Annotated in this window: 223 protein-coding genes, 1 pseudogene and 1 riboswitch (2 of these 225 only partly in view); of the genes and pseudogenes, 113 read left to right on the top strand and 111 right to left on the bottom strand. The window is 71.5% G+C overall.

Translation table 11 applies throughout. The features are described from left to right. A protein-coding gene (locus Q9R26_RS02510) for a cation diffusion facilitator family transporter (protein ID WP_311226467.1) crosses the window boundary here: on the top strand, positions 1-538 show its 3' portion. It extends 419 nt beyond the left edge of the window; 538 of the gene's 957 nt are visible here — the last part of the coding sequence; the start codon falls outside the window, past its left edge; its stop codon occupies positions 536-538. On the opposite strand, the gene Q9R26_RS02505 is transcribed toward Q9R26_RS02510, so the two are convergent. After that, positions 519-953 carry a nucleoside deaminase gene (locus Q9R26_RS02505; protein ID WP_311226576.1) on the bottom strand — a complete coding sequence of 145 codons (435 nt, stop codon included), beginning with the start codon at positions 951-953 and terminating at the stop codon, positions 519-521. The two genes, Q9R26_RS02510 and Q9R26_RS02505, sit on opposite strands and share 20 nt — an antisense overlap. A 76-nt stretch (positions 954-1,029) precedes the next feature. Between Q9R26_RS02505 and upp the strand changes: the two genes are divergently transcribed. From upp to Q9R26_RS02480, 5 genes are all read left to right on the top strand, one after another. Further along, positions 1,030-1,665, top strand: coding sequence for a uracil phosphoribosyltransferase (gene upp / locus Q9R26_RS02500; RefSeq protein ID WP_110861591.1), 636 nt, complete (start codon positions 1,030-1,032; stop codon positions 1,663-1,665). A gap of 518 nt (positions 1,666-2,183) precedes the next feature. After that, positions 2,184-2,951, top strand: coding sequence for a winged helix-turn-helix domain-containing protein (locus tag Q9R26_RS02495; RefSeq protein WP_182065651.1), 768 nt, complete (start codon positions 2,184-2,186; stop codon positions 2,949-2,951). 258 nt (positions 2,952-3,209) lie between these two features. Next, the gene (locus Q9R26_RS02490) at positions 3,210-3,722 is read left to right on the top strand and encodes a MarR family winged helix-turn-helix transcriptional regulator (RefSeq protein ID WP_182065650.1); all 513 of its coding nucleotides are present in this window, start codon (positions 3,210-3,212) and stop codon (positions 3,720-3,722) included. Continuing rightward, positions 3,719-5,068 carry a deoxyribodipyrimidine photo-lyase gene (locus Q9R26_RS02485; RefSeq protein WP_259579575.1) on the top strand — a complete coding sequence of 450 codons (1,350 nt, stop codon included), beginning with the start codon at positions 3,719-3,721 and terminating at the stop codon, positions 5,066-5,068. The genes Q9R26_RS02490 and Q9R26_RS02485 overlap by 4 nt, the downstream gene beginning before the upstream one ends. After that, positions 5,065-6,516 (top strand): serine hydrolase domain-containing protein, encoded by a 1,452-nt coding sequence (locus Q9R26_RS02480; protein WP_311226466.1) that lies wholly within the window; start codon positions 5,065-5,067, stop codon positions 6,514-6,516. The genes Q9R26_RS02485 and Q9R26_RS02480 overlap by 4 nt, the downstream gene beginning before the upstream one ends. Positions 6,517-6,545: 29 nt before the next feature. On the opposite strand, the gene Q9R26_RS02475 is transcribed toward Q9R26_RS02480, so the two are convergent. Beyond that, positions 6,546-7,517, bottom strand: coding sequence for a carbohydrate kinase family protein (locus Q9R26_RS02475; RefSeq protein ID WP_259579578.1), 972 nt, complete (start codon positions 7,515-7,517; stop codon positions 6,546-6,548). A 153-nt stretch (positions 7,518-7,670) separates the two neighbouring features. On the opposite strand from Q9R26_RS02475, the gene Q9R26_RS02470 reads away from it, so the two are divergent. Then, positions 7,671-8,252, top strand: coding sequence for a hypothetical protein (locus Q9R26_RS02470; RefSeq protein WP_311226465.1), 582 nt, complete (start codon positions 7,671-7,673; stop codon positions 8,250-8,252). Between the two features lie 149 nt (positions 8,253-8,401). On the opposite strand, the gene Q9R26_RS02465 is transcribed toward Q9R26_RS02470, so the two are convergent. The 5 genes from Q9R26_RS02465 to Q9R26_RS02445 all read right to left on the bottom strand — a co-directional run bounded on the left by Q9R26_RS02465 (position 8,402) and on the right by Q9R26_RS02445 (position 14,593). Further along, positions 8,402-9,016, bottom strand: coding sequence for a superoxide dismutase (locus tag Q9R26_RS02465; protein WP_027466323.1), 615 nt, complete (start codon positions 9,014-9,016; stop codon positions 8,402-8,404). Between the two features lie 44 nt (positions 9,017-9,060). Further along, on the bottom strand, positions 9,061-9,570 hold the full coding sequence (locus Q9R26_RS02460; RefSeq protein WP_027466322.1) for a flavin reductase family protein: 510 nt from the start codon (positions 9,568-9,570) through the stop codon (positions 9,061-9,063). Positions 9,571-9,834: 264 nt separating this feature from the next. After that, the gene (locus tag Q9R26_RS02455; RefSeq protein ID WP_182065645.1) at positions 9,835-11,358 is read right to left on the bottom strand and encodes an MFS transporter; all 1,524 of its coding nucleotides are present in this window, start codon (positions 11,356-11,358) and stop codon (positions 9,835-9,837) included. A gap of 212 nt (positions 11,359-11,570) precedes the next feature. Beyond that, positions 11,571-12,578 (bottom strand): LacI family DNA-binding transcriptional regulator, encoded by a 1,008-nt coding sequence (locus Q9R26_RS02450; protein WP_259579579.1) that lies wholly within the window; start codon positions 12,576-12,578, stop codon positions 11,571-11,573. Beyond that, positions 12,557-14,593 (bottom strand): aldo/keto reductase, encoded by a 2,037-nt coding sequence (locus tag Q9R26_RS02445; RefSeq protein WP_311226464.1) that lies wholly within the window; start codon positions 14,591-14,593, stop codon positions 12,557-12,559. The genes Q9R26_RS02450 and Q9R26_RS02445 overlap by 22 nt, the downstream gene beginning before the upstream one ends. Positions 14,594-14,748: 155 nt before the next feature. Here Q9R26_RS02445 and Q9R26_RS02440 point away from each other — a divergent pair, with 155 nt between their 5' ends. Beyond that, positions 14,749-15,492 carry a TetR/AcrR family transcriptional regulator gene (locus Q9R26_RS02440; protein WP_311226463.1) on the top strand — a complete coding sequence of 248 codons (744 nt, stop codon included), beginning with the start codon at positions 14,749-14,751 and terminating at the stop codon, positions 15,490-15,492. A 135-nt stretch (positions 15,493-15,627) separates the two neighbouring features. Here Q9R26_RS02440 and ribH read toward each other — a convergent pair whose 3' ends face one another. The 5 genes from ribH to Q9R26_RS02415 all read right to left on the bottom strand — a co-directional run bounded on the left by ribH (position 15,628) and on the right by Q9R26_RS02415 (position 21,287). Beyond that, entirely contained in the window at positions 15,628-16,107 is a 480-nt protein-coding gene (gene ribH / locus Q9R26_RS02435) for a 6,7-dimethyl-8-ribityllumazine synthase (RefSeq protein ID WP_182065642.1), read from the bottom strand. Next, positions 16,104-16,793 carry a 3,4-dihydroxy-2-butanone-4-phosphate synthase gene (gene ribB / locus Q9R26_RS02430; RefSeq protein WP_311226462.1) on the bottom strand — a complete coding sequence of 230 codons (690 nt, stop codon included), beginning with the start codon at positions 16,791-16,793 and terminating at the stop codon, positions 16,104-16,106. Before ribB ends, ribH begins: the two co-directional genes overlap by 4 nt. Continuing rightward, positions 16,793-17,446 (bottom strand): riboflavin synthase, encoded by a 654-nt coding sequence (locus Q9R26_RS02425; RefSeq protein ID WP_071247477.1) that lies wholly within the window; start codon positions 17,444-17,446, stop codon positions 16,793-16,795. The genes ribB and Q9R26_RS02425 overlap by 1 nt, the downstream gene beginning before the upstream one ends. Before the next feature lie 93 nt (positions 17,447-17,539). Next, positions 17,540-17,674, bottom strand: a riboswitch (FMN riboswitch). 301 nt (positions 17,675-17,975) lie between these two features. Next, a complete protein-coding gene (locus Q9R26_RS02420) occupies positions 17,976-19,865 on the bottom strand; it encodes a chaplin family protein (RefSeq protein WP_311226461.1) in 1,890 nt (629 codons plus the stop codon). 87 nt (positions 19,866-19,952) lie between these two features. Further along, entirely contained in the window at positions 19,953-21,287 is a 1,335-nt protein-coding gene (locus Q9R26_RS02415) for a hypothetical protein (protein WP_311226460.1), read from the bottom strand. 111 nt (positions 21,288-21,398) lie between these two features. On the opposite strand from Q9R26_RS02415, the gene Q9R26_RS02410 reads away from it, so the two are divergent. Beyond that, complete coding sequence (locus Q9R26_RS02410; RefSeq protein ID WP_182067112.1) at positions 21,399-21,830, top strand: GNAT family N-acetyltransferase; 432 nt, start codon at positions 21,399-21,401, stop codon at positions 21,828-21,830. A 13-nt stretch (positions 21,831-21,843) separates the two neighbouring features. Here the strand turns inward: Q9R26_RS02410 and Q9R26_RS02405 are convergent, their stop codons facing one another. Together Q9R26_RS02405 and Q9R26_RS02400 are read right to left on the bottom strand one after the other, a co-directional pair. Then, complete coding sequence (locus tag Q9R26_RS02405; protein ID WP_182067114.1) at positions 21,844-22,371, bottom strand: Lrp/AsnC family transcriptional regulator; 528 nt, start codon at positions 22,369-22,371, stop codon at positions 21,844-21,846. 9 nt (positions 22,372-22,380) lie between these two features. Further along, complete coding sequence (locus Q9R26_RS02400; RefSeq protein ID WP_209133846.1) at positions 22,381-22,947, bottom strand: TetR/AcrR family transcriptional regulator; 567 nt, start codon at positions 22,945-22,947, stop codon at positions 22,381-22,383. Positions 22,948-23,066: 119 nt separating this feature from the next. On the opposite strand from Q9R26_RS02400, the gene Q9R26_RS02395 reads away from it, so the two are divergent. Both Q9R26_RS02395 and Q9R26_RS02390 read left to right on the top strand, forming a co-directional pair. Continuing rightward, positions 23,067-24,542 (top strand): MFS transporter, encoded by a 1,476-nt coding sequence (locus tag Q9R26_RS02395; RefSeq protein ID WP_311226459.1) that lies wholly within the window; start codon positions 23,067-23,069, stop codon positions 24,540-24,542. Between the two features lie 195 nt (positions 24,543-24,737). Continuing rightward, positions 24,738-25,178, top strand: coding sequence for a phage holin family protein (locus tag Q9R26_RS02390; RefSeq protein ID WP_311226458.1), 441 nt, complete (start codon positions 24,738-24,740; stop codon positions 25,176-25,178). 11 nt (positions 25,179-25,189) lie between these two features. Here Q9R26_RS02390 and Q9R26_RS02385 read toward each other — a convergent pair whose 3' ends face one another. Next, positions 25,190-25,696, bottom strand: coding sequence for a hypothetical protein (locus Q9R26_RS02385; RefSeq protein WP_017888550.1), 507 nt, complete (start codon positions 25,694-25,696; stop codon positions 25,190-25,192). 40 nt (positions 25,697-25,736) lie between these two features. Continuing rightward, on the bottom strand, positions 25,737-26,126 hold the full coding sequence (locus Q9R26_RS02380) for a DUF5997 family protein (protein ID WP_311226457.1): 390 nt from the start codon (positions 26,124-26,126) through the stop codon (positions 25,737-25,739). A 33-nt stretch (positions 26,127-26,159) separates the two neighbouring features. Between Q9R26_RS02380 and Q9R26_RS02375 the strand changes: the two genes are divergently transcribed. Continuing rightward, the gene (locus Q9R26_RS02375; RefSeq protein WP_311226456.1) at positions 26,160-26,966 is read left to right on the top strand and encodes a LysR family transcriptional regulator substrate-binding protein; all 807 of its coding nucleotides are present in this window, start codon (positions 26,160-26,162) and stop codon (positions 26,964-26,966) included. After that, positions 26,963-27,433, top strand: coding sequence for a GNAT family N-acetyltransferase (locus Q9R26_RS02370; RefSeq protein ID WP_262138699.1), 471 nt, complete (start codon positions 26,963-26,965; stop codon positions 27,431-27,433). Before Q9R26_RS02375 ends, Q9R26_RS02370 begins: the two co-directional genes overlap by 4 nt. Before the next feature lie 204 nt (positions 27,434-27,637). Here Q9R26_RS02370 and Q9R26_RS02365 read toward each other — a convergent pair whose 3' ends face one another. The 5 genes from Q9R26_RS02365 to Q9R26_RS02345 all read right to left on the bottom strand — a co-directional run bounded on the left by Q9R26_RS02365 (position 27,638) and on the right by Q9R26_RS02345 (position 31,695). Then, on the bottom strand, positions 27,638-28,318 hold the full coding sequence (locus Q9R26_RS02365) for a DJ-1/PfpI family protein (RefSeq protein WP_311226455.1): 681 nt from the start codon (positions 28,316-28,318) through the stop codon (positions 27,638-27,640). 97 nt (positions 28,319-28,415) lie between these two features. Continuing rightward, entirely contained in the window at positions 28,416-29,036 is a 621-nt protein-coding gene (locus Q9R26_RS02360; protein WP_311226454.1) for a DNA-3-methyladenine glycosylase I, read from the bottom strand. A gap of 37 nt (positions 29,037-29,073) precedes the next feature. After that, positions 29,074-29,490: a VOC family protein gene (locus tag Q9R26_RS02355; protein ID WP_311226453.1), complete on the bottom strand. Its 417-nt coding sequence runs from the start codon at positions 29,488-29,490 to the stop codon at positions 29,074-29,076. A gap of 176 nt (positions 29,491-29,666) precedes the next feature. Then, entirely contained in the window at positions 29,667-30,002 is a 336-nt protein-coding gene (locus Q9R26_RS02350) for a hypothetical protein (RefSeq protein WP_027466303.1), read from the bottom strand. 22 nt (positions 30,003-30,024) lie between these two features. Then, the gene (locus tag Q9R26_RS02345) at positions 30,025-31,695 is read right to left on the bottom strand and encodes a sodium:solute symporter family protein (RefSeq protein ID WP_071405106.1); all 1,671 of its coding nucleotides are present in this window, start codon (positions 31,693-31,695) and stop codon (positions 30,025-30,027) included. Between the two features lie 142 nt (positions 31,696-31,837). On the opposite strand from Q9R26_RS02345, the gene aroQ reads away from it, so the two are divergent. Then, entirely contained in the window at positions 31,838-32,281 is a 444-nt protein-coding gene (gene aroQ / locus Q9R26_RS02340) for a type II 3-dehydroquinate dehydratase (protein WP_209133863.1), read from the top strand. Positions 32,282-32,473: 192 nt separating this feature from the next. On the opposite strand, the gene Q9R26_RS02335 is transcribed toward aroQ, so the two are convergent. After that, positions 32,474-33,070: an NAD(P)H-dependent oxidoreductase gene (locus tag Q9R26_RS02335; protein WP_209133865.1), complete on the bottom strand. Its 597-nt coding sequence runs from the start codon at positions 33,068-33,070 to the stop codon at positions 32,474-32,476. 88 nt (positions 33,071-33,158) lie between these two features. On the opposite strand from Q9R26_RS02335, the gene Q9R26_RS02330 reads away from it, so the two are divergent. Next, on the top strand, positions 33,159-33,626 hold the full coding sequence (locus Q9R26_RS02330; RefSeq protein ID WP_311226452.1) for an MSMEG_6728 family protein: 468 nt from the start codon (positions 33,159-33,161) through the stop codon (positions 33,624-33,626). Positions 33,627-33,648: 22 nt separating this feature from the next. Here Q9R26_RS02330 and Q9R26_RS02325 read toward each other — a convergent pair whose 3' ends face one another. The 7 genes from Q9R26_RS02325 to Q9R26_RS02295 form a co-directional block, all read right to left on the bottom strand. Next, positions 33,649-33,939 (bottom strand): hypothetical protein, encoded by a 291-nt coding sequence (locus Q9R26_RS02325; RefSeq protein ID WP_259579617.1) that lies wholly within the window; start codon positions 33,937-33,939, stop codon positions 33,649-33,651. A gap of 217 nt (positions 33,940-34,156) precedes the next feature. Continuing rightward, entirely contained in the window at positions 34,157-34,423 is a 267-nt protein-coding gene (locus Q9R26_RS02320; protein ID WP_209133867.1) for a hypothetical protein, read from the bottom strand. 79 nt (positions 34,424-34,502) lie between these two features. Further along, a complete protein-coding gene (locus Q9R26_RS02315) occupies positions 34,503-35,642 on the bottom strand; it encodes a cysteine desulfurase family protein (protein WP_311226451.1) in 1,140 nt (379 codons plus the stop codon). A gap of 2 nt (positions 35,643-35,644) precedes the next feature. Continuing rightward, positions 35,645-36,568, bottom strand: coding sequence for a carboxylating nicotinate-nucleotide diphosphorylase (gene nadC, locus Q9R26_RS02310; protein WP_311226450.1), 924 nt, complete (start codon positions 36,566-36,568; stop codon positions 35,645-35,647). After that, entirely contained in the window at positions 36,565-38,301 is a 1,737-nt protein-coding gene (locus Q9R26_RS02305; protein WP_311226449.1) for an FAD-binding protein, read from the bottom strand. Before Q9R26_RS02305 ends, nadC begins: the two co-directional genes overlap by 4 nt. 32 nt (positions 38,302-38,333) lie before the next feature. Then, on the bottom strand, positions 38,334-39,605 hold the full coding sequence (gene nadA / locus Q9R26_RS02300) for a quinolinate synthase NadA (RefSeq protein WP_209133875.1): 1,272 nt from the start codon (positions 39,603-39,605) through the stop codon (positions 38,334-38,336). Positions 39,606-39,613: 8 nt separating this feature from the next. Next, positions 39,614-40,321, bottom strand: coding sequence for an NrtR DNA-binding winged helix domain-containing protein (locus Q9R26_RS02295; RefSeq protein ID WP_311226448.1), 708 nt, complete (start codon positions 40,319-40,321; stop codon positions 39,614-39,616). A gap of 144 nt (positions 40,322-40,465) precedes the next feature. Here Q9R26_RS02295 and Q9R26_RS02290 point away from each other — a divergent pair, with 144 nt between their 5' ends. The 3 genes from Q9R26_RS02290 to Q9R26_RS02280 all read left to right on the top strand — a co-directional run bounded on the left by Q9R26_RS02290 (position 40,466) and on the right by Q9R26_RS02280 (position 43,753). Then, positions 40,466-40,747 carry an acylphosphatase gene (locus Q9R26_RS02290; RefSeq protein WP_071247546.1) on the top strand — a complete coding sequence of 94 codons (282 nt, stop codon included), beginning with the start codon at positions 40,466-40,468 and terminating at the stop codon, positions 40,745-40,747. A gap of 168 nt (positions 40,748-40,915) precedes the next feature. Beyond that, positions 40,916-42,397: an MDR family MFS transporter gene (locus Q9R26_RS02285; RefSeq protein ID WP_311226447.1), complete on the top strand. Its 1,482-nt coding sequence runs from the start codon at positions 40,916-40,918 to the stop codon at positions 42,395-42,397. 108 nt (positions 42,398-42,505) lie between these two features. After that, entirely contained in the window at positions 42,506-43,753 is a 1,248-nt protein-coding gene (locus Q9R26_RS02280) for a D-arabinono-1,4-lactone oxidase (RefSeq protein WP_311226446.1), read from the top strand. Between the two features lie 22 nt (positions 43,754-43,775). Here Q9R26_RS02280 and Q9R26_RS02275 read toward each other — a convergent pair whose 3' ends face one another. Continuing rightward, on the bottom strand, positions 43,776-44,285 hold the full coding sequence (locus tag Q9R26_RS02275; protein ID WP_182066114.1) for a 2'-5' RNA ligase family protein: 510 nt from the start codon (positions 44,283-44,285) through the stop codon (positions 43,776-43,778). Positions 44,286-44,452: 167 nt separating this feature from the next. Here Q9R26_RS02275 and Q9R26_RS02270 point away from each other — a divergent pair, with 167 nt between their 5' ends. From Q9R26_RS02270 to Q9R26_RS02260, 3 genes are read left to right on the top strand one after another with little or no spacing between them, the layout of a single operon-like run. Next, entirely contained in the window at positions 44,453-45,403 is a 951-nt protein-coding gene (locus Q9R26_RS02270) for a MetQ/NlpA family ABC transporter substrate-binding protein (RefSeq protein ID WP_209133885.1), read from the top strand. Next, a complete protein-coding gene (locus tag Q9R26_RS02265; protein WP_209133887.1) occupies positions 45,403-46,512 on the top strand; it encodes a methionine ABC transporter ATP-binding protein in 1,110 nt (369 codons plus the stop codon). Before Q9R26_RS02270 ends, Q9R26_RS02265 begins: the two co-directional genes overlap by 1 nt. Further along, a complete protein-coding gene (locus tag Q9R26_RS02260) occupies positions 46,509-47,183 on the top strand; it encodes a methionine ABC transporter permease (protein WP_017888525.1) in 675 nt (224 codons plus the stop codon). The genes Q9R26_RS02265 and Q9R26_RS02260 overlap by 4 nt, the downstream gene beginning before the upstream one ends. A gap of 574 nt (positions 47,184-47,757) precedes the next feature. On the opposite strand, the gene Q9R26_RS02255 is transcribed toward Q9R26_RS02260, so the two are convergent. Beyond that, on the bottom strand, positions 47,758-48,534 hold the full coding sequence (locus Q9R26_RS02255; RefSeq protein WP_209133889.1) for an endonuclease/exonuclease/phosphatase family protein: 777 nt from the start codon (positions 48,532-48,534) through the stop codon (positions 47,758-47,760). Positions 48,535-48,667: 133 nt separating this feature from the next. Further along, positions 48,668-50,077 carry an MFS transporter gene (locus Q9R26_RS02250; protein WP_182066110.1) on the bottom strand — a complete coding sequence of 470 codons (1,410 nt, stop codon included), beginning with the start codon at positions 50,075-50,077 and terminating at the stop codon, positions 48,668-48,670. A gap of 239 nt (positions 50,078-50,316) precedes the next feature. Here Q9R26_RS02250 and Q9R26_RS02245 point away from each other — a divergent pair, with 239 nt between their 5' ends. Beyond that, a complete protein-coding gene (locus tag Q9R26_RS02245; RefSeq protein WP_311226445.1) occupies positions 50,317-51,564 on the top strand; it encodes a hypothetical protein in 1,248 nt (415 codons plus the stop codon). A gap of 123 nt (positions 51,565-51,687) precedes the next feature. Here the strand turns inward: Q9R26_RS02245 and Q9R26_RS02240 are convergent, their stop codons facing one another. From Q9R26_RS02240 to Q9R26_RS02230, 3 genes are all read right to left on the bottom strand, one after another. Continuing rightward, complete coding sequence (locus Q9R26_RS02240; protein ID WP_182066108.1) at positions 51,688-52,179, bottom strand: pyridoxamine 5'-phosphate oxidase family protein; 492 nt, start codon at positions 52,177-52,179, stop codon at positions 51,688-51,690. Positions 52,180-52,548: 369 nt separating this feature from the next. After that, positions 52,549-53,211, bottom strand: a complete 663-nt coding sequence (locus Q9R26_RS02235; protein ID WP_071405092.1) for a hypothetical protein — start codon at positions 53,209-53,211, stop codon at positions 52,549-52,551. Positions 53,212-53,416: 205 nt separating this feature from the next. Next, a complete protein-coding gene (locus Q9R26_RS02230; RefSeq protein WP_259362861.1) occupies positions 53,417-54,526 on the bottom strand; it encodes an LLM class flavin-dependent oxidoreductase in 1,110 nt (369 codons plus the stop codon). A gap of 113 nt (positions 54,527-54,639) precedes the next feature. Here Q9R26_RS02230 and Q9R26_RS02225 point away from each other — a divergent pair, with 113 nt between their 5' ends. After that, on the top strand, positions 54,640-55,578 hold the full coding sequence (locus Q9R26_RS02225) for an SDR family oxidoreductase (protein ID WP_182066107.1): 939 nt from the start codon (positions 54,640-54,642) through the stop codon (positions 55,576-55,578). Positions 55,579-55,653: 75 nt separating this feature from the next. On the opposite strand, the gene Q9R26_RS02220 is transcribed toward Q9R26_RS02225, so the two are convergent. Next, the gene (locus Q9R26_RS02220) at positions 55,654-56,445 is read right to left on the bottom strand and encodes an NRDE family protein (RefSeq protein ID WP_181438974.1); all 792 of its coding nucleotides are present in this window, start codon (positions 56,443-56,445) and stop codon (positions 55,654-55,656) included. A gap of 64 nt (positions 56,446-56,509) precedes the next feature. Between Q9R26_RS02220 and coaBC the strand changes: the two genes are divergently transcribed. From coaBC to Q9R26_RS02185, 7 genes are all read left to right on the top strand, one after another. Continuing rightward, positions 56,510-57,778: a bifunctional phosphopantothenoylcysteine decarboxylase/phosphopantothenate--cysteine ligase CoaBC gene (gene coaBC / locus Q9R26_RS02215; RefSeq protein WP_311226575.1), complete on the top strand. Its 1,269-nt coding sequence runs from the start codon at positions 56,510-56,512 to the stop codon at positions 57,776-57,778. Between the two features lie 46 nt (positions 57,779-57,824). Continuing rightward, on the top strand, positions 57,825-58,223 hold the full coding sequence (locus tag Q9R26_RS02210; protein ID WP_311226444.1) for a hypothetical protein: 399 nt from the start codon (positions 57,825-57,827) through the stop codon (positions 58,221-58,223). Next, on the top strand, positions 58,220-59,011 hold the full coding sequence (locus Q9R26_RS02205) for a YqjF family protein (RefSeq protein ID WP_209133901.1): 792 nt from the start codon (positions 58,220-58,222) through the stop codon (positions 59,009-59,011). Before Q9R26_RS02210 ends, Q9R26_RS02205 begins: the two co-directional genes overlap by 4 nt. Beyond that, positions 59,008-59,475, top strand: coding sequence for a DUF1810 domain-containing protein (locus Q9R26_RS02200; RefSeq protein ID WP_311226443.1), 468 nt, complete (start codon positions 59,008-59,010; stop codon positions 59,473-59,475). The genes Q9R26_RS02205 and Q9R26_RS02200 overlap by 4 nt, the downstream gene beginning before the upstream one ends. Before the next feature lie 177 nt (positions 59,476-59,652). Continuing rightward, complete coding sequence (locus Q9R26_RS02195; protein WP_182066102.1) at positions 59,653-60,303, top strand: GntR family transcriptional regulator; 651 nt, start codon at positions 59,653-59,655, stop codon at positions 60,301-60,303. A gap of 176 nt (positions 60,304-60,479) precedes the next feature. After that, a complete protein-coding gene (locus Q9R26_RS02190; RefSeq protein WP_138803909.1) occupies positions 60,480-60,935 on the top strand; it encodes a MarR family winged helix-turn-helix transcriptional regulator in 456 nt (151 codons plus the stop codon). Between the two features lie 297 nt (positions 60,936-61,232). Beyond that, positions 61,233-62,105 (top strand): phospholipase, encoded by an 873-nt coding sequence (locus Q9R26_RS02185; protein WP_311226442.1) that lies wholly within the window; start codon positions 61,233-61,235, stop codon positions 62,103-62,105. Between the two features lie 88 nt (positions 62,106-62,193). On the opposite strand, the gene Q9R26_RS02180 is transcribed toward Q9R26_RS02185, so the two are convergent. From Q9R26_RS02180 to Q9R26_RS02165, 4 genes are read right to left on the bottom strand one after another with little or no spacing between them, the layout of a single operon-like run. Beyond that, complete coding sequence (locus Q9R26_RS02180) at positions 62,194-62,502, bottom strand: hypothetical protein (RefSeq protein ID WP_311226441.1); 309 nt, start codon at positions 62,500-62,502, stop codon at positions 62,194-62,196. Further along, the gene (locus Q9R26_RS02175) at positions 62,499-63,149 is read right to left on the bottom strand and encodes a hypothetical protein (protein ID WP_182066099.1); all 651 of its coding nucleotides are present in this window, start codon (positions 63,147-63,149) and stop codon (positions 62,499-62,501) included. The genes Q9R26_RS02180 and Q9R26_RS02175 overlap by 4 nt, the downstream gene beginning before the upstream one ends. Continuing rightward, on the bottom strand, positions 63,146-63,700 hold the full coding sequence (locus tag Q9R26_RS02170; protein WP_182066098.1) for an RNA polymerase sigma factor: 555 nt from the start codon (positions 63,698-63,700) through the stop codon (positions 63,146-63,148). Before Q9R26_RS02170 ends, Q9R26_RS02175 begins: the two co-directional genes overlap by 4 nt. A gap of 9 nt (positions 63,701-63,709) precedes the next feature. Then, a complete protein-coding gene (locus Q9R26_RS02165) occupies positions 63,710-63,859 on the bottom strand; it encodes a hypothetical protein (protein WP_311226440.1) in 150 nt (49 codons plus the stop codon). A gap of 111 nt (positions 63,860-63,970) precedes the next feature. Between Q9R26_RS02165 and Q9R26_RS02160 the strand changes: the two genes are divergently transcribed. Next, on the top strand, positions 63,971-64,123 hold the full coding sequence (locus Q9R26_RS02160) for a hypothetical protein (protein WP_311226439.1): 153 nt from the start codon (positions 63,971-63,973) through the stop codon (positions 64,121-64,123). Here the strand turns inward: Q9R26_RS02160 and Q9R26_RS02155 are convergent. Further along, positions 64,107-64,898 (bottom strand): SDR family oxidoreductase, encoded by a 792-nt coding sequence (locus tag Q9R26_RS02155; protein ID WP_311226438.1) that lies wholly within the window; start codon positions 64,896-64,898, stop codon positions 64,107-64,109. The two genes, Q9R26_RS02160 and Q9R26_RS02155, sit on opposite strands and share 17 nt — an antisense overlap. Before the next feature lie 90 nt (positions 64,899-64,988). Between Q9R26_RS02155 and Q9R26_RS02150 the strand changes: the two genes are divergently transcribed. Then, positions 64,989-65,480 carry a MarR family winged helix-turn-helix transcriptional regulator gene (locus Q9R26_RS02150; protein WP_311226437.1) on the top strand — a complete coding sequence of 164 codons (492 nt, stop codon included), beginning with the start codon at positions 64,989-64,991 and terminating at the stop codon, positions 65,478-65,480. Positions 65,481-65,488: 8 nt separating this feature from the next. Here the strand turns inward: Q9R26_RS02150 and Q9R26_RS02145 are convergent, their stop codons facing one another. After that, on the bottom strand, positions 65,489-65,872 hold the full coding sequence (locus Q9R26_RS02145; RefSeq protein WP_311226436.1) for an MmcQ/YjbR family DNA-binding protein: 384 nt from the start codon (positions 65,870-65,872) through the stop codon (positions 65,489-65,491). A 141-nt stretch (positions 65,873-66,013) separates the two neighbouring features. Here Q9R26_RS02145 and Q9R26_RS02140 point away from each other — a divergent pair, with 141 nt between their 5' ends. Further along, positions 66,014-66,313: an excalibur calcium-binding domain-containing protein gene (locus Q9R26_RS02140; protein WP_311226435.1), complete on the top strand. Its 300-nt coding sequence runs from the start codon at positions 66,014-66,016 to the stop codon at positions 66,311-66,313. Between the two features lie 134 nt (positions 66,314-66,447). Here Q9R26_RS02140 and epsC read toward each other — a convergent pair whose 3' ends face one another. The 3 genes from epsC to Q9R26_RS02125 all read right to left on the bottom strand — a co-directional run bounded on the left by epsC (position 66,448) and on the right by Q9R26_RS02125 (position 69,268). Further along, on the bottom strand, positions 66,448-67,032 hold the full coding sequence (epsC, locus tag Q9R26_RS02135) for a serine O-acetyltransferase EpsC (protein ID WP_311226434.1): 585 nt from the start codon (positions 67,030-67,032) through the stop codon (positions 66,448-66,450). Next, positions 67,029-67,967, bottom strand: coding sequence for a cysteine synthase A (gene cysK, locus Q9R26_RS02130; RefSeq protein ID WP_111022171.1), 939 nt, complete (start codon positions 67,965-67,967; stop codon positions 67,029-67,031). Before cysK ends, epsC begins: the two co-directional genes overlap by 4 nt. Positions 67,968-68,230: 263 nt before the next feature. Next, positions 68,231-69,268, bottom strand: a complete 1,038-nt coding sequence (locus tag Q9R26_RS02125; protein ID WP_311226433.1) for a dipeptidase — start codon at positions 69,266-69,268, stop codon at positions 68,231-68,233. A gap of 43 nt (positions 69,269-69,311) precedes the next feature. Here Q9R26_RS02125 and Q9R26_RS02120 point away from each other — a divergent pair, with 43 nt between their 5' ends. Beyond that, the gene (locus Q9R26_RS02120; protein ID WP_311226432.1) at positions 69,312-69,887 is read left to right on the top strand and encodes a GNAT family protein; all 576 of its coding nucleotides are present in this window, start codon (positions 69,312-69,314) and stop codon (positions 69,885-69,887) included. Further along, entirely contained in the window at positions 69,884-70,393 is a 510-nt protein-coding gene (locus tag Q9R26_RS02115) for an SRPBCC family protein (protein WP_311226431.1), read from the top strand. The genes Q9R26_RS02120 and Q9R26_RS02115 overlap by 4 nt, the downstream gene beginning before the upstream one ends. On the opposite strand, the gene Q9R26_RS02110 is transcribed toward Q9R26_RS02115, so the two are convergent. The 6 genes from Q9R26_RS02110 to Q9R26_RS02085 form a co-directional block, all read right to left on the bottom strand. Next, a complete protein-coding gene (locus Q9R26_RS02110) occupies positions 70,360-71,193 on the bottom strand; it encodes a MurR/RpiR family transcriptional regulator (RefSeq protein WP_111029315.1) in 834 nt (277 codons plus the stop codon). The genes Q9R26_RS02115 and Q9R26_RS02110 overlap by 34 nt on opposite strands. Further along, entirely contained in the window at positions 71,190-72,449 is a 1,260-nt protein-coding gene (locus Q9R26_RS02105; protein WP_311226430.1) for an allantoate amidohydrolase, read from the bottom strand. Before Q9R26_RS02105 ends, Q9R26_RS02110 begins: the two co-directional genes overlap by 4 nt. Continuing rightward, entirely contained in the window at positions 72,446-73,699 is a 1,254-nt protein-coding gene (locus Q9R26_RS02100; RefSeq protein WP_110863478.1) for an alanine--glyoxylate aminotransferase family protein, read from the bottom strand. The genes Q9R26_RS02105 and Q9R26_RS02100 overlap by 4 nt, the downstream gene beginning before the upstream one ends. Positions 73,700-73,742: 43 nt before the next feature. Next, positions 73,743-75,119 (bottom strand): allantoinase AllB, encoded by a 1,377-nt coding sequence (allB, locus tag Q9R26_RS02095; protein ID WP_311226429.1) that lies wholly within the window; start codon positions 75,117-75,119, stop codon positions 73,743-73,745. Next, the gene (locus tag Q9R26_RS02090; protein WP_182066090.1) at positions 75,116-75,880 is read right to left on the bottom strand and encodes an aspartate/glutamate racemase family protein; all 765 of its coding nucleotides are present in this window, start codon (positions 75,878-75,880) and stop codon (positions 75,116-75,118) included. Before Q9R26_RS02090 ends, allB begins: the two co-directional genes overlap by 4 nt. 169 nt (positions 75,881-76,049) lie before the next feature. Continuing rightward, a complete protein-coding gene (locus tag Q9R26_RS02085) occupies positions 76,050-77,615 on the bottom strand; it encodes an NCS1 family nucleobase:cation symporter-1 (protein ID WP_311226428.1) in 1,566 nt (521 codons plus the stop codon). A 261-nt stretch (positions 77,616-77,876) separates the two neighbouring features. Here Q9R26_RS02085 and Q9R26_RS02080 point away from each other — a divergent pair, with 261 nt between their 5' ends. Beyond that, positions 77,877-78,440, top strand: a complete 564-nt coding sequence (locus Q9R26_RS02080) for a VOC family protein (RefSeq protein ID WP_182066088.1) — start codon at positions 77,877-77,879, stop codon at positions 78,438-78,440. A gap of 4 nt (positions 78,441-78,444) precedes the next feature. On the opposite strand, the gene Q9R26_RS02075 is transcribed toward Q9R26_RS02080, so the two are convergent. After that, complete coding sequence (locus tag Q9R26_RS02075; protein WP_182066087.1) at positions 78,445-79,176, bottom strand: FadR/GntR family transcriptional regulator; 732 nt, start codon at positions 79,174-79,176, stop codon at positions 78,445-78,447. Between the two features lie 86 nt (positions 79,177-79,262). Here Q9R26_RS02075 and Q9R26_RS02070 point away from each other — a divergent pair, with 86 nt between their 5' ends. The 4 genes from Q9R26_RS02070 (at position 79,263) to Q9R26_RS02055 (ending at position 83,564) form a co-directional block, all read left to right on the top strand. Further along, positions 79,263-80,168 (top strand): proline iminopeptidase-family hydrolase, encoded by a 906-nt coding sequence (locus Q9R26_RS02070; RefSeq protein ID WP_247737621.1) that lies wholly within the window; start codon positions 79,263-79,265, stop codon positions 80,166-80,168. A 165-nt stretch (positions 80,169-80,333) separates the two neighbouring features. Next, positions 80,334-81,740: an APC family permease gene (locus tag Q9R26_RS02065; protein WP_311226427.1), complete on the top strand. Its 1,407-nt coding sequence runs from the start codon at positions 80,334-80,336 to the stop codon at positions 81,738-81,740. Continuing rightward, positions 81,737-82,666 carry an acetamidase/formamidase family protein gene (locus Q9R26_RS02060; protein WP_182066084.1) on the top strand — a complete coding sequence of 310 codons (930 nt, stop codon included), beginning with the start codon at positions 81,737-81,739 and terminating at the stop codon, positions 82,664-82,666. Before Q9R26_RS02065 ends, Q9R26_RS02060 begins: the two co-directional genes overlap by 4 nt. Positions 82,667-82,808: 142 nt before the next feature. Then, positions 82,809-83,564 (top strand): SGNH/GDSL hydrolase family protein, encoded by a 756-nt coding sequence (locus Q9R26_RS02055; RefSeq protein ID WP_311226426.1) that lies wholly within the window; start codon positions 82,809-82,811, stop codon positions 83,562-83,564. Here Q9R26_RS02055 and Q9R26_RS02050 read toward each other — a convergent pair. The 3 genes from Q9R26_RS02050 to Q9R26_RS02040 form a co-directional block, all read right to left on the bottom strand. After that, positions 83,537-84,040 carry an N-acetyltransferase gene (locus Q9R26_RS02050; RefSeq protein ID WP_311226425.1) on the bottom strand — a complete coding sequence of 168 codons (504 nt, stop codon included), beginning with the start codon at positions 84,038-84,040 and terminating at the stop codon, positions 83,537-83,539. The two genes, Q9R26_RS02055 and Q9R26_RS02050, sit on opposite strands and share 28 nt — an antisense overlap. Positions 84,041-84,044: 4 nt before the next feature. Further along, positions 84,045-85,448 carry an LLM class flavin-dependent oxidoreductase gene (locus Q9R26_RS02045; RefSeq protein WP_311226424.1) on the bottom strand — a complete coding sequence of 468 codons (1,404 nt, stop codon included), beginning with the start codon at positions 85,446-85,448 and terminating at the stop codon, positions 84,045-84,047. Between the two features lie 138 nt (positions 85,449-85,586). Further along, positions 85,587-85,955: a VOC family protein gene (locus tag Q9R26_RS02040; RefSeq protein WP_111087383.1), complete on the bottom strand. Its 369-nt coding sequence runs from the start codon at positions 85,953-85,955 to the stop codon at positions 85,587-85,589. 62 nt (positions 85,956-86,017) lie between these two features. Here Q9R26_RS02040 and Q9R26_RS02035 point away from each other — a divergent pair, with 62 nt between their 5' ends. Beyond that, entirely contained in the window at positions 86,018-86,470 is a 453-nt protein-coding gene (locus Q9R26_RS02035; protein WP_311226423.1) for a MarR family transcriptional regulator, read from the top strand. Here the strand turns inward: Q9R26_RS02035 and Q9R26_RS02030 are convergent. After that, complete coding sequence (locus Q9R26_RS02030) at positions 86,458-87,027, bottom strand: phosphoglycerate transporter (protein WP_311226422.1); 570 nt, start codon at positions 87,025-87,027, stop codon at positions 86,458-86,460. The genes Q9R26_RS02035 and Q9R26_RS02030 overlap by 13 nt on opposite strands. Before the next feature lie 53 nt (positions 87,028-87,080). Here Q9R26_RS02030 and Q9R26_RS02025 point away from each other — a divergent pair, with 53 nt between their 5' ends. Then, positions 87,081-87,536 carry a GNAT family N-acetyltransferase gene (locus Q9R26_RS02025; RefSeq protein ID WP_311226421.1) on the top strand — a complete coding sequence of 152 codons (456 nt, stop codon included), beginning with the start codon at positions 87,081-87,083 and terminating at the stop codon, positions 87,534-87,536. On the opposite strand, the gene Q9R26_RS02020 is transcribed toward Q9R26_RS02025, so the two are convergent. After that, complete coding sequence (locus tag Q9R26_RS02020) at positions 87,490-88,065, bottom strand: TetR/AcrR family transcriptional regulator (protein ID WP_182066079.1); 576 nt, start codon at positions 88,063-88,065, stop codon at positions 87,490-87,492. The genes Q9R26_RS02025 and Q9R26_RS02020 overlap by 47 nt on opposite strands. A gap of 95 nt (positions 88,066-88,160) precedes the next feature. Here Q9R26_RS02020 and Q9R26_RS02015 point away from each other — a divergent pair, with 95 nt between their 5' ends. Both Q9R26_RS02015 and Q9R26_RS02010 read left to right on the top strand, forming a co-directional pair. Continuing rightward, entirely contained in the window at positions 88,161-89,213 is a 1,053-nt protein-coding gene (locus tag Q9R26_RS02015; protein ID WP_311226420.1) for a zinc-binding alcohol dehydrogenase family protein, read from the top strand. 18 nt (positions 89,214-89,231) lie between these two features. Then, complete coding sequence (locus Q9R26_RS02010; RefSeq protein WP_311226419.1) at positions 89,232-90,044, top strand: hypothetical protein; 813 nt, start codon at positions 89,232-89,234, stop codon at positions 90,042-90,044. Here Q9R26_RS02010 and Q9R26_RS02005 read toward each other — a convergent pair. The 7 genes from Q9R26_RS02005 to Q9R26_RS01975 form a co-directional block, all read right to left on the bottom strand. After that, entirely contained in the window at positions 90,037-90,507 is a 471-nt protein-coding gene (locus tag Q9R26_RS02005; protein ID WP_311226418.1) for a GNAT family N-acetyltransferase, read from the bottom strand. The two genes, Q9R26_RS02010 and Q9R26_RS02005, sit on opposite strands and share 8 nt — an antisense overlap. A 27-nt stretch (positions 90,508-90,534) precedes the next feature. Next, positions 90,535-90,984 (bottom strand): Fe-S cluster assembly sulfur transfer protein SufU, encoded by a 450-nt coding sequence (sufU, locus tag Q9R26_RS02000; protein WP_071405057.1) that lies wholly within the window; start codon positions 90,982-90,984, stop codon positions 90,535-90,537. Then, positions 90,981-92,273 carry a SufS family cysteine desulfurase gene (locus Q9R26_RS01995; RefSeq protein WP_311226574.1) on the bottom strand — a complete coding sequence of 431 codons (1,293 nt, stop codon included), beginning with the start codon at positions 92,271-92,273 and terminating at the stop codon, positions 90,981-90,983. Before Q9R26_RS01995 ends, sufU begins: the two co-directional genes overlap by 4 nt. A gap of 134 nt (positions 92,274-92,407) precedes the next feature. Then, positions 92,408-92,620, bottom strand: coding sequence for an Rv0909 family putative TA system antitoxin (locus tag Q9R26_RS01990; RefSeq protein WP_182066075.1), 213 nt, complete (start codon positions 92,618-92,620; stop codon positions 92,408-92,410). Between the two features lie 95 nt (positions 92,621-92,715). Beyond that, positions 92,716-93,999, bottom strand: a complete 1,284-nt coding sequence (locus Q9R26_RS01985) for a chloride channel protein (RefSeq protein WP_027466237.1) — start codon at positions 93,997-93,999, stop codon at positions 92,716-92,718. A 100-nt stretch (positions 94,000-94,099) separates the two neighbouring features. After that, entirely contained in the window at positions 94,100-96,211 is a 2,112-nt protein-coding gene (locus Q9R26_RS01980; RefSeq protein WP_311226417.1) for an alpha-galactosidase, read from the bottom strand. Positions 96,212-96,341: 130 nt separating this feature from the next. Further along, positions 96,342-97,325 (bottom strand): magnesium and cobalt transport protein CorA, encoded by a 984-nt coding sequence (locus Q9R26_RS01975; protein WP_111124308.1) that lies wholly within the window; start codon positions 97,323-97,325, stop codon positions 96,342-96,344. A 152-nt stretch (positions 97,326-97,477) separates the two neighbouring features. On the opposite strand from Q9R26_RS01975, the gene Q9R26_RS01970 reads away from it, so the two are divergent. After that, the gene (locus Q9R26_RS01970) at positions 97,478-98,287 is read left to right on the top strand and encodes a tryptophan-rich sensory protein (protein ID WP_311226416.1); all 810 of its coding nucleotides are present in this window, start codon (positions 97,478-97,480) and stop codon (positions 98,285-98,287) included. Positions 98,288-98,441: 154 nt separating this feature from the next. Here Q9R26_RS01970 and ald read toward each other — a convergent pair whose 3' ends face one another. From ald to Q9R26_RS01955, 3 genes are all read right to left on the bottom strand, one after another. After that, positions 98,442-99,551, bottom strand: a complete 1,110-nt coding sequence (ald, locus tag Q9R26_RS01965) for an alanine dehydrogenase (protein WP_209133950.1) — start codon at positions 99,549-99,551, stop codon at positions 98,442-98,444. Positions 99,552-99,692: 141 nt separating this feature from the next. Continuing rightward, entirely contained in the window at positions 99,693-100,652 is a 960-nt protein-coding gene (locus tag Q9R26_RS01960) for a helix-turn-helix transcriptional regulator (RefSeq protein ID WP_311226415.1), read from the bottom strand. Positions 100,653-100,700: 48 nt separating this feature from the next. Continuing rightward, positions 100,701-101,663, bottom strand: coding sequence for a sugar-binding transcriptional regulator (locus Q9R26_RS01955; RefSeq protein WP_247737623.1), 963 nt, complete (start codon positions 101,661-101,663; stop codon positions 100,701-100,703). 192 nt (positions 101,664-101,855) lie between these two features. Between Q9R26_RS01955 and Q9R26_RS01950 the strand changes: the two genes are divergently transcribed. Beyond that, a complete protein-coding gene (locus tag Q9R26_RS01950; RefSeq protein ID WP_311226414.1) occupies positions 101,856-103,595 on the top strand; it encodes a glycerol-3-phosphate dehydrogenase/oxidase in 1,740 nt (579 codons plus the stop codon). Between the two features lie 134 nt (positions 103,596-103,729). Here Q9R26_RS01950 and Q9R26_RS01945 read toward each other — a convergent pair whose 3' ends face one another. Both Q9R26_RS01945 and ykgO read right to left on the bottom strand, forming a co-directional pair. Next, positions 103,730-104,386, bottom strand: coding sequence for a histidine phosphatase family protein (locus Q9R26_RS01945; protein ID WP_311226413.1), 657 nt, complete (start codon positions 104,384-104,386; stop codon positions 103,730-103,732). A gap of 28 nt (positions 104,387-104,414) precedes the next feature. Next, a complete protein-coding gene (gene ykgO, locus Q9R26_RS01940) occupies positions 104,415-104,537 on the bottom strand; it encodes a type B 50S ribosomal protein L36 (RefSeq protein WP_182066828.1) in 123 nt (40 codons plus the stop codon). Between the two features lie 45 nt (positions 104,538-104,582). Here ykgO and Q9R26_RS01935 point away from each other — a divergent pair, with 45 nt between their 5' ends. Continuing rightward, positions 104,583-105,611 (top strand): GTP-binding protein, encoded by a 1,029-nt coding sequence (locus Q9R26_RS01935; protein ID WP_311226412.1) that lies wholly within the window; start codon positions 104,583-104,585, stop codon positions 105,609-105,611. Positions 105,612-105,869: 258 nt separating this feature from the next. Here the strand turns inward: Q9R26_RS01935 and Q9R26_RS01930 are convergent, their stop codons facing one another. Continuing rightward, the gene (locus Q9R26_RS01930) at positions 105,870-107,396 is read right to left on the bottom strand and encodes an MFS transporter (RefSeq protein WP_311226411.1); all 1,527 of its coding nucleotides are present in this window, start codon (positions 107,394-107,396) and stop codon (positions 105,870-105,872) included. A gap of 191 nt (positions 107,397-107,587) precedes the next feature. Between Q9R26_RS01930 and Q9R26_RS01925 the strand changes: the two genes are divergently transcribed. After that, on the top strand, positions 107,588-108,112 hold the full coding sequence (locus tag Q9R26_RS01925; RefSeq protein WP_311226410.1) for a DinB family protein: 525 nt from the start codon (positions 107,588-107,590) through the stop codon (positions 108,110-108,112). A 207-nt stretch (positions 108,113-108,319) separates the two neighbouring features. Here the strand turns inward: Q9R26_RS01925 and Q9R26_RS01920 are convergent, their stop codons facing one another. Next, entirely contained in the window at positions 108,320-109,282 is a 963-nt protein-coding gene (locus Q9R26_RS01920; RefSeq protein ID WP_311226409.1) for a sugar-binding domain-containing protein, read from the bottom strand. 115 nt (positions 109,283-109,397) lie between these two features. Here Q9R26_RS01920 and Q9R26_RS01915 point away from each other — a divergent pair, with 115 nt between their 5' ends. The 4 genes from Q9R26_RS01915 (at position 109,398) to Q9R26_RS01900 (ending at position 112,901) form a co-directional block, all read left to right on the top strand. After that, positions 109,398-109,880, top strand: a complete 483-nt coding sequence (locus Q9R26_RS01915; RefSeq protein WP_182066823.1) for a ribose-5-phosphate isomerase — start codon at positions 109,398-109,400, stop codon at positions 109,878-109,880. Positions 109,881-109,961: 81 nt separating this feature from the next. Continuing rightward, positions 109,962-111,038, top strand: a complete 1,077-nt coding sequence (locus Q9R26_RS01910; RefSeq protein ID WP_311226408.1) for an outer membrane lipoprotein carrier protein LolA — start codon at positions 109,962-109,964, stop codon at positions 111,036-111,038. Between the two features lie 86 nt (positions 111,039-111,124). Beyond that, complete coding sequence (locus Q9R26_RS01905; protein ID WP_247737675.1) at positions 111,125-112,054, top strand: ABC transporter ATP-binding protein; 930 nt, start codon at positions 111,125-111,127, stop codon at positions 112,052-112,054. Further along, entirely contained in the window at positions 112,041-112,901 is an 861-nt protein-coding gene (locus tag Q9R26_RS01900) for an ABC transporter permease (protein ID WP_182066821.1), read from the top strand. Before Q9R26_RS01905 ends, Q9R26_RS01900 begins: the two co-directional genes overlap by 14 nt. Before the next feature lie 61 nt (positions 112,902-112,962). Here the strand turns inward: Q9R26_RS01900 and Q9R26_RS01895 are convergent, their stop codons facing one another. The 4 genes from Q9R26_RS01895 to Q9R26_RS01880 all read right to left on the bottom strand — a co-directional run bounded on the left by Q9R26_RS01895 (position 112,963) and on the right by Q9R26_RS01880 (position 116,968). Continuing rightward, complete coding sequence (locus tag Q9R26_RS01895) at positions 112,963-114,024, bottom strand: NADP-dependent oxidoreductase (RefSeq protein WP_209133962.1); 1,062 nt, start codon at positions 114,022-114,024, stop codon at positions 112,963-112,965. 211 nt (positions 114,025-114,235) lie between these two features. After that, positions 114,236-115,156, bottom strand: coding sequence for a metallophosphoesterase (locus Q9R26_RS01890; RefSeq protein WP_311226407.1), 921 nt, complete (start codon positions 115,154-115,156; stop codon positions 114,236-114,238). A 118-nt stretch (positions 115,157-115,274) separates the two neighbouring features. Next, positions 115,275-115,616, bottom strand: a complete 342-nt coding sequence (locus Q9R26_RS01885; protein WP_311226406.1) for an L-rhamnose mutarotase — start codon at positions 115,614-115,616, stop codon at positions 115,275-115,277. Next, complete coding sequence (locus Q9R26_RS01880; protein ID WP_220456633.1) at positions 115,613-116,968, bottom strand: MFS transporter; 1,356 nt, start codon at positions 116,966-116,968, stop codon at positions 115,613-115,615. The genes Q9R26_RS01885 and Q9R26_RS01880 overlap by 4 nt, the downstream gene beginning before the upstream one ends. Positions 116,969-117,413: 445 nt before the next feature. On the opposite strand from Q9R26_RS01880, the gene Q9R26_RS01875 reads away from it, so the two are divergent. The 11 genes from Q9R26_RS01875 to Q9R26_RS01825 all read left to right on the top strand — a co-directional run bounded on the left by Q9R26_RS01875 (position 117,414) and on the right by Q9R26_RS01825 (position 133,242). Continuing rightward, positions 117,414-118,424, top strand: coding sequence for a LacI family DNA-binding transcriptional regulator (locus Q9R26_RS01875; protein WP_311226405.1), 1,011 nt, complete (start codon positions 117,414-117,416; stop codon positions 118,422-118,424). 43 nt (positions 118,425-118,467) lie between these two features. Beyond that, complete coding sequence (locus Q9R26_RS01870; protein ID WP_311226404.1) at positions 118,468-119,574, top strand: LacI family DNA-binding transcriptional regulator; 1,107 nt, start codon at positions 118,468-118,470, stop codon at positions 119,572-119,574. A 518-nt stretch (positions 119,575-120,092) separates the two neighbouring features. Then, on the top strand, positions 120,093-121,412 hold the full coding sequence (locus Q9R26_RS01865; protein WP_311226403.1) for an ABC transporter substrate-binding protein: 1,320 nt from the start codon (positions 120,093-120,095) through the stop codon (positions 121,410-121,412). 5 nt (positions 121,413-121,417) lie between these two features. Then, on the top strand, positions 121,418-122,350 hold the full coding sequence (locus tag Q9R26_RS01860; protein WP_241660435.1) for a carbohydrate ABC transporter permease: 933 nt from the start codon (positions 121,418-121,420) through the stop codon (positions 122,348-122,350). Between the two features lie 101 nt (positions 122,351-122,451). After that, positions 122,452-123,258, top strand: a complete 807-nt coding sequence (locus tag Q9R26_RS01855; protein WP_259580324.1) for a carbohydrate ABC transporter permease — start codon at positions 122,452-122,454, stop codon at positions 123,256-123,258. A 119-nt stretch (positions 123,259-123,377) separates the two neighbouring features. Next, complete coding sequence (locus Q9R26_RS01850; protein WP_311226402.1) at positions 123,378-125,696, top strand: family 78 glycoside hydrolase catalytic domain; 2,319 nt, start codon at positions 123,378-123,380, stop codon at positions 125,694-125,696. A gap of 168 nt (positions 125,697-125,864) precedes the next feature. Beyond that, complete coding sequence (rhaI, locus tag Q9R26_RS01845) at positions 125,865-127,037, top strand: L-rhamnose isomerase (RefSeq protein ID WP_209133972.1); 1,173 nt, start codon at positions 125,865-125,867, stop codon at positions 127,035-127,037. A 4-nt stretch (positions 127,038-127,041) separates the two neighbouring features. Beyond that, positions 127,042-129,126, top strand: coding sequence for a bifunctional aldolase/short-chain dehydrogenase (locus Q9R26_RS01840; protein WP_311226401.1), 2,085 nt, complete (start codon positions 127,042-127,044; stop codon positions 129,124-129,126). A gap of 52 nt (positions 129,127-129,178) precedes the next feature. Further along, positions 129,179-130,666 carry a rhamnulokinase family protein gene (locus tag Q9R26_RS01835; protein WP_311226400.1) on the top strand — a complete coding sequence of 496 codons (1,488 nt, stop codon included), beginning with the start codon at positions 129,179-129,181 and terminating at the stop codon, positions 130,664-130,666. After that, a complete protein-coding gene (locus Q9R26_RS01830) occupies positions 130,663-131,988 on the top strand; it encodes an alpha-hydroxy-acid oxidizing protein (protein ID WP_371830604.1) in 1,326 nt (441 codons plus the stop codon). Before Q9R26_RS01835 ends, Q9R26_RS01830 begins: the two co-directional genes overlap by 4 nt. A 291-nt stretch (positions 131,989-132,279) precedes the next feature. Continuing rightward, positions 132,280-133,242 carry a glycoside hydrolase family 16 protein gene (locus Q9R26_RS01825; protein ID WP_311226399.1) on the top strand — a complete coding sequence of 321 codons (963 nt, stop codon included), beginning with the start codon at positions 132,280-132,282 and terminating at the stop codon, positions 133,240-133,242. A gap of 109 nt (positions 133,243-133,351) precedes the next feature. Here the strand turns inward: Q9R26_RS01825 and Q9R26_RS01820 are convergent, their stop codons facing one another. Next, complete coding sequence (locus Q9R26_RS01820) at positions 133,352-133,714, bottom strand: hypothetical protein (RefSeq protein WP_182064720.1); 363 nt, start codon at positions 133,712-133,714, stop codon at positions 133,352-133,354. A gap of 133 nt (positions 133,715-133,847) precedes the next feature. On the opposite strand from Q9R26_RS01820, the gene Q9R26_RS01815 reads away from it, so the two are divergent. From Q9R26_RS01815 to Q9R26_RS01805, 3 genes are all read left to right on the top strand, one after another. Further along, the gene (locus Q9R26_RS01815) at positions 133,848-134,471 is read left to right on the top strand and encodes a flavin reductase family protein (protein ID WP_311226398.1); all 624 of its coding nucleotides are present in this window, start codon (positions 133,848-133,850) and stop codon (positions 134,469-134,471) included. Positions 134,472-134,617: 146 nt separating this feature from the next. Next, the gene (locus Q9R26_RS01810; protein ID WP_311226397.1) at positions 134,618-136,159 is read left to right on the top strand and encodes an MFS transporter; all 1,542 of its coding nucleotides are present in this window, start codon (positions 134,618-134,620) and stop codon (positions 136,157-136,159) included. After that, positions 136,152-137,132, top strand: a complete 981-nt coding sequence (locus Q9R26_RS01805) for an alpha/beta hydrolase (RefSeq protein WP_311226396.1) — start codon at positions 136,152-136,154, stop codon at positions 137,130-137,132. The genes Q9R26_RS01810 and Q9R26_RS01805 overlap by 8 nt, the downstream gene beginning before the upstream one ends. Positions 137,133-137,191: 59 nt before the next feature. Here the strand turns inward: Q9R26_RS01805 and Q9R26_RS01800 are convergent, their stop codons facing one another. Continuing rightward, a complete protein-coding gene (locus tag Q9R26_RS01800) occupies positions 137,192-137,704 on the bottom strand; it encodes a hypothetical protein (RefSeq protein ID WP_311226395.1) in 513 nt (170 codons plus the stop codon). A 436-nt stretch (positions 137,705-138,140) separates the two neighbouring features. On the opposite strand from Q9R26_RS01800, the gene Q9R26_RS01795 reads away from it, so the two are divergent. The 3 genes from Q9R26_RS01795 to Q9R26_RS01785 are packed head-to-tail and all read left to right on the top strand — an operon-like array spanning position 138,141 to position 140,701. Then, complete coding sequence (locus Q9R26_RS01795) at positions 138,141-138,746, top strand: TetR family transcriptional regulator (protein ID WP_311226394.1); 606 nt, start codon at positions 138,141-138,143, stop codon at positions 138,744-138,746. 38 nt (positions 138,747-138,784) lie between these two features. Next, on the top strand, positions 138,785-140,341 hold the full coding sequence (locus Q9R26_RS01790; protein ID WP_311226393.1) for an FAD-dependent monooxygenase: 1,557 nt from the start codon (positions 138,785-138,787) through the stop codon (positions 140,339-140,341). Positions 140,342-140,344: 3 nt separating this feature from the next. Beyond that, positions 140,345-140,701, top strand: coding sequence for a hypothetical protein (locus Q9R26_RS01785; RefSeq protein WP_311226392.1), 357 nt, complete (start codon positions 140,345-140,347; stop codon positions 140,699-140,701). A gap of 65 nt (positions 140,702-140,766) precedes the next feature. Here the strand turns inward: Q9R26_RS01785 and Q9R26_RS01780 are convergent, their stop codons facing one another. From Q9R26_RS01780 to Q9R26_RS01770, 3 genes are all read right to left on the bottom strand, one after another. Then, on the bottom strand, positions 140,767-141,243 hold the full coding sequence (locus Q9R26_RS01780; protein WP_311226391.1) for a hypothetical protein: 477 nt from the start codon (positions 141,241-141,243) through the stop codon (positions 140,767-140,769). 77 nt (positions 141,244-141,320) lie between these two features. Beyond that, positions 141,321-141,518: a hypothetical protein gene (locus tag Q9R26_RS01775; RefSeq protein ID WP_182064728.1), complete on the bottom strand. Its 198-nt coding sequence runs from the start codon at positions 141,516-141,518 to the stop codon at positions 141,321-141,323. Between the two features lie 250 nt (positions 141,519-141,768). Next, positions 141,769-142,875, bottom strand: coding sequence for an SGNH/GDSL hydrolase family protein (locus tag Q9R26_RS01770; RefSeq protein WP_311226390.1), 1,107 nt, complete (start codon positions 142,873-142,875; stop codon positions 141,769-141,771). 218 nt (positions 142,876-143,093) lie between these two features. On the opposite strand from Q9R26_RS01770, the gene Q9R26_RS01765 reads away from it, so the two are divergent. The 3 genes from Q9R26_RS01765 to Q9R26_RS01755 all read left to right on the top strand — a co-directional run bounded on the left by Q9R26_RS01765 (position 143,094) and on the right by Q9R26_RS01755 (position 145,349). Further along, a complete protein-coding gene (locus Q9R26_RS01765; protein ID WP_262138786.1) occupies positions 143,094-143,666 on the top strand; it encodes a transcriptional regulator in 573 nt (190 codons plus the stop codon). Further along, the gene (locus tag Q9R26_RS01760; RefSeq protein ID WP_311226389.1) at positions 143,651-144,910 is read left to right on the top strand and encodes an MFS transporter; all 1,260 of its coding nucleotides are present in this window, start codon (positions 143,651-143,653) and stop codon (positions 144,908-144,910) included. Before Q9R26_RS01765 ends, Q9R26_RS01760 begins: the two co-directional genes overlap by 16 nt. Before the next feature lie 79 nt (positions 144,911-144,989). Beyond that, positions 144,990-145,349 (top strand): hypothetical protein, encoded by a 360-nt coding sequence (locus tag Q9R26_RS01755; protein WP_311226388.1) that lies wholly within the window; start codon positions 144,990-144,992, stop codon positions 145,347-145,349. A 359-nt stretch (positions 145,350-145,708) separates the two neighbouring features. On the opposite strand, the gene Q9R26_RS01750 is transcribed toward Q9R26_RS01755, so the two are convergent. The 4 genes from Q9R26_RS01750 to Q9R26_RS01735 all read right to left on the bottom strand — a co-directional run bounded on the left by Q9R26_RS01750 (position 145,709) and on the right by Q9R26_RS01735 (position 150,479). Continuing rightward, the gene (locus tag Q9R26_RS01750) at positions 145,709-146,014 is read right to left on the bottom strand and encodes a hypothetical protein (protein WP_209133980.1); all 306 of its coding nucleotides are present in this window, start codon (positions 146,012-146,014) and stop codon (positions 145,709-145,711) included. 63 nt (positions 146,015-146,077) lie between these two features. Continuing rightward, positions 146,078-146,611: a hypothetical protein gene (locus Q9R26_RS01745; RefSeq protein WP_182064734.1), complete on the bottom strand. Its 534-nt coding sequence runs from the start codon at positions 146,609-146,611 to the stop codon at positions 146,078-146,080. A gap of 32 nt (positions 146,612-146,643) precedes the next feature. Beyond that, a complete protein-coding gene (locus Q9R26_RS01740; RefSeq protein WP_311226387.1) occupies positions 146,644-149,142 on the bottom strand; it encodes a DUF2156 domain-containing protein in 2,499 nt (832 codons plus the stop codon). Positions 149,143-149,147: 5 nt separating this feature from the next. Beyond that, a complete protein-coding gene (locus Q9R26_RS01735; RefSeq protein ID WP_311226386.1) occupies positions 149,148-150,479 on the bottom strand; it encodes an alpha/beta hydrolase-fold protein in 1,332 nt (443 codons plus the stop codon). 181 nt (positions 150,480-150,660) lie between these two features. On the opposite strand from Q9R26_RS01735, the gene Q9R26_RS01730 reads away from it, so the two are divergent. Further along, entirely contained in the window at positions 150,661-151,353 is a 693-nt protein-coding gene (locus tag Q9R26_RS01730; RefSeq protein WP_396136810.1) for an NUDIX hydrolase, read from the top strand. Between the two features lie 15 nt (positions 151,354-151,368). Here Q9R26_RS01730 and Q9R26_RS01725 read toward each other — a convergent pair whose 3' ends face one another. Together Q9R26_RS01725 and Q9R26_RS01720 are read right to left on the bottom strand one after the other, a co-directional pair. Further along, positions 151,369-151,866, bottom strand: a complete 498-nt coding sequence (locus Q9R26_RS01725) for a hypothetical protein (protein ID WP_311226385.1) — start codon at positions 151,864-151,866, stop codon at positions 151,369-151,371. 68 nt (positions 151,867-151,934) lie between these two features. Continuing rightward, positions 151,935-153,095, bottom strand: a complete 1,161-nt coding sequence (locus Q9R26_RS01720; RefSeq protein WP_311226384.1) for an ROK family protein — start codon at positions 153,093-153,095, stop codon at positions 151,935-151,937. 132 nt (positions 153,096-153,227) lie between these two features. On the opposite strand from Q9R26_RS01720, the gene Q9R26_RS01715 reads away from it, so the two are divergent. The 6 genes from Q9R26_RS01715 (at position 153,228) to Q9R26_RS01690 (ending at position 160,613) form a co-directional block, all read left to right on the top strand. Beyond that, on the top strand, positions 153,228-154,526 hold the full coding sequence (locus tag Q9R26_RS01715) for an extracellular solute-binding protein (protein ID WP_182064739.1): 1,299 nt from the start codon (positions 153,228-153,230) through the stop codon (positions 154,524-154,526). 11 nt (positions 154,527-154,537) lie between these two features. Beyond that, positions 154,538-155,494 (top strand): carbohydrate ABC transporter permease, encoded by a 957-nt coding sequence (locus tag Q9R26_RS01710; RefSeq protein WP_209133989.1) that lies wholly within the window; start codon positions 154,538-154,540, stop codon positions 155,492-155,494. Beyond that, positions 155,494-156,408: a carbohydrate ABC transporter permease gene (locus tag Q9R26_RS01705; RefSeq protein WP_311226383.1), complete on the top strand. Its 915-nt coding sequence runs from the start codon at positions 155,494-155,496 to the stop codon at positions 156,406-156,408. The genes Q9R26_RS01710 and Q9R26_RS01705 overlap by 1 nt, the downstream gene beginning before the upstream one ends. Positions 156,409-156,557: 149 nt before the next feature. Then, entirely contained in the window at positions 156,558-158,216 is a 1,659-nt protein-coding gene (locus tag Q9R26_RS01700; RefSeq protein WP_311226572.1) for a glycoside hydrolase family 13 protein, read from the top strand. Positions 158,217-158,460: 244 nt separating this feature from the next. Beyond that, complete coding sequence (locus tag Q9R26_RS01695) at positions 158,461-159,396, top strand: ATP-binding cassette domain-containing protein (RefSeq protein WP_311226382.1); 936 nt, start codon at positions 158,461-158,463, stop codon at positions 159,394-159,396. Further along, a complete protein-coding gene (locus tag Q9R26_RS01690; protein WP_311226381.1) occupies positions 159,393-160,613 on the top strand; it encodes an ABC transporter permease in 1,221 nt (406 codons plus the stop codon). The genes Q9R26_RS01695 and Q9R26_RS01690 overlap by 4 nt, the downstream gene beginning before the upstream one ends. 25 nt (positions 160,614-160,638) lie before the next feature. On the opposite strand, the gene Q9R26_RS01685 is transcribed toward Q9R26_RS01690, so the two are convergent. Next, positions 160,639-161,271, bottom strand: a complete 633-nt coding sequence (locus Q9R26_RS01685; protein WP_311226380.1) for a hypothetical protein — start codon at positions 161,269-161,271, stop codon at positions 160,639-160,641. Between the two features lie 90 nt (positions 161,272-161,361). Continuing rightward, a complete protein-coding gene (gene pnuC, locus Q9R26_RS01680) occupies positions 161,362-162,027 on the bottom strand; it encodes a nicotinamide riboside transporter PnuC (RefSeq protein ID WP_071404263.1) in 666 nt (221 codons plus the stop codon). 393 nt (positions 162,028-162,420) lie between these two features. On the opposite strand from pnuC, the gene Q9R26_RS01675 reads away from it, so the two are divergent. From Q9R26_RS01675 to Q9R26_RS01645, 7 genes are all read left to right on the top strand, one after another. Further along, entirely contained in the window at positions 162,421-162,975 is a 555-nt protein-coding gene (locus Q9R26_RS01675; RefSeq protein ID WP_110862326.1) for an alternate-type signal peptide domain-containing protein, read from the top strand. A gap of 45 nt (positions 162,976-163,020) precedes the next feature. Then, the gene (locus tag Q9R26_RS01670) at positions 163,021-163,599 is read left to right on the top strand and encodes a CalY family protein (RefSeq protein WP_259579852.1); all 579 of its coding nucleotides are present in this window, start codon (positions 163,021-163,023) and stop codon (positions 163,597-163,599) included. Then, complete coding sequence (locus Q9R26_RS01665) at positions 163,596-164,492, top strand: hypothetical protein (protein WP_311226379.1); 897 nt, start codon at positions 163,596-163,598, stop codon at positions 164,490-164,492. The genes Q9R26_RS01670 and Q9R26_RS01665 overlap by 4 nt, the downstream gene beginning before the upstream one ends. Beyond that, on the top strand, positions 164,489-165,304 hold the full coding sequence (locus tag Q9R26_RS01660) for a signal peptidase I (protein WP_311226378.1): 816 nt from the start codon (positions 164,489-164,491) through the stop codon (positions 165,302-165,304). Before Q9R26_RS01665 ends, Q9R26_RS01660 begins: the two co-directional genes overlap by 4 nt. Beyond that, positions 165,270-165,701, top strand: a complete 432-nt coding sequence (locus Q9R26_RS01655; protein WP_259579866.1) for a hypothetical protein — start codon at positions 165,270-165,272, stop codon at positions 165,699-165,701. The genes Q9R26_RS01660 and Q9R26_RS01655 overlap by 35 nt, the downstream gene beginning before the upstream one ends. Positions 165,702-165,948: 247 nt before the next feature. Further along, positions 165,949-167,268 (top strand): GNAT family N-acetyltransferase, encoded by a 1,320-nt coding sequence (locus tag Q9R26_RS01650; RefSeq protein WP_311226377.1) that lies wholly within the window; start codon positions 165,949-165,951, stop codon positions 167,266-167,268. Further along, positions 167,268-167,735 (top strand): DUF2087 domain-containing protein, encoded by a 468-nt coding sequence (locus tag Q9R26_RS01645; protein ID WP_311226376.1) that lies wholly within the window; start codon positions 167,268-167,270, stop codon positions 167,733-167,735. Before Q9R26_RS01650 ends, Q9R26_RS01645 begins: the two co-directional genes overlap by 1 nt. 147 nt (positions 167,736-167,882) lie before the next feature. On the opposite strand, the gene Q9R26_RS01640 is transcribed toward Q9R26_RS01645, so the two are convergent. The 10 genes from Q9R26_RS01640 to Q9R26_RS01595 form a co-directional block, all read right to left on the bottom strand. Next, positions 167,883-168,887, bottom strand: a complete 1,005-nt coding sequence (locus Q9R26_RS01640) for an ABC transporter permease (RefSeq protein WP_111047198.1) — start codon at positions 168,885-168,887, stop codon at positions 167,883-167,885. Next, positions 168,884-169,819 (bottom strand): ABC transporter permease, encoded by a 936-nt coding sequence (locus Q9R26_RS01635; protein WP_182064750.1) that lies wholly within the window; start codon positions 169,817-169,819, stop codon positions 168,884-168,886. The genes Q9R26_RS01640 and Q9R26_RS01635 overlap by 4 nt, the downstream gene beginning before the upstream one ends. Then, positions 169,816-171,537 carry an ABC transporter ATP-binding protein gene (locus Q9R26_RS01630; RefSeq protein WP_311226375.1) on the bottom strand — a complete coding sequence of 574 codons (1,722 nt, stop codon included), beginning with the start codon at positions 171,535-171,537 and terminating at the stop codon, positions 169,816-169,818. The genes Q9R26_RS01635 and Q9R26_RS01630 overlap by 4 nt, the downstream gene beginning before the upstream one ends. Then, entirely contained in the window at positions 171,534-173,201 is a 1,668-nt protein-coding gene (locus Q9R26_RS01625; protein WP_311226374.1) for an ABC transporter substrate-binding protein, read from the bottom strand. The genes Q9R26_RS01630 and Q9R26_RS01625 overlap by 4 nt, the downstream gene beginning before the upstream one ends. A gap of 204 nt (positions 173,202-173,405) precedes the next feature. Next, positions 173,406-174,323 (bottom strand): cation-transporting ATPase, encoded by a 918-nt coding sequence (locus Q9R26_RS01620; protein WP_311226373.1) that lies wholly within the window; start codon positions 174,321-174,323, stop codon positions 173,406-173,408. Between the two features lie 94 nt (positions 174,324-174,417). Then, positions 174,418-175,692, bottom strand: coding sequence for an FAD-binding protein (locus Q9R26_RS01615; RefSeq protein ID WP_311226372.1), 1,275 nt, complete (start codon positions 175,690-175,692; stop codon positions 174,418-174,420). A 17-nt stretch (positions 175,693-175,709) separates the two neighbouring features. Then, entirely contained in the window at positions 175,710-177,242 is a 1,533-nt protein-coding gene (gene araA / locus Q9R26_RS01610; protein WP_182064754.1) for an L-arabinose isomerase, read from the bottom strand. Beyond that, positions 177,239-177,949 carry an L-ribulose-5-phosphate 4-epimerase gene (locus Q9R26_RS01605; protein ID WP_182064755.1) on the bottom strand — a complete coding sequence of 237 codons (711 nt, stop codon included), beginning with the start codon at positions 177,947-177,949 and terminating at the stop codon, positions 177,239-177,241. Before Q9R26_RS01605 ends, araA begins: the two co-directional genes overlap by 4 nt. Continuing rightward, on the bottom strand, positions 177,946-179,649 hold the full coding sequence (locus tag Q9R26_RS01600; protein WP_311226371.1) for an FGGY-family carbohydrate kinase: 1,704 nt from the start codon (positions 179,647-179,649) through the stop codon (positions 177,946-177,948). The genes Q9R26_RS01605 and Q9R26_RS01600 overlap by 4 nt, the downstream gene beginning before the upstream one ends. A gap of 514 nt (positions 179,650-180,163) precedes the next feature. After that, positions 180,164-181,162, bottom strand: a complete 999-nt coding sequence (locus tag Q9R26_RS01595; RefSeq protein ID WP_311226370.1) for a LacI family DNA-binding transcriptional regulator — start codon at positions 181,160-181,162, stop codon at positions 180,164-180,166. A gap of 164 nt (positions 181,163-181,326) precedes the next feature. Between Q9R26_RS01595 and Q9R26_RS01590 the strand changes: the two genes are divergently transcribed. From Q9R26_RS01590 to Q9R26_RS01575, 4 genes are all read left to right on the top strand, one after another. Continuing rightward, positions 181,327-183,312: a beta-L-arabinofuranosidase domain-containing protein gene (locus tag Q9R26_RS01590; protein ID WP_311226369.1), complete on the top strand. Its 1,986-nt coding sequence runs from the start codon at positions 181,327-181,329 to the stop codon at positions 183,310-183,312. Next, positions 183,309-184,625 (top strand): sugar ABC transporter substrate-binding protein, encoded by a 1,317-nt coding sequence (locus tag Q9R26_RS01585; protein ID WP_259579893.1) that lies wholly within the window; start codon positions 183,309-183,311, stop codon positions 184,623-184,625. Before Q9R26_RS01590 ends, Q9R26_RS01585 begins: the two co-directional genes overlap by 4 nt. A gap of 135 nt (positions 184,626-184,760) precedes the next feature. Continuing rightward, on the top strand, positions 184,761-185,729 hold the full coding sequence (locus Q9R26_RS01580; protein ID WP_311226368.1) for a sugar ABC transporter permease: 969 nt from the start codon (positions 184,761-184,763) through the stop codon (positions 185,727-185,729). A gap of 4 nt (positions 185,730-185,733) precedes the next feature. After that, the gene (locus tag Q9R26_RS01575; RefSeq protein WP_027466164.1) at positions 185,734-186,687 is read left to right on the top strand and encodes a carbohydrate ABC transporter permease; all 954 of its coding nucleotides are present in this window, start codon (positions 185,734-185,736) and stop codon (positions 186,685-186,687) included. A gap of 62 nt (positions 186,688-186,749) precedes the next feature. Here the strand turns inward: Q9R26_RS01575 and Q9R26_RS01570 are convergent, their stop codons facing one another. After that, positions 186,750-187,799 carry a substrate-binding domain-containing protein gene (locus Q9R26_RS01570; protein WP_182064760.1) on the bottom strand — a complete coding sequence of 350 codons (1,050 nt, stop codon included), beginning with the start codon at positions 187,797-187,799 and terminating at the stop codon, positions 186,750-186,752. 179 nt (positions 187,800-187,978) lie between these two features. Between Q9R26_RS01570 and chvE the strand changes: the two genes are divergently transcribed. From chvE to mmsB, 3 genes are all read left to right on the top strand, one after another. After that, positions 187,979-189,106, top strand: coding sequence for a multiple monosaccharide ABC transporter substrate-binding protein (gene chvE, locus Q9R26_RS01565; RefSeq protein WP_182064761.1), 1,128 nt, complete (start codon positions 187,979-187,981; stop codon positions 189,104-189,106). A gap of 102 nt (positions 189,107-189,208) precedes the next feature. Continuing rightward, positions 189,209-190,762, top strand: a complete 1,554-nt coding sequence (mmsA, locus tag Q9R26_RS01560; RefSeq protein WP_182064762.1) for a multiple monosaccharide ABC transporter ATP-binding protein — start codon at positions 189,209-189,211, stop codon at positions 190,760-190,762. Continuing rightward, a complete protein-coding gene (gene mmsB, locus Q9R26_RS01555; protein ID WP_027466160.1) occupies positions 190,749-191,930 on the top strand; it encodes a multiple monosaccharide ABC transporter permease in 1,182 nt (393 codons plus the stop codon). Before mmsA ends, mmsB begins: the two co-directional genes overlap by 14 nt. A gap of 71 nt (positions 191,931-192,001) precedes the next feature. Here mmsB and Q9R26_RS01550 read toward each other — a convergent pair whose 3' ends face one another. Beyond that, complete coding sequence (locus tag Q9R26_RS01550; RefSeq protein ID WP_311226367.1) at positions 192,002-193,339, bottom strand: alpha-amylase family protein; 1,338 nt, start codon at positions 193,337-193,339, stop codon at positions 192,002-192,004. Positions 193,340-193,420: 81 nt separating this feature from the next. Here Q9R26_RS01550 and Q9R26_RS01545 point away from each other — a divergent pair, with 81 nt between their 5' ends. The 3 genes from Q9R26_RS01545 (at position 193,421) to Q9R26_RS01535 (ending at position 195,252) form a co-directional block, all read left to right on the top strand. After that, positions 193,421-193,819, top strand: coding sequence for a DUF3253 domain-containing protein (locus Q9R26_RS01545; RefSeq protein WP_262138832.1), 399 nt, complete (start codon positions 193,421-193,423; stop codon positions 193,817-193,819). 37 nt (positions 193,820-193,856) lie between these two features. Then, entirely contained in the window at positions 193,857-194,957 is a 1,101-nt protein-coding gene (locus tag Q9R26_RS01540) for an SDR family oxidoreductase (protein WP_311226366.1), read from the top strand. Positions 194,958-195,075: 118 nt separating this feature from the next. Then, positions 195,076-195,252: a CsbD family protein gene (locus Q9R26_RS01535; protein ID WP_152999032.1), complete on the top strand. Its 177-nt coding sequence runs from the start codon at positions 195,076-195,078 to the stop codon at positions 195,250-195,252. A gap of 82 nt (positions 195,253-195,334) precedes the next feature. On the opposite strand, the gene Q9R26_RS01530 is transcribed toward Q9R26_RS01535, so the two are convergent. Beyond that, positions 195,335-196,408: a spore photoproduct lyase family protein gene (locus Q9R26_RS01530; protein WP_311226365.1), complete on the bottom strand. Its 1,074-nt coding sequence runs from the start codon at positions 196,406-196,408 to the stop codon at positions 195,335-195,337. A 44-nt stretch (positions 196,409-196,452) separates the two neighbouring features. Here Q9R26_RS01530 and Q9R26_RS01525 point away from each other — a divergent pair, with 44 nt between their 5' ends. Further along, on the top strand, positions 196,453-196,764 hold the full coding sequence (locus Q9R26_RS01525; RefSeq protein WP_311226364.1) for a biopolymer transporter Tol: 312 nt from the start codon (positions 196,453-196,455) through the stop codon (positions 196,762-196,764). A 90-nt stretch (positions 196,765-196,854) separates the two neighbouring features. Further along, positions 196,855-197,151 (top strand): hypothetical protein, encoded by a 297-nt coding sequence (locus tag Q9R26_RS01520; RefSeq protein WP_311226363.1) that lies wholly within the window; start codon positions 196,855-196,857, stop codon positions 197,149-197,151. A 140-nt stretch (positions 197,152-197,291) separates the two neighbouring features. Here Q9R26_RS01520 and Q9R26_RS01515 read toward each other — a convergent pair whose 3' ends face one another. The 4 genes from Q9R26_RS01515 to Q9R26_RS01500 all read right to left on the bottom strand — a co-directional run bounded on the left by Q9R26_RS01515 (position 197,292) and on the right by Q9R26_RS01500 (position 202,567). After that, positions 197,292-199,121: a beta-galactosidase gene (locus Q9R26_RS01515; protein ID WP_311226362.1), complete on the bottom strand. Its 1,830-nt coding sequence runs from the start codon at positions 199,119-199,121 to the stop codon at positions 197,292-197,294. Positions 199,122-199,222: 101 nt separating this feature from the next. Then, entirely contained in the window at positions 199,223-200,557 is a 1,335-nt protein-coding gene (locus Q9R26_RS01510) for a sugar ABC transporter substrate-binding protein (RefSeq protein WP_209134031.1), read from the bottom strand. Between the two features lie 97 nt (positions 200,558-200,654). Then, positions 200,655-201,626 carry a carbohydrate ABC transporter permease gene (locus Q9R26_RS01505; protein WP_220032968.1) on the bottom strand — a complete coding sequence of 324 codons (972 nt, stop codon included), beginning with the start codon at positions 201,624-201,626 and terminating at the stop codon, positions 200,655-200,657. After that, the gene (locus Q9R26_RS01500; protein ID WP_182064770.1) at positions 201,623-202,567 is read right to left on the bottom strand and encodes a carbohydrate ABC transporter permease; all 945 of its coding nucleotides are present in this window, start codon (positions 202,565-202,567) and stop codon (positions 201,623-201,625) included. Before Q9R26_RS01500 ends, Q9R26_RS01505 begins: the two co-directional genes overlap by 4 nt. Positions 202,568-202,764: 197 nt before the next feature. Between Q9R26_RS01500 and Q9R26_RS01495 the strand changes: the two genes are divergently transcribed. Then, positions 202,765-203,790, top strand: coding sequence for a LacI family DNA-binding transcriptional regulator (locus Q9R26_RS01495; protein ID WP_311226571.1), 1,026 nt, complete (start codon positions 202,765-202,767; stop codon positions 203,788-203,790). Between the two features lie 360 nt (positions 203,791-204,150). On the opposite strand, the gene Q9R26_RS01490 is transcribed toward Q9R26_RS01495, so the two are convergent. Continuing rightward, positions 204,151-205,656: an alpha-N-arabinofuranosidase gene (locus Q9R26_RS01490; RefSeq protein ID WP_182064771.1), complete on the bottom strand. Its 1,506-nt coding sequence runs from the start codon at positions 205,654-205,656 to the stop codon at positions 204,151-204,153. A 295-nt stretch (positions 205,657-205,951) separates the two neighbouring features. On the opposite strand from Q9R26_RS01490, the gene Q9R26_RS01485 reads away from it, so the two are divergent. The 3 genes from Q9R26_RS01485 to Q9R26_RS01475 all read left to right on the top strand — a co-directional run bounded on the left by Q9R26_RS01485 (position 205,952) and on the right by Q9R26_RS01475 (position 209,276). Next, positions 205,952-207,307, top strand: coding sequence for an extracellular solute-binding protein (locus tag Q9R26_RS01485; RefSeq protein WP_259579916.1), 1,356 nt, complete (start codon positions 205,952-205,954; stop codon positions 207,305-207,307). 84 nt (positions 207,308-207,391) lie between these two features. Next, positions 207,392-208,363, top strand: a complete 972-nt coding sequence (locus Q9R26_RS01480) for a carbohydrate ABC transporter permease (protein ID WP_182064773.1) — start codon at positions 207,392-207,394, stop codon at positions 208,361-208,363. Position 208,364: 1 nt separating this feature from the next. Then, on the top strand, positions 208,365-209,276 hold the full coding sequence (locus Q9R26_RS01475) for a carbohydrate ABC transporter permease (RefSeq protein ID WP_027466145.1): 912 nt from the start codon (positions 208,365-208,367) through the stop codon (positions 209,274-209,276). Positions 209,277-209,737: 461 nt separating this feature from the next. Here Q9R26_RS01475 and Q9R26_RS01470 read toward each other — a convergent pair whose 3' ends face one another. Then, positions 209,738-210,568, bottom strand: a complete 831-nt coding sequence (locus Q9R26_RS01470) for a siderophore-interacting protein (protein WP_138804112.1) — start codon at positions 210,566-210,568, stop codon at positions 209,738-209,740. 157 nt (positions 210,569-210,725) lie between these two features. Between Q9R26_RS01470 and Q9R26_RS01465 the strand changes: the two genes are divergently transcribed. Genes Q9R26_RS01465 through Q9R26_RS01450 form a run of 4 tightly spaced genes read left to right on the top strand, consistent with a single transcriptional unit; the run spans position 210,726 to position 214,841 of the window. Further along, on the top strand, positions 210,726-211,700 hold the full coding sequence (locus tag Q9R26_RS01465; RefSeq protein ID WP_311226361.1) for an iron ABC transporter permease: 975 nt from the start codon (positions 210,726-210,728) through the stop codon (positions 211,698-211,700). Next, positions 211,697-212,842 carry an iron ABC transporter permease gene (locus Q9R26_RS01460; protein ID WP_311226360.1) on the top strand — a complete coding sequence of 382 codons (1,146 nt, stop codon included), beginning with the start codon at positions 211,697-211,699 and terminating at the stop codon, positions 212,840-212,842. The genes Q9R26_RS01465 and Q9R26_RS01460 overlap by 4 nt, the downstream gene beginning before the upstream one ends. Further along, on the top strand, positions 212,839-213,810 hold the full coding sequence (locus Q9R26_RS01455; RefSeq protein WP_311226359.1) for an ABC transporter ATP-binding protein: 972 nt from the start codon (positions 212,839-212,841) through the stop codon (positions 213,808-213,810). The genes Q9R26_RS01460 and Q9R26_RS01455 overlap by 4 nt, the downstream gene beginning before the upstream one ends. A gap of 11 nt (positions 213,811-213,821) precedes the next feature. Then, entirely contained in the window at positions 213,822-214,841 is a 1,020-nt protein-coding gene (locus tag Q9R26_RS01450) for an ABC transporter substrate-binding protein (protein WP_182064776.1), read from the top strand. An 81-nt stretch (positions 214,842-214,922) separates the two neighbouring features. Here Q9R26_RS01450 and Q9R26_RS01445 read toward each other — a convergent pair whose 3' ends face one another. After that, positions 214,923-215,819: a penicillin-binding transpeptidase domain-containing protein gene (locus Q9R26_RS01445; RefSeq protein ID WP_311226358.1), complete on the bottom strand. Its 897-nt coding sequence runs from the start codon at positions 215,817-215,819 to the stop codon at positions 214,923-214,925. A 415-nt stretch (positions 215,820-216,234) separates the two neighbouring features. Beyond that, positions 216,235-216,972 (bottom strand): annotated as a pseudogene (locus tag Q9R26_RS01440) (transglycosylase domain-containing protein); the annotation flags it as partial. Between the two features lie 164 nt (positions 216,973-217,136). Between Q9R26_RS01440 and Q9R26_RS01435 the strand changes: the two are divergent. The 4 genes from Q9R26_RS01435 (at position 217,137) to Q9R26_RS01420 (ending at position 220,154) form a co-directional block, all read left to right on the top strand. Then, positions 217,137-217,373: a hypothetical protein gene (locus tag Q9R26_RS01435; RefSeq protein ID WP_311226357.1), complete on the top strand. Its 237-nt coding sequence runs from the start codon at positions 217,137-217,139 to the stop codon at positions 217,371-217,373. 76 nt (positions 217,374-217,449) lie between these two features. After that, on the top strand, positions 217,450-218,019 hold the full coding sequence (locus tag Q9R26_RS01430) for a GNAT family N-acetyltransferase (protein ID WP_311226356.1): 570 nt from the start codon (positions 217,450-217,452) through the stop codon (positions 218,017-218,019). 54 nt (positions 218,020-218,073) lie between these two features. Then, the gene (locus tag Q9R26_RS01425; RefSeq protein WP_110862603.1) at positions 218,074-218,265 is read left to right on the top strand and encodes a hypothetical protein; all 192 of its coding nucleotides are present in this window, start codon (positions 218,074-218,076) and stop codon (positions 218,263-218,265) included. Positions 218,266-218,387: 122 nt separating this feature from the next. Further along, entirely contained in the window at positions 218,388-220,154 is a 1,767-nt protein-coding gene (locus Q9R26_RS01420) for a hypothetical protein (protein WP_311226355.1), read from the top strand. A 109-nt stretch (positions 220,155-220,263) separates the two neighbouring features. On the opposite strand, the gene Q9R26_RS01415 is transcribed toward Q9R26_RS01420, so the two are convergent. Further along, a complete protein-coding gene (locus Q9R26_RS01415; protein ID WP_396136813.1) occupies positions 220,264-220,767 on the bottom strand; it encodes a MarR family winged helix-turn-helix transcriptional regulator in 504 nt (167 codons plus the stop codon). 94 nt (positions 220,768-220,861) lie between these two features. On the opposite strand from Q9R26_RS01415, the gene Q9R26_RS01410 reads away from it, so the two are divergent. Together Q9R26_RS01410 and Q9R26_RS01405 are read left to right on the top strand one after the other, a co-directional pair. Beyond that, the gene (locus tag Q9R26_RS01410; RefSeq protein ID WP_311226353.1) at positions 220,862-221,794 is read left to right on the top strand and encodes an NADP-dependent oxidoreductase; all 933 of its coding nucleotides are present in this window, start codon (positions 220,862-220,864) and stop codon (positions 221,792-221,794) included. Between the two features lie 56 nt (positions 221,795-221,850). After that, positions 221,851-222,840: an alpha/beta hydrolase gene (locus Q9R26_RS01405; protein ID WP_311226352.1), complete on the top strand. Its 990-nt coding sequence runs from the start codon at positions 221,851-221,853 to the stop codon at positions 222,838-222,840. 32 nt (positions 222,841-222,872) lie between these two features. Here Q9R26_RS01405 and bla read toward each other — a convergent pair whose 3' ends face one another. Beyond that, positions 222,873-223,832, bottom strand: a complete 960-nt coding sequence (gene bla, locus Q9R26_RS01400) for a class A beta-lactamase (RefSeq protein WP_311226351.1) — start codon at positions 223,830-223,832, stop codon at positions 222,873-222,875. Positions 223,833-223,874: 42 nt separating this feature from the next. On the opposite strand from bla, the gene Q9R26_RS01395 reads away from it, so the two are divergent. Then, positions 223,875-224,369, top strand: the 5' portion of a protein-coding gene (locus Q9R26_RS01395; protein ID WP_259579941.1) for a GNAT family N-acetyltransferase. 63 nt of this gene lie beyond the right edge of the window; the window shows 495 of its 558 coding nt (coding positions 1-495); it begins with the start codon at positions 223,875-223,877; the stop codon falls past the right edge of the window.

The following is a 224,369-nucleotide window of genomic DNA, read 5'->3' as shown; positions in this document are numbered from 1 at the left end:
GAAGGGCTCGCTCAGCTGGGTGCAGTTCGTCCGCCGCGCGAAGGCCCCGGAACTGCCCGTCGTGATGCTCGAGGACACCGCCGCCCTGCTCGGCCTGGTCTTCGCCCTGTTCGGCGTCGGCCTGACGGCGATCACCGGCAACGGGGTGTTCGACGCGATCGGCACCATGCTCATCGCGGCGCTGCTCATCGCGGTCGCGGTGGTGCTCGGCATCGAGACGAAGAGCCTGCTCGTCGGTGAGGGCGCGACCGCCGCCGACGTCGAGCGCATCAAGCAGGCGGTGCTCGACGGCCCCGAGGTCGACGCGATCATCCACCTGAAGACCCTGTACCTCGGGCCGGACGAGCTGATGGTCGGCGTGAAGGTCGCCGTGGACGGGGACCGCCGGCTCGGTGACGTCGCCGCCGGCATCGACACCGTCGAGCAGCGGGTCCGGGGTGCCGTGCCGATCGCCCGGGTGATCTACGTCGAACCGGACGTCCTGCGCACCGGGCCGCAGCCGCCGACCGAGGCGATCGTCATCCTCGCCGCGGACTGAAGAAGTCGTCGAGCAGCTCGGCGCACGCCGCCTCGAGCACGCCTCCGATGACCTCGGAGCGGTGCGGCAGCCGGCGGTCCCTGGCGATGTCGTAGACGCTGCCGCTGGCACCCGCCTTCGGGTCCCACGCGCCGAACACGACCCGGGGCACCCGTGCGGCCATGACGGCACCGGCACACATCGGGCAGGGCTCGAGCGTCACGACGAGCGTGTGCTGCTCGAGGTGCCAGTCCCCCGTCACCGCCGCCGCAGCACGCAGCGCGATGACCTCGGCGTGGGCCGTCGGGTCCTGTCGCGCCTCGCGCTCGTTCCGGCCGGTGGCGACCACGACGCCGTCCCGGTCGAGCACCACGGCGCCGACGGGGACGTCGTCGGTCTCGAGGCACCGTCGGGCCTCGTCGAGCGCACGCTCCATCGCCGGGACGAACGGGCGGGCTGCGGGCTCCTCCACGGGACCTCCTGACGGTCGGCGGCACGCTAGGCTCGACCCTATGCGAGTCCACGTCGCCGACCACCCGCTCATCACCCACAAGCTCTCGGTGCTCCGCGACCGTACGACGCCCTCCCCCACGTTCCGCGCCCTGACCGAGGAGCTCGTCACGCTCCTCGCGTACGAGGCCACGCGGGGCGTCCGGGTCACGGCGACGCCGATCGACACGCCGGTGGCGCACACCATGGGCGTCGCGATCGCCAAGCCGCGGCCGCTCGTCGTCCCGATCCTCCGCGCCGGGCTCGGCATGCTCGAGGGCATGGTCAAGCTCGTCCCGACGGCCGAGGTCGGCTTCCTCGGCATGGCCCGCAACGAGGAGACGCTCGAGCCGCAGACCTACGCCGAGCGCCTGCCCGACGACCTGTCCGGTCGGCAGTGCTTCGTGCTCGACCCGATGCTCGCCACCGGTGGCACCCTCGCCGCCGCGATCGACTTCCTGTTCGCCCGCGGTGCGCAGGAGGTCACGTGCGTGTGCATCCTCGGTGCTCCCGAGGGGCTCGCCATGGTCGAGCAGGCCGTCGGCGACCGCAACGTCTCGATCGTCCTCGGTGCGCTCGACGAGAAGCTCGACGAGAACGGGTACATCGTCCCGGGCCTCGGCGACGCCGGCGACCGGCTCTACGGCCTGGCCGAGTAGGCAGTCGACGCCACCGACGATCGACGGGAGGCCCGTGGCGACACCGCCACGGGCCTCCCGTCGTCCGTCAGCCCGGTCCACCGCCGCCGGTGCGCGGAGGGCACCGTCCGAGCGGACGGTTGACACCGCGTTGGTATACCGCTGATACTCGTCACATGACTGCAACCGTGTCCACCCGCGTCCTCTCCGAGGCGTGCTCCTCCGCAGGGGCAGTGGGGACCGTCGGCGTGATGATGCCGACCATGCCGGTCATGCGTTGTCGAATGTGTGCCTGATCGGCACCCGTTCCAGCCGGATCCCCCGCGACACCACCCCCGTCGCGAGCGCGTGATCCCCGGGTGACGGACACCGTCGGCGACGCGCACCACGTCACGAGGTCTGTCTCCCGTTCCCCCGGGTCGGCCCCGGTCCGCAGCAGGACCGCAGGGCACATCGGCGCACCGCCGTCCCCGGGATGACGCATTCGACACCGGCCGCCGCGCCACCCGCGCACCGGCCACACCGCCCGGAGAACCACCATGTCGCTCACCATCGCCCAGCCCCGCACCGCGCTCCGCTCCGCACCGGCCCCGACCGACCTCGGCACCGTCACCCCGATCCGTCCGCGCCCGGCCTCGCCGGCGGCGACCGGACCGGGCACCGTTCCGACGAGCCCCGTGGTCGCGCCGCAGCGGAACCGCGCACTCCCCGAGGGCACCGAGGCCCGCGGCTTCGCCCTGTACGTCGGCATCGACGAAGCGAAGGCCGCCGCCGCCGGCACGACCCTGGCCGCGGTGGTCGAGCAGCTCAAGGCCCTCACCGCGCAGCTCGTCCCGTCGTCCGAGACGTACGCGGCCGTCGCCGTCGCCGCCGAGCACTCCGGTGGCCGGGACGTCGACGTCGTCCGCCTCGCCCTGCAGGACCGCTCCGCGGTGGCCGCCCGCAAGCAGGCCGAGAAGCCCGAGCCCGAGGAGACCGGTGTCGTCATCGACATCTCGCGGAAGCGCGTGACCCTCGACGGCGAAGCGGCACCCCTGACCTACAAGGAGTTCGAGCTCCTGCAGTTCCTGGTCCTCCGCGAGGGCCAGACCGTCGACCGTTCCGCGATCATCGAGGGCCTCTGGTCGGACGGCGAGGACGAGACCCCGAACGAGCGCACCATCGACGTGCACGTGCGTCGGCTCCGCTCCAAGCTCGGCGCGTTCGAGGAGATCGTCCGCACGGTGCGCGGCGTCGGCTACCGCTTCGACCGGCACGCGGACGTCGCCGTGCGGTACGCGTCCACCCCGTCGCCCGACCTCTTCTGAGTTCGATCGGCTGCTCTTGGTGAACTCGCAGCGAACCAGCCCCGGACAGGCTGGCGCGCCGTTACCGCTTCGTTATACAGTCGATGGTGCAGACGGTGTTTGCTGTGGCACCGCCTGTGGAATGTGATTGCAGGAAACTCTTGGTGCAAGGGAGAGGGCCGGTCGCCGACAGGCGGCCGGCCCTCGTGCATGTCGCCCGGCTCCTGTCGGACCCCGTCGGTAGTGTGGTCAGACCGTACGACCGGAGGGAACGCGAACGTGAGCGAGACACGCCGCAGTGAGAAGGCGACCGCCGTCGCCGCCTGGGAAGCGCTCTTCCGCGCCCAGGTCGCCGTGATGCGGAGTCTCAACGCGGACTTCCCCGGCGACGAGATCTCGTTCAACGAGTACGACGTCTGCTTCAACCTGTCGACCCAGCCCGGACGCCGCTGCCGGATGCGCGACCTCACCGGGCACCTGCTCCTCACCCAGCCGAGCGTCAGCCGCCTGGTCGACCGGCTCCTCGCCCGCGGCATCGTCGAGAAGCAGCCGGACCCCACCGACGCCCGCGGTGTGATCGTGGCGCTGACCCCGCACGGCTTCGACGTCTACCGCCAGGTTGCCGTGCAGCACGCGGCGAGCATCGCGCAGCAGGTCGGTGCCGGGCTGTCCGACCCCGAACTGCGCACCCTCACCGAACTCTGCACGAAACTCCGGCTGGCGGTCGGCACGGCACCGGGCCGACGGTCGACGGCTCGCTCGGTGGTCGCTCCGGATGCGGCGACGGTGTGACCGGCGCGATCGTCTGGCTCCGTGACGACCTGCGGCTGTCGGACAACCCCGCGCTGCGTGCGGCGATCGACCACGGTGGCGACGTCACGGTGGTGGTCGTCCTCGACGAGCAGTCCCCCGGGCTCCGTCCGATCGGTGCCGCGAGCCGCTGGTGGCTGCACCACTCCCTGACCGCCCTCGACGCCGACCTGCGCGACCGGGGTTCCCGGCTGGTCCTCCGGCGCGGTGCCGCGGCGACGGTCATCGACCAGCTCGTCGCCGACACGGGGGCGGACGCCGTGTACTGGAACCGTCGGTACGGCGCCGTCGAGCGGGACATCGACGCCGGCATCAAGGCGGCCCTGCACGACCGTGACGTCGAGGCGCACAGCTTCGCCGCGAACCTGCTCTGGGAGCCGTGGACGGTGCTCACCGGGCAGGGCGAGCCGTACAAGGTCTTCACCCCGTTCTGGAACGCCGTCCAGGCACTGCCCGAACCACGCCACCCCCTGCCCGACCCCGACGACCTGCCCGCTGCGGCCGACGTCACAGGTGATGCACTGGCCGACTGGGCACTGCTGCCGACGAAGCCCGACTGGGCGGGCGGGCTCCGTGACGCCTGGACCCCGGGCGAGCACGGTGCCCGTCAGCAGCTCGAGCACTTCGTCGAGCACGCGCTCGAGGACTACGACCAGCGCGACGAGCCCGCGATGGAAGCCACCAGCAGCCTCTCCCCGTTCCTGCGGTGGGGCGAGATCAGCCCCTACCAGGTGTGGCACCGCCTGCACGAGCGGCTCGAGCCCGCGCAGCGCCAGAACGCCGCCGCGTTCCTCCGGCAGCTGGCGTGGCGTGAGTTCAACTGGAACGAGTACTTCCACTGCGACGACATCGCCACCGTCAACGTCCGTCGGAACTTCGACGCGTTCCCGTGGCGTGATCCGGAACCGGCCGAGCTGGACCGCTGGCGGCAGGGCCTGACCGGCTTCGACCTGGTCGACGCGGGCATGCGGGAGCTCTGGCACAGCGGCGCCATGCACAACCGGGTGCGGCTGGCCGCCGGCAGCTTCCTCGTGAAGAACCTGCTCGTCGACTGGCGCGTCGGGGAGCAGTGGTTCTGGGACACCCTGGTCGATGCCGACCCCGCCAACAACGCGGCGAACTGGCAGTGGGTCGCGGGCTCCGGCTTCGACGCCGCCCCGTACTTCCGGGTCTTCAACCCCGATCGGCAACTCGAGCGCTTCGACCCGCACCGCGAGTACGTCCACCGCTGGGTCCCCGCCGACGAGCTGCGCCCCGAGCCGATGGTCGACCTGAAGGCGTCGCGGCAGCGGGCGCTCGACGCCTACGAACGGATGCGGCGCTCGTGACCGGGCCGCACCAGGCGATCGCCACCGTCGTCGACCGGGTCGACGAGCTGTTCCGGTCGCGTGTCGAGCAGGGCATCGCTCCGAGCAGCGTGTGGGGCGTGTTCGACCGCTCCGGGCTCGTCGCGTCCGGTGGGCACGGTGACCGTGGTGACGGACGCCGACCGGACGCCGACACCGTGTACCGCATCGCCTCCTGCACCAAGAGCGTCACCGCCGCGACCCTGCTGACCCTCGTCGCCCGGGGAGCGCTCGACCTCGACGCGCCGATCACCGACTTCGTGCCGGCCTTCGGCGCCGTCGACCTGCCGACCGCGGACTCCCCCGTCCCCACGGTACGGATGCTGCTCACGATGTCGGCCGGGTTCCCGACCGACGACCCCTGGGCCGACCGGCAGGAGTCGATCTCGGACGCCGAGCTCGACGAGGTCCTGCGCGGCGGCCTGCTGTTCGACTCGCTCCCGGGCACCCGCTTCGCCTACTCGAACCTCGGCTACGCGCTGCTCGGCCGGGTCGGCGCCGTCGTGACCGGTCAGCCCTTCACCGCAGCCGCCAGCGAGACCGTGCTCCGTCCCCTCGGACTCACCGACACCGTGTTCAGCGCCGACGAGTCGACCGGCTTCGTCGTCACCGGTGTCCGCGGACACGAGGGCGACTGGGAACCCCTGCCGATGACCGGCCCCGGCGCCTTCTCGTCGATCGGCGGGCTCTTCTCGACCGTGCGTGACCTGGCACGCTGGGCGACGCACCTCGGTTCGGCGTTCTCCGCCGCACCGGAAGCCGGCCCGGTCTCCCCCGCCGACCGCCGGCTCATGCAGCAGGCGATGCGGGTCGTCCCCCCGTCCGTCGTCCCGGGTTCGGCCCGGGCGACGGCGTACGGCTTCGGACTGTTCGTCGAGCAGGACGATCGCTTCGGCGAGCTCGTCTCGCACTCCGGCGGCTACCCGGGCTTCTCCGCGCACATGCGGTGGTCCGTGCGCGACGGCGTCGGGGTCGTCGCGTTCGAGAACGCCACGCAGGCCAAGGTCTCCGCGGCCGCCCAGCGAGCGCACGACCTCGTGCTCGACGCGGTGCTGACGGCCCAGGCGCCCGACGCGACCGGAGCGAGCAGCGGGGTGGCGGCGACCACCCGCGCGACGCGAGCCGCCCAGTCCGCCGTGACGCGCCTCCTGGCTGACTGGCGCGACGACCTGGCGGACGCGATCTGCACCCCGAACGTAGCGATGGACGTGCCGTACGACCGACGCCGGCGGGCGGTGGCGCAGGCCGTCGCCGAGGTGGGCGCCGACCTCGGTGCGGCACCGGTCGCCGAGTACGCGGCGACACCGTCGCACCTGCGCTGGTGGCTCCCCGGCACGTGCGGGCGCCTGCGCGTCGAGATCCGGCTCGCGCCCGCCGCCGCGGGGCGCGTCCAGACCCTGAACGTCGTCGCCGAACCGGCGGAGCGCTGACCAAGGGGTGTGACTCGGGCCGGGACGGCTCAGACCGGCGGTCGACCGCCCACGAAGCCGAGCGCCCGCGCGGCGACCCGGGTGCCCTCACGGGCTGCCGCACCGACGCGAACCGGATCCGTCGCCCATGCACGGACGAACCCGGCGACGAAGGCGTCCCCGGCCCCGATGGTGTCGACGACGGTCGCCGGTGTCGCGGGCACCCGGTGGACGCTGCGGCCCCGGCGTCCGATGAGCGCGCCGTCGGCCCCGGCCGTGACGACGACCAGCGGGACGTGCTCGGTCAGCCGACGCACCGCGGCGTCGAGGTCGTCACCCCCCGCGAGGGCGAGCGCCTCGTGCTGGTCGGGGAAGAGCACGTCGACGCCCCGCAGGGCCTCGAGGAACCGGTCGGCACCGATCGTCTCGATCACCGCGACGGACGAGGGATCCACCGCCACGCGCGCCGGGCCGGTCCGGGCGCACGCCACCAGGTCCGCGAGCCGGTCGGCCCCGCCGCCGAGCATGGCGGCGCCGGTCAGGTGCACGATGTCGGCGCGGGCGACCACCGACGGCGGAACGTCGGCGGCACTGATCTTCCCGCTCGCGGCGGGGTCCGACATCGCGGTGCGGCCGTGGTCGTTGCGGACCGAGACCACGACCCCGGTGGACGTCATCGCGTCGTAGCGCAGGTGGGCGCGGACCCCGGCGTCCTCGAGCGCGCGCTCGTGGCGGTAGACGTCGTCGACGCCGACACGGGCGACGACGTCGACCTCGGCCCCGAGCCAGCCGAGCCAGGTGGCGGTGTTGCCACCGGCACCGGTCGGCCGGTGTCGGATCTCGGCGGCGGGGTCGTGCACCCCGATCCGGTGCGCGGTGGTGTGCACGAGGACGCCGTCCAGGACGTCGCCGACGACCAGGAAGCGTTTTCCGGCGCCGCGACGACGGCCCGCGACCACCCGTCCGGCGCGGGTCCCCTCGGGCTGGGACGGCGGTAGAGCGCCCTCGTACGGCATGGACATCCGCAACAGTGTACCTGGAACCGAGTTTTACTCCGTTTCTATCGGTGAAAACGGAGGTTCACAGCGGTTCCGGCAAGACCATCCGATGTGGAACTGATATACCGACTGCTAGTATGTGGACGGTCGCGCGACCACCCCGACGACGGAGAAGCCATGCCCAGGAAGCCCGACCCCACTCGCAAACCCGCGATCCTCGAGAAGGTCGTCGACCACTTCGTCGAGACCAAGATCGAGGACGTCACGGTCCGGGGCCTCGGCCGCGTGCTCGGGACGAGCGCCTACCCGGTCGTCTACCACTTCGGCTCGCGCGACGCCCTGATCGACTCCGTCGTCGAGCACCTCGCGACCTCGCACCGAGCGCCCGCGCTCGACCCTGCCGCCGACACGGACGCCCTCGCCGACCACCTGATCGCGACGTTCGGCGGGCTCGACGACCCACACCGCGCACTGGCTGCACGGCTCACCTTCGAACTCGGGTCGGTCGAATCCCTCGACGGGCGCGACCGGCAGCGCCGCGCGCACCGCTGCCAGGTCGCAGCCATCCGGGCGTGGTGCCGAGCACACGGCGCCGACCCCGTCCTCGCCGAACGTGCGGCCCAGCACACGGTCATGGCCGCGCGCGGAGCCCAGTGGGGCGCACTCGTGGACCGTGCGCACATCGACGCCGACGCGGCACTGCGTCGCATCGCCCACGACCTCGCTGCCAGCACGGCTGACGCAGACCGCGTGCGCTGAGCGCACGCACGCGATCGCGGACCGCTCGCGTCCCCGGCGACGGCGCACAGCCCGGAAAGGCACCCGGGCCACGAACGGGAGGCACGGTGCCAGCTGGCACCGTGCCTCCCGTTCGTCAGGTGGTCACCGTGGTGACCCGCCGACGCGGATCAGAGCGTGACGAACCGCTGCGACTTCGCGTTCTCGAAACGAGCGGCGACGTTCTCCCAGTCGACGATGTTCCAGACGGCCTTGACGTAGTCCGCCTTGACGTTCAGGTAGTCGAGGTAGAAGGCGTGCTCCCACATGTCGAGCATGAAGATCGGGACGAGACCGAACGGGATGTTGCCCTGCTGGTCGAAGAGCTGGAACGTGGTGAGCTTCTGGCCCACGGTGTCCCAGGCCAGCACGGACCAGCCGGAGCCCTGGATGCCGTTCGCGACGGCGGCGAACTGTGCCTGGAACTTCTCGAACGAGCCGAAGAACTCGTCGATCGCCGCGGCGAGCTCGCCCTCGGGGACCTTCGTGTCCGGGCCGAGGTTGGTCCAGAAGATCGAGTGGTTCACGTGGCCACCGAGGTGGAACGCGAGGTCCTTCTCGAGCTTGTTGATCGCACCGAAGTTGCCGGACTCACGGGCCTCACCGAGCTGCTGCAGCGCGGTGTTGGCACCGGTCACGTAGGCCTGGTGGTGCTTGTCGTGGTGCAGCTGCATGATCTTGCCGCTGATGTGCGGCTCGAGCGCGGCGTAGTCGTACGGCAGTTCCGGCAGGGTGTACTCAGCCATGTGAGGTCCTTTCGATCAGTGGGTTGTGGACGCGGCTCCGCGGCTCACGAGAGCCGGGAACGATCGGTGAGGGAGTGGAATTCCCGGTTGTGGTAGACCAGCGGCTCGCCGCGGTCGGCGCCGACGATGATGTCGAGCACCTCGGCCACGACGACGGTCGAGCTGCCGATGGGCGTCGTCGACAGCGGTCGGCAGCGGAGCGCACTCGCCGCACTCGGCAGGTAGCGGTCGCCCGACGGCAGGGTGCCCCAGATCGGGTCGTCCGCCGCCGGGCTGCCGGTCGAGGCGAACCGCTTGGCGAGTGCGACCCCGAGGGAGTCGACCAGGTGCACGACGAACAGCGGCGCACCGAGCACGACCCCGGCCGAGCCGGAGTTCGTCGAGAGCGAGAAGACGAGGACGGGCGGGTCGACGGCGACACTCGCGACGCTCGAGGCGGTGAGGCCGGTCGGTCCGTCCGGGCCTTCGGCCGTGATGACGGCGACGCCGGCAGGGTGCCCGCGGAAGGCGGACTTGTACGCGTCGGCGATGGTGGCCGGTGCTTCGTCGGGCATGGTGATCGTGGTCGTTCCTTCGGGAGGGGCTGCCGTCACTCGGCGGCTGCCACCCAACGTATGACCTGAACCCTGGTTGAGGTCAACGATTCACAGGTTCGGGCGCGGCCGGGCGCGCCGTCGTGGCACTTCGTGAGCAGGAATGGTCGGGTCACACACGGCGACCCGACCGATCCTGCTCACGAAGCGCAGCGAAGCGAGCGGAGCGACGTGCGCGCGCCCGCTCGACAGCTCGCCCGCTCGACCGCTCAGCCGCGCGACCGCTCAGCGGCGCTTGAGCATGACGAGCGCACCCGCGGCCGCCACGACCATGAGCACCGCCGCGACGCCCGCCGTGATCGTCACGCCAGAGTCGAACGCGGCCCGTGCCGACTCGAGCAACACCTGCCCGGCGCTGCCACCGAGCTGCCCCGCCGCGGCGACCGCGCCGCCGAGGGTCTCCTGCGCCGCGACGTGCGCCGCCGAGGACAGCCCGTCGGGCACCACGACGTGCGCGCGGTAGGTCGTCGCCAGGATCGTCCCGAGGACCGCGGTCCCGAGGACGGCGCCGATCTCGTACGCCGTCTCGGACATCGCCGACGCCGCACCCGCCTTGTCCGCCGGTGCCGTCGAGATGATGAGGTCGTTCGTCACCGTCTCGGACGCCCCGATCCCGATGCCGAGCAGCACGAACGCGAACGCCAGGGCGGCGATGGACGCGTGGTGCCCGAGCACCGCGACGAGGGCGTACGCCGCCGCCGAGAACAGCAGCGCGACCGACACGACCCAGCGCGGGGCGACACGTGCCACGACCGGCACGACCGCGAGCCCGGCGACGATGGTCAGGACCGACCCCGGGATGAGCACGACGCCGGACGTGAACGGGTCGAGCCCGGCCACGAGCTGCAGGTGCTGGGCGATGAAGAACAGGAACCCGGTGAGCGAGAACATCGCCGCCAGGTTCATCAGCACGCTGCCGGTGAAGGCCGTGCTGCGGAACAGGCGCAGGTCGAGCATCGGCGTGCGGGACCGCAGCTGCCGACGGACGAACGCGATGCCGCACACGACACCGACCGCGAGCATCGCGATCGCGAGGCCACGCTCCTCGGGGTGCACGACCGACTTGATGGCCCAGGCGATCGGTGCGAGGGCGCCGAGGGACAGGAACATGCTCGGCAGATCGACCGGCCCGGGCATCGGGTCACGGGACTCCGGCACGCAGAACGGCACACCGACGAGCATGAGCACGAGGATCGGCACCGCGACCAGGAACACGCTGCCCCAGTGGAAGTGCGCGAGCAGCGCGCCGCCGACGAGCGGGCCGAGCGCGTTGCCGGCAGCGAACATCGTCGACCAGACGGCGAGCGCCATCCGCCGCTCCCCCGCGTCCACGAACACGTTGCGGATGATCGACAGCGTCGCGGGCATGAGCATCGCGCCGAACACGCCCATCGCGATCCGGGCCGCGACGAGCATCCAGGCGTCGGTCGCGAAGGCCGCGGCGACCGAGAACAGGGCGAACCCGGTCGCGCCGATCACCAGGATCCGCCGTCGGCCGATGCGGTCACCGATGCTGCCCATCACGACGAGCAGGCCGGCGAGCACCAGCGGGTACGCGTCCACGATCCAGAGCTGCGTGGTGGCGTCCGGGTTCAGCGCGCGACTGATCGACGGCAGCGCGAAGCTCAGGATGGTGTTGTCGACCGAGATGAGCAGGACCGGCAGCATGAGCACCGCGAGCGCCAGGAACCGTCGGGCGCGGCTCCCGGTGACGCGGGTGGCGACGGGGCTGGTGAGCAGTGCGGACACAGCGGACTCCTGGGATTTCGAGCCGGACCAGGTCGACGGCGGGTGGTACGTGGGGCAGACGAGACGGGACGCGGAATCGACACGCGCCCCGTCAGGACTCCGTTAGTGTACCGTCTGGACGGTTTTGGTTGCAAATGCAACCGCCATGGTCGGGAGGCCCGTGGCGATCCCGCCACGGGCCTTGAGTCGATCCACTGGTCGCGTCGTCGGGCCTACGCCGATTCGCGGAGCAGCAACCGGTGTCGCACGGTGCGCTCGACGGCCTCGCCCGAGCGCGGCAGCTCGCCCGCGAGCATGCCGAGCGCCAGGTCGAGGGCCTGGCCCGCGACCTCGTCGAGGTCGACGGCCAGCGTGGTCAGCGTCGGTGCGACGAGCGTCCCGAGCGGGAGGCCGTCGACGCCGACCACGCGGACGTCCCCGGGGACGTCGACCCCGGCACGACGGCAGGCCGACAGCACGCCGAGGGCCAGCACGTCGTTGAACGCCAGCACCGCGTCCACCCGGCGGTGCTCGGCGAGGATCCGTTCGGTTCGTTCGGCACCGGCCTCTGCGGTGGGCGCGGCCACGATGACGAGGTCGGGCAGGTACCCGCGACGCCGGAGTGCCGCGGCCATGTGCTCCCCGCGCTGGCTCGGCACGCCGTCGGCGGCGGCGTCGAGCACGACGGGGTGCTTGACCCCGGTGTCGACGAGGTGGTCGGCGAGGGCCTCGATCGCGGTGGTCGGGTCGATCCGGACGGCGGCGCGGGTCACCGGCCCGGAGGGGTCGAGCTCGACGACCGGGACCGAGCCGAGCCGTTCGATCCACTCCGGCGCACGGGACCCGAGGTAGCCGATCACGACGTCCGTCTGGGCGCCGAGGGACTCCACCATCCGGTCCGAGTCGCTCGCGAGCCCGACGTCGGCGAGCATGACGTTCCACCCGCGGGCGGCGGCCAGGCCGAGTACCGCGGACGCGAGTGCCGGTGCGTAGGGGTTCCGCAGGTCGTTGACGACGAGCCCGAGCTGGTGGTCGCCCCCCGTGACGAGCCCACGGCCGAACCGTGACGGACGGTAGTCGAGCGCAGCCGCCGCCTGGAGCACGCGGTCCTTGGTCGCCGCGCTGATGCCGGACATGCCGTTCATCGCGCGGGTGACGGTCTGCCGGGACACCCCGGCGGCCGCGGCGACGTCGATGATCGTCGTGCGGCCGCCCGGGGTCAGGCGCGGAGGTCCAGCCATGCCACCTGTTCCGGGGAGAGGTCGACGGAGAGGCCCGTCATGGACGACCGGGCCTCCGCGATCGTACGGGGTCCGAAGAGCGGGAACGTCGGGAACGGCTGGTTGAGCACGTACGCCAGGGCGATCGCCGTCGCCGGGACACCGAACTGCTCGCCGAGCTCGCGCGCACGCCGGAGCCGCTCGAAGTTGTCGTCCGAGTAGTAGCAGCGGACGAGTTCGGCGTCGCTGGTGTCCTCGGGCGTCGCACGGCCGGTGAAGAACCCGCGGGCCTGCGAGGACCACGGCAGCAACGGGACCTGACGTTCCTCGAGCCAGGCCTTCGATGCCGCATCGGTCGCGTGTTCGCAGCCGTCCCACGGCACGTCGTACGCCTCGGCGAGACCGAAGTGGTTGCTGAGCACCTCGAACCCGTGCTTGCCGTTGGCACGCGCGTAGGCGTTCGCCTCGTCGAACCGTGCGGGAGTCCAGTTCGAGCCGCCGTACACGCGGATGCGCCCGGCTCGGCGGTGCTCGTCGAGGACGTCGACGAACTCCCCCACCGGGACGTCGGGGTTGTCGCGGTGCATCATGTAGATGTCCGCATAGTCGGTGCCCTGACGATCGAGGCTCTCGAGCAGCTGCCGGGTGATCGACTCCGGGTCACAGTGCGGGGTGTGGGCGCCCTTCGTGATGACGACCACGTCCTCGCGGATCCCCCGGTTCTGGATCCACCTGCCGAGCCGCCCCTCGAGCACACCGCCGCCGTAGATGTACCCGGTGTCGAACACGTTGCCGCCCTGCTCGACGAACAGGTCGAAGATCGCACTGGCGTGTGCCAGGTCGGGCTGGTTGTCGACACCCATCACCAGGCGGGACATCCGCTTGCCCACGCCCGGCACCTCGCCGGAGCGCATCGGGTTGCCGTCCTGCACGGCGAGCGGTCGGCCGGACACCGTCGGGATGTCGGCACTCTCGGCCTCGAAGGGGTAGCGCAGGCCGATCGCCGCGCGCCACCGGTCGAGCGTGCGGGCGGTGGCGAGGGTCTCGTCGATGGTCATCTGCGCCGCCTCGACCGCCCCGGCCCGCAGGGCGTCGGTGGTGGCGTCGGCTTCTCGGGCGTAGGGGTGCTCACCCGCGAACGACAGCGAGCGAGGGGGTTCGTCGACGGTGTGGATCTCGATGGTGGGGTCGTCGCCGAGGGTCCACGGGTCCGTGAGCACGATGCGTCCGCGCGAGCCGTACACCGACACGGCGTTGTCGTCCTGCACGAAGACGCCGGTCCGGACCGTCGCCGTGGTCCCGCCCTTGTAGGTGAGCTGCGCGACCGTCCACTCGTCGACCCCGGTCGGCCCGAGGGTTCCGGTGGCGGTGAGGTCCACGGGCTCGGCGACGGCGACACCGGTGGCGGCCTGCACGATCGCGGCGGCCATCGTCACCGGGTACCCGCCGACGTCGAGGATCCCGCCGCCGGCGGTCTCGACGTCGAACAGGCGACCGGTGCGCTCGCCCGTCCGGAAGGCGAACGAGGCGTCGATGTGGGTCACGTCCCCGATCACGCCGTCGCGGACCAGGTCGAGCAGCGCCGCGGTCTGCGGGTGGAAGCGGTACATGAACGCCTCGACGAGCGGCAGGCCGGCCTGCCGTGCGGCGTCGGTGAGCGCCATCGCGGTGCCGTGGTTCACGGCGAGGGGCTTCTCGCAGAGGACGGCCTTGCCGGCTTCGAGTGCGGCGAGGACGAGCCGGGCGTGCCCGGTGTGCACGGTCGACACGTAGACGGCGTCCACGCGCGGGTCGGCGAGGACCTGGTCGTAGGTACCGGCGGTCACGTCCGCGAACCCGAAACCGGCGGCCTCGTCGGCGAAGACCTGCGCCCGCTCGGCCGACGAACTGCCGGCCGCGACCAGGACGCCCCCGCTGGCGGGCAGCTGCGAGAGGAAGCGTCGGGCGATGCCGCCGGGGCCGAGGACGGCCCACCCGGGGCGGTCGGTGCTGGTCGAGGTCGGGGTGGTGGCGGTGTTCGCCGTCTGCGCTGACATGCGGATCCTTGTCGTCTCGTGAACCTTCACGGTCGGTTCGAAGCTAGCGGACACCGGAGCGATCGGCAACGGTCCTGCGGTGATCCGTGAACGTTCACGGCGGCGATGGACGAGCTGGCGTCCGCTTCCCCGAGAACTGCTCCTAGACTCTCGGCATGGCCAGTGCCCGCGACCGCGTCCTCGACAGCTTCGTCGCCATCGTGTGCGAGGAGGGCGAGCGTCCCGCCACGCTCGACGCCGTCGCCGCGCGCGCCGGTGTCTCGAAGGGCGGGCTGCTCTACCACTTCGGCTCCAAGGCCGCGCTGGTCGAGGGGCTCTGCGAACGACTGTCGGACCTGTCCGCGATCGACGTCGAGCGGATGCAGGAGGCCGAGGACGGCGCCGCGCGCTACTTCGTCCGCAACTGCCTGTTCGTCGGCAGCGAGCTGGACCTCGCCCTGCTCGCCGCGAGCCGCCTGCAGCAGGCTGGCTACGAAGAGGCGGGACGCACCCTCGACGACACCGAGAACGCCTGGCTCGCGACCCTCGTCGACGCCCTCGGCGACGAGCCGACCGCGCAGGCCGTCAAGCTCCTCGGCGACGGGCTGTACCACCAGGCCTCGCTCGGAGCTGCGAGCGAGGTGCGGCCGAAGCGGGGCAGCGTCGACATGGAGACCCTGCTCACCGTCGTCGACCGTCTGATCGCGACGCGACGCGACCCGGAGCGTGAACCGGCACACCCCCGGCTGGGGATAGACTGGGGAACGATCCACTCGTCGACACCCGGAGGTATCCCGTGGGCCGCGTCATCGCCGCTGTTTTCTCGATCCTGCTGCTGCTGGTGTCGATGTACCTGTTCGGGTTCGCCTTCCAGGTCGAGTCGGGCCAGGCCTTCGTCTTCATGGCCGGCGTGCTCCTGATGAGCCTCTCCTTCTTCCTGCCGATCCACGTGTTCGGCAAGCGCTAGCCAGCAAGCGCTGACCAGCGAGCGCAGAACGGCCCCGCACCTCACCGGTGCGGGGCCGTTCTGCGTGGCGCGTCAGGTCACGAGCCGATCAGACCAGGACCCGCAGGGTCCGCAGCGTCACCGCGGTGCTGATCGCCGCGTGCGCGGCCTCGGCACCCTTGTCCTCCTTCGAGCCGGGCAGCCCGGCGCGGTCGAGCCCCTGCTGCTCGTCGTCCAGCGTGAGCACACCGAACCCGACGGGCTTGCCGGTGTCGATCGCGACCTGCGTCAGGCCGCTCGTCGCCGCGCCCGACACGTACTCGAAGTGCGGGGTGCCGCCGCGGATGATGACGCCGAGGGCGACCGCCGCGTCGAAACCGGCCTCGAGCGCGGTCTTCGCGACCACGGGCAGCTCGAAGCTGCCGGGCACGGGGATGACGTCGGCCGTCGCACCGAGCCGCTCGACCTCGCGCTGCGCCCCGGCCAGCAGGCCCGCGGCGATCGTGTCGTGCCACTGTCCGGCGATGATGGCCACCCGGATCCCGGTGCCGTCCACCTGGTCGCGGTCCGCCGCGCCTGCTCCGCTCATCGTGTCGTTCCTTCCGTGGGCGCTGCGGTCGCTGCCGCCGCCCGGTCTGCCGCGTCCAGCCACTCGGCGAGCGCGGCGATGGTGATGACGGGCACGCCCTCGCGTGCCCCGAGTGCGACGAGCGCCGGCAGCCGCATCATGCTGCCGTCCTCGTCGACGATCTCGCAGATCGCCGCAGCGGGCCGGAGTCCGGCCGCGGTGACGAGCTCGATCGCTGCTTCGGTGTGCCCGGCGCGCTCACGGACCCCGCCCGGTCGTGCGCGCAGGGGCACCACGTGTCCGGGTCGGTGCAGGTCGTCGCGCACCGAGTTCGGGTCGGCGAGGACCCGCAGCGTGCGGGCGCGGTCGTGGGCGCTGATGCCCGTGGTCACCCCGACGGCCGCGTCGACGGTGACGGTGTAGGCCGTGCCGCGGACGTCCTCGTTGTGCGCCACCATCGGCGGCAGGTCGAGGGCGTCGGCGATCTCGGTGCTGACGGGCGCGCAGATGAACCCGGATGAGTGCGCCACGGTCCAGGCGATCCACTCCGGCGAGGCGAGCTCGGCGGACAGGATGACGTCGCCCTCGTTCTCGCGGTCCTCGTCGTCGACGACGATCACCGGGCGACCGGCGGCGATCGACGTGATCGCAGCCTCGATGCTCGACGACCCGAGTGCCTGCGTGGCGGCACCGGTCTCGGCCACCATCACCGGGCCTCCGATCCGACGGTCTCGAGCGACTGCGCCGCGGCGTCGAGCCGCAGCATGCGGCGGACGTGCCGTGCCAGGACGTCGGTCTCGACGTTCACCCGATCGCCCGGCACGCGGAGCCCGAGCGTCGTCGCCTCGAGCGTCTCGGGGATCAGGCTCACCTCGAACCAGGCGGCGTCGGGCGCGGTGTCCTCGGGCGAGACCGCGCTGACCGTGAGCGAGACGCCGTCGAGCGCGATCGAGCCCTTGTCGACCACGAGCGGGCTGAGCGCCGGCGCGAGCGAGAACCGCACGCGCCGCCAGCCGTCGCCGTCCGCCGTCTCGAGCACCGTGGCGGTGCCGTCGATGTGGCCCTGCACGATGTGCCCGCCCAGGCGGTCACCCACCGAGGCGGCGCGCTCGAGGTTCAGGCGGTCCCCCACCCGGAGCGCACCGTGTGCGCTCATGTCGAGGGTCTGCTTCATGACGAAGGCCGTGAAGGTCTCGGGGGTCTGCTCGACGACGGTCAGGCAGACACCACTCGTCGCGATCGAGTCGCCGTGCCGGGCGTCCTGCACGACGACGGGGCCGTGGACGGTGAGCGCGACGGAGTCGCCCTGCTGCTCGACGGCGGTGACGGTGCCGAGTTCCTCGATGATGCCGGTGAACACTGGTGTCCTCTCAACGGGACTCCGGGGGCGTTCGACGATCGTCGGCATCGACGGACGGGTCGCACCCCACGGGTCGCGGGGTCGTCCTGTCCGCCAGCGCGCCTCCCATCCGGACTTTCACCGTCGGTCCCGGAATCCCACCGGGTCAACCTCTGGCGGGTTCGCACCCGTCATCAGTTCGTGGACTGTCACCACCGGCTCGGAATTCCACCGACCCCGGAGCGCTTGCGTAGTCGGAACGATACCCCAGGCCGCTGACGGCCGCGTCGTTCTGCTCCACCGGCCGTCACGGGGCGTCGCACCCTCGGCGCGCGTGGGCGCATCAGGTGCACCGGCATGTTCCGACAGAGCACTCGTCGATCGACTGGTGTCCTGTCGAACCATGCACGCACATCCGATGCTCGGGCATCTTCCGACGAAGCACGCGTCGATCGACCCGCGTTCCGTCGCGGCATGCACACGCATGCTCCGCCGGGCGGCGTGACGACGAGGGGCGCCGCGGGTGCGGCGTCCCTCGTCGTCCTGTCGGTCAGTGCCGGCGACGGAGCACGAGCGTGCCCGCTCCGGCGAGGAGCAGCAGGAGCGCGAACCCGGCCGGCAGGACCGGCGAGCCGGCTCCCGTGTAGGCGAGCTCCGGCTGGCCGTCACCGGTCGCGGCGGTTGCCGCGACGGTGCCGGCGCTCGTCCGGACCCCGCTGGTGGCAGCGGTGGTGCTGGTCACCACACCCGCCGTGGAGGCCCGGGTCGGCTCGACCACGCCGACCGCGCCCACCGGGATGGTCGCCGTGCCGGGCGTGGTGCCGGTACCGGTGCCCGTCCCGTCGGTGGGGACGGTGCCCGGGTCGGTGGCGGGGTCCGTGCCCGGGTCGGTACCCGGGTCCGTACCGGGGTTCGTACCGGGGTCGGTACCGGGGTCCGTGCCCGGGTCGGTACCGGGGTCCGTGCCCGGGTCGGTACCGGGGTCCGTGCCCGGGTCGGTCCCGGGGTCCGTGCCGGTGCCGGGGGTGGCGCTGGTGCCGTCACCGACGATGACGATCCCGTTGCCGCCGATGGTGATCGGCAGGCTGATCACCGGGGTGACCTGGGTGCCGGAGAGCAGGCCGCCGTCGCCGGAGGTCGAACCGCCGGTCGTCGGGGTCGTGGCACCGGTGGCCGGAGTCGTCGTGCCGCCGGTGCTCGTGCCGTCACCGACGATGCCGATCCCGTTGCCACCGATCGTGACCGGGACGTCGACGACCGGGGACACCTGCGTGCCCGAAGCCGTGCCGTCCGAACCCGAGGTCGAACCACCAGCCGACGGAGCCGTCCCGGTACCCGTGCCCGCAGCAGGCGCCGTGCCCGTCGCGGCCCCCGTTCCGAGCAGCCCGATGCCGTTGTCCGCCACTGTGACCGGGACGTCGACGACCGGGGACACCTGCGTGCCCGAAGCCGTGCCGTCCGAACCCGAGGTCGAACCACCGGCCGCCGGAGCGGTCCCGGTACCCGTGCCCGCAGCAGGCGCAGCGCCCGTCGCGGCCCCCGTTCCGAGCAGCCCGATGCCGTTGTCCGCCACCGTGACCGGGATCGAGACGACCGGGGACACCTGCGTGCCCGAGGCCGTGCCGTCCGAACCCGAGGTCGAACCACCGGCCGACGGAGCGGTCCCGGTACCCGTGCCCGCAGCAGGCGCAGTGCCCGTCGCGGCCCCGTCACCGAGGACGCCGATGCCGTTGCCACCGATCGTCACCGGGACGTCGACCGGACCGGTCACCTGGGTGCCAGAGAGCAATCCGTCGGTGCCCGAGGTCGTGGGCGCAGACGGGGCTTCGGCGGCTGGTGCCGGGGTCGTCGCAGCCGGGGCGGTCGACGTCGCGGTACCGTCGCCGAGGACGCCGATCCCGTTGCCGGACACCGTCACGGGGACGGTCACGGCCGGGGTGACCTGGGTGCCGGAACCCGTGCCGTCCTCGCCCGAGGTGCTCGGAGCGGGAGCAGCAGGCGCCGGATCTGCAGGCGCCGGAGCCGGAGCCGGAGCAGCAGGCGCCGGAGCCGCCGCGGGTGCGGCGGCCGAGACCGCGTCACCGGCGACGGCCACGGCGTTGCCGCCGACCGTCACCGGTGCCGTGACGTCCGGCACCACCTGGGTGCCCGAGAGCGTGCCGTCCTGGCCCGAGGTGCTGGGGGCAGGAGCGGTCGTGGCCGGAGCGGGCACCGGAGCGGCGGTCGTGGACCCGGTCTCCGTCGACACTGCGTCGCCGAGCACGGCGATCGCGTTGCCGCCGAGGGACACCGGGGCGTCCACAGCGGGGGCCACCTGGGTGCCCGAGACGGTGCCGTCGGCACCGGATGTCGTGGCGGCGTTCGCCGCAGCCGTGCCGCCGAGCGTGAGCCCGCCGACGAAGAGGGCGAACCAGAGCCCTCTGGAGACGTACTTGTTCATGGTCGTACTCCCTGATCGAGATCGTCACCGACCGCGGACGCAGCCGGGATGTGTGCGTGCCTGCCGTGGCGGACAGGCGCACCGATCTCAGTCAGGGGCGACGTCGTGCTCGCCGACGACGGATGCGGGGACCGCGTCGTCGGAGAGCGTGCCGCGAGACCCCGCGGCGAGGGAGACGATGTCGTCGGTCGAGCCGACGATGCCGACGGCTGCTGCGCCACCGGAGGTCGAGGAGGCGCTGCCACCGAGCACGCCGGCGGCGGCCCCGTCGAACGGGAGCCCGTGGCCCTCGCCGTCGGCGGGGACGAGCAACGCGTGTCCGCCGAGGGTCGCGCCCTGCGCATCGAGGGCCGTGACGACCGGGCCGACCGTGGCGGGCGTCGCAGCTGCGGCGACCGGCTCCGACGGGAGGAGCCCCGCTGCGCGGTGGTCCGTGGCGTCGGCGCGGACGGGTGTGGGCGCGACGGCCGCGGCGGCTCCGGGAACGGCTCCGGGCCGGACGGGTGCGTTCGCGACCGGCACCGACGGGACGGGCCCGGCGGACGGGTTCGAGCCGCCGCCCACCGGGAGCGTGGGGACGTCGACGACGGGGTCCGTGCCTCCTGGCAGGGTGCCGCCGACGGCCGGGACGACGCCCTCGACCACGTCGGGGACGGCGCCCACGGTCGTGCCGACCGAGCCGAGCGTGTCGTCGACCAGGCCCGTGACCGGGCCGGTCACGGTGCCGAGCGTGTCGTCACCGAGGACCGTGCCGACCACCGGCACGCTGCCGACCACGTCGTCGACGGTGTCGACGACCGCGGTCACGGGGCGCGCGTCGGTGACGTGCTCCACGGTGCCGGTGACGGGGCGCAGGACGTTCGCGACGGTGTCCGTGACCGGCCGGGAGGCGCTGCTCACCTCGTCGACGACCGGTCGCACCGGGCGCGTGGCCGGGTGGGCCGCCGGGGCGGACGTGGTCGGTTGGACAGCCGGTGTGGTCGTGGCCGGAGCGGGGCTCGACGGCGCGGGGGCTGCGGGAGCCGGAGCGGGGGCTGCGGGAGCCGGAGCGGGGGCTGCCGGTGCCGGTGCGACCGCTGCGGGCGCCGGAGCAGGTGCGGGCGCCGGAGCAGGTGCGGGCGCCGGAGCGGGCGCAGCAGGTGCCGGTGCGGGCGCCGGCGCCACGGCCTTGCGGACGGGATCCGTCGCACCGCCGACGACCTTGCCGACCTCACCGGTCGCGCCCTGCACGGTGCCATCGACGCCGTCGACGGCGCTGCCGACGAGTCCGCGCTGCTCGCTCGGTGCGGCCGAGGTCGTCGCCGCGGAGGCCGGTCGCGCGCCGAGGAGCAGGGACAGCAGCACGAGGGCGGCGAGGGTCCCGACGCCCAGCAGGACGATGCGGAGTGCGGCGCGCCAGGGTGCGCGCAACGGGTGGTCCATGCGCTCACCTCCTGATCTCGGCTGCGCACGTAGAGTGGTTGACCGGCAATGTACGCCGATCCGGTCCGGAACACACCCCGTTTCGGAAGAAATTCTCAGGAAGGGCCGTCCGTGGTCTCGATCTTCAACGCTCCGACCCGCAACCTGGACATCGTCACGCTGCACGAGATCCTGCGGCTCCGCCAGGACGTCTTCGTCGTCGAGCAGGAAGCCGCGTACGGCGACATCGACGGCCGTGACCTCGAGCCGGGCACCGTGCAGTTCTGGGCCGGCAACGGTTCGGTGGACGCGACGCTCCGCCTGCTCCGCGAGCCCGACGGCACCGAACGCATCGGCCGGGTCGCCACCGCGAAGCACGCCCGCGGCCAGGGGCTCGGCGCGCAGCTCATGGAGGCCGCGATCGCCGAGTCGCGCTCGCGGAGCATCGCCCTCGGTGCCCAGTCGCACCTGGAGCAGTGGTACGGCCGGTTCGGCTTCGTGCGCTCGGGCGACGAGTACCTGGAGGACCGCATCCCGCACATCCCGATGACCCGGAAGCGCTGACCCGTTCCGCGCGTCAGGCCCGCCAGCGCCGCAGTTCGTCGAAGGAGCGGCCCTGGGTGGCCCGGTCGGCGACGAGGCGTTCGAACACGATGTTCGTCTGCGTCGTCGCCACCGAGGGGTCACCGCTGAGTTCGTCGGCGACGAAGTCCCGGAGCTGCTCGGTCGACTCGCACGCGATGTGCACGAGGAAGTCCTTGTCCCCCGCCAGGAACGACACGTCCTGCACGACGGGTACCCGCAGCAGGCGCTTGGCGAAGTCCCGCAGTTCGTGGCGGGCCGCGGCGTGCACCCTGACCGACACCATCGCCTCGATCGAGAACCCGAGCCGAGCGACGTCCACGTCGGCCCGGTAGCCGCGGATCACCCCGGCGTCCTCGAGCACACGGACCCGTGCCAGGCAGGTCGACGGCGCGATGCCGACGGCGGCCGCGAGTCGGTTGTTCGGGATCCGGGCGTCGGCCGCCAGGGTCCAGAGGATGCGCTCGTCGACCTCGTCGAGGCGCGGAGCGGGGTCGGGGCGACGTGCGGGACGGTCGGACACGGCTCGACGCTACCGCGGCGGTGCGAGCAGGGCTCGGAGCGCGTCCTCGAGCGCGGCCGACACGACGGCGTCGTCAGCGGATGCCAGCGGTTCCACCGCGGTGGACTGCCGGAGCATCGACATCCCGAGCACCACCGCCAACGCGATCTCGGCACGGACGAGCAGTTCCTCGGACCCCGCGCCGCCGACCGTGCCCGCGAGCCGTTCGGCGTACCGGCGCAACGTCTCACGGCGGATGGCGTCGGCGCCGTCGTCGCCGGAGGACCGCAGCAGGAGCATCAGCTGCAGGGAGTCGTCGTCGGTGGGGGCCCGCACGATGTGCGTGATGATGCCCGTCAGCGCCCGTTCGAGGCCCTGCTCACTCGTCTCCTCGGTCCCCAGGTCGCGCACGACGCGGTCGAGGCAGGCGCGGAAGAGCCCCTCCTTCGAGCCGAAGTACCGGTTGATCAGGGCGACGTTCACCCCGGCGTCCCCGGCGATGTCGCGCACGGTCGTCGCGCGGTACCCGTCGAAGGCGAACCGACGCCGGGCGGCCTGCACGAGCAGGAGTCGGGTGGCCGCGGCGTCCTTGCTCATGGAGCGCAGCCTAGCGGTCCTCACAGGGATGTAAGCAAGCGTTGACATACCCCTCCGAGCGCGTACGCTCGTAATGTCAGCAACTGTTTACATCAACGACCACGACGACACGGAGCACGATGACCGACACCATGCAGAGCCCACGGACCGGCTCGCACCCCACCACGGACGGGCACCGGCCGAACAGCACGGCGATCATCGTCTACCTGTCCCTCGGCGGCCTGTCCTTCGCGGTGCTGCAGTCGCTGGTCGCCCCGGCACTGTCGACCATCGGGCAGGACCTCGGCGCCTCCACCAGCGCGACGAGCTGGGTGCTCACCGCCTACCTGCTGTCCGCCTCGGTGCTCACGCCGATCCTCGGGCGCCTCGGCGACATGATCGGCAAGCGCAAGGTCCTGATCGTCGTGCTGTCGATCCTGCTCGTGGGCGCCGTGCTCGCCGCCCTCGCCCCGAACCTCGGAGTGCTGATCGTCGGACGGGCACTGCAGGGCGCCGCCGGAGCCGTGATGCCGCTGTCGATCGGCATCGTGCGTGACGAGCTGCCGAAGGAGAAGGTCAGCGTCACGATCGGCCTGCTGTCCGCGATCTTCGGCATCGGTGCCGGTGTCGGCATCGTCGCCGCCGGACCCATCGTCGAGCACCTGTCGTGGCACTGGCTGTTCTGGCTCCCCGCCGTGCTCGTCGTCATCGCACTGCTCGGCGCGGTCTTCGGCATGCCGGAGTCCCCGGTGCGGAAGCCCGGCCGTCTCGACACGGCCGGCACGTTCGTCCTCGCGGTGTCGCTCGTCTCGATCCTGCTCGCCGTCAGCGAGGGCGAGACCTGGGGGTGGGGCGACGGCAAGACCATCGGCCTGCTGGTCCTCGGCGCCGTGGCACTGGTCGTGTTCGTCCTGGTCGAACTCCGGGTCGCCGAGCCGCTCATCGACGTCCGGCTCTTCGCGGTCCGCGGTGTCTGGACCGCCCACGTCGTCGCCCTCGTCTTCGGGTTCGCGATGTTCGGCACCTTCGTCCTCGTGCCGACCCTCCTGCAGCTCCCGACGGCGCTCGGCTACGGCTTCGGCAAGGACGTCACCCAGGCCGGTCTCTTCCTGCTGCCGACCGTCGTGATGATGGTCGTCGCCGGGCCCATCGCGGGCATCCTGGTGCGCAAGGTCGGCCCGAAGCCGCCGATGCTCATCGGCGGGTTCGCCATCGTCGCCGCGTTCGTGCTGCCGGCGATCGCACACGCCGAGCTGTGGCAGGTGGTGGCCTCCGGCGTCCTGACCGGCATCGGCATCGGCATGGCCCTCGCCGCCTGCTCGAACGCGATCATCGAGAGCGTCCCCGCGAACCAGACCGGTGAGGCCATCAGCGCCAACACGGTCGTCCGGACCATCGGCTCGAGCGTCGGCACCGCCGTCATCGCAGCGCTGATCACCTCGCACAGCACGCCGCAGGGGCTGCCGACAGACGACGCCTTCACGATCGGGTTCTGGGCGTGCACGGGTGTGGCGGTCGCGGCCGTGCTCGCCGCCCTCGCCGCGCCGTCGCTGCGTGCCCGCCGCGCAGCGGCCGCCGCCCGCGGGATCGACGACCTCGAGGAGATCGCCGAGTAGGGCACTCAGCTCGATCACCCGGGAGGCCCGTCCTGCGTGGATGACGCGGGGCGGGCCTCCCGGCGGTCGCGCCCACCGCCACCGGCGGCTCCACAAACTGGGAAGCGACCGAGCACGCCGCCACGAACGTGACGATCATCGGACCGGACGCGTCACAGCAGGTGGACGCGATCACCGCGCCCGGACAGGAGACCCATGAGCACCACGGACCACGACGACAGCACGACCAGCAGCAAGCCGTCGTTCCGCGACACGGTGACCGCCGGACTCGTGCAGAAGGCCCTGGAACCCGTGCTCCGCGCCGTCCGCGACGAGGTCGCCTCGGCTCGGCGCGAGATCAGCGAGCGGGCGAACGGGGCGAAGACCGGGCTGGTGCTCACGGGCGCCGCAGTGGCCTTCGCGCTGACCACCCTCGTGCTGCTGGCCGGCCTCGTGGTGGCGCTCCTCGCCCTGGCGCTGCCGGTCTGGGCCGCGATCGGGATCACCTTCGTCGTGTTCGCCGTCGTCACCGCGATCCTGTTCGTGGTCGGGCTCCGTGGCATCCGACGGGGTGTGCCGCCGGTGCCGAAGGACACCATCCGCGCTGCGAAGGACCGCGTCACGCACACGGGCGACGCGACGACCCGGGCCGACTGAGCTCCGCGGCGCTACATCGCCAGGGTCATGCCGACCACGGCGACCGTCATCGCGAAGACCTCGCCGCTGCGGACGGCCCGCCGGTCCTCACGACCCCACTCGTACCGCAGCAGCCAGCCGCTGAAGGCGCAGTAGCCGATGACGCCGGCGCCGAGCACCGCGGACAGTGCGATGCCGTGCCCGGCGTGGTCTCCGGCGACGCCCGAGGCGTGGCCCATCAGCAGCATCCCGGCCATCACGACGGCGGAGAGCGCACGGTGGACGTCCATCGGCTCCGCACGGCGACCGTCGGCGCGGCGGCGACGCATCACGGGCAACGGCGCGAGCAGGAGCAGGAGGGTCGCGGCGAACAGGGTCCACACCGCTCCGGCGTCGACGACGGGCATGAGCATCGCGACGAGCATCACGCCCGCCGGCACGATCACGCCCGGACGCGGGCGGTAGCGGTCACCGACGATGCAGCACACCGACGCGAACTGCGGCACGACGAGCATGGCGTCGGCGACGGTCTCGTGCACGTGGGGCGTCCTCGGTGCGGCGGAGTGGTGCGGGGTGGTGTCAGTCCGCGGCGCGGGCAGCGGCCTTGGCGGCGCGCTCCTGCTTCACGCGGGCGTTCTCGGCGTGCACGGCGGCCTGCGTCGCACGCTCACGGACGAGCCACTCGGGCTTCTGCTCGAGCAGTGTCTTGATGTCCGCCGTCGTCAGGGCGTCGTCGATCCCGGCACGGCTCAGGCCGGAGATGGAGATGCCGAGCTTCTGCGCCACGACGGGCCGCGGGTGCGGGCCGTCGCGTCGGAGGTCCTCGAGCCAGGTCGGGGGTTCGGTCCGGAGCTCGTCGAAGGCGGTCCGCGTGAGGGGAGCGCTCTGGAAGGACTCCGGAGCAGCCGTCAGCAAGATGCCGAGCTTCTTCGCAGCCGTTTCGGGCTTCATGGTCTGTTCCTGCGCCATGAGGACAAGGGTACGGCCCCTATGCTCGTCTGCATGACCGCGGCTCTCACCATCGCCTTCGTGCCGGGGGTCTCCCCCGCAAAGTGGGCCCGTGTCTGGCGGGAACGCTTCCCCTCCGTCGAGCTCCGGCTCCGGCCGATCGGCGCCGACGACGTCGACGACGCGCTGGCCGGCGAGGCCGACATGGTGTTCGCTCGCATGCCCGTGTCCGAGCAGCACAACGCCATCCCGCTCTGGACCGAGACGGCCGTCGTCGCGATGCCCAAGGACTCCCCCCTCGCCGAACTCGCCGAGGTCGACCTCGACGACGCCGAAGTCCACGTGATCGACGCCGGTCCGGTACCGGCCGACATCGACGGATCGCTCGACCTGGTCGAGGCGAACGTCGGCGTCGTCGTGCTCCCCCAGTCCCTGTTCCGCGCCGCCAGCCGCAAGGACCTGGTGGGGCGTCCGCTCATGCACGCCGAGGGCACGCGCATCGCGCTGGTCTGGCGGGACGAGGACGCCACCGAGACCACCGAGGAGTTCATCGGCGTGGTGCGCGGGCGGACCGCCAACAGTTCGCGCCAGCCGGGAGGCACGGATCGCGACGGCGACGACGGCTCGCGTCCGGCTCGTGGCGGCGCCAAGGCCGGGTCGGGTGCCAAGGGTGCCTCGGCCGGGTCGGGTGGGTCGGGTTCCAGGGGCGGCTCCGCCGGGGCAGGCGGCAAGGCCAAGGCCAAGTCGCCCGGCAGCGGCAAGTCCGGCAGCGGCAAGAAGTCGAACACCGGCAAGGGCCCGACACCCGGACGCGGCAAGATGCGCGGCAAGCCGAGCCGGGGCTCCAAGGGCAACCGATGACGGACACGCGGCTGGTCCTGATGCCGGCCACGCGCCTCCCGGCCTGGCTCCAGCGCACGATGGCCGAGTACGTCGAGTCGCGGATGCAGTCGGGCGAGACCCGCGAGCAGGCCGAGGCGAACGAGCAGCAGTCGCGGGACCGCTGGTTCCCGGGCGGGTCTCCCGCTGACGGGCACCTCGTGTGGGACGTCACCGACCAGGACGACACCGTCATCGGGTACCTGTGGATCGGACCGTTCACACCGGGCGGCACCGATTGGTGGGTGTTCAACGTCGAGATCGACGAGGCGCACCGGCGCCGCGGGCACGCACGTCGGGCGCTCGAGCTCGGGCACCGCGCCGCTGCGGAGCACGGTGCGACGAGCATCGGGCTGAACGTGTTCGGCTACAACACCGGGGCGCAGGAGCTCTACGCGGCGCTCGGGTACCAGGTGACGTCGGCGCAGATGCGCAAGCCGCTGGTCTGACGCAGGACGGCTGCGACGGCGCGAGTGCGTGCTGCGGCGGCGCGGGTGCGTACTGCGGCGGCTCGGGGCGCCTCCGCTCGGTCACAACACCCCGCGTGCATGGCCCCGAGCGGTCACGAAGTGTCGACTGGCCGCGCCCGGAACGACGTTTCGTGACCACTCGGCGGAGACCGGCGGGGATTCGTGACCGTCCGCAGGTCCGCGTCAGCGCAGGACGGCTGCGGCGGCGCGGGTCACCTTCGCGCCGCGCGATTCCTCGGCTGCTGCGCGGGCCCGGGTGACGACGACGGCGTCGGCGCGCTCGGCCGATCCGTGGTCGAACGGCGGTTGCGGGTCGTACTCGATCTGCAACTGGATCGCCTCGGCCGCGGGCTGTCCGGCGAGCTCGGCCGCGAGCCACAGCGCCATGTCGATGCCCGCGCTCACCCCGGCGGCGGTGACGACGGCGCCGTCCCGGGCGGTACGGGCGTCCACGGGCTGCGCGCCGAAGGCCTCGAGCATCGGCTTCGACGCCCAGTGGGTGGTCGCGCGTCGGCCGGCGAGCAGCCCGGCGGCGCCGAGCACGAAGGCACCGGTGCACACCGAGGTGACCCACGTCGCGTGCTCGGCCTGGCGCCGCACGAAGGCCACGACGCCCGGGTCGAGCATCGCGTCGAAGGCACCGTCACCACCGGGCACCACGAGGACGTCCGCGGGGCCCGCATCCTCGATCGTCACGGTGGGGACGAGCGCGAGGCCGCAGTCGCTCGGCACCGGGTCGAGTGTCAGCGCGACGTACTCGACGTGTGCACCCGGCACCCGGCTGAGGACCTGCGCCGGACCGGTCAGGTCGAGCTGGGTCAGGTGCGGGAACAGCAGGAACGCGATCCGGATGTCGTCGGCCATGTCGTGACCATAGTCCCGGCGTTGTCGTACTCGTGGGCTTGCCTGCTCGTGTTCCTGGGCTGGGCTGGGCCGGGATGGGCTGGGCTGGGTCCGCCCGTCAGCTCCAGACGCCGGAGGTCCCGCGCCGGTGGCTGCCGACCAGGTGGGTGTCGACGATGCCGAGCGCTTCCATCAGGGCGTACATCGTCGTCGGCCCGACGAAGGCGAAGCCGCGCTTCCGCAGCGCCTTCGACAGGGCGAGGGACTCGTCCGACTTGGTCGGCACCTCGGCGGACGACCGTGGCTCGGGCGTGGTCGCCGGCTGGAACGACCACACGAAGTCGGCGAGACCACCGTCCTGCCGCAGGGCGATCGTGGCGTTCGCGTTGGTGACCGTCGCGAGGATCTTCGCGCGGTTCCGGACGATCCCGGCGTCGGCCATCAGCCGTGCGACGTCGTCCTCGCCGAAGGCAGCGACGGTCTCGGCGTCGAAGTCCGCGAAGGCTGCACGGAACGCCGGTCGTTTCGCGAGGATCGTGCGCCACGACAGACCCGACTGGAACGCCTCGAGCGAGAGCCGTTCGAACACCCCGCGTTCGTCGCGGACGGGCATGCCCCACTCGGCGTCGTAGTACTCGCGCAGGAGCGCGTCCGACGACGCCCAGACCGGCCGGGCGAGGCCGTCGTCGCCGGTGACGAGGTCGGGCACGGGCGGGGCGTCGAGGGGCTCGGTGCTCATGCGACCATCCTGGCGGGCGCCGCCGACAGCGCCTGGCTCACTCGGCGGGCGGGCCGTCCTGCGTCGCCTGCTCGTCCATCCACACGTACTCCCAGCGGTGTCCGTCCGGGTCGGTGAAGCTCCGCTGGTACATGAAGCCGAGGTCCATCTCCGGCCGGTCCTCGGTGCCCCCGGCGGCGACCGCGGCGTCGACGACCCGGTGGACGTCCTCCTTCGACGGGGCGCTGAGCGAGTTGATGACCTCGATCGTGTCGGCGTCGGCGATCGTCTTGTCGGTGAACTCGGCGAACTTCGCCGTCGTCAGGATCATGATGTAGATCGACTCGGACACCACCACGCACGCCGCGGTGTCGTCGCTGAAGGCCGGGTTGATCGAGTACCCGAGTGCCTCGTAGAACGCCTTCGAGCGCTCGAGGTCCGTGACGGGCAGGTTGATGAAGACCATCGTGTCCATGGCGGTTCCTTTCGTCCCGCTCAACCTGGACCCGCCTGGAGCAGCGCGCAACCGTTTCGTGGGGGAACCAACCGGTCGAGGCGTCCGTCACCGAGGCCGGAAACGACGAAGTCGCTGTCGTGCGACAGCGACTTCGTCGTTCTGCGTCAGGCCGGGGACGCCCGACCCGAGCGGCCTCAGGCCAGCTCGCGCCCCTCGCCCGCGGCACGCTGGTGCGACTCGGCCTCTGCCTGGCCGATGATGTCCTCGGCGGGCACCGGGTTCAGGCGGTCCCAGAGGAAGAACAGGCCGCCGCCGACGAGCAGCGAGATCCCGACCCACAGGTTGATGTGGATCCCGCCGGTCTTCTCGGGGTCGGTGTTCCAGTGCACGATCCCGACGATGGTCGTGATCACGCCGTAGAGCACGAACAGGCCGCCGAGGATGCGGCGCAGGTCGAGTCGGCGGGTGGAGCGGACGAGGGCTGCCTTCTGCTCCTCGGTCATCGCGCCGGGGGTGGTGGTGTCACTCATGAGAAGTGGTCTCCTTCGCGGATCAGAGGAACGGGAGGTACAGGACGACGCACAGCACGAGCGCGACGGTGCCGAGCAGGGCGGGCGAGCGGTACCAGGCGGTGTCCGTCGCGACCGAGTCGCCGTGCAGGTCGATCTTGCCGACGCCGTAGACGAGCCCACCGAGCTCCTTCTCGTCCTTCGGCTTCGTGAGCATCGAGACGACGAAGCCGACGACCAGCACGGTGACGAACGAGATGATCGCGCCGTACAGGGTCTCCGCGGTCGCGGTGGCGAACAGGTCCGGGTTGACCAGGTAGGCGATCCAGGTGATCGTCGGGGTCACGATGCCGAGGACGTAGCCCCAGAGCGCTCCCTGCGTCGTCATGCGCTTCCACAGCAGGCCGAGGATGAACACGGCGAACAGCGGTGCGTTGAAGAACGAGAACAGCGTCTGCATGTACGTCATGATGTTCGACGCCTGGGCCGCGATGAACGCGGTCGCGATGCCGACCACGACGCCGACGACGGTGACCCAGCGGCCGGTCTTCAGGTAGTGCAGGTCGGGCATGTTCGGGCGGATGTAGCGCTGCCAGATGTCGTAGGTGAAGACGGTGTTGAACGACGAGACGTTCGCCGCCATGCCGGCCATGAAGGACGCCAGCAGGCCGGTCACCGCGATGCCGAGCACACCGGTCGGCAGGTACATCTGGATGAGCTTCGGGATCGCGTCGTTGTAGGTGAGCGTGCCGTCGGCGAACTGGTTGCCCACGACGGCCGCGGCGATGAGGCCGGGGATCACGACGATGGCCGGGATGAAGAGCTTCGGGATCGCGGCGATGAGCGGGGTGCGACGGGCCGCCGACATGTTCTTCGCCGAGAACGCGCGCTGCACCTCGGTGAAGTTCGTGGTCCAGTAGCCGAACCCGAGCACGAAGCCCAGGCCGAGCACGATGGCGAGCCAGTTGGCGCCGATCGGGTTGGTGACGTCTCCGAAACCGGTGCCGGCCCAGGCCTGCAGGTGCTGCACGCCCTGGGTCTCGGTGATGGCCTTCGACAGGCCGTCCCAGCCGCCGACGCGGTGCAGACCGACGATCGTCAGCGGGATGAGCCCGGCGATGATGACGAAGAACTGCATGACCTCGTTGTAGATCGCGCTCGAGAGCCCGCCGAGGGTGATGTAGACGAGCACGAATCCGGCGGAGACGATGATCGCCAGCCACTCCGGCCAGCCGAGCATGGCCTCGATGACGATGGCCATCGCGTACAGGTTGATGCCCGCGATCAGCACGTTCGACACCGCGAACGCGATCGCGTTCACCAGGTGCGGCGCCTTGCCGAAGCGGCGCAGCATGAACTCCGGCACGGAGCGGACCTTCGAGCCGTAGTAGAACGGCATCATCACGAGGCCGAGGAACACCATCGCGGGCACGGCACCGACGAGGTAGTAGTGCAGGGTGGCCATGCCGATCTGGGCACCGTTGGCCGCCATGCCGAGGATCTCGGTGGCACCGAGGTTCGCGGACACGAACGCCAGGCCCGTGATCCACGCCGGCATCGAGCGGCCGGACAGGAAGAAGTCCATGCTCGTCCGGACCTGCTTGCGGGCGGTGAACCCGATCCCGATGACGACCGCGAAGTACACGATGATCATCAGGTAGTCGACCCAGCCCAAGTCGAGCCGGATCCCTTCGTTCGCTGCAGCGAGAACCATTCACATCTCCACGTCAGTGTGTTGCAGTCGACAACTCTGCCGACCCGGACGGAGACGTTACACCGATTTGTGACCGTTCACATAGCCAGCACATGCATCCCTCGAGCCGCGCAGCGCTCCCCCGGTTCGCTACGCTCGGCCCATGACCGACGCGTCGCGCATCCTCGTCCTCAACGGCCCGAACCTCGACATCCTCGGCCGCCGTGACCCGGAGCAGTACGGCACCGTGACGCTCGCCGAGATCGAGGCGATCGTGCACACCGAGGCGGCCGTGCACGGGCTCGAGGCCGACTTCCGCCAGACGAACCGAGAGGGCGAGCTCGTCGAGTGGCTGCACGAGGCGCTCGACGGCTTCGCCGCGGTCGTCATCAACCCCGCCGCCTACGCGCACACCTCGGTCGCGCTGCACGACGCGGTGGAGGCACTGTGGGTCCCCGTCGTCGAGGTGCACCTGTCGAACACGTGGAAGCGCGAGCCGTTCCGCCACGTCGACCACGTCGCCACCGCCGCAACGGCGGTCATCGCCGGCGCGGGCGCCGACGGCTACCGCCTGGCGGTCGCGCACGTCGCGTCCCTGCTCAGCTGAGCTGACGACCGGACGGGAGGCCCGTGGCGGCGTCGCCACGGGCCTCCCGTCCGCCTGCTGGTCACGCTGGGTCGCGCCCGTTCCTTCCCGTGGCACGCGCGATGCCTGGTGGTTCCGGGCACACCTGGTGAGAAGTTCCGACCAGGTACGCCCGGAAGCGCCAGGTACGCCCGGAAGCGCAGTGCGCGCGGATCAGAACTCGGCGGGGCGCCGCACGTCGGTCAGGCCGGCGGTGGCGAAGCCGCCGCGGATGAGCGGCACGGCCCGGCGCACTGCCTGGTCGATGCGGAGTTCCAGGTCGACGCTCGCGATGTCGTAGCCACCCTCGCGCTTGGCGAAGTCCCGCTCGTTCCCGAACACCCCGAGCGGCAGGGTCGTGGACTGGAAGAACCCGAACAGCGGGCGCATCTGGTGCTCGACGAGCAGGGCGTGTCGGTCACTGCCGCCGGTGGCGGTCAGGAGCACCGGGGTGTCGACGAGGTCGTACTGGCCGACCCAGTCGAAGAACAGCTTGAAGGCGCCGGAGTAGGCCGCTCGGAAGGCCGGACTGCCGACGACGAGCACGTCCGCGGCCTCCACCGTCTCGAGGGCCCGGCGGGTGCGCTCGGACATCGTCTCGCGACCCGAGGCCGCTCCGAGGTCGGCGAGCAGCGGGCCGATCTCGATCGTCTCGGTCCGGGCGCCGTCGATCTCCTCGGCCAGCCGGGCCACCGTCGCCGCGACCAGGGTCGAGGTCCGCGAGGGGTCCGATGGGCTGCCACTGACACCGACGACCAGTTCTCCGCTCATGCGGTCGATGCTCACACGCTGCCGGCGCGGGCGGCACGTTCGTGACGACATGTGTCGGGTGCCAGTCGGTCGGGGTAGCGTCCACGCCATGCAGACCTTCCTGCCGTACGCCGACTTCCGGGCATCCGCCGAGGTCCTCGACGACCGGCGGCTCGGCAAGCAGCGGGTCGAGACCCTGCAGGTGATGCGCGCCCTGACGCTCCCCGACTACGGCTGGCAGCACCACCCGGTGACGGCGATGTGGCGTGGCTACCGTCCGGCGCTGATGGCGTACCAGGAGGCCACGTGCCGCGTCTGGGCCGAGCGCGGGTACGCCGACACGTGCCTCGAGAAGACCCTGCTCGACCTGGGTCGTGTGCCGGAGGACCTGGCAGCGTACGAGCGCGGCGACGTGCCGATCCCGCCGTGGAACGACGACGAGGCCCTGCACGTCTCGCACCGGTCGAAGCTCGTGCAGAAGGCGCCGGAGCACTACCGGGAGCTGTTCCCGGACGTGCCCGACGACCTGGACTACGTCTGGCCGGGGACCCCCGAACCGGCGACCCGCACCGTCTGACCGTCGGGCGACCGCCTGGCCGTCAGGCGACCGGGATCCAGCGACCACCCTCACGCCGGGTGACGACGTCGGAGCGGATCTCGACCGCGTCCCGCAGTCCGTCGACCACGGCGTCGCGGACGGCCGCGGCGACACGGTCGTCGTCGGCCTCGAAGCGCACGACCGCGCACGGGACGCCACGGAGCAGCCGGACGTCCTCGGCCTCGACGACGGCGCGTTCGCGCACCAGTGCGGCCGCGGCGGGCAGGACGGCGTCCGGTGCCGTGCCGGGCGCGAGGGCACCGATCGCCAGGGTCACGCGGTACGAGGGCACGCGACGACGCTACCGGGGAACCGGACCCCGCCGTGGGCTGCAGGGGAACCGACGCCGCTCAGGGGTGCGGACGTCGACCCACGGCGGGATCGCGGTGTACGGCGGGACACGACGACAGGGGGAACGTCGCGCCCCGCGCCGGACGTCGATCAGGGGGTCGACATCCGGTCTGGTCCACCGCGCGGCTCGGTTCAGGGGAACCGCACGGTGGTGGACCTCAAGGGTGTTCGGTGTCCTCTCGGTACCGGTCCGTCTCGGTCGGTGCGGGCATCGACCGGAGGGCGGCTGCTGGCCGGACCATCGGGAGCAGGGCACTCCCGGCGGTCGCGAGCGCTCCGACCACGGCGATGACCCCCAGCGGGGCCGTGCCGAGGTCGTGCTGCGCTGCCAGGGCGAGCGCGACGAGGGTGGCCGGCGCCGGCAGGAGCTGCACCGCTCGGAAGCGGTCGTCCCGTCGCGTCCGGGTCATCATCGCGTTCGCCATGACGACACTCTGACGCAGATCGGTTGTCCGCAGAAGGGGGGACACGTACCCAGAGATGGAGTAGAACGTCTAGTACACCTCAGCCGAGAGCGCGGACGGTCGCCACGGCGTCGGCCACGGCCTCGACGACGACCGGGACGTCGTCAGCCGCGAGGGCCACGTCGAACGTCAGGCGGAGCGCGGTGCGGGCCACGTCCTCCGGGATCCCGAGCGCCGTGAGCACGTGGGAGGCCTCGGTGCTGCCCGCAGCACAGGCACTGCCCGACGACGACACCACGTCACGCTGCTCGAGCTCGAGCAGGACGGTCTCGCCGTTGACGCCCGGGAAGCAGAACGACGCGTGCCCGGGCAGCCGGTGCTCCCGCGAACCGGTGACGAACGCGCCGGGGACCGCGGCGAGCACGCCGTCGAGCACCGCGTCGCGCACGGTGATCGCCGCGCCCTCCCCCGACCGCACGGTCTCCGCCGCCATCCCGAGGGCGGTCGCCACCGCCACGGCACCGGCCACGTCCTCGGTGCCGGACCGCCGCCCCCGTTCCTGTCCCCCGCCGTGCAGCAGCGGCTCGAGCGGGACGCCGGCGCGCACGGCCAGCACACCGGTGCCCTTCGGTGCGCCCAGCTTGTGCCCCGACAGCGACAGCGCGTCGACCCCGAGGGGCCCCAGACCGATCGGCAGCCAGGGTGCGGACTGCACGGCGTCGGTGTGGAACCGCGCCCCGACCTCGTGCGCCACCGCCGCGAGCGCGGGGACGTCCTGCACGGTGCCGATCTCGTTGTCGGCGTGGGCGATCGAGACGAGCGTGGTGTCCGGTCGGAGTGCCGCGCGCAGCACCGCCGGGTCGACGCGGCCGTCCCGCCCGACGGGCAGCACGGTGACGTCGAAGTCGTGGAAGCGGGCGAGGTACGCGCAGCTCTCCAGCACCGCCTCGTGCTCGGTCGCGCTGGTGACGACGTGCCGACCGCGGGGCGTGGCGAGGGCGATCCCCTTGATCGCGGTGTTCGCCCCCTCGGTGCCGCCGGTGGTGAAGACGACCTCGGCAGGCCGGCACCCGAGCACCCCGGCGACGGCGGTCCGTGCGGCGGCGAGTCCCCGGGCGGCCTGGTCCCCGACCCCGTGCGTCGACGAGGGGTTGCCGAACACCCCCGTCAGGTAGGGCCACATCGCCTCGAGCACCTCTCGGCGGACCGGGGTGGTGGCGGCGCGGTCCAGGTAGAACACGGCTAGTCCCGCACGGGCACCGCGACGTGCTCCGTCGGCGCCGCGTGCTCCGTCGGCACGGCGACGTCGATGTCGAGCCCGAGGTCGAGCGCCCGCGCCGAGTGGGTCAGCGCCCCGACCGAGATGACGTCGACACCGGTGGCCGCGATGGCCGCGACGGTGTCGAGCGACACCCCGCCCGAGGCCTCGACGAGCGCGCGTCCGGCGACGATGCCGACCCCGGTCACGAGTTCGTCCGGCGTGAAGTTGTCGAGCATGACCGTGTCGACCCCGGCCGCGACGACGGGTTCGATCTGGTCGATCCGGTCCACCTCGACCTCCACGTGCACGGTGTGCCCGAGTCGCTGGCGGGCCTCGGTGATCGCGTCGCCGATGCCGACACCACCGGCCAGGAGCACCGCCAGGTGGTTGTCCTTGGCGAGCACGGCGTCGGAGAGCGAGGTGCGGTGGTTGTGTCCGCCCCCGCACCGGACGGCGTACCGCTCGAGTGCTCGGAGGCCGGGCGTCGTCTTCCGGGTGTCGACGATCCGCGCCGAGGTGCCCGCGGCGGCCGCGACGTGCGCCGCGGTGGTCGTCGCGATGCCCGACATCCGCTGCACCAGGTTGAGGGCGACCCGTTCGGCCCGCAGCACGGCCCGCGCCGACCCGGTCACGGTCGCGAGGACGTCGCCCGCCGCGAAGTGCGTGCCGTCGGCGACGTGCACCACGGCCTGGATCGACGGGTCGACGGCGTGCATCACGGCGACGAACACCGCCCCGCCGCTCAGCACGCCCGGCTCGCGCGCGCCGAGGGTCGCGGTCGCGGTCGCCTCCACGGGGATCAGGGTCTCGCTGGTGACGTCGCCCCAGGGCGCGTCCTCCTCGAGCGCGGTCTCGATCACGCGACGGAGCGCGTGCGGCGGGATGATGCCGGGGTCGGTGGTCATGCGGGTACCTCCTGCGGGACGACTGCGGAGCCGTCGGCACGTTCGTCCGTGTGCTCGTCGGGGTGTGCGTCGGTGTGGTCGGCGACCCAGGCGTACGAGGCCGGGGCGGTGGGGTCGGTGTCGGGGTGGTCGGTGCGGGCGTGCGCCCCACGGGACTCGGTGCGGGCCTCGGCGGCGAGCGCGACGAGTCGGGCCAGGTCGAGCAGCGCACGGTCCTCGTGCTCGCGCACGCCGCCGCCGGTCGGCGCGGTCAGCGCGTCGAGCTCGCGGCGCGCGCTCGCCAGCCCGACGGCGTCACGGAGCAGCCCGACGCGGTCCGTCATGACGGACTGGACCGCCTGCCGGACGGCACCCACGTCGTCGAGGTGGGTCGCGCCTCCAGGCAGGGTCGGACCGGGCCCACGCCTGCCGGTTCCGGCGCGCTGAGGAGCCTGCGGAGCGGCGTGACGGCCGAGCAGGTGTGGAGAAGAACGGATCACGTCGGCCGCTCGGGGCACGCTGGTGACGTGGAGACCGGCGTCCCCGCGCAGGCGGAGCAGGCCGGGTCGCGGTGCGGCGACCGCGTCCGCTGCGCGGACCGCGAAGACGAGTCCCTCGAGCAGGGAGTTCGAGGCGAGCCGGTTGGCGCCGTGGACCCCGGTGCAGGCGGCTTCGCCGACGGCGAGCAGGCCGGGCAGGCTGGCGCGGCCCTCGGCGTCGGTGGCGATGCCGCCCATCGAGTAGTGCGCGGCCGGTGCGACGGGGACGCCTTCGCGGGTCCAGTCGAACCCGGCGGCGCGGGTGGCCCGGGTGAGTCCGGGGAACCGCGTGACCAGGAACGCGGCGTCGAGGCCGGTGGCGTCGAGGAGCACGGGTGCGCCGCCCTGGTCGCGCACCGCGGCGGCGATCCCCCGGGCGACGACGTCACGCGGAGCGAGCTCGGCGTCCGGGTGCACGTCGGTCATGAAGCGGTGTCCGGCCGCGTCGCGGAGGACGGCGCCCTCACCGCGCACGGCCTCGGACACCAGGCCGCCGCCGGGGACGGCCAGCCGGGTCGGGTGGAACTGGACGAACTCCAGGTCGGCGAGGACGGCACCGGCGCGCCAGGCGGCGGCGACCCCGTCACCGGTCGCCACCAGGGGGTTCGTCGTCTCGCGGTACAGGTGTCCGGCTCCCCCGGACGCGATGACGACGGCGTCGGCGTCGAGCCGGCGGGGTTCCCCGAGCAGGTCGAGGACGTCGACGCCGACCACCACCCCGTCGCGGACGACGAGGTCGGTCAGGCTCGTGCGCTCCAGGATCGTGACGTGCCGTCGGTGCAGTGCCGCGATGAGGGTGCGTTCGATGGCGGCCCCGGTCGCGTCGCCGTCGGCGTGCACGACGCGCCACCGGCCGTGCGCGGCTTCGCGACCGCGGGCGAGGTCGTCGCCGTACCGGTCGAGTGTCGCCCGGTCCGACGACCGGTCGAAGGGCACCCCGAGGGCGAGCAGGTCGCGGACGCGGGCCGGGCCGTCGGTGCACAGGACCTCGACGGCCCGGGCGTCGGCGCTGCCCGCCGCGGCGACGTGGGTGTCGGCCTGGTGCAGCGCCGCGGAGTCGTCGGCGCCGAGCGCCACCGCGATGCCGCCCTGGGCGTACGCGGTGGCGCTGTCGGCGAGCGCCCCCTTCGTCACCAGGGTGACGTCGTGCAGGGCACTGGCGCGGATCGCTGCGGTCAGGCCTGCGATGCCGGAGCCGACGATGACGACGTGCACGGTGGTCTCCCTCGTTCGGTCGGGTCCGCGTCTCAGCCGCGGGGCTTGGCGGCGAGCATGCGCTCGAGCGCCACCTTGGCGTCGGCCTGCACGTCGGCGGGGACGACGATCTCGTTGAGGACCTCGCCGCGGACGAGTGCCTCGAGCACCCAGGCGAGGTAGCCCGGGTGGATCCGGTACATCGTCGAGCAGGGGCAGACGACCGGGTCGAGGCAGAAGATCGTGTGCTGCGGGTACTCGGCGGCGAGCCGGTTCACCATGTTGATCTCGGTGCCGATCGCGAAGGTCGTCGGCTCGGTGGCCGCGGCGACGGTCTTCCGGATCAGGTCGGTGCTGCCGGCGTGGTCGGCGGCGTCGACGACGGCCATCGGGCACTCGGGGTGCACGATGACCTGCACGCCCGGGTGCTCGCGGCGGGCCTGGTCGATCTGGTCGACGGTGAAGCGGCGGTGCACCGAGCAGAAGCCGTGCCAGAGGATGACCTTCGCCTCGAGCAGGTCGGCGGCGGTGTTGCCCCCGCCCGGCAGGCGCGGGTTCCACATGGGCATCAGGTCGGTGCTGATGCCCATCGCCTTCGCGGTGTTGCGGCCGAGGTGCTGGTCGGGGAAGAACAGGACCCGCTGCCCGCGCTCGAAGGCCCACTCGAGCACCGTCGCGGCGTTCGACGAGGTGCAGACGATGCCGCCGTTGCGACCGCAGAAGGCCTTGAGGTCGGCGGCGGAGTTCATGTAGGTGACCGGGATCACGGGGACGCGGCCGTCGGCGTCGGGCTCGGTGCCGTACACGGCCGTCAGCTCCGCCCACGCGGCCTCGACGCTGTCGATGTCGGCCATGTCCGCCATCGAGCAGCCGGCGGCCAGGTTCGGCAGGATCACGCGCTGGTCGTCACGCGCCAGGATGTCGGCGGTCTCCGCCATGAAGTGCACGCCGCAGAACACGATCGCCTCGGCGTCGGGCTTCGTCAGGGCGGCGTTCGCGAGCTGGAACGAGTCGCCGAGGAAGTCCGCGTGCCGGACGACCTCGTCGCGCTGGTAGAAGTGCCCGAGGACGACGACCCGGTCGCCGAGGGTGGCCTTCGCCCGCTCGATGCGCTCGTGGAGCTCGTCGGTCGGGGCCGTCTTGTACTCGTCGGGCAGGACACCCTGGCGCGGGGCACTCGTCGGGATGACGTCGGACATCGACGAACCCGGGCCGTACCCGGGGCGGGAGTCGAAGTCCCAGGTCGGCATCGCGAGGTCGGGCGTGCAGGTGCTGCCGCCGGCCTTGCCGTTGGAGATGAGTTCGATCGTCGTGGCGATGGACACGGGGCTTCCTATCGGTTCCGCTGCTGGTGCTGATCTGCCCCGGTCTGCAGCGGGCCGTTGTCCGCGTAGGCCAGGTCGGGGTTCGAGCGGTACAGCCGGGCCGGACGGTGCCGGCCCCCGCTCGTGGTCTCGTCGGTCGGCAGGACCGCGTCGGTCTTCTCGACCTGCCGACGGAAGTTCGCGGGGTCGAGTGCTCGGCCGAGCACCGCCTCGTACACGCCCCGGAGTTCCGTGAGGGTGAAGCGGTCACCGAGGAACGCCTGCGCGATCCGCGAGTACGACATCTTGTTGCGCAGTCGCCACAGGGCGTACTCCACGATGCGGTCGTGGTCGAAGGCGAGCGGCGGGTGCTCGTCGGCCAGGAACCACCGGACGTTCCAGTCGTCGGGCACGACGTTCGCCTCGTCCGCGTGCACGAGCGCCCAGTACACGATCGACACGACCCGGTTCGGGGAGCGTCCGACCTCACCGAACGCGTAGAGCTGCTCGAGGTACCGCGGCTGGACGTTCGTCGTCTCGCGCAGTCGGGCGGCCGCGGAGTCCTCGAGGCCCTCGGCGACGCCGACCCAGCCGCCGGGGAGCGCCCAGGATCCCTCGAACGGTTCGGCGACACGGCGGACGAGCGGCATCCACAGCGCCGGGGCCCCGGTGTCGGGGTGCGGGCGCAGGGCGACGATCACAGTGGAGACCGCGACGCGGATGCCTGTTTCGTCCATGGTGGAGATAGTGTCAATCTGACTCGAAGTGTTCGGGTTGAGATGACACTATCACTGCCGTCGCGGTGTGCTCGTCACGAGCCGGAAACAGATCGTCACTTGGCCGAAAACTCCCCCGGGGCAGCCGCGGTTAGCGTGGAGGACATGACGACGGTGACGAGGGTGCATGCCGTGGTGTCGGGGACGGTCCAGGGGGTCGGCTTCCGGTACTGGACCGCTCGGAAGGCGGACGGGCTCGACCTCGTCGGCTACGCGAGGAACCTCTGGGACGGCACGGTGGAGGTCGAGGCGGAGGGACCCTCGGTCGCCGTCGACTCGTTGGTCGAGTGCCTGCGCACCGGGCCGCCGTCGGCGACCGTGACCGACGTCAGCCTGCGTTCGGTCGTGCCGCACGGTGACGCCGACGGGTTCGCGATCCTGCACTGAGCGGACGTGCGTGGGATCGGTGCCGGCGCGTGTCGCGCTCGGCACCGATCGTCCACCTGCGGATGTCACGAGCGAAGCGGAATAATCGCATCCACTCAGGGAGTTGGCCTGTCTGCGCGTCCTGCGCCACACCCGTTCCACCCGTCGTGACCCACCAGGAGCACCCGCATGACCCAGGCCGTCGATTCCGCCCCCCGCACGGGAAGCGTCTCGCAGCCGTCCGCTGCCGAGACCCGACTCGTGATCGGGCTGCTGCTCGTCTCCGCGTTCGTCGTCATCCTCAACGAGACCATCATGGGCGTGGCCCTGCCCCGGCTCATGGACGACCTGGACATCAGCGCCGCGACCGGCCAGTGGCTGACCACCGGCTTCCTGCTCACCATGGCGGTCGTCATCCCGATCACCGGGTTCCTGCTGCAGCGCTTCAACACCCGACCGGTGTTCGTCTGGGCGATGGGCCTGTTCTCGGTCGGCACGCTGATCGCCCTGCTCGCGCCGGGCTTCACCGTCCTGCTCGTCGGCCGCATCGTGCAGGCCAGCGGCACCGCGATCATGATGCCGCTGCTCATGACGACGGTCCTGACCCTCGTCGACCCCGCGCACCGCGGTCGCATCATGGGCAACATCTCGATCGTCATCTCGGTCGCGCCGGCCGTCGGCCCGACGATCTCCGGTCTGATCCTCAACGCGTTCTCGTGGCGGTGGCTGTTCGGCTTCGTGCTGCCCATCGCGATCGCGGCGCTCGTCCTCGGCATGGTCAAGGTGCAGAACGTCTCGACGCCGCGCAAGGCGCCGATCGACGTCGTCTCGGTCGTCCTCTCCGCCTTCGCGTTCGGCGGCATCGTCTACGGCCTGTCCAGCATCGGTGAGGCCGGCGCGACCGGTCCGCTCGTCCCGGTGACCGCCCTGGTCGTCGGCGCCGTCGCCCTCGCGGTGTTCATCGTCCGGCAGACGCGCCTGCAGCGCACCGACAGCGCCCTGCTCGACCTCCGCACCTTCCGCACCCGTGGCTTCACGGTGCCGATCGTCGCGATGGGCCTGAGCTTCATGGCGATGTTCGGCACGCTCATCCTGCTGCCGATCTACCTGGAGCGCGTGCTCGGCCTCGAGGTCCTGCAGGTCGGCCTGCTGCTGCTCCCCGGCGGTCTGCTGATGGGCTTGCTCTCCCCCATCGTCGGTCGCATCTACGACCGCCGTGGCCCGCGCGTGCTGCTCATCCCCGGATCGATCATCGTCAGCGCCGTGCTCTGGGCGCTCTCCACCGTCGGCGTCGACACCAGCGTGTGGTTCGTCCTCGGTGCGCACGTGGTGCTGAGCATCGGCCTGGCCCTGACCTTCACGCCGCTGTTCACCGCGGCGCTCGGCGGGCTGCCCCCGAAGCTGTACTCGCACGGCAGCGCGGTGCTCGGTACGGCGCAGCAGCTCGCCGGTGCGGCCGGCACCGCCCTGTTCGTCACGCTGCTGACGATCGGTGCGGCCACCGCCGTCGAGGGCTCCGGTGCCCGTGGGGTCCAGGTGACCACCGCGTCGGGCGTCGGCACAGCCTTCACGGTCGGCGCGATCATCTCGCTGTTCGGCATCCTGGCGTCGGTGTTCGTCCGCCGGCCTGAGGTCCCCGAAGGCGCGCCGACGCCCCCGCCCGTGCACTGACCGACGGGCCTCGCGCACTGACCGACGAGCCGGGCCGGGCACCGAACCCGTGACGGGAGCGGCGCCCGGCCCGCGCCCGTCTCCCGACCGCGTGGCAGGGTGGGCGCCATGCGGTCGACGACGAGCGAGCTCAACTGGTCCGGCACGGTCACGTACACGGCCGAGCGGGTCGTCCGCCCGTCGTCGATCGACGAGGCCGCCCAGGTCGTGGCCGACGCCGATCGGGTGCACGGCCTCGGAACCCGACACTCGTTCAACGACGTCGCCGACACCGCGGGCACCCTGCTCGACCTGACCGGCATCCCCACCGACCTGGTCGTCGACGCCGAGCACCGCACCGTCACGCTCGGGGCCGGCACCCGCTACGGCGACGTCGCGGCCGACATCGACCGTGCCGGGTTCGCCCTGCACAACACGGGATCCTTGCCGCACATCTCGGTCGGCGGTGCGGTCGCGACGGGTACCCACGGCTCCGGGACGACACTGGGCTCGCTCGCCACCGCGGTGCGCGCGTTCGAGGTGCTCGGTCCGGACGGCACCGCCCGGACGGTCGACCGGACGGACCCCGCGTTCGACGGTGCCGTGCTGCACCTCGGACTGCTCGGCATCGTGACCCGGGTGACCCTCGACGTCCAACCGGCCTACCGGATGCGTCAGGACGTCTACGGCGCGATCCCCTGGGACACCTTCACGGCGAACGTCGCCGAGGTGCACGCCGCCGCGTACTCGGTGTGCGCCTACACGGTGTTCGGCGACGCGATCACCGAGGTCCTGGTGAAGTCGCGCGTGCCCGAGGGCGCCGAGGACGTCCCGGTGCCGGAAGCGCTCGCCGACGCACGCCGTCTGCCCGGCACCCCCGGCGATGACCACCGGACCGCGCGCGACGGCTCGGTCGGCCCGTGGTGGGACCGCCTGCCGCACTTCCCGATCGGTTCCGTCCCGAGCCACGGGTCGGAGGTGCAGAGCGAGCACTTCGTGCCGCTCCGGCACGCGGCGGCGGCCCTCGACGCGCTCCGGGGGCTGGCCGACCGCATCCAGCCGCACCTGCACGTGTGCGAACTCCGGACGATGGCCGCCGACGACCTCTGGCTCAGCCCGACCCAGGGCGAGGTCGTCCTCTGCATCGCGTTCACCTGGAAGAAGCACCCGACCGAGGTCGCCGCGCTCCTGCCCGACCTGGAGTCCCGGCTCGCTGCCTTCGACGGCCGACCGCACTGGGGCAAGATGAGCTCGCTCGACCACGCGGCGATCGCCGGGCTGTACCCGCGGCTGGCGGACTTCCGCGACCTCGTCGCCCGGGCCGACCCGGAGCGGACGTTCGCATCCGCGTTCGGCGAGCGGGTGCTCGGGACCTGACCCGGCCTCCAGGCCGCGCCCGCTAGTCGGTCGTGAACGCGAGCGGCGTGATCGTCCGCGTCTCGCCGTCCCAGTGCCGGACGCCGCCGACCTCGAGCGTCTCCGGCAGCGGCACGGCGCGCAGTGCAGCAACGGCGCGCGGCAGGTCCTCGTCACGCACCCGGCGGGCCAGCGTGACGTGCGGTGACCAGTGCCCGGGCACCGACGTCTCGACGCCGCCGGGCGCGACCGCGTGCACCTCGCCGTGGAAGGTCGTGAGCGCCGCGTCGACGACCACCGCGCGCACGAGGACCGACCGGCCGGCACCCGCGGGGAAGAGCAGCAGCCCGCCGAGCCGGATCGCGGTCGGCACCGACGTGCGGAACCCCGCCGGCACGGGCAGCGTGTCCCCTGCGGCCAGGGTGACGTGCGGGGCGTTCGACGGCGACGGGTGTCGACCGAGGCTCGGCAGGTCGGCGTCGATCAGGGCCTGCCAGGCGGACCGCACGGCGGCGTCCGACTCCGGACCGAGGACGAGTTCGATGCTGCGCACGATCCGAGTCAACCAAGTCGTGTCGGGACGCGTCCCGCGACGCAGGTCGAGTGCTGCGTAACACGACGGAACGGAACTCGCACCGGGGCGGACCGCACGTCACACTCGTCTCCACGCCGCGGACCACCGCGGCTCCCCCACACGCACGGCCCACGAGGAGCACCAGCATGTCCGCAGCCCCCGCACTGCCCGAGAAGCCGAAGGGCAAGCGCCCGATCGGCTGGATCGTCGCCGCCGCGATCGTCGTCGTGGCGATCGTCGTCGCCGTGATCGTCGGAGCCGTCCGCTCCGGGAGCAACGACGCCGGTGCCGCAGGTGACGCCGCCCCGAAGACCGTCACGATCGGTGTCGCGGACAAGTCGCTCGGCTACTGGAGCACGTACACGAAGCTCGCGAAGGACAAGCTCGACGTCACGGTCAAGCTGACGAACTTCTCGGACTACTCGCTGCCGAACCCCGCCCTCAAGGACGGCCAGCTGGACATCAACCAGTTCCAGCACATCCAGTACCTGGCGGACTACAACGTCACCTCGGACGACGACCTGCAGCCGATCGGCTCGACCGCCGTGTACCCGCTGCCGCTCTACGCGACGAAGTACGACAAGCCGTCCGAGCTGCCCGCGAACGCGAAGGTCGCGATCCCGAACGACTCGATCAACCAGGCCCGTGCGCTCCTGATCCTGCAGGCTGCCGACCTGATCACCCTGAAGGACGGCGGCTCGGCGTTCTCCACCGCGGACGACATCGAGACGAAGAAGGTCGACGTCCAGCCCCTCGACGCCTCGCAGACCGCGAACGCGCTGCAGCAGGGCTCCGTCGCCGCCGCCGTCGTGAACAACAACTTCGCCACCGCCGCCGGCCTGCCGATCTCGGACGCGATCTACCAGGACGACCCCTCGAGCGCGAGCGCCGCCCCGTACGTGAACGTGTTCGCCGTCCGCGACGAGGACAAGGACAACAAGACCTACCTCGACCTGGCGGAGCTGTTCCAGGACGACGCCGTGCAGCAGGCCTTCGCGAAGGACCTGCCCGAGGCCGTCGCCCGCGACGAGAGCGCCGCGGAGCTGCAGGACGAGCTCGCCCAGGTCGAGCAGGACGCGAAGGCGGCCAAGCAGTAGTGCCGGTCCTCGTCGAACTCCGCGGCGTCTCGAAGCACTACCGCCGCGCCGACACCGGCGAGACCGTGGTGGCCGTCGAGGACGTCTCCCTGGACGTGCACCAGGGAGAGGTCCTCGGCGTCATCGGGTACTCCGGTGCCGGCAAGTCCACCCTGGTCCGCCTGGTCAACGCGCTGGAACTGCCGAGCTCCGGCACGGTGACCGTCGCAGGCCGCGAGCTGACGGCGATCCCCGAGCGGGACCGCCGTCTGGCGCGTCGCAACATCGGGATGATCTTCCAGCAGTTCAACCTGTTCCGGTCCCGCACGATCGCCGGCAACGTCGCGTACCCGCTCAAGGTCGCCGGTGTGCCGAAGGCCGAGCGGAACCGTCGCGTCGCCGAGCTGCTCGACTTCGTCGGCCTGCTCGAGCGTGCCCACGCCTACCCGGAGCAGCTGTCCGGCGGGCAGAAGCAGCGCGTCGGCATCGCCCGCGCCCTCGCCGCGTCGCCCGACCTGCTGCTCGCCGACGAGGCGACCAGCGCCCTCGACCCGGAGACCACGTCCGAGGTGCTCGCGCTGCTCCGCCGGGTCAACCGGGAGCTCGGCGTCACCATCATCGTCATCACGCACGAGATGGACGCCGTCCGGCAGATCGCCGACCGGGTCGCCGTGATGGAGCAGGGGCGGGTCGTCGAGGTCGGGGACGTCTACGACGTGTTCTCGACGCCGAAGACCGGCGCCGCGCAGCGCTTCGTCCGCACCGCGCTGCACGACCGGCCCTCCCCCGAGACGCTCCGGCGCCTGCGGGACCGCCACCCCGGTCGACTCGTCACGGTGCAGATCACCGACGAGGCCGGGCTGCAGAACCGCATCGACGCCGCCTTCCGCGCCGCCGGGGTCACCGCCGAGCTCGTCTACGGCGGGGTCGGCGAGATCCGGGAACGTCGGATCGGTTCGCTCACCTACGAGCTGAGCGACGCCGGCGGCGGGTCCGGTGCGTCGGGCGGATCCGGTGCGTCGGGCGGATCCGGTGCGTCCGGCGGGTCCGGTGCGTCCGGTGCCATCGACGCCGCGATCGCCGCACTCCGCGCCGACGGCGTCACGACCGACGAGGAGGCCGCCGCGTGAACAACAACTCGTTCCAGAGCGTGATCGACACGTTCGACGTCTTCCTCGCCGCCATCCGCGACACCATCGTGATGTCGCTGATCTCGCTGGTCATCGCCGGGGTCATCGGTCTCGCGCTCGGCCTGCTGCTCTACGCGACGCGGCCGGGCAACGTGCTCGGCAACCGCACCGCGTACACGGTGCTCAACGTGTTCGTGAACCTGATCCGCCCGATCCCGTTCGTGATCTTCCTCGCCGCGATCGCGCCGCTGTCGCGGGTCGTCGTGCAGACCACGATCGGTGTCCCCGCGGTGACCTTCGCGATCTCGTTGGCCGCGGCCTTTGCGGTGTCCCGGATCGTCGAGCAGAACCTGCTGTCGGTCGACCCGGGCGTCGTCGAGGCAGCGCGGGCCTCGGGTGCGCATCCGGTCTCGATCCTGCTGACCGTGCTCATCCCCGAGGGCCTCGGCCCCCTGATCCTCGGGTACACGTTCATCTACATCGGCATCGTCGACATGACGGCACAGGGTGCGCTGATCGGTGGCGGCGGGCTCGGTGAGTACGCGATCACCTACGGCTCGCAGCGCTACGACTGGTGGGTGGTCTACGTCTCGGTGGCGGCGATCGTCGTCATCGTGCAGCTCGGCCAGTTCATCGGCAACCGCTTGGCGCGGGCGACGCTGCGTCGCTGATGCGGGCTCGCGGGCTCTGCGGGCGACCGCCTGGAGGCCCGGTGCCGGTCCGCGAGACCGGCACCGGGCCTCCGGTGCGTCGCCGCGCCCCGACGGACGCGCCCAGCGTCGTCCGCCGAGCGGTCACGACTCCCCGCTCATCTCCGCCGAGGTCACACGAACCGTCGCCCGACACCCCCGCAACCGACAGTTCGTGACCACTCGATGCCGCGCACGCGGCATGTCGTGCAACCTCGGCACGAGCTACCGACGCGCCCGACGGCCCGCTGCCGAGCGGTCACGACTCCCCGCTCACCTCCGCCGAGGTCGGACCAAGTGTCGGCCGGCGCCCCCGCAACCGACAGTTCGTGACCACTCGGCGGCACCCCCGCGGCACGTCGTGCGACCTCGGCACGCGCCGCCGACGCGCCCGACGGCCCCCTGCCGAGCGGTCACGACTCCCGCGCACCTCCGCCGAAGTCGCACGAGTCGTCGCCCTACGCCCCCGCAACCGACAGTTCGTGACCACTCGGCGGCACCCCCGCGGCACGTCGTGCGACCTCGGTGCCGATCAGCCAGCGGCCGATGACACGGGTCAGGCTGCGGGAGCCTCGACGGTGGTGACGGCGCCCGTCTCGCCGGGGTGCTCGTAGTGGGCACGGACCAGGATCGGACGGTGGTCGGAGATGCCGGCCGGCAGGGTCTCGACGCCTGCGATGTGCAGGCCGACGCTCGTCGCGAAGTCGAAGTGGCCCGTGAACTTGCGGTAGCGCAGGTACGTCGGCTGGTCGGACAGCGACAGGGCGAAGCCGTGCTGCTCGATCTTGCGGCGCAGGTTCGTCTGGAACCACGGGTAGTTGAAGTCACCGACCATGACGGCGGGGACGTCCTTCGCCAGCTCGCGCAGGAACTGGTGCGCCGCCTCGATCTGCTTGCGGCGCAGGGAGTTCGTCGCGGTGAGCGGCGAGGCGTGGAACGAGGCGACGACGACCTCGGCATCGGCCTCGGTGTCGCGCAGGTGCATCGCGATGAGCCGCTCGTGCGCGGGGGCGAGGACCCGGTCGTGCAGCGACTTCTGCAGCGAGTGGATGCTGAAGTCCTGCACCTCGAAGCGGTCGTCGCGCTTGTAGATCGCGAGCCCGAGTCGGTTGGTGCGGGTCGACGCGGCGAGCGAGAGGCCGCCGATCGACGGTGCGAGGTCGTTGCTGTCGCACTCCTGCACGCACAGGACGTCGGCTTCGGACGCCTCGGCCAGTGCGGCGAGCTCGCTGTTCGCGGTGTGCTCGCGGAGGTTGTAACTGACGACACGGAGCTGCGTGGGCTGCACGGTCTGCTCTGGTGCGATCGTGCTCTGCTGCTCTGGCGCGGCCATGCTGCCTTCCTGTCCGGGTGTTCCGGTCACCCTGCCGCGGTCACCGTACTCGGGTACCGCGGACGGTTGCTGAGACTGTAACGCCTGCCGGGTTTCGTCCGTGTGACCGTGACGGAAACGGACAGCGGCGGGATCAGGCGCGGACACGGCGGACCGGGCGGACGGTGTCGCCCGCTGTGCGACTCATCAGGATGCCCTCGACGCAGGCGACCACGAGCAGGGCGGCGATGACCCAGAACGCGGCCGTGTACGGTCCGTCGCCGCCCAGCCCGGAGGCCGCACGGATGACCACGGCGGCGACGGCGACACCGAAACCCGCGGCGGTCTGCTGCAGCGTCGACGACAGCGTGTTCGCGGGCGTCATGTCGGCCTGTTCGACGTCGGCGAAGGCGATCGTGTTGTACGCCGTGAAGCCCACGGATCGGGCCGCACCGCTGACGACGAGCAGCACGGCGAGCAGCCAGAACGGGGTGTCCTCGGTCATGAACGCCATCGCGACCACGGTCAGCGCGGCGACGGCCGACGACACGATGATCACCGGGCGGTACCCGAACCAGCGGAGGAACGGCGTCGTCATCGGCTTGATGCCGAGGTTGCCGACGAACACCCAGAGCACCGCGGAACCGGCGAGCACGGCGCTCCAGCCCCAGGCGTCCTGGAACAGCAGCGGCAGCACGAACGGCACCGCGGACACCGCCAGGCGGAACAGGCTGCCGCCGGCGTGTGACACCCGGAAGGTCTCGAGTCGGAACGCGTCGAGCCCCATGATCGGGTGCGGAGCGCGGCGGAAGTGCCGGATCGCGAGCCAGCAGCACACCGCGCCGAGGACCCCGGAGACGACGACCGCGGTGACCGGCACGATCTCCAGCGCGAGCAGCGAGGCCATCACCACGAGCGAGCCGAGCCCGACGCAGGCGAGCAGCGACCCGAACCAGTCGAAGGGCACGCGCTGTGCGGCGCGCTCCTGCGGCACGAGCACCAGGGCGGCGACGAAGGCGACGACGCCGAGCGGGATGTTGATGAGGAAGATCCAGTGCCACGTCAGCGTCTCGACGAGGACCCCGCCGATGAACGGCGCGATGATCGGTGCGGCGAGGGCCGGCCAGGTCAGGATGGCGATGGCGGTGACGAGTTGTTCACGCCCGGCGCTCCGGAGCACGACGAGCCGGCCGACGGGCACCATGAGCGCTCCGCCGAGGCCCTGCAGGATGCGCCACAGCGTCAGCTCGACCAGCCCGGTGGACAGCGCGCACAGGGCGGACGCGATCGTGAACAGCGCGATGGCTCCGGCGAACACCGTCCGGGAGCCGATCCGGTCGGTGAGCCAGCCGGAGACCGGGATGAACACCGCGAGGGTCACGAGGTACGCGGTGATCGCGACGCCCACGGCGGCGGAGTCGACCCCGAGGTCACGCCCCATCGCCGGGGCGGCGGTCGCCAGGATCGTGCCGTCCAAGAGCTCCATGAAGAAGGTCCCGGCCACCAGCACGGCGACCGCCGTGCTGCCGGTCCGTCGTCTGGGTGTCGTCGCCGTCGTCGTCATCGCCCATCGAGACTATGCCCGCGGACGTCCGCTCCGTCACGGACGGGTCGCCCACCGGACGGGACACCGAGCGCGGCACCGACCACCCACCGGACGCCGCACCGGCCGCCCACCGGGCGCGACGCGGCCAGCACGACGCGGGACGGGCCTCCAGGCGCGGTTCCGTGCGATCCTCATGCTCGGGCCGACTACCCTGGCCGGGTGCCGACCCGACCACCCGAACGCCGAGGAACTCGCGCGTGAGCCGCACCGACAGCGCCGGTGTGGTCGCCGCGGGCACGGCCAGCGGTCGACGACGTGTGCTGGACACCGTGGCCTCCCTGCCGGCGTGGGCGGCGGTCCTGCTCGTCTGGACGGGCGGCCGGGTCCTGTCGACCCTGTGGCTCGCGCTCGCGTACCCGCTCACCGGTCGTGCACTGCCGGGCAACGCGATCTGGGGCAACGAGCACGGGTTCGGTGCGTTCCTGGTCGCGTGGGACGGGCAGTACTACGAGCAGATCTCGCTGCACGGCTACCCCGATGCGCTGCCGCTCGACGCCGCCGGCAACGTCGCGCAGAACGCCTGGGCCTTCCTGCCGGCGTTCCCCTTCACGATCCGGGCGCTGACCGCCTCCACCGGGGTGCCGTTCGAACTCGGCGCCCCGCTCGTCGCGATCGTCGCCGGGCTGCTCGCCACCTACCTGCTGCACCGCCTGGTGCTGGACCGCGCCGGGCACGCCGCCGCGATGTGGGCGGTCTTCTTCTTCAGCTGCGGTCCGCTGTCGTTCCTGCTGCAGGTCGGGTACGCGGAGAGCATGTTCCTCGCGCTGTCGTTCGGGGCGCTGCTCGCCCTGGAGCGTCGGCGCTACGGGCTCCTGACGGCGCTCGGTGTCGCCGCTGCCTTCACCCGCCCCGGTGCCCTGGCGATCCCGCTCGTGCTCGGCGTCGTCGCACTCGTGCGGTGGGTGCGTGCGCGGCGGGAGACCGGCCGGGTGCTCGAGGCCTTCCCGCTCCGCGAGCAGCTCCGGGTCGTCGCTGCGGGCCTGACCATGGTCCTCGCCGGGCTCGCCTGGCCGGTGATCGCCTCGCACGCCACCGGGACGCCGAACGCCTACCTGGAGACCGAGATGTCCTGGTGGGTGAACTTCATCGGCCGGGTGGACTTCGTGCCGCTGACGCCGTGGTTCCTGATCGCGGGTCGCTGGCTCGGCGTGGGCGGGATCCTGATCGTGGTGTTCCTGCTCGTCACGTACCCGATCTGGCTGCTCCGCCGGTCGACGCTGCGGCTCGGGCCCACGACGGTGCTGTACTCGGCCGCGTACGCGCTGTACATCTTCGCGGTGTCGCTGCCGATGGCCTCGACCCCGCGGCTGCTCATGCCGCTCGCGCCGCTGTTCGGGTCGCCCGAGCTGGTCGCGAAGCCCTGGATGCGGTGGACCTTCGTGACGGCCGCGTTGGCCGGGCAGCCGGTGCTGGTCGCGGTGCTGTGGCTGCTCGGCCCGCCGTGAGCGACTGACACGCAGCCCTCGCAGGCGGCGGCACCGCGCGCCGCGCGCCGCGCACCGCGCCCCGACACGACGCCGCCGTCCGGACAGGACGACGGCGCCGTGTCGCGCGTCAGGCGTCTCGCCTCAGAGCTCGATCGTGCCGTGGTCGCCGGTGTCCGGCTGGCTCTGCTTGCCGAGCGCCGCCTTGAACATCTGCACCAGACTGCCGACCGGCCCGGTGTCCTGGGTCCAGTACTCGACCGAGACCCCCTCGACCGTCAGCAGCCGGATCGACGGGTCCTGACGGCCCTCGGGGAACCAGGCCTCGGCGAACGGGGACCACAGCTCGTCGACGACCGAGTCGTCCCGGGTCACGGTCGCGGTCCCGGCGATGGACAGGTACCCGCCCTGCGACTCGATCGAGACGTTGACGTGCGGGTTCCGCGCGATGTCCTCGACCTTCTCGCTGCCGTCCTGCACCAGGAACCGCAGGGTCCCGTGGAACGCCTTGTCCTGCACCGCGAGGGGCCTGGCGTGCAGGTTCCCGTCCTCGCTCACCGTGGTGAGCAGTGCCGTGTGGGCGCCGTGGACGATGTCCGAGATGGCGGCGCGCTGGTCCGTCTGTGTGTCGGTCATGGTGCTCCTTTGCGTCATGCGCCCCGCTCCGCCGACGTGCGACCGTCGGTGCACGGGGCCGTACCGTTCCGACCAGTGTGCCCCTCCGGCGCCGGACGCGTCAGCCCGGCGCGTCGACGTGGCCGGGTCACGGTCTGCCTGGAGGCCCGGTGCACGCCCGCCACGCCGCCCCCGCCCGGCAGGCGCGCCGGCCTCCGAGCCGTGCATGCGTGTGCAGGGACCGACACCACACGCGTCGATCGACAGGTGGAACGTCGTTGCATGCACACGCACCGGATGCGTGTGCATCGAGCGACCGGACACGAGTCGATCGACGCGCGGATCGTCGGAACATGCGCCCGCACGGAATCGACTCCAGGGAGGCCGAGGTCAGGCGGGTTCGCGGATGGTGGTCTCGACGTCGACGACCTGCGGGATCTTCGGCATCGAGGCGAAGCCGAACGCCACGGGCGGGTCGAGCGGCGCCAGGTCCCCGAGCGGCTCCCCCGCCCACGTCCCCCGCACCCCGGTGACGTCGTGCGCCCCGGTCACGCCGTAGTACTCGCGGCGACCGTTCCCGGCCGACCCTGCCGTGCCGGACCCCGGCGCGAGCAGCCGTGCCACGGGGTCGATCGCGGCGAGCCAGCGCGGGTCGCGGGCGATCGGCTTCGGGACGATGCGCAGGATCCGGCCGAGCGGCGAGATGCCGCCGACGTCGATCGAGGCCTGCAGTGCCCCGGCGGACAGCTCGAGGCCGCTGGCGGTGCGGCGGGCGCGGACGTCGACGACCGAGACGGTGTCGAAGCGGTAGGTGCCGGAGACGTACGCGGCGACGATCTCGTCGGGCGCGAGCAGCACGCTGGTGCCGTCGGGGAGTTCGAGGAACACGTCCGTGAACGGCCCGAACGGCGAGCGGTCCCACATCCCGACGACGATCCGGACGCCCGAGGTGGTGCCGACGCCCATGATCCGGCCGCGGAACCGGCGTTCGACGACGGAGTCGGAGGCGTGACCAGCAGCGGGACCGGAGGCGTGGTCGGGGCGTGACGACATGCCCTGGACCGTACCCGCGGCCCCCGTGAGCCGATCTCGGCGGCCGCCCCGGGCCTCCCGGCCGCTGCCCGCGCGCCGCACGGACCGGAACCTGGACGCAGAACACCGGTGTCCACGCTCCGAACACCCGCGAAGGGTGGTGCGGAGCGGGAACACCGGTGTTTTGCGGACCCGACCGGACCGGACCCGACCGGACCCGCGTCCGTCAGGCGACGGGGACGGGCTGCGCCAGCAGCTCGCGCACGCGGGGTGCGACCTCGGTGCCGTAGAGCTCGATCGAGCGCATCATGTCGGCGTGCGGCAGGCGACCCGTGGCGTACCGCATGTCGAAGCGCGAGGCGCCGAGGATCCGCATGTTGCGTGCGACCTTGCGGGCGACGGTCTCCGGCGACCCGACGTAGAGCGACCCACCGGCCGACAGGCTCGCGCGGTACCCGGCGACGTCGAGGGGTGGCCAGCCGCGCTCCCGGCCGAGCTGGTCGGTGACGGCCTTGTGGTAGGGCCAGTAGCGCTCGGCGGCCTCTTCGTCGGTGGCCGCCACGAAGCCGGGCGAGTGCATCGCGATGGGCTGCTGCGGCAGGTCGAGCTGCGCGAGGGCCTGGCGGTACAGGCGGGAGAACGGGGCGAACTGGGCCGGCTGTCCGCCGATGATGGCGAGGAACAGCGGGAGGCCGTACGACGCGGCACGGATGACCGACTGCGGCGAGCCGCCGACGCCGATCCACGTCGGGATGGCGCCGTGCTCGAGCTTCGGGAAGACGTCCTGGTCGACCAGACCCGCGCGCTTCGTGCCGGACCAGGTGACGGCGTCGCCGCCGCGCAGGGCCGCCCAGAGCTGGAGCTTCTCCTCGAACAGGACCTCGTAGTCGCTCAGCTCGTAGCCGAACAGGGGGAACGACTCGGTGAAGGAGCCACGACCCAGGATGACCTCGGCGCGACCGTTCGACAGGGCGTCGACGGTTGCGAAGCGCTCGTAGACACGGACGGGGTCGTCGGAGGACAGCACGGTGACCGCCGAGCCCATCCGGATGCGCTCGGTGCGGGCGGCGATCGCGGCGAGGACGACCTCGGGGGCGCTCACGACGAAGTCGGCGCGGTGGTGTTCCCCGACGCCGATGAAGTCGACGCCGACCTGGTCGGCGAGGACGGCCTGGTCGACGACGTCGCGGATGCTCTGCGCGTCGGACTGCAGGCTGCCGTCGGCGCGCTCGGTGACGTCACCGAAGGTGTCGAGGCCGAGCTGCAGCGGCCCGATCCGCTCGGGTGCGGGCGGCGGGACGTCCGAGGGACGATCGGTGCCGAATGCGTTGCTCATGGTGTCCTCCTGGTCGCACTTCCATGCGTTTGCATAAACATAGCACGACGGCGACGAGCACGCACGGGGTCGGCGGCCAGGGTCGACCAGCCCGGACGAGTACGGTCACCCGCATGCCGAACCTTCCCGACCAGACCGGACGCCGCATCGTCGTCACCGGGTCCAACAGCGGCACCGGACGGGAGGCCGCCCTGCGCCTCGCCGGAGCCGGCGCCAGCGTCGTGCTCGCCGTCCGCAGCACCGAGAAGGGCGAGACCGCAGCCGCCGGCATCCGGGCCGCCCACCCCGCAGCCGACGTGGAGGTCCGCGAACTCGACCTCGCCGACCTGGCGAGCGTCCGACGCTTCGCCAGCGGCATCGTCGACGAGGAACGTCCGATCGACGTCCTCGTCAACAACGCCGGTGTGATGGCCCCGCCGGAGCGCTTCGAGACCGTCGACGGCTTCGAGCTGCAGTTCGGCACGAACTTCCTCGGCCCGTTCGCCCTGACGAACCTGCTGCTGCCGTCGCTGCTGCGCGCCCGAGCGCCCCTCGCCGACGGCCCTGTGGCCCAGGCTCCGCGGGTCGTCACCATGTCGAGCCTCGCCGCGATCCCCGGTCGGATCCGCTTCGCCGACCTGCAGTGGGAGCGCGGCTACAACGGTTGGCGCGCCTACGCGCAGTCGAAGCTCGCCGACCTGCTCCTCGCACTGCACCTGCACCGCCTGACGGTCGAGGCCGACGTGCCCCTGGTCAGCACCGCCGCACACCCCGGCTACACGCGGACCAACCTGCAGGCCGCGGGACGATCGCTCGGTCGGTCGAAGCCGGTACGGTCGAGCAACCGCGCGCTGCCCTTCACCCAGGCCGTCGAGCAGGGCACCGAGCCGCTGCTGTACGCGGCGGTCGGGCCGAACGCCGTGGGCGGCGCGTACTACGGCCCCTCCGGTCCGTTCGGCATGACCGGGCCGACGACCACGGTGTCGATCCCCGGGTCCGCGCGGAGCGCCGACCTCGCCCGCTCCCTCTGGGCCGTCGCCGAGGACCTCACCGGGACGCGCCCGCCGCTCTAGCCGGGACGCGGGCGCGGTGCGCGGGGCGCGGGGCGCGGCCGGGAGGCCCGGGGCGAGTCCGTCGCGTCGCCAGCGTCAGGCGCGGTGCAGCTCCACCGACCCGTCCAGCCGACCGGGTTCGGTCAGGCGGGCGTGCTGCAGGACGGTGCGGCCCGGCGCGATCGCCGCGGCGACGATCGACAGGGTCGTCATGTGGCCCTCGGCCTCGTGCACGTCGCGGAGGATCGCATCGGGGTGATCGCTCGGCAGCGCTGCGGACTCCGCCAGCACGCCGAACCAGCCGCCCCAGCCGTCCCCGGCGTCGCCACCGGAGTCCACGGTGCGGAGTTCGTCGAACGGGCCGAGCACCGGCGGGCCGGACGGGGCATCGACGGCACGGAAGGCCTCGAGCCACCGACCGATGCGCGGCGCCGCGGGATCGTCGGCCGCACCGTGCGTGACCATGTGGACGCCGGGACCCAGGTCGGTGGTACGGACCTGTTCGCCGTCCCAGGTCAGCACCGAGGCGCCCTCGGCCGTGGCGCGCACCAGGTTGAAGGCCCGCGTCGTCGGCAGGGTGCCGTCGTGTCCGGGCAGCAGGTCGTCGGCGACGGCGTCCACCGGGACCACGCCACGGGTCGTCCACGTGCCGTCGACGCTCGTCACGGGTTCGGCGCGGTTGAGCACCACGGCCAGGCCGGCTCGGTCGGACGCGGCGAGCCACGCACCACCGGCGGACCGGTCACGGACACCACGGAGGTCCGGGTCCCGGTCCGGCCACCAGGCAGCGGGCGGGTCCCACGGGCGTTCGGGCGACTCGTCCCGCAGGGCGAGCACGGTGACGGGCCACGCGGACCCGGGGTCGACGCGGACGACGACGGTGCACATGCCGTCGATCCTCGCACGTGGCCCCGGTAGCGTGAGCCAGGTGAACGCAGCAGCAGAGCGCGCCCTGACCGTCATCGTGGGGATCACCGGGGGCATCGCCGCCTACAAGGCCGTCGGGGTCGTGCGCGACCTCGTCAAGCGCGGGCACGACGTGCACGTCGTCCCGACCGAGGGCGCCCTGCGCTTCGTCGGACTGCCGACGCTCGAGGCCCTCAGCCGCAACCCCGTCACCACGAGCGTGTGGGACGACGTCGCCGAGGTGCGCCACGTCGCGCTCGGTCGCCGGGCGGACCTGGTCGTCATCGCACCCGCCACCGCGGACTCGCTGGCCCGGATGGCGCACGGCCTGGCGAGCGACCTGCTCGGCACGACGCTGCTCGCCACCGAGGCACCAGTCGTGGTCGCCCCCGCGATGCACCCGCAGATGTGGGAGCACCCCGCGACCCGTGCGAACGTCGCCGCGCTGCGCGACCGCGGCGTCCACATGGTCGGCCCGGTCGTCGGTGCACTCACCGGCGACGACGCGGGCATCGGTCGGATGGCGGAGCCCGAGGACATCGTCGCCGCCGCGCTCGCCGTGCTCGACCAGCACCCCGCACCGGCCGGCCGCCGCAGTGCGGACACCGGCGCCGCGGCCAGCACCGGGGCCCGCGGTGAGCTGGGCGACCTCGCGGGCGTCCGCGTCGTCGTCAGCGCGGGCGGCACCCGCGAGCCCTTCGACCCGGTGCGGTTCGTCGGCAACCGCTCGAGCGGCCGGCAGGGCATCGCGATCGCCGCCGACGCGGTCCGTCGGGGTGCGTCCGTGACCCTCGTCGCCGCGAACGTGGAGGGCTCGTTGACCGCCGGGCTGGACGCGACCCTGGTGCCCGTCGGGTCGGCGCTCGAACTCGCCGAGGCCGTGCACACCGCCGCAGCAGCAGCCGACGTCGTCGTGATGACCGCCGCCGTCGCCGACTACCGTCCGGCCGAGGTGCTCACCGAGAAGCTCAAGAAGGACGCGCAGGGCGAGCGCATGACGCTCGAGCTGGTGCGGAACCCGGACGTGCTCGCCGACCTCGTGGCGGCACGTCGGACGGGGCAGATCATCGTCGGGTTCGCCGCCGAGACCGAACCCGACCGCGACGCGCGGATCGAGCTCGGGCGCGCCAAGATCAGCCGGAAGCCCGCGGACCTGCTCGTCGTGAACCACGTCGGCTGGTCGGCCGGCTTCGAGCGCGAGGAGAACGCGATCGAGGTCCTGGTGCCCGGTGGCGAGGTGGTCCGCGAGACCTCCGGCACGAAGGCCGAGGTGGCGACGGCGGTCCTCGACCTCGTCGCGACCGCCCTCACGTGAACCGGCACTGACCTGGTTCCGAGGACCGGCGAGCACGATGGGGCGCATGCGACGACGTGAACGGGTCCGACGTGCGAACCGCACGGCCACCCTCCTGGCGGTGATCCTCGGCACGGCCGGTGTCACGCACTTCCTGCGCCCCCGCGGGTACGACCGGATCGTGCCCGACGCGCTGCCCCCGCGGCTGACCACGCTGGCCTCCGGCGCGGCCGAGCTCGGCATCGCCGCCGGGCTCGCGTTCCCCGCGACCCGCCGTGTTTCGGGGTGGGCCGCCGCGGCGCTGTTCGCCGCGGTGTTCCCGGCCAACGTGAAGATGGCGAACGACCTGCTCGACCACCCTCGCTCGAGCCGGGCGATGCGGCTGGTCTCGGTGCTGCGGCTCCCGCTGCAGGCCCCGTTGGTGCTGTGGGGCGTGCGCGTCGGTCGGCACGCACCGAAGCCGTGACCCAGCCGTCGTGGACCCGCGCGGCGGTGCCGTTGCTGCACCGACCGGTCACCCAGCACGCCTGGGAGGACATCGTGTTCGCGCACTGGCGGCACGACCCGGCGTCGCTGCAGCGGCTCGTCCCCCGTGGGACCCGTCCGGACGTCGTCGACGGCAGCGCCTGGGTGGGGCTGTCGGCGTACGTGTTCCGGGAGACCCGGGTGCCGCCGTTCCCGTCCGCCGGGCGGCTCGGCACCATGACCGAGGTCACGATCGAGGTGCTCACGGTGGACGACCAGGGACGTCGCGGGGTGACCTACCGCACGGTCGACACCGCGAACGTGCCCGCCATCGTGGCCGCGCACGCACTGCTCGGTGTGCCGTACACGTTCGCGCACGCACGTTCCCGTCGCCGCGGCGACGCGGTGGCGCACCGGTCCGTCCGGCACCCGGCCCGCGCGCTGCACCCGGTGCGGTGGGCGCGGTCGCTCCGGCAGGAACGCCCGACCGGTGCGGCGCGGCCGAAGCACGCGGCTTCGGTGCGGGTGACCGCCGGCGAGGTCGTCGACACACCGCTGGCCGCCGAGCTCACCACCCGCACCGGCATCCACGCGCGGTACCTGGCGCAGACCCTGTTCTGGCAGCGGCAGCACCCGGTGCTCACCACCCGTTCGGCCACGCTCGACCGACTCGAGGGCGACCTGCCCGACGCCGTCGGCATGCCGGGGTTGTTCGACCGGGCCCCGGACTCGCTGCTCGTGGTCGACGGCACGACCGTCCGGTACGGCTGGGGCGGGGTGGTCCGGTGACGGACGCACGGCCCCACGCACAGGCCGACGACCCGTTCGACCTCGACCGCTTCGTCCGTGCCCAGCAGGGCGTGCACGACGTTGCGCTCGACGAACTCCGCCGCGGCCGGAAGTCGTCGCACTGGATGTGGTTCGTGTTCCCGCAGCTGGCCGGCCTGGGGCGGAGCGCCACGGCCGTGCGCTACGCGATCACCGGCGCGGACGAAGCCCGTGCCCACCTGGCACACCCGGTGCTCGGGTCCCGACTGCCCACGGCCACCGAGGTCGTGGCGGCAGCCCCCGCCCGCTCCGCCGACGCCCTGCTCGGGGGCGTCGACGCGGTGAAGCTCCGGTCGTCGATGACGCTCTTCGTCCGGATCGCAGCCGACCGGCGGCCGTTCGTCGCCGTGCTCGACCGCTGGTACGAGGGCGCCGAGGACCCGGCCACGCTCCGCCTGCTCGGCGAGCGCTCGGGACGCGAGTGACGCACGCGACGCACGCAACGCGCGACGCGTGTCACCGGCATCTGAACGTCGACACTGACACGCGCTGAGCCGATCGGAACGCCGTTGTCATATCAGGTACGGTGATGCGAGCACGAGCGATGCCGACCGTGCCCGTTCGCCCGGCGTCCCGACGCCACCGCCCCCGAAGGAGAACGCATGCCGGTCCCCCGCAGCGCCCCGACCGAGCACCAGCTGCTCCGTGACACCGTCCGCCACAAGATCCACGACGCGATCATGGACGGCACGCTCCTGCCGGGTGAACGCCTGAACGACGACGAGCTCATCGCCTGGCTCGGCGTCTCCCGGACACCCATCCGCGAGGCCCTGAGCCAGCTGTCGCGCGCCGGCCTGATCGAGATGGCACCGAACCGGTACACCCGCGTCACCACGCCGGACCCCGCCGAGGTCATCGAGGCGATGCAGACCCTCGGCGTGCTGTTCGGCGGCGTGGTCCGGCTCGCGGTCCCGCGCCTCGGTTCGGCGGCCCGGAAGAAGATCCTCGCGCAGCTCGACAAGACGATCACCGAGCTCGAGGCGCACGAGGTCGCCGCCGTCAACCACGACGCCCTCGACGTCTTCGCCCTGTACGTCGCCGAGTGCGGCAACGAGAACCTGCAGCGCGTCTGCCGCGACACCATGGACGGCCTGGCGTTCCGGTTGCGCCTGCCGAACCTCGACGAGCTCGTCGACTGGGACCGGATGACCGAGGACTTCCGGCGCCTCCGGGCGGCGACCGAGTCCGGCGACAACGTCGCGGCCGAGCTCGCGACCGAGGCGATCCACCAGCTGCCCGGCGAGAAGCACTGAGTCCACCTGTACCCGCGTACAGGAACCGCCCGTCTCGCCGACGCGAGGCGGGCGGTCGAAGTCCGGCGGGCCTTCCGGGCGGTGACCCGACCACGCGCCTGACGCTCCCAGTCCCGGGGCCGCGCGGACCGATAGCATCGCTGGCGACCACCTGAACCAGGCACCCGGAGCAGCACATGAACCCCCGCCCGACGGACCGTACCGAGGTCGCCGCACGCCTGGCCGCCGCCGTCGGTCGGATCAACCGACGGGCCCGCACCGACTCGGCCTCGCTCGGGTACGGCATCGTGTCGGCGCTCGCGTCGATCCAGCGGCACGGACCCCTGCGGCCCGGCGACCTGTCGCGGATCGAAGTGGTGACGAAGCCCACGATGACGCGCATCCTGACCGAGCTCGAGCAGCGCGGCTTCATCCAGCGCGAGGCAGACCCGCGCGACGGCCGGGCGTTCATGGTGACGGCCACGCCGGAGGGCATCGAGGCGGTCGAGCAGGCCCGCGCGAACCGCACCGGGATCGTCGCCGGTCTCATCGCCGAGCTCGACGAGTCGGACGTCCAGGCGATCGCCGGGGCCCTGGCGGCGCTCGAGCGTGTCGCGCAGGGCGAGCACGCCCAGGAACCTCACACCTTCTAGTCGCCGAACGACCGTTACCGAACCGTTACCAAGCGGTGGACGGACCGTTCTGCCAGCGTTCCTGGACGCGCTGCCCAGTCTGACCGGTCATGGTGTCGGCTCCGCCTGACCGCGGCCACCCCACGGCTGCCCCGGCGGACGGACGGGCCCCACACCACCGTCCGGTCCTCACCGGCTCGAGGACTCCTCGTCGTCGCCGACGGTGTCACCGACACCGTCAGCCTCCGACGTGCCAGCACGGCTTCGGTCGCGCGAGCATGAGTCCCTCCCCCACCGAGCCGCCGACCCGCGGAACCGATGCGACACACCCCTGAGCTCCCCACCACCACCGCCCCGACCCGACGTGAGGCCCTGAACACCCCCACCCGCCGGATGCGCCGGGCCCTGCGGCACCGCGCGACGCTGATCGCCGGCGGAGCGGCGGTCCTCGCCGTCGCCGGAGGCGCCCTGACCGTCGGCACGCAGCCCGCCATCGGCGAAGCCCTCGGCATGCCGACCGGCACCGCGAGCGCCTCGGCGACCGCGGAGCCCGCCCTGCGCGGCACCGCGCTCGACCGTGCCCAGGCCGCCGCCACGATCACCACGGCGAAGACCGTCATGCAGACCGCGAACGACAAGGTCGACACCTCGGCACTCGAACAGCGCGTCGACGCCCTGAGCGACTACCCGGACCTGTCCGGCGCTGCGCTGACGAACCGGATCTCGACGACGGTCGCGTCGGCCACCGACGTCGCGCAGGCCAGCGCCACGCAGGACAAGCGGGACGTCGACGCGAAGGCCGCGGCCGCAGCGAAGGCCGCAGCCGAGCGGCAGGCGGCCGCCGAGGCCGCCGAGGCGGCTCGGAAGCTCGCCGCCGGCAACACCGTCGCCGGTGCCAAGGCCACGGCGAGCTCGCTCGCGTCGTCGGAGTACGGCTGGGGTGCCGACCAGTTCCAGTGCCTCGACAACCTGTGGACCAAGGAGTCGGGCTGGAACTACCAGGCCGTCAACGCGAACGGCGGCGCGACCGGCATCCCGCAGGCGCTCCCCGGCTCGAAGATGGCCACGATCGCCGCGGACTGGCGCACCAACGCCACCACGCAGATCACCTGGGGCCTGCAGTACATCAGCTCGGCGTACGGCACCCCGTGCGCGGCGTGGGCGCACTCGCAGGCGAACAACTTCTACTGATCGGCGCGGGTCGCGACGGCGACCGGCAGACGGACGGGAGGCCCGTGGCGGATCCGCCACGGGCCTCCCGTCCGTTTCGTGGTCGCGGTCAGCCCACCCGCGCGACGCGCACGTCGACGCGGCTGAGCGCCAGGCCGCGTGCCGCGGCGGTCGCCAGGGCGACGTCGTGGACGGAGCGCGCGACCTCGGGGGCCGGGCGGAAGCCGTCCGTGCCGATGACGACGCGCAGGGCGTCGTCATCGACGACGATCCGGAGCGGTCCGGTGCTCGTGGCGATGCTGCGGACCGCCTGCACGGCGCTCGCGACCGTCGGTCGGGAGCGGTACAGGTCAGTGACCCCGGGGACCTCGAGGACGGCGGCCTCGATCTCGGCGAGGGTCTCCTCGGTGGTGCTCATCGGGCCCCCTCGGGGTCGGTGCCGGGCTCGGGGTCCGGCAACAGGTCGCGGACGACGACGTCGATCGCCTCGACGAGCAGGTCGGTCTGCTCGGCCAGGGTGCCGGCCACGGCGGCGCGGACCAACTCGGCGGTCGCGGGGATCGACGGGCCGGACGCGATCGCGATCTCGACGACGACCCGGATCGGGGACGCGAGTTCGGTGACGTCACCGTCGAGGTGGCAGCGGGCCACGAGCACGCCGGGGACCTCGTCACCGGTGCGCCGGATGAGGGAACGGATAGCGCCCTCGGTCATCACGGGGCGCTCGGTCTCGGACTGGGGGCGGAGGGGGACGTCGCGCCCGGAGCGGGACTCGATCGAGATGTTCGCCAGGACGCCGCTGATCCAGGACTCGTCGGCCGGGGCCTCGTCGCGTGCGGCCGCCTCGAGCGAGCGCAGCGACGCGTGCCGGACGCGGATGATCGCGGCCAGGGCGTTCTGGCAAGCGGGCGAGTCGTCGATGCTCGGGTCCGCCGGCTGCATGCCGGCGTCGAGGTAGTCGGTGAGCTCGTCGATCGAGTGGCCGTCCAGGTCACCGGGTTCGAGGGCGTCGAGTGCTTCGGGGCTGTCGGGCAGGTCCGGCCGGATGCCGTCGTGGTCGGTCATCGCCATCCCTCCATGAGTCGGATCATGTTCTTCCTCGCTCGGGACAGCAGTCCCCGGACCGTCGAGGGCGGCAGGTCGAGTTCGGCGGCGATCTCGTCGTACCGGTACTCGAGCACCTCCTTCATGATCCAGCACCGTCGTTGGGCTTCGGGCAGTTCGGCCAGCGCACGCTCGGCCGCGTCCTCGCGCGAGCGCGCCTCGGCGACCCGGTCGGGTGCGTCATCTGCCGGCGCGGCGACCTCGAGCTCGGTGACGTCGTCGTGGACACGCCGCGCGCGGATCCGGTCGAGGCACTTCCGGCTCAGGATGCGCATCAACCACGACTTCACGCGCGCGAGGTCCTCGAGGGAGTCGAGGCGGTCCCACGCGGTGATGAAGGTCTCCTGCACGACGTCGTCGAGTTCGTCGGTGGAACCGAGGGTCCGACGGGCGTAGGCGCGGAGCAGCGGGGTGTGGCGACGGATCAGGACCTCGAAGGCCCGGACGTCGCCGTCGGACGACCGGCCGGCGAGGACCGCGTCGTCGAGCTCGGCGAGGGACTGGTGGTGCACGCGTTCCTTCTACTGGTGGTGGATGGTGAACGGCTGGGTGCGCCGGTGATCCGGAACGACCTTGAGCGGTCCGACCGGCCGGGCGGTGAGCGACCGGACCGGCGCCAGGGCGAGCACGTGCGCGGGGGCGTTCCTGGGGACTGCGACGGTGCGGGTCATGTCGACTCCTCGTGGTGTGGTCGACGATGGGACGTGGGTCGCACCGGTTTCGTCACACAGGACGTCGAGAGGCGACCCGGACGGTCCCGGTGCGCTCCGGGTCCGATCACCGTGGTCGCGAGGCACGGCGGGACCATCGGCGAGATCTCCGGCGACCTGGCGCCCGATCGTGCGCGGGCCGTGCTCGAGTCGGGGGAACGGCTGGCGCCGAAGGTCGTCCACGACCCGTCGAAGGTCGCGGCGGGCGCTACAGCATCGCAGTGAGGACGCCGCCGTCCGCGCGCACCGCTGCACCGTTCGTCGCGGAAGCCCGGGGGCTGGCGAGCCACAGGACGACGTCGGCGATCTCCTCCGGCTCGAGGAACCGTTCGAGCAACGTCGTCTGGTTCTGCCCGATGACCGCGTCACGCATCGCTGCGACGGGTACGGAGCGTTCGGCCGCGATGGACCTGATCGCGGTGGCGACGCCCTCGGAGTACGTGGGACCGCCGAGCACGGTGTTGACGGTCACACCGGTCCCTCGTGTCCGCTTCGCCAACCCGTTGCCGAGGGCGATGAGCGCGGCCTTCGTCACGCCGTAGTGGACCATGTCCGCCGGGACGTTCACGCCGGACTCGCTGCCGACCGCGATGATGCGACCCCACCCGCGGTCGAGCATCGGGGCGAGGAGATGGCGTGACAGTCGCACGGCACTCATCACGTTGACCTCGAAGTACTCCCTCCAGTCGTCGTCCGTGACCTGTTCGAACTCCGCGAGCCCGAACAAGCCGACGTTGTTCACGAGGATGTCGACGTCGCCGACCGTCGACAGCAGCTGCTCGACGGCATCCGTGTCGGCGAAGTCCGCGACGATGCCCCGCGGTTCCGAGCCGGGGTGCGCGGCCCGGAGGCGCTCGACCGCATGCCGGACACGGGTCGTGTCGCGTCCGTTCACCACGACTTCGACACGCTCGGCCGACAGCGCGTCGGCGACGGCGTACCCGATGCCCTGCGTCGATCCGCTGATGAACGCCGATCTGCCGGCGAGCTGGAGGTCCATGGGTACCCGTTCCGATCGAGTGACTTGCTTGAGCAAGTCACGCTACTGCTCGATGCTTGCTTGGGCAAGTCATCGGGGTACGCTGGGTCGATGGCAGCCTCGTGGAACGCGACGGAACTCGAGACGTGGGCGTCGGTGGCCACCCTGTTGGAACGTCTCCCGGCAGCCCTCGACGCACAACTGCTCCGGGACAGCGGGTTGACCCACTTCGAGTACGGCGTGCTCTACGCGCTCGACACCGCCCCGGAACGACGTCTGCGCATGAGCGTGCTGGCCGGCTACGCGAGTTGCACGCTCTCGCGACTGTCACGGGCGGTGTCGCGGCTCGAGGCGAAGCACTGGGCCGTGCGGGCCGTCGATCCGGACGACGGTCGGTTCACGCTGGCCGTGCTGACCACGGCCGGGCACGAGCGCGTCGCCCAGGCGACCCCGGCACATCGGGCTCTCGTCGACCGGGTCGTCTTCGGCGCCCTCGCCCCTGGTCAGGCAGAGGTGCTCGGTCAGATCGCCCGTCGCGTCTCGGCCGAGCTGGGCTCAGACGGGTGGACTCCGTCATCGCCGTCGGGCCGATCGCACCGCTGAGGCCCGACTCAGCCCGGCAGCACGCCCCTCGACGGGTCGAGCGGACGCTTCGCCGCGGGCATCCCTGCGACCACCAGGTCGTAGGCGTTCGCCACGAGGTCCTCGACCAGGGTCTGGTCGATGCCGACACCCGGCGTCAGCGTGATCCAGTGCCGCTTGTTCATGTGCCACCCGGGCGTGATCTCGTCGTGGTCGCGCACCAGCGCTGCCCCGTGCGGCGGCGCGCACTTGAGGTTCACGATCGGGGTCCCACGCACCTCGGTCACCATCACGAACATCTTGCCGACGACCTTGTAGACCACCGAGCCCTCGCCGAACGGCTGGGTCTCGACGGCCGCCGGCAGCGCGAGCGCCGTGCGGCTCGCGATCTCGTGCAGCTGCTCGCCGTCCATGCGTCCAGGATGCCGCAGGCCGCCGACAGCGCACCCCGTTCGGGGGCAGGTCGTGCGTGACGATCACGTCGTAGGATCACCACGCCGCGCACCCGACGCGGCGGTCGCTCGTGCGACCACCACCAGTTCCAGGGGGAACCCGTGCGCATCATCCGTACCCTCGGCATCGCCGCCGCCACCGCCGTCCTCGCGACCGCCGTCGTCGTCGGCGGGACCTCGACCGCGCAGGCCGCGCCGAAGTCCTACGCCAACTGCACCGCGGTGCACAAGGTGTACTCCGGCGGCATCGCCAAGAAGTCCGTCACGAAGAACAAGGTCGTCTCCGGCGGCAAGACCACCTACCGTGCGCTCAAGGGCACGGTGAAGAAGGACGACGCCCTGTACAAGGCGAACAGCAAGCTCGACCGCGACAAGGACGGCATCGCCTGCGAGAAGAGCTGACGCTCCCACTGCGCGGTGACACCGGCAAGACACCGGTGTTCGCGTCCTGAACACCCGCAGACCGCGGTGTGATGCGCGAACACCGGTGTCTTTGCGTGCGCAGTGCGCGCCCGGCGCGGCGCGGCGCGGGACGCTCAGAGCGTCGGGACGCCCTCGTGCCCGGACCGGGGACGCGGAGTCCCGGCGACGCCCGTGACGACCGACCCCGCCGGCACGTCCTTCGTGACGACCGTGTTGGCGCCGACGACGGAGTCCGGACCGATCGTGATCGCCCCGATCAAGGACGACCCGGCGCCGAGCACCACGCGGTCTCCCACCACCGGGTGCCGTCGGGCTCCCGGCCCGTGGTCTCCGCCGCGTCCGCCCAGGGTGACGCCGTGGAACACGAGCACGTCGTCGCCGATGACCGCGGTTTCCCCGATGACGACACCCATGCCGTGGTCGATGAAGAACCGACGGCCGATGCGCGCGCCGGGGTGGATCTCGATGCCGGTGACCGACCGTGCGACCTGCCCGAGCAGGCGGGCCGCGAACCGGGACCCGGGCAGCCCCTGCGCGTTCCAGAGACGATGGGTCACGCGGTAGGTCCAGATGGCGTGCAGACCCGAGTAGACGATCGCGTTCTCCAGGTCGCCCCGGGCAGCGGGGTCACCGCGGCGTGCTGCGGACAGGTCCTCCCGGATGGTCCGCAGCACGCCTCGTCGGAGGGGACGACTCACGCAGTGAGCCCCTCGAAGAGCACCGTCGACAGGTAGCGCTCTCCCGTGTCGCACACGATGGCGACGATCCGCTTGCCGGCGTTCTCGGGGCGTGCGGCGATCTCGAGGGCCGCGTGGATGATCGCGCCGGACGAGATGCCCGAAAGGATGCCCTCCTGCGTCGCCAGGGCACGGGCAACGCGCAGCGCGTCGTCGAGCTCGACGTCGAACACCTCGTCGATGACGCTCTGGTCGAGGACCTCGGGCACGAAGTTCGCGCCGATGCCCTGGATCTTGTGCGGACCGGCCTTGCCCTCGGTGAGCAGGGGCGAGTCCTTCGGCTCGACGGCGACGATCTGCACGCCGGGCACGCGCTCCTTGAGCACCTGCCCGACACCGGTGATCGTGCCGCCGGTGCCGACGCCCGCGACGAACACGTCGACGTGCTCCTCGGTGTCGCGGAGGATCTCCTCCGCCGTGGTCTTCCGGTGGATCTCGGCGTTCGCGGCCGTCTCGAACTGGTGGGCGAGGATCGCGCCGGGGGTCTCCGCGACGATCGACTCGGCCTTCGCGACCGCACCCTTCATGCCCTCGGGCCCGGGGGTCAGGACGATCTCGGCCCCGTACGCGCGGATGACCGCACGGCGCTCGACGCTCATGGTCTCGGGCATGGTGATGACGACCCGGTACCCACGGGCGGCACCGACCAGCGCGAGGGCGATGCCGGTGTTCCCGGACGAGCCCTCGACGATGGTGCCACCGGGCTGCAGCGCGCCGGAGGCCTCGGCCGCGTCGATGATCGCGACGCCGAGACGATCCTTGACGCTGGCACCCGGGTTGTAGAACTCGAGCTTCGCGAGCACCTCGGCCCCGCCTGCCTTCGGCAGCCGGTTCAGCTTGACGAGGGGGGTGTTGCCGAACGCCTGGGAGATGTTCTCGTAGATGGTGCCGCTCATCCGGTCCGTCCTTCGCAGCTCAGGTCGCGCATCGCTCTTCCTGGAGGCGCGGTGTGCGCCCGATCCTAGCGACCGGACCCCGGTCGGTCCTGTCCGTGACGGCGCATGCGCTCGGACGCGAGTCGCGCCTCCAGACCCGGTTCCCGGACTGCGAGAGCGACAGACACCCGCGGAAGATCGACGGCATTCTGTCGCTGTCGCGGGGGGGGGCGAGGACGACCGGCGCCGAGGAGAGTCGCTTCCGAGGCGTTCGCCCCACCGCGTCAGCGCACGAACGCCGTCCGGGCGAACCGCTCGTCGGTCGCCTCCAGCACCCGCAGCACGTTGCCTCCGGCCAACGCCCGCAGGTCCGACTCACCCCAGCCGCGCCGGACGAGCTCCGCCGCGAGCACCGGGTACCGCGACACGTCCCGCAGGTCCGGCGGCAGCACCGGGGTGCCGTCGTAGTCACCGCCGAGGCCGAGGTGCGCGACACCGGCGACGTAACGGGCGTGCTCGACGTGGTCGGCGACGTCCGACACCGTGACCAGGGGCGGTTCGCCGGACATCCCCGACTCCTCCCAGTCCGCCCACGCCCGCGACACGAACTTCGGCACGAAGGTGATCATCACGACGCCGCCGTTGTCGGCCAACCGGGCGAGGACGTCGTCAGGCACGTTCCGCGGGTGGTCGTCGATCGTGACGGTCGACGAGTGGCTGAACACGACGGGCCGGGTCGCCACGTCGAGCGTGTCCCGCATGGTGGCCGGTGCGGTGTGGGAGAGGTCGACGAGCATGCCGATCCGCTCCATCTCGGCGACGACCTGCCGCCCGCGGTCGGTCAGGCCGCCGTGTGCCCGTTCTCCGGTCGCGGAGTCGGCCCAGGGGGTGTCGTCGTTGTGGGTGAGCGTCATGTAGCGGACGCCGAGCCGCGCGAGGGTGCGGAGGACCGCGAGGTCGTCACCGATCGAGTGCCCGCCCTCGGCGCCGAGCAGCGACGCGATCCGGTCGGAGTCGACGGCGGTACGGACCTCGGCGGCGGTGCGGGCGAGCGCGAGGTCGTCGGGGTAGCGCTCGATGATCCGGTGTGCGAGGTCGACCTGCTGCAGCGTCGTCGTCACGGGGTCCGGGTCGTCCGCGGGCACGAACACCGACCAGAACTGCCCGACGACGCCGCCGGCACGGAGCTTCGGGATGTCGGTGTGCAGTGAGTCGGTCTCGGTGTCGATGCCCTCGACGCCGGAGTCGTGGCTGTCACGGCGCTCCCAGGGCAGGTCGTTGTGGCCGTCGATGACCGGGAACGGGAGCGCGTCGAACGTCATCCCCCGACGCTACCGCCCGCGCCCTCGTGGCTAGGCTCGAACCGTGCAACCCGTCACCCTCCGCACCGAGCGACTGGTGCTCTCGGTCCCCGAGCTCGGCGACGCCGACGACGTGGTGGCCTACGCCAACGACCCCGACGTCATCGCGTCCACCCCGGTGCCGGTGCCGTACGGGCACGCCGAGGCGCGGTACTGGATCTCGGACGTCGTCGGTGCCGGATGGGCCGCGGACACCCGGTACGAGTTCGGCATCCGGCGCGCGGACGACCTCCGGCTGCTCGGCACGGTCGGCCTGTTCGCCTTCGCCGACGGGGCCGCCGAGATCGGGTACGCCGTGCACCCGGACGGTCGGGGCTCCGGCATCATGACCGAGGCCGCCGAGCGCGTGCTGCAGTGGGCCTTCGCCGGTCCGCCCGAGGGACTCGGTCTCGTCCGGGTGCAGTGGCGCGCGATCGCCACGAACACCGCGTCGGCCGCGGTCGCACAGCGGCTCGGTCTTCGGTTCGAAGGACGCACGCGGTCGAGCGTGCTGCACCGCGGCAGCCGGCACGACCAGTTGCTCGCCGCAGCGTTGCACGACGACGATCGGTCCGCCTCGACGGTCTGGCCGACGTCGTGACCGTCTCGTTCCGGGTCGTGACGGACCTGCCGGTCCCGCCGGAGCGCGCCTTCGCGCTGTCGCTCGACATCGGCGCGCACGAGCGGTCGATGGCCGCGACCGACGAACGCGCCGTCGCCGGCACGACGGCCGGCATGATCGGCCTGGGCGAGACCGTCACCTGGCGTGCGCGGCACTTCGGGATCGTCTGGCAGATGACGAGCAGGATCACCGCCCTGGAGGCGCCCCACCGGTTCGTCGACGAACAGGTGCGTGGGCCGTTCGCCCGGTTCCACCACGAGCATCGATTCGAGCCGTCGGCCGGAGGCACGCGCATGGTCGACACCATCACGTTCCGCGCACCGCTCGGCCCCCTGGGCCGCCTGGCCGAGGTGCTCGCGCTGGCCCGGTACCTGCCGCGGCTCATCGCCGACCGCAACGCCTCGCTCGACGCCGAACTGCGTGCCGAGCTGCGCGCCGGGTCCAACGGCGATCAGGGCGCAGCGAGCTCCCCCAGCGCGTCGTAGGCGGTGGCGACGGCGTCGACCCGCACCCGGCCACCGGGACCGGAGGCGTCGTAGACGTCGTTCGTGATCGCGGCGACGACGGCGAACAACGCGGCCATCGAGTCGAACGCCGACGGTGAGTCGACCGGGCAGAGGATCGCGGTGGCGGCGGGAGCGGCGATGACCGCGGCCGTCGGGTCACCGAGGACGATGACGTCCGCCCCGGAGTCGACGCAGTGCCGGACGATCCGTTCGACCCCGGCGGTGTGCCGACGCACGGTCACCAGGACGACGAGGTCGTGCCGGTCGAGGTCGGCGACCTCTTCGCCGAGCCGCTGCCCGGGCGACGGACCGACCCGGACGTCGGACCGCACCTGCGCCAGCTGTGACCGGAGCTGCAGCGCGATCGGGTACGCGCCGCGTTCACCGAGGACGAGCACCCGGCGGGCCCGGACGATCCGACGGGCCAGCCGCGGGCGGTCCGCTCGGCCGAGGGATGCGAAGGCCGCGTCGAGGTTGCGCGCCTCGACCGCGCGCTGATCGACGTGGGCGGCGTCCTCGGCGACCCACGGCAGGCCCGAGCCCCGTGCGGACATCAGGTTCTGCCGGACCTCGGCGGCGTCCTGGAACCCCAGCGACCGCACGAGTCGCGAGACCGTGGCCTTCGAGGTCCCCGACTCGGCCGCGAGTTCGGCGGAGGTGCCGACGAGCAGGAGTTCCGGGTCGTGGCGGACCATGGCGGCGACCCGTCGTTCGGCGGGCGAGAGCTGCTCCCACACGGAGTCGATCCGGGCGCGGACGTCGGGGCCGGCGGTGCTCATGCGCGTGCCACCCGGTCGACGGCGACGGCCAGGGCGTCGAGGCCGAGGGCGATGTCCGGCGTCGACACGAACTCGTCCGGGTGGTGACTGATGCCGTCGGGGTTGCGGAGGAACAGCATCGCCACGTCGGTCACGAGCCCGAGCGACATCGCGTCGTGGCCGGCTCGCGAGAACAGCTCCATGGGCGCGGTCTCGCCCGTCGACACGATCCCGGCGCGGACGGCGTCCATCAGCCGGGGCGAGCAGAACACCGCGGGCGCACGGTGCACCTCGGTCGGGGTGACGCTCACCCCGCGCCGTTCACCGATGAGCGTGAAGGCCTTGGTGAGTTCGTCCCAGACCTCGTCCCGCTCGTCGTCGAACTCGCCGCGCAGGTCGACGGAGAACCGTGCGAGCCCGGGGACGACGTTGACGGCTCCGGGTTCGACGGTCATCGTGCCGACCGTCCCGACCTGGTGCGATGCCCGGCAGATCCGTTCCACCGCGAGCGCGGCCTCGGCGGCGGCGAGCAGGGCGTCGTGCCGGCGCTCGTAGGGGGTGCCGCCGGCGTGTCGGGCCTCTCCCACGGCCTCGACCGAGAACCGGCGGGCGCTCGCGATGCTCGTGACGACCCCGAGGGCCTGCCCGGCCTGCTCGAGGTGCGGCCCCTGCTCGATGTGCGCCTCGAGGTAGCCGACCACCGACGAAGGGTCGACCGCGGCGTCGCCGACGCACTCCGGGTCGAGGCCGAAGTCGGTGAAGGCCTGCCGGAGCGTGACGCCGTCACCGTCGGCCAGGTCCCACCAGGCGTCGTCCCAGACCCCGGCCACCGCGGACGACCCGAGCAGGGCCTTGCCGAAGCGCGTGCCCTCTTCGTCGGAGAACGCGATGACCTCGAGCGCGACGGGCAGCGGACCATCGGCGGTGAGCCGGGCGACCGTGCGGATCGCCATGAGCACCCCGACGACGCCGTCGTACCGTCCGGCGTCCACCACGGTGTCCAGGTGCGAGCCGAGCAGCAGCACGGGGGCGTCGGGCGTCGCGCCCGCGGCCCGGCCGTGCAGGTTGCCGGCGGCGTCCTGCCAGGTGGACAGTCCGGCGTCCTGCATCCAGCCCGCGACGAGGGCGTTCGCCCGGGCGTGCTCGGGCGACAGGTAGACGCGGGTGATGCGGCACGGTTCGGCGCTGAGGGCGGCGAGCTCGTCGCACCAGCGGGCGACGAGTTCGGCGTCGGCGGTGCCCACGGCGGTCGCGTTCAGGACGGGCACGGCGCTCACGCGAGCACCTCCGCCCCGGCGGGAGCGACCGCTGCGGTGTCGTCGCGGAAGACGTCGAGGGCGGCGTCGACACCACCGCCGTGCGGGACCGCGTGCCCGGCCCGACGCAGGGTGTGCTCGAGCGCGGCCAGGGTCGTGACGACGGTGTCCTTCCGGGCGTTGTAGCCCATCGTGCCGATGCGCCAGACCCGACCGTGCAGCGGCCCGAACGAGGTGCCGATCTCGATCCCGTGGTCGTCGAGCATCGCGCCGCGCACCTGGTCGCCGACGACGTCGGACGGGATCTCGACGGCGACGACGTTGTGCATCTTGTGGGCGACGTCGCCGAAGACCGGGAGCCCGAGGGCCTGCACCCCGGCGAGCATCGCGCGCCCGGCGGTCTCGTGGCGGGCGACGACGGCGTCGCGGCCTTCTTCGAGCAGGATGCGGGCGCACTCGTGCGCGGCGTAGAGCATCGAAGCAGCCTCGGTGTGGTGGTTCAGGCGGCGGGGGCCCCAGTAGTCGAGGATCATCGCGAGGTCGAGGTAGTTCGAGCGGATCGGTTCGTCGGCGACGTCGTCACCGGGTTCGCGGATGCCGGCCTCGACGCTCCGCCGCTCGTCGAGCACGGCCACGGCCTTGGGCGACAGCGTGACGGGTGCGCTGCCGGACGGGCCGCCGAGGCACTTCTGCAGCCCGGCGCTCACGGCGTCGATCCCCCAGGCGTCGACCTCGAGCGGGTTGCCGCCGACCGTCGCGGTGGCGTCGGTGTAGAGCAGGACGCCGTACCGCTCGCAGATCGCACCGAGTTCGTCGAGCGGCTGGTTCATCGTGGTCGAGGTGTCGCCCTGCACGACCGCCAGCACCTTCGGACGGACGCGGGCGATCGCCGACTCGATGGCGGACGGTGTGAAGACCTGGCCCCAGTCGGTCTCGATGGTGTGGACCTCGGCCCCGGCACGGCCTGCGATCTCGGCGAGCAGGTGCCCGAACCGACCGAACACCGGCACGAGCACGCGGTCCCCCGGGGCGAGCAGCGACACCAGCACCGCTTCGATCCCCGCGCGCGAGGTGCCGTCCACGAGCAGCGTCGCATCGTTGCGGGTGCCGAACACGCGGCGGTAGAGCGCCTGCGTCTCGTTCATCGTCGAGGTCATCCAGGGGTCGTACTGGCCGACGAGCGGCGTCGACAGCGCACGGAGCACGCGCGGGTCGGCGTCGATCGGACCGGGCCCCATGAGGAGACGAGCGGGTGGATTCACTGGGAGCATGGTGGTTCCTTCCGTTCCTGATCTGACGATACCGGAACGATCGTTACAGGGGTGTTCCCGCCGCGAGCACGGGCCGTCCGGCCAGCTGCCCCTCGACGCCGACCACGCCCCCGTCCGCCGTGGCGATGCGACGGCCGCGGAGCCAGGTCTCGGTGACGCTGCCGCGCACGCGGAGCCCGTCGAACGCGGACACCGGGTTGCGGTGCTCGAGCCCGGCGACGTCGACGACGGACTCGGCGGACGGGTCGAACACGGCGAAGTGCGCCAGGGCACCGGGAGCGATCACCGCGCGGTCGCGCAGTCCGACCAGGGCGGCCGGACCGGTCGTGAACAGCGGGAGCAGCGCCTCGAGCGGGATCCCGCGACGCTCGGCCTCGGTCCACACCGCCCGGAACCCGACCTGCAGGCCGGCGACCCCGCCCCAGGCGAGGCCCCAGTCGTCGGTCTTCAGGTCCACAGTCGAGGGCGAGTGGTCCGACACGACGAGGTCGATCGTGCCGTCGAGCACACCGGCCCACAGCGCGTCGCGGTTGGCGTCGTCGCGGATCGGTGGGCAGCACTTGTAGGCGGTCGCGCCGTCCGGGATCGTGCCCGCCTCGAACGACAGGTAGTGCGGGCAGGTCTCGACCGTGATCCGGACGCCGTCGTCCTTCGCCGCGCGGAGCATCGGCAGTGCGCCCGCGTCGGACAGGTGCAGCACGTGCACCCGCGCACCGGTCGCCCGCGCGCCGTCGATGACCTGCGCGATCGCGGACCGTTCGGCGGCGACGGGCCGGGTGGCCAGGAAGTCGGCGTACCGGCCGCCGAGCGCCCGGTGCGGCACGAGGTGCTCCGGGTCTTCGGCGTGCACGATCAGCAGGGCGTCGATACCGGCGACCTCGGCGATCGCGGCGCGGAGCTGTTCGGGGTCGAGGTGCGGGAACTCGTCGACACCGCTCGGCGCCGTGAAGCACTTGAACCCGAAGACGCCGGCGTCGTGCAGGGCGTCGAGCGAGCCGAGACTCGCGGGGACCGCTCCGCCCCAGAACCCGACGTCGACCGCCACCCGGCCCTCGGCACTCGCACGCTTGACGGCGAGCGCCTCGACCGTGGTGGTCGCGGGGATCGAGTTGAGCGGCATGTCCACGATCGTGGTGACGCCGCCCATCGCAGCGGCCCGGGTCGCGGACGCGAAGCCCTCCCACTCGGTGCGGCCGGGCTCGTTGACGTGCACGTGCGTGTCGACGAGTCCGGGGAGCAGCATCTGCCCGCCCGGCACGGTGTGGTCCTGCACGGCGTCGACGACCGCGTCGACGGGCAGGACGCCGGTGACCCGGCCGTCGTGGACGACGACCGCGGCAGGACGGAACGCCCCGTCGACCCAGGCTCGCTGCGCGCGGACGACCAGGTCTGCCGTGTCGCCCGCCGGGAGGCCCGTCATGCGCCCGCCCCGGCCGTCGCGACCGCCGCCGGGTGGCGTTCGAAGCCCGCCAGCAGCCCCGACATGGCCTTCACCGGCGGCAGGGCGTACTCGCCGCGCTTGCCCGTGGACAACCCGAGCCGGACGAGCGACTCCGCCAGGACCGTGGCCGCCGCGACGCCGTCGACGACCGGTGCCCCGATCGCCAGCGAGACCTCGGCGCAGAAGTCCGCCATGCCGGCGCACCCGAGCACGACGGCGTCGGCTCCCCCGTCGATGACCGCTCGGCACTCCTCGATCACGAGCGCACGGGCACCGGACTCAGGGTCGTCGAGCTCGAGCACCGGGACCTCGCACGCCCGGATCTCCGTGACGAGCGGGGCGAAGCCGTAGCGCTCGGCGAGCTCGTGGGCGCGGCCGGTCGTGCGCGCCAGGGTGGTGACGACGCCGAACCGACGGCCGAGCATCGCGGCGGCGTGGAACCCGGCCTCCGCGATCCCGATCACCGGCACCGTCGCGAGCTCCCGCGCGGCGTCGAGCCCCGGGTCCCCGAAGCAGGCGACGACGAACGCGTCCACCCCGTCCTGCTCGCCGCGGCCGATCTGCTCGAGCAGCCCGGGCACGGCCAGGGCCTCTTCGTAGTGGCTCTCGATCGAGGCCGGCCCCATCGAGGGTTCGACCGCTTCGACCAGCGTGCCGGGAGCGGCGGCGGCCTGGGCCGCGATGCCGATCGCCCGCGTCATCGACGCGGTGGTGTTGGGGTTGACGACGCGGATGCGCATCGGGGTCCTTCCGGTGGAGCGAGTGGAGCGGTGGAACCGGTGGTGCTGGGTGGTGCTGGGTGGTGACCATCGTGGCGGGGGCGGGGCGGGCCTCCCGGCCGTGGTGTGGATCTGTGGACGACCGAGCGCCGCGACCCGCCCTGTGGAGGACGGGCCGCGACGCCGGCGGTCAGGCGCGACCGACGGCCGCGCCGTCGTCGACCGAGGGGTCCTCCGCGTCGAGCACGGGCATGCTCGGCCGGACACGCTCGAACGCCCAGAAGACGACGAGGCCCAGGCCGCACCCGATGAACCAGCTGTAGCTCGCCAGCCACGGCAGCACGCCGAGTGCCGGGGGCAGGACCGCGCTCGCCACCGAGATCGCGCCGGTGACCACGAGGGTCCAGATGGCGTTCGGGTTGAACCCGCCGCGGTACCAGTACCGGGCGGTGCGGCTCGTCGAGTACATGTCGTCGATCGCGATGCGCTGCTTGCCGACGATGTAGTAGCCCGCGATGAGGATGTCGAACAACGGGCCGATCAGCGCACCGAGCACCCCGAGCGTGTACAGGATCGCCTGGTCGTTGCCGTACCAGTTCCACGGGGTGAGGAGCACGGAGCCGACTGCGGCGATCATGCCGCCGGCCCGCCACGAGATCTTCCGGGGTGCCACGTTCGAGAAGTCGAACGCGGGGCTGATGAAGTTCGCCACGATGTTGATGCCGACGGTCGCGGTGACGAAGGTCAGGCCACCGAGCAGGATCGCGAAGGGTGCTCCGATGGCCTGCACGGTCTCGATCGGGTCGGTGATGAGCTTGCCGAACACCGGCACCGTCGCACTGGCGCAGAGCACCGTCAGGACCGAGAAGAACAGGAAGTTGATCGGCAGTCCCCAGAAGTTGCCGCGCTTGACCGCGCGGAACGACCGGCCGTAGCGCGAGAAGTCCCCGAAGTTCAGCATCGGGCCGGAGAAGTAGCTGACCACCAGGGCGACCGCGGACAGCATCACCGGGATCGACGCCCCGAACGACAGCGGCTCGCCAGCCGACAGGGTGAACGAGATGTTGCCGATGCCCGCCTGGCTGACCAGGTAGACCGCGAGCACGATCATCACCACGTAGACCGCCGGTCCGGCCCAGTCGATGAACCGCTTGATGGCCTCCATGCCCATCCAGAACAGCGCGCCCTGTGCCACCCACAGGATCGCGTACGAGATCCACCCCAGGGCCGACAGCCCGAGGAACGAGTGGTCGAGCAGCCCCGCCGACGCCGGGATGAACTTGAGGAAGACGATGTTCAGCGACTGGGCGGCGAGGAAGGTCTGCACGCCGTACCAGGCCATCGCGATGAGGCCACGGATGATGGCGGGGACGTTCGCGCCGAGCACCCCGAACACCGCGCGGTTGATCACCGGGTACGGCACACCGGTGCGCTGCGACGGCTTCGCGACCAGGTTGGCGAAGACCTGCACGATGAGGATGCCGACCACCAGGGCGATGAGCACCTGCCAGCTCGCGATCCCGAGGGCGAAGAGCGACCCGGCGGTGACGTAGCCGCCGACGGAGTGCACGTCGGACATCCAGAAGGCGAAGAAGTTGTAGCTCGTCCAGCGCTGCTCGCGCAGCGGGGCGAGGTCCTCGTTCGTGAGCGCCGGGTCGTACCCGGGCTTGACGACGCCGGCACCCGCTGGGGCGGGGGCGGCGGTCGTGGTGGGGGCGTGGGGCGCGGCGACTGGTGTCGCGATGTCGGTAGCCATGGCGTCCTCCGAGGGAGTGGGAAGCGGGGCGGTGCGTGCTTGAGCACGAAGCTACGGAGCGACTTCGCGCCCGCCGTTTCCCTCGTGTAACGGTCGTGTGTCCCGGACCCCGTCCTGGAACGAGCGTTCCGGGATGGTGGTGAAGACCGGCGCCGACCGCACCCGGAGCCGCGCTGCGGCTTGCCGCATCGATGGGCACCGACCCCGCACGGACTCCGCCCCGACCCGAGCACCGGTGACCGCCGGTGGTACGAATCGACCATGAGCAGGGGAATCAGGATCGACCACGTGGGCGTCACGGTGCCGGACATCGACGCAGCCACGCAGTTCTTCGAGGCGGCGTTCGACGCCGTCGTCCTGTACGACATGCGGCGTCGTGACGAGACGCCGAACAGCAGTTCCGAGGCGCACGGCTACCTCGGCATCCCGAGCACCATGGCGCAGGGGGCCATGCGGATGCTCGCGTTGCCGGAGGGGCCGGGGCTCGAGCTGTTCGAGTACCTGGGGCCCGAGCAGCGGAACGCCGCACACCCGTCCGACCTGGGGTGGCAGCACCTGGCGATGTACGCCGACGACCTGGACGAGACACTCGCCCGGGTCGAGGCAGCCGGCGGGACCCGGAACTCCGATCCGCGCGACCTGCGTGGTGACGAGGCGGGGGCCGGCAACCGGTTCGTGTACACCCGCACGCCGTGGGGGTCGACGCTCGAGATCGTCAGCTACCCGACGCCGCAGCCGTACCTGGTGTACGCGCCGCGGCCGAAGTGGGCGCCGTGGCCGATGCCGGACGACGTCTACCCGGTGCCGGCACCCGCCGTGCACTGACGACTCAGTGGCGGGGCACCTGCCCCGTCCGCCGCACGGCCCGTTCGAGCAGTTCGACGTCGATCCCGACGTGCTGCCGGGCGATCACGCCCGCCTCGGGCGCCCGCCCCGAACACACCGCGTCCACCAGCAGTTCGTGCTCGCGGAGCGCGCGGGTCTCCATCTCCGCCATGCCCTCGGCCGTGCCCCACAGGTGCGCCGGAGCGGCGATGGAGATCTGCGCCTCCAACCCGGCGAGCGCGGTCCGCAGGGCGTCGTTCCGGGCGGCGTCGATGATCGTCCGGTGCAGCACGGCGTCGGCTCGCTGCTTCTCGAGACCCGAGGTGGCGTCGCGGAACACCTCGAGCCGTGCACGGATCAGGGCGGCGTCCTCCGGGGTGACCCGTTCCGCGGCGGCCGTCGCGAGCGCCCCGTGCAACAGCGCGATGGCGTCGGCTGTGTCCTGGATCGCCTCCCACCGGGCGAGCAGCACCCGTCCGACGGCGTCCGATGAGCTGTCCGGCCACTCGGTGCGGACGAACGTGCCTCCGCCCCGGCCTCGACGGGTCTCGAGCAGCCCCCGTTCGACGAGTCGCGCGATCGCGCCCCGCACGGTGACCCGGGCCACGCCGAGCAAGCCGGCGAGTTCGCGTTCCGGCGGCAGGTTCGCGCCGGGCAGGTACTCGCCCACGGCGACGGCGGTCACGAGGCGGTCCTCGACCTCGTCGACGCGCGTCTCGGTCGCACGATCGGACACACGGACCCCCTTCGCGGTGTTACGACCACGTTAAGGCAGCAGAAAAGGTATTGCGTGGGACCTTTTTCCGCTCCATGCTGACCCCCATGTCCAGCATCACCGCATCCACGATGCCGTTCCGCGACGGCGAGACCTGGTACCGGGTCACCACGCCCGACAGCCCGGTCGCCGGCGCGCTGCCCCTCGTCGTCCTGCACGGCGGGCCCGGCATGGCCCACGACTACCTGCGGAACCTCGCGGCCCTGGCCGACGAGACCGGCCGGACCGTCGTCCACCACGACCAGTTCGGCTGCGGCCGGAGCAGCCACCGCCCCGACGCACCGGTCGACACCTGGCAGCCGCAGCTGTTCGTCGACGAGTACGCCGCCCTGGTCGAGCACCTCGGGCTCGGCGACCACCACGTGCTCGGACAGTCGTGGGGCGGCATGCTCGGCGCCGAGATCGCGGTGCAGCAGCCCGCGGGGCTCCGGTCACTGGCGATCTGCAACTCCCCCGCGTCGATGCAGCTCTGGGTCGACGGCGCCGCCGAGCTCCGCGCGCAGCTGCCCGCCGACGTGCAGGACGCCCTGACCCGGCACGAGACGGCCGGCACCGTCGACGACCCCGAGTACCTGGCGGCGACGCAGGTCTTCTACGAGCGGCACGTCTGCCGCGTGGTCCCGAGCCATCCGGACTTCGTCGACTCCGAGGAGCAGATGGAGCGCGAGCCGACGGTGTACCACACGATGAACGGCCCGAACGAGTTCCACGTCATCGGCACGATGCGTGACTGGACCATCGTCGACCGGCTCGACCGCATCGCCGTGCCGACGCTCGTCGTCGCCGGCGAGCACGACGAGGCCACGCCCGCCACGTGGGCGCCGTTCGTCGAGCGGATCGCCGACGTCCGGCAGCACGTCTTCCCCGGTGCGAGCCACTGCTCGCACCTGGAGCAGCCGGCGGAGTTCCGCCGGGTCGTCGCGACCTTCCTGGCCGCGCACGACGACGCCTGACCCGGCCACCTCCGGTCTGGAGGCGCTGGACGGGCCCGCCCCGCGCCTCCGGTCCGGAAGTCCCCACCCCCACGGCCGCACCCGCCTTCCCCGACGACACCACCCGCTCCCCTTCCCCGGCACCGCCCCCTCTGCACCGTCCCTCCACCCGAAACGGAACCCGACATGTCGCAGCAGCACAGCGAACTCTCCGCACAGCAGCAGCTCGAGGCCTACGGCTACAAGCAGGAGCTCAAGCGCTCCGTCTCCACCACCGACCTGCTCATCTACGGCCTGGTCTTCATGGTCCCGATCGCCCCCTGGGCCATCTTCGGGACCGTCTACAACGCCTCCAGCGGCATGGTGCCGCTGGTGTACCTCGTCGGCCTCGTCGCGATGATCTTCACCGCCCTGGCCTACGCGCAGATGGCGAAGTCGATCCCCCTCGCCGGCAGCGTGTTCTCGTACGTCGGCCGCGGCATCCACCCCACCGCCGGGTTCTTCGCCGGCTGGGCGATCCTGCTCGACTACCTGCTCGTCCCGACGCTGCTCTACGTGTTCGCCGCCGAGAGCATGGTCGGCATCTTCCCGGGCACGCCCCGCTGGCTGTGGGCGCTCGTGTTCGTCGCGATCAACACCGTCATCAACCTGGCCGGGGTGTCCTCGCTCAAGCTCGCGAACCGCGTCTTCCTGCTCATCGAGCTCGTCTTCGTCGCGATCTTCGTCGTCATCGCCATCGTCGCGCTGACCGGTGGGACGATCCCCGACGCGTCCTTCGGCACCGAGCAGATCTGGGACCCGGCCAAGGTGTCGGCGCCGCTCATCGCCTCCGCCCTGTCGATCGCGGTGCTGAGCTTCCTGGGCTTCGACGGCATCTCGACGCTGTCCGAGGAGTCCACCGGCCGTCGTGGCGGGGCCGGCACGGCGATGATCCTGGCGCTTGTCATCGTGGCGTTCCTGTTCATCCTGCAGACCTGGCTCGCGTCCGCCCTGGCCGCGGGGCGGGACTCGTTCTCGGACAGCGAGGCCGGCAACGCCTTCTTCACCATCGTCGAGCAGGCCTCGTCGAGCGGGTGGGCCACCGCGTTCTTCGCCGTCAACGTGCTCGCCGTCGGCATCGCGAACGCCATGGCCGCACAGGCCGCGACGAGCCGCCTGCTCTTCTCGATGAGCCGCGACCGTCAGCTGCCCGCGTTCCTGCACAAGCTCAACGGGCGCCAGGTGCCGCAGAACGCGATCATCGTCGTCTCGGTGCTCTCCGCGATCCTGGTGCTGTTCTTCGTCGGGCAGATCGACACGATCTCGTCGCTCGTGAACTTCGGCGCGCTGTTCGGCTTCATGCTCCTGCACGTCTCCGTCTTCGTGCACCACGTCGTCAAGGGGAAGTCGCGCAACTGGCTGCTGCACCTGGTCGTCCCGCTGGTCGGGTTCCTGATCATCGGGTACGTCCTGCTCAACGCCGCGGTCGAGGCGAAGGTCGGCGGGATCGTCTGGCTGATCGTCGGCGCGGCCGTGTTCCTGTACTACCGACGCACCGGCCGTTCCACCGAGGTCGGCTCCGAAGCAGAACCGACGACGGAGGACGCACGATGACCCCGGACCACTTCCTGCCGAACACCCTCGGCCGCCCCGGGTTCTCCGCAGACCGGGAGCCCGTGCTGCGGGTCCGCCCCGGTACCGGCGAGACCATCGGCTTCGAGACCACCGACGCCGTCTACGCCGAACTCGACCAGCACCACGACATGGCGCAGCTGCAGGCCCCGATCAACCCGGTGACCGGTCCGGTGTTCGTCGAGGGGGCAGAACCCGGCGACACCCTCGTGGTGACCATCCACGCCATCGAGCTGACCACGCACGGGTGGTCGGTGTCCCTGCCCGGCTCCGGAGCCCTGCAGCACGTGATGGGCGACCGGGTCTTCGCCCGCCGCTGCCCGATCTCGGACGGCACGGTGCAGGTGTCCGACCGGCACCGGTTCCCCGTCCGGCCGATGATCGGGTGCATCGGGACGGCCCCGGCCGAGGGTGAGAACTCGACGATCATGCCGGCCTACCCGGAGGGCGGCAACATGGACGTCACCGAGGCCCGCCCCGGCTCGACCGTTTCCCTGCCCGTCCGGGTCCCCGGTGCGCTGCTGTCGATCGGCGACATCCACGCGCTCATGGCCGAGGGCGAGTCGTCGTTCGTCGCCATCGAGGCCCAGGGCACCGCGATCGTCTCCGTCGACCTGGTCAAGGGCGGCCCGGTGCTCCGCGCACCCCGCATCGAGACCGCCGACGACTGGCTGTTCGTCGGCCTCGGCGACCCCGTGCAGGAGAGCGTCCGGCGCGGGTACGAGGACGCCTTCGCGTTCCTCGTCGACGAGCACGGCTGGAGTGCCGAGGACGCCTACGCGGTGCTGAGCGCGGTCGGTGACTCGAAGCTCGGCGGGCCGACCGGCTCCACCGCCCCGGACCCGTTGCACCCCTTCGCGGCCGTCGGCGCGGTCACCCTGCACCGGGTGCCGAAGTCGGTGCTGTGAGGGTTCGCCGATGCTGACGAGCCCTTCGTGAGCAGGGATGGTCGGGTGCCGAACGGTGACCCGACCATCCCTGCGCACGAAGCGCACGACGCTCGCTCCGCCCGCCGGGAACCTGCACAGGAGTGTGCACGATGATGGGCGCATGCACGAGACCATCCGCTACGTCGCGATCGGCGACAGCTTCTCGGAGGGGATCGGCGACGCCGGTCCCGCTCCCCTCCCCGGCTGGACCGGACGACTCGCGAGCGCGATGGCGGCTGCGTCGGACGCCGACGTCTCGTACGCCAACCTCGCGGTGCGCGGACGGCTGCTCGCCGGGGTCCTCGACGGGCAGCTCGACGCGGCGCTCGACCTCGACCCGGCCCCGACGCTCATCACGTTCTGCGCCGGCGGGAACGACCTGCTCCGCCCCCGCTTCGACGTCGACGCCCTCATCCGCCGGGTCGAGTCCGCCGTCGACCGGGTCGAGGCGCGCGGCGCGCGGATGGCACTGCTCAGCCCTGCCGACCCGAGCGCGCGGCTGCCCCTCGGATCGCTCATCAACCGTCGCGGTGACGCCTGGGCCGGAGCGCTCGGCGAGTTGGCCCAGCGTCGCGGCCTGCCGTTCGTCGATGTGTCCCGCGACCCGCACCTGCGCCGTGCGGAGTTCTGGTCCGAGGACCGCCTGCACATGAACGCGACCGGGCACCAGCGTGTCGCCGACCTGGCGCTGCACGCCGTCCTGGACGGCCCGGCTGCCGCCGACCCCGCGTCCGTGCACGCCGGTCGCACCGGCTTCCGGGCCGAGGCCCGCTACTACCGCGAGTACGTCCTGCCGTGGGTCGGGCGGCGGGTCACCCGGCGCTCGTCCGGCGACGGCCGGTCAGCGACCTACCCGACGTGGACGCCGGTCGCGTAGACCCGCGTCGTCCCACCGGTCAGGGCGTGGGCGAACTCGTCGCCCGTCGCCACGAAGCCGCCCGCCTCGTACAGCCGCACCGCCCGGTCGTTGTCGCCGAGCACGTGCAGCACCACGCGGGGGTGCCCGGCGGCCCGGGCGTCGTGCACCGCCTCGGACAGCAGCGACCGTCCGACGCCGCGGGCCTGCACGCCGGGGCGCACCGCGAGCAACGACAGGTAGGCGGCGTCCGCCGGGTCCGTCGACCGACCGGTGCCCGGTGCCGTGACGAGCACGAAGCCGTCCACCGCGCCGTCCGGGCCTGCAGCCACCAGCCAGGCGACGTGCTCCGCCGAGAACTTCTGCCGCGCGCGCTCCCGCACAGCCGGGTCCTCGGCGGCACCGTCACGGGCAGCCACTGCCGCAGCCCACAGGTCGATGCAGGTGTCGGTCTCGTCCGGGGTCGCAGGACGCACGACCACGGACGACTCGATCACCCGATCAGCCTACGACCACCCGGCTCCCGATCCTGAACGACGCCCCACGGTGCTCGTCGGGCAGCCGGTCCCCGCGGCCGTGCAGCTTCTGGCGGAGCGACCCCGGTTCGTACTCCTCGGGGTAGGCCCCTCGGGCACGGAGCTCCGGGATCACGAACTCGATGACGTCCTCCCACGTGCCCGGGGTCACCGCGTACGCCAGGTTGAAGCCGTCGACGTCGGTCAGCTCCTGGATCTCCTGCAGCCGGTCGGCGATGGTCGCTCCCCCGCCGACCGCCACCGGGCCGAGGCCGCCGATCGCGGTCTGCCGCGCCAGGTCACGGATCGTCCACTTCGACCCGTCCTCCCCGGTCGCCGCCGCGATGTTCGCCGCCGCCGACTGGATCGCGTTCGACTCGACGTCGCCGAGGGGCTGGTCCGGGTCCCACTGCGACAGGTCGACGCCCATCCAGCCGGAGTTGAGCACGAGCGCACCGAGCTCCGACGCGTACGACAGGTAGTCCTCGTACTTCGCCTGGGCCAGCTCGTCGGTGGCGTCCGTGATCACGGTGAGCAACGTGTACACGCGAGCGGCGTACCGGTCGCGACCAGCTGCCTCCAGGGCGTCGCGGACCTTCGCGACGGTCGACGCGAGCTGCTCCACGGTCGGCGCGCCCACGAAGACCGCTTCCGCGTTCTCCGCCGCGAAGCGGATGCCGCGCGGCGACGCGCCCGCCTGGTAGATGACGGGCGTGCGCTGCACCGACGGCTCGGACAGGTGGATGCCCGGCACGTCGAAGTGCGTGCCGTGGTGCTCGATCGGGTGCACCTTCGCCGGGTCCGTGAAGACCCCGGCTTCGCGGTCGGCGACGACAGCGTCGTCCTCCCACGAGCCCTCCCACAGCTTGTAGAGGACCTCGAGGTACTCGTCCGCCACGTCGTACCGATCGTCGTGCGACAGCTGGTCGGTCTGGCCCATGTTCCGCGCGGCACTCGGCAGGTACCCGGTGACGACGTTCCAGCCGACCCGGCCCTTGGTCAGGTGGTCGAGCGTCGACATGCGTCGGGCGAACGGGTACGGGTGCTCGTAGGCGGTGCCCGCCGTGATGCCGAAGCCCAGGTGCTCGGTCACCGAGGCCATGGCCGACACGAGCAGGATCGGGTCGTTCACGGGCACCTGCGACCCGGTGCGGAGCGCGGCCTCGTTCGAGCCGCCGTACACGTCGTAGGTGCCCAGGACGTCGGCGATGAAGATGCCGTCGAACGCCCCGCGCTCGAGCGTCTTCGCCAGGTCAGTCCAGTAGGTCATGTCGCGGTAGTCCCGCGACCGGTCGCGGGGGTGCCGCCACAGTCCGGAGGACTGGTGCGCGACGCAGTTCATGTCGAACGCGTTGAAGCGGATCTGCCGGTGCTCGCTGCTGGTGGTCACGGGTCGAGACGCTACGTCGGACACCTGCGACCGTCACGGATCGTGACGAAGCGTGACGGTCGGCTCCGGCACCGGCCTGGATCCCCGCCCCGCGTCCGCCACGCCACCCCGCGCCGGGCGCGTGGCCGGTTCCCGGGCTCAGGCGCGGTCGTGGAGCGTGACGTGGTACCCGTCGGGGTCGGCGAACGTGAACGTCCGGCCGAAGGGACCGTCGATCGGCGCCGAGACGATGCGGTGCCCGTCGGCGACCAGCGCGTCGTGGATCGCCTGCACGTCCGTCGCGTGTAGCCAGATCGCGGCGCCGATGCCGGGCTGCGCCACCGCGTCGAGGTCCGTGCCGGGCACCAGGTCGCGCAGGGCGAAGGCGATCGGGGTGGTCTCGAACACGACGGCGTGCGGCGGACCGGCCTGCGAGCGGACGAGGCCGAGGTACCGCTCGTAGAACGCCTGCGAGGCATCGAGGTCGCGGGTCTGCAGGGAGATGAAGTCGGGGCCGGTGACGGGCATGTGGTGCTCCTTCGGTTTGTGTCAGTTTTCTGACACCGAGCAATCTATGTCAGACTACTGACATGCGTCAAGACGACACCGGCATCCACCTCGAGACGTCGATCGGCTACCTGCTCAAGGAGACCGCGAGCGCCCTCCGCACGTCGATGGAGGCCGTGCTGCGTCCGCTCGGCATGACGGTGACGCACTACTCCTGCCTGGAGTTGCTCGCACAGCGCCCCGGCCTGTCGAACTCCGAACTCGCGCGGGGCACCTTCGTCACCCGGCAGTCGATGAACGTCCTGCTGCAGACCCTGGAGCGGGACGGCTTCGTCACCCGCGCCACCGAGCCGTCGGTCGGCAAGGCGCTCCCCACGCAGCTGACCGACAGCGGGCGGCGGAGCCTGGCGCAGGCGAGTGCGGCGATCCGCGGGGTCGAACGGCGGATGCTCGCCGATCTGACCGAGGACCAGCAGACCGCGGCCCGTCAGATCCTGCGGAGCATGGTGACGTCGCTCCACAGTCAGGCCACGTAGCGCACCGACGCGGCACCCTTCGGCGCGTACCGTTCGTCGAAGTCTCGCTCGTTGGGGATCCACACGTCCCGCCAGAGCGCATCATGCCTGCGCCCGAGCGCGCGGTCGCGCGCCACGCCCCGACGTGCCGCCGTGTCGAGGTCGACGTCACACCAGATGCTGAGGTCGAGGTGAGGAGATGTGTCGGGATGGAAGAGCCCGATCAGGTCGACGATCAGCACATCCGTCCGCGGCAGCGGCTCAGCGGGGCCGAGGGCTCGAACCGACCAATCGAACCGCTGGAACGTGCTCGCCCGACCGGCCCGGTGCGGTTCGAGCACCGACGAGACCAGACGGGGACGATCGACGCCGTCCCAGTCGACGGAGCGCTGATGGGACCGAACGGGGTCGAGGAAGTCGTCGCCTCGGACACGGGCCGCGCCGGGGATCTCCCCGACGAGCGTGCGCGTCAGCGTGGACTTGCCGGATCCGCAGTACCCGGAGACACCGACGACGATCGGTGCATGAGCCGAGGCACGGCGGGACGCGACGAGCTCGATGACGCCGCTGCGGTCCATCGGGCAAGCGTACGAGGTCGATGACGGTGCGCCGGTGTTCGTAGGCTGAGCGGATGGACGTCGCGCTGCGGGACAGCACCACCGAGGACCTCGAGTGGCTCGTCGAGCTCCGGGCCGTGGTGCTGCGCGACGACCTGACCCGGCTCGGGGTGTTCGACGAGACGCGCATCCGGCAGCGCCTCCGCGACGCGTTCCGACCACAGCTGACCCGCATCGTCGTGGTCGACGGCCGCGACGTCGGGTCGATCACCGTGCGGGTCGAGGACGACGTCCGCTGGGTCGAGCACTTCTACCTCGCGCCCGACGTCCAAGGCCGTGGAGTCGGTTCGACCGTGCTGCGCGCCGTCCTCGACGAGCCCCACGACGGTCCGACGCGGCTCAACGTGCTGGTGGGCAGCCCTGCTCGCCGACTCTACGAACGCCACGGGTTCGTGCTCGACACCGATGACGGCGTCGACGTGTTCATGACGCTGCGGGCCGCCGATCGAGCACCCCACGGAGCGCACTGAGCTGCTCGTCGACGATGTCGGCCATCCGGCGCTCGGCCGGTCCGGTGACCCAGGCCTCGAGGGCCAGGTGGAACAGCATCACGGTCGTCTCGGCGATCACCGCCGCCTCGGACGGATCGAGCCCGCGGTGGACGAAGGCGTCGCGTACCGCGTCCGTCAGGTCGGCCCGCTTCCGGGCGTCGCGCTCCCGGAGCGAGGACTCGGACAGCACCAGTCGCCGCACCGCGCCGACCTGGCCGTGACGCCCCTCGAATCGCTCGTCGGCGACGGTGCGGAGGCCGTGCACGACGATGTCGAGCGGGTCGATCCCGGCCGGCGCGACCTCGATGGCGGCACGGGCGAGGTCGGGGATCTCGTCACCGGCGAAGATCACCTCGCGCTTGTCGGCGAAGTACCGGAAGAAGGTGCGGGTCGTCAGGCCGGCCCGTGCGGTGATCTGCGGCACGGTCGTCGCCTGGTAGCCCCGCTCGGCGAAGAGCTCGAACGCCGCTCGCTCGAGTCGCCCTCGGGCATCCGGAGACCAACGCATGTGTCCACAGTAGTGGTGATGACACGTCGTGTCATGGTTGTATTGGCGATGACACTTCGTGTCATGATCCACTTCGAGCAAGAGATCGGGACACCATGCCGTCATCGGGCAACGCAGCACTCTGGACCACGTCCGCCGGGCGGTTCGCCGTCGGGCCCGCACCGGTCCCCGAGCCCGGCCCCGGCGAGCTCGTCGTCCGCGCCGAGGCGGTCGCCGTCAACCCGGTCGACGCCGTCGGCGGGCTCTTCCGGCACCTGGTGTTCCCGAAGCTGCGGTTCCCCGCGATCCTCGGGTCCGACGTCGCCGGCACCGTCGTCGCGATCGGCCCGGACGTCGAGCGGTTCCGCATGGGCGACCGGGTCGTCGGGCACGCCGCGGGGCAGGAGCAGCACCGGAACAGTGCCGCCGAGGGCGCCTTCCAGCACCAGGTCCTGCTGCTCGACCGTGTGACGACCCCGGTTCCCGACGACCTGTCCGCCGAGCAGGCGGCGGTCCTGCCGCTCGCTGTCTCGACCGCAGCGGCCGGTCTCTTCGAACCGGACCAGCTCGCGCTGTCGCTCCCGACCGCCGACACGTCCGAGCGCCCCGGCGTCGTCCTGGTGTGGGGCGCGTCCACGAGCGTCGGCGCCAACGCCGTCCAGCTCGCCCGGGCCGCCGGGTACGCCGTGATCGGTACCGCGTCACCGAAGAACCACGGGTTCGTGCAGTCGCTCGGGGCCGAGGCCGTGTTCGACTACCGCGATGACGGTGCCGCACGCCGCATCCTCGAGACACTCGCCGACCGCGAGCTCGCCGGCACCCTCGCCTTCGGCCAGGGCTCACTGACCCGCACGCTCCCGATCGTCCGGGCAGCCACCGGCTCCGGACGACTCGCGTCGGCGTACCCGACGCCGGTGACCACGATCCGTGCGCGGCTCGAGCGCCGACACGGGGTCCACGTCACCGCGATCTGGGGCGGACGCCCGACGGAGTCCGAGGTCGGCCCCGCGATCTACCGCGACTTCCTGCCCGAGGCGCTCCGCACCGGGAGGTACCGTGCCACCCCGACCGCATCCGTCGTCGGATCTGGACTCGCCACGATTCCGGACGCCCTCGCCGAGCTCCGCGCCGGCGTATCCGCCCGGAAGCTCGTCGTGACGCTCCCCTGAGCCGGTAGCGTCAGCGATGTGACCGATGCCCACGAGCAGGACGACGAGACGTTCGAGATCATGCTGTCGGGCGGCGCCACGCCGCGGGGGCACCTGCAGGACCCGAGCGCCGTGACGCTGCACCTGGACCCGCGGCTCCTCGGCGACACCACCAGGGGCAAGGAGATGTTCGCCCTGGCGATCGACCAGCAGCACGCCGCACTGTCCGACTACGCCACCGCCATCGAGGCCGCCGACGGTGACGTGACTGCTCCGGCCGTGCAGGACGCCGCGACCGCACTGCACGAGGCGCTCCGGTTCCTGCCGATCGCCCACACCGTGTACACGGGCGTCGGTTTCCCCACCGCCCGCGTCGGGGACGACCCCCGCCCGACCTCGCTGCGGCCGGAACGCGGCGAGCGCGGCCTCGGCGTCCACCCGGACGTGCTCACGGCGATCCACGGAGACACCTCGCAGCGCTGGGAGCTCGCGTGCGAAGAGGACCTCCCCCTCGCCGTCGAGATCACACTGGCGACCGACCCGGACGAGAACGTGCGGTCCGCCTTCCTCACAGCGACGAGGTCACGAACCGTCGTCCTGCTCATGGAACAGCGAGAGACCGACCCGGGCGTCCTCGACCAGCTCGCCCAGCAGAGCCACGCGAGCCCCGCGCGCAAGTTCCCCCTGCCGTTCGCCGACCTCGTTCCCCGAGAGCTGGACGGCCTCTACGAGCTCCTCGGTCTCGACGACGATGCGGTCGCGCTCGCGAAGGCCCGCTGGGCACGGGCGCAGGATCGGAACGAGCGCATCAGCGTCGGTGACGCGCTGCGCGAGATCGGAGTCGTCAGCTGAGCGGCTTGGCGTACCAGCGATCCGAGTACGGGTCGTCGTTGAACGGCGGCACCCGGACGAAGCCGAGCCGTTCGTAGAGCGCACAGGCCTCGGCGAGCTCAGCGCGGGTGTCCAGCCGCAGCGACGTGATTCCGCGTCCCCGGCAGACGTCCTCGACGTGGCGCAGGAGTGCCGAACCGACGCCTCGGCCGCGGTGCTCCGGCAGCGTGAACACCTTCGTCAGCTCGCCGACGGCACCGACGAAGCGCACGCCGGCGCAGGCGACAGCGGCTTCCCCGTCACTCGCGACGACGAACACCCCGGAGTCACCCTGCAGGTCGTCGTACGGCTCCTCGTCGAGCGCGCGGTCGACCTCGGCCGGCGTCGCCGCCCGCCCGTACCACCGCGACGCGACCTCCGTCAGGTAGGCCCGCACGATCGCGTCGGCCCGGCCTGCGCCAGGTTGCTCCGTCTCGATGGTCATCGCTTCCCTTGCGTGGCCGCAGCCGGGTCAGCGGGAAGCGGTCGCCTCGCGCGCGGCGGCTTCCGCCGCGACCCAGGCGAGCATGCCGCACTTGACGCGCATGACGAACTTGGAGACGCCGTGGAAGGCGACGAGGTCCTCGAGGACGTCCTCGTCGGGCTCACCAACGCCGCGCGAGCGCATCATGGTGCGGAACTCCTCGGTCAGTGCGAGGAACTCGGGCACGGTGCGGCCGACCGCCATGTCGGTGAGGACGGATGCCGAGGCCATCGAGATCGAGCAGCCGTCGCCCTGCCAGGCGAGCCCGGCGATGCGGTCGGTGCCGGGTTCGAGCCGCAGGCTGACCGTGATCTCGTCGCCGCACGTGGGGTTCCGCTCGAAGTGCGAGGCATCCGCGTCGGGCATCGCGCCGTCGCCGTGCCGCGCTTTCGCGTGGTCGAGGATGACCTGCTGGTACAGGCTGTCGAGGGCGTTCACGCGGACGCTCCGAAGTAGTCGCGGACCTCGGCGACGGCTGCGAGGAACCGGTCGACGTCGTGGTCGGTCGTGTACACGTAGGTGCTCGCCCGGCTCGTGGCGACGAGTCCGAGGCGGCGGTGCAGGGGCTGGGCGCAGTGGTGACCGGAACGCACGGCGATGCCCTGCGCGTCGAGGTACTGCGAGACGTCGTGCGCGTGCACGCCGTCGACGTCGAACGCGACCAGGCCGGAGCGCGGGACGCCGGCGGGCGGGCCGACCACGCGGATGCCGGGCACAGCGGCGAGACCGTCGAGCATCCGGCGGGCCAGGTGCTCCTCGTGGGCACGGACACGTTCCATGCCGATGCCCTGCAGGTAGCGGACGGCCTCGGCGAGGGCGACCGCCTGGGAGACGGGCTGCGTTCCGGCCTCGAACCGCTCGGGTGCCGGCATGAACTCGGAGCCCTCCATCGTCACGGTGGTGATCATCGAGCCACCGGTGCGGAACGGCGGCAGGGCGTCGAGCAACTCGGCACGGCCCCAGAGCACGCCGATGCCGTTCGGGCCGAGCATCTTGTGCCCGGAGAACGCGGCGAAGTCGACCCCGAGCTGCTGCACGTCGAGGGGACGGTGCGGTGCGGACTGGCAGGCGTCGAGCACGACGAGGGCGCCGCGGGCGTGGGCGAGACCGACGACCTGCTCGACGGGGGCGATCATCCCGGTGACGTTCGAGACGTGCGAGAACGCGACGACCTTCGTGCGGTCGGTGATCAGGGCCGCGGCGTCGTCGGCGGTCCAGGTGCCGTCGTCGGCGACCGGGATCCAGCGCAGGGTGGCACCGGTCAGCGCGGCGAGCTCCTGCCACGGCACGAGGTTGGCGTGGTGTTCGGCCTCGGTCACGAGGATCTCGTCACCGGCGCCCAGGCGGAAGCGCTCGGCGTCGGCACCGCCGCGGCCACGGCTGGCGTTGGCCATGCCGTAGGCGACGAGGTTGAGGGCATCGGTGGCGTTCGCGGTCCACACCACCTCGGTCGAGGCGGCGGCTCCGATGAAGCCGGCGACGGTGGCGCGGGCGTCCTCGTAGGCGTCGGTGCTGAGCGCCGCGAGCGTGTGGGCCCCGCGGTGGACGGCGGCGTTGTCGTGTTCGAGGAACCGGCGCTCGGCATCGAGGACCTGGCGGGGGCGTTCAGCCGTCGCCCCGGAGTCCAGGTACGCCAACGGCTGCCCGTTCACGTCCTGCGCGAGGATCGGGAAGTCCCGCTTGATCGCCTCGACCTCAGTCTCGGTGAGCGGCTGGTTCGGCGCCACGACTGTCACGTCTCGTCCTCCTGGTGCTGCTGTCCGGAGCAACCCGTCCATGGTGTCCGTTGTTCCCGACCACGTCCAGTCGGCACGGCGACGGCCCAGGACCACGCCGCGTCCTGGGCCGTGCACGTTGCTCGCTACTCGTTGCCGATCTTCTTGTCCGCAGCGTCGCGGGCACCGTCGATCTTGTCGTCGTACTTGCCGCCCGTGGCCTTCTTGACCGCGTCGGCCACGCCGCCGAGCACCTTGTCGCTGACGCCCTCGGCCTTCTCGCTCTTCAGGGCGTCCTGGACCTTGCCGTCCTGCAGGAACTCCTGGGCCTTCTTCGTGATGTCGTCGAACCCCGCCATCGGCTGCTCCTCGTCTCGGTGCGGAGCCCGTCGCTCCGTCCTGGCGCCGACAGTAGGCCGCCGGGCAGCCGGCCGTACCGGAACGCTCGGGGTCTTCACACCATCTGGGCGCTGCGACGGCGGGCGAGCACGTACCCGACGGCGACCGCGCCGGACACCGCGAGCAACGAGGGCACGAGGATGTCGGTGCCCTGCTGGGTGAACTCGACGACCAGCACGAGGGCGGTGAACGGTGCCCGCATGGTGGTGGCGAGGAAGGCCGCGGCACCGACGAACGCGAAGGCCGCCAGGCTCGGACCGTCGGCCGGCCACAGCAGCAGCCACGCACCGCCCAGGCCACCGCCGATCGCCGAACCGATGGCGATCGACGGGGTCAGCGTGCCACCGACCGCACCGGCCCCGATGGTGGCCGAGGTGGTCACGGTCCGCAGGACACCGAGCAGCAGCAGGAGCACGATCGGCGAGAGGCCGGCGAACGAGGCGTCGTCCAGCGTGGTGTTCATCGCGACGAGGCCGAGCGCCCGACCGTTGCCGAGGATCTCCGGGAACGGGATCGCGATGAGCCCGACCATCGCGAAGACCACCGGCAGCACGACGAGCAGGTGCCAGCCCTTCGGGGCGATGCCCTGCAGCCGGTTGGTCAGCTTGACGAACCCGACCCCGGCGAGCCCCAGCACGGGGCCCACGACGACCGCCCAGACGAGCAGCGACGGCGACAGGTGCATCGCGGGCACGTGGTACAGCACCTCGTCCGGGATCACGAGCCGGGCGGTGATGGCGGCGACCGCACTCGTGGCGAAGGCGGGCAGGGCGGTCGCGAAGCTGATCTCCCCGAGCAGGACCTCGACCGCGAACAGCGCCCCACCGAGGGGCACGTCGTACACGGCGGCGAGGCCGGCCGCGGCACCGCAGGCGACGAGGATCTTCGTCTCGCGTGCGGTCAGCCCCGCACGACGGGTGACGAGTTGGGCGAGCCAGGCCCCGACCTCACGCGGCGCGACCTCCTTGCCGATGGACGCGCCGAGCCCCACGGCCAGGATCTGGATGCCGGCGTTCGCGAGCGTCGCCAGGGCCGGCATTCGCTTGCCGTCGACGGCCGCGGTGACCGAGACGATCGAGCGCCCCCACCGACGGAGCGCCCACCAGGCGAACCCCGTCAGGACGCCGGCCGCGGTGAGCGCGAGGAACCGGTTCAGCCCGGACGGTGCGTCGGCGGCCTCGAGGTGCCCGCCGAACCCGTACCCGAAGGCGACGAACTGGATGAGCTGGAGCGCGAGCCAGACCGCGATGCCGGCGATGCCGCCGGAGACGCCCACCAGGGCGGTGACGACGGCGAGCTTGAGGGCCCAGACCGGGGTCGCGTGTCCGGAGTGCGGCATGACCGGAAGCCTAACGGGCTGGACGCACCCGATGACGGACGGGGACGGGCCCGCCGGACGCGGGACGGGCCTCCAGGGCGGGCGCCCCGACCACCCGCCGTCAGACGGCCGTCACCCGGAACGGCACCACGCAGTCGGCCGGCATGAGCGGTGGCTGCAGGCCGACGGTGCCGAGCACCCGGCCGCTGAACACCCGCGGGCCGGACCACCAGTCCGGTCGCACCAGGTCGTGGCCGTCGCCGATGACCACGGGGTCGACGCGGTACGCCGTGTCGGGGTCGAGGTCGCGGAAGGTGACCCGGCCGGTGCCGGAGACCTCGGAGCGGCCGATGCCGGCGAGGAAGAAGACGGCCTGCCGCCGGTCCGGCGCGACCGTGCCGTACACGAGCCGCGCGTCGTCGACCTCGTCGGACCGCACCAGGTCACCGCCGTGCAGGAGCGGGCGGAGCTCTCGGTACAGCGCGATCCACTCGGTGAGCGCGGCGGACTCGTCGGCGGTCGCGCCGGCCAGGTCCCACTCGATGCCGAGGTGCCCGACCAGCGCCGTGCCGGCACGGAAGGCGAGGTCGTGGACGCGACCGGTCGTGTGGTTCCGGCCGCTCGCGATGTGCGACCCGAGCAGCTCCGGCGGCAGGAGCTGCTGCGTCCACCGGTGCATCTGCTGGCGCTCGAGCGGGTCGATGTCGTCGGACACCCACACCCGCGCGGTGTGCTCGATGACGCCGAGGTCGACCCGACCGCCACCCGACGAGCACGACTCGATCTCCAGGGACGGGAACCGCTCGCCGAGCGTCGCCATGAGCCGGTACGCGGCGAGGGTCTGCTCGTGGACCGCAGCGCCGCCGCCCGGGAACCCCGCCTCGACGAGGTCGCGGTTGTGGTCCCACTTCACGGCGTCGACCGCGTACTCGCCGATGATCGCCGTCATCCGTTCGAGCACGTGGTCGAAGGCCTCGGGGATCGCCAGGTTGAGCACCTGCTGGTCGCGGGACCGGGCGGGCAGCCGACCGTCGGCCTGCAGGATCCACTCCGGGTGGGCGCGGGCGAGGTCGCTGTCCTCGTTCACCATCTCGGGTTCGAACCACAGGCCGAACTCCATGCCGAGCGCACGGACGCGGTCGACCAGGGGGCCGAGTCCGTCCGGCCAGACGTCCTCGTCGACGTACCAGTCACCGAGGCCGGCGTGGTCGTCGCGGCGGCCGCGGAACCAGCCGTCGTCGAGCACGTAGCGTTCGACGCCGAGGGCTGCGGCACGTTCGGCGAGGTCGACGAGGCGGGCCAGGTCGTGGTCGAAGTACACGGCCTCCCACACGTTGATCGTCATCGGGCGGGGCGTCGTCGGGTGCTGCGGGCGGCTGCGGAGCCAGCGGTGGAACCGTCGGGCCTGGTCGTCGAGGCCGTCACCGTGGGCGAAGTACACCCACGGCCCCTCGTACGTGGTGCCGGTGGCGAGCCGGACCTCGCCGGATAGCAGGAGTTCGCCGCCGCCGATGACCTGGCGGCCGGTGGCGAGCCGTTCGGCGTGGTGCCGGTGGTTGCCGCTCCAGGCGGTGTGGACGCCCCAGACCTGGCCGTGCGCGAAGCCGAAGCCCGGCTCCCCCACCGTCAGCACGGTCGCGGCGTCGGTGCCGGTGCGGCCCTTCCGGCCCTCGCGCTGGTGGGTCCCCACGACGAGTTCGCGGCGCTGCGGGGTCCGCTCCTTGCCCCAGCGGCCGGCGAAGTCCAGGATCTCGCGGGCCCCCGACGGGATCGGCATCGCGAGCGTCAGGTCGTCGACGGTGTAGACGCCGTCGGCGGTGTTCGTCACGCCCGCGCGGGCCCGCACGAGCCCGGAGCCGAGCATCTCGATGGTCACCCGGACCGTGAGCCCGGCGGTGGTGTCCTCGGCGTCGGCGGTGACCGTGGTGTCGGTGACCACGAGCGACGTCACCGTGAACGCGGGCGACCAGTCGGCGCCGTCACGGTGCCCGGCGAGCCCCGGACGACCGCTCCAGCCCCGGTGCGGCTCGGGCAGCACCGACAGGCGGACCGGGTCGTCCATCTCGTTCGGTGCGACGGGCGCGACGTCGGCGTCGGCGAGGGCCGTCAGCGCCTCGGTGTCGAGCGGTCCGAGTGCCGCTCCCCAGTGCACGACGGCGGGGAGCGCGTCGTCGCGGCAGTCCAGGACGAGCGAGACGCCACCGGCGGTCAGGTGGACGAGTTCGTGCGGCATGCGGGCTCCAGTCGGCGTCGTTGCACGTCAGAGCTTTCCGGTCCGAGGCCGTCCGCTGCAAATCCAGCCGCGGCGCGGCTCCGGTTGCCGCGCGGCTCCCGTTGCCGCGCGGCTCCCGCTGCGGCGCGGCTCAGAACCAGCGCTTGACCTTGAACACCACGTACAGGATCGCGGCGAACAGGACCATCGCGACGATCGACAGCGGGTACCCCCACGTCCAGCCGAGTTCGGGCATGTGCGTGAAGTTCATCCCGTAGATCGCGGCGATGAGCGTCGGCGCGAACAGGATCGCCGCCCAGCCGGAGATCTTCTTCGTGTCGTCGTTCTGCTTCTGCGCCGCCAGGGTGGAGTCGACGGTCAGGGCGTTCTGCAGCAGCTGCCGGAACGTGTCGAGTCGCTCCACGACCCGGATCGCGTGGTCGAGGACGTCGCGGAACCGCCGCTGCATCTCGATCGGCAGGTGGTACTTCTCGGCGCCGCGGTGCAGGTTCTCGATCATGTAGACGAGTGGACGTGCCGCACGCTGGAAGTCGACGACCTCGCCGAACAGCTCGTACACGCGACGGGACACCCCGGCCTCACCGGAGAACAGCTGGTCCTCGATCTGGTTGATGTCCTCTTCGAGTCCGTCGATCACCGGCACGTAGCCGTCGACGATGGAGTCCATCAGCGCCCAGAGCTGCGCCTGCGGGCCGACGGTCACCAGTCCCGGCTTGCCGCTCAACCGCTGCAGCGCCCGGGGAACGGTCTGCTTGCCCCGGGGGTCGGCCTTCACGACGGCGAGGAAGAAGGTCTCACCGACGAAGGCGTGCACCTCGCCGAACGCCACCTCTTCCTGCTGGTCGTTGTACAGCGCCGGCTTGAGCACCACGAACAGCGTCGAGCCGTAGCGCTCGAGCTTCGGTCGCTGGTGCCCCTCGGCGGAGTCCTCGACGGCGAGCTCGTGCAGGCCGAGGGCGACCGCGACGTCGCCGAGTTCCTGCGCGTCGGGCTGGTGCAGGACGATGCACGCGCTGGCACCCTGCTCGTCGAGCATCCGGAAGGTGTCGTCGAGGGACGGACTCGCGATCGGGGCGATCCGGTCGATGTAGACGGTGTTCAGTTCGACGCTCACGCGCCCACCGTACGCAGGGTGGCCGGTCTCCGGCCTGGAGGCCCGTGGCACGCCGCCGTGCACCCCACGTCCTGCCTGAACGCGCGCTGCACGACCGCCACTACCGGCCGCCTACGGTGCAGGTCATCAGCATGCTGACGAAAGGGACTGTCATGAAGAGGATCTGGAAGCGCATCGCGGTGGCCGTGAGCGCGGTCGTCGCCGTCATCGGCGCGTACGTCGGGTCTGGCGCTGCCGGCGGCACGCCCATCCAGGACGCCGCCGGTGGCGCCCTGTCGGCGTCCTCGACCGCGATCGCCCCGGACGGCCCGGCATTCTCGATCTGGAGTGTCGTCTACGCCGGGCTCATCGGCTACGCGGTGCTGCAGCTCTTCCGCACCGCGAACGACGAGCGGCACGAGCGGCTGGTGGTGCCGGCGGTGCTCTCCCTGCTGCTCAACGCCGCGTGGATCCTGTCCGTGCAGTTCGGGTTCCTGTGGGCGAGCGAGCCGATCATCGTCGCGCTGCTCGTCGTGCTGATCTGGACGTTCACGATCCTGCGCCGGACCCCGTCCCGCGGGGTCGTCGAGGCGATCCTGACCGACGGCACGTTCGGGCTCTACCTCGGGTGGGTCTGCGTCGCGACGGCCGCCAACACCGCTGCGGTGCTGACGGCGGCGGGCTTTCGGGGCTTCGGACTCGGGCAGGATCCGTGGGGCGTGGTCGTCGCCGCGGTGGCCGGGCTCGTCGGGGTCCTCATCGCGCTGTGGGGCCGGGGACGCCTGGCACCGATGGCCTCGGTCGCGTGGGGCCTGGCGTGGGTCGCCGTGGCCCGGTTCGAGGGGCCGCTCGTCTCCGTGCCGACGGCCGTCGCGGCCGTGGTGGCTGCGGCGGCCGTGGTCGTCGTGACCGTGGTGGTGCGTGCCCGCGCCGGCTGGGTCGGCGGGCGTGCCGGTCGGGCGGCGGCCCCGGTGGCGGTCTGACGCGCGCCCGGACCGTGAGAGCGACAGTGCTCACGGCTCCGCGCCCGACAGGGCCGTGAAACCGACAGTTCCCCGCCGATGTTCGGCGGGGAACTGTCGCTTTCGCGGGGGGCGGGGGGCGGGCGGACGGCCGGGCCGCCAGGCGCCCACGGCCTCAGCGCGACGACGCGGTGGACGCCACCAGGCCGTGCGCGGCGGCGACCGCGGCGTTCGTGACCCGGCCGGCGTGCACGTTCAGGCCGGCGGCGAGTGCGGGGTCGGCCTCGAGCGCGGCCTCCCAGCCCCGGTCGGCGATCGCGACGGCGTACGGCAGCGTGGCGTTCGTCAGCGAGATCGTGCTCGTGCGCGGGACGGCGCCGGGCATGTTCGCCACGCAGTAGTACACGGTGTCGTGCACGGCGAACGTGGGGTCGTCGTGGGTGGTCGGGTGGGAGCCCTCGAAGCAGCCGCCCTGGTCGATCGCGATGTCGACCAGCACCGAGCCCGGCCGCATGTCGGCGACCATCGCGTCGGTGACGAGCTTCGGCGCCGACGCCCCGGGGATGAGCACGGAGCCGATCACCAGGTCGGCGTCGCGCAGGGCCTCGGCGATGGCGTGCGCCGAGGAGCGCAGGGTCGTGACGCGGCCGTCGAACCGGGCGTCCAGTGCCCGGAGCCGCGGCAGGCTGATGTCGAAGACGGTGACGTCGGCACCCATGCCGAGCGCCATCGTCGCGGCGTGCTCCCCCGCGACGCCGCCGCCGATGACGACCACGCGGCCCTTCGGCGTGCCGGGGACCCCGCCGAGCAGCAGCCCTCGCCCCCCGTTCGTGCGCATCAGGTGGAACGCGCCGACCTGGGCGGACAGTCGTCCGGCGACCTCGGACATCGGCGACAGCAGGGGCAGCGAGCGGTCCGGCAGCTGCACGGTCTCGTAGGCGATCGCCGTCGCGCCCGAGTCGACGAGCGCGTCGGTCAGCGGTCGGTCGGCGGCGAGGTGGAGGTAGGTGAAGAGCACCTGGCCCGGCCGGATCATCGGGTACTCCGACGCGACCGGCTCCTTCACCTTGAGGATCAGCTCGGCGCGCTCCCACACCTCGGCCGCGGTGTCGACGATCGTGGCGCCTGCGGTGCGGTACTCGTCGTCGGTGAAGGCCGAACCGGACCCGGCGCCGGCCTGCACCAGCACCTGGTGGCCGTGTGACCCGAGTTCGGCGACGCCAGCCGGAGTGGCGGCGACGCGGTACTCGTTGTTCTTGATCTCGGTGGGGACGCCGATGCGCATGCTGACTCCTTCGTGGGCGGTGCGTTCGTCCCGTCCATTCAGCACCGGATTCGCCCACAGCAGCGCTGAGCCGAACATCCGGACAGCGGCAGCGCGATCCGTGTCACGAGATTCGGCGGAGCAGTCCGCAACAGCAGTCGGTCAGTGCCCGCGCAGCGACTCGCTCGGCAGCTCCCCGAAGCGGCTGCGGTAGGTCGCCGAAAAGCGTCCGAGGTGCCCGAAGCCCCACGTCCGCGCGATCTCGGCAACGGTCGTGTCGTCCAGTGCACCGCCGACCAGGTCGGTCCGGGCACCGTCGAGTCGTACGCCGCGCAGGAGTTCCCCCGGCGTCTGGTCGAGGTGCCGACGGAGCGACTGCTGCAGTCCGCGCGGGCTGAGCCCGGCCGCCGCGGCGATCTCCGGTGTGCCGATCGCTTCGCGCGCGTGCTCGTGCACGAACTCGAGTGCCCGGCGCAGGCGGTCGTGCTCCGGCCCACTGCCGGACACCGTCGCACGCCACCTGTTGCGCCGCGGGAACGCCCGGATCGCCGCGGCCGCGAAGGCCTCGGCGATGTCGTACTGCACCATCGGGCTCATCGCCCGTTCGACGTCGAGCCACGTGGCCGAGTACTTCCGCACCACCGACCGCCACAGTGCGATGCCGTCGGCCGTCGGGCGGCGCATCGGCTCGAAGGCGAAGTCGTCGTCACCGGCCACGGCTCGGACGAAGTCGCGGTCCAGGTGCACCAGGTTCAGAGCGATGTCGTGGTGGTGCAGCGCGTACGGCTCGGCGAAGGGCAGCACGACGGGCACACCGGCCTCGAGCTCGAACGTCTCGCCGCCTGTGGTGATCCGGCTCGAGCCGGACCGCATCCAGGCGACCAGGAACTCGTCGTCGACCTGGCTCTCGCTGCGCAGGTCGACCATGAACCGCGACGAGCGCAGCGACATCCGCTCGTCACCGACGCCGGCGAAGTCCCAGTGGGCGTTCTCGTGGGTGCGCCGGACGACGGGTGCACGGAAGTCGTAGTCGCCCGTGAAGAACGCGAGCGCCTGGTCGACGTCGCTGCCGACCATCCGCCGGAAGTACCGCTGACCGGGCTGTTCGAGAGAAAGCACCATGGTCGAGAACCTAGGACGGACCACCGACAAACTGCGTCAGGTCCTGACTCAGGGCTGCAGGATCGCCTGCCCCACGCTCTCGTCCAGGATCAGGTCCGTGATGAGCCCGGCGGCCAGCGCGCCCCGCAGCGACGCCGCCTTCGACCGCCCGGCAACGACGCAGACCCGCCGCGGCGCGCGCTTGATCGTGTCGAGGTCCGGAGCGCCGGCCCGTGCGTTCACCCCGATGTCCTTCCACGAGCCGTCCGCCCGGTAGAACACCGTCGAGACGTCGCCGACGACAGCCGCCTGCGTGAGCTCGTCACGGTCCTCGGGGTCGAGGTACCCGCCGGAGTACACGTGCGAGGGCACCGGGGCCTGCGGGGCACCGACACCGAACACCACGAGGTCCATCCGCTCGTGCAGGTCGAGCACGCGGCGGATCGAACGTTCCCGGAACAGGGCCTCCTTCGTCGCGGGGTCGTCGAAGAACGCCGGCACCGGGAACTGCTGCACGAACGCGCCGTAGGCCTCACCGAACCGGCGCAGGATCTCGGACGCGTAGACGATCCCGGTGGTCCGGGTGTTCGCGGCGCCGTTGATCTGCACGATCGTCGAGCCGTGGGTGGTCTTCGGCACCAGGTAGCGGCTGACCGCGCTCACGGTCGAGCCCCACGAGATCCCGATGACCATGTTGGACTCGACGTACTGCGTCAGGATCCGGGCGGCGGACAGCGCGACCCGCTCGAGCCGGTCGACGTCGCTCGTGTGGTCCGGCACCGGGACGACGTGCGCGTGCACCCCGAAGCGGGAGCGGATGCTCCGGCTCAGCGCAGCGGCCTGGTCCAGGGGCGACCGGATCTGGATGTCGACGAGCCCGGTGTCCCTGGCGTACTTCAGCAGCCGCGACACCGACGAGCGCGAGGTGCCGAGTTCGTCGGCGATCGCGTCCATCGTCAGGTCCTGCAGGTAGTACAGGTGGGCGGCGCGCAGCGCCTGCTGCGTGCGCATGGGCTGAGCCGCATCGCTCATGGTGCTCCGATCTGTCGAACGCAACCATGCACGGACGTGCAGGGCCTCTGCAACCCCTGCCGCGCCTCCTGACCGCCGCGTCGGGCCTGGACGACACGTGTGCTGCACGTTCGTGCACGCGAGTTGCCCGCCCCGTCGAACGAGCGCACGATCGATCCTGACCCCACGAACAGACGAAGGAAGCGACGAACCATGTCGAAGAAGACACAGCCCCGGAACACGGTGACCGCCCTCACCGAGCGCCCGAACGCGCAGGTCCTCGTCGTCGGCGGCGGCATCAACGGCATCGCGACGTTCCGCGACCTGGCGCTCCAGGGCGTCGACGTCGCCCTGGTCGAGCGTGGCGACTACGCCTCCGGCGCGTCCGCGGCCTCGAGCCACATGATCCACGGCGGCATCCGCTACCTGGAGAACGGCGAGTTCCGCCTGGTGCGCGAGAGCGTGCAGGAGCGCAACGGCCTGATCCGCATCGCCCCGCACTACGTCAAGCCGCTGCAGACGACCATGCCGATCTTCTCGACGTTCTCCGGCATCATGAACGCCCCGCTGCGCATGCTGACGCACAAGCAGCGCTCCACCAAGGAGCGCGGCGCGATGCTCATCAAGATCGGCATGACGATCTACGACTCCTTCTCGCGCGACGGCGGCTCCGTCCCGAAGCACGTCTTCCGCACCAAGAAGGCCGCGCTCGAGGACATGCCCGCCCTCAACAAGGACCTGAAGTACACGGGTACCTACTACGACGCGAGCGTGCACGAGCCCGAGCGCCTGGCCCTCGACGTCCTGAAGGACGGCCTGGCCGCCGGAGCCGACAAGGCACGCGCCGTCAACTACGTCGAGGCAGCCGGCACCCGCGACGGCGGCGTCCTGCTGCGTGACCGTGAGACCGGCGACGAGTTCGTCTTCACGGCCGACGTCGTGATCAACGCCTCCGGCCCCTGGACCGACCTGACGAACGAGGCGTTCGGCGGCGAGACGAAGTTCATGGGCGGCACGAAGGGCTCGCACATCGTCGTGCACAACGACGAGCTGCTCGAGGCCACCAAGGGCCGCGAGCTGTTCTTCGAGAACGACGACGGCCGCATCGTCCTCATCTACCCGCTCAAGGGCCGGGTCCTCATCGGCACGACCGACATCGACGCCGACCCCTCGAAGCCGGTCACGACGACCGACGAGGAGATCGACTACTTCTTCGGGCTCGTCAAGCACGTGTTCCCGCAGATCGACGTCACCCGCGACCACATCGTCTACAGCTACTCCGGCATCCGCCCGCTCCCCCGCCACGAGGACACCGCCCCCGGCTTCGTGTCCCGTGACTACCGGATCGTGGACACCCAGATCGCGGGGCTGCCGAAGTCGACCGTGCTGTCGCTCGTCGGTGGCAAGTGGACGACCTTCCGTGCCCTCGCTGCACACCTGTCCACCGAGGCGACGACCAAGCTCGGCATGAGCCGCAAGGTCGACACCACCGGCATGCCCATCGGCGGTGGCAAGGAGTTCCCGACCACCGACGCCCAGCGCGCCCTGTGGATCAAGTCGCACCGCGACGGCCTGGACGAGTCCCTGGTCGAGGGCCTGCTCGAGCGGTACGGCACCCGTGCCGCCGAGGTCGTGGACGTCCTGACCGACGGCCCGGTCGAGCCGCTCGAGTCCGACCCGTCGCTCACCCGCGCCGAGGTCGCGTACTTCGCCCGCCACGAGCAGGCCGTCCACCTGGTCGACGTCGTCCTGCGCCGCACGAACCTGGCGTTCGTCGGCGGGGTCACGATCGACCTGCTCGACGAGCTGGCCGACGTGCTCGCCGAGGCGCTCGGTTGGACGACCGAGGAGCGCGCGGACGAGGTCCAGCGCACGCTCGACGTGCTGCGTGAGTCGCACGGCGTGATCGTGCCGCTGACGTCCGCGTCGGCGTCGGCGTCGCAGCTCGCGTAGTCGACGCGACCAGCAGACAGACGGGAGGCCCGGTACCAGCTGGTACCGGGCCTCCCGTCTCGGCCGTCACCCCGCTGGCGCGGTGCGCCGGTACCGGGGGGTGGGGCCCACCTCCCGTCCGTCTGCTGGTCGCGTCAGAACCGCTCGCCGGTGGGGTCGAGCGCCGTGCGGTCGATGAGCTGGTCGCCGCCGACCGGCTCGCCTTCCCAGTCGACCAGGCGCCAGCCGTCGGCGAACGAGCCCTCGAGTTCGACGATGCCGGTGTTCTCCAGGTGGCGCTTGGTGCCGAAGTGGTCCGGGGTGTTCTGCGCAGCTGCGCTCGCCCACGTGCGGATCGCGGCACCGTGACTGACGGCGGCGGCGACCGCGACCCCGGTGGTCTCGATCTGCCGGACGGCGTCGTCGTAACGCTCGAAGAACTCGGTGCCGCTCTCGGCACCGGGCATCCGGGTCGTGCGGTCGCCGCCGGACCAGCCGTGCACGGTGGAGATGTAGGTCTGCACGGACACCGTGTCGCTCTTGCCCTGCGTGTCACCCGCCTCGATCTCACGCAGGCCCGGCAGCACCACGGGCTCGAGGCCCAGCGAGGCCGCGAGGGGCGCCGCGGTGATCTGCGTGCGGACCATCGACGACACGAACAGTCGCTCGATCCCCCGGTCGGCGAGCGCTGCGGGCAGGGCGTCAGCCTGCTGCTGCCCGAGCTCGGTCAGCCCCGGTCCGGGCACCACGGCATCGAGGATGCCGTGCACGTTCGCGGGGGTCTGGCCGTGGCGGATGAACAGCAGTCGCATGCCGCCACCCTACGGACCGCCGCTGACGTCAGCCCTGCCGGGTGTTCCAGCGGGGGTTCTCCTTGTTGATGACGTAGACGCGGCCCCGGCGTCGGACCACCTGCGAGCCGGGGATCTTCTTCAGGGCCTTGAGGGAGTTGCGGACCTTCACGACGAGCCTCCTTGTTGATAACCGTTTTCAGTTACAGTAGCGGACATGCGTGCTGCTGCCATCACCCTCGTCACCGCCCTGCACCGGGTCGACGCCGACCGCGTCGCCGCCCGGATCTCGGACGGGCACCGGATGCACGTCGCCGGGAGTGCCTTCGCCACCGCCCGCGCCGTGGCCGACCGCGCCGACCAGCTCGACCGGGTCTGCGGGCCAGATGCGCCCCACGGGCTCGTCGTCACCCTGCACCCCGGGGCCGATGCGCGAGCCGTCGGCATGCTGCTCGCCAACGCGGCACGGTCCGAGATCGGCGACGACCGGGTGCTGCGGCACGTCGTCGGGGTGCTGCGGGCCGACGACGTCGCGCACCTGCTGTGGTCTGACGTCGACGACGCCTTCGTGGCCGCGGACCGGATGGCCGCACTCGTCGAGTACGCGACGGTGATCGCCCTCGACCGCATCGAACCGCTGTCCGGCCGTCGGCGACGGGCGCTCGTCTCGCTGCTGCACCGGATGGCGCCCCAGGCCGTGATCGTCGCCCTGCCTGCGATCCGCAGTGCCGCCGACCTGCCGGCCTCGAACGGTGGAGCCGCGCGGGTGCTCGCCACCGGTGCCGGCTGGATGCGGGCGCTGTCGAGCGGTGCGGACACGGGGCGTGAGGCCCGCGACGCCCTGGTCTCGATGCGCTACCGGGAACCGCTGCCGTTCCACCCCGGACGGCTGTCCTCCGTCATCGCCGAGGACCTGTCCGCCGGCGTGAACGGCCGCGTGCTGCGGTCGCGGGGGTTCTTCCGCCTGGCATCCCGGCCGGACCACGTCGGCTCGTGGTCGAGCTTCGGGTCGATGCTCGCGCTCGACCCCACCGCAAACCCGTCGTGGGACGCCGACGCCCCGATCGGGCAGGCGCTGTGGTTCGTCGGCGAGCAGCTCGACGTCCGGGCGATCGAGCGGGCGCTCGACGAGGCGCTGCTCACGCCGTCCGAGCTGCTCGCCGGGCCGGACGTGTGGCGCGGCTGGCCGGACCCGTTCCCGGTGTGGCCCGCGGTGGACCCTGCGTCGGAGCACCGGCACGAGTGAGGGGGCGGGCGGGTGCGGCGGGTGCGTGCGTGCGTGCGTGCGTGCGTGCGTGCGCATGTTCCGACAGAACACGCGTCGATCGACACGTGGATCGTCGCAGTATGCGCACGCATCCGGTGCTTGTGCATCTTCCGACAGAACACGCGTCGATCGACACGTGGATCGTCGCAGCATGCGCACGCACAGACGGGAGGCGCAGCGCCGGTCGGACCTGCACCGCGCCTCCCGTCCGTGGTCGCGTCTCGAGCGCCCCCAGCGTCAGCGCGTCGGCACGGCCTCGGCGGCGGCGTCGCTTGCGGCCCGGGCCGCGTCCTGCGCTGCGAACGGCAGGTCACCGAGGTCCAGGTGCGGATTCGTGTCCTGCGTGAGCACGAGCTCCTTCGCCTCGTCCTCGGTCTCCACCGCCGGCATCGACCCGGGCAGCGGGCGCTGCGAGGACTCCTTCATGCAGAAGACACCGATCGCACCGACGACGCTCATCGCCATCAGGAAGTACGCCGGCGCGAGCTCGTCACCCGTCGCGGTGAGCAGCGCCTGCACGATCAGGGGCGTGGTCCCGCCGAACACCGCGATCGCGATGTTGTAGGCGAAGCCCATGCCGCCGTACCGCGTCGAGGTCGGGAACAGCGCCGGCAGCGAGGCAGCCTGGTTCGACACCCACAGTGCGGTCATCAGCGCGAGCAGCCCGAGGCCGGCGAGCGTCGACCACTGCGCCCCGTGCCCGATGAGCATGAACGCCGGCACGACGAGCACGACGGTGGTGGCGGCACCGATCCACATCACCACGCGGCGGCCGAGGCGGTCGGAGAGCTTGCCGGTCAACGGCAGCATCACCGCGAGCAGCAGGAGCACCGGGATCGTCAGCAGCGTGCCGTCGATGGCGGAGTACCCGAGCGAGTCGGTCAGGTACGTCGGCATGTACGAGGTCAGGGCGTAGCCCACGGTGTTCGACGCGGCGACGAGCATGATCGCGATGACGATCGGACGCCAGTGCTGACGGACCATCGCGACGACGTTGGCCGGACGCTCACCGTCGAACGACGCACGGGACTCGGTCGCTGCCTCCTGCGCGGCCTGGGTCGCCTGGAACACCGGCGACTCCTCGATCCGCAGGCGGAACCAGATCGCCACGACACCGATCACACCGGCGGCGAGGAAGGGGAACCGCCACCCGTAGGCGGTCATCGCCTCGTCACCCAGGGTGATCTGCAGCACCGAGACGACCGTGGCACCGAGCGCGAAGCCCAGGTAGCTGCCGAAGTCCAGGATGCTCGCGAAGAACCCGCGGCGGCGGTCCGGGGCGTACTCGGTGACGAAGGTCGTCGCCCCGGCGTACTCACCACCGGTCGAGAAGCCCTGCGCGAGCTTCAGCACGACGAGCAGGATCGGGCCGAGCACGCCGATCGTCGCGTACGCGGGGAGCGCGCCGATCAGGAACGTCGACGCCGCCATCATGATCAGCGTCGTGGCGAGCACCTTCTGCCGGCCGATCCGGTCACCGAGGCGTCCGAACACGATGCCACCGAGCGGCCGCGCGATGTACGTCGCCGCGAAGACCCCGAGGCTGAACAGGATCTGCACCGCGGGTTCGGCGGTCGGCAGGAAGACCTTCCCCATCGTGACGGCCAGGTAGCCGTACACACCGACGTCGTACCACTCCATGGTGTTGCCGACGACCATGCCGCTGACGGCTCGTCGCATCATGCTCGTGTCGACCACGGTGACGTCGCTCTCGCGCAGCCGCCGGTGCGGTCGGGGGTGGGTACTGCTGGGGTCGGAACCCATGCATCGCTCCTCGAGAAGATCGGTGGGCCGTCGGGAACCGGCCCAGAACAGCGAGCGACGTTACCGAGCAACCGAAATGTCATTGGCCGGTGATTCTCAGGGAACGGCGTGTCACCCGAACGGGGGCCGCCGCCGATCGGCAGCAGTCCGGCGGACCCGGAAGCTGAGTGACGAGGCCGTAACCTCGGCCCATGGCGATCGAACCGGAGACGAAGAACTGGACGTGGGTCATCGAGTCCGCGTGTCCCGAGTGCGGCTACGACGGCAGCGCGGTGACCGTCCGCGACGTGCCGGGCATCATCGACGAGAACACCGCCGCGTGGCCGGAGGTCCTGCGGCGCGACGACGTCCGTGACCGTCCGGGCGACCACACGTGGTCGCCACTCGAGTACGGCGCCCACGTGCGGGACGTGCACCGGAAGATGGCCGAGCGCCTCGAGCTCATGCTCACCGAGGACGCCCCGACGTTCCCGAACTGGGACCAGGACGCCACCGCCGTCGAGGCCCGCTACGGCGAGCAGGACCCCGCGGTCGTCGCCCGGGAGCTGCGGGAGTCGGCCGACCGCGCGGCCCGGGCCTTCGCGGCGCTGCCCGACGCAGTGCTCGAGCGCACCGGGCTCCGGTCCGACGGCAGCGCCTTCACCGTCGCGACGCTCGCCACCTACTACGCGCACGACCCGGTGCACCACCTGTGGGACGTGCGGCGCACGCTCTAGACCTGGGGACCACCGGCCGGGAGGCGCGGCGCGGCCCCGCCCCGCGCCTCCAGGCCGCCACCCGGTCACCCCGGCCCCGGGCGTACCGACCGAAACCAGGCGTACCTGCCAGAACCGGGCGTACCTGCCACGAAGAAACGACCAGGTATGCCCGAATCCGCCCTCCATCGCGCGCCTAGGGAAGGATCGGGCGCCGAGCCGGAGCGCTCAGGCGAGGGCGTCGAGCACGGCGCGCGCCGTCGCGGCGTCCGTCACCAGCTCGTTGACCAGTCCGCCCCGTACCGCGGCGACGATGCTCGTCACCTTGGCGCTGCCCACGGCGACCCCGACCGCGTGCGGCACGGTCGACAGGACCGCGCGCGAGGTCCGCACCATCCGGTCGCTGCCGGGGAACTCGATCGGCGAGCCGTCCGCGGCGTAGAAGTTCAGGCAGACGTCGCCGGCGGCACGGTCGAACGCGACGTCCTCGACCGGGATGCCCCGGGCCAGGGCGTCCCGTGTGTGAGTCGGCGCCCCGATGCCGAGGATCGCGCCCTTCGCCCGGCTCCAGAGCCCGACGACGTGCTGGAACGCCGGGTCCTCGTCGAGGGTGGACCGCATCACCGGGGACGGCAGTGCCTGGGCGAACAGGAACGCCGGGATCGCGCCGGAGTGCTCCGCGGCCGTCCGGGTGATCTCGTTCGTCTGGAACCACGGCATCGGGTCGGCCTGCCCGCCCACGGTCGGGACGAGCTGCACCCCGGGCATGGTCGGCATGCCGGACCGCGCGACGTCGTACACGGTGCGGCCGGACGACATCAGGACGGCGTCGCCGGGGACGAGCCCCATGCCCTCGACCGCGGCGGCCAGCGGTGCCGCCAGGTCGGCGCCGAGCGTGGCCGCGTGGGTGACGGCGGCGAGGTGCACCGCGCGGAGCCCGAGCACGACCTGCAGCCGTTCGGCGAGCGCCACGGTCTCGTCCTGGAACGGGTCGACGACCTCGATGCGGACGAGTCCGGCCTTGCGGGCCTCGGCCACGAGCCGCGAGACGGTCGGGCGCGAGACCCCGAGGCGGGAGGCGATCTCGACCTGCGTGGCGTCCTCGAGGTAGTACATCCGCGCCGCCTGGTAGACGGTGTCCAGCGGGAACCGGGTGCGGGCTCCGTCCGGGGTGGGGGTCTCGGCCGACATGGTGCGATGCTACTGCCACACGCGACGCAGAAATTGTGTGCTGGACAGATGTCCACGGCCGTCGCAGACTGGTCCGGGAGCGCCCGGCACCCCGTGGCGCGGGAGGAGCACAGACATGACGTACCGTCTCGTGATCGGGTCCGACGACGCCGGGTTCGACTACAAGGAGATCATCAAGGCCGACCTGCTCGCCGACGACCGGGTGTCCGACGTGCGGGACGTCGGCGTCGACGCGGACGGCCACACCGCGTACCCGCACGTGGCGGTCGACGCCGCACGGCTGGTGGCGGAGGGCGAGGCCGACCGGGCGATCCTGATCTGCGGCACCGGGCTGGGCGTGGCGATCAGCGCCAACAAGGTGCCGGGCATCCGCGCCGTCACCGCGCACGACTCCTACAGCGTGGAGCGCTCGGTCCTGTCGAACGACGCCCAGGTCCTCTGCATGGGGCAGCGGGTCGTCGGCATCGAGCTCGCGCGTCGCCTGGCGAAGGAGTGGCTCGGCTACACCTTCGACACCTCCAGCGCGAGCGCCGAGAAGGTCGACGCGATCTGCGCGTACGACGGCAGCGCTCCCGCGGGCGTGGACGCCCAGGCGTAGGACCCACGCGCAACGCCCAGCTGCCTGTCGGGGGCCGGACGTACGGTACCGACGACTCAGATGCTCCACGAGGGGAACCCGATGAAGAAGTCAGCCTGGCTACCAGCCGTCATCGCTCCGGTCGTCGTGGCCGGCGCCGTTGCCGCCCCGGTGATCGCGAACGCCGCGAACGACCCGATCGCGGGGACGAACCCCAGCGCGGCGGCCGTCATCGCCAGCATCGCGAAGTCGTCGGACGCCCAGTACTCGGGCAAGCTCTCGCAGACGAGCGCGCTCGGTCTCCCCGAACTGCCCACCGGTTCCGGCGGCTCCTCGCTCGAGGGCGACGCCGCCGACGTGCTCGGGCTGCTCACCGCATCGCACACCGCCCGTGTCTACGTCGACGGCCCCGACAAGCAGCGCGTCCAGCTGACGCAGCAGCTCGCCGAGCAGGACGTCGTCCGCAACGGCTCGGATGTCTGGACCTGGGACTCGAAGGAGCGCACGGCCACGCACGTGACCCTGCCGAGCGACATCGCGAAGGACCCGCGGGACGGCACGACCACCCCGGCCGACATCGCGGAGCAGGCCATCGACGCGATCACCCCGACCACCACCGTGTCGAAGCCGACCGAGGTCAGCGTCGCCGGACACGACGCGTGGCAGATCACCCTGACGCCGAAGTCGTCCGACACCCTCGTCGGAGCCGTCCGGCTGGCCGTCGACCAGCAGACCGGACTCCCGCTCCGCGCGAGCGTCGAGGCCGCGGGCGCGGACGACCCCGCGGTGCAGGTCGGTTTCACGAGCCTCGACTACGGCGCCCCGGCGGCCCGGCTCTTCGACTTCTCCCCGCCGTCGAACGCGAAGGTGACCGAGAAGGACCTGTCCGGGGCCGGATCCCACACGAAGGGTGAGCACGGCGACCACCGTGGCACCCCGAGCGGTGACGAGCCGACGTTCACCGGCACGGGCTGGAGCACCATCGCCGAGCTCCCCGCCGGCACGGTCGACCGGTCCGGGCTCGAGGGCGAGGCCTCCGGCCTGCTCGACCAGCTGACGAAGCCCGTCGACGGCGGCCGTGCCGTGCAGACGTCGCTCGTCTCGGTCTACCTGACCGACGACGGCCGCGTGCTCGCGGGCGCCGTGCCGGTCGCTTCCCTGGTCGACGCCGCGAAGTGAGCGCGGACGACCACGAGGTGCACGCAGCCGACCGCGAGCCGACCACAGCCGACCGCCAGGTCAGCACGTCCGGGCAGGGACCCGACCTGGCGATCCGCACCACGGGCCTCCAGAAGGTGTTCCGCAAGCAGCGTGCGGTCGACGGGATCGACCTGGCGGTGCCGCGCGGCGCGGTGTTCGGGTTCCTCGGGCCGAACGGTTCCGGCAAGACCACCACGATCCGGATGCTGCTCGGGCTGTCGAGCGCGAGCGGCGGAACGATCGAGCTGCTCGGCGAACCGATGCCGAAGGCGCTGCACGACGTCCTGCCCCGCGTCGGCGCGCTCGTCGAGGGACCGGCCTTCTACCCGTACCTCTCCGGACGGGCCAACCTGCAGCGCTTCGACGCCGCCGACCCCACGTCGGACCCGCGCACCCGCAAGGCCCGCGTCGCCGGTGCCCTCGACCGCGTCGGGCTGACCCACGCGGCAGACAAGAAGGCGCACGCGTACTCCCTCGGCATGAAGCAGCGGCTCGGTCTCGCGAACGCCCTGCTGTCACCGCGCGACCTGCTGGTGCTCGACGAGCCGACGAACGGCCTCGACCCGCAGGGCACGCGCGAGGTCCGCAGCCTCATCCGTTCCCTGGCCGACGACGGCACCACGGTGTTCGTGTCGAGCCACCTGCTGGCCGAGATCGAACAGGTCTGCACGCACGCAGCCGTCATGCGGACGGGCAAGATCGTCGCGCAGGGCCCCCTCGACGAGCTGCGCGCAGCCGGGGCCCGGACCGTGACCGTACGGACGCCCGACATCGGACAGGCCGGTACCGTCCTCACCCGGCTCGGGCTCACCCCGCGGCACGACGGCGGGGCCGACGTGCTGGTGGCCGATCTGCCGAACGAGCTGCTGCCGGAGACGATCACCGCGGAACTCGTGCGCGCCGATGTCCGGGTCCGCGGCCTGACGGTGGGCGGCGGCACCCTCGAGGACCTGTTCGTCGCACTCACCGGAGAGGGATTCGATGTCGCAGCCTGACGCGGCCGTGCGCGCTCTGCCCGTCCGCCGCCGGCAGCGCCCGTTCGCACTGCTCGGTTCCGAACTCGCGCTGGTGTTCCGGCGTCGCCGCACCTGGGCGATGCTCGGGGCACTCGCGCTCGTGCCGATCCTGATCGCGGTCGCCGTGAAGCTCACGACCGACGGTGACGACGGCGGGCCGGCGTTCCTCGGCGACATCACCAACAACGGCCTGTTCGTGGCGTTCACCGCACTGACGGTGTCGATCCCACTGTTCCTGCCGCTGACCGTCGGCGTGGTCGCCGGGGACACCGTCGCGGGCGAGGCCAGCCACGGCACGATCCGTTACCTGCTCGTCGCACCGACGGGCCGCGTGCGGTTCATCCTGGTGAAGTTCGCCGGTGCCGTCGCGTTCTGCCTGGCCGCCACGCTGCTGGTGGTGCTGGTCGGTGCGGCGATCGGCGCCGTGCTGTTCCCGATCGGTCCCGTCACGCTGCTCTCCGGCACCCAGGTGGGCGGCTGGTCGTACGCCGGCCGCGCCCTGCTGCTCGCGCTGTACGTCGCGATGTCGATGCTCGGGCTCGTGGCGATCGGCATGTTCACGTCGACGCTGACGAACGTGCCGGTCGGGGCGATGGCCGCGACGGTCGTGCTCGCCGGGGCGTCGCAGGTGCTCGACCAGCTCCCCCAGCTCGACTGGCTGCACCCGTTCCTGTTCTCGCACCAGTGGCTCGGCTTCGGCGACCTGCTGCGCGACCCGATCTCGTTCGACTCGTTCGGGTCGAACGCGCTGCTGCAGCTCGGGTACGTGGTGGTGTTCGGGGCGCTGGCGTACAGCCGGTTCGCCTCGAAGGACATCCTGAGCTGACGCGGCACGGGCCCGGCACGAAGGTGTCGGGCCCCTGCGACGCTCAGCTCGCTCAGCTCGCTCAGCCCGCGGGCGAGGCCGATCCGCCGGCCATCGTCTCCGTGTCGGTCCCCCGCGCATCGGCGTACCGGTCGCGCAGGTCACGGGCCTTCTCGGAGCGGTACCAGTCGAGCCGCGCCCCGGTCTCCACCGTCTGCATGCCGATCACGACCTTGCCGCGGGACTTCATCTCGGCCAGGTCCTCGTACGCCTCGACGATGTACTCGAACGGGTAGAAGCCCGAGATCAGCACCTGCACGCGACGGTCCTGCACGGCCTTCGTCAGCAGGGTGAGCAACTCACGGGTCTCTTCGTCCTCGGCGGGTGCGCGGAGGAACCGGATCTCGATGTCGCGGCGGTCCTCCGACGACACGAACCGCTCCTGGGCGACGCCGAGACGTTCGGCCAGCAGCTCCGCGTTGCTCTCGCCGTGGTTGTCGATGAACGCGGTGATCGGTCGGCCGTCGGCGATGTCGCGGATTCGGTCCTCCTCGCCCGCACCGTAGGCGACGGGCAGCGTGCCGATCTGTCGCAGGTAGTCGTGGTTGCGGGGGCTGCCGAGGGCGATCACGGTCGCGCCGGCGTCGTGCGCGAGCTGGCACTCGATGTGTCCGACGCCACCGGCTGCGGCCGAGATGACGACGGTGTCCTGCGGTCCGAGCCGGAGCGACCGGACGACCGACACCGCGGTGCAGCCGGCCAGGTACAGGCCGCCGGCGACCTCCCACCCCACGTGCTCCGGCTTCTTGATGACGGCGCCGCGCGGCACCGCGATCCAGGTGGCGTGGGCGCCGCCGGTCGGCGCGTGCCCCATCACCTCGTCGCCGATGCGGAGGTCCTTGACGCCGTCGCCCCGCGCGCGCACGATGCCGGCGAAGTCGACGCCCTGGTGTGCGGGGAACTCGAGGTCGACGTGGTCGCGGAGCTTCCCCTCGCGCAGGAACCGCTCGATGTGGTTCAGGCCCGCGGCCACGATCTCGACGACGATCTCGCCCGGTCCGGCCTCGGGCTTCTGCTGGGGGACGAGCTCGACGACGTCGAAGTCGCCGTACCGGTCGTACTGCACTGCACTGCCGACTCGCATGGGTGCTCCTTCGCTCCAGGTGTGCGTCCGTGCTACTCGGTGTTCCCGCACGCAACCCGAAGACGTGGGGTACCGCGGCTGTGGACGTGACCAGACGACGGACTGGAGGCCCGCAGCGGCGCCGGCACGGGCCTCCAGGCCGCCGTCACGCGCGTCCACCGCGCGTGGGGACCGTGCGCGGAGCCCGCGCGTCGAGCCCACGCAAGCGTGCTCAGTGCTTGCCGGCGGCCGCGATGACGGCGCGGACCGTCTCGGGGTCGAGGCGGAACGCCCGCGGGTCGGCGTCGCCCCGTGACACGCGAACCGGTGTCGACCAGACGGAGCCGTCCGCGGAGACGTCGACGACGAGTGCGCCGCTGTCGACGACGGCCGATTCCTCGTCGTACGGGCCGACGACGTCGGTGTCGTTCGCGACACCGGGGGCGACGAGGACCGGGACGCCGGCGAGCGACCCGGCGAAGTGGTGGTGGTAGTGGCCGGCGAGGACGACCCGCACGTCGGAACCACGGATGACATCGGCGAGCGCCTCGGGGTTCTGCAGGCGGAGGGCCTCGTGCAGCTCGGTCGGGGCGGGCAGCGGCGGGTGGTGCAGGACGACGACGGTGCCGTGCGGGGCGTCGGCTGCGCCTTCGGCGAGGGCCGTGCGCAGGTGCTCGAGCGCGGTGTCGCTGAGCTCGCCGTACCCGGCTCCCGGGACGCTCGTGTCGACGGTCACGATCCGGCGACCCGCGACGACCGACTGCCCGGAGACGGGGACCGTCGGGGGCAGGTACTCCATCGTGTGCATCAGCGCCGTGGCGCCCTGGCCCAGGATGTGCCCGTTCGCCAGGACCTGTCGGAAGCCCTCGCGCAGGTCGTGGTTGCCGGGGACCGCGACGAAGGCCGCACCGTGCCGCTCCGCCCAGCCGCCGACGCGGTCCCGCACGGTCGCGTAGGACTCGGGGCTGCCGTCCTCGGAGACGTCGCCCGAGACCACCACCAGCCCGATGCCGGGCACCTCGTCGACGTGGGCGAGCAGCTGTTCGAGTGCGGCCGTGGTGTCGACCGCGCCCTGGTGCAGGGCTCCGTCGCCGGTCAGGTGGGTGTCGGAGAGGTGGAGGATGCGGAGGGTCCCGGCTGCTGGCGGCTGCATGCGTCCACGGTAGCCACGGCCCCCGTCAGTCCGGTGCGGCGGCCGCTCGGTGAGCAGGAATGGTCGGGTCGCGCCGCCGGACCCGACCATTCCTGCTCACGAAGTCCGTGTCCGACCGTCAGTCCGGCGCGGCGGCCAGCTGGTCCTCGAGGTTGAAGACCTCGGGCAGCACCCGCGCCGTCTGGTCGGCGCGCCCGGTGGCCCCGGCGAAGAGGTCCTGCATGTGCGCCTCCCACGCCGCGGCCACCTCGGACGTGGCGAGTGCCGCGTCCGCACCGGCCACCGAATCGGTCTCGTAGTACCCGATGAGCAGCCCGTCGTCGTCGAGGAACAGCGAGTAGTTCCGCCGCCCCGCCGCCGCGATCGCCCGGAGCATCGCCGGCCACACGGCGGCGTGCCGCTCGCGGTAGGCGTCGAGCATCTCGACCTGCACCTGCAGCCGGAAGCAGACGCGGCTCACCGGCCGGCCTGTTCGCGGCGACGCTGCTCGGCGTCGTGGACGGTGCGCTCGTCGGCGGTGCGGACCGTCCCGGTGACCGTGGTGACGGTGCCGTAGCGCTCGGCCTCGATCGCCTCGAGGGTCTTGCCCTGGGTGCGCGGTGCCCAGATCGTGCCGACCAGGAACGACAGCGCGAGGAGCCCGAGGATCAGGCCGCCGAGGGCCCGCAGCCCGATGTCCGACAGCAGCAGCGGGAACCAGATGCTCAGCAGGCCGACCATGACGCGGGCGGCCAGGAACAGCACGCCCTGGGCGCTGGCGCGGTACCGGGTGGCGAAGAGCTCGCTCGTCCACAGGCCGTAGAACGCCTGCGCGCCGATGCCCGACGAGATGCCCCACGCCACGGCGAAGAACAGCAGGGTGCCGAGGTTGGCGGGCGCGTAGATGAGGACGGCCCACGCGATGATCGCCAGCACGGCCCCGACGGCGTAGAGCGCGCGGCGGCTGACCCGGTCGGCGTACCGCATGAAGCCGAAGTACGTCGCGGCCACGGTGCAGCCCCAGACCAGGATCTGCAGTCCGTACTGCTCGGTGACGCTCGTGACCCCGGTCGCCGCGTACACCCGGGGCTGGAAGATGCCGGCCTGCCCGGCGACGGTGTTCCAGAGCGCGTAGACGCCGAACAGGAACAACATCGCGGTCAGGTTCTTCCGGCGGCTGAACAGCTGCGTGATCCCGTGGAAGAAGTTCGCCGTGCCGGTGGCCGCGCGCTCGTCCTTCCAGATCGCCGACTCGGGCAGCCCGCGACGGAGCCACCACACGATCGCGGCGACGACGAACAGGTGGGCGAAGATGAGGCGGCTGCCGAGCAGGCCGAGGGGTGCCGCGGCGATCGCCAGGGCGAACCCGACCATCGGCCCGATCGACCACGCGAGCTGTGCCGTGCCGACGTGGGCCGCGCGCTTGTCCGCGGGGGCCTGCTCGGCGATGTAGGTCCAGCTCGCCGGCACGCCCGCCCCGACGGCGATGCCGGTCAGGATGAAGCCGACCAGGAGCATGCCGTAGCTGCCGGCGAACACCGCGAGCAGGATGCCGAGCATGTACAGGAGCAGGTCGTACGTGTAGATGAACTTCCGGCCGAACCGGTCGCACAGCGGTCCGCCGACGATCGCGCCGACGGCGGCACCGAAGGCGTTCGCGGACAGGCTCGCCAGCAGGCCGACCTCGAGGTCACCGATCCGGAACTCCGCCTGCCACAGGCTCAGGCTCGTGGCGATCGCGATGATCGACCCCGACTCGATGTAGTTCGACATGGCCACCGAGACGGTGGCCTTCCAGCCCGTGGTGTTCCGGGCTCCGATGCGGACCGCCATTGGTCCTCCGTTCGCGTGTTCGTCGGTGAATCGTTTCAACGGGACGACGAGGACGATAGCGCTCCGGTCGGCGTGCTGGCAAGAGCGGGTTCGCCAGGCTGCTCCTCGCACGGTGCGAGCGGGCGCTCGCCCCACGCGAGGTTGCGCCCGCACGGTGCGAGGGGCCGTTCGCCCCGTGCGAGGTTGCGCGCTCCGTGCGAGGTTGCGTGCTCCGTGCGAGCCTTTCCACCCCGCACCGAGTGCGGAACCTCGCACCAGCCGCGCGCCTCGCACCGTGCGCGCGCCTCGCACCAGCCGCGCGCCTCGCACCGTGCGCGGGCAGTGGAAGCGGCCACCCCACGGACGGGAGGCCCGGTACCGGCCCGCCCCGCGCCTCCCGTCCGCGTTTTCCACAGATCACGGCGCGGGCCGACCGCGTGGACCGTGCCGATGCCAGGATGGCCACATGGCGGTCAGTGTGCGAGAGGTGGCAGCGCTTGCGGGCGTGTCCCTCGGCACGGTGTCGAACGTGCTGAACCGCCCCGACAAGGTCGCTCCCGGCACGGTGGAACGCGTGCAGTCGGCGATCGCGACGCTCGGGTTCGTCCGCAACGACTCCGCACGGCAGCTCCGGGCCGGACGCAGCTCCACCGTCGGGCTCATCGTGCTCGACGGCGGCAACCCGTTCTTCACCGACGTCGCCCGGGGCGCCGAGGACGCCGCGATGGACAACGGCCTCGCGGTGTTGATCGGCAACTCCGACGAGTCGACCGACCGCGAACGCACCTACGTCGACCTGTTCGAGGAACGCCGTGTCGCCGGACTCCTGATCTCCCCCGCCGGCGACGACCTGTCCCGCCTCGCGCGGCTGCGTGACCAGGGCACCGCCGTGGTGCTGGTGGACCGCCGCGCCGACGACGAGCACTTCGCCTCGGTCTCGGTCGACGACGTCGCCGGGGGCCGCATCGCGGTCGAGCACCTCGCGGCGATCGGCCGCACCCACATCGCCTTCGTCGGCGGGCCGTTCGGCATCCGCCAGGTCGCCGACCGGCACGCCGGGGCACTCGCCGCCGCCCAGGCCGCGGGCATCCGGCTCGAAGCCCTGCCGACCACCTCGCTGTCCGTGCTCGAAGGGCGCCGCATCGGCGAAGCGATCCAGGCACGGCCGGCCGCCGAACGCCCGGATGCGGTCTTCGCCGCCAACGACCTGCTCGCCGTCGGGCTCGAACAGGCCTTCATCATGCGCGGCACCATCGCGGTGCCCGAGCAGATCGCCATCGTCGGCTACGACGACATCGCGTTCGCCGAGTCCGCCGTGGTCCCACTGACGTCGGTGCGGCAGCCGGCGCAGGACCTCGGTCGTCGCGCGATCGAACTCCTGACGAAGCAGGTCGAGCAGGGGCAGGACATCGACCTCGAGCACGTGGAGTTCACGCCGGAGCTCGTGGTGCGGCAGTCCACCGTCGCCGACGCCTAGGGCGCGGTCCGGACACGGCTCCCCCGCCGCCTACGATCGGAGCATGGTGCATGTCCCCCGGCGCGACGGTCCGCCGAGCGTGCACCACGTCGCTGCCCGGGCCGGGGTCTCGCTCGCGACCGTCTCGAACGTCCTGAACCACCCCGAGCGGGTCGCCGACGCGACCGCCGCACGCGTGCGGGACGCTATCGACGCGCTCGGGTACACGCCGAACCGCAACGCCCGGGCGCTGGTGTCCGGCAGCACGCGCGCGATCGGTCTGGTGGTGATGTCGCTGCGGAACTCCCTGTTCAGCGACATGGTCAACGGCGCACAGCTGGCCGCCCGGGAACGCGGCTTCACCCTGCTGATCGCCAGCAGCGAGGACGACCTGCAGGCGCAGGGCGAACACCTCGCCTACCTCGAGAGCGCCCGGGTGTCGGGGATCCTGCTCGCCTCGATGACGGAGTCGCGCGACCAGGTCGAGGTCGCACGACGCCACGGCCGGCCCGTCGTGTACGTCAACCACGAACCGAGCGAACTCGACGCGTGCGCGGTGGTCGTGGACAACGAGCAGGCCGGGTTCCTGGCGACCGAGCACCTGATCGACCGCGGCTGCCGACGCATCGGGTTCGTGAGCGCCCGTCCGGACCTGCAGCCCGTCGACCGCCGACGGGTCGGCGTGCTGCGGGCCGTCGCGGCGCATCCCGGGGTCGAGCTCGTCGACGTCGACGCCGGGGACATCGACCCGCCGGGTGGCACCGACGCCGGGCTCCGCATCGCCCGGATGCCCGCGGACGAACGCCCCGACGCGGTGCTCGGCGTGACCGACCTGCTCGCGATGGCCGTCGTCTCCGAGCTCCGAGCCGCCGGGATCCGCGTCCCCGAGGACATCCCCGTGTCGGGCTGCGACCACAACTCCGTGGCGTGGGGTGGTGCGGTGCCGTTGACCTCGGTGACGATGCACGGCTCGGAGATGGGTGCGGCTGCGGTGGAACTGCTGCTCGAGGAACTCACCGACCCGATGCACGTGCACCGGACCGTCGTGCTCGGCAGCGAGCTGGTGCCGCGCGAGAGCACGCTCGGTCGCGAGGCCGCGGCCGCAGCAGCCGCCGCGGCCGCCGTCGCGGGCACGATCACGTCGAGCGACCCGAGGCGCACCGAGGCCTGACCGGCGGCGGATCAACCCGCGAAAGCGACACATCCGCAGGTGGCCACGCCGTCCGGTCCGCCAGAGCGACAGATCGGCGCGAACGTTCGGCGGCGCACTGTCGCTTTCGCGGGCGAGGGACGGGCCGGCGCGCACGAGGCGATGCGGGACCGCGAACGCGACCGGGCACCGGACGGGAGGCGCGGAGCGGGGCCGGCACGGGCCTCCCGGCCGGCGGGCGGCGCGACCACCGCACGGTGCAGCACCGCGCGTCGACTCGGTGCGAGGTTCCGCACTCCGTGCGAGCCCGCGCGCCCGTCACGGAGTGTGGAACCTCGCACCAGACGAATGGACCCACCGCACCTCGCTCCGCGGGTTCGCGTAACGAAATCGGCACAGCGATTGACACGCTTCAATCCGCATGGTTCCATCCTGGTTGAAACGTTCTAAAACGCAGTGACCGGACCCCGCGACGGCGCGGGATCCGGGTCCGTTTCACCCGGGGTACCCCAGCCCCGGGCCTTACGAGGAGGTAAGGAATGTCAGTTCGTTCCATGACCAAGCGCGCGATCGCCATCGGCGGCGCAACGGTCCTGATCGGTGGGCTCGCAGCGTGCTCGTCCGGCGGCTCCGCCGACGAAGGCGGCGGCAAGGTCGAGATCACCTACCAGGCCGACAACGCCCCGGCCACCGCCGCCACCGCGAAGCCGCTCATCGAGGCCTTCGAGAAGGCCAACCCCGACATCACCGTCAAGTTCGACACCCGGCCCCAGGGCACCGACGGCGACAACCTGATCAAGACCCGGCTGTCGACCGGCGAGGCCGCCGACGTCTTCAACTACAACTCCGGCTCGCTCATGCAGGCCCTCAACCCGGACAACACCCTGGTGGACCTGTCCGACGAGGAGTGGGCGGGTGACGTCGACCCGCAGTTCACCAAGGTCGTCAGCACCGACAAGGGCATGTACGGCGCCCCGTTCGGCACGAGCTTCGGCGGCGCGGTGCTCTACAACACGAAGGTCTACGACGACCTCGGCCTCGAGGTCCCGACCACGTGGGACGAGTTCATCAGCAACAGCGAGAAGATCAAGGACGCCGGCGACATCGCGCCGATCATCCAGACCTACGGCGACACCTGGACCAGCCAGCTGTTCGTCCTCGGCGACTTCGCGAACATCACCGCGCAGGACGACAAGTGGGCGGACGACTACACCGCCAACAAGGAGTCCTACGCCGACGAACCCGCACTCGCCGGGTTCGAGCACCTCGCCGAGGGCAAGGACAAGGACCTCTACAACGAGGACTACGCCTCGGCCACGCAGGCGAACGGCCTGAAGATGCTGGCCGACAGCACCGGCGCGCAGTACCCGATGCTCACGAACGCGATCTCGGCGATCCAGCAGGACTCCCCCGACGCCGTCGACGACATCGGCGCGTTCGCCCTGCCCGCCGAGGACGCCGCGGACACGAGCCTGACGATATGGGAGCCGAACGGCCTGTACATCCCGAAGACGACCACGGGCGACAAGCTGGCGGCGGCGAAGAAGTTCGTCGCGTTCGCGAACTCCACCGACGGCTGCCAGGTGCAGAACGACACCGGCACCCCCGCCGGCCCGTACGTCATCTCGACCTGCTCGCTGCCGGACGACGTGCCCCCGATGATCGACGACCTGCAGCAGTACCTGGACGACGGCAAGGCGAGCCCCGCGCTCGAGTTCCTGTCCCCGATCAAGGGCCCGAACCTCGAGAAGATCTGCGTGCAGGTCGGTTCGGGCATCACCACCGCGAGCAAGGGCGCCGACCAGTACGACGACGACGTCGTCCAGCAGGCACAGCAGCTCGGCATCAAGGGCTGGTGATCGGCGTGACCGCGACCCTCACGACGGCGGTGGCCCCGCCGCAGACACGCAAGGCCGGCCGCCCCGGACCAGCGCGCAAGCGGATGCGTTCGTTCTACCCCGCGTGGTTCTTCATCCCCGCGATCGCGCTGTACGTCGTGTTCTTCGCGGTCCCGACCTTCGCCGGGTTCTACTTCTCGCTCACCCGCTGGACGCTGTTCGACCAGACCTTCATCGGCTTCGACAACTTCGTCCGGTTCTTCCAGGACCCGCAGCTCGTCTCCGGGTTCGTGCACACCTTCCAGTACGGCTTCGTGACGAGCGCGGCGAAGGTGGTCCTCGGACTGGCCCTCGCCCTGCTCCTCACGTCGCCCGTGCTGGGGCGCGGCTACCTGCGGGCGGTCGTGTTCTTCCCGGTGCTCGTGTCGACCATCGGCATCGGCATCACGTTCAAGGCGCTGATGGACCCGTTCCACGGGATCATCAACGGCGTGCTGGGTTCGGTCGGCCTGCCCACCCCCGGGTGGCTGACCGACCCGGCGCTCGCCCTGTGGAGCGTCGCCGCGGTGGACGTCTGGAAGGGCGTCGGCATCGCGACGCTCATCTTCATCGCCGGCATCGTGGCGATCCCGCAGGAGTACTTCGAGGCGGCACGGGTGGACGGCGCGAGCGCGTGGTCGATCTTCCGGAACATCACGTTGCCGCTCTCCCGCCCCGCGATGGGCACGGTCATCATCCTGTCGCTCATCGGCGGTCTGCGGTCGTTCGACCTGATCTGGGCGATGACCGGGGGCGGGCCGGGGTTCACGAGCGACGTGATCGCGAGCGTGATCTACAAGCAGTACCAGGCCGGGTTCTACGGCCTGTCCACCGCCGGCAACGTGGTCCTGTTCGTCGTCGTCACCGCGATCATGGTGCCGATCTCGTGGCTCCTCAACCGCAAGGAGGCAGAGCTGTGACCGCCGTCACCACCCCCGGAACCGGCCACGCGCCGGCTTCCGGCAGCCGCCGACCGACACCGGCGAGCCGGTCCCGCCACCCGGGGCGTGCCCGCCGGTGGATCATCGGCTCGATCGCCATCGTCGTCAGCTTCGTCGTGTTCCTGGTGCCGTTCGTCTTCGTGCTGCTCCAGGCGGCGAAGAACCCGGCCGAGGCGAACCAGCTCGGCTTCAGCCTGCCGACCGACTGGCAGCTGTGGCAGAACCTGCAGGCGGTGTTCCAGAGCGGTGACGGCGGGATCCTCCGCGCGTTCTGGAACAGCGCCCTGCTCACCGTCGGCAGCGTCACCGTCATGGTCGTGTTCTCGGCGATGGTCGGGTACGTCCTGCAGCGACGCCCGAGCCGGTGGAACGGCCTGATCAACTTCTTCGTGCTGGCGGGGCTCATCGTGCCGCCGGCGATCGTGCCCACCATCTGGGTGCTGCAGGGGCTCAACCTGTTCAAGACCATGGGCGGGATGATCCTGATCGAGGCGACGTTCGGCCTGTCGTTCTGCATCCTGCTGTTCCGGGCGTTCGTCGCGACGATCCCGAAGGAACTCGACGAGGCCGCCGTGCTCGACGGCGCCGGCCCGGTCCGCCTGTTCTTCGGGGTGGTGCTGCCGCTGCTCAAGCCGGTGATCATCACGGTCGTGCTCGTGCAGTCGGTGACGGTGTTCAACGACTTCACCAACCCGCTGTACTTCCTGCCGGGGTCCGAGAACGCGACGGTGCAGCAGACGCTCTACGCGTTCCAGAGCCAGTCGGTCAGCCAGCTGAACCTGCTGTTCACCGACGTGCTGCTCATCACGATCCCGCCGCTGATCCTCTACGTCTTCTTCAACCGTCAGATCGTCGCCGGCATGACCAGCGGCGCCGTCAAGGGCTGACCGCCCACCCCGGCCTGGAGGCGCGACCCGCCTCCGCCACACCGCCCACCCCGGCGGACGGCCGGGCCCACGACCTGTGCACCGGTCGACGACGACCGGTCGCGTGAAAGGACCACCACATGACCACCTGGACCGCACCGTTCATCGCGGCCGACACCGACCTCGGCAGCGCCCCGATCCTACGTCGGGAGTTCACCCTCGACGACGACCACGGCGCCGTCACCGCCGCCACCCTCGACGTCAGCGCCCTCGGCGTCGTCGAGGCCTGGCTCGGCGGGCAGCGCGTCTCCGACCACCTGCTCGAACCGGGGTGGACGAGCTACGAGTGGCGCATCCGCGTCGTCTCGCACGACGTCACCGCGCACCTCGCCGACACCGCGGCCGGCGGCGCAGCCGTGCTCGCGCTCGTCGTCGGCAACGGCTGGGCCGCCGGACGCCTGGCCTGGGGCGGTGGCGGCGGCTGGTACACGGACGAGCGCGCCGGGTTCGCCGAACTCCGGATCACGTTCGCCGACGGCCACGAGCAGCACATCGCGACCGACACCGACTGGCAGGCCCTGTCGAGTGCCGTCACCGCCGACCAGCTCTACGACGGGCAGGACATCGACGCCCGACTCCGCGACGGCTCGTTCCTGACGCCCGGCGAGGTCACCGTGCCCAGCGTCGACGGCCACCAGGGGCGGACGAGCACGGTGCACACGGTCGACATCGGCGAGCGCGAACTCGTCGCCGACACGGTGCCGCCGGTGCGCCCGCTCGCCGAGATCGCCCCGGTGGCGATCTGGACGAGCCCGTCGGGAGCGACCCTGCTCGACTTCGGCGTGAACCTGGTCGGGTGGCTCCGGGTCACCGCGACCGGCCCGGCCGGCACCGTGCTCACCCTGCAGCACGCCGAGGTGCTCGAACGCGACGAGCTCGGCACCCGCCCCCTGCGCACCGCGAAGGCGACGGACCGCTTCACCCTGCGCGGTGACGACGAGCCCGAGACGTTCGAGCCCCGGTTCACGTTCCACGGGTTCCGGTACGCGCAGGTCGACGGCTGGCCGGGCACGCACGACGAGCTCCGCGCCGCGGTCACCGCCGTGCAGGTCGGGTCGGACCTCACCCGCACCGGCACGTTCGCGTCGAGCCACGAGCTGCTGAACACCTTCCACGACAACGTGGTCCGGGGCATGCAGGGCAACTTCCTCAGCGTGCCGACGGACTGCCCGCAGCGCGACGAGCGGCTCGGGTGGACCGGCGACATCGCCGCGTTCGCACCGACGGCCTCGTACCTGTTCGACACCCGGACGTTCCTGGCGGACTGGCTGCGGGACGTGTGGCTCGAGCAGCAGCACGCCGACGGGGTGATCCCGTTCGTCGTGCCGGACGTGCTGAAGTACTCCCCCGCCGAGGACTTCGGCACGCCGGACGCGACCGCCGTCTGGTCGGACGCCGGCGTCTGGGTGCCGTGGACCCTGTACCAGGCGTACGGCGACACCGCGGTGCTCGAGGAGCAGTTCGACTCGATGGCCGCACACCTGCGCCGGGTCCGTGACCACCTGTCCCCGGAGGACCTGTGGGACACCGTGTTCCAGTTCGGCGACTGGCTCGACCCGGACGCCCCGCCCGAGGCCCCTGCCGACGCGAAGGCCGACAAGGGCGTCGTCGCGACGATCTGCGCCTACCGGTCCGCGACGATCGTGGCGGACGCGGCGGAGCTGTTGGGCGGTCACGAGGCGGAAGCGGCCGAGTTCCGGGAACTCGCCACGCGCCTCCAGGCCGGGTTCCGCACCCACTACCTGCAGGACGACGGGCGGATCCTGTCGGACGCGACCACGGTGTACACGCTGGCGGTCGTGTTCGGGATCCTGTCCGAGCGGGAGCAGGCCGTGGCGGGCGACCGTCTCGCCGAGCTGGTCGAGGCGTCCGGGTACCGGATCTCGACGGGCTTCGCGGGAACGCCCTTCATCACCGACGCGCTGACGCAGACGGGCCACCTGGAGGACGCCTACCGGCTGCTGCTGCAGACGGAGTGCCCGTCGTGGCTGTACCCGGTGACGATGGGCGCGACGACGGTGTGGGAGCGCTGGGACTCGATGCTGCCGGACGGCACGATCAACCCGGGCGAGATGACCTCGTTCAACCACTACGCGCTCGGTGCCGTGGCGGACTGGATGCACCGGGTGGTGGGTGGGCTCTCGGCCCTTGAACCCGGGTACGCCGCCGTGCTCATCGCACCGCAGCCGGGCGGTGGGCTGACGTGGGCGGAGACCTCGCTCGACACCGTGCACGGGCACGTCGCCGTGCGGTGGGAGCTCGTCGACGGGGAGTTGCGGGTCCGAGCGACCGTGCCCGAGGGCGTGACCGCGGTGGTGCGCTTGCCGGGTACGGCGGAGCAGCGGCTCGGCGGCGGCACGCACGAGCTGCGTGCGCCGGCCGCGGTCCCCGCCGCGTAGGGCCCTGGTCCGCAAGACACCGGTGTTCGCGCGTCGAACCCCCGAACGCGCGTGTTCAACGCGTGAACACCGGTGTTTTGCGGCACGACCCCACCCACCACGGTTGCGGCAGACCGCCGCGAGCCGTACTGTATGAAACGATTCAATCGCACACGAGGAAGTGACACGATGACATCGACACCGAGCTTCGCCGGCATCGCCGACCAACTGGCACGACAGCAGATCGAGCTGCCCAGCTGGGCCTTCGGCAACTCCGGCACCCGCTTCAAGGTGTTCAGCACGCCGGGCACCCCGCGCGACCCCTACGAGAAGATCGCCGACGCCGCCCAGGTGCACGAGTACACCGGACTGGCCCCGACCGTGGCACTCCACATCCCGTGGGACCTCGTCGACGACTTCGCCGACCTCAAGCGCCACGCCGAAGAGCACGGGGTGTCGCTCGGCACCGTCAACTCGAACACGTTCCAGGACGACGACTACAAGTTCGGCGCCCTCACCCACACGGACGCGAGCATCCGGCAGAAGGCGATCGACCACCACCTGCGCTGCATCGACGTGATGGACGCCACCGGCAGCCGTGACCTGAAGATCTGGCTCGCCGAGGGCTCGAACTACCCCGGCCAGGCCGACATGCGTGAGCGTCAGGACCGCCTGCACGAGTCGCTCAGCACGATCTACGACCGCCTCGGCGCCGACCAGCGGCTGGTGCTCGAGTACAAGTTCTTCGAGCCGTCGTTCTACCACACGGACGTCCCCGACTGGGGCACGAGCTACGTGCAGACCGCGGCACTCGGGCCGAAGGCGATGGTCTGCCTCGACACCGGCCACCACGCCCCCGGCACGAACATCGAGTTCATCGTGATGCAGCTGCTGCGCCTCGGCAAGCTCGGCTCCTTCGACTTCAACTCGCGCTTCTACGCCGACGACGACCTGATCGTCGGGGCAGCGGACCCGTTCCAGCTGTTCCGGATCCTGGTCGAGGTCATCCGCGGTGGCGGGTACGACAACCCCGACGTCGCGTTCATGCTCGACCAGTGCCACAACGTCGAGGACAAGATCCCCGGCCAGATCCGCTCGGTGCTCAACGTGCAGGAGATGACGGCCCGCGCGCTGCTCCTGGACCGCGTCGCCCTGACCGCCGCGCAAGAGGCGCACGACGTCCTCGGCGCGAACGAGGTCTTCATGGACGCGTACCAGACCGACGTCCGGAAGGACCTGGCCGAGTGGCGCGAATCCCGCGGGCTGCCGGCGAACCCGATGCGCGCGTACCTGGAGTCGGGCTACCAGCAGTCCATCGCCGAGGACCGCGTCGGCGGCGTCCAGGCCGGCTGGGGCGCGTAGGACCATGACGAACACAGTGGAGGCACGGGTGGACCCCGACGCGCACGGCACCGACGCAGACACCACGATCAGTGCCCTCATCGCACGTTCCAACGCGCTCGGCTCGGATCCGCGGATCACGAACTACGCGGGCGGGAACACGTCCGCCAAGGGCACCGACACCGACCCCGTCACGGGCGAACCGGTCGAGCTGCTCTGGGTGAAGGGCTCCGGGGGTGACCTCGGCACCCTGACCCCGGCGGGCCTCGCGGTCCTGCGCGTCGACCGCGTCCGCGCCCTGCGACAGGTCTACCCGGGCGTCGAGCGCGAGGACGAGATGGTCGCCGCGTTCGACCACTGCCTGTTCGGTCGTGGCGGTGCCGCACCGAGCATCGACACCGCGATGCACGCACTCGTCGACGCCGCGCACGTCGACCACCTGCACCCCGACGCCGGCATCGCGATCGCCACGGCGGCGGACGGTCCGGCCCTGACCGAGCGGATCTTCGGCGACCGGGTCGTCTGGGTGCCGTGGCGCCGACCCGGGTTCCAGCTCGGCCTCGACATCGCTGGCGTCAAGCGTGACCACCCGCAGGCGATCGGCACGATCCTGGGCGGCCACGGCATCACCGCGTGGGGGGAGACGAGCGACGAGGCGCAAGGCAACTCCCGCTGGATCATCGACACCGCCGAGCGGTACCTCGCGGAGCACGGCAAGGCGGACCCGTTCGGTGGCCGCCGAGCGGGGTTCGGAGCACTGCCGGCCGACGAACGTCGCGTCCGCGCCGCCGCCCTCGCCCCGACGATCCGCGGCATCGCCGGGCACGACAAGCCGGTCGTCGGGCACTTCACCGACAGCGACGTCGTGCTCGAGTTCCTGGCGAGCGAGCGCGCCGAAGCACTCGCGGCCCTCGGCACCAGCTGTCCGGACCACTTCCTGCGCACCAAGGTCGAGCCGCTCATCCTCGACCTGCCCGCAACGGCCTCCGTCGAGGAGCAGACCGCGCGCCTGCACGAACTGCACGAGCAGTACCGCACGGACTACCAGGCCTACTACGACCGGCACGCGACGCCGGACTCCCCCGCGATCCGCGGCGCCGACCCGCTCATCGTGCTGGTGCCCGGCGTCGGGATGTTCTCGTACGGCAAGGACGCGCAGACCGCCCGCGTCGCCGGCGAGTTCTACGTGAACGCGATCAACGTCATGCGCGGCGCAGAGTCGGTCAGCACCTACGCCCCCATCGACGAGGCCGAGAAGTTCCGCATCGAGTACTGGGCCCTCGAAGAGGCGAAGCTGCAGCGGATGCCCGCGCCCAAGAAGCTCGCGACGCGCATCGCCCTGGTCACCGGCGCCGCGAGCGGCATCGGCAAGGCGATCGCGAAGCGCCTGGCAGCCGAGGGTGCCGCCGTCGTCATCGCCGACCTCGACCTCGAGAAGGCCACCGCTGCGGCCGCCGAGATCGGCGGCCCCGACCAGGCCATCGGCGTCGCCGCGAACGTGACGGACGCCGCCGCGATCGACCAGGCGATCCAGCAGACCCTGCTGCACTTCGGCGGCCTCGACCTCGTCGTCAACAACGCGGGTCTGTCGCTGTCCAAGAGCCTGCTCGAGACCACCGAGCAGGACTGGGACCTGCAGCACGACGTGATGGCGAGGGGGTCGTTCCTGGTGTCGAAGGCCGCCGCGAAGGTGCTCATCGAGCAGGGCCTGGGCGGCGACATCGTCTACATCTCGTCGAAGAACTCGGTGTTCGCCGGGCCGAACAACATCGCGTACTCCGCCACGAAGGCCGACCAGGCCCACCAGGTGCGGCTGCTCGCGGCCGAGCTCGGGGAGCACGGCGTGCGCGTCAACGGCATCAACCCCGACGGGGTCGTGCGCGGCTCCGGCATCTTCGCGAGCGGTTGGGGCGCCAACCGCGCCAAGACGTACGGCATCGAGGAGCAGGACCTCGGCGAGTTCTACGCGCAGCGCACGATCCTGAAGCGCGAGGTCGTGCCCGAGAACGTCGCGAACGCCGTCTACGCCATCTGCACCGACGACTTCTCGCACACCACCGGCCTGCACGTGCCCGTCGACGCCGGCGTCGCCGCGGCCTTCCTGCGGTAGCGACGACCGACGACCAACGAGCGACGACCAACGAACCGAGCAGGAGCACGGCATGCACACCAGCGGCAGCGTCGCCGCGGTCGACCTCGGGGCCACCAGCGGCCGGGTGATCGTCGGCCACGTCGACCCCGACCGGGTCTGGATGGACCAGGTCGCCCGGTTCCCGAACGGCCCCGTCACCCTGCACGAGGGCGACGTCGACACCGGCCGCGACGCCCTGCACTGGGACGTCGTCGAGCTGTACCGACAGGTGACCGAGGGGCTCCGGCGTGCGTTCGCCGAGCACCCCGCGATCGCCAGCATCGGCATCGACTCGTGGGCGGTCGACTACGGCCTGCTCCGCGACGGCCGACTGCTCGGGCTGCCGTCGCACTACCGCGACGACCGGCACCAGGGCGGTGTCGTCCCCGTGCACGACCGGATGGACGCCACCGGGCTGTACGCCCGGAACGGCCTGCAGCACCTACCGTTCAACACCGTGTTCCAGTGGGCCGCCGACCCGTCGCTGCAGCTCGCGCAGCGTGCGCTGCTGGTCCCCGACCTGCTCGGGTACTGGCTGACGGGGGTCGAGGCGGCCGAGCGCACGAACGCCTCGACGACCGGGGCACTGAACGCGACCACTCGTGGGTGGGACCCGGCGGTGCGGGCTGCTGCGGGCCTCCCGGCCGGGCTGCTGCCCACGCTGCGCGACCCGGGCGACCGACTCGGCCCGCTGCTGCCGTCCGTCGTCGAGCTCGTCGGCGGCCGGGCCGACGTGACGCTGGTCGGCTCGCACGACACGGCGAGCGCCGTCGTCGCGGTCCCCGCGACGGAACCGGACTTCGCCTACATCTCGTCGGGCACGTGGTCGCTCGTCGGCGTCGAGCTCGACGCGCCCGTCCTGTCGGACGCGGCGCGACGCGCGAACTGCACGAACGAGGGCGGTGTCGACGGCCGCGTCCGGTTCCTGAAGAACGTGTCCGGGCTGTGGTTGCTGTCGGAGAGCGTCCGCACCTGGGAGCGCGGTGGCGACCACGTCGACCTGGAGGCCCTGCTCGCCTCCGCCGCGGCCGTCACCGCCCCGGTCCCCGTCTTCGACCCCGCGGACGAGTCGTTCACGGCGCCCGGCGACATGCCGGCGCGGATCGCCGCGTGGTGCGCGGCGCACGGCCTGAGCGCCCCCGCGTCGCGCGCGGAGTTCGTCCGGAGCATCCTCGAGTCGCTCGCCACGGCGTACGCCGAGACCCTGCGCACCATCGCCGACGTGACCGGCAAGGCCATCCGGGTCGTGCACGTCGTGGGCGGCGGCTCGCAGAACCGGCTGCTCTGCCAGCTGACCGCGGACCGGACCGGCCTGCCGGTCGTGGCCGGACCGGTCGAGGCGACCGCACTCGGCAACGTGCTGGTGCAGGCGCGCGCCGCTGGACTCGCTGGCCTCGGAGGGGCTTCACTGGAGGCACTCCGCAGCATCGTCGCACGGAGCGTCGAGCCCGTGCGGTACACCCCGTCGGCGTCGTCGCGCGCCGATCCGGATCGATCCCCCGTCAGGAGCCACGCATGACCACGACCGACGACCAGCACCGGATCGACCCCGCGACCGGGGCACCGGCGCCCGCGACCGGTTCCGCGTCCGCCGCTCGCACGCGGGTCAAGCGGCAGCTGCCGACGGTGCGGGACCTCGCGCCGCTCATGCAGTTCAAGAAGCCTTCGCTGCCGGGTCGGCGTCAGCGGCTCGAACAGGCCTTGACGATCTGGGACCTCCGCGACATCGCCGCCCGCCGCACGCCGAAGGCCGCGTTCGACTACACCGAGGGCGCGGCCGAGGCGGAGATCTCGCTCGCCCGTGCCCGGCAGGCGTTCGAGGACATCGAGTTCACGCCCGCGATCCTGCGGGACGTGTCCCGGGTGGACACCTCGCGCGAGGTGCTCGGGGCGCCGGTGTCGTACCCGTTCGGCATCGCGCCGACGGGCTTCACGCGGATGATGCAGACCGAGGGCGAGCGGGCCGGTGCCCGGGCCGCCGGACGTGCCGGCATCCCGTTCTCGCTCTCCACGATGGGAACCACCGCGATCGAGGACGTCCGCGACGCCAACCCGAACGGACGCAACTGGTTCCAGCTGTACATGTGGAAGGACCGCGAGAAGTCGATGGCGCTGGTCTCCCGCGCCCAGCAGGCCGGGTTCGACACCCTGCTCGTCACGGTGGACGTCCCCGTCGCGGGTGCGCGGCTGCGGGACAAGCGGAACGGGTTCTCGATCCCGCCGCAGCTGAGTGCCCGGACCGTGGTGAACGCGATCCCGAGGCCCTGGTGGTGGTTCGACTTCCTGACCACCGAACCGTTGGCGTTCGCGTCGCTCGACCGCTGGTCCGGCACCGTCGGCGAGCTGCTCGACCACATGTTCGACCCGACGGTCACCTACGAGGACCTCGCCTGGATCCGTGACCAGTGGCAGGGCAAGGTCGTCGTGAAGGGCGTGCAGTCGCTGGCCGACGCCAAGCGCCTGGCGGACCTGGGGGTCGACGGCATCACGCTGTCGAACCACGGGGGCCGGCAGCTGGACCGCGCCCCGGTGCCCTTCCACCTCCTGCCCGCCGTGGTCAAGGAGGTCGGGAAGGACACCGAGGTGCACCTCGACACGGGCATCATGTCCGGCGCCGACATCGTCGCCGCCGTGGCCCTCGGCGCGAGGTTCACGATGGTCGGCCGCGCCTACCTGTACGGGCTGATGGCCGGTGGTGAGGCCGGGGTGGACCGGATGATCCAGATCCTGTCCGAGCAGATCGAGCGGACCATGCGGCTGCTCGGGGTGGCCTCGCTCGACGAACTCGAGCCGGGGCACGTGACGCAGTTGCAGCGGTTGCAGCCGATCCCCCGGGTCTGACCCGTCGGCTCGCCGCGCGTTGCATCGTGCACGTTCGACGGTCGGACACCGGGCGTTCGTCGGTCGATTTCCGTGACGCCCCCCGAACGGGTCACAGATGATGCAAGATGTCCGTGGACGCGTCAACGAAACCCTCGGCATCCGGCCGGCTGGTGCGTCCGTCCCTCCCCGCATCCTGCGCCCGAGCATCCACGAGGAGCCCGACATCTCGACCCGAAGCACGTGCACGCCCTCGCGCGGCACGACCCCACGTCACACGTCCACGACCCCGTCCACCCGAGGGGGCGCCCGATGATCCGCCACCGCGCGATCCTGGCGGTCGCGACCGCCGGTGCCCTGGTCCTCGGCGTCCCCACCGCCGCCTCCGCCCGCACCTGGTGGGGCTGGGACGGCGAACGCCGCTGGCACAACGCCCCGGTGAACCCCACCCCGGCGCCCGCCCCGGACGAGACGGAGACCCCGGCTCCCACCGACGAGTGGACCCCGGTTGCGGAGCCCACGCAGGACTCCGCGCCGATCGAGGACTCCGCCCCCGTCGCCGAGCCCGCACCCGAGGCCGAGCCCGAGCCCGAGTCCGAGGCTGCGCCGGAAGCGGCGCCCGAAGCGGGTGCCTCCCCCGCGGACCTCTCCGCGATCGCACCGGACGCCTCGTTCGTCGAGGACTTCACCGAGGACGCCGTCACCGGGCTGGTCTCGTCGCTCTACCCGCAGTCGTGGCAGGCCTACCCCGACGGCACCTCGGGCATCTACGCGCCGAGCAAGACGGTGTCGGTGCACGACGGCGTGATGGACGTCGCCCTCGGCACCGGTGCCGGAGCGGCCGGCACCTTCGGCTCCTCCGACGGTGCCTGGGACCACGTCGGTGGCTCCTTCGCGGTCCGCGCGAAGGCGACCGGTGGCGACGGCAACGGTGCGGCCTTCATGCTGTGGCCGACGTCGAACGTCTGGGCCGACGGCGAGATCGACTTCCCCGAGGGCAACTTCGAGGACAGCCCCTCGGTGTTCCACCACTCGATGACCCCGGGCAAGGAAGCGGAGCGCGTCCGGCTCGGCACCGGCGTCTCGTGGCGCGACTGGCACACCTACAAGATCGACTGGGTCCCCGGCGAGTCCGTGACGTACAGCGTCGACGGCAAGGTCCTCGGCACGATCACGCACGACGTGCCGACGACCCCGCACCGCTTCATGTTCCAGGTCGGCAACTGGGGCGAGAAGGGCAACCTGCTCATCGACTGGGTCTCGACGACCGAGTAGCGTCCGCAGGTCCGCACCACGTACGGACGGGAGGCCCGGTGCCAGCTTGCACCGGGCCTCCCGTCCGTCTGCGTGGTGACCTTCCTGGCGGCACCGCGGAGCCTGTGGGCTAGCGCTCCTCGTCGACGAGCGCGATGAAACGGCTGCCGATGCCCTCGACCTCGCGACGCGTCAGGCCGGCGGTGGGCTCGGGCGCCTGGTAGGGGGCGTGGTAGTCGCACATCAGGTAGTCCCACTCGGGCCACCACTTCTTCGGGCGTGCTTCTTCGTCGAAGCCGCAGACCACGCACTCCAGGCGCGTCCAGACCTTCTTGGTGCCGGTGCGGTTGGCGCGGGACTGCACGAGCCAGGCGGGCGGGTCCTGCTCGATCGCGTCGAGCTCGGCTTCGCTCAGGCGCGACGGGATGCCGTGGCGGGTCGCCATCTCGAGGGGGATGTCGAGCCGGACGGCGGCTTCGCGGCGGGAGAGCATCCGTCCAGGGTAGGTCCTGCTCACCGCCACCTCGAACTGCGATGGCGGGAAACCGCCAGCGACCGCTCCCGCGCCTGGCGAGACTGGCTCGGAGCTCGCGACCGCCGCGAAGCCCGACCGAGAGCCGAGCGCCGTGCACCACACCCCCATCGACCCCGCGATCCTGTACTTCGGCACGCCCGTGGCGCTGCTGAGCACCGTCGCCGAGGACGACACCACGAACACCGCCCCCATGTCGTCGATCTTCTGGCTCGGGCAGACCGCCGTCCTCGGGATGGGAAGCCGTTCGCAGACCGCTCGGAACCTGCTCGCCACCGGGGAGTGCGTCATCAACCTCCCGTCCGCCGATCTGGTGACCGCGGTGGACGCACTCGCCCTCACGACCGGACGATCCCCCGTTCCCGCGGGCAAGGCGCACGTCCGGTACCGCCACGAGCCGGAGAAGCTCCGCCTCGCCGGGCTCCACGGCCGCCCGGGCGACACCGTCCGTGCGGAACGGATCGACGAGTGCCCGGTCAACCTCGAAGCGCACGTCGTGCACACGCGACCGCTCACATCCGACGACGACACCTTCGTCTTCGAAGCCGCGATCAGCCGCGTCCACGTGCACGACTCCATCCGGATGGCGGAGACCGCGAACCGGATCGATCCCGCGCTGTGGCGTCCGCTCATCATGAGCTTCCAGCGGTTCTACGGCCTCGGCGGCGAGCTCCACCCCTCGCGGCTCGCTGGCATCGACGAGGAGTGGTACCGGTAGCGAGCGGCCTCCGACCGCGGACTTTCCTCGAGCGGGCGGTCCGTGTATGGTCTCGATCACTGAGGTAAAAGGCGCCGCGATCTGCGACGCACCCGCACGCGGCATCGAACGAGTCGCCACTTCTTCCCTCGAAGGAGTGCGCCATCGTGTCCCCCAGTCCCGCTCGCACCACCGGGCACGTGCCCGGCGGCGGTTCGTCTCCTCGTCTGCGCGACGCCTGGATCGCCCTCGCCGGGCTCTCCGCGGTGTTCCTGTTCGAGATGCTCGACAACTCCGTGCTCAACGTCGCCCTGCCGACGATCGGCCGTGACCTGGGCTCGTCGACGACGGGCCTGCAATGGGTCTCAGGTGCCTACTCGGTCGCCTTCGGAGGGCTCATGCTGCTCTTCGGCGCGGTCGCCGACCGCATCGGCCGCCGACGGGTGATGCTCGCCGGGCTCGTCCTGCTGGCCCTGGCGAGTCTCGCCACGGCGGTGGTCACGTCGACCGAGCAACTGATCGCCGTGCGGGTCGCGATGGGCGTCGCCGCGGCGATGACGACGCCCGGTTCGATGGCGCTCGCGTTCCGCCTCTTCGACGACGAAGGTCTGCGGGTGCGGGCGCTCACCGTCATCTCGACGGCCGGGCTCGTGGGGCTGGCCGTCGGGCCGACCGTCGGCGGGTTCGTGCTCGCCGTCGCCCCGTGGCAGGTGCTGCTGCTGGCCGACGTGCCGATCGCGGTCCTCGCGCTCGTCGGCATCCGGCTCGGTGTCACCCGCGACGAGGATTCAGGGCTGCGTCGGGATCCGGTCGACGTGGTCGGAGCGCTGCTCGGCACCGTGACCACGGCCGGAGCCCTCGTGGCGCCGACGATCCTGGTCGAGTCCGGAGCCGCTGGCTGGTGGGGGTGGGCCGTCCTCGCCCTCGCCGCCACCTGCGCAGTGGGGTTCGTCGCCCGCGAGCGGACCGCGCGGCACCCGCTGATCGACCTGCACCTGCTCGCCCGCCCACTCGTCTCGAGCGGCCTCGCGTTCAAGGCCGCGTCGGGTCTGGCCGTCGCCGGACTGTCGTACCTCGTGACCCTGCAGCTGCAGTTCGCCTGGGGCTGGCCGCCGGCCCTGGCGGCGGTCGGGACGCTGCCGCAGGTGGTCGTGCTGCTCGTCGGCGGCCGCTTCGTCGGGCCGTTCGTGCAGCGGGTCGGCCTGGGCCGCGCCGCCTGGACGAGCGTCGTCTCGGTCGTCTCCGGTCTCGCGGTCTTCGGCGCCCTGAGCCGGTACGGGTACCCGTGGGTGCTCGTCGCGCTCGTGCTCGTCGCCGCCGGCATGCGGGTCGTCGGCGTCGTCGCCGGCGCGTCGGTCCTCACGGGGCTGCCCGCGGACCGCACCTCCGTCGGAGCGGCGCTCGTCGACACTTCGAGCGAGCTCGCGGGCGGTGCCGCCGTCGCCGCGGCGGGGACCATCGTTGCCGCTTTCGTCGCCGGGAGCATCACCACGACCACCTGGACCGCCGCCCGGCTCGAGCGCTTCCAGGACGCCCTCACCGTCGCCGGGCTCGGCCTCGCCGCGGTTGCAGCACTGCTCGTCGTGGTCGGCATGCTCCGAGCCCGGCCCGCCGTCGAACCGCGAGGCGCGGCGCCGGCCGAACCCGCCGACACCACCCCTGCACACACCGACCCGATCACCATCACCGAGGAGACCTCCCGTGCCTGACACCATCGCCCTCCCCCGCCCGCCGTTCGACCCCGAGTTCGTGCCCTTCCTCACCGCCATGGACGCGCGCGGCCGCTTCCACCTCACAGCCGAGATGCTCCCGCAGATGCGACAGCTGGACACGACGGAGGCGCAGCTCGACGAAGGACTGCGTGCTCGCGGCCTCGAGCGGAGCAGCGTCACGATCCCGGGGTTCGGCGGCGACCCGATCGACCTCGCCGTGATCCAGCGCCTCGGCCGCACCGGCACGGCTGCGCTGGCCTACGCGATCCACGGCGGCGGCATGATGTTCGGTCACCACCTCGGCAACCTCGACTCCTACGACGAGTGGCTCCTGGTGCACGACGTCGTCCTGGTCAGCCCCGACTACCGCCTGGCGCCGGAACACCCGGACCCCTACCCGGTCGAGGACTGCTACGCCGGTCTCGTCTGGGCAGCCGAGCACGCCGACGAACTCGGCATCGACCCGGAGCGCATCGTGCTCGTGGGGCAGAGCGCCGGTGCCGGTCTCGCTGCCGGCACGGCCCTCCTCGCACGCGACCGGCAGGGGCCGAGCGTCATCGGCCAGGTGCTCGTGAGTCCCATGCTCGACGACCGCGACGCGACCCTGTCGGCTCGGCAGTTCGACGGTGTCGGAGTCGCCGACCGGGAGATGACACGGTTCGGCTGGGACGCCTACCTCGGTGACCGGCGGGGTGGCGAGGACGTGTCCGTCTACGCCGCACCCGGCCGCGCGACCGACCTCAGCGGGCTCCCGCCCGCGTACATCGACTGCGGCAGCACCGAGGTGTTCCGCGACGAGACCGTCGCCTACGCCAGCTCGCTGTGGGCGGCAGGGGTCCAGGCGGAACTACACGTGTGGCCGGGAGCGTTCCACGGATCGACGAGCATGATGCCCGACGCGACGCTGTCGCAGCGGGCCGTGCGGGCCCTGCGCGAGTTCACCGGTCGCCTCCTCAGGCCGGCCGTGTGACGCCGGCTCCGGCACGAGCGCACCGGGGCGCTCGTGCCGGACCCGGGTCGCAACATCGGCTAGATCCGGTCCAGGGACGCCATCGCGACGACGATCGGCCACGCCTCGCCGTCGAGCTGCACGTACCGCAGCCCGCGCGGCAGAGCTCGTCCGTCATCGGACGCGACGACGACTCCCTGCAGCCCGACGAGGTGCCCGGACCCCCGGCTGTAGTGGACACGATCACCGACGACGGGCATGACGATGGTGTCCGCCGCCAGCTCCTCTGCAGCGAGTTCGACGAGAAGAGGCCAGGACTCCGTGAGCACCTCGGCGAGCTGTGCCTCGAACCCGCCGCGTTCGTCGAGCTCTTCGTCGCGTCGCTCGAGATCCGCGATCCCGGCGGCCGGCAGGGATCGCGGGCCGATCGTGCGCGTGGATCCGCATCCGAGCGGGACACTCCTGCTGCTGAGGAAGAGCCCCATGCGCGCCACACCGAGCTGCAACGGGACTGGCTCAGCACGGACTCGGCGGAGCCCGAGATGCTCCTTGAACGCGAGGGCACCAGGCCGTCGCTCGTCACCGTTGTCCATCGGGTCGCCTTCGGGTCGGCTTCTCGCAGCCTCGGGTCAGGCTGTTCCCGGACCGTACTGCCGGACAGTCAGCCCACACGACGGTTCCTCACCGATCTTGCGGTATCCAGCAACGCCGATTCGGAGTTCGCGCCGGCGCTGCCGCCGTTGGTTCCGACCTGGGCCTCCTCAGCGGGCGGGCCCCTCTTCGTCCCGGCGGGCTCTTCGCCGCAGCGCCCGACGGACCCCCGTGAGCACGGCGCCGCACACGACCGTGACGACGATGCCGATGGCCGTCCCGCCGGCCGATCCGCTTCCGTGGTTCGACCATGGCAGCCCGAGAGCCGGCTGGAGTGCGGGGCCGGACGCCGCTCGTCGCCCGTGAGCCGAACTCCCGACATCACTAGTTGCCCATTGGTAATTTGCCCAATGGGCAAATTTGTTCTACGTTGGCGTCATGACAGACGAGGTCTCGTTCCGTGAGCAGAAGAAGGCAGCGATCCGTGACGCGTTGAGCGTGACGACAGTGCTGCTCGCCCGGGAGCGGGGGCTCGACAACATCCGTGTCGAGGACATCGTCAGCGAGGTCGGGGTGTCGAGGCGGACGTTCGGGAACTACTTCTCGAGCAAGGAAGACGCGATCGCGGACCGCCACGTGCAACGCGTGCGCACGGCGGCCGTCGATCTACTGCAGCGGCCACGCGCGGAGCCGCTGTGGACTGCCGTCACGGAGGCGCTGCTCGCTCCGTACGAGGCGGAAGAGACGACGACCCCCTCACAGGAGGAGCAGAGCGGACTGCTCGCAGTGCTGTCGACTCCAGGCATGCAGTCCGCCGTCGACCGAGGTGCCCGCGCAGCGAACGCCGTGTTCACGGCCGCCATCGCGACCCGCAGTGACGCAGCACCGGATGACCCCGTGCCTGGTCTGGTGTCCGCCGCGGCGCTGTCGATCTTGTTGACGACGCTGGAGGCCTGGGCGGCGCGCGCAGAGCCGCAACCACTGCAGCCGTTCCTGCGAGATGCGTTCCGACTCCTCGGCGACGGTTTCGACCAGCTCCGCTGACCACGCACTCCACGAACATCGTCAGGAAGAAGATCGTCATGTACGACGTCGTCATCGTCGGAGGCGGACCCGTGGGCGTCTTCGCCGCCTGCGAGCTGAAGCTCGCGGGTGCGAACCCCCTCGTCGTCGAACGCCTCCCCGAGATCAACCAGTGGGACAAAGCGCACGGCTTGACCGGACAGGTCGTCCGGCTCCTCGACCACCGCGGCTTGTTCGAGCGGTGCGCCGGGACGTCCGTTCCGGCGCCTGCGCCGCGCTTCTTCTTCGGAGCACTGCCCCTTCCGCTCCATGTGCTCGGCGACCACAACCCGATGTACCTGCTCCACATCAACCAGCGCGACCTCGAGCGCGTACTCAACGACCGCGCAGCAGAACTCGGTGTCGAGATCCGTCGCGGCGTCGAGATGCGCTCCTTCACCCAACACGACGACTCCGTCACCGTCGACGTCGTCGACGTCGCGACCGGAGCTGCGAGCACCGTGTCGGCGCAGTACCTCGTGGGCAGTGACGGGGCGCGAAGCACTGTTCGGAAGCGCTCCGGTATCGGCTTCCCTGGCAACACCGACCACCACATCGTGGACCGCACAGCCCTGATCGCACCAACTGCGCAGCTGACGCCCGCCGGCCCCGGGAACGTGCACGTCGCGGGTCTGGGAGAGATCGCCGAGAGCTTCCACCGCACTGAGACCGGCGTCGTCACCATCGCCCTCCGTGACCCGGCGCACCCGCTGGTCTACACCGCGGAATGGGAGGACCAGCCTGACCGCAGCTTCCCCGGTGAGGGAGCAGCCATGACATTGACCGAGATGGAGGACAGCCTGGAGCGCGTCCTCGGCGTCCGCCTCGACCTCGACGCGCCGGCCGCCGACGAGCCGACGTTGCTGCGCCGGCTGACTGGTCGGAACACACGCGTCGCTGACCGCTACCGCGACCGGCGGGTCTTCCTCCTCGGCGATGCCGCACACGTGCACTCCGCCGCAGGCGGACCCGGCCTGAACCTCGCACTCCAGGACGCGGCGAACCTCGCCTGGAAACTCGCCGCCGCCCTCCACGGCTGGGCTCCCGCGGGGTTGCTCGACACCTACGAAACCGAGCGCCGCCCACTCGGACAACGCGTCTTCATGCAGACCCAGGCGCAGACCGCGCTCATGGCGCCCGGCTCGGACGTCACCGCCCTCCGCGACCTCTTCGCCGAGATGCTCGCAGACACGACCACCGTGCAGCGCATCGGAGACCTCCTCGCCGGGTCGGACGTTCGCTACGACATGGGTTGCATGGACCCCGACGGTCCCACCGGACGGTTCGCGCCGTCGACGACGGTCGAGCTCGTCGACGGGGCCGTCCGCAGGATCCCGGAACTGCTCCGCACCGCCCGTCCGATCCTGCTCGACGCGACGGGCGGACACCACGACACCATCGCCCCGTGGAACGACCGCATCGACCACGTGCCGCTGGCCACGACGCGCGAACAGACCTCGATGCTGATCCGTCCCGACGGATTCGTCGCCTGGTCACACACCGACCCCGCCTCCCTCACAGAGGCACTCTCCGCCTGGTTCGGAACACCCGAACACGGCTGTACCGGAAAGGAGTAACGCGTGAACCTCGACGTGATCGGAGCCGCGATCGTCTCGATCAGCGGCGCGCTCTTCGCGACCGCTTCGATCTGGTGCCTGGTCGGTCTGTTCCTCAGAACACGAGCAGTGCCTGAGCTCCCAGCAGCTTCCAGAGCCCACCTGTTCACGTCGGCATCGACGATCTTCGCCGGGCTCGTGGTCCACATCATCGGCTTCTTCCCCGAAGCCTTCATGCTGATCTACGGAGGCGCGACGTCGATGCTCGTCGCCGCCTTCTTCGCACGTACGACGGAACAGCCCGCTCCCGGCCGGGTCGCGGGACCAGCACTACTCACGGCGGGCGGGATCGTCGCGCTCACCATCGGGCTGCTCATCTGACCGCTGAACAGTCCCATGCGGACGAAAGGACGTGGATCGCCTCCGCCCGAGCGGACTTGCAACGCTCAATCGTCACTGGCGACGAGGAGCGTCAGCACACCGTGCTTCCTGGACACGGCGACGAACTCGATGAATCCCGCCGCTCCGACGACCCCTCCCCACTCGTGGAGAGCACCGGCTCCGAGGTCTGGAAGCTCCCAGACATCCGAGCCCCCGGCCTCGATCGCCCGTGTCTCCGCCCCGATTGCCGAGAGCAGTTCCGGGGGCAGGTCACCCTCTCTCAGGGCCCACGCCCAGATCCGGTCCGCGACTGCTCTGCGCTCGCGACGCTGGAACGCGGGGACCGTGATGTGGGCGAGGAGGTACGGGCCGTGGATCTCTCCTGCTTCCGGCTCCTCCTCGCGCGGTCCCGCGTAGGTGTCCGAGTACCAAGGGTTCCCGATCAGGGCAGCGAGCAGTTCTTCGTCGGAAGCCGTGCGGGCCGCGTCGAATGTGAGGACGTCGATCCAGCGGAAGTCAGCACCGTTCGCCCGGAACGACACGAAGCGCTGCCCGCTGTACCGGAGGGCTGCGCCCTCGGTTGATGCTGTCACCGTCCCCAACCGCCGATCACCGAACGTCAGCGATTCGTTCGTCGAAGCGCCGATCGCCAGAGCCTGAAGCCGGTGGCCAGCAGGAGGGTGCCGAGGACGATGTTGAGGACCACGAGCAACACGTCGAGGTCCGGACGACTCAGACGCACGATGGACGTCGCGATGAAGACCAGTCCGGACACGATGGCGGCGGTGCCCAACACCTTCGCGCTCACGACGTCCACGTGCCGAACCTACTGCTTCCACGCGCCGAGGGATCGACCGCTGCCCCTCGCCGCGGCGCCTCACTCGTCATCGTCGTGTTCCGCGCGAAGGGCCCGCCGGCCCGCGATCCGCCGGACGAGCTTCCGCAGGAAGACGAGCCCGCCCGGAAGTCCAGGAGCGACGGACGGGAGGCCCGGTGCCAGCTGGCACCGGGCCTCCCGTCCGTCTGGTGGTCGCGTCGACGACGCGACCAGATCCGCCGTTGGAGTGTCAGCGCGATCCGACGATCGCGGCCTTGGTCTGGTCACGCAGGTACGCGATGCCGGCCGCGTTCGGGTGGAGTGCACCGAAGAGGATCCGGTACTTCGTCCCGGACAGCGGTGCGCTGTCGGCGGCGGTGCCGTGGTCGGTCAGGGTGAGTCCCGAGATCCATGCGGAACCCGACGCTGCACAGGGCGTGTGCGCGGCAGAACCCCGCAGCGTCGAGACGTAGGTGAACCCACGAGCCTTCGCCGCAGCCTTGACCGCTCCGTCGAGCGCGTTCTGCGTGCGGTGGAAGTAGGCGGTGTCGGTGGCGGTGAAGGGGAACGCGTTCTGCGGGAACGGCGGTTCGAGTCCGGAATCACCGAGGAGGCTCGAGAAGCATCCCTTCGGGGACCGTGCCGAGCTCGGCGCGATCATCGGGTAGCCGACGACGAACACCTTCGCCCGCGGGGCGCGCTGCGCGATCACGCGGAACGTCGACGCGAGCCGAGGTGCGACGACGGTGCGGATGCGCGCTGCGAGACGATCCCGTTCGACGCCGTGCACGACCGGTGCGTAGTAGTCCTTGCAGTGGTCGTAGGTCTTGCCGTGGATCTCCGAGAACACCGGACCGTCCTTGGTGAGCGCGAGGCAGTTCGCGATGAGATCGGTAAACCCGAGGTCGTTGCCGCCGATCGACACGGTGACGAGGTCCGTGTCCTTCGACAGCGCATCGGCCTGGACGGGTGCGGTTCCACGTCCGGCACCGGTCGACTGTGGCAACCGGGTGATGTTGTCGGTGGTGGCGCCGGTGCAGGTCCGGTCGTCGAGTCGCAGCCCCAGGGAGGCTGCGACCTGGTGGGGGTAGTCGGTCGTGGACTGGAGACAGCCGACCGCAGGGGTCGCACTGTAGGGGGCCACCCCGAAGCCCGCCGCGTACGAGTCCCCGAGGGCGACGTAGTCCGTCCGGCCGGGCGACGAGGACACTGCGACCGCAGACCCGACGGGCGCTGCACCGTCGGTGGTCGCCGCGGAGACAGGCCCGGCCGTCCCGACCGCGAGCGATGCCACCGTCAGGACGCCACTGGTGATCAGCAGGGCACCGGTTCGGCGGAGGCGAGGAGTGTGACGCATGGAGCGGTTCCTTCCAGAGGGCCTGTTCGCCAGACGATCGTCTGACAAGTAGACGGTAGGCCGGTGGAGCACCTCGCACCATGAGAGGGCCACAAGGTGCGGAGGACGCACTCCGGGCGCCGCTGTCCGTGGGCACGGAGCGTCATCCGGTCTGCACGGCCGTCGGGCTCACCTCGCGACCGATTGCACAACATCTCTTGTGCATGTACGGTCGTCCCGTGACCCACGGACGGATCGACGACCCCGCCCAGATGCGCGCCCTCGCCCACCCGACGCGGCTGCGCATCCTCGGCCTGCTGCGCGCGAACGGCGCGCAGACCGCTGCGACCATCGGCGAGGTGATCGATGAGGCTCCGGGCACGATCAGCTACCACTGCACCCGGCTGGCTGCCGCGGGCTTCATCGAACCCGCTCCGGACGCTGGCACGGACCGCCGCGAGCGCTGGTGGCGAGCCGCGCACGACGCCTCCGTCTGGGAGCTCGCCGACGCGTTGGACGACCCGGAGCGGCTGCTCGCCACGAACGCCCTCGACCACGCCGTCGCCCGCGTGTACGCCGCGAACTACGAAGCCTTCGTCGACCATGCACCGACGTTCGGCCGCGAATGGGTGGCAGCGTCCTCGAGCGCAGACCGCGTGCTCCGGCTCACGGCAGCCGAGCTCCAGGACATGGGTGAGGAACTCCGCGGGGTCGTGGAACGCTGGGCCGACGTGGCCGCCGTCCACCGCACCGGCGACGGGTCCGAGCAGGTCTTCGTGCTGAACCAGGCGTACCGATGGCCGCGCGGTTGAGCCCCCGCGCGCAACTGCGCGCACTGCTCGCGGTGCAGGTGGTGTCGCGCATCGGGAACGTCGTCACCACCATCACCGTGCCGTTCGCCGTCCTCACGCGTGGCGGGTCCGCGACCGACGTCGGCATCGCCGCGTTCATGGCGACGGTGCCGATCGTGCTCGGTGGCCCGTTCGGTGGGGCTCTCGTGGAGCGGGTGGGCTTCGTCCGCTCCAGCGTCGCATCCGACGTGATCAGCGGGCTCACCCTGCTCGCGATGCCGGTGCTCGCCTGGACCGTCGGTCTGCCGTTCTGGGCACTCCTCGCGCTCGTCTTCGTCAGCGGCCTCTTCGACACCCCCGGCGAGTCCGCGCGACGTGTGCTCCTCCCGGGGCTCGCGACGGCGGCGGATGTCCCGCTCGAACGCGCCGTCGGCCACTTCGAGGCTTCTTCACGGCTGTCGGTGCTGATCGGTGCGCCACTCGGGGGAACCCTGGTCGCCGTCCTCGGTCCGATGCCGGCTCTCGCCTGCGTGGCGATCGCCTTCGGGGCGTCCGCGCTGCTCATGGCACTCACGGTCCGCGGTGCGGCGGCACCGGTCGAGTCCGCCGAACCCGTGGAGTCGCAAGGGTACTGGCGCGACATCGCCGACGGGTTCCGGTTCTGCGTCCGCGACCCACTGTTCCGGCTCGTCGTCGCGCTGGTGCTCGTGACGAACCTGCTCGACGCCGCACGCTCGACGACACTCCTGCCGCTCTACGCCGACGAGCAGCTGGGTGGCGCGCAGGCACTGGGGCTCGTCACCGGCGTCTTCGGGGGCGCAGCGTTCCTCGGCTCCGTCGCCTTCGGGTACGTGGCACACCGCGTGCCGCGGCGGGTGGTCTTCGCCCTGTGCTTCGTGCTCGCCGGCGGGCCGTCCCTCGTGGTCCCGGCGCTCGGGCTCGGCCTGCCGTGGATGCTCGCGTCCGCCGCGCTCTCCGGTCTCGCGGCAGGTTCGATCAACCCGATCCTCGGCGCCGTGGAGCTCGAGCGCATCCCCGAGCACATGCGTGCGCGGGTGTTCGGACTGCTCGGTGCCGGCGCGTGGGCGGGCATCCCCGTCGGCGGCCTGCTCGCCGGGCTCGCCGCCGACGGGGTCGGGGTCCAGGCCACCTTCGCCGGCATCGCGGTCCTCTACACCGTCGTGACGCTCACACCGTTGCTCGGCGGATCGTGGCGGCTCATGGAGCGCCGCCGGGTCACGGTGTCAGCGGGACCGACGGTTTGACATCCGGTGGTCCGCCCGAGCCGCCGCCTAGGCTGCGGAGGTGGCCAGGCACCGGACGAACACCCGACGAGCGATCGTCGTGACCGTTCTGATCCTGGCTGCCGCGGCCGTCCTGTTCATCGGACTGCGCGCCGCACTGCTGTTCGCGGGGGCGACGGAAGGCGACGTGCCGACGTCGTCGTCGATTCCCCTGCCTGCCGGGAGCAAGGTGGTCCACGAGGACAAGGAGTGCGCATCCGGTGGATGCTGGTCGGTCGTGTCCGTGCAGCCACCGACGGGGGTGAGCCCGTCCGAACTGTCGACAGCGTTGGGCACCGAGCCGCTCGCGAGACGGCCCGGGACGCTGTGGGATCCCCGCGTCGTCAACCTGACCTCGGAGGTCCAGGGGGAGCTCCTCGTGGTCCGCGCGGACTACTGGTCCCGCGAAGCCCCGCCCTGACTCGCGTCGGGTCAGCCGCGGTCGCGTGCCATTCCTGCTTCGGTGTTGCGAGTGCCGACAGCCACCCCGTGCGGGGAGGCAGCTTCGATGCGTTCGAGGTCGCTCGTGGTGAGCACGCTCCCTGACCGATCGAGCTACGGAACCGGGCGCTGCACGATCGAACTCTGTCTCCTCGGTTGCGTCGGACTTCCGCCAGGGGTCGAAATCGAGGTGTCCGGGCACATCGAGGTCGCCGAGCGTCCTCCGCGCTGCTTCGTCCTGGGGCAGTTCGGGCACGGCCGGGCCGTCGGTCCAGCCGTGGTGCAACAGGCTCGATCAGATGAGCTGCCCATCCGTCCCGAGGTCACATCGACGGCGCGTCAGCCTTCCCAGGGCCAGTACGTCTGGCAGGTCTCAGGGCCGCCGTTCGTCGACACGCAGACCTGGGTCGGACCCCAGAGCGAGAAGGCGACGAATGCGACCTGCAGCACCGACAGGCTCAGGCCGACGATGAACAGGGCACGGACGCGGCGACGGTCATTCCGGACGCCGGTCAGCAGCGAGCCGAACGCGGCGAGCGGCCCGCCGGCCGGGACCACGAGTCCGAGGACGACGGTCACGGTCATCAGGAGGGCGAATTCGCCTCGGGTCGCGCCGAAGCGTCGCCCGGCGTGCAGTGCAGTCACGGTGGCGAGCTTATTGGCCCGCGGGGCACGCGGATGCTCCCCTCCCGGGCCGACGACCGCGACTCAGCCGTCGCTGCGCTCCCGACGACGCACCTGCAGGGTGCCGATCCCCTGCACGATGCAGAGGACGCCGCTCGCGACGACGACGACCCCGGTCACGACCCGGCCGACGGAGAACCCGCCGAACAGCAGCGGCGCGACCGCGACACCGATGAAGATCGCGCCCATCACGATGACGACGACCGGGTTCTGGGCGACGAAGAACCGGCGGCCACCGTTGGCCTCGGCGATCGCCCGGTCCCGGGCACGAGGGACGGCGTCCGGTGATCGACCCGCGCGGCGATCCGCACGCCGTCGCCGACCGCGCAGGACCAACCACACCGCCGCGCCGATGACGACGGCCGCTCCGATCGCGATCCACTCGACGAGCTGGAAGAACCCGAAGACGATCACCAGGACGAACCCGACCGCGACGCCCACGAACATGTCCGTGGTCATCCGGTCCGTCCGGCCGTCGCCACTCGTGACGTAACCGGGGCGGCGTTCGTACGGGTCGTGCTCGTCCACGGCCGGTTCGTCGGCCCGTTCGGTTCCCATGCTCCGAACCTACCGATAGCGCTGCGGACCCGTCAGCCGACGCGTGCGGCCGGCTGCTCGGCCCGGGCCCCCTGCGCCGGACGCCGCTCGCGCATGATCGCGACCGCCTGGCGGAGCGACAACCCCGGCAGGTAGGTGCGGACGATCGCGACGCCGATCGTGGGCAGCGCGACCGGGTCCGGGTACGCCATCACCAGGGGGTGCAGGTCGGGGCCGAACTTCGCCTTGAAGCGCAGCAGGGAGCGGAACCCGTAGACCGGCTCGAGCGCACCACCGACGACGTCGAGGACCGATTCGACGCCGCTCCGACCGGCACCCTGCGGCTCGGCCGACGACGCGAGCGGGGCGGCGGACAGGCTGAGCCGCTCGGCACCGTCGGCGCGCATCCGGTCGACCGCACTCGCGACCAGGAACTCCATCACACCGTTCGGGGCGTCCGGCGCACGACGCATCACGTCGAGCGTCCACCCGACCACCTGCCCGGCACGGTACGCGGGCAGCCAGCTGGTGACGGCGAGCACCGTGCCGTCCTCACTCAGGGCGACGAGCGCCCGGACGGCGGGGTCGCGCATCTCGTCGATCCCGCCGAGCGTGAACCCCATCTCGGGCAGTTCGCGCTCGGCGACCCACTCCTCCGAGATCGCCTCGATCTGGCGCGTGACCGAGCCGGGCAGCGAGGCCCAGTCCGACCAGAGTGCTGTGGTGCCGGACCGAGCAGCCTTGTTGACGGCCGTGCGGACGTCCTGCTTGCGCTTGCCCGAGGTCGTCCAGGTGCGCGGGTCGAGGTCGGCGTCCTCGGCAACGGGGAGCGTCGTCCAACCGAGTCGTGTGAGTGCCGTGCCGAGCGTGGCGTCGATGCCGTAGAAGACGGGCGTCCACCCGTGGTCGTCCGCGGCCCGGGCGAAGCCCTCGAGTGCCGCGAGCCGCGCGTCCTCGTGTCCGAAGGGGCCGCCGGTCGTCACCGCGACGCTGCCGGTCCGGTGGTAGGCGACACCGGCGCGGCCGTCCTCGGTGAACCAGTACTCGTTGCCGGGCCAGGTGGTCATCCACCCGAAGGTGTCGCCACCGCCCGCGACCAGCAGGGCACGAGCCGCCACCCGGGCGGCGTCCTGCCCGTCGAGGTCGCTGTCCGAGCGTCCGGCCCCGGTCGGCCGGACCGCGGCGATCGCCACGGCGAGCCACAGGAGCGGGCCGGAGGCGCCCACGACGAACCGCAGCGCCGGCTCGGCCTGCGCCAGGTGCGTGGGCAGGGTCACGGGGGCGATCGGACCGAGCACGGCGAGCGCCAGGTGGAGCGGCTCGCGCACGCTGTCGCCCGAAGCCACGGCGACACCGACGACGACGACCGCGAGCACCACGGCCGAGCCCGCGACCGTGATCGCGAAGGTCAGCAGACGTCGCCGGTCGGTCCGGACCGGGAAGTCCGCGCGGCGCAGGACGAGCACCACCGCCGTTGCGACCGGCACCAGCACCGACGCGACGATCGAGAGCGAGACGGCCAGGTGGTCCGACGCCAGGCGCTGCACGACGGCGTGGTGGCGTTCGGGCAGCACGCCGTACGAGACGGCGGTCGCGACGCCGGTGACCAGGTCGACGGTCACGACGAGCCACAGTGCGAACCGGCTGCCGCGTCGGAGACCCACGGCACCGACCGCCAGGACCACGAGCGGCATCACGGCCAGCAGCGAGTGGAACAGGCCGTGCGGGTGCACCGCGGCGAGCGCCCGGACGCAACCGGCGGTCACCCCGGTCACCGAGCAGTGCGGCATCCGCCCGGTCGGCCCGGTGTCGAGCACCACGGCGAGCGGGGCGAGCAGCCCGAACTGGGCACCGGTGACGAGCGCGAGGACGGGACCGACGGCCGACACGGTCACCGCGGCCACCAGCAGCACCCGGGTCTCGCGTGAGGAACTCCGGGTCCAGCCGCTCCGCACCGGTGAGCGTCGCAGCACGCGGCCGAGCACCAGGCCGACGAGCAGGGCGAGCGCCGCGTGCAGGTCGGACGCGTGTCCGGCGTAGAGCAGCAGTGCCGCGACGACGGCGATCGACACCACCCGGATCCGGCGTCGCCACAGCGCGCCGGCGAACGCACTCGCGGTGACGACGGTCCCGACGATCCAGGTCCAGGGGCCGACGTGTCCCAGGTGCACGAGGAAGCCACGGTCCGCCGGGGCGCCGTCGAACAGCTGCAGCAGGGCACCGAGCCCGGTGCCCACCACGGTCGTGACGACCATCGCGAGCAGGGTGCGTCGCCAGCCGAGCAGCCGTTCGGACGCCGCGGTGCACACCACGACGGCGACGAAGGTGACGAGGAACCCGACGACGCTGCTCGTCACCGCGACCACGCCGAGCGGACCCATCGTCCCGCCCAGGGTGTCGGGCGTCCGACCGTCCTTCGTGCCGAGGCACCTGAGCACCACTGCGGCGACGCCGGCGACGATCGTCAGGGCCGAGACGACGCTCGTCAGCGGGTACCGACGGGCTGGCGGCACGAGCCGTCTCGGGTGCGCCCACGCGAGGGCCGCGACCACCGCGCTCACCGGAGGCCCAGGTGCGCGATGACGCCGGGCATCCCCACACGCAGGGCGTAGCGGACGGTGTTCCAGTCATGGGCAGAGCCCTCGGACACGAACAGCCGGGTCCGCATGCCGGCCGCGTCCGCAGCCGTGCGGAGCGCCGTGGTCGAGGCGACGTAGGGCTCGTCCTCGCTGCCGTAGGCGAAGACGGTCAGGTGCCCGGGGTACGGCCCGTGCGCCCGCATGATCGCCCGTGGTGCCGCCGCGGCGTACCGGGAGGCCGAGCCACCGAACCCGTACCGGATGCTGTGCTGGGCGGAACCGTTCAGGGGTGCCAGCTCGCTGGAGATCGCGAAGGTCGTGCCGAACACGTCCGGGTGTGCGGTGGAGAACTGCATGGCACACGTCGCTCCCTGTGAGAACCCGACGATGCCCCAGGCCGAGGGCGCTGCCCCGACGCGCAGGTGCTGCCGGATCCAGTTCGTGGTGTCGGTCATGATGTACGTCGCGGAACGGCCGAGGGACGAGTCGACGCACATCGGGTTCCGGTCCGGCGCCCCGAGTTGATCCGGCGCGACGACGATCGGGGCGAGTCCGTGGTGGGTTTCGGCGAACGCGTCCATCACCGCGCCGAGTCGGCCCGCCTGGAACATGTCGCTCGGCTGCCCGGGTTGCCCGGCCAGGCTGATCACGACCGGCAGGGTCGGCGGTCGCTCGGTCAGGGCGGCCGGCGGCAGGTACACCACCGCCGACCGTGCGTGGAAGTGGGAGACGGTCGAGGGGATGGTGACCGAGAGCACCTTCCCGCGTCGCGGCATGTCGGCGGGCGCCCGCCAGGTGGCCGGGTCGACCACCGGACTGGAGGCGCGCCCCACCCCCGTCTCGTGTCCCAGCGGACCCGACGGGTACGGATCGGTCGTCACGGCCTGCTCGATCGTGCGGTAGGCACCGAAGTCGACGTTGACGCCGAGGACGGCGGCCAGTGCCACCGCCACCGCCGCGAGCACGCCGAGCACACGACGGAGCCAGCCACCCTGGACGACCGTCACGACGAGGAGTCCGACACCGCCGAAGGCAAGAGCGACCCACATCCGGGTGATCGGGGTGAACGACACCCCGTACAGGTCCTGCACGTCCCCGAACCACCACACCGCGACGAGGCCGATCCCGGCGCCGACGGCCACGGCGCCGAGCCGCCAGCCCAGGCCCCGGACCGGATGGCGGGAGCGAGGACCGAACGCCGGCAGGAGCGCGGCGACGGTGAGGAGCCCGGCGGCGACGTCGACCGGGACGAGCACGGACGGCGCGACGACGGCGACGTGGAACAGGGGTCGGAGCAGATCGTGGAACATGGAGCCTCCCGGCGGACGGTGCAATCGTGGCGGCGGCCCGCTGCGAACGGGGCACCGAGGCGCTTCCGGTTCGCACAGTTCCCACCTGTGCGGCTCTCAGACCCCACTCGACCGACACCCAGCGAAGCCTCCGATGCGTGGCGTCGCGGACCGCTCGGTCGCGCGCACCTAGGGTGAACGGGTGACGCACGACGGATCGGTACGGGCTGCACTCGCGGCGGTCGCAGCGGACGGCTGGGGTGACGGTGGGCCGCTCATCGAACCCGGCAGCACCGCCTCGCCACGACGGGCCGCGGTCCTGATGCTCTTCGGTGCGCTCGACCACACGCCGAGCGACCGACCGGCGGCGGCACCCGGGGTCCCCCGCGACCTCGACGTCCTGCTCCTCGCGCGGGCCACGACCCTGCGCGCGCACGCCGGCGAGGTCGCGTTCCCCGGTGGACGCATCGACCCCGGTGACGCGGACGCCGTCGCAGCGGCACTCCGCGAGGCACAGGAGGAGACGGGGCTCGACCCCGCGGGCGTCGAGGTGCTCGGCGCCCTGCCCGCCGTGCCCCTGGCGTTCTCGAACCACCTGGTCCGACCCGTCATCGGCTGGTGGCGCGACCCCTCACCGATCCGCGTCGTCGACGAGCACGAGTCGGCGGCGGTGTTCCGGGTGCCCGTGGCCGACCTGCTCGACCCGGCGAACCGCGGTGTGACCGTGATCCGCCGCGGTGGTCAGGAGTGGCGCGGACCGGCGTTCACCGTCGAGGCCGACGGCGACGAGCACCTGGTGTGGGGCTTCACCGCGATGCTGCTGGATGCACTGTTCGACCGACTCGGCTGGACGGAACCGTGGGACCGCGAGCGGGAGATCCCGCTGCCGAGGTGATGCGCCGGATCCGCGTCAGCGTCCGGTCGCCCGGCGACGGAGCTCCTCGCGCACGACCTCGGCCTTCGCGAGCGCGCGGGGCGTCGTGATCACCGAGAACAGCAGGAACCCGACGAAGAACGCCACCCCGAACCACCACCAGGGCGTCGAGGTCAGGGCGAGCCAGAGCGCGAGCACGATCATGACGCCGAAGACGACCGGTCCGAACCACAGGTTCCGCCGCAGCTGTCGGTGGTGCTCGTCGACCGTGGCGGACCATGTGGCGGGATCGGCGTCCTCGGGCACCTCGCCACGCTTCAGCCCGCGCTGCACGTCCGTCAACTGCGTCGTGCCGCCGGCTCGCCGACGAGCGCGGCTGATCCAGACGCCGAAGAACGCCGTCATCGCGCCGGCGTAGAAGACCGCGCCGATCGCTCGCCCGAGCAGGGACATGTCTCGAGGGGAGACGAACATCCCGATCAGGAACCAGAGTCCGCCCCCGAACAGGAAGAGCACCGGCAACAACACGGGCATCGGGAGGGATCGGAGACGGTGCACCATGAGATCCTGTCAGATCAGAGCGTTCCCGGTGCGCCGTGCCGTCACGACGCGAGCGCGGGCCGGAGCGCGAACGACAACGGGTCGGCCCGCACCGCGTCGACCGCGTGGGCCACGGCCCCGATCACGACGACATCAGCCCCGAGCGAGGACGCGACGAGTTCGGGCACCGGGTCGAAGTGTCCCTTCGCGAGCAGGTCGCGCGCGCGGTCGATGACGGCGACGGCGGGCTGGGCGATCGCGCCGGCGACCACCACGCGGTCGATGTCGAGCAGGCTCGCGAGCAGGATGCAGACGCGGGCCAGGCGATCGCCCAGACGGTCGACGATGGTGCGCGCGATGGGGTCGCCGTTCCGTGCGGCCGCGAACACCAGAGCGGCGTCGGTGGCGAGCGCGGTGTCGGCGGGGATGTGCCCGGCGGCGACGGCGTCGGCCACGAAGGTGCGGGCGACGGCGCCGATGCCGTCGGACGACCCGACACCCTCGACGAGTTCGAGCACCCGCATCTCCCCGGCACCACCGTGGGCACCGCGCAGCAGGACCCCGTCGACGACGAGGCCCGCGCCGAAGCGTTCGCCGGACAGCAGCGCCGCGAACGAGGCGTCACCAGAGGACGGCCGCTCGGCGAGCGCGGCGAGGTTCGCGTCGTTCTCGACCAGCACCCGCCCGTCCGGCACGGCGTCGGCGAACCCCGGGTTCATCCGGACCCAGAAGCCGCCGTCGTCGGGCGAGGCACCGGCGGCGTCGACCGGTGCGGGGATGCCCACGACGGTGACCAGGACCCGTTCGCGGTCGACGCCGGCCGAGGCGAGGGCGGCGGCCACGGTGTCGGCGAGGACTCCCAGTCGAACGGGTACGTCGAGGCCCGATGCACCGAGCGCCCCCTCGGCACGACCGAGCACCGTGCCGCGCAGGTCGGCGACGAAGGCGGTGACCCGGTGCTGGCCGGCGTCCACACCGACGACGACCCCGGCGACCGTGTCGAGCTCGTAGCGGCGTGCCGGGCGTCCCATCCGGTACTCCCCCGCGGCCCGGGCGTCGTCGAGCTCGCAGAGCCAGCCGAGCCGCACGAGTTCCTCGGCCGCAGCCAGCACGGTGGACCGGGTCAGCCCGGTGGCGTCGATCGCCTCGGTCGCGGTGAACGCCGACGAGTCGAAGGCGTACGCGAGCAGCGTCTCTGCGCTCGTTCCACGGGGTGGCGGCATGTCGTGACCCTATCGCGCGACGAGTTCCTTGCGGAATTAGATTTTCTCGCTACATTTAGTTCCGCGGGCAGCATCGGAGCCGCTCGCGGGACGGAACGGCAGGGACGCCGGGTCCGGACGGACGGAGACGACGTGCAAGCACACGCCACCGCCAGGAGCGCAGCATCGGTCAGCCGACGCGGGTTCCTGCTCGGAGCGGGCGGCATCGGGGCGGGCCTCGCGCTCGCCGGATGCGCCCCGATCGGGTCCTCGAGCGCCAAGCCGGAGACCATCACGTTCTACGTGTCGAAGCCCGAGGTCATCGGCTACTTCGACGACGTCATCGCGCAGTTCCACCAGACCCAGTCGAGGGTCCGGGTCGTCCGCGACTCGACGTCGAGCATGTCCGCGAACTTCGTCCGGAACCGGCCGCCGGACCTCGGCTGCTGGAACTACAACTTCTCGGTCGTGCCGTTCGTCGAGCACGGCGCGCTGACCGACCTGTCCGACCTGCCGCAGGCCGACACCATCAACCCCGACCTGTGGCCGCTCATGGAGCAGACCGCCGACTACCCCGGCCGGAAGAGCGCCCTGCCGTACTCGGTGACCGCGGCGTCGGTGATCTACAACAAGGCGCTCTTCGCACAGCAGGGGCTCGAGGTCCCGACGACGTGGAGCGAGTTCGCCGACGTCTGCGAGCGCCTGACCAGGGCCGGCATCGCCCCGATCTACGGCACGTTCAAGGACAACTGGACGATCGCCCAGGGCATGTTCGACTACTCGATCGGCGGCATGATCGACACCCCGGCGACCTTCGAGGCACTCCGGCGCGAGGGCACGAACGTCGGCAAGGGGTCCGCCGTCTCGTTCGAGCGCGACCTGCGGGAGCCGATGGAGCGCATGGTGCAGCTCCGCGCCTGGCACCAGGACGGCGCCGCGAGCCGCGGGTACGGCGACGGCAACCTCGCCTTCGCCCAGGGCAAGGCGGGCATGTACCTGCAGGGACCGTGGGCACTCGGCGAGATCGCCAAGACCACGAAGGACATGGACCTCGGCACCTTCCCGCTGCCCGTCACCGACGACCCGGCCGATCGCAAGGTCCGCGTGAACGTCGACCTGGCGCTCTGGATCCCCGAGGCGTCGCGCAAGCAGGAGGCCGCCCGCGAGTTCCTGTCGTTCCTGATGAGCACGAAGGTCAACGACCGGTACAACGCCGACAACAACGGCTTCGGTGTGCGCAAGGACGCTCCCCCGGCGTCGAACCCCGCCCTCCGCGGCATGCAGTCGTACTACGACGACGCCGCCTTCTACCTCGGCGCATCGCAGCTCATCCCCGCCGAGATCCCGGTCGCGAACTACGCGCAGTCGATCGCCTTCGGCGGCGACCCGCAGCGCCAGCTCCGCACCCTCGACGCCGACTGGGCGCGTCTCGCGCTCCGCACGGCCGCGTAAGGAGACGTCTCATGGCAACCACGACCACCGAAGCCGTCACGACGGCGGGCCGACGCCGCCGTGGCGGAGCCGCGCCGCGCCTCCAGTCCGGACGACGGGACGGACGACGCAAGCCCCGCGTCGATCCGCTCTTCCTCGCCTTCCTGCTCCCCACCCTGGTGCTCTTCACGCTCGCCATCACGCTGCCGGCGGTGATGGGCATCGTGCTGAGCTTCACGAACTCCGTCGGCTTCGGCGAGTTCCGGTTCACCGGGCTCACCAACTACATCGCGGTGTTCTCCGACCCCGCGATCCTGCAGGCGTACCTGTTCACGCTGGGGTTCTCGCTCGTCACCGTGATCGTCGTGAACGCGATCGCCTTCCTGCTCGCCATCGCGCTGACGTCGAAGATCCGCGGCAAGATCGCCCTGCGTGCGGTGTTCGTGCTGCCGATGGTGATCTCGGGCATCGTCATCGCGTACGTGTTCTCGTTCCTGTTCGCGAACAGCCTGCCGGCCTTCGCCACCGCGATCGGCTTCGGGCCGCTCGAGCAGAGCATCCTGGCGAACCCCGACCTGGCCTGGCTGGCGATCGTGGTCGTCACCGCCTGGCAGGCGATCCCGTCGACGCTCCTCATCTACATCGCCGGCGTCCTCTCGATCCCCGGCGAGGTGTACGAGGCAGCCGCCCTCGACGGTGCCAGCGCCTGGCGGCAGCTCGTCTCGATCACCGCGCCGCTGACGGCGGGCTACATCCTGATCAACCTGGTCATCGGGTTCAAGAACTTCCTGAACTCGTACGACATCATCGTCGGCCTGACCGACGGCGGCCCCGGCACCTCGACCACCAGTGTCGCGATGTCGATCTTCAAGGGCTTCAACGGCGGCGACTACGCCTACCAGATGGCGAACGCCACGATCTTCTTCGTCATCGCGGTCGTCATCGCCGTGATCCAGCTGCGGGCGACCCGCGGGAAGGCAGCGCTCTGATGTCCCTGCAAGCACCCCTGCGACCGGGGACCACCGCGACCGGCAGCATCCGTTCCGTCGACGCGGACCGGTCCTCCGGCTCGGGCAAGGCCGGCCGCGGTCGTTCCAACTGGCCCGTCACGGTCGTCCTCGTGCTGTGTGCGCTGTCGGTGCTCGTGCCGCTGTACGTCACCCTGACGATGGCGTTCAAGACCACCGGCCAGGCCGTCGACGGCAACGCGTTCTCGCTGCCGGCACCGTTCAGCGTCGACGGCTTCGTGCAGGCGTGGCGGCTGACCGACTTCCCGCGGGCGTTCGGGGTCTCGGTGTTCGTCGCCGCGATCACCGTCGTCGGCACGATCCTGCTCGCCTCGTTCACGGCCTACGCAATCGCCCGGAACTGGGACCGACGGCTGTTCCGGTGGTCGTTCTTCTACCTGCTCGCGGCGATGTTCCTGCCGTTCCCCGTGCTCGCACTGTCGCAGGTGAAGCTCACCGGGCTCGCGCACCTGGACAACCCGCTCGGGGTCGCGATCCTGCACGTCATGTTCCAGCTGTCCTTCAGCGTCCTGCTCTTCACGGCCTTCCTGCGGTCGATCCCGGCCGAGCTGGAGGAGAGTGCACGCATCGACGGTGCGAGCACGGGGCAGGTGTTCTGGCGACTCGTGTTCCCGCTGCTGGCACCGATGAGCGCCACCGTCGGCATCTTCGCGTTCCTCGCGTCGTGGAACGACTTCGTGATGCCGTCGCTGATCACCTCCGACCCGGCGCTGCAGACCCTGCCGGTGCTGCAGCAGATGTTCCAGACGCAGTTCAGCAACAACTACAACGTGTCGTTCGCCTCGTACCTGATGGCGATGGCCCCGGCGATCATCGTCTACCTCGTCACCCAGCGGTGGGTGATGGCCGGCGTGACCCAGGGCGCGATCAAGTGACCGACACCTCCGGTGCAGGCCCGACCGACACCGCCGGTGCGGTCCCGGCCGCGATCGCCGGTGCGGTCCCGGCCGCGATCGCCGATGCAGGCCCGACCGACACACACCCCTCGAACCCGACGAACCCCTCGACCCACGAAAGGCCCGACGTGACCGACACCCTCGCCCAGCCCGCCGCCACTTCGCACGACGAGACCTGGTGGCGCCAGGCCAGCGTCTACCAGATCTACCCCCGCTCGTTCGCCGACGCGGACGGCGACGGCATCGGCGACCTGCCCGGCATCACCGAGCGGGTGCCGTACCTGGCCTCGCTCGGCGTCGAGGCCGTCTGGCTCAGCCCCTTCTACCCGTCCGCCCTGGCCGACGGCGGCTACGACGTCGACGACTACCGTGACGTCGACCCGCGCCTCGGCACCCTCTACGACTTCGACCGGATGGTCGAAGCACTGCACGCCGCCGGCATCCGGGTGATCGTCGACGTCGTCCCGAACCACACGAGCGACCGGCACGAGTGGTTCCGCGAGGCCCTCGCAGCACCCAAGGGCTCCCCCGCCCGCGACCGCTACGTGTTCCGCGACGGCAGGGGGCCGTCCGGCGAGGAAGCCCCCGCCGACTGGATCTCGATCTTCGGCGGGCCGGCCTGGACCGCCGTCGGCGACGGCCAGTGGTACCTGCACAGCTTCGCGAAGGAGCAGCCCGACCTGAACTGGGCGAACCGTGAGGTCCGTGACGACTTCCTGCACACCCTGCGTTTCTGGTCCGACCGCGGTGTCGACGGGTTCCGCATCGACGTGGCCCACGGGCTGGCGAAGGACCTGGGCGAGACCCTGCCCACCTGGGCCGAGCTCGCCGAGATGCCGAAGGACGGCACGCACCCGCTCTGGGACCGTGACGACGTGCACGACATCTACGCCGAGTGGCGGACGGTCTTCAACGAGTACACGCCGGCCCGCACCGCGGTCGCCGAGGCCTGGGTCCCCGCCCACCGCCGCGCCCGGTACGCCAGCGCCGAGGGACTCGGTCAGGCGTTCAACTTCGACCTGCTCGAGGCCGACTTCGACGCCGGCCAGTTCCGCACGATCATCGAGTTCAACCTCGGCCTCGCCGAGCAGTCCGGCTCGTCGACCACGTGGGTGTTCTCGAACCACGACGTCGTCCGGCACGCCACCCGCTACGCCCTGCCGCCCCGCGCCGGCGGCACCGACAAGCAGGGCAGCGCCTGGCTGCTCGCCGGCGGCTCGCAGGACGCGCTCGACCGGTCGCTCGGCCTCCGTCGCGCACAGGCCGCCACGCTGCTCGAGCTCGCCCTGCCCGGCTCCGCCTACCTGTACCAGGGCGAGGAGCTCGGCCTGCACGAGGTCGGTGACATCCCGGACGCCGACCGGCAGGACCCGGCGTTCTTCCGCAACCCGGGTGTCGACGTCGGTCGTGACGGCTGCCGCGTGCCGATCCCGTGGACGCGCACCGGCACGTCGTTCGGCTTCGGTCCGGACGGCTCGCACCTGCCGCAGCCGGCGTGGTTCGCCGACTCCAGCGTCGAGGCCGAGGACGCCGACCCCGACTCCACGCTCAACCTGTACCGGAAGGCGCTCGGCCTGCGTGGCCAGCTGCAGTCCGAGGAACAGCTCGAGTGGATCGAGACCGGCCGCGACGACGTGCTCGCGTTCCGTCGGCCGAACGGCTGGACGAGCGTGACGGTCTTCGGCGACGAGCCCTTCGCACTGCCGGCCGGCGAGCTGCTGCTCGCCTCCGCCCCCGTGGTCGACGGCGCCCTGTCGGGCGTGGGGACGGCCTGGTTGCGTTCCTGACGCGACGCTCGCGCCCTGGGCGCGACCGGACGACGGACGGGAGGCGCGGTGCCAGCTGGCACCGCGCCTCCCGTCCGTCGTCCCCGCGTCTCCCCGCGTCTCCCCGCGTCTCCCCGCGTCTCCCCGCGGAACGCGGCGTCCCTGCCGGAAACGGGCGTCCTGGGCCGGAAGTTCTGATCAGGTACACCCGTTCTCGCATCCCATCGCGGCCGTTCTGGGAAGGAAGTCCCGGTAGGGTCACCGCATGAGCGGGGCGAGCATCAGCGTGCAGGACTTCGTGATGCGGTTCGGCGACCGCAACGTGGTCGACGGGCTGTCGTTCGACGTCGCCCCCGGCGAGACGTTCGGGCTGCTCGGCAGCAACGGCTCCGGCAAGACCACGACGATCCGGGCCCTGCTCGGCATCACCACCCCGACGGCGGGCACGCTGACGATCGACGGCCGGCCCTACCGACCGGCCACCGGCGGCATCGGCTACCTGCCCGAAGAACGCGGGCTGTACCGCAAGGAGTCCGTCATCGACGTGATGACCTACTTCGGGCGCCTGCGCGGGCTCCGCGGCGCCGAGGCGACCGCGTGGAGCATGGACTACCTGGCCCGGGTGGGGCTCGCCGACCGCGCGAAGCTGCGCGTCGACAAGCTGTCCGGCGGCCAGCAGCAGAAGGTCCAGCTCGGCATCACGATCATGGACCGGCCACGGCTGCTCATCCTCGACGAACCGACCAAGGGCCTCGACCCGGTGAACCGGCGGCTCCTGCTCGACCTGGTCGACGAGCGGAAGGCCGACGGCGCGACCGTGGTCCTCGTGACGCACCACATGGACGAGGTCGAGCGGCTCTGCGACCGCATCCTGCTCCTCAAGGCCGGCCGGGCCGCCGCGTACGGATCCGTGCCCGACGTGCAGGACGCCTTCGGCGGCGCCGTCGCCCGCGTCGGGCTCGACGGCCCCGTGCCGAAGTCGCCGCTGTACCGGGTCGCCCGCCACGAGGGGCACGTCGCCTACCTGGTGCCGACCCAGGCCGCTGCTCCGGACGGTGCGGACGTCCTGGCAGAACTGGTCGCGGCCGGGGTGCACGTCACGGCGTTCGAGATGCGCCGGATCCCGCTCGACGAGATCTTCGTGCAGGTCTACGGGCACGACGCCCTCGCCGCTGCATCGTCGGACGGAGCAGCGGCATGAGCAGCCTCGGCACGGTCGTCCGGTTCGAGTTCGTCCGCGCGGTGAAGAAGCCCGCGTTCTGGATCGGTACCCTCGCGCTGCCGGTCGTCATCGTGGTCGTGTCGTTGCTCGTGGGCATCGGGCAGGCCGCCGGCACGAACTCCGTGGTGTCCGGGTCGTCCGCCACCAAGACCCCGTTCCACTACGTCGACGAGTCCGGCCTGGTGTCGGAGTCCGTGGCCGCGAAGTGGGGTGGGACGCCGTCCACCGACTCCGCCGCCGACCGCGCCGCCGTCCGGTCCGGTGACCTCGACGCCTTCATCGCGTTCCCGTCGTCGCCGTCCACGACGGCCATCCGGGTCGACGCCGCCGACCGCGGGCTCTTCGCCAACGGCGTGTACTCGTCGCTGGCCGAGCGGGTGCTCGAGCAGAGCGTCGCCGCGTCGGTCGACGACCCCGAGACCGTGGAGCTGCTCCGCAGTCCACCCGCCACCGACGTCACCACCTACGCCGACGGCCGGGTCGCACCGGGCTGGTTGTCCGTCGTGCCGCCGTTCCTGTTCGTCGCCGCGTTCTTCGGGCTCGTCATCCTGCTCGCCGCACGGATGGTCACCGTCGTGGTCGAGGAGAAGGAGAACCGGATCTCCGAGATGATCCTGACCACGGTGACCGCGGGCGACCTGATCCGCGGCAAGGTCATCGCGATGCTGCTCGTCGGCTTCGTGCAGGTCAGCGTGTTCGTCGTGCCAGGCCTGGTCGGGCTGCTCGTCGCCCTGCCGCTGGTGTCGTCGCAGCTCGGTGGGCTGACGGTCGACCCGTGGCGGATGGTGACCGGAGCGCTGCTGCTCGTCGGCGGGGTGCTGCTGGCGTCCGGGCTGTTCGTCGCCGTCGGGGCCGCCGTGCCGTCGATCAAGGACGCCTCGGCCCTGCAGTCGGCGGCGATCTTCGCGCTGATCATCCCCCTGTACGCGGCGTTCTTCGTGATGACGACGCCGACGTCGCCCGTCGCCCAGTTCTTCACGTACTTCCCGACCTTCACGCCGATCACCGCGATGGTGCGGAACGCCGTCGGGGCCCTCACCGTGACGGAGTCGGTGGTCTGCATCGTCGAGGTGTTCGTCGTCGCCGGTCTGCTGCTGTGGTTCGCGGAGTACCTGTTCCGGCACTCGGTCGCGCAGTACGGCTCGAAGGTGACGGTGCGGCAGGTGCTGTCGTGGCGGCGGGAGCGTCGGGGCTGACCTCGTCGGTCGGTGCCGCACGGCGTCAGACGCGGACGGGTGCCTCGTCGAGGTCCCACGACGGGACGGCGTGCCGCTTCCATCCCTGGCGCAGCGTGTTCACCGCGCGGTCGAACTCCACCAGGACGTCGATGTGCGGGCGGACGAGCATCTGGATCTGCAGCCCCTCGTAGACCGAGAGCAGCTGGGTCGCCGCCTGGTACGCGGGGATGCCGGCCTCTTCCGAGCCGCGGTCGAAGTCGCGCTGCAGCCCGACGGTCAGCTGCTCGGCGTACTCCTCGAACCGCTTGCGGAACAGCTCGGCGAAGCCGGACTCCGAGCTGGCCACGGTGATCAGGCCCGCGAGGACCCGGACGAGTCCGGGATCGGCGACGTCCTCGGCCAGGGTCAGACGGACGTGCTCGATGGTGCACGTCGGCGGGCTCTTCCGCCGGGTCCCCCGCAGCTGCGCCCACCGGTCGTAGGTGACCAGGAGCAGGGCGTGCCAGGTCGGGAACAACCGCTCGACGGTCTCGAGCGGGATGCCGGCCACCTCGGCGACCACCGCCGCGTCGACGGCGTCGAACGGGTGCAGCCGGTAGGCGCGGATGGCCGCGCGCACCGTGCGCTCCGCGAGGGACTCGTCGTCCTCGACCCGTTCGCCGTGCAGGGGTTCCATCCGACCATTGCAGCGCATCGCGAGCCGTTTGTCTCGTCCCAGAGCGGGGGCCGTGCTCCCGGCCGCGTCAGCGAGCCTCGGCCACGGCGGTCAGCCGACGGTGACCGGCGCCGCCGGCGGGCGGACCCGCTGGCGCATCCAGACGAAGAACCCCGTCAACGTGAAGACGCCGTAGAAGACGTACATCAACCCGGAGGCGTAGTACCCGGCGGAGAACAACAGCGGCACGCCGACCAGGTCGACCGCCACCCAGATGAGCCAGAACTCGACCCACCCCTTCGCCATGCCGTAGGTGGCGAGCAGCGAACCGACGAAGATCCACGCGTCGCTCCACACCGGCTCGTACGACCCGAGCGCGCGGAAGACGGGGGTCAGCAGGGCGGTGCCGCCGACCATGCCGACGACGAGCAGCAGACGGGTCCGCCAGGAGGCCCAGCGCGGGTCGATCACGGTGGTCGCGTCCTCGGGCCGGTGCGTCCACCGGTACCAGCCGTAGATGCTCACGATGATGAACATGACCTGACGGCCGGCCTGCCCGAGCAGGTTGACGGGGTTCGGGGTGTCGAAGAGCGCCCCCATGAAGACGGTGAAGAGCAGGGCGTTGCCGACCAGTCCGACCGGCCAGGCCCAGACCTTCCGGCGCATGCCACCGAGGGCACTGAGCAGCCCGAAGACGTTGCCGATCACCTCGCGCCAGAGCACCGTCTGGTCGCCGATGACGATCTGCGCGTCGAACAACCAGCGCACGATGTCCATGGGCCCTCCTCGTTTCCGGACGGTGCAACGACGCCGTGCGGACCGGCATTCCTTCTGCGATCGCCCTGCGCACGTGAAGCTCGCGTTCAGAAATTGGGGTACAAATCATGTCCTCCCTAGCGGGGACAAAAATCACCCCCATTCTGGGGTCCGAGCGAACGCTCGTTCTCGCTTGTCGGCACTTTGGGGGACAGGTAACGTCGACACCAGAGCGAGTCCAGCCCGCCCGAGCAGCAGTACCTGCGCTCCGAGGCCCGGCGACCGCTCTCGGCACCGGTCAGCCGCGACCCCCTCCAACCACTGGGTCGATGACAACCTCCCCACCGGACCCGACGCCCGAATGTCCCCGGTGGGCTTCAGCGTGCCCCGAGCACGCAGGAACGGATCCACCCCATGCACAAGATCGTCACCGGTGCCATCGCCGGCGCAGCAGGCGTCGCACTCCTCCTCGGCGGAGCGGGCACGTTCGCCCTCTGGAACGCCAGCGCCTCGAGCGCCGCGTCCGCCGTGAGCGCCGGCACCCTGACGCTGAGCGCCAACAACGACGGCGCCTGGACCGACATCACGAACGGTCGTTCCACCGCGATCGACCCGACGAAGGCCCTGATGGTCCCGGGCAACACGTTCCAGTTCACGCAGACGCTGAACATCGGCGCGACCGGCCAGGACCTCAAGGCCAACCTGACGTACGCCAACCAGAGCATCACCGGCGACGCCGCGCTGCTCGCCGCCACGACGAAGACGCTGGCCGTCACCTCGACGAGCGCCTCGGTCGTGCAGTCCTCGTCGAACGCGAACACCTTCGTCGTCTCGCCGTCCTCGTCCACGTCGACCGTCAAGGTCGTCTTCACGGTGACGCTCCCCGCGTCGGCGACCACCGGGCAGGGCGGTTCGATCAACCTCAGCGCGCTCGCCTTCACGCTGACCCAGACCGCGATCGGTTCCTGATCCCCCGATCACACCCCACCGACCACGACGACCAGGAGCACGCACATGACCGCCACACCGCGGACGACGGGACGCCACCGCGCAGCCCGACGGCACCGCTGGGTGTGGCCGGTCGCGATCGCCCTGGTCGTCGCGGTCGGAACGGCGCTCCTCGGCGCCGGCGGCACGTACGCGCTCTGGAACGGGACCGCCAGCACGGCGGCCACCACGGTGCGCTCCGCCACCGCGACCATCAGCGTCAGCGGCACCACGGCGATGAACACCGCGGTCCTCGGGCCGGGCACGAGCACCACCGGCACCTTCACGGTGCGGAACACCGGGTCGATCCCCCTGTCGGTGCGCGTCACGACGACGGCCGCGAAGTCGTCCGTCGCGGCGGCGACCGGTGAACTGACGCTCCACCTCGCGATGGTGTCCTCGGCCGCGAAGTGCGTCCCCGGGCTCACCGGTACGAGCGCGCGGCTCGCCACCTTCGACACCGGCGCCGGGTCCTTCACGCTGCCGGCCGGGGCGAGCGGGATCGCGTGCCTCGAGACGGCTCTCGACGCCGACGCACCGCAGACCGTCGCCGGCGCCACCACCGACTTCACCCTCACCGTCACCGGAACGCAGGTCTCCGCATGAACCGCCGCCTCCGACTCCTCGTCGCCGTGCTCCTCACCGCCGTGTTCGTCGGCGGCGGGTCGAGCGCCGCGTGGGCACTGTGGAGCGCGTCGGGCACCACCGCGGCGAGCACCACGGTCGGCACGGTCGCGGCGTCGATCAGCGGGACGAGCGCCCTCACCACGGCGTTCTCGTCGAGCGTCACATCGACGACGAAGCCGATCACCCTGACCGACTCGGGAACCCTCGCCGGTACCGCGACCACCACCGTCTCCGTCGTGTCCGGCAGCTCGACCGCACTCGCCAAGGCCGTCTCCGTCGTCGCCTGGCCGGTCGCCTCGACCGCGGGCTGCACCACGAGCACGGCCGTCGGTACCGGGTCCGTCTCCGGCACCTGGGCGTCGCTGCCGAGCATGAGCGCGAAGCTCGCCGCCGGCGCCTCCGCCGTGTGGTGCACGCGCAGCACCCTACAGTCGTCGGCCCCGGCCGGCTCGACCGCCACGGTGAACGTCAACCTCACCGTCACGAGCGGCACCTGGACGTCGGGGGTCGTCGCCGGCGGCTTCACCCTGAGCACCCCGGCAGCGACCGTCGACACCACCCCCTCGCTGGTCTGCACCGACCACGGCGGCTGGTACGTCGAGATCCGGTGGGACGCCGCGAACCGCCCGATGGACACCTGGTACGGGGCCTTCGTCGGTTCGACCCCGGTCGGGCAGAAGGCGCAGGACTACTCCGCGTTCATCACCATCGCGCCGACGGACGTCCCTGCGAGCGCCGGCACCGCTGGCACGCTGATCGTCACCGTCAAGGTGCTCGACAGCGCCGGCAACCCCACGTCGACCGTCGCGGGCACCGGCAAGGTCACGCTCTTCACGCAGGACAACGGGGCGGCGATCCGGTGCGGCGCATGAGCACCCCCACCCCGCGCACCGGATGGCGCGCCGTCGTCCACGCCGTCGTGTTCGGTCTCAGCACCGGACTCCTGCTGCTCGTCGCTGGCCTGGCGGTCGTGCTGATCGTCGTGCCGAAGGCCACGGGATCGATGCCGCTCACCGTCCTGACACAGTCGATGGAGCCGACCCTGCCCCCGGGAACGCTGCTCGTGGTCCGTCCGACCCCGATCGACGACATCCGGGTCGGCGACGTCGTCACCTACCAGATCGTCTCCGGCCAGCCCGCGGTCGTCAGCCACCGCGTGGTCTCGGTGTCGTCGTCGTCGAACGGCGAGCGGACCTTCGTGCTCAAGGGCGACAACAACGCCGAGGCCGATCCGGCACCGGTCACCGCCGTGCAGATCCGCGGCGTGGTCTGGTACTCCGTGCCGGAGATCGGCATCGTCAACCAGGTCGTCAACGGGTCGCGGAGCTGGCTCATCCCCGCGGTCGCCGGCGTGCTCCTGACGTACGGGGCGGTCATGATGACCGCGGGCTTCGTGAGCGCCGCACGTCGTCGCCGCACCGGCACCGGCCGCGTCGGCGCCAGCCACGGACGCCGCAGCCACGGACGACGCAGCGCAGCGCACCACGTCGAGCGGACCACCTTCGAGAACAGGACCGAGACGACCACCACCACCCGGTCTAGGCTCGGTGGACGTGACGGACGGAGTGCAGCGGGCGCGGGAGCTCCTCGACGCAGCGGCCCGACGGCTCCGCGCCGCGGACGTCCCGGACGAAGCACTCGGCGAGTACGTGCAGCCGAAGGCCGTCCTCGGGATCCGTCGTGACCCCGCGATGCGACCACTCGGCCGGGTGTGGCGGGTCGGGGCACTCCTGATCGGGTCGTCCCCCGAGACCGCCGGCCGCGTCTGGGCCACCGGGTCGATCACCCGTGTCACCGAACCCGGTCGTTCGCAGTACCAGTCGGTCTCCGCCGAGGTCCGTCGCGCCTACCGAGCTGCCGCCGCGAAGGGGCGGTTCGGCGCCGGTGACACCGTGAACCACGGCGCCGTCCCGATCCCCGTCGACGACTCCCTGGTCGGCGCCGAGGGCGTGCTCGTCGTCATCGACGACGTTCCGTCGGTCCGGTGGTCCCCGACCGCCGGCACCGCAGTCCCCCTCGCCGACTACCTGGACGACCGCGTCGGGCTGCTCGTCGATCCCCCGCGGGGCGCGACCGACTGACGCGGCACCGGGACCGCACGGTGCGGGGTTCGTCGTGCAGTGCCGGTTCCTCGTGAACGCGCACCGTGCAGTGCCGGAGACTCCGTGCGCGTTCCCGCTCCCGGTGCGAGCGCTCCACGGTTGCACGGGCCCTGAACCGCCCGCCCGCACACCGCACACGGTCCGCCGGACGCGATCCGGGCCTCCAGTCCGACCGGACCGACCACGTGCCTGTCGTGACGTCACCCGGTCCCGATAGTGTCGGAGCGTGAGCAACGAGGCATTCGACGACCGCTACGAGCTGCGCGAGTTCGCGCCCGGGACGGACGACAAGGGGGCACCGAACGCCGAAACGGCAGCGTGGATGCAGGCCGTCGGGATGGGCTTCCACGAAGCCGACCCCGATGCCGAGGGCGCAGCCCGCATGGCATCGCACTTCATCGCCGACGAAGAGACGTTCCTCGGGGTCTACGTGCGCGAGCCGTTCCCGGGCTCCGTCGACGAGACGTGGCCGGCCGGCACCTTCACGTGGTTCCGCAAGGCGCTGAGCTGGGGCGACGGGTCCTCCGTCGACACGCAGGCGATCTCCGCGGTCACCGTCCGCCCGACCGAGCGTCGCCGCGGCATCCTGCGACGGATGATGACGCACGCGCTCGAGCGCGGCGTCGCCGAGGGCTACGCCGTCGCGTCGCTGACCGCGTCCGAGGGCACGATCTACCGCCGCTTCGGTTTCGGCTGCGCCATCCGCGAGCGCGCCGTGCACGTGCGGCGCGAGCGCGCGCTGCCCCTGCTCGCACCGACCTCCGGCACGGTGTCGGTCGTGACCCCGCAGTGGCTCGCCGACGGTCCCGGCAAGGCGGTCTTCGACCGGTTCCACGTCCGCACCCCGGGCTCGATGGTGCGCAACACCGGTACCTGGCCGATCGCGTTCGGCCTGCGCGGGCCCGACGGCCAGAAGGCCAAGGACGTCCGCGCCGCCGTGCACCGCCCGGACGGCTCCGACGAGGTCGACGGCTACGTCACCTGGCGCGTCAAGGAGGACCGCGGCTCCGACACCGCGCTCGAGATCGTCGACCTGGTGTACGCGGACGACCAGGCCTACACCGCCCTGTGGGAGTTCCTGCTCTCGGTCGACCTCAACGACGTCGTGAAGTACAACCGCTCCCGTCTCGACGACCCGATCGTCGCGGCGCTCGGCGACAACCGTGCGTACGACGTCGACCACGAAGAGGACCACGTCTGGCTGCGCGTGCTCGACGTGCCGGCGGTGCTGGCCTCGCGGCCGTTCGCCGTCGACGGGTCGCTGACACTCGGGGTCACCGACGCGCTCGGCTTCACCACCGGCACGTACCGCCTCGACGTCCAGGAGGCCCGTGGCACCGTCACGCGCATCGCCGACGACGTCGACGTGGCCGGGTCCGACGTCCAGCTCGACGTCGCGGAGCTCGGCGCGCTGCTGATCGGCTCGGTCTCCCCCGTCACCTTGGCCGCCGCGGGGCTCGTCCGCGCCGCGGACCCGGCGTCGGTGGCGCTGCTCCGGGCGATGTTGCTGCCGCCGCGGACGCCGCACGGCATCACGTACTTCTGATGGACGTCGCCCGCGTGGTGGGGCGCGCACGTCAGGTCGTCTCCGTCCTGGCGTCCCCCACCCTGCGAGCGGCGGTGTTCGGCGGAGCCCCGGCCGACGACCGCACCCGGGCGGCGGTCGGCTCGTTCGACTGGGTCACCGACGACGGCCCCGACGCGTCGGTGCTCGGCCGGACGGCACGCGAGCTCCAGCGGCTGCAGTCGCCGGCCGCGGTGCTCGAGTTCGACCGGATCGAGCGGATGCCGGTCAAGGACGTCGAACGGCATGCACTGTCCGTCCGGATCGTGGAGCTCGTGTTCGAGCGACTCGGACCGGACCGAGTCGTGCCGGAGGCCGTCCTGAACGCGGCCGTCGGCATGTTCGCGGCCGATGTCTCCGTCGTGCGCCGTGATGCCGTGGACCTCGGCGTCCTGACGCGCACCGACGACGGCTCGGCGTACCGGATGGCGCCCGCCCGCCCGTCCTGACGCTGCTGGGTAGTCCCGCGCGGGGTGCAGAACCTCGCACCGGGCGAGGGGCGAGCGCTCTGGTGCGAGGTTCTGCACTCCGTGGGATGCGTGCAGGCTCGCACGGAGTACGGAACCTCGCACCACACGAGCGGCGACGCCGCGGCCCTACGCCCGGCGCCGCACCCGCGGGTCGACGAACGCGTAGACCACGTCGACGATCACGTTCGCCGTGACGATCAGCAGCGCCGAGAACAGCGTGAAGCCGACGACCACCTGCAGGTCGAGCGTGTGCACCGCGTCGATGAGCAGTGCGCCGAGGCCCTGCATCGAGAACACCTTCTCGGTGATGACCGCACCACCGAGCAGCGACCCGAGGTCGAGCCCGAACAGCGTCACCACGGGCAGGATCGCCGTCCGGAGCCCGTGCCGCACGACGACCTGGCGCTCCCGCAGCCCCTTTGCCCGGGCGGTCCGGACGAAGTCCTGCGACATCGACTCGAGCATCTCGCCACGGGTCAACCGGGCGTAGATCGCGGCGCTGATGAAGGCGAGCACGCACCACGGCAGGATCAGGTGGGTGAACCAGCCGACGGGGTCGTCGCTGAAGGCCACGTACCCGCTCGTCGGCAGGATCCCGAGCACGAACCCGAACAGCAGGATGCCGAGCAGCCCGACCAGGTACGCCGGTGACGAGACACCGGCGACCGCGACCGTCATCACGGCGCGGTCGACGAAGGTGCCGCGACGCAACGCCGAGACGGTGCCGCCGAACACCCCGGCGACGAGCCACAGCACGGCGGCCCCCACTGCGATCGACGCGGTGACGGGCAGGCGCGCGAGGATCAGCTCGGTGACGCTCTCGTGCAGCTGGAACGAGTACCCGAAGCACGGTGCCGCGCACTCGATCACGCTGTTGCCGCTGCCGAAGGTCCGGCCCGTGAAGATGCCGGCCAGGTAGGCGCCGAACTGTGCGAGCCAGGGCTTGTCGGTGCCGAGGAACGCCTGGACCTCTCGCAGCCGGTCCGGCGTGCAGGGCTTGTCGCAGATCGCCCGTGCCGGGTTGGTCGGCAGGAGCATGAACAGCGCGTACGTGATGGCCGCGACGACGAGCAGCACGACGGCGGCCCCGAGCACGCGGATCGCCAGGAAGCGCAGGGTGGCGGCGTTCACGCGGTACCCCCTCGCGGGTCGAGGGCGTCGCGCAGGGCGTCACCGAGCACGTTGAAGGCGAGGGTGATGAGGAACAGTGCGGCTCCGGGGAACACGAGGTACATGGGATCGGTCTGCACCCAGCCGATGGCGTCGCCGATGCTGCGACCCCACGACGGCGTCGGCGGGTTGACGCCGACGGCGAGGAACGAGAGCGCGGCCTCGGCACCGATCATCGACGGGATCGAGATGGTGGCGTAGACGGTGATCGTCGCGGCGAGGTTCGGCAGCAGCTGCGTACGGATGACGTGCCACCGTCCTGCGCCCATCGCGGTGGAGGCGACGACGTAGTTGCGGCTGACGAGCGACAGCGTCTGCCCGCGCACGACGCGGGCCACGGCCGGCCAGCCGAAGAACCCGATGACGAGCACGACGAGCACGGGCTTCGGGAACGACGACGGCACGATGGCGGTGAGGGCGATCATGAACACGAGCGACGGGAACCCGAAGATCACGTCGACGACCCGCGAGAGCACGCGGTCGTACCAGCCGCCGAAGAACCCGGTCGTGACGCCGACGAGCACGCCGATGACGATCGACACCAGGGTGGCCGCGAGTCCGATGCCGAGCGACGTCCGTGCACCGTACGTGACGATCGAGAACAGGTCGCGCCCGGTCAGGGGCTCGACACCGAACCAGTGCTCGCCGCTGATCCCGCCGCCCGGACCGCGCGGAGCGCCGAAGTCGTTCAGCGCGTCGATGTCGTACGAGTACGGGTCCTGCCCGGACGCCTTCGCGATGAGCGGGGCCGCCACGGCGACCACCAGGAACACCGCGATGACGACGGCCGAAGCCACCGCCCAGCGGTCCTGCCGGACGCGTCGCACCACGGCGCGGAAGCCGGTGGTCCGGCCGGACGGTGCGACCGGGCGGTCGACGACGTTGGCCGTCACGAGGCCACTCCTTCCCACGCGCGCCACGCCTCGCGGCGAGCGGCCTGGCGCACGGGGTCGGCGACGGGCGCTGCGGCGAGGAGCATGCGCGTGTAGTCCTGGTGCGGGTCGTCGAGCACGGCGTCGGTGGTCCCCCGCTCGACGACCCGGCCGTCGCGCAGCACGATCACCTGGTCGGCGAGCTGGCGGACGACGGCGAGGTCGTGGCTGATGAGCAGCATGCCGAAGCCGAACTCCCGCTGCAGCCCGGCCAGCAGGTCGAGCACGGCGGCCTGCACCGTGACGTCGAGGGCCGAGGTCGGTTCGTCGGCGATGACGAGTGCCGGCCGCAGCGCGAGCGCACGCGCGACGGCGACGCGCTGCCGCTGGCCGCCGGACAGCTGGTGCGGGAACCGCTCGGCCCACGTCGGGTCGAGCTGCACGGCGGTCAGCAGCTCGCGGACCCGCTCGGCGCGGTCCGCAGCGGAGTCGGTGCCGTGCACGAGCAGCGGTTCCGCGATGCTCCAGCCGATGGTCTGCCGCGGGTTGAGCGACGACGCCGGGTCCTGGAACACGATGCCGACACGACTGCGCAGCTCGCGCAGTCGTCGTCCGCGGGCCGTCCGCAGATCGCTGCCGTCCACCTCGACCGACCCGGCGACGACGGGCACCAGGCCCGCGAGCGCGCGCCCGATCGTGGACTTGCCGGAACCGGATTCGCCCACCAGGCCGACGGTCTCGCCGGCGTGCAGGGCGAGGTCGATGCCGGACACGGTCGGTCCGCCCCGGCGCGAGTACCGCACCGCGACGTCACGCAGGCGCGCGACGAGCGGGCTGGAGGCGCGGCCCGCGTCCGCCCCGTCGGGCACCACAGCGGTGTTCGCGCTGGGCGACTCCTCACGCGCCCCCGCAGACGTGAGGTGTCGCTGGGCGCGTGAGCCGGGCTCGCCGAACCGCGCCTCCAAACTGGGGACGGCGGCGAGGAGCTCGCGTGTGTAGTCGGCGGTCGGGTGGGCGAAGACCTCGGCGACGGTGCCGTGCTCGACCGGGTCGCCGCGGCGCAGCACCAGCAGGTCATCCGCGACGTCCGCGACCACGCCCATGTCGTGGGTGATGAGCAGCACGGCGAGGGATCGCTCGCGGCCGAGGCGCCGGAGCAGGTCCAGGATGCCGGCCTGCACGGTGACGTCGAGCGCGGTCGTGGGCTCGTCGGCGAAGAGTGCGACCGGGTCGCCGGCCAGGGCCATCGCGATCATCGCGCGCTGGAGCTGGCCGCCGGACAGCTCGTGCGGGTAGGCCTTGCGGATGCGCTCCGGGTCGGTGAGGCCGGCGGCACGGAGCAGTTCGTCGACGCGCGCCCGGACCCCGGCGCGGTCGAGCCCGGTCGGGTGCGCCCTGACGGCTTCGGCGATCTGCGTGCCGATCGACAGGACCGGCGTGAACGAGTTCATCGGTTCCTGGAACACCACGCCGATGCCCGCACCCCGGACGGCGCGGATCGTCTCGACGGGGGCGCCGATGAGTTCCTCGCCGCGGAACCGGGCGCTGCCCGACACCGAGGCCTGTGGCGGCAGCAGCCCGAGCACGCTCATGGCGCTGACGGACTTGCCCGAGCCGGACTCGCCCACCAGGGCGAGGACCCGGCCGGGCGTCAGGTCGAAGGAGACGTCACGGACGACGGGCTCCGCGTCGCCGAACGCGACGCGGAGCCCCTCGACCTGCAGGATCGGTTCGGTCACTGCTGGAGCGAGACCTTGAGGTAGTTCGGGTACGCGGGGAAGTCAGCGATCTGGAAGTTCTGCACGTTCGAACCGGCGAGGAAGGACTGCTTCGCGTAGATGAGCGGCACGACCGGGGCGTCGGCCATGATCTTCTGGTCCGCCTGGGCCCAGAGCTTCTGCGCGTCGTCCTGGTCGACCGTGGAGCTGGCCTTCGCGATCAGGGCGTCCACCTCGGGGTTGCTGTACTTCGAGACGTTGTAGCCGCCGCCACCGATCTGCGACGAGTCGTACAGGGGCTGCAGGTTGGCGTTCGCGCTCGGGAAGTCCGGCTGCCAGCTCGACAGCGACAGGTCGAAGTCGGTGCCGTTGGTGGTCGCCTGCGTGAAGGAGTCGTAGTCGAGCGGCTTGAGCGTCACGGCGATGCCGGCACGCTTCAGGCCGGACTGCAGCGCCTGGGCCTGGGCGAGGTAGGTCGGGTCGTTCTGGGTGACCAGGGTCAGCTTCAGGTTGCTGACGCCGGCCTCCTCGAGCAGCTCCTTCGCCTTGTCGACGTCGCCGGTGGCCTTGGTCTCGTACAGGTCGTAGTCCTGGCGCCCGGCGATGCCCGGGGTGATGAGCGTCGAGGCGTACGAGCCGGCGATCGCCCCACCGGCAGCGATCCGGAAGGACTTGCGGTCGACCGCGTACTGCACCGCCTGGCGGACCTTGAGGTCCTTGAGCGCACCGCGCTGCGTGTTGATCGCCATGTAGCTGATCGGGCCGGCCTTCGACGTGGCCAGGCGGTCCTGGGCTGCCGGGTTGCTGCGGACCTGGTTGAGCTCGGCGGCACCCAGGTAGATGGCGCCGAACGAGTTCTTGGCGTCGCCGTTGTCCGCGATCAGCGTCTGCGTCACCGTGGACTGGTCCTGGCTCTCCTTGAAGACGATCTTCGACGGGCCCGCGGTGCGGACCTCGTCGGTCTTCGCGCTCCAGTTCTCGTTGCGGACGAGCGTGACCTGCGAACCCTGCGTGTTCGACTGCACCTGGTACGGACCGGACGCGACCGGCTTCAGGTCGTAGGCGCCGGTGTCCTTGCCGTCGCCCTCGGGCACCGGGGTGAATGCCGGCATCGACGCGAGCCACGGCCAGTCGCCGTACGCGTCGTTCAGCTTGAAGACGATGGTCTTGTCGTTCGGGGTCTCGATGCTGTCGAGCGACTTGCCGTCGAACGGACCCTTGTAGTCGGCACCGCCCACCAGGAGCGACTTGTGGTAGCTCAGGCCACCGCTCAGGGTCGGCGCGAACGACCGCTCGATGCCCCACTTGATGTCCTTCGTGGTGATCGGCGTGCCGTCCTGGAACTCGACGCCGTCCTTCAGCGTGTAGGTCCAGGTCTTGCCGTCGTCGCTCGAGACCCCGGTGTTGGTCGCCAGATCGGGGACGACCTTCGCCGTCTTGCCCGGCTCGACGTCCCACGTGGTGAGCCGTCGGGCCACGAGGCCCAGCGACGTGATGCCGAGGCTCTGGCTGGTCGCGGGGTCGAGGTGGAACGAGGTCTGCGGCGTCAGGATGTTGAGCGTGCCGCCCTTGGCCGTGCCCTCGGCGCCGTCGTCGGACGAACCCCCACCCGAGCAGCCGGTCAGGACCAGGGCTGCTGCTGCGGCGACGGCCGCGGTGATCGTCAGGCGGTTGGGGCGTCTCATGACGGTGCTGCTCCTCGGGGAAGGGGGTCGCGATCGCGGTGGCGGTCGCTGCGACGGCGGAACGGTCCACCTGCCGGGCGGCGTCCATCCTGACACCGCGACGGTGGCCCGTCCGAATCTCGCGTGCGTCGGACGACGCACGACGAAACATTGCAAGCGCCTGACGTCGACCCGCTATTCCCGATGCGTTCGCACAGCAGTGCGTCAGCGGTCGAAGAGCCCGCCGAGGAAGTCGTTGCCGAGGTTCGACGCCTGCTCGCCGAGACCAGACACCTGCTCCCCCAGGCCCGCGGCCTGCTCGCCGAACCCGCCGAGGAGCTGCTCGCCCTCGCCGAGCACTCCCTCGACGCCACCGCCGAGGTCACCGAGCCCGAGGTCGCCCATGCCCGAGGCGATCCCCTCGAAGTCGACGCCGAGGTCGGCGGCCCCTGCCAGGACCGGCCCTGCGGCGGCACTCAGCACCGCTCCCCCGGCCACCGCGGCGGCGAGGCCACCGAACGCCATCGCGCCGGCGCCGACCGCCGCACCACCGGCGAAGGCCCCGGCGCGGCCGCGGCCGTTGCCGTTGCGGCCGGAACCGCCGAGGACCCGTCGGACCAGACCCGGTCGCGACATCTCCCCGCGGGTCATCGCACGGGCCATGCCGCCCGCCGAGTCGTCGCGCAGGTGCTCATGGGGCGGGAGCTCGGAGTTCAGGCGGTCGCGGACCTGCTGGCGCTGCGCGGGGGTGAGCCGCGCGAAGGCGTCGTGGTGGACCTGCTCGAGCTGCTCCGGCGACGAGGTGCGGAGCAGGTAGTCGTACTTCGCCAGGGCGACCTTGTCGGCGTCGGCCCCGTGCTGCGGCGTGCGAGCGTGCTGCTGCGGCTGCTGGCCGTACTGCTGTGGCTGGCCGTACTGCTGTGGCTGGCCGTACTGCTGCGGCTGGCCGTACTGCGGCCGCGCCTGCTGCTGGTTCCGGTCGTCGCCGGTCAGCTTGTCCGCAGCGCTGCGCACGATGCCGCGCCAGTCGGTTCCGCCCTGCTGCGGTCCGGCGCCCGGCGCGGTTCCCCCCTGCCCACGCTTCTGGAGCTGCTTGTCGATGACCTTGGAGGCCATGCCGATGATGCGGTTGAGGTTCGCCATGCCCCGACCTTTGCGTCCTCACATGTGAACGCCCGGCGCTGCTCCGGTGCGACACCCGGACAACGCATCCCGATCCCCTGGGAACCGGCGCGGCTCAGGACAGGACGCGCGCGAGGAACGCGTTGCGGAACCGCCCCGTGGGGTCGAGGTCACGGGCGAGTGCGGCGAAGTCGGACAGCCGCGGGTACGCCTCGTGCAACCGCTCGGCACTCGCGGCGGACACCTTGCCCCAGTGCGGCCTCGGGTCGAACGGCGCGAGCACCTCCTCGATCCGCTCGACGGCGGTGGCCACCGCGGCGGCGTCCCGGCGGAACGTGAAGTGCAGGCCGACCGACTGCCGGCCGGCCGAGGGTGCGAGCCACGCGGTGTCGGCCGCGATGGTGCGGACCTCGGCGGCGATGAGGATCGGGGCGAACAGCAACGCCAGCGGTCGGAGCGCCTCGAGCGCCTCCACCGCCGAGGCTGCGGGGATCAGGTACTCCGCCTGGATCTCGGCCCCGGTCGACGGGGTGAACGAGGACCGGAAGTGCGGCAGCCGCTCGGACCAGGGCCCCGGCACGCCGCCCTGCTCGGTGACGCCGGCCGGGTCGTTCTCGCCCGGGTGCACCGGTCCGGAGGCGACCCGGGCACCGAGGGCGACGAGGTCGACGGTCGGAGCAGCCTCGTCGACGCGGTGCTTGACCCAGACCTGCCGGGCACCGCGGTCGTCGAAGGAGGTGAACATCGACACCGAGTACGCATCGGACATCACCTGGTCGAACTGCGTGGCAACCGCGTCCCACGGCAGGTCGAGGTGCACCGTCGTGGCGACCTGGAACGTCGGCTCGATCGCGAGCTCCACCACGGTGACGACGCCGAGCGCGCCGATCCCCACCCGGTGGGCGTCGAGCAGCCCGTCGGGCGACGAGGCGTCGACGTGCGCGAGCTCCCCGGAGGCGCGGACGACGTCGAGGCCGACCACCGCCTGCGCGAGCGACGGGTTCCGCACGCCGGAGCCGTGCGTGCCCGTGGCGACGGCCCCGGCCGTGGAGATGTGCGGCAGGGACGCGAGGTTCCCGAGCGCCCAGCCACGGGCCTCCAGACCGGCCGCGACCTGGCTGTGCGTCATGCCGGCGGCGACGCGCACGACGCGACGCGACGTGTCGATGTCGAGCACGGGCGGCAGGTCCGACAGCGACACCTGGACGGCGTCGGTGTCGGCGATGGTGTTGAACGAGTGTCGCGAGCCGAGCGCCGTCAGGCGCGGCGTCGAGGCGACGAGCTGCTGGAGCTCGTCCATCGACGTCGGCCGGGCCAGCGCCGAGGCACGGTAGGTGACGTTACCCGCCCAGTTGGTGCGGGTGCGCTCGGCCGCGATCACGTCGTCCATCGTGGGTCCTGACTCCTCTAGAAGCCGCGGTCGAGACGGTGCCACGTCTGCTGGAGACGCAGCTCGTCGCGGAACCCGCGGGCGGTGGTGTGCTCGTCGATGACCAGGAACTCGGTGCCGACCATGGTCGCGAAGTCCTCGACGACCTGCAGGCCGACCGCCGTCGTCATCACGGTGTGGTGCGCGGCACCGGCGGTGAGCCAGGCCTCGGCGGCGACGGGGAACGACGGCCGGGGCTCCCAGACCGCGCGGCCCACGGGCAGCTTCGGCAGGGCCTCGGTCGGGGGCACGACGTCGACGACGTTCGCGGTGAGGCGGAAGCCGTCGCGGGTGTCGGACAGCGCGACGACGACGGCCTCGCCGGAGTCGGCGGTGAAGACCAGGCGCACCGGGTCGTCCTTGCCACCGATGCCGAGCGGGTGGATTTCGAGCGTCGGCTTCGTGGTGGTGAGCGTCGGCGAGACCTCGAGCATGTGCGCCCCGAGGATCTTCTCGGCGCCCGGGGTGAGGTCGTAGGTGTAGTCCTCCATCAGGGAGGCACCACCGGGCAGGCCGGCACCGGCGACGTTCATCGCGCGGACCAGGACCGCCGTCTTCCAGTCACCCTCGGCACCGAAGCCGTAGCCGTCGGCCATCAGGCGCTGCACCGCCAGGCCCGGCAGCTGCTTGAGCGAGCCGAGGTCCTCGAAGTTCGTGGTGAACGCGGCGCTGCCGTTCTGCGCGAGCAGGGTGCGGAGGCCGATCTCGATGGCGGCACCGTCGCGGAGCGCGGCGTGCCGTTCGCCGGCGCTGCGGAGTGACGGGTCGACGTCGTAGTCGCGCTCGTACGTCGCCACGAGCGCGTCGACCGCTGCCGTGTCCGCTGCTGCGGCGTCCACCGCTGCCGCGAGCTCGTTGACGGCCCACGTGTTGACCTGCACGCCGAGCTCGATCTCGGCCTCGGTCTTGTCGCCCTCGGTGACGGCGACGTAGCGCATGTTGTCGCCGAAGCGGGTCAGCTTCAGCTCGCGGACGGCCGCGGCGCCGGCGGCGGCACGGGTCCAGTTCGCGACGCGCTGCTGGACGCGGGGGTCCGAGACGTGGCCGACGGCCGTGGCGTGCCGGACGCCGAGGCGAGCGAGGGCGTAGCCGAACTCCCGGTCGCCGTGCGCGGCCTGGTTGAGGTTCATGAAGTCGAAGTCGATGTCCGCCCAGGGCAGCGTGACGTTCGCCTGCGTGTGCAGGTGCAGCAGCGGCTTGGTCAGCGCCTGCAGGCCGCCGATCCACATCTTGGCCGGGCTGAACGTGTGCATCCAGGTGGTGACGCCGATGACCTTGTCGTCGGCGCTCGCCTCGATGAGGGCCCGGCGGATGCCGTCGGCGTCCTTGAGCACGGGCTTCCAGACCAGCTTGACCGGCAGGTACCCCGCGAGTTCCGCGTGGACGGCCTTGCTCTGCTCCTCGACCTGGCGCAGGGTCTCCTCGCCGTACAGACCCTGGGAGCCGGTGAGGAACCAGACCTCGTAGCTGTCGAGCGTGGCCTGGGGGTCGACGGTGGTGTCCTGCGTCATCGCATGGCTCCTTCGGGGTTCTGTCCGTAGACGTTCTGGTAGCGATCGAAGAGTCGATCGATGTTCTCCGGGGCGATCGGGACGAGCTCGCCGCCCTGCTTCGCGATGTGCACCGTGCGGGCGACGTCCTCGCACATCACGGCCGCCTTGACGGCGTCCTTCGCGTCCTTGCCGATCGTGAAGACGCCGTGGTTCTGCATCAGCACGGCACGGCTGCGGTGCCCGCTCAGGGTGTCGACGATGCCGTGGCCGATCGAGTCGTCGCCGATGATCGCGAACGGGCCGACCGGGATGGGTCCGCCGAACTCGTCCGCCATCGCCGTGATCACGCACGGGATCGCCTCGGCGCGGGCGGCCCAGGCCGTCGCGTAGGTCGAGTGGGTGTGCACGACGCCGCCGACCTCGGGCATGTTCCGGTACACGTAGGCGTGCGCGGCGGTGTCGCTGGACGGGCCGTGCTCGTTGCCCCAGCCCTCGGCCGGCACACCATCGAGGGTGCAGACGACCTGGTTCTCCGGCGTCAGGTCGTCGCTCGACACTCCGCTCGGCTTGATGACGAACAGGTCCGTGCCGGGCACGCGCTCGGAGACGTTGCCGCCGGTCCAGATCACCAGGCCGTAGCGGACGAGTTCGCCGTGCAGGCGGGCGACGCGCTCCCGCGTCGCGGCGACGGCCTGTCGCGTGGTCTCGTCGATCGCGTCCGTCATCGGGTCACTTCCTCTGTCTGGAGGCGCGGGTCGGCGCCGTCGGTCTCTCCGGTCGGTCCTGTGGCCGCGCCGGGGCGGGTCGCCGCCGCGGCGACGTCCTGCACGGGCAGTGCGGACCGGTAGCGGTCCAGGTACGTCTGGAACCCGGCGACGTCCGCCGGCTCGGGTTCGGCCACGTGCACGGCGTCCCCGCCGAACACGGTGTCGGACAGGTAGTCGGCGAGCTGCTGGTCGGTGTGCTCGAGGTAGGCCGCCAGTACCGCGATCCCCCACGCGCCGCCCTCGCCCGCGGTCTCCTCGAGCGCGATCGGTACCCGCAGGGCCGCCGCGAGGAGCCGCTGCGGGGCACCCGGCGTGCGGAAGAGCCCACCGTGCGCGGTCATCCGGTCGACCTGCACCTGTTCGCCGTGCAGGACGTCCATGCCGATGGCCAGGGTCGCGAAGGCCCCGTGCACCTCGGAGCGGACCAGGTTGCCGAGCGTGAAGCGTGCACCGGGGGCGCGGAGCAGCAGCGGCCGGCCGTCCTCGACGTGGGTGACGGGTTCGCCGGCCAGGTAGTTGAAGGAGAGCAGACCGCCGGCGTCCGGGTCGGTGTCGTCGGCGACGGCCTCGGCGAGCAGCGTTGCGTAGACGTCGTCGGTGCCGATCGGGGTCGCACCGGTCCGCTCGCTCGAGGCCTCGGCGAAGCGTCCGAACACCCGGGCCCAGCTCGCGATCTCGCTCGCGCCGTTGTTGCAGTGCACCATCGCCACGGCGTCGCCGGCCGGGGTGGTGACGACGTCGAGTTCCTCGTGCGCGGTGGTCAGCGGCTGCTCGAGCACGACCATCGCGAAGATGCTGGTGCCGACGCTCACGTTGCCGGTGCGCGGGGCGACGGCGTTCGTCGCGACCATGCCGGTGCCGGCGTCGCCCTCGGGCGGGCAGAGCGGTGCACCGGGTTCGAGCGTGCCGGTCGGGTCGAGCCAGGCCGCGCCCTCGGGGGTCAGCTCGCCGGCTTCGGCACCGGCGACGAGGACCTCGGGCAGCAGGGACCGCAGGTCCGGCAGGCCGATCAGGTCCTGGGCGGTGGCGAGCATGGCGTGGTCGAAGTCCTTGGTGCCCGGGCCGCCGGGGCCGCTGTCGACGGGGCCGCCCTCGATCGGGAACATGCCGCTCGCGTCGCCGACGCCCAGCACGTTCCGGCCGGTCAGGCGGCGGTGCACGTAGCCGGCCAGGGTCGTGACGCCGGCGATCGACGGCACGTGCGACTCGTCGTCGAGGACCGCCTGGTACAGGTGCGCGATCGACCAGCGCAGCGGGATGTTGAACCCGAGGGCCTCGCTGAGCCGTTCGGCCGCGGGGCCGGTGGAGGTGTTGCGCCAGGTGCGGAACGGCACGAGCAGCTCGCCCTCGGCGTCGAACGCCAGGTAGCCGTGCATCATCGCGCTCACGCCGACCGCGCGGTAGCTGCTCGGGGCGACGCCGTACTGCGCCTCGACGTCGGCCACCAGGGCTGCGTACGCGGCGCGCAGTCCGGTCTCGACGGCCTCGAGCGAGTAGGTCCAGCGCCCGTCGACGTACTCGTTCTCCCACTCGTGGGAACCCGCCGCGATGGGCACGAGGTCCTCGTCCACCAGGCAGGCCTTGATGCGGGTGGAGCCGAGCTCGATCCCGAGTGTGGTGCGGCCGTCCACGATCCGCTGTCGGCGGTCGTCGCCCATGCGTTCCTCCAGAACCTCGTCGTCCTCAGTGAGCGCTCACATCCTGGCACGTGAGCGCTCACTCGTGCAACGCCGCGGCGCGCCGCCCGTCCTGCCCGCCCGTCCCGCCCGTCCCGCCCGTCCCACTCGTCCGCCCGCCTCCCCAACGGTCCAACACCCCGCTCAGCTCCCCCGACCGGTCACGGACCGTCGTCCGGCGCATCCACAGCCGACCGTTCCTGACCACTCGACGTCCCACGCACGACGGGTCGTGACCGAGCGACGCACGAGGGCGACGACGACGTGCGACCACCGCAGCCCCGCACCCGCGCGAGCCCCGACCACTCGCCACCCCACATCCGCGCGGGTCCTGACCAGCGGCCCGCCGAACCCGCGACACCCCGAGCGGCAGTGCCCGGGAAGGTCACGACACCCCGCTGCCTCCTCACCGCGGGATCACGAACTGTCGGCTGGAGGCGCGCCGAACGACGACTCGTGACCACTCGACCACGGCGGACGGGGTGTCGTGACCGCCCTACGCGCCGACGGTGCTCTCGCGGATGACGAGCGACGGGGTCACGGCCGCCGACGACGCCGTCCCGCCGTCGATCAGGGCGAGGAGCGCCTGCCCCGCGACGCGTCCGAGCTCCTCGAGCCGCAGGTCCACGGTGGTCAGCGGCGGCCTCGAGGCGAGCGCCATCACGTCCCAGTCGTCGAACCCGGTGACCGCGACGTCTCCGGGCACCGAACGTCCGAGCTCCCGCAGCCGGTCGCACACGCCCCGGGCGATCTGGTCGCTGCCGCAGACGATCGCGTCGACGTCGGGCGACTCCCGAGCCAGCACGTCCACGGCCTGCCGCCCCCAGCGCTCCGACCACTCGCCGTACAGCGGGTCGGTGACCAGGTGCGACCCGAGGACCGACGAGGCACCAGCCACCCGTCGCGCCGCGGACCGGTGTCGGGCCGGCCCCGTCACGATCGCGACCCGCTGCCGCCCGAGCGAGCGCACGTGCGAGGCGACGAGTGCCGACCCGGCGGCGTCGTCGAGGGTGATCGACACATCGGCGTCGTCGGTCGAGGGCGTGAAGGCGTAGACGACGGGGATGGACACGTCGATCGGGGGCCGGGCGTCGGCGGAACGGCCGGTGACGATGATGCCGTCGACGCCGCGGGCCGCCAGGGAGCGCAGGTAGTGGGCCTCGCGCACGTGGTCGTCGCGGGTGTCGCACAGCAGGACGGCCATCCGTCCGGCGGACAGGGCGTCCTCGGCGCCGAGCAGCACCGGGATCGAGAACCGGCCGAACGAGTCGGTGGTGATCATGCCGACGGTGTAGGTCCGGCCCGACGACAGCGCGCGGGCTCGGGCATCGGCGACGAACCCGAGCTTCTCGGCGGCGTCCTTCACGCGCAGCCGGGTGGCGTCCCGCAGCTGCCCGGTGCCGTTCAGCGCCTTCGACGCGGTGCCGATCGACACCCCGGCGAGCGCCGCCACGTCGGTTATTCGGATCGGCTGTCCGGTGCGTTCGAGCGTCACGGCAACCACCTTTCCGATGAACAGGGTGTGCCGATGACCCTACACAAAACCGCGGCGATGCCCTTGCGCGATGTCCACCCCGTGTCGTAACGTCCACCGCAGAAACCGTTTTCCGGATGGCCGAAGCCATCCGAACGGTGCCAGTCACATCGCAAGGAGGCGACATGACCACCACGCTCGCGACCGATCGCGGCGCGCACACCGCGACCCCGGTCCTCCCGACCGCCGACGCGCACCTCACGCTCCGGCCGCTGCCCACCGGCGACGCCCGGATCGCCGGCGGCTTCTGGGCGCTCCGCCAGGAGCGCAACGGCCGCGACGCCGTCCGCAGCGGCTACCAGCAGCTGGAGACGGCCGGCAACTTCCGCAACCTCCGCATCGCCGCCGGACTCGAGGAGGGCGAGGCCGTCGGCCCGATCTTCATGGACTCCGATGTGACGAAGTGGCTCGAAGCCGTGGCGTGGGAGTACGGCCGCGCCCCCGCCGAGGACCTGCTCGACCTGCAGCGCGAGGTCACCGCCCTGTACGCGCAGGCGCAGGCGGACGACGGGTACCTGGACTCCGTGCAGCAGGTCCGCGGCGAGGGCGAGCGGTACACGGACCTCAAGTGGAGCCACGAGATGTACTGCGCCGGGCACCTGTACCAGGCGGCCGTGGCCCAGCACCGTGCGACGGGCGACACCGGGCTGCTCGACGTCGCGATCAAGAACGCCGACCACCTGGTGCGCACGTTCGGCCCGGGCGACGACCACGTCCAGGACGTCGACGGCCACCCCGTCGTCGAGATGGGGCTCGTCGAGCTGTACCGCGAGACCGGCAACCGTGACTACCTCGACCTGGCGCACTGGTTCGTCGACGCCCGCGGGCACGGCATCATCGAACGCGCCGGCGGCGAACCGACGTACTTCTCCGACCGGGTGCCGAGCCGGCAGGCCACGACCGTCGAGGGCCACGCCGTCCGCGCCGTGTACCTGGCCGCGGGTGCCGTGGACGTCGCGATCGAGACCGGTGACGCCGAGCTCCTGGCCGCGAGCGAGACGCAGTTCGCAGACATGATGGCGACGAAGGCCTTCATCACCGGCGGACTCGGGGCCCGGTGGGACTGGGAGGCGTTCGGCGACCCGTACGAGCTGCCGACCGACCGCGGCTACGCCGAGACCTGCGCGGCCATCGGCGGGGTCCAGTGGGCCTGGCGCCTGCTGCTCGCCACCGGCAAGCCGGTCTACGCCGACGCCATCGAGCGCCTGCTGTACAACGCGTTCCTCGCGGGCGTGAGCCTGGCCGGCACCGAGTACTTCTACGTCAACCCGCTGCAGCAGCGTGACCACGCGCACCAGGACGAGAACCGCTCCCCCGCGCACGGCCGCCGCGGCTGGTTCGACTGCGCCTGCTGCCCGCCGAACATCATGCGGACGTTCGCGAGCCTCGACGGGTACCTGGCCACCGCGACCGACGGCGGGCTGCAGGTCCACCAGTACGCCACCGCCGACCTCGGCCCGGTGCGGGTCGAGACCGACTACCCGCACGACGGCCGCGTCCGCGTGACGGTCACCGAGGACGGCTCGCTCGCCCTGGGTCTGCGGATCCCGGCCTGGTCGGACACCACGACCGTCACGGGTCCGGACGGGTCCGCGAACCCTGCGGCGGACACGCTGCACGTCGTCGACCGCGAGTGGTCGGCGGGCGACACGGTCGAGCTCCTCTTCGACACGACGCCGCACCGCTACGTCGCCGACGCCCGCATCGACGCCGCCCGTGGGCAGGTCGCGATCGAGCGCGGACCGCTCGTGTACGCGGTCGAGCAGGCGGACCAGCAGGGCTTCACGGTCGACGACCTGACGGTCGACGCGGACGCGCCGATCACCGAGGAGCGCCGCGACGACCTGCTCGACGGCGTCGTCACGCTGCGGATCCCGGGGCACGCCCCGGCCGAGCACGTGCAGCCGGCCTGGCCGTACCGGCGGCTGGACGGTCCGGGAGGCGCGACCACGGCCCGCGACGCGACCAGCGTCGACGACGTGGCTGGTCCGCAGGGCGCCACCACGGGCCTCCAGGCCGGTCGCGACGTCACCGCGACCGCGGTCCCGTACTACGCGTGGGCCAACCGGGGAGCCGCGCCGATGCGCGTCTGGCTCCCGCTGGCGCGGTGACCGGCGTGGACCGCCGTGCGTTCCTCGTCGGCGGCGTCGCCGGCGGAGCCGCCCTCGCCCTGGCCGGGTGCTCCGGCACCCTGCCGAAGGTCGTCGCGAAGCCCGCGAGCTTCGGGAAGGACGCGACCGGCACCGTGCAGGTGTGGTGCCGGTCGGCGACCCAGGCCGGCCTGACGTCCGCCGTCGCCGGGTTCAACAAGGCGAACCCGGAGCTGCAGGTCCAGCTGACGCCCGTGCCGGACGCGCAGTACGTGACCAAGCTGGCGACCGCGATCCGTGGGGGTGAGCCGCCGGACGTCGTCGACATCGACGACATCAACTCGCAGCTGTTCATCTTCCGAGAGGCGTTCGCGGACCTCACCGACGTCGTGCAGGGACTCGACTACTTCGACGCGATCTCACCCGGCCACCTGCGGCTGCTCGAGTACCGCGACCGGTACTACGGCCTGCCCTACCTGGCCGACAACTCGCAGCTGTTCGTGAACACCGAGCTGTTCGAGCGCGCGGGCCTCGACGTCGAGGAGTCGACGAAGGACCTGTCCACGCTGCTCGACGCGGCGAAGGCCATCCGCAAGCTCGACGACGACGTGTACGGCTGGTCGATCTCCGGCAACGCCGCCGGCATCATCGGCTTCGTCACGCAGCCGCACGTCTGGGCGACCGGAGTCGACATGATGACCGGCGAGGTGGGATCCCAGCGGGCGAACATCACCGGCAACGAGGCCCTCGAACGCATGCTCGAGTTCTACCGGCAGCTGTGGAAGGACGGCGTGCTGTCGAAGGCGACGTACTCCGACGCGGGCACCACGTGGGGCGCCGACTTCCGGGCCGGCAAGGTGGGGATCTTCCCGACCTCGTACGGGGCGACCGTGCCCGCGGCCACCAAGGCGATGCGGGCGAAGATGCGGACGGTGCTCATCCCGTCGTGGGACGGCCAGCGGTCGTTCTTCGACGGCGGCGACAACATGTGCATCCCGAACGGAGCAGCGAACCCGTCCGGCGGGTGGGCGTTCATGCAGTACGCGAACAGCCTCCAGCAGCAGCAGGCGCTGCCGGACGGCGGGTACTTCCCGACGCGGTCCGACGCCGCCACCCCGGAGTACCGCAAGCGGTTCCCGCTGGCGTACGGCCCCCTCGACGCCATCGAGAAGGGCTACGCACCGCAGACGCTGGCGTACAACCTGCTCAACAACCAGCCGTCGTCGCCGTACTTCGCGATGTTCCGCCAGGCCGTGTTCGGGTCGGGAAGCGCTGCCGCCATGCGGACGGCGCAGTCCGACTACCAGCGGATCCTCGACCAGGTGCAGGCCTGAGCCGGCCTGCTCCGCTCGTCTGTCGCCCGTCTCGGGCTCTGGGCTCGTCCCGCTCGTCCCGCTCGTCTCGCTCGTCTCGCTCGTCTCGCTCGTCTCGCTCGTCTCGCTCTTGTTGATGCACAGAGAGGTGCACGCATGTCGACCATCTCCACCCGGCGCCCCGCCGGCCGGACCGGCCCGGGCCGCCCCACCGTGGGCCGCGGCCCGGGGCGCGGCGGCTCCGTCCGGACCCGCAACTCGCTCACCCACCCGCCGCGCACCGGCGCCGTCCTCGTCGCCCCGGCGATCCTGTTCGTCGCCGTCTTCGTGCTCGTCCCGCTCGTGTTCGCGCTCTACATCTCGTTCACGAACTGGCCCCTGATCGGCCCGTACCGGTTCATCGGGCTGCAGAACTACCTGACGCTGTTCCAGGACCCGACGTTCGTGCACGCGATCGGCTACACGCTGCTGTACACGGCGATCGTGACCCTGCCGATCCTGGCGCTCGGGTACTTCCTCGCGGTGCTCGTCCGCGCACGCCGCCGTGGCAGCACGATCCTGCGGACGGTGTTCTTCCTGCCGTACGTGGTCGGCCTGACGACGCTCTCGTTCATGCTCGTGCTCGAGGCGCAGCCGAACTCCGGGGCCGTCAACATGATGCTCCGCTGGCTCGGGATCACCGACGGCAGCACCGCGTGGCTCGTGAACGGTCCGCTGGCGACGCTGCTCATCTGCGTGCTCGTGGTCTGGGCGGTGTCCGGGCTGACCATGGTGCTGCTCATGTCGGCGATGCAGGGCGTCCCCGACGAGGTCTACGAGTCGGCGCAGCTCGAGGGGGCGTCCTGGTGGCAGACCGAGCGCCTCATCACGTTCCCGATGATCCGTTCGACCGTCGCGCTGAGCGTCATCATCTCGGTGATCGGGTCGCTCCTGGCGTTCAACCAGTTCTACATCCTGACCCAGGGCGGCCCGGGCACCGAGACCACCACGATCGTGAACGCGATCTACAACCGCGGGTTCGTGAACCTGCAGCTCGGGGCGGCGACCGCCCAGTCGATCGCCCTCGTCGTGGTGATCGCCGCCGTGACGGTGTTCCAGTTCTGGGCACTGCGAGAGAAGGACTGACGCCATGAGCACCACGACCTCCCGTGCGGCCCTCGCGGCGCCGGACCTGTCCACCAGGACGCTGACCACGACGGGCGACGGCCGACGTCGGCGCCACCAGCAGGGCAGCGTCCAGCACCCGCGCGACACCACCGTCAAGCGCACCCTGTACGCGATCGCCGGCATCGGTTCGGCCCTCGTGTTCGGCGTCCCGCTCATCTGGTCGATCCTGCGGGCGTTCCAGTCCGAGGCCGTCATCACGCAGGCCCCGGACCCGGCGACGTTCTTCCAGCTCGGGTGGCAGAACTTCGCCGCCGTCTTCGCCTCGTCGTCGCACCTGCTCACCGGCGTCGTGAACTCGCTCATCGTGTCGATCGCCACGGCGGTGCTGACCGCGGTGATCGCGACGATGGCGGGCTACGGGTTCGCACGCTTCCGGTTCCGGGGCGCCGGACTCGTGTTCGGCCTGGTGCTGCTGACGATGATGGTGCCGTTCCAGGCCATCCTCACGCCGCTGTACCTCGAGATGAACGCCATGGGGCTGACGAACTCGCTGCTCGGGCTCGTGCTGTTCTACACGACCGTGAACCTGCCGTTCGGGGTGTTCGTGATGCGCAACGCGTTCGAGTCGATCCCCACCGAGCTCGAGGACTCGGCCTTCGTCGACGGAGCCTCGCGCTTCCGGGTCGTCGTGTCGGTGCTCCGCCCGCTGCTCCTGCCCGGGGCGGCGACCGCGGCGCTCTACGCGTTCCTGGCGTCGTGGACGGAGTTCCTCGGAGCCCTGACGTTCCTGACGAAGGACTCGCTGTACACGCTGCCGGTCGCGCTGCTCAACCTGCAGACCGGGGCGTACGGGCAGGTGTCCTACGGCAACCTCGTCGCCGGGTCGGTGGTGGCGATGATCCCGTGCATCGCGCTCTACGTCGGGTTGCAGCGGTTCTACGTCGCCGGGCTGTCGTCCGGGGCGTTGAAGGGCTGACGGTCGGGTCAGCTCGCCGTCGGCGCCCCTCGCACCGTGCGAGGGGCGCCGACCGGTGCGGCCTACGTGCTGCGCCGCACCACCAGCTCGGGTGCGAGCAGCGTCTCGTCGCGGGGCTCCCCCTCGACCAGTGCCCGCACGGTGTCGAGCACCCGCTCCCCCATCGCCCGGAAGTCCTGCCGCACGGTGGTCAGCGGCGGCGTGAAGTGCGCGGCCTCGGGGACGTCGTCGAACCCCACCACGGCGATGTCGTCGGGGACCCGCAGCCCCTCGTCGGCGAAGGCGTGCAGCACCCCGAGCGCCATCTGGTCGTTGCCGGCGAAGACCGCGTCGACCGTCGTCACGTCGATGTGCCGGGCGGCCGCGAAACCGCTCGCGGGGGTCCAGTCGCCCTCGAGCACGACGGGTTCGAGCCCGGCGTCCTGCATGATCCGCAGGTAGGTCGCCCGGCGCACCTCGGACTCCTGCGACACGTGCGGCCCGGCGATGTGCACGATCCGGCGGTGTCCGCGGTCGAACAGGTGCTGCATGACGAGCGCGGTGCCGGCCGCCTGGTCGATGGCGACGGCGGCGACGCTCGGCGCGACCGGGGTCCGGACGGCGTCGCGCTGCACGGCGTTCGACACCACGACGGGCACCGTGACCGGCACGGTGAGTGAGGCGAGGGCGTCGAGCACCCGGTTGTCGGCTGCGACCAGCACGATCGCGGCGACGTCCTGCGCGAGCAGCGTGGTGAGTGCGCCGGACAGGTCGGACGGCCGCGGCTCCTCCGGCAGCGTGGACAGCAGCACGTGGTACCCGGCGGAACGGGCCGCCCGTTCGAAGCCGATCGAGGTGCTCGACGGACCGTACAGCGCATCGCCGGCGGTGATGATGCCGAGGGCCTTGCTCCGCCCTCCGGCGAGGGCGCGGGCGGCGGCGCGGGGCCGGTACCCGAGCTCCGTGACGGCGTCGGTGACCTGTGATCGGTACTGCTCGCGGACGGTCGGGTCGCCGTTGATCACGCGGGAGACGGTCTGGTGGGACACGCCCGCACGCTCGGCGACGTCGAAGATCGTCGGGGCCTTCCGGCGCTTGCCGCCCCTGCCCTCGGGGGCGGTCGTGGTGCTCACGTCGCCAACCGTACCGCTCGGTCCGGCCACCGCGGCAAGATCACGAAACGGCGACGCTGAGTTGACACCCCGTCACGGAACCCACAAGATGTGAGCGCTCACACGAGCGCATCCCGCGGGGCACAGCAGCCCCGGCACCCGAGGCGTCGAGGACGACGTAAAGGAACAGAGGTACTTCGATGATGAAGCGCAGGATCATCGCGGGCGTCGCAGCCGTCGGCATCGCGATCTCGCTGGCCGCTTGCTCGGCCGGCGGCCGTGCATCCACCGACGGTGGCGGCAGCGGCGACAACAAGGGCGCCCTCGTCGGCGTCGCCATGCCCACCAAGGTCTCCGAGCGGTGGATCAAGGACGGCAACGCCGTCAAGAGCGACCTCGAGAAGGCCGGCTACAAGGTCGACCTCGAGTACGGCGACAACAAGGTCCAGCAGCAGGCCCAGCAGGTCAGCAACATGATCACCAAGGGCGCAAAGGTCCTGATCATCGCGTCGATCGACGGTGGCGCGCTCTCCGACCAGCTCGACGCCGCCGCCAAGGCCGGCATCAAGGTGATCTCGTACGACCGCCTGCTCACGGGCAACAAGAACGTCGACTACTACGTGTCCTTCGACAACGAGAAGGTCGGCGTCGACCAGGCGAACAGCCTGCTCACCGGCCTGGGTGTGCTCGACGCGGACGGCAAGAAGACCGGCGAGAAGGGCCCCTTCAACATCGAGGTCTTCGCCGGTTCGCTCGACGACAACAACGCCGGGTTCTTCTTCAACGGCGCCATGAAGACGCTCAAGCCGTACCTCGAGGACGGCACGCTGAAGATCCAGTCCGGCCAGGACGAGCTGTCCCAGGCCGCCACGCAGCAGTGGGACCCGGCCACGGCCAAGGCCCGCATGCAGAACCTGGTCGCCAAGTCCTACTCGGGCGGCACCACGCTCGACGGCGTGCTCTCGCCGTACGACGGCATCTCGATCGGCATCATCTCGGCGCTGCAGGGCGCCGGGTACGGCACGAGCGACCGTCCGCTCCCGACCGTCACCGGCCAGGACGCCGAGGCCGCCTCGGTCAAGTCGATCATCGCCGGTCAGCAGTACTCGACGATCTACAAGGACACGCGCAAGCTCGCCAAGCAGTCGGTCACCATGGCCGAGGACCTGCTCAGCGGCAAGGAGCCCGAGGTCAACGACACGAAGAGCTACGACAACAAGGTCAAGGTCGTCCCGACCTTCCTGTTCCAGCCGACGGTCGTCACGAAGGACAACTACAAGGAAGTCCTCGTGGACTCGGGGTACTACACCGAAGCCGACCTGAAGTAGTCAGGTCCATCTCACGGACCGGAGGCGCGGTGCCAGCCCGCACCGCGCCTCCGGTCCGTCTCCACCAGCGCGCCCACGCGCGCACGACGGAAAGGCGTCCACATGGCGGACACCATCCTCGAGATGCGGGACATCACCAAGACGTTCCCCGGCGTCAAGGCCCTGCAGGGCGTCTCGATCGAGGTCGAGCGCGGCCAGGTCCACGCGATCTGCGGCGAGAACGGCGCGGGCAAGTCGACGCTCATGAAGGTGCTGTCGGGTGTCTACCCGGCCGGTTCCTTCGACGGCGAGATCCTGCTCGACGGCGAACCCGTGCGGTTCGCGGACATCAACGACTCCGAGGCTGCGGGCGTCGTGATCATCCACCAGGAGCTGGCGCTCAGCCCGTTCCTGTCGATCGCCGAGAACATCTTCCTCGGCAACGAGCAGTCCAAGGGCGGCTTCATCGACTGGAACAAGACGAACCTGACGGCCGCCGAGCTGCTCAAGCGCGTCGGGCTGAAGGACAACCCGGTCACCAAGGTCGTCGACCTCGGTGTCGGCAAGCAGCAGCTCGTCGAGATCGCGAAGGCGCTCTCGAAGGAGGTGAAGCTCCTCATCCTCGACGAGCCCACCGCGGCGCTGAACGACGACGACTCCGCGCACCTGCTCGAGCTCATCCGCTCGCTGCAGGCCGAGGGCATGACGGCGATCATCATCAGCCACAAGCTCAACGAGATCAAGGCGATCGCGGACAAGGTCACGATCATCCGTGACGGCAAGACCATCGAGACCCTGGACATGCGGGCCGACGACGTGTCCGAGGACCGGATCATCCGCGGGATGGTCGGCCGTGACCTGTCGAACCGGTACCCCGAGCGCGAGAACCCCGTCATCGGCGAGGAACTGCTGCGGATCGAGGACTGGACCGTCCACCACCAGCTCGACTCGTCGCGCGAGATCATCCACCAGGCCAACCTCAGCGTCCGCGCCGGCGAGGTCGTCGGCATCGCCGGGCTCATGGGCGCCGGGCGCACGGAACTCGCGATGAGCGTCTTCGGCCAGTCCTACGGCACCGGCATCAGCGGCACCGTCTACAAGCGCGGCACCCCGATCAAGACGCACACCGTCTCGCAGGCGATCGACAACGGCATCGCCTACGTCACCGAGGACCGCAAGCGCTACGGCCTGAACCTGATCGACGACATCAAGCGGAACATCTCCGGGTCGGCGCTCGGCAAGCTCGCGAACTGGGGCTTCGTGAACTCCTCGGAGGAGACCACGGTCGCCAGCCAGTTCCTCAAGAGCCTCAACATCAAGGCGCCGAACGTCGACGTCGTGACGGGGAAGCTCTCCGGCGGGAACCAGCAGAAGGTCGTCCTGTCGAAGTGGATGTACGCCGACCCGGACGTGCTCATCCTCGACGAGCCGACCCGCGGCATCGACGTCGGCGCCAAGTACGAGATCTACACGATCATCAACCAGCTCGCCGACCAGGGGAAGGCGGTCATCGTGATCTCCTCCGAGCTCCCCGAACTGCTCGGCATCTGCGACCGCATCTACACCCTCTCCGAGGGCACCATCACGGCCGACGTCCCGCGCGCCGAGGCGACGCCCGAGGTCCTCATGCAGTACATGACCCAGGAACGGGAGACCCCTGTCAATGAACGCGCTTAAGTCCGCCGTCGGCTACCTCACCGGGCAGCTCCGACAGATCGGCCTGTTCATCGCGCTGATCGTCATCGTCATCTTCTTCCAGGTGACCACGAACGGCATCACGCTGGCCCCGATCAACGTCTCGAACCTGATCGTCCAGAACAGCTACATCCTCATCCTGGCCATCGGCATGGTCATGGTCATCATCGCCGGCCACATCGACCTGTCGGTCGGGTCGGTGGTCGCCTTCACGGGCGCCATGGCCGGCGTGATGATCACGCAGTGGAACATCCCGTGGCCGATCGCGGTCGTGCTCTGCCTGGTGGTCGGTGCGCTCGTCGGCGCGTGGCAGGGCTTCTGGATCGCGTACTTCGGGATCCCGGCGTTCATCGTGACGCTGGCGGGCATGCTCGCGTTCCGCGGCGCGGCCCAGATCGTCCTGCAGAACCAGCAGATCTCGCCGTTCCCCGCCGGCTTCCGCTCGCTCGGCTCCGGCTTCCTGCCGTCCTTCGGCACCACCGGGTACGAGCCGCTCACGATGATCCTCGGCTTCGCTGCCGCGGCCGTCATGGTGATCGCGGCGTTCCGCGGTCGCATCACGCGTCGCAAGTACCAGCTCGAGAGCGAGCCGTTCGCCTGGTTCATCGTGAAGACGGCGTTCGGTGCCGTGCTCGTGATCTACGTGGCGCTCCTGCTCGCCAGCTACAACGGCACCCCGATCGTGCTCGTCGTGCTCGGTGCCCTCGTGGTGATCTACTCGGTCGTCATGCGGAGCGCGGTGTTCGGCCGTCACATCTACGCGATCGGCGGCAACGCCCTGGCCGCGCAGCTGTCGGGTGTGAAGACGAAGCGCGTCACGTTCCTGCTCTTCGTCAACATGGGTGTCATCTCGGCCCTGGCGGGCGTGGTCTTCACCGGCCAGCTCAACCTGGCGGCACCGGGCGCGGGCAACGGCTTCGAGCTCGACGCCATCGCCGCCGTGTTCATCGGTGGCGCGGCCGTCACCGGCGGCATCGGCACCGTGCCGGGCGCCATCGTCGGTGGTCTCATCATCGGTCTGCTGAACAACGGCATGTCGATCCTCGGCGTCGGCACCGAGTTCCAGTCCCTGATCAAGGGTCTGGTGCTGCTCGCCGCCGTCGCGTTCGACGTGTTCAACAAGCGCCGGGCGGCGTCCGCGCGCAAGTAACGCGTCGGAGTCGCCCCCGCCGAAGCGACAGAAGTGCACGGAACAGCCGTGCACTTCTGTCGCTTCCGCGTTCAGCGGGACAGGACGGCCCAACCCCCGGCCGGGAGGCGCAGGGTCCCGTCCCCGAGATCGGCCCCGCCCGCCTCGACCTGCGTCGCGTCGGCCACGGGCACCTCGACGGGATCGTCCGACAGGTTCAGGGCGGTCACCACGGCGGCGTCCGCCGTCGCGGTCCGCAGCACCACGGCGGTGTTCGTCAGGTGCACGACGTCGGTGTGCGCGCGGTGCAGCCACGGGTTGCGGCGACGCAGGGCGATGAGCGCCTCGTACGCGTGGGTCAGGTCCGTCGGCGTCGGGACCTCGGCCGGGAACTCCGGGCGGACTGCGTCGTCGCCGCCCTCGCGTTCCTCCTTCACCCCGGTCCAGCCGTACTCGTCGCCCGCGTAGACCACCGGGGTCCCCGCCACCGTGAACAGCACGGCGGCGGCGTGCCCGGCGAACCGCTCCCCCACCGCGCTCGCGATCCGGGTGACGTCGTGGTTGCCGATGAACGTGGTCGGGGCGAACGTGGCCAGCAGCGCGTCGTGCCGCTCGATCGCGTGCGCGAGCTCGTGACCGTTGCGGTCCGCGATGCCGTGCCAGATCCCCTGCCACAGCTCGTACTGGGTCAGCGAGTCCATCGTCGAGTCGCGAGCGATCGCCGCCGCGTCTCCGTGGATCACCTCACCGCTGAACCAGGCGTCCGGGAACCGCTCCCGCACCCGCGGCAGCACCCGCGCCCAGAACGCCGGCGGCACCGCGTACGCCGCGTCGAGCCGCCAACCGTCGACGCCGCGGGCCAGCCAGTGCGTCATCACTTCCACCACGAGGTCCTCGGTGGCGCGGCTGTCGTGGTCGAGCGCGACGAGGATGTCGTGGCCCTCGAACAGTCCGACGGGCACGGGCTGCCCCGGCTGCCACCCGGACCAGTCGATGGCGAACAGGTCGGCGGTCGGCGCCTCCGGGCCGTGGTCGGACAACGCGCGGAACGCCGGGTGCTCACGGCCGACGTGGTTGAACACCCCGTCCAGCAGCACCCGAACGCCCCGCTCGTGCGCCGCCGCGACCAGGGCGGTGAAGTCGGCGTCGTCGCCCAGGCGCGGGTCGATGCGGAAGTGGTCGACCGTGTCGTACCCGTGGGTCGAGCTCGCGAACACCGGGCCGAGCAACAGGCCGTTCAGACCGAGGTCGACGACGTGGTCGAGCCACCCGGCCAGGCGGTCGAGGCGGTGTTCGAGTGGACGCTCCCCCACCGGCGCCGCGGGGCGGATCTCGGCGCCGACGAACCCGAGCGGGTAGACGTGCCACCACATCACGTGCTCGACCCACGCGGGTTCGGGGTGACGGGTGGGTGCGGTGTCGGTGCTCACCGGTCCGATGCTGCCAGCCGGACCTGCGTCGGGTGCGCTGGTGCTGGGAACGGACAGGAGCAGCAGGACGAGGATGAGGGGATGGGACGCGCGATCAGGACGGCAGCGGACGCTGCGGCGAACGAGGCGGAGCACGCCGAACGTACGTGCGCGTCCTGCGGGCGAACGATGCCCTCGTCGGCGGCACCGGAAGCGCGGTACTGCTCCGCAGCGTGCCGGAAGCACGGAGTCGACGCCACCGACCGGGCCCTCGAACAGCGCATCGACGAGCTGCTCGCCGCGCGCGCACGGACCTCGAGCATCTGCCCGTCCGAGGTCGCCCGGTCGCTCGAGCCCGACGACTGGCGGCCGCTGATGGAACCCGCCCGCCGAGCCGCCCGCCGCATGGTGGCCCGCGGCGAGGTCGAGATCACGCAGGGCGGCTCCGTGGTCGACCCGTCGACGGCGAAGGGGCCGATCCGCATCCGTCGCCCGCGCTGAGGGAACACGTGTCGTCCATCGTCGGTTGCATGCAGGGATGACTGCAACCGGATCGACCGAACCGACCCCTGTCCAGCCCCGAGCCCTCGTCGTGGGAGCGAGCGGCATCACCGGCTCCGCCCTGGTGAGCCACCTGCTCGACGACGGCTGGGAGGTCACGGCGCTGTCCCGCCGGCCGATCGGCCGCGACGGCGTCCGGACCGTCGCCGCGGACCTCCGCGACCCCGAGAGCCTGTCCGCCGCGCTGGCGGACGAGCAGCCGACCCACGTGTTCTTCACGGCATGGCAGCGCCAGGACACCGAAGCCGAGAACATCCGCGTGAACGGCGGCATGGTCCGCGACCTCCTGGCGGCACTGGCGCACGCACCGCTGGCGCACGTCGCGCTCGTCACCGGGTTGAAGCACTACCTCGGCCCGTTCGAGGCGTACGCCGCCGGCGAGATGCCCGACACGCCCTTCCACGAGGAGGAGCCGCGCCTCGACACCCCGAACTTCTACTACGCACAAGAGGACGAACTCTTCGCAGCGGCCGAGCGCCAGGGGTTCACCTGGTCGGTGCACCGCTCACACACCGTGATCGGGCACGCCGTCGGCAACGCCATGAACATGGGGCTCACGCTCGCCGTGCAGGCCACGCTGGCGAAGGAACTCGACCTGGACTTCGTGTTCCCGGGCAGTGAGGCGCAGTGGAACGGCCTGACCGACATGACCGACGCCGGCATCCTCGCCGAGCACATGGTGTGGGCCTCGACCTCGCCCGAGGGTGCGGACGAGCCGTTCAACATCGTGAACGGTGACGTCTTCCGCTGGCGCTGGATGTGGCCGCGCCTGGCGGCACACCTCGGCGTCGACCCGGCGCGCGTCGTCGGGTACCAGGACGCGCCCCGCCCGCTCGAGGTCCAGATGGCCCCGTACGAGGCCGAGTGGGCCGGCATCGCCGAGCGGCACGGCTTGGTCGAGTCGGACATCACCCGGCTCGCCTCGTGGTGGCACACCGACGCCGACCTGGGTCGTGCCATGGAGGTCGTCACCGACATGGGCAAGAGCCGCGCTGCCGGCTTCACGGCGTTCCGTCGGACCGAGCAAGCCTTCGCGGACCTGTTCGCCCGGTACCGCGCGGACCGCCTGATCCCCTAGCCGGTCACCGGGGTACGTCGTTCCTCGGACCCGGCCGCGAGCGTCGCCGACCCGCGTGGTTGTCTCGTGGTCACACGCGCCGGGAGCCCTCGGCGGTTCCCGGAGGAAGGAAGACACCATGTCGCTCGGAGACAAGGCGAAGGACGTCACGCAGAAGGTCGTCGGCAAGGTCGAGGAGGCCGTCGGCAAGAAGACCGACGACGCCGAGCTCACCCACCAGGGCCAGAAGGACCAGGTCATGGGCGAGGGTCGTCTCGACAAGGAGAAGGCCAAGGACGCGTTCGACGGCAAGTGAGCCTCGGGCTCAGACGCCCGTACCGCTCGTCGGTGCGGGCGTTCGTCGTTCCCGGAGGCGGCTGCGTGGACCGCGCGCAGCGTCAGAACGCGTACCGGATGCGACAGGAGGGCAGGTGCTCGGCGACGAGCTCGCGGAAGCGCTCGACGAGCTGCCCCTTCATGCCGGATCGGTAGCGCACGTTCACGGCACCGTTCTGGGACACCTTCTGCTCCTGCAGGTCCGGACGCCACAGCAGGTCCTCGGCCTTGGGGTGCCAGCCGAGGTTGACCTCGTGCAGGGGTTGGTTGTGGGTCAGGAAGATCACCTCGGCCGCGAGCTGCGCCTTGGCGGCCGGGGACAGCACGTCATCGACCTGCCGGAGCAGCTCGGCCCAGTCCGACTCCCACGTCGGTGTGAGGATGATCGGCGAGAAGTTCAGGTGGACCTCGTACCCGGCGTCCACGAAGTCGTTCACCGCGGCGATCCGCTTGGCGATCGGGCTCGTGCGGATGTCGGTGACCTTCGCGGTCTCGTGCGGCATCAGCGAGAAGCGGATCCGGGTCCGGCCCATCGGGTCCCAGTCGAGCAGGTCGCGGTTGACGTACTTCGTCGCGAACGAGGCCTTGGCCGTCGGGGTCATCCGGAACAGGTCGCAGAGGTCACGGACGTTGTCGCTGATCATCGCGTCGACCGAGCAGTCGCTGTTCTCGCCGATGTCGTAGACCCAGACTTCTGGATCGCACTGGTTCGGCTTGGTCTTCGGCCCCTGCTTCGCGACGTTCCGGGCGACGTGCTTCGTGATCTGGTCGATGTTCGCGAACACGGTGACCGGGTTGCTGTAGCCCTTGCGCCGCGGCACGTAGCAGTAGGCGCACGCCATCGCGCAGCCGTTCGCGGTGGACGGGGCGATGAAGTCGGCCGAGCGACCGTTCGGCCGGGTGACGAGCGACTTCTTCACCCCGAGCACGAGGGCCTCGGTCTTGATCCGCACCCAGCGCTGCACGTTGCGCTCGTCGCCATGCACCTCGGGGATGTTCCAGTGCGACTCGACCGGCACCACCTCGGCGTCCGGCCACTGCCCGACGATCTCCTGCCCGCGCTGCAGGTCGAGGGCGGCGGGTTCGGCGTAGATGCGACGGATGTCGAGCATCGGGCGGACACGTGCGTTGCTCATCGACACCTGTCTACCGGGTACCACCGACGGTGCAGACTCGGGGCATGACCGCCGAACGCGACGACCACTTCTTCGTCGTGGACGGACGACGCTGGCGCCGCACCGACCCGGCGCTGCCCGAGGAACTCGCCGCCGCACTCCGCTCCCACCTGGGGCGCGGGCGGAACGCCGTGAAGACCGCGAAGCGTGCGGGCGACGACGACGCCCTGGCGGCGGCCCGGCACCGGAACGGGCTCGCGAAGCACGGGCTCGGCGAGCGCGGCCCCGAGTGGTGGACCCGCCCCGAGGCCGACCGGATCGCGGACGCCGAGCGGGCGGTGGCCGAGCTCGACGCCCTCGACGAGGGCTCCTCGTGACGGTCGTCCGGCCGCCGCGGTGGGAGCTCGGCCGCCGCCGGTATCGTCCACGGCGACGTCCTGCTCGTCGTGGTCGGCTCGGTCTGCGCTGTGCCCGGCGGATGGGCCGCGGTCCGCGCCCCCCGTGTCGGCGTCCGACTCGCGGCCGATCAGCTGCGCTACGAGGGGTGGCTGGTCGGATGGACCGCACCCCGGCAGGCGATCACCGTCGTGCTCGACGACGGGAGCGTCGAGTGGCGTGACGGACGAGGGGTCGAACAGCGACGACACATGGCCATGCTGGCGCAGGCATGGGAGGACGATGGCACGAAGTTCGCGCCGTACTGGCGGTGGCGCCGGGAGGGACTGCTCCAGGTCCGCCAGTGGGCGGGCGCCCGAGCCGTCTGACCAGCCGGGGCCGAGCGCACCACCGACGCCTCGGCCGTCGGCGCCGCACCACATCGAGTGAGCAGAAGACGTCGGGTGTGTGGGGCACACTCGACGTCTTCTGCTCACTGGGAGCCCGGCGCCGACGCCCGGCGGCGCGGCTAGGCCTCGGTGTGGCCCAGGTCGGGCTCGACGAGCAGGCACGCGGTGCGGGACGCGGCGGCGTGCAGTTCGAGCACGACGAGCTCGTTGCGACCGTGGCGGAGCACCGGCCCCGGGATCGCCAGGGTCTGCTGCGGGCCTCGTGACCAGTACCGACCGAGGCAGAACCCGTTGACCCAGGCGACACCCTTCCGGAACCCGTCGAGCGACAGGTACCGGTCGTCCACGGCGTCGAGGTCGAACGTGCCAGCTGCGAACGTCGGCCCGGCGAGCACCTCGCCACCGGTCGGAGCGACCTCGGACAGCGCGGCCACGGCGGCAGGTGCGATGGGGTCGAGGGTGAGCGGCGATGCCGTCCACCGGGCAACCGGGGCGCCGTCGATCGCGACGCCCCCGATCAGGCCCTTCGGCTCGCCGATGCGGATGCCGTAGTCGACGCGGCCCTGGTCCTCGACGAGGAGCTCGAGCGTGCCGGTCACCGGCGGCAGGGTGATGGCGCGGTCGTGGTGCTCGCGTTCCAGGACCCCGACCACGACACCATCGGCCGAGACGATCGCACGGTCACGCACCTCGGTGCCGACGGTCAGCACCCCGCCGGCGGGCAGGTCGACCTCGGCGCGGTAGGCGACGAAGCCGCTCGCAGCTCCGAGCGAGTCGAAGGTCGGCGGCTCGTCGTGCGCGGACCACGTCGTGAGCGTGGGCAGCAGGGAACGGAGCGACGCGACGCGGTCCAGACGGACGGCGAGGTCCGTGGCGGGGGTGATCCGGGCCTCCAGGCCGACTCCGTCCGCCACATCGGACGCGAGCCGACCCGATCCACCCGGCTCCATCGACGCCGGCAGCGGCGGGACGGGCGCGTAGCGCTCGATGACCGCGCGGAAGGCGTGGAACTTCGCCGTCGGTCGGCCGGCCTCGTCGAGCGGGGCGTCGTAGTCGTACGACGTCGCGATCGGACGGTAGACGCCCTTGTCGTTCGCGCCGTTCGTGAAGCCGAAGTTCGTGCCGCCGTGGAACATGTAGATGTTCACCGATCCCCCGGCGGCGAGCAGGTCGTCGAGGTCCGACGCCGAGGCAGCCGCAGGGGTGGTGTGGTGGTGCTCGCCCCAGCTGTCGAACCAGCCGTCCCAGAACTCCGAGCACATGAGCGGACCGGTCGGCTGCGCCTGGCGCAGGCGGGCGAGGCGTTCAGTGGAGCGCGACCCGAACGAGCCGGTCTTGTGCAGCGAGGGCAGGGAGCCGTCCTCGAGCATCGTGCCCATCGGCTGGTCGACGCTCGTGAAGGGAACGGTGAGCCCGATCGACCGGTGCATCGCCTCGAGCTCCCGCAGGTACGAGGGGTCGGAGCCGTAGGCGCCGTACTCGTTCTCGACCTGCACCAGGACGATGGGCCCGCCCTGGTCGATCTGCCGCGGGACCAGCACGGGGGCCAGGTGCTGCAGGTACGTCTCGACCGCTGCGAGGAACCCGGGCTCGTTGCGCCGGACGCCCACGGAGCCGTCCGCGAACAACCAGTACGGCAGACCGCCGTTCGTCCACTCGGCACAGATGTAGGGGCCGGGACGGACGATGGCGTGCATGCCCTCGGCGGCGACGAGGTCGAGGAAGCGGCCGAGGTCCAGTCCACCCGACAGGTCGAACACCCCGGGCGACGGCGCGTGCGCGTTCCAGGCGACGTAGGTCTCGATGGTGTTGAGGCCCATCAGCTTCGCCTTGCGGATCCGGTCGGCCCACAGGTCGGGGTGCACGCGGAAGTAGTGGATCGCGCCGGACATGATCCGGTGCGGCTCGCCGTCGAGCAGGAAGTCGGTGTCGCCGATGGCGAAGCGCATGGTGTGATTCTCTCGTTGCCGGCCGGGCCGGTCGTGGAGCCGGCGGGGCGTGGAGCGGGGCCGTGCGGACGTGTCCGCACGGCCCCGCCAAGGGTGCGGTGCTACTTGGTCGAGACCGTGAAGCCCTGGTCCTTGCCGTACTTGGCGAGGGCCTTCTGCCAGGCCTCGAGGCCGGCGTCGAGCGAGGTGCCGTTCTCGTACGCCTGACCGACGGTGTCGGCGTAGACGCTGTTCGCGTACACCTGGTACGGCAGGTAGGTGAAGTCGTTGTCCGAGGACTTCGACGCGTCGACGAGCACCTTGTTGATCTGCTGACCGCCGAAGTACTCCGGCTTCTCGTCGAGGAACGCGGCCGAGTCCAGGTCGGCGGTGGTCGACGGGAAGCCGCCGGACTCCATGAAGACCTTCGTGGACTCCTTCGAGGAGTTCAGCCACTTGAGGAAGCCGGCGGCCAGGGCCGGGTTCTTCGACTGCTTCATGACGACCTCGGCGCTACCGCCGTTGTTCGCGGTCTGGGCGGTGCCGCCGTCGTAGGTCGGCATCGGGGCGACGCGCCAGTCACCAGACGCCTGGGCGACGCCGGACTCCAGGTTGCCGGGCATCCAGGCGCCGGTGATCATCGTGGCGATCTCACCGTTGCCGAGCTGCTTGTACCAGTCATCGGTCCAGCCGACGGTCTTCGACAGCAGGCCCTGCTCGACGAGCTCGTTCCAGGTGCTCGTCCACTTCTTGGTGCCCTCGTCCTGCAGGTTGATGGTCACCTTGTCACCGTCGGTGGTGAACGGGGTGCCACCGGCCTGGGCGATCATGCTCGTGGTGAAGCCCGCGTCGCCGGAGTCCGCCGCGAGGTACGCGTTCGGGTCGGCTGCGTGCAGCTTCTTCGCGGCGGCGACGTACTCGTCCCACGTCTTCGGCACGGCGAGGTCGTACTTGTCGAAGACCTTCTTGTTGTAGAACATCGCCATGGGGCCCGAGTCCTGCGGCAGGCCGTAGACCTTGCCGTCGATCGTGACCGAGTTCCAGGTGCTCTTCGCGAACTTGCTCTCGAGGGAGTCGAACCCGTACCCGCTCAGGTCGAGCAGCGATTCGGACAGGGCGAACTGCGGCAACGCGAAGTACTCGACCTGCGCGACGTCGGGGGCGCCCGAGCCGGCCTTGATCGTGTTCTGCAGCTTGGTGTACTGGTCGGCGCCGGTACCGGCGTTGACGAGCTTGACCTGCACCTTCGGGTACTGCTTCTCGAAGGCGGCGACCTGCGCCTTGGCCGACGGGGTCCACGACCAGTAGGTCAGGGTGCCGCCGTCTTTCAGGGCCTTGTCGATGTCGTCGGCCGAACCGCCGGCGGACGACCCGCCGGAGGCGCACGCGGCCAGCGCGATGGCGGCGGTGACGCCGATGGCGAGGGCGCTGAGCCCGCGCCGGAGACGCTTGTTCATGGGAGTGCCTTTCACTTCTTCGTGGAGGGGGTGGAGCTGCTGTGTGCCGGACCGGCCGGCGTGTGGCGGGGTCGCCACGGGCCTGCCGTCCGACGGATCAGGCCTTGACCGACCCGGCCGCGAGGCCGGACTGCCAGAAGCGCTGGAGGAAGAGGAACGCGACCACGATCGGGATGATCGTGAGGAGCGATCCCGTGACGACGAGGTTGTAGATCGGCTGCGCGCCGGACCCGGTGGCCTGGGCGTTCCACTGGTTCAGGCCGACCGTCAGCGGGTACCACTTCGGGTCGCTCAGCATGATGAGCGGCAGGAAGTAGTTGTTCCAGGTGGCGACGACCGCGAAGAGCAGGACGGTGACGACGCCGGGCGCGAGCAGGCGGAGCGCGATGGTGAAGAAGATCCGGAACTCGCCGGCGCCGTCCATGCGGGCGGCCTCGAGGAGCTCGGCGGGGATCGCGTCGACCGCGTAGGTCCAGATCAGGTACATGCCGAACGGGCTGATCAGCGAGGGCAGGATGATCGCCCACGGGGTGTTGGTCAGGCCGACCTGCGAGAAGAGCAGGAACGTCGGGACCGCGAGGGCCGTGCCGGGGACCGCGATGGCGCCGAGGACGACGGCGAAGACCGCGCGCCGACCGGGGAACTGGAACTTCGCCATCCCGTAGCCCGCGACGGTGGCGAGCAGGGTGGCCCCGCCGGCACCGACGACGACGTAGAGCAGCGTGTTGCCGAACCACTGCAGGAAGATGCCGTCGTTGTAGGTCAGCGTGTCGACGATGTTCTGCCAGAGGTTGAAGTCCCCGCCGAACCACAGCCCGAACGTGGAGAGCAGCGACGCCTGCGTCTTCGTGCTGTTCACGAGCAGGTAGAACAGCGGCGCGAACGAGTACACGACGAAGACGACCATCACCGCGGTGAGCAGGCCGGAACGCTTCGGCTTGCGTCCGTCGACGTGCTGTTCGGCCTTGCGGGAGGCGCGGATCGAGCGGGTGCGCGGCGCACGTTGCGTCGTGGTCGCCTCGGTCACCGTGGCCGCTGCGGGCCCGGCGGGGTGCTGGATGGTGCTCATCGGTTCTCCTCGCGGGTGCCGCGGACCTGGACGACGTAGGCGATCACCGCGGTGATCACGCCCATCACGATCGCCACCGTGGCGGAGTAGTTGAACTGCTGGCCGCTGAAGGACAGCGAGTAGGCGTACATGTTCGGGGTGAAGGCGCTGCCGATGACGTTCGGGGCGAGGGTCTTGAGCAGGTTCGGCTCGTTGAAGAGCTGGAAGCTGCCGATGATCGAGAAGATCGTGGCGATGACCATCGGGCCGCGGAGCGCCGGGAGCTTGATCGAGAAGACCGTGCGCAGCGGACCGGCACCGTCGAGCTCGGCCGCCTCGTACAGCTCGCCGGGGACGGTGCGGAGTGCGGCGTAGAAGATCAGCATGTTGTAGCCGAGGAACTCCCACGTGACCACGTTGCCGATCGACGTCAGGACCCAGCTCGGGCTGAACGGCTGCAGCAGGTCGATGCCGAGCGCGTCGTTCGCCGCGCCCGTCAGACCGAACTGGTTGCCGTAGATGAAGCCCCAGATCAGGGCCGCGACGACCCCGGGGACGGCGTAGGGCAGGAACACCGCGATGCGGAAGAAGCTCGTCCCCCACAGTCGGGCGCTGTCCAGGGCCAGGGCGGCGACGAGCGCGAGCCCGAGCATGATCGGCACCTGGACGACCAGGAAGACGGCGACCCGACCGAACCCGGACCAGAACTTGGCGTCCTGGAAGAGCTGGACGTAGTTGGCGAACCAGACGAACTGGTTGCCACCGATGAGCTGGTCGCGGAACAGGCTGAGCCAGAGCGCGTACCCGATCGGCACGATGAGCATCAGGACCAGGACGACGACGAACGGCCCGACGAACAGCCATCCGGTGAACCGTCCCCGCGGCTTGGGGCGGCGGCCGGCGGGGCGCTCGGCGGTGGGGCGCGGTGCTGCCTCACCGGGGCGCGCTGCGAGCGTGCTCATGTGACTCCTTCGTCTGCTGCGTTCGGGCGGTCGGTGTCGGCGACTCGGCCCGGGCCGGATCAGGGTGTCCGGGCGGTCACCGATGTTGACGTCAACATCGAACGACGCGACGATAGCATGGCAACGTCAACATGCGCTAGCGTCCGGGGAGGCCGACCGTTCGGCCCTCTCGATCCGGAAGGAGCGCCAGCGTGACGATGGAGTCCCCCGCCGGCACCCGCCGCGCCCCCTCGATGGCCGCCGTTGCCGACGTCGCCGGGGTGTCGATGCAGACGGTCTCGCGCGTCGCCCGGGGCTTCGACAACGTCAGCCCGGAGACCCGCGACCGCGTCCAGCGCGCGATGGAGTCCCTCGGCTACCGGCCCAACCGTGCCGCCCGCGCCCTGCGCTCCGGCCGCTTCCGCACCATCGGCGTGATCATGTTCACGCTCGCGTCCTTCGGCAACATGCGCACGCTCGAGGCGATCGCCGACGCCGCCGGGGTCGCCGACTTCACGATCACCCTGCTGCCCATGGCCTCGCGCACCGAGGCGGGCGTCCGGTCGGCCTTCTCACGCCTGCACGAACAGGCCGTCGACGGCGTCGTGATCATCATCGAGTCGCACATCATCGACACCGCCGAGGTCGTGCTGCCCGACGGCGTGCCGATGGTGATCGTCGACTCCACGGGCAGCACCGATCACCCCGCGATCGACACCGACCAGGCCGACGGCGCTCGGCAGGCCACGCAGCACCTGCTCGACCTGGGCCACGAGACCGTCTGGCACGTCGCCGGGCCGGAGTCGTCGTACTCGGCAGCCCGGCGCCTCGCCGCGTGGCAGGACACCCTGACGCGCGCCGGTCGACCGGTCCCCCCGGTGTTCCACGGCGGCTGGACGACCGAGCACGGCTACGAGGCCGGGCTCGAGATCGCCGCACGCCCGGAGATCACCGCGGTGTTCGCCGCGAACGACCAGACCGCTCTCGGTGTCCTCCGCGCCGCACACGAGTCCGGTCGCCCGGTGCCGTCCTCGCTCAGCGTGGTGGGGTTCGACGACTCCCCCGAGTCCGACTCGTTCTGGCCGCCGCTGACCACCGTGCACCAGTCCTTCGACGAGGTCGGCCGCCGAGCGGTCGCGAACCTGCTCGCCCAGATCGACGGCGAGCGGGTCAGCGTCGCGGCCGACCTGGTGCCGGTGCGGCTCGTCGAGCGCGCGAGCACGGCGGCGCCGCCGGCGCGCTGACGCGGCGCGCCCGTCCACCGAAGCGACACGCTGCCGCCGAAGATCCGGGGAGAACTGTCGCTCCCGCGGACCTGACCCGCCTCCCTGCCGGCCACCTGTCGCTTCGGCAACCACACGCCGGACGGGAGGCCCGGTGCCAGGCCGCCACGGGCCTCCCGGCCGCCGCGCGGGCCACGTCACAGGCCCGGCGACAGTCCACGCGCCCGTCACCCCGTGAGGCGTCCCCCAGCCCGTGACGGCGCGGTCGCCGCGCGGTCGCCGCGCGCCCGCGCCCGCAACGAGCAGAGGACGTCGGGCGCGAGCGCCCGACGTCCTCTGTGCTCACTCGACGCCCGCCGTGGCGTGCGCCGAGGCGTCCGGTCAGCCGATCGAGACGGCGGTCCAGGAGACCGGCGGGAGCTCGATCGTGACGGTGTCCCCCTCGCGGCGGACCGACTCGTTCGTGCGGAGCCCCACGCGCGAGGTGTTCTCCAGGTCGTTCACGGCGTGCAGGTCGTCGTCCCAGACGCCCTCGGCGTGGACGTCACCCGTCGCACCGATGCCGGCGAGGTCGATCGTCACCGTGGTCGGCTCGGACGGGTGGCGGTTCACCAGGAAGACGGCTGCCTTGCCGTCCTCGGACACGGTGGCAGCGGAGTCCACGACCGGGACCTCGCCGTACTTGCCGCCGTCGACCGTGTCGCCCGAGGCCTTGACCTGCAGCGACGTGCCCTGCGCCAGGCGCGAGGTGACCGAGAACGGGAAGAAGGTCGTCTGGCGCCAGGCCGGTCCACCGGGCTCGGTCATGATCGGGCCGATCACGTTGACGAGCTGGGCGAGCGAGGCCGAGGCGACGCGGTCGGCGTGCCGGAGCAGCGAGATGAGCAGGCCACCCACGACGACGGCGTCGGCGACGGTGTAGACGTCCTCGAGCAGACGCGGGGCGACGGGCCACTCGTCGAGCGTGAAGGTCTTGGCCTTCGCTTCCCACTTCTTGATCGACCAGACGTTCCACTCGTCGAACGAGATGTCGATGCGCTTGTCGGACTTCTTCTGCGCCTGGACGTGGTCGGCGGCCGTGGTGACCGTCTTGATGAAGTGGTCCATGTTGACGCCCGAGGCGAGGAACGACGGCAGGTCGTCGTCCTCCTCGTAGTAGGCGTGCGCGGAGATGTAGTCGACGTCGTCGTAGGTGTGCTCGAGGACGGTGCGCTCCCACTCGCCGAACGTCGGCATCGACGCCCCGGAGGAACCGCAGGCGACGAGCTCGAGGTCGGGCTGGATCTGCCGCATGGCCTTGGCGGTCATGGCGGCGAGCTTGCCGTAGTCGTCGGCGTTCTTGTGGCCGAGCTGCCACGGGCCGTCCATCTCGTTGCCGAGGCACCACATCGTGATGGCGAAGGGTTCCTGGCGACCGTTCGAACGGCGGTATTCGGACAGTGCCGTCCCGGCGTCGATGTTGGCGTACTCGAGGAGCTCGATGGCTTCCTGCGTGCCGCGGGTGCCGAGGTTCACGGCGAGCATGAGCTCCGAGCCGACCTGGTCGAGCCAGTGCTGGAACTCGTGCAGGCCGACCTCGTTCGTCTCGGTCGAGTGCCAGGCGAGGTCGAGGCGGCGGGGGCGCTGCTCGACGGGGCCGACGCCGTCCTCCCACTTGTAGCCGGAGACGAAGTTGCCACCGGGGTAACGGATGGCGGAGACGCCGAGTTCCTTGACGAGCTCGACGACGTCCTTGCGGAAGCCGTGCTCGTCGGCGGTCTCGTGGGCGGGCTCGTGGATGCCGTCGTAGACGTGGCGGCCGAGGTGCTCGACGAACCCGCCGAACAGGCGACGTCGCACCGGCCCCACGGTGAACGCGGCGTCGAGGACGAGGTGTGTGCGGGGCATGGATCTCCTTCGATCGTGGCAGTGCGGTTCGTGCGGGGAGCGGGTGGGGCCACGGACGGGAACCGAAGCGGGCCGTCACGAAAGTGAGCGCTCACCTGCCGGAAACGCTACCGGGTTCCGCGCCGTCGCGAAAGGGGTGGCGGATGCCGGGAGCGAGCGCTAATGTGAGCGCTCACGGAGCACCGGAAGGTCGTTCCGTGTCCGGAGCAGCAGTGCTCCGGGTCCGGAGCAGCGATGCTCCGGCGGGAGCACCGACCCTGTTCCCGAGCCCGGCCCATCCCGATGGAGTGATGCCATGCCGATCCCACCCGCAACACCCGCGTCGCGCCTCTCGCGCCGGGGCTTCCTCGCCGCCGGCGCAGCGGCCGCGACGGTCCTGCCGCTCGCCGCCTGCTCGAGTCCCCTCGCCGCCGGCCTCGCCGGCAGTGCGCTCAACCCCGAGACGCTCGTCTTCTGGAACCTGTTCGGCGGCGGCGACGGCGTTCGCATGCAGGCCATGGAGGACGGCTACGCGAAGCAGCACGGCGGCTCGAGCGCGCTGCAGGGCACCACGTTCGCGTGGGGCAACCCGTACTACTCGAAGCTGACACTGGCCACCGTCGGGAACAAGCCGCCGGACGTCGCGGTCGCGCACCTGACCCGCGCGAAGCCGCTCTGGGACGGTGACCTGCTCGACCCGATCACGTCCGACGACCTGGCGAGCGTCGGCCTGAGCGCCGCCGACTTCAACCAGAAGGCCTGGGCGGCGCAGAAGACCGACGGCAACAACATCGCGGTCCCGCTCGACACCCACCCCTTCGTCCTCTTCTACAACGTCGACGTCTGCAAGAAGGCCGGTCTGATCGACGGCGACGGCAACCTCGTCGACCTCAACGGCATGGACAACTTCGAGAAGGCCCTCGCCGCGGTCGCCAAGGTCACCGGCGGCACGGCGCTCAACGTCGCGAACGTCGTGCCCGAGACGGCCACCCCGTGGCGCTTCTTCTGGACGATGTACAACCAGCTGAAGGACGCCACCCCGTTCATCAGCGACGGCGGGTCGAAGCTCACCGTCAACGAGGACGCCTACAACGAGGTCACGAGCCGGACCCAGAAGTGGGTGAAGGAGGGCTGGCTGAACAAGGCCCTCGACTACGCCACCGCGCAGTCGCTCATGTTCGACGGCAAGGCCGGCTTCTTCATGCAGGGCGAGTGGGAGATCAGCACCGCGCAGTCGATCAAGGGCCTGAACTTCGGCATGGCGCCGATCCCCCAGCTCTACGACAAGCCGGCGACCCAGGCGGACTCGCACACGTTCGTCCTGCCCAAGAAGGACCGCACCCCGGAGCAGCGCAAGCAGCACATGCTCTTCATCAAGCAGATGCTCGAGCAGAGCCTGACGTGGGCCGAGGGCGGGCACGTGCCGGCTTACATCCCGACGTTCGACAGTTCGGCGTACAAGAAGCTCACGCCGCAGTCGAACTACGCGGCCGCAGCCGAGACCGCCGTGTTCGACGACGCCGCCTGGTACGGCGGTTCCGGCTCGACGTTCGAGGGCACGGTGGGCGCCCAGCTCGCCCTCGTGCAGCAGGGCAGCTCGTCCCCCGCGCAGGCACTGCGCGCCATCAAGTCGCAGCTCGCGACGTACCTCAACACCCCGAGCCCCCTGTGACCCGGCACGCAACCGCCCGGCAGGCTCCCTCCGGGCAGACGACCCCCGCGATCGCCGTGAACACCGCGCGAAAGGCACGATGACGTGACCACAGCACCTGTCCTCGACCGGCCGACGGACGCGACCACCGCGCCGCGTCCACGCCGGAACCGCTCCTACGGCTCCAGTGTGAACCGCGGCCAGGGCCGCAGCGGCTGGCTGTTCCTCGCCCCGTTCGGCCTGTTCTACGTGGCCTTCCTGCTCGGCCCGACGGTCTGGATGATCGTCACGAGCTTCTTCAACACCTCGACCGTCCGCACCGGGCTCGGCAGCTTCGCGGGGTTCGCGAACTACGCCGAGATGCTCGGGCGCAGCGACTTCTGGTCGTCGCTCTGGCACACGCTGCAGTTCACGCTGTACACGACCCCGCCGCTCGTCATCCTGGCGTTCGTGTTCGCCGTACTGACGAACCGGATGAACCGCGGCCAGTGGTTCTTCCGCCTGGCGTTCTTCCTGCCGTTCATCCTGCCGTCGGCGACGATCTCGCTGATCTGGGTGTTCATCTTCACGCCGAGCACCGGCCTGTGGGCGAGCCTGCAGTCGGCGATCGGCATGACCCCCGGCTCGGGCATGCTCTCGAGCCCGAACACGGCCATGATCGGTGTGGCGATCGCCACCGTGTGGTGGACCCTCGGCTTCAACTTCGTGCTCTACCTGGCCGGTCTGCAGGAGATCCCGCGCGAACTGTACGAGGCGGCCGCGGTCGACGGTGCGTCGAACTGGCAGCAGATCAAGTCGATCACGCTCCCCCTGCTCGGCCGCACCACGACGCTGGTCGTCCTGCTGCAGATCATCGCGAGCCTGAAGATCTTCGACCAGGTCTACCTGATGACGAACGGCGGGCCGGGCATCTCGACCCAGGTCTCGCTGCAGCTCATCACCGGCGTCGGCTTCACCGACAACCGGCTCGGTGCCGCATCGGCCGCGTCGGTCCTCCTGTTCATCGTGATCGTGGCGATCGCGGTCATCCGGCAGCTCGTCGAGCGCGCTGCCGCCAAGCGAGAGATCGGGGCCTGACATGACCGCCACCGAGAGCATCACCACCGGCCGCAAGCTCCGCACCGGCGTCTCGTCCGCCGCTCCCACGAGCGCCGCGAAGATCGGCGTCAGCGGTCGTGGCTTCACGATCGCTTCGGGGATCGTCCTGACGATCTTCGCGATCATCTGGCTCATCCCGAGCGTGTTCGCCCTGAAGACGTCGCTGTCCGACAACGGCGTCGCCGCCCTCGGCGCCAATGCGATCCTGTCCAACTGGAACCCGACGCTGCACTCGTACTCGTCGCTGTTCCAGGCCGGCGACATCTGGAACTGGTACCTCGCCAGTGCCATCACGAGCGTCGTCACGGCGGCACTCACCGTGCTATTCGCGTCGATGGCTGCGTTCGCGCTGTCGCGGCTGGTGTTCCGCGGCCGCAACATCGCGTTCCTGCTCATCATCCTCGGGATCATGATCCCGACGCAGGTGCTGATCATCCCGATCTTCCAGGAGCTCAACGCGGTCGGCCTGCTCAACACCTACTGGTCGGTGATCTTCCCGCAGGTGCCCGCCGTGATCGCGGTGTTCATCTTCAAGCAGTTCTTCGACGGCATCCCGAAGGAGCTCGAGGAGGCCGCGCGCATCGACGGGGCCGGCATCTGGAAGGTCTACTGGTCGGTCATCCTGCCGCTGTCGCGTCCGGTGATCGCGGCCGTGACGATCCTGACCTTCGTCGGGGTGTGGAACAACCTGCTGCTGCCGCTGTTCGTGCTGTCCAACCCGGACCTCATGACGATCCCGGTCGGGCTCGCCACGGTCCAGGGCAGCTTCGGCCAGCGCTACGCCGACATCCAGGCGGGTGCGATCCTCGCGGCGCTGCCGCTGATCATCCTCTACCTGATCTTCCAGCGGCAGATCGTGGAGGGCGTGACGGGCTCGGGCCTCAAGGGCTGACGCGACCTCACCACGGACGGGAGGCCCGGTGCCAGCTGGCACCGGGCCTCCCGTCCGTCCGTTGGTCGCGTCGCGTGCGCGGCGCGGCTGGTGCTGTCGGGCGTACCTGGCGGAACCGGGCATACCTGGGCGGAAGTTCTGTGACGGTATGCCCGAACGCACCAGGCAGCGCGCCCGCCAGGGGAAAGACCGGGCGTACCTGGTCGGAACGGGCGTACCTGGTCGGATCGGGCGTACCTGGGCGGAAGTTCTGTGACGGTATGCCCGAACGCACCAGGCAGCGCGCCCGCCAGGGGAAAGACCGGGCGTACTTGGTCGGAACGGGCATACCGGGTCGGATCGGGCGTACCTGGTCGGAAGATCCGTGACGGTATGCCCGAACGCACCAGGCAACGCGCGCGCCAGGGGAAAGACCGGGCGTACCTGGTCGGAACGGGCGTACCTGCCAGGCACCGCGCGGGTCAGGCGGGGACGGAGACCTTCGTCTCGTGCTTCCAGAACCCGGAGAACGTGATGCGCGACTTCGGCAGGCCCGCACGGTGCAGATGGCGGCGGCCCTCGGTGGCGAGTCGCGACTCCCCCACGACGAACGCGTACCCCTGGTCGTCGGACGGCACGTGCCGCTGCAGTTCGGCGAGGGCGCCGCTGCCGGGGACCGCACCCGGCTGCCGCACGATCCAGGTGACCTGCACGCCGGTGGGGGCGTCGAGGTCGCGGATGTCGGCGGCGGTCGGTACCTCTTGGATGATGCGGCCGACGGTGTCGCGCGGCAACGAGGCGGCGATGCCGACGACGCCGGGCAGGCCGGTCTCCTCGGCGGCGACGACGACCTCACTGGTGCCTGCGGGGACGTCGAAGATGCAGCCCTGGTCGAGCATCGCGAGCTCTTCGCCGGGGCGTGCGGCGCAGGCCCAGATCGCGGCCCGACCCTCGAGCTCGCCGCGGTGGTCCAGGTGCACGACGAAGTCGATGTCGAGCTCGGCGGTGCCGTCGGCGAGCAGGCGGTACGCGGCGACGGTGTAGTTCGCGCAGTGGGGGCGGATGTCCTCGGGGATGCCGAGGAACGTTGGCCACCACTTCTTGCCGTCCAGGTCGGGCATCCGGAAGGCGTCCTGGTCGGGGCGCCGGACGAACAGGCGGAACCAGTGGTCGAAACCGAGGTAACCGAACTCGTGCAGGTCGTCCCCGGTGACGGTGACGCGCTGCATCGAGGGGGTCACCCGCTGGGTCCTGAGGACACGGGCGCGGAAGAGCCGGGGGTTCGTCGGCAGGAGCCGCGGGGTCTTCGCCATGAGGCAAGGCTAACCTAAGATGACTTCCGTGCCAGCCCCCAATCCCGTTCTGGCTTCCGGTCCGGAGGTCCCCGAACCCGTCGCGTCCAGCACCCGACGCGGCGACGCGTCCCGCGCCCTCGGCGTCCACCGGACCGCTGTGCGCAGGCGGGCCGTGGTGATCGTCGGACTCGTCGTCGCGCTGGTGCTCGTCGCCGTGGCGAGCATGCTGCTCGGCAGCAACCGCATCGGTGTCGCCGAGGTGTGGGCGGGGCTCACTCGCTCCGGGTCGAGCACCGACGAAGCGATCGTGTGGGGCTCCCGCATCCCGCGCACGCTCATCGGTGCTGCGGTCGGCGCGGCCCTCGGCATCGCCGGGCTGCTCATGCAGGGACACACCCGCAATCCACTCGCCGACCCCGGCCTGTTCGGGGTCTCGTCGGGTGCGGGGCTCGCGGTGGTGCTCGGCGTCTACGTGTTCGGGGTCACGAGCACGAGCGCGACCGTGTGGTTCGCCCTGGTCGGGGCCCTGGTCGCCAGCGTCGTCGTCTTCTCGGTGACCATCGCCGGCAGCGGCACCGCCAGTCCGGTGCCGCTCGCCCTCGCCGGGGCCGCGGTCTCGGCGCTGCTCGCCGCCCTGACCTCATTCGTCGTGCTGACCGACCAGGCCTCGCTCGACGCGTACCGGCTCTGGGTCGTCGGGTCGCTCGCCGCACGCCAGCTCGACATCCTCGGGGCGGTGTGGCCGTTCCTGGCCGCCGGGCTCGTGCTCGCGGTGCTGAACGTCCGCGCCCTCGACGCCCTCGGGCTCGGGTCCGAGCTGGCGAAGGGGCTCGGAGAGAACGTGCTCGTCGCCCGGCTCGTCGGTCTGGGCGGGATCACGCTGCTCGCCGCCGGGGCGACCGCTGCGGCCGGCCCGATCGGCTTCGTCGGCCTGACGGTGCCGCACGTCGCCCGCGCGCTCGTCGGCACCGGACACCGCTGGACCCTGCCGGTCTCCGGTCTGGTCGGCGCCGCCCTTGTCCTGCTCGCCGACGTCGTCGGTCGCCTGATCGGCGGGTTCTCCGAGGTCGAGGTCGGCATCGTGCTCGCCGTCATCGGCGGCCCGGTGTTCGTGGCCGTGGCCCGCCGCCGATCGCTGGTGTCGCTGTGAGCGGGGCAGCGGTGGGCAGCAGCGGGCGCACGCCCGGCAGCACGCCCGAGACCACCGCACCGGGCACGCCCGCCCCGGCTGCACGAACCCCCCGCCGCACCGGCATCCGCATCGGGCCCGTCGGCCTCGCCTGGCGCCCCCGGGTGTTCTGGTACACGGTCGCGTCGCTCGCCGCCGTCCTGGTGCTCATCGTCCTCGGGACGGCGGTCGGCTCGACGTGGATCGCTCCCGGGGTCGTCATCCGGTCCCTGCTCGGCCTGGAGTCCGGGCCGGACGCCTTCATCATCACCACCCTGCGCCTGCCCCGCGTGCTCACCGGCGCGCTCGTCGGCTTGACGCTCGGGGTCGCCGGCGCGCTCACCCAGACCTTCACCCGCAACCCGCTCGGCACCCCGGACATCATCGGCGTCACCGCGGGTGCGAGCGTGGGTGCGGTCGCGGCGATCGTCCTCGGCGGCGGGACGTACTCGGTGTCGTCCCTGGTGCTCGGTGGCGGGATCCCGGTGGCCGCCACGATCGGCGCCCTGGTCGCAGCGGTCCTGGTGTACGGCCTGGGCTGGCGCGGCGGCGTGCAGAGCTACCGACTCGTGCTGGTCGGCATCGGCGTGAGCGCGACCCTCGACGCGGTGACCAGCTACCTGCTCGTCCGCGCGAAGATCACCGTGGCCACCGCGGCGTCGCAGTGGCTCGTCGGCAGCCTGTCGAGCACGTCGTGGGAGAGCGTCTGGCCGCTGCTCGTGGTGGCCGTCGTCGCGGTGCCGATCGCGCTCGCGACGAGTGCAGCCCTCGGCATCGGGCAGCTCGGCGACGAGGTCGCGACGGGCGTCGGACTCGGCGTCCAACGGCACCGGCTGCTCGTCATCGCGCTCGCGGTCGTGCTGACCGCAGCCGCCGTGGCCGCCGCTGGACCGGTCGGCTTCGTCGCGTTCGTCGTCCCGCAGGTCGGGCTCCGGCTCGCCGGTACGAACCGGCCGCCGCTGCTGCTCGCCGGTGCCCTCGGCGCCGTGCTCGTGCTCGCTGCCGACCTGCTGTCCCGTTCCGCGTTCCCGTGGCAGGTGCCGGTCGGCATCATCACCACCGTGATCGGGGCGCCGTACCTGATCTGGCTCCTCGTCCGTCACCGCAAGGAGATGTCCCGATGACAGCACCACACCAGCACCAGCACCAGCACCAGCACCAGAACGAGCACCAGGGCCAGGGCAACGGCCAGCTCGACACCCCCGTCCTCGAAGCCACGGCCCTGTCCGTCGGCTACGACCGCCAGCCCGTGCTGCGCGACCTGGACCTGCGCATCGAACGCGGCACCGTCACGACGTTCCTCGGCGCGAACGGCTGCGGCAAGTCGACCCTGCTCAAGGCCTTCGGACGCGTGCTCAAGCCGCAGGCCGGCGAGGTCCTGCTCGACGGCACCCCGATCCGCAGGGAGCCGAACCGCCAGGTCGCCCGCAAGCTCGCGATCCTGCCGCAGTCCCCCGTCGCCCCAGCGGGCACCAGCGTGCTCGACCTGGTGATGCGGGGCCGGAACCCGCACCAGTCGTGGGCGAAGCCGTGGACCGCCGAGGACGCCGCCGTCGCCGAAGAGGCGATCGCCGCCACCGGTCTGACCGAGGTCGCACACCGCGACGTCACGAGCCTGTCCGGCGGGCAGCGCCAGCGCGCCTGGATCGCCATGGTCGTCGCGCAGCAGGCCCAGACGCTCCTGCTCGACGAGCCGACGACCTACCTGGACCTCGCGCACCAGCTGGAGGTCCTGCGGCTCGTCCGGCGGCTGAACCGCGAGCAGGGGTCGACGATCGTGATGGTGCTGCACGACCTGTCGCTCGCGGCGCGGTACTCCGACCGGCTCGTGGTGCTGCACGACGGCGGGGTCGTGGCCGACGGCACCCCCCACGACGTCCTCACCCCGGCACTGCTCGAGCACGCGTTCGGCCTGCACGCCCGGGTGTTCCCCGACCCGGTGACCGGTGCACCGATGATCGTGCCCGAGGCGGACGAGCACGACCCCGTCCCGGGCGCCCCGACCGAGCACACAGACGCGAGCGCCCCGACCGAGCACACGGAGCCGACGAAAACCGAAGACGCGCTGGCGAGTGCTGCGAACTTAGGTTAGCCTCTCCTAACGTGAAGACCTCCCGACGTGGCCACCTGCGCGCCGCCCTCCTGACCTCCGTGACCGTCTCGGCACTCCTCCTGACCGGCTGCTCGAGCACCGGCAACTCGAACGACTCCGACTCCGACGGCGGCACCGCCGCGTCGAAGGCCTGGTCGTACGAGGACGCCACGGGCGCCACCGTGAAGGTCGACCACACGCCGAAGCGCGTCGTCGTGCTGAACGACATCGCCCTGTCGTTCATCGAGTACGGCCTGAAGCCCGTCGGCACCTTCGGGCAGCTGACGATGGCGAAGGACGCCCGGTTCAAGGGTCTCGACACCGACGGCATCACGCAGCTCGGTACCGCCTACGGCGACATCGACCTCGAGCAGCTCGCCGCACTCAAGCCCGACCTCGTCGTCACCTCGGTCTACCCGACTGATGCCAAGGGCACGCTCGACACGAAGCAGCCCGGCTACGGCTTCAAGGACAAGGCGCAGGAGAAGCAGATCGAGGCCATCGCGCCGGTCGTCCAGGTGAAGTGGGGCGGCAAGGGCGAGGACGTCATCGAGACGATCGCCGAACTGTCCGAGTCGCTCGGTGCGAAGGAGTCGACGGTCGACGCCGCCGAGGAGCGCTTCGACACCGCGGCCGACGAGCTCGAGAAGGTCTCGAAGGAGAAGGACCTGTCGGTCGTCTCGATGTACGCCGACGGTGACGGCGCGTACGTCACCCGTCCGACCGACGAGCCGTCGCTGCAGATGTACGCGTCGTACGGGGTCGACTTCGTCGACCCGAAGCCCGAGGGCTTCTACTGGGGCATCTACTCGTGGGAGAACGCCGGCCAGATCACCGGTGACGTACTGCTGCTGTCGCAGCAGGGCTACCAGGTCGCAGATCTCGAGAAGCAGCCGACCTTCGCCGACAACGCCGCGCTCGAGGCGGGGCAGGTCCACAGCTGGACGTTCCCAGCCCTCGACTACGCGTCGCAGGCCGACTACATGACCAAGCTCGCGGGCTGGCTCGAGGACAGCAAGAAGCTGTCCTAGGACGCAACCGAGAACCGGCCGGGAGGCACGGTGCCAGCTGGCACCGTGCCTCCCGGCCGTTCGTGGTTGCGTTCCGGGCCGTCAGCCGACCGGCAATGCCGCGTTCACCGCCGTCTGCGCGTCGCGCCAGACGGCCGCGCGTGACCCCGCGTAGGTGCCGCCCTGACCGTTGGAGAACGACCGCAGGTTGTGCTTGGCGCCGTCCGTGTTGCCCTGCCAGTAGGCGGTGACGGCCCGCGTGGTCCCGCCCACCAGCCACACCTGGTCGGCCGCGTCCGTGGTGCCGGTCTTGCCGAACAGCGTCGCGCCGTCGGGGGTCTGGCCACCGCTCGCCGTCCCGCCGCGGAACGCGCCCTGCATGACGTCGAACGCGGTGGCCGCGGTCTCCGGGGACACCGCCTGCGTGCACGTGCGGGGTTGTCCGCCGAGTTCCTCGCCGTCGGGTGCGATGACCTGGTCGATCACCACGGGAGCGCAGAACCGCCCGCCGTTCGCGATGCCGGCGTAGGCCGACGCCATCGTGAGCGGGGCGATGCTCTCGGTGCCGAGCAGGGACCCCGGATTCCAGGGCAGCTCGCCACCGGTCGCCAGGTGCACCCCCAGCCGCTCGGCGACGTCGCGGATGTCGCACAGGTCGAGCTGTTCGGCCATCGACTGGTACGCCGCGTTCACGGACTGCGCAGTCGCCGACCGGACCGAGTACGGACCACGCTGCCCGGGTGAATCGTTCTTCGGCTGCCAGAACGCCGAGGTGGGTCCACCGCAGGCGGTCCACTCGCTGTGCGGGTGCGGTGTGCCGTTGACGACGGTGTCCGGGCTGCGGCCGGCCTCGATCCACGCCAGCAGGGTGAACATCTTGTAGGTCGAACCGGTCTGGAACCCCGTCGAGCCGCCGTCCGCCTGGTCGGTGGCGTAGTTCAGCGAGGTCGCCGTGCGGGGCGCGTCGGACGACCGGTCGTGGTCGGTGTTCTGCGCCATCGTCAGCACACGACCCGTCCCGGCCTCGACCGTGTTGAACGTGGCCCCCCAGCGCCAGCCGCGTCTCGGTTTTCGGGTCGTACTGGTCCAGCAGCCGCTTCTGTTGAGCGTTCAGGTCGAGGTCGAGCGTCGTCTGGATCCGGTACCCGCCGGTGCGCCACGCGTCCGCCCGCTGCTGCTTCGTCGTGCCGAGCTGCGGGAGCCGTTGGGCGATGGTCTCCGCGTGGTCACAGAAGAACTCCGCACCCACCTCGACCGCCTCGCACCCCTGCTGCGGTGCCGTCAGGTGGACGTAGTCGGCGACACGGGACAGCCGAGCCGTGCGGTACTCCTCGGTCGACAGGTGCCCCTGCTCGTGCATGGACCGCAGGATCACGTTCCGCCGGGCGGCGTTGTCGCGGTGGTGGTCCGGCGTCGACAGGTCGCGTCGCTCCGGCCACTGCACGATCGCGATGAGGGACGCCGCCTCGGCCGGGGTCAGGTCGGTCGCCGACTTGCCGTAGTAGTGCTGCGCCGCCGACTGCACCCCGTAGGTCTGGTCGCCGAAGTAAGCGATGTTCAGGTACGCCGCCAGGATCTGCTGCTTCGTGTACTGCTTCGCCAGGCTGATCGCGAGCTTCATCTCGGCGAGTTTGCGCTGCGGCGTCCGCCGGGTCGCGTCCTCGTAGGCGGCCTCGCGCTCCTCGGCGGTGGGCAGTTCGCTCGCCTGCTGGATCTTGATGTTCCGCACGAGCTGCATCGTCAGGGTCGAACCACCCGACCCGCCCTCGGTCCCGGACGTGGCGACGCTCACGAGCGACCGGACGACGGACGTCGCGTCGACGCCGCCGGTCTCGTAGAACCGCTTGTCCTCGCCGTCCACCGCGGCGTGCTCCAGCTCGTCGCTGATCTGCTCGAGCGAGAGCTCCTGCCGGTCCTGGTCCCACACGTTGGCCAGGTGCACCGGCTCGCCGCCGCGGTACGCCCAGATCTGGTTCCGCTGCGGCAGCTGCCCGATCTCGATGTCCTCCGGCAGCGACTCGAACACCCCGATCGCCGAGGTCGTGCCGACCCCGGCGACCGCGATCACCGGAGTCACCCCGACGCTCACCAGCAACCCGGCGAGCACACTGCCACCCACGAAGCCGAGCGCGGCTCCCCCTGCACGTCGCATCGTCATGTCGTCCGTTCCCCCTCGGTCGCACCACCATCGGCGCGGTCCGGAGAGGCTCGCAGTCCTGCTCGGGCGGTCGCCGTGACTTCCCCGCGGAACACCGTCGTGTCCGCTGGGAAAGTGCCGGTGCGATCCACTCCCCGCCGCCGCGCTACGATCCGGGCATGACCCCGATCGCGCCACGTATGCTGCACATCCTCTGCACGGCGTTGCTCGTCGTGGCGTTCCTGGCATCGTTCGTCGGTGGGTACGCGAACGCGAACGATTCCGGCGAGGGCGGCGCGAACATCGGTGCCGGGGCGCTGATGTTCTTCGGTGCACTCGCCGGCGTGGTCGGCATCGGGCTCGGCGTCGCGGCGCTCGTCTCCGGCCTCGTCGCCGCCCGGCGCAGCGCGGCCTGACCACCGGTCGCGCGCCGTTCGGAGCACCACGGTCGCGGTGGTGGCGGGATCGCCAGGACCGGAGGATCATCGGCCCATGGAGTACTCGACGGCGATGCTCACCGAGGAGACGTGGCCCGACTTCGCCGCGCTCGTGACCCGCAGCAACGGTGTATGGGGCGGGTGCTGGTGCATCGGTTTCCACCCGGACGGCCCACGCGGGACGCCCGACCCGACGGTGTCCCACCAGGAGGCGAAGCACCGCCACGTGCGGAACGGCACGAACCACCAGGTGCTCGTCTACGCCGACGGCACGGCGGTCGGCTGGTGCCAGTTCGGGCGGCCGGTCGAGCTGCCGACGATCCTGAACACCGGCGCGTACGCCCGCGACGCCTCGACGCCGCCGGACTGGCGGATCGGCTGCGTGTTCGTGGAGTCCCGGCACCGCGGCCAGGGGGTCGCACGCGCCGCGGTCACGACCGCGCTCGAGGAGATCCGGCGGGCCGGCGGCGGGACCGTCGAGGCCTACCCGGAGCAGACGGTCGAGCGGAAGCCGCAGCGCGGGGCCTACCTGCACACCGGGCCGGAAGAACTGTTCACGCAGTTCGGGTTCGTGCGCGACCGCCGCATCGCCAAGTGGCGGTGGGTGATGCGCACGACGGTGTGACGGCGTACCCGCTCGACGCCGCGCTGCCAGCCCGTCGCGCGTACCGTTGGACCCGTGACACGCACCGCTCCGGTACGACCGCACCGCCTCGCCCTCATCGGCGCCGCCGTGGCCCTGGTGATCGGGGTCGGACTGCTCTTCACCCCCTGGGACGGGCCGGTCATCGTGCTCGCCTGGGCGCTCATCGTCGCCGCGGTCGTCCTCGGCGCGGTGACGCTGTTCCTGGTGCGGGCTCCCCGCAGTTAGTCCCTCACGCTGGGCACTTGTCCCCTTTTCTCCCGACTGTCCGAGCGCGGCAACGGGTCTACGGTCTGTCCCGTGCGGCAACGACGCCGCACGATGACGAATCGAGCATCATGCAACGACGGATGAACCGCGTCCTCGCGCTCGCCCTGAGCCTCGGTGTCGTGGGGGCACTGACGCCGGCGATCTCGGCCCAGGCGGTCGCCACGAGCGACACCCCGGACTTCGGCAGCAACGTGACGATCTACGACCCTTCGGTGCCGGCGTCGACCATCCAGGCCGACGTCGACGCGGCGTTCAACAGCCAGCTGCGCAGCACGACGGCGCAGTTCGGCACGCAGCGGCACGCCTTCCTGTTCAAGCCCGGCAACTACGGCCGCGTCTGGGCGAACCTCGGCTTCTACACGTCGGTCGCCGGGCTCGGAAAGAACCCCGACGACGTCACGATCAACGGCGCGGTGAACGTCGACTCCGGGTGGAACGCCGGTGACGAAAAGAACGCCACCCAGAACTTCTGGCGGTCGGTCGAGAACCTGGCGATCACGCCCGAGACCGGAACCGACCGGTGGGCGGCGTCCCAGGCCGCTCCGATGCGTCGGGTGCACGTCAAGGGGAACCTCACGATGGGGCCGTCGAACCAGGACGGCGGCCAGGGGTACTCGTCCGGCGGCTACATCGCCGACACGAAGGTCGACGGCACGGTGACCTCCGGGTCGCAGCAGCAGTGGTACACGCGGAACTCCACGATCGGGTCGTGGCAGGGCGGCAACTGGAACATGACCTTCTCCGGGGTCCAGGGCGCCCCGGCGAACGACTTCTCGAAGAGCTACACGACCCTCGCCACGACGCCGATCACCCGTGAGAAGCCGTACCTGTACGTGGACTCGTCGAACAAGTACCACGTGTTCGTCCCCTCGCTCAAGCAGAACGCGAGCGGCGTCACGTGGCCGAACACCGCCGGCACCGACCTCCCGATGCGCAACTTCTACGTCGCGCACCCGGGCGACTCGGCGGCGACGATCAACGGCGCCCTCGCACAGGGGCTGAACCTGTTCTTCACCCCGGGCACGTACCAGCTCGACGCCGCGATCAACGTGCAGCGGGCGAACACCGTCGTGACCGGCATCGGGTTCCCGACCCTCGTCCCGACCAAGGGCAACTCCGTCCTGGTGTCGAACGACGTCGCGGGCGTGAACGTCTCGAACATCGTCGTCGACGCCGGCACGCAGAACAGCGCACAGCTGATCCGGCTGGGCACGGCGAACTCGCACATCGACCACGCGGCGAACCCGCAGAGCATTCAGGACGTCTTCTTCCGCGTCGGATCGAGCATCCAGGGCAAGGCGAGCGCCTCCCTGCGGGTCAACGCCGACGACACCCTGATCGACCACATCTGGGCATGGCGTGCAGACCACGGCGGTGCCCCGACCGGCTGGAACGTCAACACGGGTGCGACCGGTGTCGAGGTGAACGGCAACGACGTCCTCGCGACCGGACTCTTCGTCGAGCACTACCAGCAGTACGAGGTGCTCTGGAACGGTGAGAACGGCCGCACGATCTTCTTCCAGAACGAGATGCCGTACGACGTCCCGGACAACGCCTCGTGGCAGAGTCCGACCGGCGCCGGCTACGCGGCCTACAAGGTGGCGTCGTCCGTGACGAAGCACGAGATCTGGGGCGGCGGCGTCTACGCCTTCTTCAACACGAACCCCGCGGTGCACGCGGACCGGGCGTTCGAGGTCCCGCAGACCGCCGGCGTCCGCGCCCACGGGCTCGTCACGGTCTCGCTCGGCGACACGGGCACCATCTCGAGCATCATCAACGGGGTCGGCGGCGCGGTCCCCACACCGGCGGGCAACACCGCACCGAACCGACTCGCGTCGTACAACTGATCGGTGCCGGCGGGAGCGGCTGCTCCTGATCGGTGTCGACGGGAGCGACCACTCCTGATCGAACGACGGCCGACTGCTCCCGCCGGAGCAGTCGGCCGTCGCGCTGTCGTCAGTTCCTCCGCCGCGCACCCGCGGATCGCGGTGGGTTCGCCCGGAGGTGCTCCGCCGCTCCCCCGAGGATTCGTGCGAGATCGTCGACGTCCGCGTCCGACATCGACGCGAACAGCAGGGTGTGCAGCGCCTCGATGTGACCGGGGAAGACGGCGGTGAGCACGTCACGACCGGCAGGGGTGATCGTGACGACCGTGCTGCGTTCGTCGTCGGGCGAGGGCCCGCGCGTGACCAGCCCACGCTGCTCGAGCAGTTGCGCCTGGTACGTCAACCCGCTGCGGCTGTAGACGACCCCGTCGGCGAGGTCGGTCATGCGCTGCTGCCCGCCCGGAGCGTCACCGAGCCGGGCGAGCAGCTGGAACTGCACGTAGCTCAGGCCGCCGACGTCGCGCAGCTGCCGCTCGACCGCGTGGCGCAGCAGGCTGCTCACCTCGGTGAAGGCGAAGTACGCCCGGAGCTGCGTCGGGGTCAGGGAGTTCGGCGCGTCGGTCACGGGATCCATCATACCCGTTGCTTCGACTTCGAAGCAGTGGTAGCGTCGGCGTCAGTTGCTTCGAACTCGAAGCACATCGCGCAACACGACGAAGGGCACGATCATGCAGGCAGTACGGTTCCACGAGGTCGGCGGTCCCGAGGTGCTCCGCACCGAGGACGTCGAGCAGCCCACCCCGGCCGCCGGGCAGGTGCGACTCCGCGTCGCCGCCTCGGCCTTCAACGCGGCGGACAACGGGATGCGGGGCGGGTTCCTGCCGATCCCGGTCCAGCTGCCGCACGTCCCCGGGTACGACGTGTCCGGCACCGTCGACGCGCTCGGCGACGGCGTCGAGGGGATCGCCGTCGGGGACGCCGTCGTCGCGTTCCTGCCGATGGAACTCGACGGCGGGGCGGCCGAGTACGTCATCGCCCCGGCGGACGCGGTGGTCGCCGCACCGACGAGCATCCCGTTGGCCGACGCGGCGGCACTGCCCTCGGTGGCACTCACCGCGTGGCAGGCGCTGTTCGACGACGGGCGGCTCGAGGCCGGCCAGCGCGTGCTGGTCATGGGCGCCGGCGGCGTGGTGGGCAAGTACGCGATCCAGCTCGCCGTCCGCGCCGGGGTGCACGTCATCGCGACGGCGAGTCCGCGCAGCATCGAGGCCGTCCGGGCAGCCGGCGCCCACGAGGTGATCGACCACACCACGACCGACGTCCGCGCCGCCGTGACGGAACCGGTCGACGTGCTCCTCAACCTCGCCCCGATCGACCCGCAGGACTTCGCAGCACTCGTCGACGTCGTGCGCGACGGCGGTGCGGTCGTCAGCACCACGGCGTTCATGGCCACTCCGGACGACGAGTCCCGCGGGGTCCGGGCGGCGACGGTGTTCGTCCTGCGCAACCGCGAGCGGCTGGCGGAGCTGGTGTCCCTGGTCGACGCCGGGGCGCTCACGGTCGAGGTCACCCGGCGCATCCCGCTGACCGAACTGCCGTCCCTGCACGCCGAGGCGGCCGCGGGACGGATCAGCGGCAAGGTCGTGGTCCTGGTCGGGTGACGGCCGCACACCCCCACACCAGCACCGCCCGCACCAGCGCCGGATACGCTCGGCGCATGACGGACCAGGGGTGGCACGAGGACGTGCTCGGAGCACCGTACGAGCGGCTCGAACTGCCGCTCGGCACCGACTCCGAGGGGCCCGTCGTCGCCACCCTGGTCCGCCGCCGGCACACCCCGACCGACCTGCTGCTGCACGGTCGCGGGCCCCTGCACGGGGTCGACGTGCTCTACGTGCACGGCTGGTCGGACTACTTCTTCCAGGTCGAGCTCGCCGAACGCCTCGAGCGGCTCGGTGCCCGGTTCCACGCGCTGGACCTGCGGAAGTACGGTCGGAGCCTGCGCCCGTACCAGACTCCGGGCATGGTCGACGACCTGGCGGTCTACGACGAGGACATCGCCGCGGCCCTCGACGCGATCTCGGCCGAGCACCCCGGCTCGGACCGCCGCAGGCTCGTCCCGATGGGCCACTCCACGGGCGGCCTGACCCTGTCGCTCTGGGCTGCCCGGCACCCGGAGCTCGTGCACGGCCTCGTGCTGAACAGCCCGTGGCTCGAGTTCCAGGCCACCGCGGTCGGGCGAGCGATCGTCGCACCGGTCATCAAGCTCGGTGCCCGCCGGAACCCCCTCGCGCCGATGCCCGCCGTCGACCCCGGCTTCTACACCCGCACCGTCTCGGCCGAGGGCGAGGGGTCGTGGACCTACGAGCAGCAGTGGCGGCCGGAGCGCGGCTTCCCGCTGCACCCCGGGTGGCTCGCCGCGGTCTTCGACGGTCAGGCACAGGTCGAGAAGGGCCTCGGGATCGGGGTCCCGATCCTGGTGATGCTGAGCGACAAGAGCATGCTCCAGCCGCGGTGGGACCCCGGGATGGCGCGGGCCGACGTCGCCCTGAACGTCGACACCGTGGCGCACCGCTCGCTCTCCCTCGGCGAGGAGGTCACGGTCCGCCGACTCGCCGGCGCCCTGCACGACGTGGTGCTGTCCGCGCCGGAGGTGCGGGAACGCGCGTACGACGCCATCGGGCGCTGGGCGAGCACACTCCGGTAGTCCCGCGACGACAGTCCCGCGACGCTGGCGACTCAGTCGGACAGCCCGGCGACCGCGGCACTGGTCGCCGCGGCGACGAGCGCGTCCGACGGCTCCGCACCGGGATCGGCCCGGCTCGTCATCACCACGAGCACGACGGGTTCGCGCCCCGGCGGCGTCACGAGCGCGATGTCGTTCCGCACGCCGTAGGACGCCGTGCCGGTCTTGTCGGCGACCCGCCACGACGGGTCCACCCCGGCACGGATCGTCGCGTCCCCGGTCGTGTTGCCGAGCATCGCCTCGCGGAGCACCCGCCGGTCGGCGGCGTCGAGGGCGTCTCCGAGCAGCACGGTCCGGAGGTCCGCCGCGAACCGCTCCGGCGTCGTCGTGTCCCGTCGGTCGCCCGGGATCCCCTGGTTCAGGTCGGGTTCGACCCGGTCGACGCTCGTCGTCCGGTCTCCGATGCCGCGCAGCCACCGCTCGACGGCGTCCGGCCCGCCGAGCCGCTCCACCAGCAGGTTCGCCGCGGTGTTGTCGCTGGAGCGGAGGGCCGCATCGACGAGCTCGCGCACCGTCATCCCGGTGTCGACGTGATCGCTCGTCACGGGCGCGTACTCGAGCAGGTCACCGCGGTCGTAGTGCACGACGGTCGCCAGGTCGGCGTCGGACGAGGCGTCGAGGACCGCCGCCGCGATGAACACCTTGACCGTCGACGCGAACGCGAACTGCTCCCCCGCACGGTGCGCGATCGTCCGACCGCTCCCGGTGTCGATCGCGGCGACCCCGAGCCGTGCGTCGTACCGCCGTTCCAGCGCCGCGAAGGCCCGAGCGGTGGCGGGGTCGGTCGCCGGGTCGGTCGCCGTCGCCGCTGCCGACGCAGAAGCCGAAGCTGACGCGGACGTGGACGACGCCGGCCCGGTCGTCGCACCACCCGGCGCACCGGAACACCCCACCAGCCCGGCCAGCACCAGCGCCGTCAGGGCCGCGGCCGTCGTCCCCGTCCCATCTCGCACGCCCCGAGCCTGCCCGACGACCGTGCAACTACCCTGAGCGGCATGCCAGCTCCCGCCGTCCGCCTCACCCGCCTGGACCCCACCGGCGCCGACCGCCAGGAGTTGCTCGCGTTCCTGACGTCCGAGGAGTTCCCGTTCCACGTCCGACGGCGCATCAGCGCGGCCGACGCGGCGAGCGCCGTCGACTCCGGCGCCTACCGCGACGACGAGCACGACACATCCTGGCTCGACCACGACGAGTACGGGCGGATCGGACTGGTCCGCCTCGAGGACCTGGCGGACCCGGTCCCCCTGTTCGACCTCCGCCTGGCCGGTCGCTTCCGGGGTCGGGGCCTCGGCGCCCCCGCCCTGCGCGCGGTGACCGACCACGTGTTCACGACGATGCCGGCGATGACGCGCTTCGAGGGCCAGACCCGCGAGGACAACACCGCCATGCGCCGGGTCTTCGTCCGCGCCGGGTGGGTGCAGGAGGCCCACTACCGCGAGGCGTGGCCCGTCGACGGCGGCCCGGCCGTCGGGTCGGTCGGTTACGGCGTG

The sequence above is a fragment of the Curtobacterium sp. BRB10 genome, from assembly GCF_031844325.1.
GTDB classification, from domain to species: domain Bacteria; phylum Actinomycetota; class Actinomycetes; order Actinomycetales; family Microbacteriaceae; genus Curtobacterium; species Curtobacterium poinsettiae_A.
The sequence above is the reverse complement of the archived record's forward strand: the minus strand, read 5'-3'. Positions and strand labels throughout refer to the sequence as shown.

Coding starts and splice junctions, on each gene's coding strand:
- Q9R26_RS01665 (WP_311226379.1), top strand. CDS start 163,596: ATGAACCGCCGCCTCCGACTCCTCGTCGCCGTGCTCCTCACCGCCGTG.
- Q9R26_RS01865 (WP_311226403.1), top strand. CDS start 120,093: ATGTCAGTTCGTTCCATGACCAAGCGCGCGATCGCCATCGGCGGCGCA.
- Q9R26_RS02030 (WP_311226422.1), bottom strand. CDS start 87,027: ATGGACCGCAGCGGCGTCATCGAGCTCGTCGCGTCCCGCCGTGCCTCG.
- Q9R26_RS02450 (WP_259579579.1), bottom strand. CDS start 12,578: ATGGCTGGACCTCCGCGCCTGACCCCGGGCGGCCGCACGACGATCATC.
- Q9R26_RS02400 (WP_209133846.1), bottom strand. CDS start 22,947: ATGAGCAAGGACGCCGCGGCCACCCGACTCCTGCTCGTGCAGGCCGCC.
- Q9R26_RS01830 (WP_371830604.1), top strand. CDS start 130,663: ATGACCACGACCGACGACCAGCACCGGATCGACCCCGCGACCGGGGCA.
- Q9R26_RS01670 (WP_259579852.1), top strand. CDS start 163,021: ATGACCGCCACACCGCGGACGACGGGACGCCACCGCGCAGCCCGACGG.
- Q9R26_RS01415 (WP_396136813.1), bottom strand. CDS start 220,767: ATGGATCCCGTGACCGACGCGCCGAACTCCCTGACCCCGACGCAGCTC.
- Q9R26_RS02365 (WP_311226455.1), bottom strand. CDS start 28,318: ATGGCCGACGACATCCGGATCGCGTTCCTGCTGTTCCCGCACCTGACC.
- Q9R26_RS02070 (WP_247737621.1), top strand. CDS start 79,263: ATGTCCAGCATCACCGCATCCACGATGCCGTTCCGCGACGGCGAGACC.
- Q9R26_RS01575 (WP_027466164.1), top strand. CDS start 185,734: ATGAGCACCACGACCTCCCGTGCGGCCCTCGCGGCGCCGGACCTGTCC.
- Q9R26_RS01540 (WP_311226366.1), top strand. CDS start 193,857: ATGACTGCAACCGGATCGACCGAACCGACCCCTGTCCAGCCCCGAGCC.
- Q9R26_RS02345 (WP_071405106.1), bottom strand. CDS start 31,695: ATGGTTCTCGCTGCAGCGAACGAAGGGATCCGGCTCGACTTGGGCTGG.
- Q9R26_RS01660 (WP_311226378.1), top strand. CDS start 164,489: ATGAGCACCCCCACCCCGCGCACCGGATGGCGCGCCGTCGTCCACGCC.
- allB (WP_311226429.1), bottom strand. CDS start 75,119: ATGACGGGCCTCCCGGCGGGCGACACGGCAGACCTGGTCGTCCGCGCG.
- Q9R26_RS01505 (WP_220032968.1), bottom strand. CDS start 201,626: ATGAGCACCATCCAGCACCCCGCCGGGCCCGCAGCGGCCACGGTGACC.
- Q9R26_RS02155 (WP_311226438.1), bottom strand. CDS start 64,898: ATGGACCTCCAGCTCGCCGGCAGATCGGCGTTCATCAGCGGATCGACG.
- Q9R26_RS01410 (WP_311226353.1), top strand. CDS start 220,862: ATGCAGGCAGTACGGTTCCACGAGGTCGGCGGTCCCGAGGTGCTCCGC.
- Q9R26_RS02055 (WP_311226426.1), top strand. CDS start 82,809: ATGCACGAGACCATCCGCTACGTCGCGATCGGCGACAGCTTCTCGGAG.
- Q9R26_RS01770 (WP_311226390.1), bottom strand. CDS start 142,875: ATGCGTCACACTCCTCGCCTCCGCCGAACCGGTGCCCTGCTGATCACC.
- Q9R26_RS01870 (WP_311226404.1), top strand. CDS start 118,468: ATGGTGCATGTCCCCCGGCGCGACGGTCCGCCGAGCGTGCACCACGTC.
- Q9R26_RS01990 (WP_182066075.1), bottom strand. CDS start 92,620: ATGGCGGGGTTCGACGACATCACGAAGAAGGCCCAGGAGTTCCTGCAG.
- nadC (WP_311226450.1), bottom strand. CDS start 36,568: ATGACCACCGACCCCGGCATCATCCCGCCGCACGCGCTCCGTCGCGTG.
- Q9R26_RS02320 (WP_209133867.1), bottom strand. CDS start 34,423: ATGGCGAACGCGATGATGACCCGGACGCGACGGGACGACCGCTTCCGA.
- Q9R26_RS02235 (WP_071405092.1), bottom strand. CDS start 53,211: ATGTCGTCACGCCCCGACCACGCCTCCGGTCCCGCTGCTGGTCACGCC.
- Q9R26_RS01985 (WP_027466237.1), bottom strand. CDS start 93,999: ATGCCGCACTCCGGACACGCGACCCCGGTCTGGGCCCTCAAGCTCGCC.
- upp (WP_110861591.1), top strand. CDS start 1,030: ATGCGAGTCCACGTCGCCGACCACCCGCTCATCACCCACAAGCTCTCG.
- Q9R26_RS02090 (WP_182066090.1), bottom strand. CDS start 75,880: ATGCGCATCCGCGTCGTCAACCCCAACACCACCGCGTCGATGACGCGG.
- Q9R26_RS02220 (WP_181438974.1), bottom strand. CDS start 56,445: ATGTGCACCGTCGTCGTCCGCGTCGACCCCGGGTCCGCGTGGCCCGTC.
- Q9R26_RS02375 (WP_311226456.1), top strand. CDS start 26,160: ATGACCGCGGCTCTCACCATCGCCTTCGTGCCGGGGGTCTCCCCCGCA.
- Q9R26_RS02495 (WP_182065651.1), top strand. CDS start 2,184: ATGTCGCTCACCATCGCCCAGCCCCGCACCGCGCTCCGCTCCGCACCG.
- Q9R26_RS02295 (WP_311226448.1), bottom strand. CDS start 40,321: ATGGACGAAACAGGCATCCGCGTCGCGGTCTCCACTGTGATCGTCGCC.
- Q9R26_RS01915 (WP_182066823.1), top strand. CDS start 109,398: ATGACGTACCGTCTCGTGATCGGGTCCGACGACGCCGGGTTCGACTAC.
- Q9R26_RS01620 (WP_311226373.1), bottom strand. CDS start 174,323: ATGGCGAACCTCAACCGCATCATCGGCATGGCCTCCAAGGTCATCGAC.
- Q9R26_RS01535 (WP_152999032.1), top strand. CDS start 195,076: ATGTCGCTCGGAGACAAGGCGAAGGACGTCACGCAGAAGGTCGTCGGC.
- aroQ (WP_209133863.1), top strand. CDS start 31,838: ATGACCGACGCGTCGCGCATCCTCGTCCTCAACGGCCCGAACCTCGAC.
- Q9R26_RS02100 (WP_110863478.1), bottom strand. CDS start 73,699: ATGCTCCCAGTGAATCCACCCGCTCGTCTCCTCATGGGGCCCGGTCCG.
- Q9R26_RS02270 (WP_209133885.1), top strand. CDS start 44,453: ATGTCCGCAGCCCCCGCACTGCCCGAGAAGCCGAAGGGCAAGCGCCCG.
- Q9R26_RS02445 (WP_311226464.1), bottom strand. CDS start 14,593: ATGTCAGCGCAGACGGCGAACACCGCCACCACCCCGACCTCGACCAGC.
- Q9R26_RS01510 (WP_209134031.1), bottom strand. CDS start 200,557: ATGAACAAGCGTCTCCGGCGCGGGCTCAGCGCCCTCGCCATCGGCGTC.
- Q9R26_RS01580 (WP_311226368.1), top strand. CDS start 184,761: ATGTCGACCATCTCCACCCGGCGCCCCGCCGGCCGGACCGGCCCGGGC.
- Q9R26_RS01800 (WP_311226395.1), bottom strand. CDS start 137,704: ATGGACAACGGTGACGAGCGACGGCCTGGTGCCCTCGCGTTCAAGGAG.
- Q9R26_RS02185 (WP_311226442.1), top strand. CDS start 61,233: ATGCGACACACCCCTGAGCTCCCCACCACCACCGCCCCGACCCGACGT.
- Q9R26_RS01515 (WP_311226362.1), bottom strand. CDS start 199,121: ATGCGCTTCGCCATCGGCGACACCGACTTCCTGCTCGACGGCGAGCCG.
- Q9R26_RS01920 (WP_311226409.1), bottom strand. CDS start 109,282: ATGTCGGCCGAGACCCCCACCCCGGACGGAGCCCGCACCCGGTTCCCG.
- Q9R26_RS01490 (WP_182064771.1), bottom strand. CDS start 205,656: ATGCCCCGCACACACCTCGTCCTCGACGCCGCGTTCACCGTGGGGCCG.
- Q9R26_RS02190 (WP_138803909.1), top strand. CDS start 60,480: ATGAACCCCCGCCCGACGGACCGTACCGAGGTCGCCGCACGCCTGGCC.
- Q9R26_RS01600 (WP_311226371.1), bottom strand. CDS start 179,649: ATGGGCGACGACCGCCGACAGCGGATCGTGGACGGCCGCACCACACTC.
- Q9R26_RS01970 (WP_311226416.1), top strand. CDS start 97,478: ATGAAGAGGATCTGGAAGCGCATCGCGGTGGCCGTGAGCGCGGTCGTC.
- Q9R26_RS02180 (WP_311226441.1), bottom strand. CDS start 62,502: ATGAGCACCACCGAGGAGACCCTCGCCGAGATCGAGGCCGCCGTCCTC.
- Q9R26_RS01705 (WP_311226383.1), top strand. CDS start 155,494: ATGTCCCTGCAAGCACCCCTGCGACCGGGGACCACCGCGACCGGCAGC.
- Q9R26_RS01925 (WP_311226410.1), top strand. CDS start 107,588: ATGGCGATCGAACCGGAGACGAAGAACTGGACGTGGGTCATCGAGTCC.
- Q9R26_RS02280 (WP_311226446.1), top strand. CDS start 42,506: ATGCGGTCGACGACGAGCGAGCTCAACTGGTCCGGCACGGTCACGTAC.
- Q9R26_RS02175 (WP_182066099.1), bottom strand. CDS start 63,149: ATGACCGACCACGACGGCATCCGGCCGGACCTGCCCGACAGCCCCGAA.
- Q9R26_RS01900 (WP_182066821.1), top strand. CDS start 112,041: ATGTCGCAGCCTGACGCGGCCGTGCGCGCTCTGCCCGTCCGCCGCCGG.
- Q9R26_RS02150 (WP_311226437.1), top strand. CDS start 64,989: ATGGCAGCCTCGTGGAACGCGACGGAACTCGAGACGTGGGCGTCGGTG.
- Q9R26_RS01645 (WP_311226376.1), top strand. CDS start 167,268: ATGGACGTCGCCCGCGTGGTGGGGCGCGCACGTCAGGTCGTCTCCGTC.
- Q9R26_RS02505 (WP_311226576.1), bottom strand. CDS start 953: ATGGAGCGTGCGCTCGACGAGGCCCGACGGTGCCTCGAGACCGACGAC.
- Q9R26_RS02255 (WP_209133889.1), bottom strand. CDS start 48,534: ATGGCCGCGCCAGAGCAGCAGAGCACGATCGCACCAGAGCAGACCGTG.
- Q9R26_RS02025 (WP_311226421.1), top strand. CDS start 87,081: ATGGACGTCGCGCTGCGGGACAGCACCACCGAGGACCTCGAGTGGCTC.
- Q9R26_RS02460 (WP_027466322.1), bottom strand. CDS start 9,570: ATGCCCGACGAAGCACCGGCCACCATCGCCGACGCGTACAAGTCCGCC.
- Q9R26_RS01605 (WP_182064755.1), bottom strand. CDS start 177,949: ATGACGGACGCGATCGACGAGACCACGCGACAGGCCGTCGCCGCGACG.
- Q9R26_RS02110 (WP_111029315.1), bottom strand. CDS start 71,193: ATGAGCACCGCCGGCCCCGACGTCCGCGCCCGGATCGACTCCGTGTGG.
- Q9R26_RS01850 (WP_311226402.1), top strand. CDS start 123,378: ATGACCACCTGGACCGCACCGTTCATCGCGGCCGACACCGACCTCGGC.
- Q9R26_RS02415 (WP_311226460.1), bottom strand. CDS start 21,287: ATGGACCACCCGTTGCGCGCACCCTGGCGCGCCGCACTCCGCATCGTC.
- Q9R26_RS02470 (WP_311226465.1), top strand. CDS start 7,671: ATGCCCAGGAAGCCCGACCCCACTCGCAAACCCGCGATCCTCGAGAAG.
- Q9R26_RS02015 (WP_311226420.1), top strand. CDS start 88,161: ATGCCGTCATCGGGCAACGCAGCACTCTGGACCACGTCCGCCGGGCGG.
- Q9R26_RS01745 (WP_182064734.1), bottom strand. CDS start 146,611: ATGGGAACCGAACGGGCCGACGAACCGGCCGTGGACGAGCACGACCCG.
- Q9R26_RS02230 (WP_259362861.1), bottom strand. CDS start 54,526: ATGAGCAACGCATTCGGCACCGATCGTCCCTCGGACGTCCCGCCGCCC.
- Q9R26_RS02145 (WP_311226436.1), bottom strand. CDS start 65,872: ATGGACGGCGAGCAGCTGCACGAGATCGCGAGCCGCACGGCGCTCGCG.
- Q9R26_RS01725 (WP_311226385.1), bottom strand. CDS start 151,866: ATGCCCGTGTTGTTGCCGGTGCTCTTCCTGTTCGGGGGCGGACTCTGG.
- Q9R26_RS01545 (WP_262138832.1), top strand. CDS start 193,421: ATGGGACGCGCGATCAGGACGGCAGCGGACGCTGCGGCGAACGAGGCG.
- pnuC (WP_071404263.1), bottom strand. CDS start 162,027: ATGGACATCGTGCGCTGGTTGTTCGACGCGCAGATCGTCATCGGCGAC.
- Q9R26_RS01420 (WP_311226355.1), top strand. CDS start 218,388: ATGAACCGCGTCCTCGCGCTCGCCCTGAGCCTCGGTGTCGTGGGGGCA.
- Q9R26_RS01475 (WP_027466145.1), top strand. CDS start 208,365: ATGACCGCCACCGAGAGCATCACCACCGGCCGCAAGCTCCGCACCGGC.
- Q9R26_RS02355 (WP_311226453.1), bottom strand. CDS start 29,490: ATGGACACGATGGTCTTCATCAACCTGCCCGTCACGGACCTCGAGCGC.
- Q9R26_RS02005 (WP_311226418.1), bottom strand. CDS start 90,507: ATGACCATCGAGACGGAGCAACCTGGCGCAGGCCGGGCCGACGCGATC.
- chvE (WP_182064761.1), top strand. CDS start 187,979: ATGATGAAGCGCAGGATCATCGCGGGCGTCGCAGCCGTCGGCATCGCG.
- Q9R26_RS01710 (WP_209133989.1), top strand. CDS start 154,538: ATGGCAACCACGACCACCGAAGCCGTCACGACGGCGGGCCGACGCCGC.
- Q9R26_RS02390 (WP_311226458.1), top strand. CDS start 24,738: ATGAGCACCACGGACCACGACGACAGCACGACCAGCAGCAAGCCGTCG.
- Q9R26_RS01690 (WP_311226381.1), top strand. CDS start 159,393: ATGAGCAGCCTCGGCACGGTCGTCCGGTTCGAGTTCGTCCGCGCGGTG.
- cysK (WP_111022171.1), bottom strand. CDS start 67,967: ATGAGCGGCACCATCTACGAGAACATCTCCCAGGCGTTCGGCAACACC.
- Q9R26_RS01795 (WP_311226394.1), top strand. CDS start 138,141: ATGACAGACGAGGTCTCGTTCCGTGAGCAGAAGAAGGCAGCGATCCGT.
- Q9R26_RS01735 (WP_311226386.1), bottom strand. CDS start 150,479: ATGTTCCACGATCTGCTCCGACCCCTGTTCCACGTCGCCGTCGTCGCG.
- Q9R26_RS01615 (WP_311226372.1), bottom strand. CDS start 175,692: ATGGACGACGTGATCGCGGCCGAGCGCACCCGCACCAACTGGGCGGGT.
- Q9R26_RS01685 (WP_311226380.1), bottom strand. CDS start 161,271: ATGGAACCCCTGCACGGCGAACGGGTCGAGGACGACGAGTCCCTCGCG.
- mmsB (WP_027466160.1), top strand. CDS start 190,749: ATGAACGCGCTTAAGTCCGCCGTCGGCTACCTCACCGGGCAGCTCCGA.
- Q9R26_RS01675 (WP_110862326.1), top strand. CDS start 162,421: ATGCACAAGATCGTCACCGGTGCCATCGCCGGCGCAGCAGGCGTCGCA.
- Q9R26_RS01485 (WP_259579916.1), top strand. CDS start 205,952: ATGCCGATCCCACCCGCAACACCCGCGTCGCGCCTCTCGCGCCGGGGC.
- Q9R26_RS02080 (WP_182066088.1), top strand. CDS start 77,877: ATGAGCAGGGGAATCAGGATCGACCACGTGGGCGTCACGGTGCCGGAC.
- Q9R26_RS02475 (WP_259579578.1), bottom strand. CDS start 7,517: ATGTCCATGCCGTACGAGGGCGCTCTACCGCCGTCCCAGCCCGAGGGG.
- Q9R26_RS02250 (WP_182066110.1), bottom strand. CDS start 50,077: ATGACGACGACGGCGACGACACCCAGACGACGGACCGGCAGCACGGCG.
- Q9R26_RS01590 (WP_311226369.1), top strand. CDS start 181,327: ATGACCACCACGCTCGCGACCGATCGCGGCGCGCACACCGCGACCCCG.
- Q9R26_RS01890 (WP_311226407.1), bottom strand. CDS start 115,156: ATGCAGCCGCCAGCAGCCGGGACCCTCCGCATCCTCCACCTCTCCGAC.
- Q9R26_RS01820 (WP_182064720.1), bottom strand. CDS start 133,714: ATGCTCTCCCGCCGCGAAGCCGCCGTCCGGCTCGACATCCCCCTCGAG.
- Q9R26_RS02240 (WP_182066108.1), bottom strand. CDS start 52,179: ATGACCGACACACAGACGGACCAGCGCGCCGCCATCTCGGACATCGTC.
- Q9R26_RS02165 (WP_311226440.1), bottom strand. CDS start 63,859: ATGACCCGCACCGTCGCAGTCCCCAGGAACGCCCCCGCGCACGTGCTC.
- Q9R26_RS01500 (WP_182064770.1), bottom strand. CDS start 202,567: ATGAGCACGCTCGCAGCGCGCCCCGGTGAGGCAGCACCGCGCCCCACC.
- Q9R26_RS01880 (WP_220456633.1), bottom strand. CDS start 116,968: ATGGCGGTCCGCATCGGAGCCCGGAACACCACGGGCTGGAAGGCCACC.
- Q9R26_RS01530 (WP_311226365.1), bottom strand. CDS start 196,408: ATGAGCAACGCACGTGTCCGCCCGATGCTCGACATCCGTCGCATCTAC.
- Q9R26_RS01790 (WP_311226393.1), top strand. CDS start 138,785: ATGTACGACGTCGTCATCGTCGGAGGCGGACCCGTGGGCGTCTTCGCC.
- Q9R26_RS01840 (WP_311226401.1), top strand. CDS start 127,042: ATGACGAACACAGTGGAGGCACGGGTGGACCCCGACGCGCACGGCACC.
- Q9R26_RS01445 (WP_311226358.1), bottom strand. CDS start 215,819: ATGGCGCAGAACACCGACCACGACCGGTCGTCCGACGCGCCCCGCACG.
- Q9R26_RS01760 (WP_311226389.1), top strand. CDS start 143,651: ATGGCCGCGCGGTTGAGCCCCCGCGCGCAACTGCGCGCACTGCTCGCG.
- Q9R26_RS02125 (WP_311226433.1), bottom strand. CDS start 69,268: ATGACGTTCGACGCGCTCCCGTTCCCGGTCATCGACGGCCACAACGAC.
- araA (WP_182064754.1), bottom strand. CDS start 177,242: ATGACGCAGGACACCACCGTCGACCCCCAGGCCACGCTCGACAGCTAC.
- Q9R26_RS01955 (WP_247737623.1), bottom strand. CDS start 101,663: ATGAGCGATGCGGCTCAGCCCATGCGCACGCAGCAGGCGCTGCGCGCC.
- ribB (WP_311226462.1), bottom strand. CDS start 16,793: ATGGTGGCCGAGACCGGTGCCGCCACGCAGGCACTCGGGTCGTCGAGC.
- Q9R26_RS02065 (WP_311226427.1), top strand. CDS start 80,334: ATGTCGCAGCAGCACAGCGAACTCTCCGCACAGCAGCAGCTCGAGGCC.
- Q9R26_RS01980 (WP_311226417.1), bottom strand. CDS start 96,211: ATGCCGCACGAACTCGTCCACCTGACCGCCGGTGGCGTCTCGCTCGTC.
- Q9R26_RS02290 (WP_071247546.1), top strand. CDS start 40,466: ATGACGACGGTGACGAGGGTGCATGCCGTGGTGTCGGGGACGGTCCAG.
- Q9R26_RS01825 (WP_311226399.1), top strand. CDS start 132,280: ATGATCCGCCACCGCGCGATCCTGGCGGTCGCGACCGCCGGTGCCCTG.
- Q9R26_RS01430 (WP_311226356.1), top strand. CDS start 217,450: ATGGAGTACTCGACGGCGATGCTCACCGAGGAGACGTGGCCCGACTTC.
- ald (WP_209133950.1), bottom strand. CDS start 99,551: ATGCGCATCGGCGTCCCCACCGAGATCAAGAACAACGAGTACCGCGTC.
- Q9R26_RS02195 (WP_182066102.1), top strand. CDS start 59,653: ATGCCGGTCCCCCGCAGCGCCCCGACCGAGCACCAGCTGCTCCGTGAC.
- Q9R26_RS02085 (WP_311226428.1), bottom strand. CDS start 77,615: ATGGCTACCGACATCGCGACACCAGTCGCCGCGCCCCACGCCCCCACC.
- Q9R26_RS02370 (WP_262138699.1), top strand. CDS start 26,963: ATGACGGACACGCGGCTGGTCCTGATGCCGGCCACGCGCCTCCCGGCC.
- Q9R26_RS02360 (WP_311226454.1), bottom strand. CDS start 29,036: ATGAGCACCGAGCCCCTCGACGCCCCGCCCGTGCCCGACCTCGTCACC.
- Q9R26_RS01950 (WP_311226414.1), top strand. CDS start 101,856: ATGTCGAAGAAGACACAGCCCCGGAACACGGTGACCGCCCTCACCGAG.
- Q9R26_RS02225 (WP_182066107.1), top strand. CDS start 54,640: ATGCCGAACCTTCCCGACCAGACCGGACGCCGCATCGTCGTCACCGGG.
- Q9R26_RS02335 (WP_209133865.1), bottom strand. CDS start 33,070: ATGAGCGGAGAACTGGTCGTCGGTGTCAGTGGCAGCCCATCGGACCCC.
- Q9R26_RS01895 (WP_209133962.1), bottom strand. CDS start 114,024: ATGCGAGTCGGCAGTGCAGTGCAGTACGACCGGTACGGCGACTTCGAC.
- ribH (WP_182065642.1), bottom strand. CDS start 16,107: ATGAGCGGAGCAGGCGCGGCGGACCGCGACCAGGTGGACGGCACCGGG.
- Q9R26_RS01405 (WP_311226352.1), top strand. CDS start 221,851: ATGACGGACCAGGGGTGGCACGAGGACGTGCTCGGAGCACCGTACGAG.
- Q9R26_RS02440 (WP_311226463.1), top strand. CDS start 14,749: ATGGCCAGTGCCCGCGACCGCGTCCTCGACAGCTTCGTCGCCATCGTG.
- Q9R26_RS01695 (WP_311226382.1), top strand. CDS start 158,461: ATGAGCGGGGCGAGCATCAGCGTGCAGGACTTCGTGATGCGGTTCGGC.
- Q9R26_RS02020 (WP_182066079.1), bottom strand. CDS start 88,065: ATGCGTTGGTCTCCGGATGCCCGAGGGCGACTCGAGCGAGCGGCGTTC.
- Q9R26_RS01495 (WP_311226571.1), top strand. CDS start 202,765: ATGGAGTCCCCCGCCGGCACCCGCCGCGCCCCCTCGATGGCCGCCGTT.
- Q9R26_RS01960 (WP_311226415.1), bottom strand. CDS start 100,652: ATGGTGCTTTCTCTCGAACAGCCCGGTCAGCGGTACTTCCGGCGGATG.
- Q9R26_RS01455 (WP_311226359.1), top strand. CDS start 212,839: ATGACAGCACCACACCAGCACCAGCACCAGCACCAGCACCAGAACGAG.
- Q9R26_RS01625 (WP_311226374.1), bottom strand. CDS start 173,201: ATGAGACGCCCCAACCGCCTGACGATCACCGCGGCCGTCGCCGCAGCA.
- Q9R26_RS01525 (WP_311226364.1), top strand. CDS start 196,453: ATGACCGCCGAACGCGACGACCACTTCTTCGTCGTGGACGGACGACGC.
- Q9R26_RS01720 (WP_311226384.1), bottom strand. CDS start 153,095: ATGCCGCCACCCCGTGGAACGAGCGCAGAGACGCTGCTCGCGTACGCC.
- Q9R26_RS02380 (WP_311226457.1), bottom strand. CDS start 26,126: ATGGCGCAGGAACAGACCATGAAGCCCGAAACGGCTGCGAAGAAGCTC.
- rhaI (WP_209133972.1), top strand. CDS start 125,865: ATGACATCGACACCGAGCTTCGCCGGCATCGCCGACCAACTGGCACGA.
- Q9R26_RS02465 (WP_027466323.1), bottom strand. CDS start 9,016: ATGGCTGAGTACACCCTGCCGGAACTGCCGTACGACTACGCCGCGCTC.
- Q9R26_RS02395 (WP_311226459.1), top strand. CDS start 23,067: ATGACCGACACCATGCAGAGCCCACGGACCGGCTCGCACCCCACCACG.
- Q9R26_RS01945 (WP_311226413.1), bottom strand. CDS start 104,386: ATGCGACTGCTGTTCATCCGCCACGGCCAGACCCCCGCGAACGTGCAC.
- Q9R26_RS02060 (WP_182066084.1), top strand. CDS start 81,737: ATGACCCCGGACCACTTCCTGCCGAACACCCTCGGCCGCCCCGGGTTC.
- Q9R26_RS02330 (WP_311226452.1), top strand. CDS start 33,159: ATGCAGACCTTCCTGCCGTACGCCGACTTCCGGGCATCCGCCGAGGTC.
- Q9R26_RS01935 (WP_311226412.1), top strand. CDS start 104,583: ATGCGTGCTGCTGCCATCACCCTCGTCACCGCCCTGCACCGGGTCGAC.
- Q9R26_RS02350 (WP_027466303.1), bottom strand. CDS start 30,002: ATGAGTGACACCACCACCCCCGGCGCGATGACCGAGGAGCAGAAGGCA.
- Q9R26_RS02285 (WP_311226447.1), top strand. CDS start 40,916: ATGACCCAGGCCGTCGATTCCGCCCCCCGCACGGGAAGCGTCTCGCAG.
- mmsA (WP_182064762.1), top strand. CDS start 189,209: ATGGCGGACACCATCCTCGAGATGCGGGACATCACCAAGACGTTCCCC.
- Q9R26_RS01835 (WP_311226400.1), top strand. CDS start 129,179: ATGCACACCAGCGGCAGCGTCGCCGCGGTCGACCTCGGGGCCACCAGC.
- Q9R26_RS02210 (WP_311226444.1), top strand. CDS start 57,825: ATGCGACGACGTGAACGGGTCCGACGTGCGAACCGCACGGCCACCCTC.
- Q9R26_RS01470 (WP_138804112.1), bottom strand. CDS start 210,568: ATGGCGAAGACCCCGCGGCTCCTGCCGACGAACCCCCGGCTCTTCCGC.
- Q9R26_RS02035 (WP_311226423.1), top strand. CDS start 86,018: ATGCGTCAAGACGACACCGGCATCCACCTCGAGACGTCGATCGGCTAC.
- Q9R26_RS01435 (WP_311226357.1), top strand. CDS start 217,137: ATGACCCCGATCGCGCCACGTATGCTGCACATCCTCTGCACGGCGTTG.
- Q9R26_RS01910 (WP_311226408.1), top strand. CDS start 109,962: ATGAAGAAGTCAGCCTGGCTACCAGCCGTCATCGCTCCGGTCGTCGTG.
- Q9R26_RS02040 (WP_111087383.1), bottom strand. CDS start 85,955: ATGCCCGTCACCGGCCCCGACTTCATCTCCCTGCAGACCCGCGACCTC.
- Q9R26_RS01875 (WP_311226405.1), top strand. CDS start 117,414: ATGGCGGTCAGTGTGCGAGAGGTGGCAGCGCTTGCGGGCGTGTCCCTC.
- Q9R26_RS02420 (WP_311226461.1), bottom strand. CDS start 19,865: ATGAACAAGTACGTCTCCAGAGGGCTCTGGTTCGCCCTCTTCGTCGGC.
- Q9R26_RS01930 (WP_311226411.1), bottom strand. CDS start 107,396: ATGGGTTCCGACCCCAGCAGTACCCACCCCCGACCGCACCGGCGGCTG.